The following is a 229,048-nucleotide window of genomic DNA, read 5'->3' as shown; positions in this document are numbered from 1 at the left end:
GGCGACCAACGCGATCCGCTCGTGGCCGAGATCCCGCAGGTGGTCGACGGCGACGAAGACGCCGTAGCCGTGGTCGCAGCTGACCTGGTCCATCGCGGCGAGCGGATGCTCGTGAGCCACTGCCCGTTCCACCAGAACCACCGGGCCGGAGGAGTCGAGCAGCTCGGACGACCTCGGAAGGGTCTCGTTCCAGCTCCAGTTCGGAGCGAGCAGGACGCCGACGCAGTCCGGGTCGTCCTGGAACCGGCTGATGACCTCGACCGCTTGATCGTCCGAGACGAGGTGGAGAACGAAGCGCAGACCGAGCTCGTAGGCACGGCGACGCGCCGCCTGCGCCACGGGACTGAGGTAGGGCGAGGGGGCGCCGACGGTCATGACGACGTACGGGGAGCTGTCATCGGGGCCCTGCTGCCGCGCGAGGTGCTCGGGCGAGGTGACGGTGCCGTGCTGCCGGACGAGGAGGCCGGCGCTGTTGAGATGCTCGGCATCGCGCCGGATCGTCACGAGTGAGACGGACAGCGCATCCGCGAGGTCACGCAAGGAGACCGTGCCGCGTTCGGTGACGATGGCCAGCAGGCGCTGGCGGCGGTCCTCCGGACTGCGCACGGGTTCTCCTTCCGTGTCGGCGGGGCCTGGGTGTCCGGAACTGGCGTGACCACGTCGATGCCATGGTGGTGCCCTCGCCGGCCCCGGCCGGACCGGACCTGCTTGACACCGACCTCGACCGCCGGGAACCTGAGCCCGCTGTCTTCGCGATCATAAACGATCAAAACGATCACTGGGCCCGTGTGGTCCGAGATGGGAGTGTCCCGTGCCGCAGGCCTTGCTCGTCATGACGGAGTCGACCTACCGGCTCCAGTTCGGCGACGAGCAACTGACACGGCTGAGGTCGCTCGTCACGCTCGGCGACCCGGTCGCGGTGACCGACCTCGACGCCCCGGAGGTCCGCCGACGACTGGCAGAGGTCGACGCCGTCATCACCTCGTGGGGCGCCCCCGCCCTGACCGCCGAGGTGCTCGACGCGGCCCCCAAGCTCGGACTGGTCGCGCACGCGGCGGGAAGTGTGCGGGGGATCGTGACCGACTCCGTGCACGCGCGGGGCGTCACCGTGACCACCGCGGCGGACGTCAATGCCGTGCCGGTGGCCGAGTTCGCCCTGGCCGCCGTCATCATGGCCGGGAAAAAGGCGCCCTTCCTCGCCCGCCGTGGCCCGGCGGCGCCGTGGCCGGACGCGGCGGCCCGCGCGAGGCTCGGCAACCGGGGGCGGCGGATCGGCGTCGTCGGATTCTCGCGGACGGGCCGCGCCCTGATGGAACGGCTCCGGATTCTCGAACCGGCCGAGATCCTCGTCGCCGATCCGTATGCCGATGAGACCCAGGTGGCTGCTCTCGGCGGCCAACTCGCCGGCCTGGACGAGACCCTCGCCGGGTCCGAGATCCTGAGCCTGCACGCCCCCGCGCTGCCGGCCACCCGCCGCATGATCGGCGCACGGGAGCTCGCGCTCATGCCCGACGGAGCCACTCTCATCAACACCGCGCGCGGCGCCCTCCTCGACCACGAGGCGCTCGCCGCCGAGGCCGTGACCGGCCGGATCGACGCCATCCTCGACGTCACCGATCCGGAGCCGCTCCCGGCGGACTCACCGCTGCACGCGTTGGAGAACGTGGTGATCACACCGCACATCGCCGGGTCGCTGGGGGAGGAGGCCCGCCGGATGAGCGATCACGCCATCGACGAACTCGGCCGGTGGCTGGCCGGTGAGCCCTTGGTCGGCCGGCTCGATCCCGACGTGGCGGCGCTGACGGCCTGACGGGCGGCGGGGCCGAACCCGGATGCCGAGATCGTCGTTCTGGACGTCCACCGCGACGAAAACGACGATCTCGGCGTCGGTGCACGCTTCCAGTCAGCGAAAACCCGCCTCTCCCGAGCCGGCCGCCGGTGCTTTCCTGAGCGCAGGACAACAGTTGGGAGGCGTGCCATGGCGGCACTGGAGACTCTGCTCGACCCGACCGGCACCGACGAACGGACTACCGACGCCACGCTCGCACCGCGGCCCGGGAGCCTGCGAGGCCTGCGCATCGGACTGCTGGACAACACCAAGGCGAACGGCACCGCGTTGCTGGCGAACATCGCCGAGCTGCTGCGGCAGACGCACGGCATCGGCGAGACGCGAACGTACACCAAGTCCTACTTCGGCACCCCGCTCGCCGACGAGCTGCGGGACCGGATCGCCGCCGAATGCGACGTCGTCGTCAGCGCGATCGGCGACTGCGGCTCGTGCAGTGCCGCCACGGTGGCCGACGGCGTCATCCTGGAACGCGCCGGCGTCCCCACGGTGAGCATCTGCTCGGACTCGTTCCTGATGTCCGGCGCCGCGATGGCCGAGGTCCAGGGATTTCCCGGGTTCGAGTTCATGACCGTGCGGCACCCGGTGGCCAGCTTGGACGCCGACGGGCTCCGCGAGCGCGCCCGGGAAGCGGTGCCCGAGGTGCTGCGGATCCTGGGGGTCGAGGCCTGAGATGACCGATCTGAGATCCGAGACGCAGGAGACGGCCGAGGCCGACCGGCCCACCGACCCGGCCGGGACCCCGCTGGTCGACATCGACGACCTCCGCGCGGTCATGGAGCACTACGCGGCGAAGTCGTGGACCGACGGCCTGCCCGTCATGCCGGTGACCGAGTCCTACCTGGGCGAGTTCCTCACCCACACCAGGCGCGACCCGGAGGAGGTCCTCTTCGCCATCCCGCACCTGAACCGGGAGCTGACGGTCCGGCTCGCGGCGATCAACGCCGGCCTCGCCGGCTGCCTGCCCGAGTACCTCCCGGTGGTCCTCGCCGCCTGGGACGCCATTGCCCAGGAGCCGCATCCGCGCCGCGGCATCTGGCAGTCGACCACCGGCACGGCACCGCTGACTGTGGTCAACGGCCCGGTGCGCGAGCAGCTCGGGATCAACAGCCGCGGCAACATCTTCGGCTCCGGCTTCCGGGCCAACGCCACGATCGGCCGGGCCGTGCGGCTCGCCCTGCTCAACGTGTTCGGGCTGCGGCCCCATGAGCTGGATCAGGCCACCCAGGGCACCCCGGCGAAGTACACCGCCTGCCTCGGGGAGAACGAGGAGCAGAGCCCGTGGCCGCCGTTGCACACCGAGTACGGCCTCGCGGCGCACGAGAGCGCGGTCACCGCGTTCGTCATCCGGTCTGTCATGCACATCGAGGCTCGGCACACCCAGGTGGCCGAGCAGCTTGCGGAGGACTTCGCCGACTCGATCCGCCGCACCGGCGCCCTCATCCACGAGCACTCCTGCGCCCTGCTCGTTCTGGTCCCCGAGCACGCCCAGGTCTTCGCCGACGCCGGCTGGAGCAAGGACGACGTGCGGCGCGCGGTCCACGCCCGCGCGGTCCGACGGCGCAGCGACCTGGCAGCCGCGGGCAAGGATGCCGTCTCGCACCACACCCGCTGGCGCCTGGCCGCCGACCATCCCGACGCCGAACCGGACCAGGCCAGCGCCAGTGAGAACCCGGACGTGGTGCCCGTCATGACCGGGCCCAGCTCGGTGCAGATCGTCGTCGCCGGCGCGAACAACGCCGGCGTGTCCGCCGTCGTCGAGATCTTCGGCCTCGCGCCGCGGGACCGGCCCTCCTCGTTCGCGCGCGTCGAGATGGTCTGAGAATCGGGCCGTGACCGGTCAGGCGGAGTGATCCGGCCCGTCCGCGCGCACGCCGTCCGCCGCAGGCGCGCACGGCCCCGGCCTGCCGGCCGATTACGCTCGGGCTATGGCCACCGTCATCCTCGCCCGGCACGGCCGCACCACCGCGAACGCCGAGGGCGTCCTGGCCGGCCGCACCGACGTCGGGCTGGACGAGACCGGCCGTGGCCAGGCCGAACGCCTGGCCGACAGGCTCCGGCCGGTGCCCCTGGTCGCCGTGGTCTCCAGTCCGTTGACGCGCTGCCGCCAGACCCAGGCGGCGGTCCTCGAGGCCCAGACCGGCGCGCCGGCGGACGTGGTCGAGGAAGCCATCACGGAGCAGGACTACGGGGACTGGCAGGGGCGTAAGCTCGCCGACCTCGCCAAGGACGAGCTCTGGCCGCGGGTGCAGCGCGAGCCGTCGCAGGTGACGTTCCCGGGCGGAGAGTCCTTCGCCGCCATGCAGTCCCGCGCCGTCGCCGCGATCCGGCGCCACGACGCCGCGGTCGAGACCGCGCACGGCGCGCGCGCCACGTGGGTCGCCGTCAGCCACGGGGACGTCATCAAGGCGATCCTGGCGGACGCGTTCGGCATGCCGCTGGACGCGTTCCAGCGCATCCACGTCGGCCCGGCGTCGTTGTCCATCGTGCGCTACACCGACGAGCGGCCCGAGGTCCTCGCCACGAACACCGAGGCCGGGGACCTGTCCTGGCTGCGTCCGGAGGAGAAGGAAGTCGAGGCGCAGGTCGGCGGGGGAGCGGGCCACGAACCGGCCGTGACCTCCGGCCCGTAGCCGGCTGCCCACCGGCCGGGACCAGACCCGCAGGTGTCGGCCGCCGCCCCGTCCCATGGCGCCCGTCGTCCTACGATGGAGACGTGCCACAGGTCCTCCATGCATTCGACTGGCCCGACCGCTTCGTCGTCGGCACGGTGGGTGAACCGGGCTCCCGCACCTTCTACCTCCAGGCGCGCACCAAGGACGAGATGGTCAGCGTCGCCCTCGAGAAGGAACAGTCCGCCGCCCTCGCCGCCGGTGTCGATCAGATCCTCGACGAACTCATGGCGCGTGACGACAACCGGTTCTCCGTGCCGCCGACGGCCCCGGACGAGCTCGTCGACAACGAGCCGCTCGACCAGCCGGTCGAGGAGCAGTTCCGCGCCGGCACCCTCACGCTCGGCTGGGACCCCTCGAGCTCGCAGGTGGTGGTCCAGGCCGGATCGATCATCGAGGATGAGGACGCCGACCCGGAGACGGCCGAGCCCGAGGAGGTCGTCGTCGTCCGCGTCCCCGTCGGTGCCGCCCGCGCCTTCGCCCGGCGCACCCATCAGGTGGTCGCGGCGGGCCGGCCGCTGTGCCCGCTGTGCGGCACCCCGATGGACCCCGGCAACCACGTCTGCCCCCGGCCTGAAGATCTGGCGTGACCGTCAACGGGGATCAGCTCCCGACCGGTGAGCTCACCCTCGACGGGCTGATCACCACGGCCTCGAACGCCACCTTCGCCGGTCACATCGGGTCGGTGAAGGTGGCCTACAAGCCGGTCGACGGCGAACGGCCGCTGTGGGATTTCCCGGACGGCACCCTCGCCCACCGGGAGGTCGCCGCCTACGCCGTCTCCGAGGCCTTCGGCTGGGACCTCGTGCCGCCGACCTGGCTGCGCGAGGGACCCTTCGGGTACGGGATGGTCCAGCTCTGGCGGGATCCGGACCCTGCCCGCCCGGCCGTCGACGTCGTGCCGCTCGAGGCGATCCCGGACGAAGGCTGGTGCCACGTCGTCGACGGCCTCGACGCCGACGAGAACATGGTCGCCGTCATCCACGAGGACTCACCCGTGCTGCGGCGGATGGCCGTGTTCGACGTCGTCACCAACAACGCGGACCGCAAGGGCGGGCACATCCTCGAGATGCCCGGCGGGCACCGGCACGGCATCGACCACGGCCTGACCTTCCACACCGAGCACAAGCTCCGCACCATCCTGTGGGGCTGGGTGGGTCAGGAGCTGTGTCCCGAGGAGGTGGCGGGCGTGGAGCGGGTGGTCGCGGCGCTGTCCGACGACCTCGGTCACCGACTGGCCGAGCTTCTCACCGACGAGGAGATCGCGGCCGTGGCCGCCCGGTGCGAACGGCTGCTGCGAGGAGGCCGCTTCCCCGAGCCCGAGGGCGACATGCCGGCCATCCCCTGGCCGCCTTTCTGATCCGCCGCCGGTCCGGTCAGCCCGCCCACCGGCCGGATTCGCCCCACCGACGGCTGTCACCCCACCGCTCGACGTCGCCGAACAGGTCACCGGCTCCCATGTCGTCGCCCCACCGGCCTGGCACCCGCGCACCGAGGTAGGAGTCGACGACGGCGGCCCCGAGCTCGTCCAGCTCCGGCGCGACGACGGTGCCGTCGACCCGCCGGGCCATCGAGGCGACGAACTGCGCCAGCGACGGGTCCTCGCCGAGCCGGAAGAACGTCGTCCGGGCCCCGAGCCGCATCGAGACGTCGAGCTCGCGGACCGTGCGGGCGATGGTGAGCGGGTCCGGCGGGTAGTCGAACCAGACCTCGCCGTCCGGTTCGAGGTGCGAGGTCGGTTCGCCGTCGGTGACCACCAGCAGCACCGGTTGCGCACGCGGATGACGGCGGAAGTGGCGGTTGGCCAGCAACAGGCCGTGGTGCAGGTTGGTGCCTTTGTCGTAGCCGACGTCCAGGCCGACGAGCTGCTCGATCTCCATCGCCTCGGCGTACCGGCCGAAGCCGATGAGCTGCAGATCGTCCCCGCGGAACCGGCTGGAGACCAAGGTGTGCAGCGCCAGGGCGGTGCGCTTCATCGGCAGCCACCGGCCCTCCAACGCCATCGAGAACGAGGTGTCCACCAGCAGCGCCACGCACGCCTGGGTGCGCGCCTCGGTCTCCTGGACCTCGACGTCCCCGATCTCGATGCGCACCCCGCCGGCCGTGGCCCTTCCTGCCGCGGCGGTGCGGGTGACGGCGTTCGTCACGGTCCGGGTGACGTCCCACGGTTCGGTGTCCCCGAAGCTCCACTCCCGGGTGGCGCCGGACAGGTCCCCAGCAGCGCCGGCGCGCCGCACGTCCCGGGCGCCGGTGCGGCCGGAGATCTGTCCGGCCACGTCCCGCAAGAGCGTCCGGCCGAGCCGGCGCATCGCCTTCGGCGTGAGCCTGAGCTGACCGTCCGGTGCCCGCCGCAGGGTCCCCGAGTCGCGCAGCGCCTGCTCGATATGCTGCAGCGCACGCACGTCGACGACGGCGTCCTGGCCGAGCTGGCGGGCCAGCGTCTCCAGGTCGATGTCCCCGAGCTGGGAGCCGCCGTAGGACTGGGCCAGCTGTTCGGTGAGCTGGTCAAGGTCGGCGATGTCCTGGAACACGCCGGTACCGTCACCCAGGCCGAGTCCCTGCTCGCCGTCCATCCGGCTGGACCCGGCCCAGTCCTCCCCGGGGCGCAGGGCACGCAACTCGCCGTCGAGGCGGCCGAGCGAGGCCATGAGATCCGGCGATCCGAAGGCCTGCTGGGCCAGCACGTCGAGCTCGTCGCGCTGCTCCTGGGTCATCGAGTTGCGCATCCGCTGCGCAGCCGCGGCCCGCTGGGCGAGGTTGTCGATGAGCTCCTCGACGCTGCCGGGGCTCTCCGGGAAGTACCGGCCGTGCTCGGCCATGAACTCGGCGAACCTCTCGGAGGTGTCCTCGCCGCGGCGATGGGCGGCGAGCAGCTCATTCAGATCGTCGAGCATGCGCTGCATCTCGGCCCGGTCGGCGTCCGTCGCGTTCTCCAACGCCTGCTTCATCCCGGCGAAGCGCTGGTCGAGCAACTCGCGACCGAGCAGGTCCTTGATCGCCTCGAAGTCCTCGCGTGCCTGCGCCGACTGCCATCGGTAGTCGCCCAGCTCGCTGACCGCGGCGCCGACGGAGGGTGGCAGGCTGTCGAGCTGCATCTCGGCGAGCGCGCGGTAGTCCTCGTCCAGGTCGACGTCGCGGGCCAGCTGCTTGCGTTCGGCCAGGACGGCTCGGTCCAGGAGTTCCTTGGCCTGCTGGAGCGTGCCGTCGAGGTTGTGCCGGCTGGTCAGCTCGCGACGCCGCTCGGCGACCCGCCGAGCCAGATCGTCCAGCCCGGAGCGCTCCGAGCTGCCCCGGCGCAGGAACTCACGCATCGCCCGCTCCGGCGAATAGCCGGCCATGACGTCTTCGCCGATGGCGTCCAGCGCCTCGGAGAGGTCCACCGGCGGCGCGAGCGGGTCCGGCCCACCGGTGTACCGGCGGTAGCGTGCGCCGCGGGTGAGGCGGCGGTTCGTGCGAGCCATACGTCTTCGCCTCGTTCGTCCTAGCCGTAGACCGTCTCGTCGCCGACCGACTCCTTGCCGACCCGCCGGGTGAGGTAGAGGCCCTCGAGCGCCAACTCGACCGCGCCGGCCCGGCGTCCGTCGTCCGTGGCGTCCAGCCGCTCCCAGATCTGCTCGTAGAGGTCGGACTCGCCGAGCACCGGCAGCGCGGCGAGGACGTCGCGTGCGCGGACCTGCTCGCCGGTGGTGACGACGGTTCCGCCCTCGAGTGCCTCCACGAGCAGGGAGAGGTCGACGCCTCGCAGGTGGGCCGCGACGGTCTCGGCGACGGCGGTGCGGAGCAGGTGGTCGAGGATCGCGTCCTCACGCCCCTCCTCACCGGACTCGAACTCGATCTTCCCGGCGAGCACGTCCACGGCCGCCTCGAGATCGACCGGCCGGGCCACCGCCTCCTCCTCGCCCTGGCGCGTCGCCCGGTGCAACGCGGCGGCGGCGACGGTCTCGGCGCCCGCAATCGCGAACCGCGCGCTGACCCCGCTGCGCTGGTCGACGGCGCTCGACTCGCGCAGGCCCCGGGTGAACCGGGCGAGGATCTCGACGAGGTGATCCGGGACGTCCGCGACCAGCTCGGCCTCCTGGCGCACGACGGCGACCTCGTCCGTCAGCTCGGTCGGGTAGTGGGTGCGGATCTCGGCGCCGAAACGGTCCTTGAGCGGGGTGATGATCCGGCCCCGGTTGGTGTAGTCCTCCGGGTTCGCGCTGGCCAGGACGAGCACGTCGAGCGGCAGGCGGAGCACATAACCGCGGATCTGGATGTCGCGTTCCTCCATGACGTTGAGCATCGCGACCTGGATGCGCTCGGCGAGGTCCGGCAGTTCGTTGACGGTCACGATCCCGCGGTGGCTGCGCGGGATGAGCCCGTAGTGGATCGTCTCGGGGTCGCCGAGGCTGCGGCCCTCGGCCACCTTCATCGGGTCGACGTCGCCGATGAGGTCGGCGACCGAGGTGTCCGGGGTGGCGAGCTTCTCGGCGTAACGCTCCTCCCGGTTGCGCCAGGCGACGGGCAGGTCCTCACCCAGCTCCGCGGCCCGGCGCCGACTGGCCGGGGTGATCGGGGCGTAGGGGTGCTCGCCGAGCTCGGAGCCGGCGATCACCGGGGACCATTCGTCGAGCAGCCCGGCGACGGTGCGCAGCAGCCGGGTCTTGCCCTGGCCGCGCTCGCCGAGCAGGACGACGTCGTGCCCGGCGATGAGCGCGCGTTCGAGCTGCGGGACGACGGTGCCGGCGAAACCGTGCAGGCCGGGCCACGGATCGCGGCCGCCGCGCAGCGCGGCCAACAGGTTGTCGCGGATCTCCTCGCGAACCGATCTCAGGACGTGCCCTGATCTCCTCAGTTCGCCGACGGTCGTGATCTCAGGAGCTGCAGCAGGAGCAGTCACCACACCGACTGTACGCCGCAGAAGTCGACTCGGGGAGGGCCCCGGACGGCGTCCATCGAGTGCCTGGCGGGGGCTGGTGATCCCGGTACTGCGAGGTCCCCTCTCCCTCCCGCGCGGGGCTCTCTCTTCCGCCGTCGGACACCGGCCGGCAAACCAGGCTTCCGGGGAGTGAAAGCCGCATCGGCGCGGCCCCGGAGGCCGTGGTTGCCTGGCAAGAGCACGAGCAGCACATCCGTCCGAGCACCTGGAGCCCTCATGTCCGACACGAGCGACGCCCCCGCCGTCGACAACGCCCTGCAGAAGTTCCGCGACATGCTCGCCAAGGACGGCTACGACCTCTCCTGGGCGCCGTCGTCGGTGGATGCCGGCAAGGTCGTCGTGCGCATCGAGGCCGGACCCGACGCGTGCGAGGACTGCCTCGTGCCGCAGCCGGTGATGGAGTCGATCATGTCCCAGGCCCTGGCCGAGACCTCCTACGGGCTCGAGCGCGTGGAGCTCCCGGCCGAGCACTGACGTTCCGCGTCACGGAAGCGACCGCGCAGCCCGCGGCGGCGGCCGACCATAGTGGAGCGCGAGACGTTCGAGGGAGACCACCATGGGTGTTGGCATCATCGACCCGACCCGCAGCGGCGCCACCCCGGCCGCGAGTCGCGCCTCCGACGCGCCGCGACCGGACAGCCTGCACGGGCTGCGCGTCGGCCTGCTGGAGAACGGCAAGCGCAACGCCGCCGCCGTCCTGGACGCCGTGGGCGCGGAGCTATCCGGGAGGCACGGCGCCGGACAGCTCGTCCCGCGCACCAAGCACCAGTTCGCCATGCCGTTGCCGGACGAGCTCGTCGAGGAGCTCACCGGAATCTGCGACGTCGTGGTCATCGGCGTCGGTGACTGCGGCTCGTGCAGCGCCTCGGCGGTCGCCGACGGGATCCGCCTGGAGAACATCGGCCTGCCCACGGCCGTCATCTGCACCGACGCGTTCGCCCAGACGTCGGCGGCGATGGCCGAGCTCCAGGGGGACCCCGAGCACCCGTACCTGCTCACCGAGCACCCGATCGCCAACTTAGGCGCCGGCGCGATCGCCGCACGCGCCGGCGACCTCGCCGACCGCGTCGCCCGCCGACTGACCACCGCCCGCGCGGCGGAGGTCGCGTGAGCGAGGGGGCGGCGCGCGCCACCACCGACCTCGACCCGGTCGCGGCCCGCGCCGTCACCGAGTACCTCTTCGAGCAGGGCTGGACCGACGGGCTACCCGCGGTGCCCGCCACCGACGACGCCGTCGCCGAGTTCCTCGCCCACACCTCCCGCGACGAGGACGAGATCATTGCCCGCCTGCCGCAGCTCGGGCGTGAGGCCACCGTGCGCGACGCCGCTACCGCCGCGGTCATGGCGGGCTGCCGGCCCGAGTACCTGCCCGTGGTGCTGGCAGTCTGGGATGCTCTCGCGCTCGAACGCTCCGCCCAGGGCGGCGGCTGGCAGTCCACCTCCGGGCCGGCCCCCTTCGTTATCGTCAACGGACCGATCCGCCACCGCCTAGGCATCAACTCCACCGGCGGCGTCCTCGGGCCGGGATTCCGGCCCAACGCCACCATCCCGCGCGCCGTCGGCCTGACCGTGCGCAACAGCTTCGGCGTCGTCCCGCACGCGCTCGAGCAGGCCACCCAGGGCATCCCGGGCCGCTGGACCATGCTCATCGGCGAGGACGAGGAGCACAGCCCCTGGGAGCCGCTCTCGGTCGACGGCGGACTCGCGCCCGGGCAGGACGGGGTCACCGCGATGCTGGTGCGCACCAGCGAGTTCGTCGACAACCGCCACTTCCACGCGCCGGAGGAGGTGCTACGGGACTTCGCCGACACCATCGCCCGGTCCGGCTCGTGGCTCTTCCGGCACTCCGCCGTCGCCCTCGTGATGAACCCGGACCACGCACGGATCTTCGCCGAGGCCGGGATGTCCAAGCAGGACGTCCGGGAGTGGCTCGTGGCCCACGCCGGGCGGACGGAGGAGCACCTGGCCGCCGTCGGCAAGTCGCTCGGGCACCTGCCCGAGGGCCCGTTCCCGCCGGACCACGTCCACCCCGTGTTCGCCGACGCCACACCCGCCAGCCTGCCCATCGTGGTGGCGGGTTCGCGCAACGCCGCCATGTCCATGGTGGTGCGGGTCTTCTCCACCTGGTCCGGCACAGCCGTGCCCGTGGAGACAGCGACGATGTGAGGTGGGGTGGGCACGCGCGCAGGAGGCGCGGGCCCACCGGCGAGGACGCAGTTGAAGCAGGCAACGACGCCGGAGGAGGCACGATGACAGACCAGGACTGGGCACCGCCCATCGACGACCCGCTCGCCACCGGCGGTCCGCCGTGGCTGGAGGGCAGGGTCGCCGTGGTCGCGGGCGGCGGGATGAGCGGGCCGCTCGCCAACGTGGGCTTCGCACTGTCCTGGCTGTACCACCGCAGCGGCGCCACCGTCGCCGTCCTGGACCGGGACGCCGAGGCCGGCCGGCGCACCGTCGAGGCGATCGAGAACGACGGTGGCCGGGCCGCGACCTTCGACGTCGACATCACCGACGACGCCTCCGTCGCCGCCGCCGTCGCCCAGGTCATGAAGCGGTTCGGGCGGATCGACGTCGCCGGCACCACCATCGGCGGCATGGGGGCCAAGCCCGTCTTCGACGTCACGGTCGAGGAATGGGACACCGTCCTCGACCTCAACACCAAGTCGGCCTGGCTGCTCATGAAGCACGTCCAGCAGCACCTGACCCGCGGCGCCGCCATGGTCACCGTCTCCTCCTCCGCCACCGAGGGCCGTGGGCCGGCCATGCCGTACACCATCGCCAAGACCGCCTTGGAGAAGCTGACCGTCGGCGCAGCGAGCAGCCTCGCGCCGCGGGGGATCCGGGTCAACGGCGTACGCGTCGGGATGATCTGGGGCGCGTTTGCCTCCCGCGGCATGGACGAGGAGATGCGTGAGCTGCGGCGGTCGAACGTCGCCCTGCAGACGGAGGGCAACCCGTGGGACATCGCGTCCGCGGCGTTCTTCCTCACCACCGAGCCGTCCCGCTGGGTCTCCGGCCAGATCCTCGCCGTCGACGGCGGCGGGTTCGCGTTCAAGGGCAACTCCGGCGCCGCAGGCTCGGCGCCGGCCAAGAAGTGAGCGGAAGGCAGACGAGAACGCCATGACCTCCACGGCCACGAACCCCACCCAGTCCGCCGACGGCACCCGGTCCTCCGGCGCCGCCCGTGTCACGGCCACCGCGGCCGACGACGGCGCGGCCGCCGCACCGACCGGTGCCGCGGGCCGCCCGGTCACCGACAAGGTCGTCGAATCCCCGGCCGCGGCGGTCGCCGACATCCCCGACGGCGCCTCGGTCGCCGTCGCCGGGTTCGGCCTCTCACACCGCTTCCCGTCCTCGCTGCTCGAGGCGCTCGCGGACCAGGGCGCTCGCGACCTGACCGTGTACTGCAACGGCCTCGGGTCGCAGGGGGCGCCCACCGCGCAGCTCCTGGCCGAGAACGAGCAGATCTCCCACCTGGTGGCCAGCTTCTCCTCCCGGCCCGGGCCGCCCACGCTCGCCGAGGAGCAGATCATCGCCGGCAAGCTCGACTTCGAGGTAGTGCCGCAGGGCATCCTCGTCGAGCGGATGCGCGCCGGTGGCGCCGGACTCGCGGCGTTCTACACCACCGTCGGGGTCGGAACCGCCGTCGCCGAGGGCAAGGAGGTCCGCGAGTTCGACGGCGTCGAGCACATCCTCGAGCGGGCCATCACCTGCGACTACGCGATCCTGCGCGGCTACCGGGCCGATCGGTTCGGCAACGTCCAGTTCCGCGGCGGCTCGCGCAACTTCAACGACGCCTTCGCCAAGGCCGCCCGGACCGCGATCATCGAGGTGGAGGAGATCGTCGAGGTCGGCGAGCTCGACCCTCAGGACGTCGACCTGCCCGGGGTGTTCATCTCCCGGGTGGTGCAGTCCACCACGAAGATCGACGTCTCCCAGCTGCCGCAGCGGGCCAACCGCTCGGCCGACTCCCGCCGGGAGTACGACGGCAAGCCAGCCCTGTCCCGGCAGGAGATCGGGCGACGCGCCGCCGCCCTCATGCCAGACGGCGCCGTCGTCAATCTCGGGGCCGGTCTGCCCAACCAGGCCGTGAACTACCTCGAGGGGCGGGCGGTGACGTTGCACGGGGAGAACGGGATCCTCGGCTACGGCCGGTTCGTCGGCATCGACGAGGCCGACCCCGATTTCCACGACGCCGGCGGCAACTTCATCGGCGTGCTGCCCGGGGCGAGTTTCTTCGACTCGGTGACCTCCTTCGAGATCGCGCGGGGCAAGCGGCTCGACGCCGTCGTCCTCGGTGCCTACCAGGTGGGTGCGAACGGCGACCTGGCCAACTGGGCCCATCCGGGCCGGCCCGGCGGTGGCATCGGCGGGGCGATGGACCTGGCGGTCGGCGCACGCTCGGTGATCGTGACGATGGAGCACGTGGACAGCAAGGGGCGGCCCAAGCTCGTCGAGACCTGCGACTACCCGATCACCGCCTCGGCCTGCACCGACGTCATCGTCACGGACCTGGCGTTGCTGCGGCGGGACACCGCCGCCGGCGGCTTCGTGCTCGAGGAGGTCGCCGCCGGGTTCACGGTCGAGGAGGTCCTGGAGCGCACCGGGATGAGCGTGCGGGTGGCTGACGACGTCACCGTGATGCAGGAGCAGTGGTGAGCCTCAACGACGACATCGTCGCGATCGACGTCCACACGCACGTGCTGGCCTCGGCCAGGGAGCGGGCCGCGGAGGAGACTGTCGAGTCGGCGGAGCACGCCAAGGCGATGGCCGAGTACTTCAAGCGCGACTTCACCCCGCCCACGGTGCACGACCTCGCGGCGACCTACCGCGAACTGGCCATGATGTGTGTGGCGTTCACCGTCGATTCCAGCTGGGCCACCGGCGAGGCACCCGAGGTCAGCAACGACGAGATCTGCGAGCTCGCCGCCGAGTACCCGGACACGATCATCCCGTTCGGCACCGTCGATCCGCACAGCGGCCGCCGGGGCGCCCGCGAGGTGCGCCGACTCACCGAGATGGGCGCGCAGGGATTCAAGTTCCATCCCTCCAGCCAGGCGTTCTACGCCAACGACCGGGACGTCTACCCGATCTACGAGGCGATCGAGGAGACCGGGACGGTCGCGCTGTTCCACAGCGGACACACCGGCGCCGGTGCGGGCCGGCCCGGCGGAGGCGGGATCCGGCTCAAGTACTCCAACCCGATGTACGCCGACGACGTCGCGGTGGACTTCCCCGAGCTGCGGATCATCCTCGCTCACCCGGCGTTCCCGTGGCAGGACGAGGCGCTGTCGGTCGCGCTGCACAAGCCGCACGTCTACATCGACCTGTCCGGCTGGTCGCCGAAGTACTTCCCGCCGACCCTCGTGCAGTACGCGCGCACGCTGCTCAAGCACAAGATGCTCTTCGGCACCGACTACCCGGTGCTGCCCCCTCAGCGGTGGATGCGGGACTTCGCCAGGCTCGAGTTCGACGAGGACGTCACCCGGATGATCATGCGAGACAACGCGGCGGCATTGCTGGGGTTGTGAGCGGGCCACGGCCCCGCGGACCGCCCGGGGAGACGACCGTTCGACAGACGGGACACAAGATTAGGACAAGGCCCGCTTCCGCCCGGTGAAAGCGCCGCTAATGACACCCGGTGCCATTGGGCTAACCTGGCACCAGGCTGCGACGGCGCACCAGGGCACCGTCGCGTGCACAGTTCGAGGGTGAACGGCGGGATGTCAACACAGACGAACGAACCGAACACGTCCGACCGGACCGAACTCGAGTCCGCACCCAAGCGCACCGCGGCCGCGCGCGTGCTCGCGCTCCTCGAGGCGTTCGCCTCCGGCGGGGGCTCGCTCACCTTGTCCGAGATCGCGCGCTACGCGGACCTGTCGCTGACGACGGCGCACCGGCTGGTCAAGGAGGTCATGGAATGGGGTGGCCTCGAGCTGGACGAGACCGGCCACTACCGGCTCAGCCAGAAGATCCTCGACCTCGCCTCCGCTTCCACGAAGGCGTTGCAGCTGCGGGAGACGGCGCTGCCGCACCTGGTGGACCTGCACCGCCGCACCGGGCTGACCGTCCATCTGTCCGTGCCGGACGGCCCGAATGTCATGTACCTCGAGGCCCTGCGCGCCCATCCGAACTACTCGGGGGAGAACCGGATCGGCGGGCGGTTGCGGATGCACGTGACGGCAACCGGCCTGGTGCTGCTCGCCTTCGCCGACGAGACGTACCTGCACTCGTACCTGCACGAGCCGCTGAAGCGCTACACCCCGCACACGATCACCCACCCGACGGAACTGCGCGAGCGGCTGCAGGCGGTCCGCAAGGACGGGTTCGCCATTGCGGCGCAGTCGGTCGCCCTCGAGGTCGGTTCGGTCGCCGCACCGGTCAAGGGGCAGGACGGCACGGTCGACACCGCCGTCGGGATGGTCTACCCGATGGACCGGTACGACCCGCGGCGGTTGGTGGACCAGGTCCGGCTGACCGCGAACCGCATCTCGCACAGCCTGTGCGAGCGACGCCGCCAACTCGATCCGCGGACCATCGACTTCAATCGGCGGCACGCCGGCATTATCTGACGCCGCCACCCGGAGGGTGACGCCTTGGCGTGCCGTCGTCCAGGCGTGTGCTGCGTGCCTGCCGGCCACGGCTGTGCGTGGCCGTGCTGGTCGTGCCGGGGAGCCTCTCGACGTCGGGATTCTCGATGACGAGACATGACGAGTCGGCACAGGGATGACGAGTCGGCACAGGAATGACGAGTCGGCGGGGGGAGGGGGATGAGCCCCGTCTTCCGTCCGACGGAAGGACACCGGCACCCGTACCGGGGAGCCGGGACACGATGAGTACGGCAACGGAGCTGCCCGACGAAGGGGAACACATGTCCGCGACTGCGAGCGCCACCGAACCCTCGGCCACCGGCGAGGCGCCCGGGCGCCTGACCACGCGCGCCGTGGTCTGCCGCGCACCGGGAACGCCGTGGGAGGTCACCGAGCTCGAGCTCGACCCGCCGAAGGCGAACGAGGTGCGCATCAAGTTCCACGCCGCGGGGATGTGTCACTCCGACGACCACATCCAGAAGGGCGACGCCCCGATGCGCATGCCGGTCGTCGGCGGACACGAGGGCGCCGGGGTCATCGACGCCGTCGGCGAGGGCGTCACCCGCGTCAAGGTCGGCGACCACGTGGTGTGCTCCTTCATCCCCGCCTGCGGCACGTGTCGCTACTGTTCCACTGGCCGGCAGAACCTCTGCGACGAGGGCAAGAACGCAGCCACCGGCGAGTTCCCCGACGGCACCTTCCGCTTCCACTCCGGCGGCGAGGACTTCGGTGGGCTGTGCGTGCTCGGCACCTTCTCGCAGTACTCCGTGGTCTCCGAGTACTCCGTGATCCCGATCGGCGAGGACATCCCCTTCGACGTCGCCGCCCTCGTCGGCTGCGGCGTCCCCACCGGCTGGGGGTCGGCGGTGCACGCCGCGGGCGTGCGCGCCGGACAGACCGCGGTGATCTTCGGCGCCGGCGGCGTCGGCTCCAACGCCGTCCAGGGCGCCGCGCTCGCCGGCGCGGAACGCGTCGTCGTCGTCGACCCGGTGGAATTCAAGCGTGAGATGGCCACCGTGTTCGGGGCCACCCACACGTTCGCGACCGCCGAGGAGGCCACCGAGTTCGTCCGCGCCGCCACCTGGGGCGAGCTCGCCGACCACGCGATCATCACCGTCGGCGTCCTGCACGACGAGGTCATCCACGACGCCCTCGGCATCGTCGGCAAGACGGGCCAGGTGACCATCACCGCGGTCGGCAACGGCTGGATCAACGAGAACCCCGGCATGCTCATCGGCTTCCAGCGCCGTATCCAGGGCAACGTCTTCGGTGCGTGCAACCCGCTGGTCGACGTCCCGCGACTGCTGAGCCTCTACAGGTCCGGGAAGCTCAAGCTCGACGAGCTCATCACCCGTCGCTACCGGCTCGACGAGGTCAACCAGGGTTACCAGGACATGTTGGACGGCAAGAACATCCGCGGCGTCATCGAGATCGAGCACTGAGAGGGCCTGAACCATGGCTGTGACCTCCGACACCACCGAGACCGCCACCGCTCCCGCCGAGTCGGACCTCCTGCTCGACGGCGTGCAGCTCATCGGCGGCGACTGGGTCGCCTCCGGCACCGGCCGCACGATCGACGTCATCAACCCCGCCAACCAGCAGGTCCTGGCGCGCATCCCACGCAGCGACGCCGACGACGTCGACCGCGCCGTCCGTGCCGCGGAGGAGGCGTTCCCCGCCTGGCGCGATCTCAACGCCACCGCACGCGGCGAGCTCCTCTTCGCCTGGGCCGATCTCGTCGAGGCCCGCTCCGCCGAGCTCGACTCCCTGGAGTCACAGGAGGTCGGACGTCCCAGCTGGGGGCCGCCGCCCATGCCCCGCCAGCTACGGTTCATCGCCGGCCAGGCGGACAAGGTCCAGGGCGTCTCGCTGCCCACCCACTCCCCGGACACCCTGGGCTTCACGCTGCGTGAGCCGTACGGGGTGGTGGGTGCGATCATCCCGTGGAACGCGCCCGGCCCGATGTTCGCCACCGAGGTCGGGGCGGCGATCGCCGCCGGGAACACCATCGTCATCAAACCGGCCGAGGACGCACCGCTGACCCCGCTCGCGTTGGCCAAGCTCGCCCTCGAGGCCGGCATCCCCCCGGGAGTCATCAACGTCGTCACCGGCTACGGTGCGGAGGCCGGCGCCGCCGTCCCCGCCCACCCGAAGGTCCGGCGCATGGGCTTCGTCGGCTCCCCGGAGACCGGTCGCTCCGTCATGGAGGCGTGCGCGCGCACCTTGACCCCGCTGCACCTCGAGCTCGGCGGCAAGTCGCCGCAGGTGGTCCTCGACGACGCCGACCTCGACGCCGCGATCCCCGCTATGGCCACCGCGATCACCCTGAACACCGGCCAGGTCTGCGCCGCGGGATCACGCGTGGTGGTCCAGCGCAGCATCCACGACGAGGTGGTCCGCCGGCTGGCCGAGCAGATGAGTCAGGTGACGGTCGGGCTGTGGCACGAACGCTGCGCGATGGGCCCCCTGGTCAACAAGAAGCAGCACGAGCGGGTCCTCGGCTACATCGACATCGGCAAACAGGCCGGCGCCGACCTCGTGCTCGGCGGCGGCGTCCCGGAGGGGGAGAAGTTCGCCGACGGGTTCTTCGTCGAACCCACGATCTTCGACAACGTCGACCCGGACATGCGCATCGCCCGCGAGGAGATCTTCGGACCCGTGCTCTCGGTCATCCCGGTCGAGGACGAGGCCGAGGCCATCGCGGTCGCCAACGACACCGACTACGGCCTCGTCTCCTCGGTCTGGACCCGAGACGTCGGCCGCGCCGTCCGCGTCAGCCGGGCGCTGCAGGCCGGGCAGGTCGGGGTCAACAGCCCGATCGGCGCCGCCGTCATCGGCGGGCCGTTCGGCGGCTACAAGAACTCCGGCTTCGGCCGCACCATGGGCGCCGACTCGGTGCTCGAGTGGACGCAGGTCAAGACCGTGTCCATGCGTGAGGCCGGATTCCCTGGCCGCTGAGACCACCGACGAGCGCACGAGAGATAGGGCCGAACATGACATCGACGACGACGTCGCCCACCACGACCCCCGGGACCGGCGAGCCGGCGCGGCTGACCACCCGCGCCGCCGTCGCCCGTGGGCCCCACATCGGATGGGAGCTCACCGAGCTCGAGCTCGACCCGCCCCAGGAGCACGAGGTCCGGATCAAGTTCGCAGCCTCCGGCCTGTGCCACTCCGACCACCACATCACCGCCGGCGACGCCCCCGTGCGCTTCCCGATGGTCGGCGGTCACGAAGGGGCGGGCGTGGTCGAATCCGTCGGACCGCACGTGCGCCGCGTCCGGCCCGGCGACCGGGTGGTGTGCTCCTACATCCCCGCCTGCGGCTCCTGCCGGCCCTGCTCGACCGGTCACCAGAACATGTGCGTCAAGGGCCTCAACGCCGGCAGCGGCATGTTCCTGGACGGCACGTTCCGGTTCCACCGCGACGGCGAGGACTACGGCGGCTTCTGCTCGCTCGGGACCTTCTCCGAGTACGCCGTCGTCTCCGAGTGGGCCGTGGTGCCGCTCCCGGGCCACATCCCGTTCGAGATCGCCTCCATCGTCGGCTGCGGTGTCCCGACCGGATGGGGCTCGGCCGTCAACGCCGCCGAGGTCCGCGCCGGCCAGTCGGTGGTGATCTTCGGCGCCGGCGGCGTTGGCTCCAACGCCGTCCAGGGCGCCCGGTACGCCGGCGCCCGGGACGTCATCGTCATCGACCCGGTCGAGTTCAAACGCGAGAACGCCCTCACCCTCGGCGCCACCCACGCCTTCGCCGACGCCGAGGAGGCGCGAGAGTTCGTCGTCGCCCACACCTGGGGGCAGCTCGCCGACCACGTGATCATGACCCCGGACGCCGTCACCGAGGAGATGGTCGGTGCCGCCGTCGCCATGACCGGCAAGGGCGGCAAGGTGACCATCACCGCCGTCGGGCACATCGACGAGAAGGCCGTGCACGTCCACGCCGGAATGCTCATCGGCTACCAGCGACAGATCCGCGGCGCCCTGTTCGGCGACTGCAATCCGCTGTACGACATCCCCCGGCTGTTGCGGCTGTACGACGAGGGCGACCTCAAGCTCGACGAGCTCATCACCCGGACCTACCGACTCGACCAGGTCAACGACGCCTACCAGGACCTCGTCGACGGCAAGAACATCCGCGGCGTCATCCTCCACGAGAACTGAACGCCGGACCCGATCCGTCCGGACCGACAACCGGTACCGAGCCGACGTAGTGCAAGGGAGCACCATCGTGCCGAACAGCATCCTCGACCCGACGGGCGCCGTCGCCGCGGGAAACGGCGCCCAGCCCGACGGCGCCCGGCCCGACGGCGCCCGGCCCGACGGCGCCCGGCCCGACGGCGCCCGGCCCGCGGCGACGCATGCGCCACGGGCCGGACGGCCGTCCGACCTGGCCGGGCTGCGCGTCGGCCTGCTGGACAACACCAAGCACAACGCGCGCGCGTTCCTGGAGGAGCTCGGCACCCTGCTGACCACCGAGCACGGGGCGCAGGTCTCGATCGCGGAGACCAAACAGAACTTCTCCGTCCCGGTCGACGCCGAACGCACCTCGCGCTACCTCGAGGCGTGCGACGTCGTCATCACCGGCGTCGGGGACTGCGGCTCGTGCAGCGCGGCCGCCGTCGCCGACGGCATCCGGTTCGAGCGTGCCGGACTGCCGGCCGCCGTCGTCCTGACCGACGCGTTCGACGCGACCGGCCGGACCATGGCCGAGCTGCAGGGCGACCCGGACTACACCTGGATCGTCACCGAACACCCGATGGCGGTGCTCGACCCCGAGCAGGTCCGTGAGCGGGCACGCCGCCTCCTGCCCCAGGTGGTCTCCAGCCTCACCGGGTCCGCGCCGTGACCGCCCGGGCGGAGACACCGGTGACGGCACTGGACCCCGACCTGGCCCAGGCCGCGATCGAGCACTGCTACGCCCAGGGCTGGTCCGACGGACTGCCGCTCGTCCCGGTCTCCCAGCCGCTGCTCGAGCGGTTCCTGGCGACGACGGACCGGCCACCCGGCGAGATCATCGGCCGGATGCCGCAGGTGGACCGCACCGTCACCCTGCAGACGGCCGCCATCAACGCCGCGATGGCCGGGTGCGAGCCGGAGTACTTCCCGGTCGTGCTCGCGGCCTGGGAGGCGCTGATGCGCGAACGCGCCACGGGTGGCGGAGGATGGCAGTCCACGTCCGGCCCGGCACCGCTCATCGTCGTCAACGGACCCATCCGCCACCGACTCGGGGTCAACTCCACCGGCGGAGTCTTCGGCCCGGGCTTCCGGCCCAACGCCACCGTCGCCCGCGCGATCGGACTGATCGTGCGCAACGCCTTCGGTGTCCGGCCGCACGAGCTCGAGCAGGCCACCCAGGGCATTCCCGGCCGCTGGTCGATCTGCGTGGGGGAGAACGAGGAGGAGAGTCCGTGGCCCCCGCTGGCGGAGGAGCTCGGCACACCCGGCAACGCCGTCTCGGCCACCCTGCTGCGCACCAGCGAGTACGTCGACAACCGGCACACCTCCAGCGCCGAGCAGCTGCTCGGCGACTTCGCCGACTCGATCGGCCGGTCCGGGGCATGGATCTTCACCCACGCCATGGCGGGGGTGGTGTTCTGCCCCGAGCACGCGCAGATGCTTGCCGCTGCCGGCTACTCCCGCGCCGACGTCGCCGCCTACCTGACCGAGCACTCCGGCCGCACCACCGCCCAGCTCGGCAGGGCCGGGAAGGACCGCGCCGACGGCCGTGGTGTCCGCGGACCGGGCGAACGGGACAACGGTGGTCCGGACCCCGAGCAGTTCCAGCAGACGCTGCCCGAGGGAGCCCCGATGCTCATCGCCGTCGCCGGCGCCCGCAACGCGGGCATCTCGATGGTGGTGCGCCTCTTCGCCGACTGGTCCGGCACCGCCGTTCCGATCGTCGCGCCCCCGGCAGGACACGACCGAGCCCCCGATGCAGGAGAGACGAGGTAGTCATGACGCAGATGGCCCGTGCCGCGGTCCAGACGGCACCACGCACGATCGAGATGCGCGAGTTCCCGGTACCCCAGATCGGCCCCGACGACGGCCTGCTCCGGGTGGAGGCGAACGGCATCTGCGGCAGCGACGTCGAGATCTACCGCGGTCACATGGGCGGATCGCGAGACCCGTTCATTCCCGGGCACGAGCCGATGGGCATCATCGAGCGGGTCGGCGAACGCGCCGCCGAGCGGTGGGGGGTCCAGGAAGGCGACCGGGTGGCGCTGGAGGTCATCGTGCCGTGCCGGGCCTGCGAGGACTGCCTGACCGGGCGATACCAGGCGTGCCGGCAGCGCAAGTACGGACACGGCGTGACCGGGGTGGACGTCGCGCCGAGCCTGTGGGGCGGTTTCGCCGAATACCTCTACCTCTCGCCGGGCGCGGTGATGCACAGGATCGACCGGTCGCTGCCGGTGGAGGTGGCCGCGATGTACAACCCCCTGGGGGCGGGGGTGCGCTGGGCCGTCGAGCTCGGTGAGGTCGGGCTCGGCAGCACATTGCTGGTCCTCGGCGCAGGGCAACGCGGACTGGCGGCGGTCATCGCCGCCAAGGCGGCCGGCGCCTCGACGGTCATCGTCACCGGTCTGCAGACCGATGCGCACAAGCTCCGCCTCGCCCGCGAGCTCGGCGCCGACCACACCCTCGTCGTCGACGGGGAGGATGCCCAGGACACGGTCGAGACCGTCATGGACCTCACCGCCGGGCGCGGGGTCGACGTCGCAGTCGAACTCACGCCCATGGCCGCCGCACCCGTGACCGACGCGTTGAAGTCGGTCCGGCACGGCGGGCGCGTCGTCCTGGCCGGGCTCAAGGGGCACCGGGAGATCCCGCTGGTGACCGACCTGCTCATCAACCGGGGCCTGACCGTCAAGGGCGCGTTCGGGGTGGACGCCGCGGCGAACAAGAAGGCGATCGAGCTGCTCGAGTCCGGGCGCTTCCCGCTCGAGAAGCTGCACACCCACACCTTCGGCCTGGACGAGGTCGGCCTCGCCATCGACACCCTCGCCGGCGACGCCGGCGAGGGCAACGCCATCCACGTCTCCGTCCACCCGAACTGAGAGGTCCGCCGTGATCATCGACGCCCACGCCCACCTGCTGCCCAAGGACTACCCCGGCGACGCCCCGGAGTGCTTCCCCCGGATGGAGCCCGTCGAGGGCAGCACGGACCGGCTGCTGGTCTTCGGGCAGACCCGTTTCCCCGCCAAGGAGGTCTTCTTCGAGGCCGAGCGGCGCGTCGAGGCCATGGACGCCTCCGGTGTGGACGCCGAGATCGTCAGCCCGATGCCCCCGCTGCTGCGCTACGACCTGCTCGCGGCGGACGGGTTGTCCCTGGCCCGGCACGTCAACGAGTTCGCCGCCGAGCTGAGCTCGCACGCACCGGAGCGGATCATGGCCCTCGGGCTGGTGCCCATGCAGGACCCGGACGCCGCGGCGGCCGAACTGTCCGCGGTCGTCGACGCGGGCCTGCCCGGTGTGGAGATCGCCTCGAACATCCTCGGTAGATCCATCGGCGACGAGTCCTTCCGGCCCTTCTTCGCCGAGGCCGAGCGGCTCGGCGTCGCGATCTTCGTGCACGCCATGCCGGCACCGATGGACCGGCTGCCGATGTCCGCCATGGGCACCCACGTCGTCGGCATCGAGGGCACCTTCGCGGCCGGCTCGATGATCCTCGGCGGGACCGCGGCCGCCTGCCCCGACCTGCGGATCTCGTTCAGCCACGCCGCGGGCGGGATCGCCATGACCCTGCCGCGGGCCAACTACTTCTGGGGCGGATCCTGGAACGAGGAGCCGGTCGAACTCGACCGCGCACTCATGCACGACGACGGCCCCTCCCCGCTGGAGTACGCGCGCCGGTTCTACTACGACTCGATGGTCTTCGACCGCCGCACCATCCGATACCTCATCGACCTGCTCGGCGCGGACCGGCTGCTCGTCGGCTCCGACTTCCCCGCCATGCCGCGGGAAGACCCGGCCGCCCGGACACTGCGTGCGATGGACCTGCCCGAAGAGGAGTGGCAGGACATCTCCTGGCGCAACGCACTGCGCTGGATCGGGCGCGAGCCGGTCGCCGCCGCACCCGGCGCGCCGTCCTTCCGTGGGACGGAAGGAGCCTGAGACGCGCTGCGTGACTCGGTGAGACTGCCAGGACAGCAGTTCCACCACTGCGGCCCACCGGCCGCGACGGCATCGTCGCCAGCGTTCAAAGGGGAACAGTGATGAGCAGAACCAGGAATGCCGGCCGCACCCGTCGGCTCGCGCGGTCCCTCGCCGTCGTCACGGGTCTGGCCCTCGCGGCCGCCGCGTGCAGCTCCGGAGCCGAGGAAAGCGGGGACGACGGCGGCACCGGCACCGGAGAGCCGCAGAGCGGTGGGGAGATCACCGTGCTGCTCGACGCCGGCTTCGCCGGCGGCTGGGCCACCGGGCTCGACCCCGCCACCTCCAACACCACCGGTGCGAACCTGCCGCAGAACTCGGCGATCTTCGGTGGCCTGTTCACCCTCGAGCCCACCGACGACGGCGGAGCCGAGATCGTCCCGAACCAGGCCGAGAGTTACGAATGGTCCGACGACGGCCTCACCCTGACGGTCACCATCCGGGAGGGCATCGAGTTCAGCGACGGCACCGAGATGGACGCCGAGGCCGTGGTGTGGAACTGGATCCGTGAGTTCAGCTCGGGCTCCAGCGGCGCACCGACGATTCAGCTCAACATGGACATGGAGCCGCCGGACCTGAGCGAGTCGTTCATGCAGAGCCTGTGGGACGCGTTGCCGGAGGACGTGGACCGGGAGATCGTCACCCAGCGGCTCGGCGCGATCCGCGCCGTCGACGACCGCACCGTCGAGATGCACCTCGGCGAGGTCAACGGCTCACTGGTCAACGGGTTCCCGGCGACCAACCTCAACCTCATCGCCTCGCCGAGCGCCTACGAGGAGATGGGGGCCGAGCAGTTCCGCAACGCCCCGGTCGGTGCCGGGCCGTTCGTCGTCGAGGGCAACCGGCAGAACGAGCGGCTCGAGCTCGCGCGGAACGAGAACTACTTCAAGGACGGCCTGCCCTACCTCGACGCGCTGAACTTCCAATCGGTCGGGGGCGACCAGGTCGCCTACCAGACTGTCATGGCCGGGCAGGGCGACGTCATCGAAGGACTCAGCAGCGTCAACCTCATCGAGGAGGCGCAGAACAACCCGGACCTCGAGGTCCATCTCGGCGCCCCCACCTCGCCGTACGTCGTCCAGCTCAACGCCCGCAAGCCACCGTTCGACGACAAGCGGGCCCGGGAGGCGATCTACTACGCCACCGACTTCGCGGCCATCAACGAGGGGTTGTTCAACGGGGAAGGCGAGATGAGCCAGTCGTTCACCGCCTCCGGCGGCCTGTTCCACATGCCCGAGGTCGAGGGGTATCGCGAGTACGACCTCGAGCAGGCGCAGCAGATCGTCGACGAGCTCGGCGGCCTCTCCGTCCAGCTCAACACCACGGACACCGGCGTGGCCCGGCAGGTGACCACCGCCCTGCAGACGCAGTGGCAGGAAGCCGGCATGGACGTCCAGATCGAGGCCCAGGCACTCAACGACGTCATCACCACCTTCACCGAGGGGGACTGGAAGTCGATCCTGCAGACCGCAGGAGCCTGGGACCCCTCGGTCGGCATCGGCGTCGGCATCCGGTTCGGTTCCACCTCGCCCTACAGCGGGACGCCGCTGCCGGAGGGCGCGGACAACGCCCAGCAGGCGCTGCAGGAGGGCCTGTCCACCGAACTGGACGACATCCTTGCCGACGCCGTCGCCACCACCGACGAGGAGGAACGGGCCGCGGCCTACCGCGAGGCGGCCGAGTACATCGCCGAGGAGGCCTACGGACCCTTCGGTCCGGCGTTCCAGCCGGCGCAGGTGATGCGGCCAGGCATCCACGGCCCGGGACTCGACGTGCCCATCCCGGCACTCGCCGTCAACCAGGGTGTCCTCTACGACCGGGTCTGGATGGAGCAGTGACGACCGCCGTCGCATCCCGACCCGAGACCGACCCGGGCGGGAGAAGCTCGTTCCTCGCCCGGGCGCGGACCTCGCCGCTCGCCCGGCTCGTGGTGCGGCGCGTGCTCATCGCCATCCCGTTGCTGGTGGCCGTGAGCATCCTGGTGTTCGCGCTGCTGGAGGCGATGCCGGGTGACCCGGCGCGCCAGCAGGCCGGGATGGACGCCTCGGAGGCCGAGGTCGAGGCCATCCGGCAGACCATGGGCCTGGACCGGCCGGCGCCGGAGCGCTACCTGAGCTGGCTCGGCGGCGCACTCACCGGCGACCTCGGGCGGTCCTCGGTCAGCAACCGCGCCGTCGTCGACCTCCTCGGTGAACGGCTGCCCGTCACGCTCGAGATCGTCGGACTGGCGTTCGTCCTGTCCATCGCGGTGGCACTGCCGGTCGCACTTCTGGCGGCGCGCCGGCCGGGCGGCTTCTTCGACCGGCTCATCATGGTCATGGCGATGACGCTGCTGGCGATCCCGAACTACGTGCTGGCCATCCTCCTAGTGCTGGTCTTCGCGGTGCTATTGCGTCAGCTTCCCGCGATCGGCTTCGTCCCGCTCGCCGAAGACCTGGCCGGGAACCTGCGTTCGGTGATCCTGCCGACGCTCGCGCTCGCGGTGCCGCTCATGTGCTTCTACGCCCGTTTCTTGCGCGGCGACCTCGTCGAGCAGATCAACTCGGCCGACTACGTGGACACCGCCCGCGCCAAGGGCGCCGGACCGTGGCGCGTGCTGTGGCAGCACGCCTTCCGCAACTCCTCCTTCGGACTGCTGACCATCGTCGGCCTCAACATCGGCACGCTGGTCGGCGGCACCGTCATCATCGAGCAGATCTTCGCCATGCCGGGCATGGGACAACTCATGCTGGAGGGCGCGCTGTCCCGCGACGTCGCGGTGGTCCAGGCGTGCGTGTTCATCTTCGCCGCCGTCGCGATCTTCGCGAACCTCATCGTCGACGTCATGTACGCCGTGCTCGACCCGAGGATCCGTTATGGCAGTCACTGACGCATCCGCGGCCACCGCGCTGGCCGCGACCGAGACCGAACCGGCCGAGACCGAGCGCGGGATCCGGTGGGCGCGCATCCGCCGTCGTCTGCTGCTGTGGGTTCCCGGCGGTTTCGTGCTGCTGCTGTTCGCCACCTGCTTCCTCGGCCCCGTCGTGCTGCCGCTGCCGAGCCCGGTCGGCGGTGACGTCCTGAGCAGCGCGCTGCCCCCAGGGAGCCCGGGGCATCCGCTGGGCACCGACATCAACGGCAACGACGTGCTCTCCCGGCTGCTGCACGGCGGGCGCGCCTCGTTGATCGTCGGGGTGAGCGTCAACCTCATCGGCCTGCTCGTCGGCGGGTCGATCGGGGCGATCTCCGCCTACCTCGGCGGCCGCCCGGACACCCTCATCATGCGGATCCTCGACGTGTTCATCGCCTTCCCGTCGCTGGTCCTGACCATCGCCATCGCGCAGGTCCTCGGGCCCAGCCTGCCGAACACGATCCTCGCGCTGACCGCGTTCAGCATCCCGGCCGTGGCCCGGGTGTCCCGGTCGGCCACGTTCCGCGTGGTGAACATGCCGTTCGTCCAGGCGGCGGAGCTGAGCGGGAGCCCGACCTGGCGGATCCTGCTGCGGCACATCGCGCCGAACATCGTGCCCCAGATGATGAACTTCGCGATGCTCGGCATGGGCATGATCATCGTGACGGAGGGGGCGCTGAGCTTCCTCGGCCTCGGGATCCCGCCGCCGGCGCCCAGCTGGGGCAACATGATCTTCGACGGGCAGCAGTCCCTGTCCGCGGCCCCGCTGATGGTGCTGTGGCCGTCGTTGGCGCTGCTGGTGACGGTGCTGTCCTTCAACCTCCTCGGCGAGAACGCCCGCGACGAAATGAGCGGCCGATGACCACGCAGGACCGGATGATCGACCTGGCATCCGCCGACGACGCCACCGCACACGACGGCGGCGACGAGCCGGCGCCGGTGCTGACCGTGCAGGACCTGCGGGTGACGTTCTCCCGCGGCGGGCGCACGATCCGTGCCGTCAACGGACTGAACTACCAGCTGCGGGCCGGGCGCACGCTGGCCATCATCGGCGAGTCCGGATCGGGCAAGTCGGTGAGCGTGCGAGCGCTCATGGGCCTGCTGCCGCCGAGCGCGTTCGTCAGCGGATCCGCACGGCTCGGGCAGACCGAACTCGTGGGGCTGAACGAGAAGGCCATGCGGGCCATCCGTGGTGATGAGATCGCCATGGTCTTCCAGGACCCGGCGCGCTCGCTGAACCCGACGATGAACGTCGGGCAGCAGATCACCGAGGCGATCGGAATGCACCAGCGACTGGACAAGAAGGCCGCGGCCGACCGGGCGGTCGAACTCATGAAGCTGGTGCGGCTGCCGGCCGCCGAGCGACGCTTCGAGGAGTACCCGCACCAGCTCTCCGGCGGGATGCGCCAGCGAGTGATGATCGCGATCGCGCTGGCCTCCGACCCCAAGGTGCTCATCGCGGACGAGGCGACGACGGCGCTGGACGTGACCACGCAGGCGCAGATCATGGAGCTCCTCGCCGACCTTCAGGACCGGCTCGGCACCTCGGTGATCATGATCAGCCACGACCTGGGCCTGGCCGCCTGCTACGCCGACGAGGTCCTCGTGATGTACGGGGGTAAGGCGGTCGAGCAGGCGCCGGCGGCCACACTGTTCAGTCACGTGCGGATGCCGTACACCAAGGCGCTGCTCGGCTCGATCCCGCAACTGACGACGCCCTCGCACGGCCTGCTGTCCGTGATCGGCGGCCAGCCGCCGGACCTGGCCTCGCTGCCCCAGGGGTGCGCGTTCCGGCCGCGTTGTCCGAACGCCAGCGACCAGTGTCTGACCGAACCCGCACTGACCGAGCACGAACCCGGCCACCGCTATGCGTGCTGGCACCCGGTCGGCGCAGCGGGGGCGGGTGGCTCCGCGGACGGAGACCGGGCGCGAGTGGAGGAGGTCTCGTGACCGTCATCGACGAGGCGGCTCGGACCGCACGCGAGGAACCGTCGTCGACGGAGCCGTTGCTGTCCGTGCGCAACCTGGTGCAGGAGTACGTCACGCGAGGGCCGGGTGGAGTCAAGGCCGGTGTGGTGCACGCCGTCACCGACGTCTCCTTCGACCTCATGCCCGGGGAGACGCTCGGCGTCGTCGGCGAGACCGGCTCCGGGAAATCGACGCTGGCTCGGGCGATCATCCAGGTGGAGCGGCCGGTCTCCGGCGAGGTCGTCTTCCAGGGGCAGGACCTCGTGACGCTGGACCGGCGGAGGCTGAAGGCGACCCGAGCCCGGATGCAGATGGTCTACCAGGATCCGTTCGGCTCGCTGAACCCGCGGTGGCGGATCGAGGACGTCGTGGCCGAACCGCTCGTCGGGCACACCGACCTCACCAAGGAGGAGCGCGGTGCGCGCGTCGACGAGCTGCTCGACCTGGTGGGGCTCGATCCTCGGCAGTACCGACGCCGTCGTCCGATGGAGCTCTCCGGCGGGCAGGCGCAGCGGGTGGCGATCGCCCGGGCCATTGCTCCGGAGCCTGCGTTGATCATCTGTGACGAGGCGGTCTCCTCACTCGACGTGCTCATCCAGGCCCAGGTGCTCAACCTCTTCGAGAAACTCCGCGCCGATCTCGGGCTGAGCTATGTCTTCATCGCGCACGATCTCGCCACGGTGAAGCAGGTCAGTGACCGGGTCGCGGTGATGCATCTGGGACAGCTCGCGGAGGTCGGTCCGGCCGCCGAGATCTACCAGGCACCGAAGCACCCGTACACCCGAGCCCTGCTCGGCTCGGTGCCGGTGCTCGACCCGGCCACCGGCGCGGCGCGGCGGCCGGTACCGCTGACCGGCGAGCCGCCGTCACCGCTGAACCCGCCGAGCGGGTGCCGCTTCCGGACGCGATGCCCCATCGCGCAGGACGTGTGCGCCGAGGTCGAACCGCGGCCGACCCCGATCGGCGACGGCGGGCGACGGGTCGCGTGTCACTTCCCGCTGGGGGAGTAGGCCCGCGACCGGCCCGACCAGGCCGCGACGACGGCGGCCAGTCCCGGAAGGACGGGCAGCACCAGTGAGGTGAGCCCGAGCCAGAGCGGGACGATCTGGTCGTAGGCGCCGCCGCCCATGCCGGCGACGGTCAGTAACGTGAGCGTGCCGAGGATGAAGAGCGTCGTCATCGTGGCGCGCACGCCACGGCCGCGGCGAGCCACCCACATCGAGACGAGCCAGCAGGCCAGTCCCAGCACACTGACGGCCACCAGTGCGACGACGATCGCGGTGCGGTCGGCGGAGACGTTGTCCGGACCCCACTGCGGATAGGCGGCCTGCACGTGACGTTCCACCGTGCCGAGGACCCACAGGTCGAGCAACGGCAGCAGGAGGCACACCACCTGCAAACTCGCGCCGATCTGGGTCGCCTGGACCACCTGCCTCGTCTCACGGGTCCCGGCGGTGCCGGTGGGGTTCTGCACGACCATCTCGAGCCTTTCCTCTGCCGGGCGTGGTGGGCCTACTGGAGACGCGCCACCCTCTCTTACGCCGTATATCGCACGATGACCGTAGTCGTACGGCGTAAGTCGTGTCAACGTGTGGCGCGGGCAGATGCCGCCCGATCCCTGCCTGGACCCCAGATGCCGGCGAATCCACAGGCGGAATACGCGGATGCCGGTGGTGGCGGCCGTGCGCGCTATCGTCCCGGCGCATGAACGACGCGAGCACGGTGACACCGCAGCATCTCGGTTCCGTGCGCGCCGGACTCACCGGTGCCGGGCTCCCCGAGGACTCAGCGATCCTCGTCGAGCTGCTCCGCGAGGCAGAGTCCTTGAAGAGCGCCATTGCGTCCGTCCAGGCACGTGCGGCAGTCGCCCTGGACAGGGTTCGCCGCGCCGAGGAGGAGCAGGCCGGCGTGCCGGCCGCGCACCGGGGCCGAGGTGTCGCCGGCGAGGTCGCGCTGGCCAGGCGTGAATCTGCGCATCGCGGAAGACGCCTCCTCAGCCTCGCGAAGTCGCTGGACGAGGAGTTGCCCCACACCTTCGACCGGCTCGCGGACGGAACGCTCTCGGAGTACCGCGCGAGCCTCGTCGTCAAAGAGGCCGAGTGTCTCGAGTCGGCGGACCGGGCACGGCTCGATGAGGACCTGTGCCAGGATCCGTACGCCCTTGACGGCGTCGGCACCCGAACGCTGGTCGGCCTGGCCAAACAGACGGCGGCGAAGCACGACGCCGACGCGGTCGGCGGCCGGGTGAGGATCGCTGAGTCGGAGCGCCGGGTGAGCCTGCGACCGGCGCCGGACTCGATGTGCTACGTGACGGCGCTGCTCCCGGTGGCGCAGGCCGTCGCCGTATACGCAACGCTGGCCAAGGAGGCCGACGGTCTACGGCAGGGCCACGGCGGCGATGTGCGCGGCCGCGGCCAACTGATGGCCGACCTCCTGGTCGCCCGGGTCACCGGCGCGAACCTGCCTCGTGCCGAGGCGCGCGAGGCGGAGGGGGCCGGGGCGAGCGACGACGACGGTATCGCGCTCTCGCCCCCGGCCGTCCCGGTGGCGGTCAACGTGACGATCTCCGACGCCGCGCTTCTCGGTGGCGGCAGCGAGCCGGCCGTCGTCACGGCCGGCGGGGTCCCCGCTCATGCGATGCCGGCCGAGGTGGCGCGGCGCCTCGTGGCAGAGACGCTCACGGCCGAGGTCGAGGTGTGGATCCGCCGGTTGTATGTCGATCCTGGCGGGAACTTGGTGGGGATGTCCTCGAAGAGCCGACACTTTCCGTCCGGCCTGGCGCAGTTCCTCACGCTCCGTGACCAGGGCACCTGCCGGACGCCGTACTGCGACGCCCCCATCCGGCACATCGACCACGTCACGCCCGTCAAGGACGGCGGGGTGACCGAGGCCGACGACGGCCAGGGCTACTGCGAGGCCTGCAACTACGCCAAACAGGCGCCCGGGTGGGACCAGCGCACCGGCCGAGATCCCGTCGGCGACGAGGGACCAGACCGCGAGACCCGGCACACCGTCACCACGACCACTCCCAGCGGGCACACGTACGTCTCGACGGCACCGCGCCCACCGAACAGCGGCGGCACTGAGGAGCGTGAGTCACCGGCGAACGAGCCGTGACCGGTTAGTCCTGCTGCTCCACCACCATCTCGGAGCTCGCCAGGGTCTGAAGCGCGCCCACGTACCGGTCCGCGTCGGCGGTGCCGACCCCGGCGGCGGCGATGGCGTCACGGGCGGTCGGCTGCTCGTCCAGGGAGCGCACGATCTCCAGCAGTGTGCGGTCCTTGAGGAACGAGAGCTTCCTCGTGCCGAAGTGGTACAGCAGGGCTCCGAACGGCTCGGGCCGCACGGCGACCTGGTGGTGCAGTGACCAGGCCCGATTCGGGTCGAACGTGGTCACGGCGCTCAGTACACGCCGCACATGCCGTCGATGGAGACCTCCTCGACGAGGGTCTCCGCCTCGACCGCCGACTCGCTCTCGGAGCTGTTCACGCGCGTGCTGTCGGTGCTCATAGGCTCTCTCCTGTGACGTCTGCGGCACGGACACCCGTCGACCGGGTGTGGTGCATGCCATAGTAATGGCACTCGGTGCCGATGAGAAGGCCCGAGGACGGATGCCGTGACGATCCCCGGGGTCGGCGGCGGAGGTGACGGGATGAGGTCGCAACCGATATCGACTAAGCGGGACGCGAGTGGCACGCCCCGCGTGGGGCGCGCCCGCTCCACCACGGCAGACGAACTGGGCCGGATCGGCCTCGCGCTGTTCATCGAGCGCGGCTTCGACAACGTCACGGTCGACGACATCGCCGATGCCGCCGGTATCGGCCGGCGCACCTTCTTCCGCTACTTCCCGTCGAAGAACGACCTGCCGTGGGGTGACTTCGACACCCTGCTCGCCCGGATGCGTGACCACCTCGACGCCGTCCCGGACGACGTGCCCCTCTTCGACGCGCTCCGGACGGCCGTCGTCGACTTCAACCGCTTCCCGGAGGACCAGGTCGACGCGCACCGCCGCCGGATGGCTGTGCTGCTGCGGACGCCGACACTGGTCGCCCACTCCGCCCTGCGCTACGAATCGTGGCGACGGGTCCTGGCCGAGTTCGTCGCCCGGCGCGAGGCGACCTCGCCCGATGACCTGCGACCGAGCGCGGTCGCGTGGGCATGTCTCGGGATCTCTCTCGCCGCCTACGACCGGTGGCTCGCGTGTGACGACGCCGTCCTCACCGATCTGATCGACACCGGCTTCGTGGAGATGCAGGCTGTCTTCTCCCGGGCGGTGACGGGTGCCGTATGACGTCGTGGTCGTGGGCGCCGGGTCGGCCGGCGCCACGCTCGCGGCCCGACTCAGCGAAGCCCCCGGCACCCGAGTCCTCCTCCTCGAGGCCGGCCCGGTGCAGGAGCACGAGATCCCTCCCGAGGTTCACGACGGCACGGTCCTGAGGGCCGCGGCGCCGGGACATCCGGCCACCTGGTCCTACCCTGTCCGTCTGTCGCCCGAACGCGACCATGTCATCGCACGCGGCCGGGTGCTCGGTGGCTCGAGTGCGATCAACGGTGGTGTGTTCGTCCGGGCGCGCCCGGAGGACCACGACGGGTGGGCGGCGCTCGGCAACGAGGAGTGGGCCTACGATCGCGTGCTACCGGTCATGCGGGCCCTCGAGGCGGACCTCGATCTCGGACCCGGTCCGGTGCACGGCGGCGACGGTCCGGTGCCGGTCCGCCGTGACGGATCGGCCGACGTGGCGACAGCCGCGTTCCGGGAGGCGGCCCTCGGGCTCGGCTACCCCGATGAGCCCGACAAGAACGCCCCTGGGCCGCCGGGCGTCGGTCCGCTCCCGCTCAACGTCGTCGGCGGGGTGCGGTACAGCAGTGCCCGGTGCTACCTGCAGCCCGCACGCGATCGGAGCAATCTCGAGATCCGCGGTGGCACCGTGGTTCGCCGAGTCCTGATCGAGCGTGGCCGTGCCGTCGGCGTCGAGGTCTCCACCGCAGGGGAGTACCGCAGGATCGAGGCAGGAGAGGTCGTCCTCGCCGCGGGCGCCGTCGCCAGCCCACAGCTCCTGATGCTCTCCGGCCTCGGGCCGCCCGAGAAGCTTGCCGCCCACGACATTCCGGTAATCACCCCACTGCCCGGTGTCGGGCGGGAATTCACCGACCACCCGCAACTCACCCTGCCGTGGCGCAGACGATCTGACGATCGGACCGCTCCACGGCTGGCGCCGTTCCTCGGTGCCCTGCACCTGGCTTCCCCTGGCGGCCCGGACCGCGGAGATCTGGAGATCATGCTCGGCCTGCGTCCGATCGGTCGCGACCTCACGGGGGAGCTGCCCCTCCTTGTGGGGCTCAACAGCCCCGATTCACGTGGCCGTCTCTCGCTCCGTGGCGCCGACCCGGCCACGTCTCCGCTCATCGACTACCGCTACCTCGAGACCGCAAAGGACCGGGCAGCGATGCGCGCCGGCCTGCGCGTCGCGGCCACGCTGTTGCGCACTCGTCCCTTCGCCGAGGTCGCCGAGTCACCCGCCGACACGTGGGACCTCAGCGACGACGGTGTCCTGGACCGATGGATCACCACGCACCTCGGGACAGCCATTCACCTCTCGGGCACCGCACGCATGGGACCCGAGGACGACCACGGTGCCGTCACCGACCAGTACGGCAGAGTGCGTGGCACCGACGGGCTGCGCCTCGCGGACACCTCCATCCTGCCGACGGCACCGAGCCGCGGAACGGCCGCCACGGCCGTGCTCATCGGCGAGATGGTCGCGCGCTTCATGCGGCGCGGGAGATGACCGTTCGCCAAAGTTTCCGGCGGACGGAAGGGCCGGCGCCGCCCACGCACGCACGCGCGTAACGTGCCCAGACACCATTGCGGCGCCGCATCAAGGCGACGTTGCCCCGACGCTCAAGGGTGACTAGCGGGATGGCCGAACACACCGATCACGGACACGACGGCCCGGACGGGCCGCCCAAACGGACCGCGGCGGCGCGAGTGCTCTCGCTCCTGGGCGCGTTCTCGCGCGGCGGCGGGGCGCTGACGCTCTCGGAGATCAGCCGCTACGCCGATCTGTCGCTGACCACGACCCACCGGCTTGCCAAAGAGGTTCTCGAATGGGGCGGCCTCGAACTCGACGAGAAGGGTCGTTACCGACTGAGCCGTAAGATCCTTGATCTCGCGTCGGCCTCCACCGAAGCCCTACGTATGCGCGAGACGGCGCTGCCCCATCTGATTGACCTGCATCACCGCACGGGACTGACCGTGATTCTCTCGGTGCGGGACGGCATGGAAGTCGTCTACCTGGATGCCCTGCGGTCGCACCCGAACTACACGGGGGCGAACCGCATCGGCGGACGGTTGCCGCTGCACATCACCGCTACCGGCTTGGTGCTGCTCGCCTACGCCGAGCAGGTCGTCATCGAGGACTACCTCGGCACGCCGCTGAAGCCGTACACCCCGCACACCATCACCGAGCCCGGCGACCTCCTTGCGCGGTTGCGATCGGTCCGCAAAGACGGGTACGCGCTTGCGGTGAAGACCATGACGATGCGGGCTGGATCGGTCGCCGCGCCCGTGATCGGCGCCGACGGGACGGCGGAGACCGCCGTCGGGATGGTCTATCGCGTCGATCAGCAGCATCCGGACCGGCTCATCGACCATGTCCGCCTGACCGCGAGCCGGATCTCGCGAAGCCTGCGCGAGAAGGATCCGGTCCCGGACCCGAGGACTATCGACTTCAACCGGCGGCAGGCGGGTCTCGCGTAGCACACAGAATCGTCGACGAAAATTTTCCGTGCCATGGAATGACCCGTTGAAGCGCCGGCACTTTCCGCTGAGTATCACACCGGAGGGTTGCCGACGAGGGCGGAAGTGCAGTGCGTGAAGGGCGTGCTGTTCTTTGAGGTTTCGACGAGGAGATCTCCGAGGAGGGTGCGCTGACGTGAAGGCGATATCCGCGCATTACGCGAAACTTCTGGCGTCTTCGCTGATGCTCCTGCTCGTCGTCGTCACCATTTTGTTCCTTCTCCTCGAGATGGCACCGGGCAGCCCGTTGGACGCCCTCATCGGCGACGCGCCGGTCTCGCCCGAGTTCGAGGCCCAGATGGTGGCGAGGTTCGGCCTCGACCAGCCGCTGTGGCAGCGCTACCTCAGCTACCTGGCACGGGTGGCCACCGGCGACCTCGGCATGTCGGCGATCAGCGGACGTCCGGTGACCGAACTCATCGCCAGCCGTGCCCCCTACAGCCTCGTGCTCACCGCATGGGCGCTGGCGATCTCCACCGCGATCTGCATCGTCCTCGGTGCCGTCGCGGCCCGGACGCGTCGTCGCTGGCTGGACGGGTCGATCTCCGGCGGGTCCCTCGTCTTCTTCTCGGTGCCGAACTTCTGGCTCGGCCTCATGCTCGTGTGGTTGTTCGCGGTCATCCTCGACTGGCTCCCGGGCTCGGGGTCCAGTCCGCACGGAGAGTTCGGCGTTCGCCCCGAGTACATGATCCTGCCGGTCATTACGACCGCCATGAGCGCACTGGCCTTCCAGACCCGCATCATGCGCTCATCCGCCATCGAGGCGCTCGGCCAGGACTACATCGACACGGCCCGGTCCAAGGGGCTCGGTGCGAACCGCGTGCTCTACCTCCACGCTTTGCCGAACGCGATGCTTCCGATGATCACGATCATCGGACTGAACATCGGAAATCTGCTGGCCGGATCTGTGGTGATCGAGCGTGTCTTCGGCTGGCCCGGAATGGGATTGCTCATGGTCGACGCCATCAATCAACGCGACAACATGGTCGTCCTGGGAGTCACCATCGTCATGACCGTCATGATTATTGTCGCGAACATTCTGACGGACATCGTCTACGGCATCGTCGATCCGCGACTGCGTGCCCGCTTCACCCGCTCGGCGAGGAGTCAGGCATGACCTTGAACCGCGACCGGACTATCGGTGGGTCGACGTCGTCGGTCGTCGGCGACCCGCCCTCGGAACCGGTCCTCGGCCGGGTCGGGACCCGCCGGCGCGAGAGCCCGACCGCCATCTTCTTCCGGAAGCCGACGGCGATCGTCTTCCTCGCACTACTGGCCGCCATGGTGCTCGTCGCCCTTCTCGGCCCTGTCTTCGGTGGCGATCCGGTGAGCACCGCGCACCCGGTGATGCAACCACCCTCCGCCGAGTACCCCCTGGGCACCGACCACCTCGGCCGGGACTTCCTCGCACGGGTCCTGCACGGCGGTCGCCTCTCACTCTTCGTCGGCTTCGCGGTCGCGCTGCTGTCCATGACGCTCGGCGTGGTGATCGGCAGTCTCGCCGGCTACTACGGCGGCGCGATCGACGTCGTCCTCGTCAAGATCGTCGAGTTCTTCATGGCCATCCCGGGCCTGGTGCTGGTGCTCGTCGCGGCCGCCATCCTCGGTGCGAACATCTTCGTCATCATCGCGATCCTCGGCCTGACCGGGTGGCCGGGTGTCGCCCGCATCATGCGCGCCGAGACCGCCCGGGTCGCTCAACTCGGATACGTCGAGTCCGCCAGGGCGGCCGGCTTCCGTGGCGTGCGGATCCTGTGGTCCGACATCCTCCCGAACGCCATCGCGCCGGTGATCGTCTCGACCACGATGTCGGTCGGTACCGCCATCCTCGCCGAGTCCGGGCTGGCGTTCCTGGGCATCGGCGACGCTAACCGCGCCACCTGGGGCTCCCTGCTCAACGACGCCCAGCCCTATCTCAGCACCGCCTGGTGGATGGCGCTCTTTCCCGGCCTGTGCATCTTCCTCGTGGTGCTGGCGGTGAACATGATCGGCGACGCCATCAACGACTCGCTCAATCCGAGCATCGGACGCGTGAAATGAGCACGACCGTCAAAGCCCGGACACCGGTGGGAGGCGGCGATGGGGGAGACAAGCCCACCCTGCTGCGCGTCACCGATCTCGGCGTCCACCTGCCCACCGGGGCGCGCAGCGAGGTCGAGGCCGTCACGTCGGTGTCCCTGCACGTCGGCCGCGGCGAACGCGTGGGCATCGTCGGCGAATCGGGGTCGGGTAAGACAGTCACCGGCAGAGCGATCGCCGGCCTGCTCCCGACCTCACCCCGGGTGCGGGTCCGAGGTTCGATCGCTGTCCTCGGACGCGAGATGGTCGGCGCCCCACCCGCCGCCTGGGACGAGGTCCGCGCCCACACCGTCGGCATGATCTTCCAGGATCCCCTGACGTACCTGAACCCGGTGATGAAGATCGGTCGCCAGGTCGCCGAATCGATCTCGCCCGGGCGGAAACGGGCGGGTGCCGACGACGCCGTGCTGCGCTTCCTCTCGCTCGCCGGGCTGGAGAACGTCGCCGAGGTCGCCCGGCGCTTCCCGCACGAACTCAGCGGCGGCATGCGCCAACGAGTCCTCATCGCGATCGCCATCGCCAAGGAGCCTGATCTCCTCGTCGCCGACGAACCGACGACGGCGCTGGACGCGACGGTCCAGCAACGCGTGCTCGCGACGCTGGACGAGACGGTCGCCGGCCTCGGGACCTCCCTCATCCTCATCTCCCACGACATCGCCGTCGTCGCGAGCATGACCGACCGCATCTACGTGATGTACGCCGGCCGGGTGGTCGAATCCGGGACCACGCGGGCCGTCCTCACCACGCCGAAACACGCGTACACCCAGGCACTGCTGCGCAGCGTGCGCAGCCTGACGGATGAGGACGTCGAGCTCTACTCCATCCCGGACTCGCTCCGGACCGAGTGGGCCAAGGAGGGGACGGACCATGCTTCTCGAGGCCTGTGACGCCTCCAAGACCTTCCGGGCCCGCCGCGGTGGCACGTCGGTCGACGCCGTCGTCAGCGCGAACCTCGCGATCAGGCCCGGGGACTTCGTCGCCATCGTCGGCGAGTCGGGCTCCGGCAAGTCCACGCTCGCCCGGATGCTGCTGGGTCTGATCCCGGTGACCTCCGGGACGATCCAGCTCGACGGCGTCGCGCTGCCGACGATGGACAGGCCGCAACGTCACCGGTTCCGCCGCACCGTGCAGGCGGTGCTGCAGGATCCGGCGGGCTCGCTCAACCCACGCAAGACCGTCGGCCGCGCCATCGGTGAGGTGGTGACGTTGCACCGCATCGCGCGGGGCAAGGATGCCGTCCGCGCCCGGGTGGTCGAGGCGCTCGACCTCGTCGGGCTGACGCCCGGGCAGTCCTTCGTCGACCGGTATCCGCACGAGCTCAGCGGCGGGCAACGACAGCGCGTCCTCATCGCCCGGGCGCTCGTGCTCGACCCCCGGATCATCGTGGCCGACGAGGCCGTTTCCGCACTCGACGCCTCGGTCAAGGCGGGCGTCCTGCGTCTGATGAACGAACTCCGCGAACGCCTCGGCGTCGGCTACGTCTTCATCACGCACGACCTTCCTGTGGTGAACAAGGTCTGTGACTACGTCTACGTCATGAAGTCGGGCGAGATCGTCGAGTCCGGCACCAAGGAGCAGATCTTCGCCGTACCCAGCCATCCCTACACCCGGACGCTGCTCGCGGCGGCACCGACCCTGGCGCCTGCCTGAAGGCGGCGTGACGCGGCCTGACGCCGGCTCCTGGTCGGTGTCGCGCCAGAGCTACAGAGAGCTACAGAGAGGTAGACACCATGCACACGACACGAGCGTTCCGCGCACTCACCGTGGCGGCCGGCGCCGCCGTGCTGGCGGCGTGCACACTCGGCGACCCCGACGGTGAGGGCGCCGCCCCGGCCGCCGGCGCCGCCGGAGGTGAGAGTGCCGAGCACACCTTCGTGGCAGGCACCGGCACCGTGCCGCACCTGAACCCGCAGATCATCGTCTCGCCGTCGATCGACATGGTCACCGGCGGTATGTACGAGGCGCTCGTCCGGTTGACCGACACCTACGAGGTCGTCCCGTGGCTCGCACGCGACTGGGAGATCGCCGACGGCGGTCGTCGCGTGACCCTCACCCTTGAGGAGGGCGTGACCTGGCACGACGGCGAGCCGTTCACCGCCGACGACGTCGTCTTCAACCTCGAGGAGCTGGTGCCCTACCAGGCCTACGGTGCCGGGCTCGTGGAGAGCATCGACACCGTCGAGGCCCCTGACGACCACACCGTCGTCATGACCTTCGCCGAGCCGTACGGCCCCGTCATGGAGGTGCTCTCCCTGCAGCGGATGCTGCCCAAGCATCTCTACGAAGGCACCGACTACCTCGACAACCCGGCCAACATGGCACCGGTGGGAACGGGGCCCTTCGAGTTCGAGAATTTCGCGGAGGGGCAGGAGATCTCCATGCGCGCCTACGAGGACTACTGGAAGGGCGAGGTGGAGGTCGACCGACTCATCTACGTCATCCAGAACGACACCAATGCCGGCGCGCTCTCCCTCATTGCGGGAGACACCATGGTCGGCGGAGTCGGTCAGGGGATGCTCGAACAGGTACGGGCCGCCGAGCACCTCGAGCTCACCCAGCGCGGCCAGCTGCCGCGCCAGTTCATCTTCACCATGAACGCCGACGTCCCCGAACTGCAGGATCCCGAGGTCCGCCGGCTCGTCTACCAGTCGGTCAACCGCAGCCAGGTCGCCGAGGTCGCACTCCCCGAGATCTCCTACGAGCCGACGTCGATGTACCCGGACGAACTGGGCTGGATCGACCCCGGCATTGACTACCGCGAGGAGTTCCCCTACGACCCGGACGCCATCAACGCGCGCCTGGACGAGCTCGGTTACGGACGGGACGAGAACGGCAACCGGTTCTCGCTCCGACTGCACCTGATGAGCATGACCGCCGAGGCCCGCGCCGTCGGGGCCGTGATCGAGTCGTCGATGGCGGAGGTCGGCATCGCGGTCGAGCTGGTCGGCGAGGAGACGAACGTCTTCATGGAGAACGTCTACCAGCGCCGTGACTTCGACACCGCCATCGTCGAGGCCACCCTCGGGGTGGACCCGTCACTCGGCATCACCCGCTGGTATCACTGCCTGTCGGAGCCGGTCGACGCCGAGAACCCCTCAGGCATCTGCGACGAGCAGCTGCAGGAGGCCGTCGACGCCGCTCTGCAGACCACCGATCAGGCCGAGCGTGCGGAGCACTTCCGCACCGTCCAGGAACGCGCCGCCGAGGTCATGATGGCCGGACCGCTGGTTTTCCACACGCCCTTCTCGGCCTACAACTCCGCGGAGTGGGAGGGCCTCGGCAGCCCGGACGGACTGACCGGTGGAGCCGACTGGACGGCTGTCTCGCCCCGCGAATGAGCGGGACTGGTTGGCCGGCCGTCCGACGGCGGTTCGTGCCGCCGCGCTCAGCCGGCCCGCCCCACCGACGACGGCGCCGTCGGGGGAGTGGGCCGGTTCTGCGGTGCGTAGACCGGCGAGGAGAGCAGGAACGGGATCGCGTCCCGCCGCTCGGTGTCGATCGGCTCGTCCGGGAAGGCCGCCTCGATGGTGGCGTGCCGCTCGGCCACGCCGTCGCGGAACTCCGGGTGGGTGAGGATGAACAGGTCACCCCGGCGGATGCCCTGGACCACCCGCGCACCGGCTTCCTCGTAGGACATGTACGGCTGCTGTTTCGCGAACTCCGCGAACGCCGGATCCGGCGGTGTGTAGCCGGAGTCGCCGTACCGATCCGGCCGGTTCGCGACGGCGGTGGCGATGTTGCTGTGCGTCGGTCCCGGACAGTACGCGGAAACTCCGATGCCCTCGCCGGCGAGCTCGATGTGCATGGCCTCGGACAGGGCGATGACCGCGGCCTTCGTCATCGAGTACAGCCCGGCCACCACCGGCAGCAGTCCGCCCATCGAGGAGGTGTTGACGATGTGACCGCCCTGCCCGTGCGCGCGGATTTTCGGCAGGAACGCGCGGATGCCGTTGCCGACGCCCCGGATGTTGACGTCGATCACCCAATCCCAGTCCGCCGCCGTCGCCTGGGCGACCGGGCCGGTCAGGCCGATCCCCGCGTTGTTGACCAGGACATCCACCCGGCCGTGCCGGTCCTCGATCGTCTCCGCCGCCGCAGCCATCGCCTGGGCGTCGGTGACGTCGACCCGCATCGGCTCCACCGTCACGCCATGCTCGGCGAGTTCGGTCACGGTCTCCTCGAGGTGCTGCTCGCTGCGGCCCGTCACCACCACGGCGGCGCCGGCCCGGCCCAGGGCCAGGGCGATCCCGCGGCCGATGCCGCTCGATCCTCCGGTGACGACGGCGACCTTGCCGTTGAGTGCATCCATGCCGGTGATCGCAGCAGCCGCTGTGCGACCGGCGCAGTCACCCTTCCGTGAGACAGAAAGATCGCCGCCCGTGTGCCGGTGCCCACGGCGCCGGCCTTCCATTCGGCACTGAGTGCCATTAATGTGGCGACCGTTGCCGTCAACGGAGGACGGCGGCGATCCGAGGGCACCGATGACGGTGCCGGGGGAGGAGCGAGATGAGTGCCATGCTCGACGCCACGGACGCGGCGGCCACCCGGCGTCCTGCCCGCCTCGTCGACCACTTCGAGTACGGGCTGGACGCGCCGATCTGCCTGACCTGGGAACTGACCTACGCCTGCAACCTCACCTGCACGCACTGCCTGTCCAGCTCCGGCCGGCGCGACCCGCGCGAGCTGAGCACCGCCGAGTGCCAGGCGATCATCGACGAGCTGCAGCGGATGCAGGTCTTCTACGTCAACATCGGCGGCGGAGAGCCCACCGTGCGCAGCGACTTCTGGGACCTCCTCGACTACGCGACCAGCCACGACGTCGGGGTGAAGTTCTCCACCAACGGCGTGAAGATCACGCCCGAGGTCGCCGAGAAGCTCGCCGCCAACGACTACGTCGACGTCCAGATCTCCCTCGACGGCGCCACCGCCGAGGTCAATGACTTCATCCGCAGCGCCGGCTCCTACGACATGGCGATCCGCGCCATGGAGAACATGCACGCGGCCGGCATGGAGAACTTCAAGCTCTCGGTCGTGTGTACCCGGCAGAACATCGGCCAGCTCGATGAGTTCAAGGCCATCGCCGACCGCTACGGCGCCCAGCTCCGGCTGACCCGGCTGCGCCCCTCCGGTCGGGCGGTCGACGTGTGGGACGAGCTGCACCCCACCCAGGAGCAGCAGCGCGAGCTCTACCGGTGGCTGCTCGCCCACGACGGCGAGGTCCTCACCGGGGACTCCTTCTTTCATCTCTCTGCCTACGGCGAGTCCCTCTCCGGGCTCAATCTGTGCGGCGCGGGGCGCGTGGTCTGCCTCATCGACCCCGTCGGCGACGTGTACGCCTGCCCCTTCGCCATCCACGACGAGTTCCTCGCCGGCAACGTCCGCGCCCCCGGCGGCTTCACCCGCGTCTGGCGCGAGTCCGAGCTGTTCGCCGAGCTCCGCAACCCGCAGTCCGGCGGCGCCTGCACCAGCTGCTCCTTCTTCGACAGCTGCAAGGGCGGCTGCATGGCCGCCAAGTTCTTCACCGGCCTGCCCCTGGACGGGCCGGACCCGGAGTGCGTTCGCGGCCTCGGCGAGGAAGCACTCCGCAGCCGTGACGGCTCCGCCGCCGTGCCCAAGCCGTCCGGGGACCACTCGCACCGCACCTCGCCGCCCCGACCGCGCACCTCGGGACCGGTCCCGGTGACCATCGGCCGTCGGCCCGACGCCGTCGCGGCCCCGTCGGTCTCAGCCTGCCAGGAGAGCCCGCTGGCCGGTTTCGTCCCCGCTTCCGACGACGTCACCCCGACCAATCACTGACGGCTCCAGGAGAAGGAGTACACCATGGCCAACGGCTGGTTCGAGACGGTCGCCGAGGCGCAGCGCCGCGCCAAGAAGCGCCTCCCGCGATCCGTCTACGGGGCGCTGGTCGCCGGCAGCGAGAAGGGCGTCACCATCCGGGAGAACATGCACGCCTTCTCCCGCATCGCCTTCGCCCCGCACGTCGTCGGCCACCAGCCGGAACGCGACCTGTCCACGACCGTCATGGGCATCCCGACCTCTCTTCCGGTGCTCATCTCGCCCACCGGCGTCCAGGCTGTCCATCCCGACGGCGAGGTCGCCGTCGCCAGGGCCGCCGCCAACCGGGACATCATCATGGGACTGAGCTCGTTCGCATCGAAACCGATCGAGGACGTCGCCGCCGCGAACCCCAAGACGCTGTTCCAGGTGTACTGGACCGGATCGCGCGAGGACATGGTCCAGCGGATGGAGCGGGCGAAGGCCGCGGGCGCCGTCGGACTCATCGCCACTCTCGACTGGTCCTTCTCCAACGGCCGCGACTGGGGCAGTCCGTGGATCCCCGAACGGATCGACCTCAGGACCGCCCTGAAACTCGCGCCACAGGTACTGCCCAAGCCGGCCTGGCTGGCCGACTACCTGCGTTCCGGCGCCATCCCCGACCTCACGACGCCGAACCTGGAGCCACCCGGCGGACAGGCCCCCACGTTCTTCGGGGCCTACGGCGAGTGGATGGGCACGCCGCCGCCCACCTGGGAGGACGTCGCCTGGCTCCGGGAACAGTGGGACGGGCCCTTCATGCTCAAGGGCGTCACCCGCGTCGACGACGCCAAACGGGCCGTCGACACAGGGGCGACCGCCATCTCGGTCTCCAACCACGGCGGCAACAACCTCGACTCGACGCCCGCGACGATCCGGGTCCTGCCCGGCATCGCCGAGGCCGTCGGTGACCAGATCGAGGTCCTCCTCGACGGCGGGGTCCGGCGCGGCAGTGACGTCGCCAAGGCCCTCGCGCTGGGGGCCCGCGCCGTCCTGATCGGCCGCGCTTACCTCTGGGGCCTGGCGGCGAACGGCCAGGCCGGGGTGGAGAACGTGCTGGACATTCTCCGCGGCGGCCTCGACTCGGCCGTCCTCGGGCTGGGGAGAGCCTCGGCCGTCGAGCTCAGCGCGGAGGATCTCTACGCACCCGAGGACTTCTTCCTCCGGCTCGGCGACCGTGAAGCCGCGACCGCCAGAGCCACCACGGCCGCCACCAGCGCCGTCGGCTCTGCTGGCTGAGCCCGCCGTCGTGAACGTCGAACCGACGCTGGCCGGCCGGCCCTGGCCGACGGTCGGCACGCCGACCCTGGTGCTCCCGCTCGGGTCGACCGAGCAGCACGGCCCGCATCTCCCGCTGGACACGGACACGGTCATCGCCGAGGCCGTCGCGCACGCGCTGGTGCGGCGGCTACGCGAGGCCGGGCGCGATGCGGTGCTCGCACCGGCGATCGGTTACGGCTCCAGCGGTGAGCACGAGGCCTTCGCCGGCACGATCTCGCTCGGCCGCACCGCCCTGGAGCACCTGCTGCTCGAGTTCGGTCGGTCCGCCTGCCGGTGGGCGGACCGGCTCGTGGTCGTCAACGGTCACGGCGGCAACGCGCCCGCGCTGGCCGCCGTCGTCCCACGGCTCGTCGACGAGGGGCGCGACGTCGCCTGGCTCGGGTGCGTCCCCGGCCGGCTCGACGACGGTCGCGGCCCCGACGCGCACGCCGGTCGCGCCGAGACCTCGCTCATGCTGCACCTCCAGCCGCAGCGGGTCTGTCCCGAGCCGGCTCCGGCCGGCAACCGGACACCGATCAGCGAGCTGCTGCCGCGGTTGCGGCGCGACGGTCTGGGCCCGGTCAGCCCGACCGGCGTCCTCGGGGACCCGTCCGGTGCCACCGCCGCCGAGGGCGAGCGGTTGCTGGCCGGCATGATCGAGGCCGCCTGGCACCGCCTGCACCGCTGGCGGACGGCGCCGTCCGGGCTGCTGCTCGGTGCCGGGAGCGCGGCGTGAGCCTTCCCGACGGCGCGGTCCTGCGTCTGAACCGCCACACCCACGTCGTCGACGACGGTGCCGTCCTGGTCGGTGGCGTCCCCTCAAGGATCGCTCGGCTGACCGTGGATGCGGCCGGATCGATGGGCGATGGCACCCTGACGGTCACCGACGGTGCCGCGCGGGCGCTCGCCGAGTACCTGCTGCGGACCGGCCTCGCCGACCCGGACCCCGGCAGTCTCCCGGCCGGTGACCTCGAGGACGTCACCGTGGTCGTGCCGGCCTACCGTCGCCACCGCCAGATGGACCGGTTGCTGACCTCGGTGCGGTCCACGCTCGGGCCGGTCCGGGTGATCGTCGTCGACGACGGTTCCGGCGACGGAACGGCTCGGGTTGCCCGGGCGGCCGCGGCCCACGGCGCCGAGCTCGTCGCGCTGCCGGAGAACCGCGGACCGGCCGACGCCCGCAACGCCGGCCTGGCCGCCGTCGCGACGCCGTACGTCCTCTTCGTCGACACCGACGTGGTGCTCCGGCCGGGCAGTGTGACGACGTTGCTGCGCCACCTCGCCGACCCCGGTCTGGCCGCCGTCGCGCCGCGGGTGGCCGGGATGGCCCTGCCGGGCGAGAACTGGGTGCTGCGGTACGAACGCGCGCGCTCCTCGCTGGACCACGGCTCGGACGCGAGCCTGGTGCGGCCGTTCTCGCCCATGGCGTGGGTCTCGACGACGTGCCTGCTCGCCCGGACCGCCGCGCTCGGCGACGGGTTCGGGGCCGGCATGCGGGTGGCCGAGGACGTCGACCTCGTCTGGCGTCTCGTCGACGAGGGCTGGCGGGTGCGGTACGAACCGCGCGCCGTCGTCGAGCACGAGCACCGGGACACCGTCCGCAGTTGGCTGGCCCGGAAGTTCACCTACGGCACCGGCGCCGCGACGCTGGCGGCGCGCCACCCCGGCCTGGTGGCGCCGGCGGTGCTGTCGCCCTGGGCGGCGGCCGTGCTCGTGTCGCTCGCGGCCCAGCGGCGCTGGTCGGTACCGGTCGCCGTCGTCATCACGGCCATGACGACGGCGCGGATCGCCCACCGCGTCCGCGGGGTACGCCGGCCTTCCCTGCTCGCCGCCCGGCTCACGGGCTACGGACTCGCCTCCGCCGTCGCCCAGGGCTTCGCCCTCGCCGTGCGGCACTGGTGGCCCGCCACGGTCGCCGCCGCGCTCGTCTCCCGCCGCGCCCGTCGCCTCCTGGCGGTCGCCGGGCTGGCCGACGCGGCATGGGAGTACCTCCGGTTGCGGCCTGACCTCGACCCGGCACGGTTCGCGCTCGCCCGCCGCCTGGACGACCTCGCCTACGGTGCCGGTGTCTGGTGGAGCGCCTGGCGGGCACGGTCCCCCAAGGCTCTGCTGCCCGCCGTCGTCCGCCGCCGCGATTAGTCAACGCTGTGCCGACTGGTCAATCTTGTGCCGACTGGTCACCTCTCGACGTCGTAGAGATCGACCTGCACAGAAATGACAAGTGGGCACAGGGATGACGACTCAGCACAGGGATGACGAGTCGCGCCCCCCCGGCGGCTCCCACCTATCGGAAGGCCGCCTTGTTGGGCCCACGGACTTCGGCGAGAGTCGAGTCTGCCCCGGCCGCAACGAAGCGGCGGCCGCCCGACACAGGAGTCACGATCATGCCCACGGCAGCGACGCGGCGCCCACCCAGGTGCCTCACCCTGATCGCAGGAGCCCTGGCCTCGGCGGTCGCGCTGGCACTGAGCGCCTGCTCGGACGCGGCGAGCGAGGGCGGCAACGGTGCGCCCCAGTCCGGCGGAGGCGAGGACGGCGAGCTGACCGAGATCACCGTCGTCTCGTTCCTGCCGCTCGAATCCTTCACCTTCACGCCCGAGATGATGGCCTACTCCGGTGGGTACTTCGAGGATCACGGTCTCGACGTCACCCTCGAGCCGGTCCAGGGCACCGCGGCCGCCATCCAGTCGGTCGTCGGGGGCGCGGGCTTCATCAGTCGCGCCAGCACCATCGACCTCATGCCCGCCATGGAGGACGGGCAGGACATCGTGGGGGTCGGCACGATGGCCCGCCGGACGAACCTGCGCGTCGCCTCCGTCGAGGACAACCCCATCGAGTCCACCGCCGACATGGCGGGGGAGACGATCGGCCTCGGCTCCATCGGTGGGACCAGCGAGCGCTCCCTCGACCTCGCGCTCGGTCACGACGGCGTGGACCTGGACTCGGTGGAGCGGCAGGCCGTCCCGGTGACCGCGGCGACGATGGAGCTCGTCCGTCGCGGCGAGTTGGCCGGCTACATCGTCAGCCTGGACACCGCCATCGGGATCGAGCTGCAGAACGACGACGCCGTCGTCGGACCGGCGGGTCTGGACGTCACCCCGGACATCCAGCTCTTCTTCACCACACCGGGGACCCTCGAGTCCGATCCGGAGACGGTGGAGGCCTTCCTCGCCGCGATCGCGGACGCCACCCAGTTCGTCGTCGACGACGCCGAGAACGACTTCGACGAGACGTTGCAGATCCTGCGGGACAGCGGCGACTGGGACTTCGCCGCGCTGCAGGACGACGAGGCGGCGCGACTGGCCCTCGAGGACTACGTCACCAACACGTGGATGGACGCGTCCGGGACCCCGCTGCTGCAGACCGACCCGACCGTCGTCGAATCGGCCTACGACGCCCTGACCGAGGGCGGGCTGGTCGACGGCGGCGCCGACCCGACCGAGTGGATCACCAACGACTACGTCCCGTGATCGGCGTGAGCGACCTTCCGCACCCGCGGCCCGCCCGATCGCATCCCGGTCCGCACCCGAGCCGAAGGAGAGTCGAGATGACCGAGACCCGCGGCGCGACCGTCGCCGAGCCGGCGGCCGGCGGCGCGGCCGAGATCCCCCGGCTCGGCATCAGCGGCGTCGGTCGGGACTTCCACACCAAGCACGGGGTCACCCACGCCGTCTCGGGCATCGACCTGACGATTCCGCGCGGCGAGTTCGTCGCTCTGATCGGCCGGTCCGGGTGCGGGAAGACCACTGTGCTGCGCATGCTCGGCGGGCTCCTGCCACCCACCGCCGGCACGATCGAGGTCGACGGGAAGTCCCTCTGGCGCGACGGACGCGTCGACTCCTCGGCGGTGACCAAGCTTGGGGTGGTCTTCCAGGAGGCGAACCTCTTTCCCTGGTTCTCGATCCTCGACAATATCGCCCTGCCGCTCAAGCTCCGCGGCGTCGGCAAGAAGCAGCGGCGCCGGCGGGCCACCGAGCTTGCCGAGCTCGTCGGTCTGACCGGCTTCGAACGCTCCTACCCACGCGAGCTCTCCGGCGGCATGCGACAGCGCGCCGCCATCGCCAGGGCGTTGAGCACTGAGCCGGACCTGCTGCTCATGGACGAGCCGTTCGGTGCTCTTGATGCCCTCACCCGCGAGCGGATGAACCTCGAACTCCAGCGGATCGTGCAGGAGACCACGTCGACGGTCGTCTTCGTCACGCACGACATTCCCGAGGCGGTGTTCCTGGCCGACCGGGTGGTGCAGATGACGCCGCGGCCGGGCCGGATCAACACGATCCTGCCCGTGGACTTCCCCAAGCCGCGCGATGTCGAGTTGGAGACCACGCCGAAGTTCAACGAGATCGTGCGGGCGCTGCGCCGCGAATTGGACGAGGAGGACTGACGTGCGCCGGGATCGGATGAAGCTGCTGCCGTGGATCGTCACGCCGCTGCTCGTCGTGACGATCGTGGCGGTCTGGCACGTCGTCGTCACGGCCGGTGAGGTGAACCCGCTCGTCTTCCCGCCTCCCGCGGAGGTCGGTGCGGCGCTCGTGGAGCTGCTCAGTGATCCCGGCATGTGGGCGGCCGCGCGGATCACCGTCACCGAGGTGGTCCTCGGTTTCCTCATCGCCGTGCTCACCGGGCTCGTGGTCGGCGTCGTCCTCGGCAAGCTGCCGTGGCTGGAGGTCTCGGTCCGGCCGCTGATCGTGATCTTCCAGGTCTCGCCGAAGGTCGCCTTCGTCCCGCTGTTCGTCATCTGGTTCGGCTTCGGGATCACCTCGAAGATCGTGCTCGCGACGATCCTCGCGTTCTTCCCGATCATGCTGAACGTGCTGCTGGGCGTGCGCTCGGTGGAGCAGGGGCAGCGTGAGGTGATGCGCAGCCTGAACGCGAACCGCGGCCAGACCTTCACCCAGCTCGAGCTGCGCAGCCTGCTGCCGTACCTGTTCGCCGGGATGGAGGTCGGGATCGTGCTGGCCACGATCGGCGCGATTGTCGCCGAGTACCTCGGCGGCAACGACGGGCTGGGCAACATGGTGGTCTCGGCGATGAACGCGCTCGACGCCGCGCAGACCTTCGCGCTCATCCTCGTGCTGTCCCTGATGGGGCTGGCGCTGTTCCTCATCGTCAACGAGCTCAAGCGCTTCGCCATCCCGTGGCACGAGTCGGTCTACGGCTTGCAGAACCGCGAGGTCTGAGGGGGCACACCCGGTCCCGGGAGGGAGTTGCATGGACTGGGTAGGCGCGTCAGCCGCGCCATTCCAGGACGCGGGCGTGGCGGTTCGCCATGGCCGGGGCGTCGTCGGGATCGACGTTGCCCAGGCTCAGCTCACCGTCGATCCGGCCGTCCGCCATGGCGATGACCCGGTCGGCGTGCGCCGCCACGTATGCGTCATGGGTGACCACGACGAGCGTGGTGCCGCTCGTGCGCAGACCGGCGAGGTGCCGCAGAACTGTCTCGGCGGCGGCCGAGTCCAGCGCACCGGTGGGCTCGTCGGCGAAGATGATGGCGGGGTCGTTGACCAGCGCGCGGCTGATCCCCACCCGTTGAAGCTGTCCGCCGGACGCCTCGGTGACCTCGCGGTCGGCGAGGTCACCCACCCCGGCACCGGCCATGAGCGCCCGCGCACGCCCGACGACCTCGGCACGTGGCCTGGCGCGCGCCAAGAACCCGGGGAGGACGACGTTGTCGAGCAGGGTGAGGTTCCGGAGCAGATGGACCTGCTGGAACACGAAACCCATGCGGTGCAGGCGCAGCTCACCGAGCTCGGCCTCGGACAGGCCGGTGAGTGCCCGGCCGTCGAAGACGACAGTCCCGGCGGACGGGCTGTCCATCCCGCTCATGGCGTACAACAGGGTCGACTTGCCCGAGCCGGACGGGCCCATGACGGCGAGGAACTCGCCGCGACCGACGTCGAGGTCGACGTCGCGCAGCACCTCCTGCCCGCCGTGGCTCTTGCGCATGCCCCGGGCCGTGAGGATCACGTCCCGCCCTGATTGTGTCGCTGTCGTCGTCGCGGTCATTCCGGCACCACCGTTCTGATTCCCATGGATCTGATGTCGTGGCAGGCGGCGGCGGTCGCACCCGCGACCACGACCGCGAGGGCGAGGGGGAGGACACCGAAGGTCAGCAACGGCGCGAAGACGAACTCGATCCGGCTGGTTCCCTGGCCGACCATCTCGAACCCGCCGTACAGCCCCTCGAAGAGCAGGTTGAACACGCTTTGCCCGAGCGTCGCGGCGCCGAACACCCCGAGCGGCAGACCGACCGCCAGTGCGGCCAGCACCTGCGTGCGGTATTGGCTGCGGACCGCGCCGTCGGACATCGAGACCGCTCGCTGGATCGCGATCTGACCGGCATCCGCGGCCAGTACCAGCCGCGTGGTCATGATCGTCATGAGGGCGGCGAGGACGAGCGCGACGGCGCCGCCGACGACGGCGGTGCGGGTGACCTGCTCGGCAACCGGGCCGAGCGTCTGGTCCCGGTACTCCTCGACGACGGCGACGCGGCCGTCGACGGTCTCGCGCAGCTGCTCGGCCGTCCCGCCCGGGGCCACTGCGTCGGCGAGGTCGACGACGACGGAGTACCCGGCGACGTCGGCGCCCGCGGTCGGCAGCATCCCGCGCCCCGTCCGTCCGCCGTTGGTCACGTCCTGGTAGGACCCGACGATCTCGACCTCGGTGTCGACGTCGCCGCTGCGCACCTCGATGCTCTCGCCCACGTGCGCGCCCGTCGCGGCGAGTGCGACGAGGGACAGGGCGAGCTCGTCCTCGGCCCGCGGGGCACGTCCGTCGGTGTAGGTGAGCGGCAGTGTCGTGTTGTCGCCGTTCTCGACGAAGACGCCGACGGGCAGTCCGTCCGCGTCGGTGATCTCCGCCCGGACCGAGGTGTGGGTGACGAACCGGTCGACGGCCGCGTGGTCCTGAAGCGCCTGGGTGACCTCGGCGAGCCGTCCGGCCGGTGCGCCCGGGCGGCCCTGCGCACCCGGCCCACCGGCCCGGTCCTGCCCATTCGTCCCGTCCTGCTCGCCGGCCTCGTCCGCGGTCAGTCCGATCAGCAGGTCGGCGCGCGGGATCCCCATGTAGGTGGTGAAGGACGGCGAGGCGATGGTCATCGCCGCGGCGATCGGGACGAGGACGAGGAACGTCGCGACGGCGAACACGGTGACGAGCAGGGCCGAGGTACGCCAGCGCCGCAGTGCCCCGATCAGCCCCAGCCGGACTCCCACCGGAGCCGCCGAGCGGTGCAGGGTGAGCCAGGACCGTCCGCGCCGGGCACTCGCGGCGGAGGCGTGCAACGCCTCGACGGCGCTGATCCGCCCGATCCGGCGCAGGACCAGGGTGACGAACGCCAGCACGAGCAGGAAGATGCCCGCGGCGGTGAGCACCGGTGCCAGCCAGGTCGCGAGGGCGCTGCTCGCTCCGAGGTACGCCGTCAGCGACCGGGACATGGTGGGCAGCAGCGCGAGTCCACCGGCAAGACCGAGAAGGCAGGCGGTCAGGCCGATCGCCCCGTACCGGGCGAGCTGCATCCGGCGCACGTCTCGTCGTGGGGCGCCGATGGCCTTGAGGACACCGATCTCCCGCAGGTCACGTTCGAGTGCGGTGAGGATCGACAGCCGCAGGCAGAGCAGCGCGACGACGAACAGGAGGGCGGCGGCGAGGATGGCGACTCCTGCGTTCAGCCCCTCGGACATGATGGAGAACAGCCGGAACGTCGAGCGGTCCGCGGTCGGGCCGTCGCTCGGCAACCCGGAGGCCAGGTAGGCGGCGGTGAACGCGCCGGCCTGCGCCGGGTCGTCGAGCCAGAACTCGATGAGGTACTCGGTCGCACCGGTGTGCCGGGCGACGTCGGCCAGGTCGGCCGCGTTGACGGCCAGCCGCTTGGAGCTGGCGATCGCGGTGTTCATGACCGGATCGCGGTGGAATCCGGCGACGACGAACTCGGCCCGGTACCCGTCGTTCGCGGTGATCACCACCTCGTCGCCGACGGAGATCTCCTCCTCGATCGCGTAGTAGACGGGTAGCCACACCTCGCCGGGCGCCACGGTGCCCAGCACCGCGCCGTCGAGTGTCAGGAGCTGATCGCGCTCGGGCGTAGGGACCATGAGCGAGTTCTGCTGGACGCTGCCGCTCTGTGCCGCGCCGTCGATCTTCAGGTCCCGGCCGTCCAGGGTGAGCAGCGGCATGACCTGGTGGGCGGCGACGTCCGTGCGCGCGCCGACCCACTCGTCGATTGCGCGCTCGTCGAGTTCGCCGGCATGCATCTGCGCGACGTGCGGGGAGTCGGCCCGCGCGAGTAGCCGGTCGGCCGCACCGCCCACGCTGGCGAGCAGGCCTGCGCTCGCGGTCGCCAGCAGCACGCTCAGCGCGACCAGCGCGATCAGCGCGGCCGTGTCCATCGGCCGCGAGCGCACATCGCGCCACGCCATGCGGGCGAGCAGCCCGCGCCGGGGACCGATGTCTGCACGCCGCCGCATGCGGCGAGCGTCCCGGCGACCTTCCCCCAGTGATGTCATGGCCTCAGCCTCGTCCCGGAACAGCGCGACCGGATCGGGGAAACCCCCTGAGCCGACCCCGGCAAACTGCGCGACGGCGCCAGGGTCGGCACGCCGCGTTCCGTCCCTGCGCCCCACGCGTGGCCGACACGAACCTGGCTCCGGAGCCGGACGGCTTCCATTGAGTGGAAGGCCGCGGCCGGCTGGACGCTGCGGGTGGGACGATGGCAGTGCCGCACGCAGCAAAGGGGCTTCGTCTTGGTACCGACACCGACCGCATCACCGGAGGCGGCGCCACGCCGGTCCTCGCTGGAGCGGGTCCACCGGCTCTTCTCCTCCTTCGACTACGAACACACCACGCTCAGCCTCTCCGAGCTGAGCCGGCGCGCCGGGCTCCCGCTCTCGACCACGCACCGCATGGTCCGCGAACTGCTGGACCTGGGCATGCTGGAGCGCACCGACAGCGACGACCTGTGCATCGGCGTGGACCTGTGGAAGTTCGGCCTGCTCACCCCGAAGACGTTCGGCATCCAACGGGTCGCCCTGCCGTTCATGCAGGACCTGTACGCCACCACCGGGATGCCGGTGCACCTCGGTATCCCGGAGAACGGCAAGGTCACCATCGTCGAGAGCCTGCGGCGGCGCGGCAGCGACGGGAACGGCACCCGTGGCAGCCGGCGGGAACGGCCGTACATCGGCCAGCGCGACACCATGCATTCTTCGGCCGTCGGCATGGCGCTGCTCGCGTTCGCCGAGTCCGACGAGCAGGAGCAGTACCTCGCCGACCTTGCCCGCCGTCCCGCCGACGACCCGCCCGAGGAGATCCGGCGCGAGATGGCGCAGGCCCGCGCGAGCGGCTACTCCGTGAGCTGTCGCCGCACCCGTCCGAGCATCGCCGTCGGGGCGCCCGTGCTGAACCGGCTCGGCCGGCCGGTCGGATCGCTGTCGCTGGTGCTGCCCGAGGGCACCGTCATCCACGGCTACGGCCATCTGGTGCGCAGCACCGCCCGGGCGGTCCAGCGCACCGCGTGGGAGCAGGGCATGGGCTGATCGGCTGTCCGGGCCGATCCCGCTGGGCGGAAAGGGTGCTTGCCGCAGGGCTGTGCCCGCTGCGACGGTCCGAGCGATCAAGGAGGATGAATGAGCCTGCGGAGCAACTTCCCGGCCGCCAGCGCACACGCCGTCACCCGCCGCGCACAGTGGGTCTCCCTCGGCATCGATCCCACCGAGCTGGACCGGCCCAAGGTGGCCATCATCAACACCTCGAACGATCTGGCCGCCTGCTTCGCCCACCTCGACGACATCGCCGACCTCCTCAAGGAGGAGCTGCGCTCGCTCGGCCTCCTCCCGTTCGAGCTGCGCACCGCGGCACCGTCGGACTTCATCACCAACGCCGGCCGCGGCGGCCGGTACGTGCTCTCCGCCCGGGACCTCATCACCAACGACGTCGAGGTCATGGTCGAGGGCGCCCAGCTGGACGCCATGATCTGTCTGAGCTCCTGCGACAAGACCACGCCCGGCCACCTCATGGCGGCAGGCCGGCTCAACATCCCCACGGTGATCGTCCCGTGCGGCTACCAGCGCAGCGGTCTGGCCGAGGGCGGCGAGGCCGACGTCGAGGAGATCTTCCTCCGCGCGGCGCAGCAGGGTCTGCGCGATCACTCCGGGCCGGACGGACCGCAGCGCGCCGCGGACGAGCTGGCGGCACTGCACGAGCTTGCCGATGGCGCCATCCGTGGTCCCGGGGTCTGCTCGGGACTGGCCACCGCGAACTCCATGCACATGGCCGCCGAGGCCCTCGGCATGGCGGTGACCGGCTCGGCACCCGTTCGGGCCCTCAGCGAGCGGATGTGGGACTCCGTCCGGCGCAGCGCCCACGCCCTGGCCGATCTCGTCGCACGCGACGTCCGGCCCCGCGAGGTCATCACCGCCGGATCGGTGACCAACGCCGTGCGGACCATGCTCGCCGTCGGCGGCTCGGTCAACACCATCAAGCACCTGCAGGCCGTCGCCACCGAGGCCGGTGTCGACCTCGATGTGTGGGAGACCTTCCGCACCCTCGGCCGCGAGACCCCCACGGTATGTTCCATCCGCCCCAACGGCCCCGACCTCATCGAGGACCTCGAGGACGCCGGCGGAGCGGCCACCGTGCTGCGCGAACTGCAGCCGCTGCTCGACGGGAACCAGCGCACCGTCGACGGCGGCCCCCTCGCCGACAACCTCGCCCGCGCGCGCCCGGGCGACGGCCGTGTCATCCGCAGCCTGGACGACCCCTGCTCCACGACTCCGGCCATCGTGGTGCTGCGCGGCACGCTCGCCACCGACGGCGCCGTCAGTAAACGCCCGATCCCCGACCCCGGCCCCCGCAGCTTCCGCGGCCCGGCGCGCGTCTTCCACTCCCGGGAGGAAGGCATCGAGGCCGTCGTCGAGAACCGGATCCAGGCCGGAGACGTCGCCATCATCCGCGGTATCGGCGTGACCGGCGGCCCGGCGATGGGCATGATCTCCGCGTTCGTGTTCGCCCTGGAGGGTCGCGGGCTCGCCTCCGAGGTCCCCGTGATCACCGACGGCCAGATGAGCGGCCTGGTCAACCACGGCATCGGCATCGGCGAGGTCTCCCCGGAGGCGGCGGCCGGTGGCGCGCTGGGCCTCGTCCGGGACGGTGACCTCGTCGAGATCGACCTCGCCGAGGGCCGCCTCGACCTGTTCGTCGACCCCGCCGAGCTTGCCACGCGCCCCGCCTTCACCCCACCGGCGCCCGCCGACACCTCCCGCTACCTCGACCAATACCGCGCCACCGTGCAGCCGCTGGCCTGCGGCGCGGTGCTCGGCGCGCGCAGCGCCACGGGGGGTGCCTGATGACCCACGACGGCGACGCCGCCACGCCGTCCGGCCAGGTCGCCCGGCCCGGCCAGGCCCGCGAGTCTGTCCGGGAGTCCGCCCGGGACGTCCCGGTCATCGGCGAGTACGAGGTCGTCGTGGTCGGCGGCGGGCCCGCCGGACTCATGGCCGCCACCGCCGCCGCCCGCGCCGGACGCTCCACCGTGTTGATCGAACGCTACGGCTTCCTCGGCGGCGCCGGCACCATGGGCGGGCTATCCACCTTCTGCGGACTGCACGCCCGGGTCGAGGGCGAGGACCGCCGCGTCATCCGCGGCTACGCCGACGAACTCCTCGACCGGCTCACCGCCCTCGACGGCCTGAACGACCCGCACCTGTCCGTGCAGGACCGCATCGCCGCTCAGGCGTACGACATCTCCGCGTACAAGATCGCCGCAGATGAGCTTGTGCTGGCCGGCGGGGGAGAGCTGCTGTTCCACGCGATGGCTGTCGGGCTGGTGCTCAGCGAGGACGGCGCCGCGGGCGGGGCTCGAATCGACGCCGTCATCGTCGAGTCCAAGTCCGGCCGTGGCGCCATCCGCGGCCAGATGTTCATCGACGGCTCCGGCGACGGCGACCTCGCCTCCTGGGCCGGCGCCCCGCTCGAGGTCGCCGAGACCCTGCTCTACCCGTCGCTGATGTTCCGGATCAACGGCGTCGACCCGGAGCGGGCCGGCGAGGCGTGGAAGACCGTCGCCCGGCTCATGGACGAGGCCGAGGCGGCCGGGACCCACCACTTCCCCCGCAAGAAGCCGATCGTGCGGCCCCAGCGCCACCCCACCGAGTGGCGCTCGAACCTGACCCAGCTGTCCAACGACGACGGCTCACCGGTGGACGGCACCGACGTCCGCCAGCTCACCCACGGTGAGATCCAGGGGCGGCGCCAGGTCCGGGAGACCTTCGACTTCATCAAGACCCGTACCCCCGGCTTCGAGGACTCCTACGTCGTCGACATCGCCCCGCAGATCGGCATCCGCGAGACACGGCGCATCGTCGGGCCCTACCAGCTCACCGAGGACGACATCCTCGGCTGCGCCGACTTCCCGGACACCATCGGCGTCAACGGCTGGCCGGTCGAGGCCCACGTCGCCGGCACCGTCGCGTTCCGGTTCCCCCCGGAGGAGTCCCGAGGCTTCAACCAGCTCCCGTTCCGGATGATCGTCCCCGACGGCGTCGCGAACCTCTACGCCGTCGGCCGGTGCGCCTCGATGACCCACCGCGGCCAGTCCTCGGCGCGGGTGAGTGGGCCCTGCTTCGCCATGGGGCAGGCGGCAGGCACCGCGGCCGACCTGGCCCTCGGCGCGGGCGTCGCGGTCGGCGACGTCGACGTCACGGCACTGCAGCGGCGCCTGCTCGACGACGGCGCCTACCTCGGCACCGACCGGCCGGCCACCCATCGGCCGGCCGGCGTCCGCTGAGGGCCGGACGGAGCAGACGTGCACCTCACCGACGAGCAACGCGCCATGGCCGACGGCGACCACGGCGAGACCGTCGCCGCCGCCATGCGGATCCTGCAGCAGTACGGCGACATCATGCAGGCCGAGAACCTCATCGAGATCGCCAGCGCCGCCGGCGCCAACATCTACGGTCCGCGGCACGCGCGCCCGCTCGGCTCGGAGGAGCCCGGCCGGCTGTTCAACCGGTTCTCCCTGGCCAGCGACGAGCCGCTGGCACCGGCGAGAACCCGGGTCCACGCCTGCCAGCTCATCGGCCCGATGGACCGGGAGAACCCCGACGTGCAGGGCCTCCCACGCGGCAGCGTCGACCGGGTCGAGGCCAGCCAGGCCTACCTCGAGGGGCTCGGTGTCAGCCTGCTCAACACGTGCACGCCCTACCAGGTGGGGTTCCTGCCGCAGCGCGGGGACCACTGTGCGTGGATGGAATCCTCCGCCGTCGCCTTCATCAACTCGGTGATCGGGGCACGAACCAACACCGAGGGGCGCGAATCGGCCGCGGCGTCGATGCTCACCGGCCTGACGCCGAACGCCGGCCTCCACCTGACGCAGAACCGCCGCGCGGACGTGCGGGTCGTGGTGCACGCGCCGGTGCGAACCACGGCCGATTGGAACGTCCTCGGCTACTGGCTCGGCGCCGCCGTCACGGACGACGCCGTCCCTCTCGTCGAGGGCCTCGAGTCCCGTCCCGACCTGGTCCAGCTCAAACAGCTCGGCGCGGCGGCCGCGAGCTCGGGCGATACGGAGCTGTTCCACATCCCCGGCGTGACCGCGGAGTGCGCCGAAGCCCAAGACGTCCTGCGCCCGGACGCCGCCGAGGTCAGCTACACCGCGGCCGACGCCGCCGCGACACTGGACCGTCTCAACGCCACCCGCACCGGCGACGACGTCGACTTCGTGATGATCGGGTGCCCGCACGCGTCCTACGGTCAGCTCGAGGAGGTCGCGGCAGCACTGGACGGACGGCAGGTCAGCGCCGACGTCACGCTCTGGGTCTTCACCCCCAGCGCCCTGCGCCGCCGCGCCCGCGAGGACGGTCTGGAAGCGGTCATCGAGCGCGCGGGTGCCCGGGTGATGTCCGACACCTGCCCCGCAATCGGACAGTTCCTGCCTCCCGGCACGCGACGCTTCGCCACCGACTCCGCCAAGCAGGTCCACTATCTGCCCGCGATCATGGGAGTCGAAGGCGCGTTCGCGTCCACCGCCGACTGCGTGCACGCCGCGGTCGAAGGGCGGCTGCCGTGAGCGCCGGCGGCGGTGCGTCGCCCGCAGCCGGTCCGGGTGCGGCGGTGGCGCTCCCGGACCGCACCCTCACCGGACACGTCCTCGTGGCCGGACGGGCGGCCGGGTCCGCGCTCGTGTGCACGGCCCCGATCTCCGGTTGGGGCGGCATCGATCCGGCCACGGGCACGATCACCGAGATCACCCACCCGCAGCGCGGCGCCTCGTTCACCGGTCGGATCCTGGTGATGCCCGGCGCGAAAGGGTCCTCGGGCTGGTCGGGCCAGTTCCACCTCGCGCGGGTGATGGGAACGGCACCCGTGGCCGTGGTGACCCGGTCGGTGAACTCGAAACTGGCGGTGGGGCTCGTGGCGCTGCAGGTCCCGGCTATCCAGCTCGACGACCTCGACGCGTTCGTCTCCGACGGCACGGTGCTGCCGGTCTCCGAGGTCACCGTGGCCGGCGGGCGTGTCCACGTCCGTTACTCCCCGTCGTCGGGGGGATGACCAGGCCGCCGGCCGGATCCCGGCGTACCGCCTGTCGGTGGCAACGTCCTGGTGCGCCGCGATGACGGCGGGTCTGGGGACCCGCCGACCCGCCACGCACAAGGCGACCCGGAGGCGGGTGGCGGCTGGGGGACGGCAGGGCCAGATCCCGACGAGCCGTGGCGGCCGCTGGCCTGCCCCGCCGCCCGCCTCCGGGCGGTGATACGACCGTACGGCGCGCAGCGTGCCGTCTGCCTGCATCCTGTGGACAGCGCTCGTGCGGTCTCGACTGTGGATAACGCGGCCGTTGCGGAGCGCGGCAGGGCCGCTCCTCGACCATGGGACGGGGCGCGTGATGTCCGACCGTATGACGAACATCCTGGCCTCCCACCTGGGCGGCCGGAGAGGATGAGGTGGCGCAAGCCACACCGCACCATCACGACGAGGAGACTCGATGAGGACGACCCCGCTGCACCGTGACTGGACCCTGCGCTCGACCGGCGGGGGTGTCCCGGCAGAGGTGGACGGCGCCCTCGTGCCCGCCACGGTGCCCGGTTCGGTGCACACCGACCTCCTCGACGCCGGCCTCATCCCGGACCCGTACCTCGGTGAGAACGAGAGTGCGCTGACCTGGATGCACCGCGCGGACTGGGTCTACGAGACAAGGTTCGAGGCAGTGCCGCTCGAGCCGGGGGAGCGGGCAGCGCTGTGCTTCGACGGCCTGGACACGGTCGCGACGGTGACGTTGAACGGTACGGAGCTCGGCAGCACCGAGAACATGCACCGCCGGTACCGGTTCGACGTGACGGAACTGCTCGCTGCCGAGAATGCGCTGGCGGTCTCGTTCCGCTCGGCGCTGACTCGTGCCGAGGAGCTCGAGGCCGAGCTCGGTCCGCGCCCGCACTCCTACCCCCATCCCTTCAACGCCATCCGGAAGATGGCGTGCTCCTTCGGCTGGGACTGGGGCCCCGACCTGCAGACCGCCGGCATCTGGCGCCCGGTCCGGCTGGAGCGCTGGAGCCTCGCACGGCTGGCCGAGGTCAGGCCGGTGGTCACCGTGGCAGCGGACGGCACCGGCCGGGTCGAGATCCTCGCGGACGTCGAGACGGACGGCGCCCCCGTGGAGGGCCTGCGTCTCGACGCCACCCTGACCGCGCCGGACGGGACGTCACCCGCCGCGCAGGGTGAGGTCGCCGTGAGCGGCGCCCGCGGCGTCGTCGCCCTCGAGGTGCCGCACGCCGAGCGATGGTGGCCGCACGGCTACGGCGACCAGCCGCTGTACGGGCTCCAGGTCGGCCTGCACCACGGGCAGCAGCATCTGGACACCTGGAAGCGCCGGATCGGCTTCCGCGACGTCGTCGTCCGCACCGAGCCGGACGAGGTCGGTACCGGCTTCACCATCGAGGTCAACGGCACCCCGATCTTCGCCAAAGGAGCCAACTGGATCCCGGACGATCACCTCCTCACCCGTGTCACGCCCGAGCGATACGCCCGCCGGATCGACCAGGCCGTCGGTGCGAACCTCAACCTGCTCCGCATCTGGGGCGGTGGCATCTACGAGGACGACGCGTTCTACGACTCCTGCGACGCCGCCGGGATCCTCGTCTGGCAGGACTTCCTCCTCGCCTGCGCGGCCTACGCCGAGGAGGAACCGCAACGCAGCGAGTTCGAGGCCGAGGCCCGCGACAACGTGGCCCGCCTCATGCCACACCCGTCATTGGTGCTGTGGAACGGGGGGAACGAGAACCTCTGGGGCTTCATGGACTGGGGCTGGCAGGAACCGCTCGGCGGCGCCACCTGGGGTTACGGGTACTACCACGACCTGTTCCCACGGATCGTGCGCGAGCTCGACCCCACCCGTCCTTACGTCGAGGGCAGTCCGACCTCGCCCGGCTTCGCCCCGTGGGAGAAGCACCCGAACGACGCCGACCACGGCCTCAAGCACGAGTGGCGCGTCTGGAACCAGATCGACTACCGGCACTACCGCGACGAGGCTCCCCGGTTCGTCTCCGAGTTCGGCTTCCAGGGCCCGCCCACCTGGGCCACCCTGACCCGTGCGCTGGACGAGGCCGACCTGCACAAGGAGTCCCGGGCGTTCCTCCTGCACCAGAAGGCCCCGGACGGCAACGGCAAGCTGGACCGCGGCCTCACCCCGCACCTGCCCGCTCCGGAGGGGTTCGGCGACTGGCACTGGGCCACCCAGCTCAACCAGGCCCACGCCGTGCGCTTCGCCCTGGAGCACTACCGCTCGCACTGGCCACGCACGGCCGGTGCCGTCGTCTGGCAGCTCAACGACTGCTGGCCGGTCACGTCCTGGGCCGCCGTCGACGGTGATGAGCGTCGCAAGCCGTTGTGGTTCGCCCTGCGGTCGGCCTACGCGCCCCGCCTGCTGACGGTCCAACCGCGAGGCGAGACGCTGGTGGTCGCGGTGGTCAATGACACCGACGAGGCATGGCGCGGCACGGTCGCGATCTCGCGGCAGGGGCTCGAGGGGCGCACGCTCGCCGAGACCTCGGAAGCCGTCGAGGTCGCGCCACGCACCGTCGGCCACGTCGAGGTCCCGGACGACGTCGCTGCGTCGGCCGACCCGGCACACGAGGTGCTCGTGGCCGCCCTGGGGGCCGAGCGCGCCGTCCACCTCTTCGCCGAGAACGCGGACGTCGCGCTCGATCCCGCGGCGGTCACCGCCACTGCGGAGCGCGTTCCGGAAGGCTACGACGTCACCGTCTCCGCGTCCTCGCTCGCCCTCGACGTCACCGTCCTGCCCGACCGCCTCGACCCGCGTTCGACCGCCGATCGCGCTCTGGACGTCCTGCTCGCCGGCGAGTCGGTGACCGTGCACGTGTCCACGGCCGCCGAACTCGATCCGGCGGCGCTCACGGCACCTCCGGTGCTGCGCAGCTCGAACGACCTGCACGCGGCGGCGATCGGCGCCGGGGGGCGCTAGTCCGGCGGATAGCGGATCTCGATGTGTGCCGGATCCAGGTCCATCGCCCGGGCCAGGTAACCGCACAGCGTCGCCTGCGGGATCAGGCAGTCGTCGCTGCGCTCGCGTATCACGGTGACGATCGCCCGGTCGCCGTCGGCCGCGACATCCATCCGGAATCCGTCGGCGGCGAACCCGTCCTGCAGACGGCGCACCTGTTCGTTCACCGGGGCGCCGCGGGCCCCGCTGCCGGCACCGGACGACATGCCGACCACCGTGCCACGGGTGCTCGGTTCACCGCACGGTGACCGAGAACGTCTCACCGGCAGCCAGCTCGATCTTCTCGGCGAGGGTGACCACCACGCGGTCGCCGTGCGTGGTCACCTCGTCCACCGCGAGCCGCCGCGGCGGGCCGCCGCTGTCGACCTCGGCCCGGACCGGCCGCGTCCCCGGGCGGCCCGGCACCCGGGTGGCGAACGACCGCAGGCGTAGGCGCCCGTAGCGCAGGTCGACCTCGCTGCGCTGCTGATGGCCTCGGCGGGACTGCCGGTACAGGCCCCACCCTTCGGCCACCGTGAAGGCGGCGGCCACGTCGGCGGGGTCGCCGAGCCGCGGCGCCATGCCGAGGTGACCGCGTGGGCCGTGGTACTCGTAGCCCGTCGCGGCGAGGTAGACGGCGTGCGCCATCATGGCGCGGGCGTAGTGGTCCGAGCACTCGATCTCGTTGTAGGGGTTGCGCTTCTCGGCCGAGTACCGCTCGTGCACGGCGCGGGTGACGGCCAGCGCCTCGTCGGTCATGTCCTCGGCGAAGAGGTGCGCGGCGAGCTGGTACTCCTGGCCGGTCCACACCTCGTTGAAGTACGCGACGAGGCCGGGGTCGCCGTCGCCCGGAGCGATGTCCGCGCCGCCGAAGGGCCAGGTGCACATCACGGTGCCCGGCTCGCCCTCGGTGCTGTAGACCCGGCCCCCGTCGATGTCCGAGTCCTCGAGGTAGGCGTGGGCGTCGGCGAGGTGGTTGTTCCGCACGATCGTCGCCAGCGCCGCCCGCGAGTGCCCGGGGGCGAAGACCCGCGGCAGGCCGAGCTGGTGCGCGTAGGTCTGGCCGAACATCTGGTCGATGTGGCAGCCCTTGTTCGAGCTCGTGGCCTCGGGATGAGCCGGGTCGACGAGGTGCTCGTAGTAGGAGAACCGGTCGTTCCACAGCACCGCGTCGAGCGTCTCGCTGCCGGTGTCGGCGAGATCGCGGCAGCGCGCGGCGAAGGCCCGGTCGTCCATGTCGTCGGCCATCTCCGCGGCGGCACGCAACGCCGCGACGTACAACCCGGTGATCCACGGGATCTCGCCGTACCACGTGGCGTCGAGCGTGTTGTACTGCGGGCCCTCGAGCACGCCGTCCGGCTCGCCGTCGTTGCCGATGAGGTACTGGGTCGCCTTCTTGACCTGGGGCCAGATCCGGCGCAGGAAGGCGTCGTCGGCGGACATCTGGTGCTCGCGGTAGGCCCGCAGGACGTTGCCGCACTGGCCGTCGTGCGCGACCCGGCGGTCGGCCTCGCCACGGTAGTCGACCGCTCCGGTGTCGGGGTGGAAGGAGGTGCCGAAGTCTGTGCGTTCGCGGGCGTCGCGTTCGAGCTCGGGGAACAGCCGCGCGATCGACTGCGCGTAGTTCCACACGTGGGTGCACGTCCCGTCGCAGCAGTAGATGCCTTCCCAGCCGTAGAACCGGCCGGTGTGGAAACGCAAGCAGGTTCCGGTGGCGACGGTCGAGGCGGGGATCAGCGTCCGCTCGAGGAACCACAGCGGCAGGGTCGACTCGTCGTACCACGTCGCGGCGAAGTCCCGGGTGGTGCTCGAGAGGTCGCCTGCCCGGGCCGCGAGGTCGGCGACGACGTCGGACGCGTCGTCGTAGACCTCGCCGTAGTGGCGACGCAGGCTCTCGGAGCCGGCGATGTACCCGAACCGGCCGCCGATCGTGGGGAAGTGCCACGCCAGGGCGAAGCGCACCGTGGTCTCCTCGCCCGGGGCGAGGTCGACGGGGACGGTCACGGTTCCGGCCAGCGAGGCGGACCCGGCGTCGACGTGGGCCGGACCGTCCGCGGCGTCGAACCAGTCGGACGCCGTCGCCCACGCCGCCACGGACGGTCGGGCACGGCCGCCGGGCGTGAGTGCGGCGAGCGCGAAGGTACCGCCGTCGGGCAGGTCCTCGACCGGTTTGGGGTCGAGGGGGACGTCGGTGAGCCAGATCCGGTCGCAGTTGACGTGCCCCCAGCCGCCGGTGGCCTCGTCGACGAGCTCGATGGTGGCCGTTCGGCCCTCCCAGGCACTGATGTCGATCGCCTTGGGGTGCATGATCTCGGAGTTGTTCCCCGCCAGCCGGGCTACGACCTCGCCGTCGACCACGACCCGCAGGCCGGCGTCGGGGGTGTTGCCGCCACCGATGCGGGCGGCCAGGTACCGGCGCTCGAGGGTGAGTGGCTCACCGACCAGGCGGCCGCGGTGGTCGTCGGCCTCGCCGCCGTCGCGCCAGTTATGGGAGGTGACGAACCGGGTGCCGTCGACGCCGAGGTCCCCTTCCCGGACGAAGTAGTCCGGCGCCTCGGACTCACGGACCGGACCGGCGCCAAATGCCGTCCCTGTCGCGGTCCAGGGTCCGAAGTCCTCGCGGTCCCACTCCTCGAGAAGGACGTCGGGTCGCGGGTTCTCCGGCGGGGGTGCCGCGACGGCGGTGTGCACCAGCCCGGCGACACCCGGGAGCTCCAGCGGTGACGAGTGCAGGTCGACGGGCTGGGTGTGCCGGCTGTCGAGGCAGACGGGATTCTCGGCCACGCCCGCGATCTGCGCGCTGATCGGCCGGTCGGTCGTGTTGCGCAGGGTGTACTCGAACATCGTGGCCGGGATCGAGGAGTCCGCGGCGTTCGTCGGCACGAACGGCGAGAAGGCCTCGAGTCTCACCTCGAACGGGCACCGCGGGTCACGGAGGAGGACCCGGCCCACCGGGTACCGTCCCTGGAACCTGACATCGGCGAAGTCTGCGGCGTCGAGCCGCATGGTGTGCCGGCCGCCCGCATCCTCCCAGCGCAGGGCGAAGCCCGTCGTGAACACCGGATCGAGCGGTACCGGCGTGGCGTAGTGCTGGCCCTGCCAGTCGTCCCCGCCGTAGCGGAAGCTGTCGGCGTTGAAGATGTCCCACAGCCAGGTACGGCCGTCGCCGGCGAGATAAACCTGTCCGGTGGTGGCGCCGGAGACGGGCATCCCGATGCGCTCCAGCGCGGCGCCGGAGTACTCCGTCGGTCCGCCGCGACGGCGGAGGCCGGCGAGCCAGTCCGGGTCGAAGTCGGTGCGGGGCAGGGACCGGACCGCGATCGCCTCGCCCTGTGGGACGGCCAGTCCGGCCGCCGTGCCGACGGCCGTGAGGGCGATGAACGTGCGGCGGCTCGGTCCGCCCGCCGGCTGGCCCGGACCGGGATCGGCTGCGGTCTGACCCGCGGCGGGCTGACCCGCTGTGGTCCGACCTGTGCCGGGCAGTGCCGGGTTCCGGTCGCCGTCGACCGGGCGTTGGCTGGTCATCGAGTCCCTCCGTCGCCATTGAACGAGAAAACGATTACCGAACGTAGAGGGGGCGGCGCGAGCTGTCAACGTCCGCGGCGGAGCGCCCGTAAGTCGATCGACGTGCGTATTCGTGCCGCACCGCGACGCGGTGTGCCCGATCCGCCGCGCGCACCCCCGACCTGCCGCTACGCTCCTGGTCGGGCGGGTTCGACCCGCCTGGGGGAATCCGATGTACGGGCCGAGGACCAAGGACGAAGGAGACCGCATGCGTCGCGCACTCGCCGGGCTGGCCGGGGCGGCCGCCCTGACCCTTGCCGTCATCCCGACCGCTCAGGCTGCCGGTCAGCAGATCGGCGTCAACGTCGTCCTCGACTCCAACCTCACCGCAGAGGCCAGGGCCGACCTCGCGGAGTTCGGCGCCATCCACGAGACGTACCCCGAGATCGACGCGCTGACCATGAAGGTGCCCGCCTCCGAGGTGGACGACATCCGGGCCCTGCCGTTCGTCCGCGCCGCGAACCCGGACCGGCGGGTCTCGACCGGGCCGGTCCAGGAGAGCCCGTTCACGGACACCACCGACGGGATGGCCACCTGGAACCTCGACCAGATCGACGTCTACGACCAAGGCGAGGAGACCGACCCGCGCGAGGTGCTCGAGACCGGCGACGGCGTCTACGTCGCGGTGCTCGACACCGGCCTGCACCGCACCTGGCCGCACTACTTCGCCGCCTCGCGCGTGGCGGACCAGTTCGGCGTCGCCTTCGGCGGAGGTGGCGGAGAACGCGGCAGCGTCTCCACCCAGCCGAACAAGTGGGCGCGCGACGTCAACGGTCACGGTACGCACGTGACCAGCACGGTCCTCGGCTACACCATCGACGGCTCCGCGGTGGCCGGAGTCGCTCCCGAAGCCACGATCATCCCGGTCAAGGTGCTGAACCAGAACGGGTCCGGGTGGTCCTCGGTCGTCGCGGCCGGCATCGACTACGTCACCGATCTCAAGGTCTCCGGCGCGCTCGGCGACGCCCCGGTGGTCATCAACATGTCCCTCGGTGGCCCCGAGCCGGACGCGCTGACGCAGGCCGCCGTCGAGCGTGCCGTCGCCCACGACGTCCTCATCGTCTCCTCCGCCGGAAACAGCGGTGAGGCCGGGATGGGGTACCCCGGCGCCTACCCCGAGGTGATCTCCGTCGCCGCCTCCGGCTGGACGGGGCAGTGGACCTCGGACAGCTGGTGGAACACCGGGGACGTCACCGACCCGACGACGGCGGACGAGGCCTACATCGCCGAGTTCTCCTCGCGCGCGCTCGCTGGGCAGGACCTCGACGTCGCGGCACCGGGCAGCTACGTCCTCGGTCCGTACCAGACGAACTCGGGGCAGACGAGCTACTACTACCTCTCGGGCACGTCGATGGCCTCCCCGCACGTCGCGGGTGCGGTCGCGCTCATGCTGCAGGCCAATGCCGAGCTCACCCAGGCCGCGGCCGAGGAAGCGCTGGTCTCGACCGCGGTGCCCCTCGGCGCGGGGCAGCGCGAGGTGCTCGAGCCGAGCGGACCGGCGACGGTCAGCTGGGGCGAGGACGCCACCGGAGCGGGCCTGATGAACGTGCCCGACGCGATCGACGCGGTCCGCTGACCCAGCTCGACCTCAGGCCTCGGTGACGAGCAGCTGGGTCAGCGGACCGAGCAGCGCCGCCGCACCCCCGTCGTCCGCCTCCTGGCCGCCCGCCAGGAATCCCTGCTGGACGCCGAAGACGTAGGTGCCGACGAGGATGTCGACAGCCTCCGGCTCGGGGATGACGAACCGGAGGCCCAGCCGGGCGAGGACCCGCCCCAGCGCGTCGAGCAGTTCCTGCCGGATCCGTTCCTGCTGCTCGTTGTACTGCGCGCCGATCTGCGGGTCCCGCAGGGCCATCAGCTCGAACTCGGTCTGGACCAGGTGCCAGCGGCGCTGATCGTCCCGGTCACCGAGGACGGCCGCCACCACGGTGCGCAGCGCATCCGGCCGGACCCCGTGGTCGTCGACGACGGAATCACCCAGCTCGTCGACGGTCGCCTCCAGGCTCGCCAGGTGGGCGCGCATGTGCCGGTCCACGAGCGCGAGAAGCAGTTCCTCCTTGCTCGCGAAGTTCGAGTAGAACGCCCCCCGAGTGAAGCCGGCCGCGTCGCAGATCGTCTCGATCGAGGCGGCGTGCACCCCCAGGCGCGAGAAGACGTCGAAGGCGGCGTCGAGCAGGCGCTCGCGGGTGCGTTCCCGGCGCGCCGAGAGCGGTGGTTCGTCCGGCGACGGTGCCGGTACGCCTGCGATGGCCATGTGGTGATCCTCCCAGGTGAGGACAGGGGGTTGTCGATGCGTCACTGTATCGGATACGTTCCTGTATCGGATACGTCCCTGTATCGGATACACCTCTGTATCTCACCGTCGCGTCGTCGCCAGGGAGCCTGCGTGTCGTCTGCCTTGTACTCGCTCGGCCGCTGGGCCGTGCGCGTCCGCACGTTCGTCCTGCTGGGCTGGGTCCTGGTCCTCGGCGCCGTCGGCGTTCTCGCCGCCACCGCCGGTGACGGACTCGACAACGAGGTCACCATCCCGGGCACCGAGTCCCAGGAGGCGCTGGACCACCTCGCCGGGACGTTCCCCCAGGTCAGCGGCGCCTCGGCGCAGCTCGTCGTGGTCGCGCCGGACGGAGCGACGGTCGAGGACGGCGGTATGCGCTCCGCGGTCGAGGACGCCGTCGAGGAGATCACCGACCTGGACCAGGTCGCCGCCGTCACCTCCCCGTACGACGACCTCATGCCCGCCTCGATCAGCGACGACGAGCAGGCCACCTTGCTGACGATCCAGCTCGACGGCGATCAGGCGGAGATCACCGACGCCACGAAGGACGCGCTGCGCGAGAGCGTCGACTCCCTCGCCGCCGACCTGCCGGGCGGTGCCGAGGCCTCCCTCGGCGGTCAGCTGTTCAGCACCGAGTTCCCGCAGATGAGCATCGCGGAGGCCGTCGGCGTCGTCGTCGCCCTCATCGTTCTGCTGGCCACCCTCGGCTCCTTCGTCGCCGCCGGGCTGCCGCTGATCAACGCGCTCATCGGCGTCGGCATCTCGGTGTGCCTCATCTTCGCGGCCACCGCGCTCGGGCCGGTCAACTCGACGACGCCGATGCTCGCCGTCATGCTTGGCCTCGCCGTCGGCATCGATTACGCCCTGTTCATCGTCTCCCGCCACCGGGACCAGCTGCGCGACGGCCTGGAGGTCACCGAGTCGATCGCCCGCTCCGTCGCGACCGCGGGTTCGGCGGTCATCTTCGCCGGCCTGACGGTGATGATCGCCCTCGTGGGTCTCGGCGTCGCCGGGATCCCGTTCCTGACCATCATGGGCGTCGCGGCCGCCGTCGCCGTCGGCATCGCCGTCCTCGTCTCCATCACCCTCATCCCGGCCATGCTGGCGCTGGCAGGTGAGCGACTGCGCCCCCGGGCGGCCCGCCGTGCCCGCGCCCTCGCCCGCGAACGCGCCGCCGACCACGCCGCCGCCGGCCGGGCCGAGGGGAACGGCCAGGCCGCCACGTCCCCCGCCGGCCGTGGGTTCGCGCACGCCGGGGACGCCGACGCCGGGGGCACCGGCGAGACGGGCACGCCCACCACGCCTGTCGTGCCCGTGCGGGAGAGCAGCTTCTTCACCCGTTGGGTCCGCGCCGTGACCCGTTTCCCCGCGCTGACCATCGCCCTGGTCGTGGTCGCGATCGCCGCACTCAGCCTGCCGGCCGCCAACCTGCGCCTGGCCCTGCCCGACGCCGGCGTGCTGGAGGAGGACCACGAGGCCCGAATCACCTACGACCTCGTCGCCGAGCACTTCGGCGAGGGCTTCAACGGCCCGCTCATCGTCACCGCCCCGATCATCACCTCGAACGATCCGCTCGGGCTCATGGAGGACCTCGCCGACGAGATCCGCGAGCTGCCCGGCGTCGCCGACGTCCCCCAGGCCACCCCCAACGAGTCTGCCGACACCGGGATCATCCAGGTCGTCCCCGAGGGCGCGCCCGACTCTGCGCAGACCGAGCAGCTCGTGCACGACATCCGCGAGCTGCGGCCGCAGCTGAGCGAGGAGTACGGCGTGGACATCGCCGTCACCGGCTTCACCGCCGTCGGCATCGACGTCTCCGAGAAGCTCGGGGACGCGCTGCTGCCGTTCGCCGTCGTCGTCGTCGGGCTCTCGCTGCTCCTGCTGACCATGGTGTTCCGCTCGATCGCCGTGCCGATCAAGGCGAGTATCGGCTACCTCTTCTCCGTCGGCGCGGCCTTCGGTGTGGTCGCGCTCGTCTTCCACGACGGCGTCTTCGCCGACCTGCTGCACGTCACCCGCACCGGTCCGGTCATCAGCTTCATGCCGATCGTGGTCATGGGCATCCTGTTCGGCCTCGCCATGGACTACGAGGTCTTCCTCGTCTCGCGTATCCGGGAGGAGTACGTCCACGGCAAGGACGCGCGCGCGGCGATCACCGCCGGCTTCCAGGGATCGGCGAAGGTGGTCACGGCCGCCGCCGTCATCATGTTCTCCGTCTTCGTGGCCTTCGTGCCCGAGGGCGACATGAACCTCAAGCCGATCGCGCTCGGACTCGCCGTCGGCGTCGCCGTCGACGCGTTCGTGGTCCGCATGGTGCTCGTCCCTGCCGTCCTCGCTCTTCTCGGGGACAAAGCCTGGTGGATGCCGCGGAAACTGGATCGCCTGCTGCCGTCATTCGACGTCGAGGGGGAGGGGCTGGCCCGCGAGCTCGCGCTGTCCGGGTGGCCCGCCCAGGACTCCCGGGATGCGTTGGTCGCACACCGGCTCGAGGTGCGCGACCCGAACGGTGCCCCGGTCGTCGGCCCGGTCTCCGTCCGGGTCGACGAGGGCGGAGCGCTCGTCGTGCGGTCCGGTTCCGCCCGCGAGCTGACCGCCTTCCTGCTCGCCGTCTCCGGGCGGCTCACGCCCGACGCCGGTGCCGTCAAGGTCGCCGGGCTCGTCCTGCCCGAACGAGCCGGTGCGGTCCGACGTCGCGTCGCCGTCGTGAGCGAACCGGCCGACCCCGTCGCCGCCGTGGAGGCGGCCCTGGCCGCACGGCCCCGGATGCTCGTCGTCGACCACGCCACGATCGAGCCGGAACTGAATGACCGGCTCGCGGAGACCTTCGCCCGCGCCCGCCGGGACGGGACGGCCGTCGTCGTCGGCGCCGCGGGGGAGGCGCCGCCGGCCCTGCTGACGGACGCGCCGGTGCTCGATCTCGACGGCAGCGACGAGGACGCGGCCGCCGCTTCACCGGACCACCAGCCCACGATCACCCAGGAGGCGCGAGCATGACCGTCACGTCTGCGTTCGCCCGCCGCCGCTCCGGCCGTCCCGGCCCCGGCACCATCATCGCCGTCACCCTGCTCCCGCTGGCGGTGCTCGGACTGCTGCTCGCCGCGCTGTGGCAGCCGCAGGAGCGGCTGGACATCGTCCGCGCCGCGATCGTCAACCACGACGAGCCGGTGGAGGTCGACGGGCAGGTCGTCCCGCTCGGCCGCCAGCTCGCCTCCGGCCTGGTCTCCGGCGGCCAGTCCGGCGACGGCACCGACGGTGCCGCGGGCGACGGGGACGAGGCACCGACCAACTACGACTGGGAGCTGACCGACGCCGACCGCGCCCGTGCCGGCCTCGCCGACGGTAGCTACTCCGCCGTCGTCACCATCCCAGAGGACTTCTCCGAGGCGGCCACGTCGTACAGCGGTGACGCAGCCGACGCGCACCAGGCCACGATCGACGTCGCCACCCCCGAGGGTGGCCGCGTGCTCGACGACGCGCTGGCCCAGATCGTCGCCGGCACCGCCACCGAGGTGCTGTCCGGGACGCTGACCGAGACGTACCTGGACAACCTCCTGGTCGGGTTCACGACGCTCAACGAGCAGCTCGGTGAGGCGGCGGGCGGCGCCACCCAGCTCGCCGACGGCGCACAGGAGGCCGCCGACGGCGCGGACGAGCTCGCGTCCGGCGCGAACGAGGTGGCCGACGGCGCCGACGGCTTGGCCTCCGGCGTCGGTGAGCTGAGCTCGGGCGCCAACGACCTTGCCACGGGCGCCGACGGACTGGCCGAGGGGGCCGGTCAGCTGTCCTCCGGTGCCGGCCAGGTGGCCGACGGCGTGGCCGGCAGCGCGCAGGGTGCGCACGAACTCGCCGGCAACCTGCACAGCTGGGCGGACGGGACGAACCAGCTCGCGGACGGGACCGGACAGCTCGCCGGCGGGCTCGGCCAGCTCGCCGGACAGATCGGCGGCGTGAACTCCCAGGTCGAGCAGGCCATCAGCCAGCATGAGGCCGAACTGGCGGCGCTCGCCACGGCGCTGGAGCAGGCGTCGGCCGCGTGCGACCCGGCGGCCACACCGGAGCTGTGCGACCAGCTCGAAACCGCTGTCGCGGCCGTGCCCCAGTCCCCGGACGACACGCCGATCAGCGCGTTCGCCCAGGGCTTGTCACAGATGGCTGCCTCCGCGGACGAGCTCGCCACCGGTATGGAGCAGTCCGCCGCCGGTGCCCAGCAGCTCGCCGGTGGAACCGAGGACCTCGCCGGTGGGCTCGACCAGCTCGCCGGCGGCGCGTCCGAGGTCGCCGGTGGGGCCGACGAGCTGGCCGGCGGCGCCGATCAGCTCGCGAGTGGCGCCCACGGTCTCGCCTCAGGGGTCGACGAACTGCACACCGGCGCCCTCCAGCTCGCCGACGGCACCGGCGAACTGGCCACCGGGACCGACGGGCTCGCGTCCGGGGTCCAGGAGCTGGCCGGCGGCACCGATGAGCTCGCCGACGGGATCGGGCAGGCCGCCGAGCAGGTCCCCAGCTACGGCGAGTCCGAGCGGCAGAACCTGGCCTCGGTCGCCTCCGATCCGGTCAGCGGTCCCGATACCGAGACGCTCGACACCGGCGCGGTGGGACCGTTGTTCACCGTGCTCGCGCTCTGGCTGGGGGCGCTGGTGCTCTACGTCGTCTTCCCGGCGATGCCCACCGGCGTCCTCGGCTCCACCCGCGGCCTGGTCCGCCTCGCCCTGTCGGCCCTGGCTCTGCCGGCCGCGATCGGCGCGGTCACCGGCGCGGCCGGGGGCATGATCCTGGCCGGTTTGGAGGGACTCGACGTCGGCGGCTGGGTCGGACTGGCGTTGGTCGGCGCCGCAGTTTCGGTGGTCTTCGTCGCCGTCAACCAGGCCCTGGTGGCCGTGCTCGGCCACATCGGCAGCGGACTGAGCATCCTCGTGGCCGTGCTTGTGCTCGCGACCGGGGTGGTCTCGACGGCGCCGCCGATCCTGCTGACCGCGCGGGACGTGCTCCCGGTCGGGCCCGGGATCGATGCGTTGGCCGCCCTGGTCTTCCCCGGCCTCGGTGGCCTCGGGGGCGCCGTGGCGATCCTGGCTGTCTGGGCCCTCGCGGGCGTGGCCGTGACCGTCCTGGCGGTGCGCCGCCGTCGCACCGTGCGGATCCAGCAGCTCCTCGCCGCCTGACGGGACCGACCCCCTCCCGCCGAGTCGTCATTGAGGTGCCGACTTGTCGTATCTGTGCCGAGTCGTCGATCGTGCGCGCCGCACAGAATCGACGACTCGGCATCACGTTGACGACTCGGCGCATGAGCGACGACTCGGCGGGCTTGGGGGTAGGTCAGCGGCGCTCGAGCGCCGTGGCCATCCGGTCCACCGCCTCCTCGAGCACCGGACGCGGCATGGCGAGATTGAACCGGGCCGTGCCCCTCGCGGCCTCGCCGCACAGGGAGCCGTCGGTCATCGCGACCTTCGCCTGCTCGAGGAAGAACCGCTGCGGGTGGTCGCCGAGCCCGAGCTCGCGGCAGTCCAGCAGCGTGAGGTAGGTGCCTTCCGGCGGCGTGTAGCCGATCTGTGGGATCCGCTCCGCGAGCAGGTCACCGAACCGGCGGCGGTTGCCGTCGAGGTAGGCGATGACGTCGTCGAGCCACTGGCCGCCCGCGGTGTAGGCCGCGGTGTTCGCGATCACCCCGAGTGTCGCGGCGCCGTGCTCGGCCTGGTGACCGTGCTTCGCCCAGGTCGCCGCGTCATCGTCGTTGGAGAGAATCAGCTGAGCGCACTTCATCCCCGGCAGGTTCCATGCCTTCGACGCCGAGGTCGCCGTGACCGTGTGGCCCGCGGTCGTCTCGGAGATCGACGCGTACGGCACATGCCGGTGTTCGGGAAACACCAGTGGTGCGTGGATCTCGTCCGAGAACACTCTGCCCCCGTGCCGGTCGACCACCTCGGCGATCGCAGCCATCTCGTCCCGCTCGAGCACGCGGCCGACGGGATTGTGCGGATTACACAGCACGAGGAGGTTCCCGCCGGCCGAGAACGCCGCGTCCAGGGCGTCGAGATCGTAGACGTACCGGCCGCCGTCCCGTGCCATCGGCACCTGGATGATCTCGCGCCCGAGCACCGTGGGCAGGGTCAGGAACGGCATGTATGCAGGGGTCGGGAGGATGATCGGTGCGCCGTCGGCGGAGAAGTGCTCGATCGCGGCCACGAGTCCTGCCAAGACGTCCGGGAGCGGGCGCACGCGTTCGGCGGGGACCTCCCAGCCGTACTTGGTCTGCTGCCAGGCCGCGCAGGCGAGCGACATGCGCTCCGAGACGGCTGCCGGCAGATAGCCGGTGAGTCCCTGGTCGACCGCTGTGTGCAGCGCCCGGCTCACGGCCGGTGCCGTCCCGAAGTCCATCTCGGCGACGAAGGCCCCGATGGTGTCCGGGAACGCGGTCCACTTCACGCCACCGACCTCACGGAGCTGATCGATCGTGATCGCGTCGAACTGGGCTGTGAGCTGCGAGGGAGGTGCCGTCGAGTTGGTCTGGGTCACTGCGTCGCCTTTCGTCGTGCCGGGCGCTGCTCGCCCGGCTCGTCACCGATCTCGTTCAGGTAGTTGTAGATCGTGAACCGGGTGACCTGAAGTGACCCGGCAATCATCTCGACGGCGTCACGGAGCATGAACAACCCCCGTGCCTTCAGGTCGCGGACCACCGCCAATTTGTGCTCCTTACGCATCAGGTCGACCGGCACGTCCTGGTCGCGGATCGCCTGGTGGATGAGATGGGCTGCCAACTCGTCGACGTCGTGTGCGAACAGTTCACCGGAGACCTCGGTGGTACTCCGGTCGTCCGCCGCAGATGCGGACGGCGCCGACCGCGCGTTCTCGTCCTCCGGCCCCCGTCCGATCATGGCGCGGGCGATCCGCTCCACCGATTGCCACGCGGTCGTGTCCGAGTTGAGGCACAACGCCGCCACGGGCACGCCGTCGGAGGTCCGCACGATCATCGTGGTCGACCGCAATGTCCGGCCGTCCATCAATTGCGTGCGGTACCCCACCATGTCCCGGAACTCCCCGGTGGAGGCCTGCTCCAGCAGGAGATCGGTGGCCGGGTCGCCCACACGCCTGCCGGTGACGTCGCCGTGCACGGCGACGATGGAGTTCGGCAACTGGTTGAGGTCGTGCAGGACCACCTCGGCGGACGGGGGCAGGGATTGGCCCAGCGGCTCGACGATGCCCGCGAACAACGCGATGAGATGAGACCGTTCGTCGGGTCCGCCGCCCTGCACGGCTGCGCCGTTACCGTCCCGGGCGCCGCGTACTTCGTCCGGAGTCATGGCGACGTCGTGCGTGATGTCGCTCATTCGCTCCCCCTCCTGGGACACGATGCCGTCCCCTATCTCACCCCGCGAGGCGCGGCATCGCTCTCACCTTCACGGCGCGCTGTTGCCACTGCGTTACAAGACCATCAAATGTCTGTTGCAGCTCTCAACAAGAGCTTGTAGCAGTCAACAGCCAGTGTACGTTCCTCGACAACGCCGGGTCACCGGCTTGATGCAGCGATCTCTCTCGGTGCTTCGCCGCCGACGACCTGCTGGAGGAATCATGCTCTCGACACGCCGTTCCCTCATCGGCATGCTTGCCGTCACGGTGCTCGCACTCACCGGATGTTCCGGTGCCGACGGCTCCGGCGCCGCCGACGCCGGTGCTGCCGCCGGCGAAGGCGGAGCGCCGGTCGAGGGCGGGTCGATGACGTTCGCCGTGGACTCGCCCTTTCTCGGGTTCGATCCCAACGTCACTCCCGCTGCGCAGGACGCCCGCGTCATCCGGCAGGTGTTCGACAACCTCCTTTACCTCGACGAGAACCGTGAACTCCAGCCGTGGTTGGCCACCGACTGGGCGGTGAGCGAGGACGGTCTGACGTACACGTTCACCGTCCGCGAGGACGTCACCTTCCACGACGGCACGGCGTTCGACGCCGATGCCGTCTGCTACAACCTCGACCGGATCAAAGACCCGGACACGGCGTCGATATACGCGATCGGGCTGATCGGTCCGTACGAGTCGTGCGAGGCGCCGGATGCGACGACGGCGGTCGTGACCATGTCGGCGCCGTACGCCCCGTTCCTCAACAACCTCACCTCGCCCTTCCTCGGGCTCAACTCGCCGGCAGCGGCCGAGTCGACAACCCCGGAGGACTACACCCTCGCCCCGGTCGGCTCCGGCCCGTTCCGGATCGAGTCCTACACGCCCAACGACCGCGTCGTCCTCAGCCGCTACGACGACTACGACTGGGCCCCCGGGAACGCCGAACACTCCGGACCGGCGCACCTCGAGGAGATGACCTTTCAGATCGTTGCCGACTCCACGGTGCGCATGGGATCGGTACGCGGCGGGGAGGTCAACGGCATCAGCGCCGTCCCCGAGGAAGAGGTCGCCGCGGTCGAGAACGACCCCAACCTCATGTATGTCGCCACGACCCAGTCGGGCGCGCCGTACCAGCTGCACTTCAACACCGCCGACGGCCCATTCGAGGACCAGGCAGTGCGGCAGGCGGCGCGAGCTGCCCTCGACATCGACTCCGCAGTCGAGGCGCTGTACATGGGCGCACGGGAACGCGCCTGGGGACCGCTCAGCCCACCCACGATCGACTACGACGAGAGCGTCGAGGGCTCCTTCGACTTCGATCCCGCCGCGGCCGCGCAGCTCCTCGAGGACGCCGGGTGGTCGGAAGGCGCCGACGGCGTACGCACCAAGGGCGGCGAGCGGTTGGAGATCGTCTACGCGGAAGGATCACCCAACCGCGAGAAGCGCCAGGACCTGGCGACCTTCTTCGAGGAGAACCTCGAAGCCGTCGGTTTCGACGTCGAGGTCCTGTTCGAGCAGACCGCACAGCTCCAGACCCGCCAGCAGGAGGGGGCGTACGACGTCCTGGGCCTGTCCTTGGTGGCCGTCGACCCGAACGTGCTGTTTCAGATGTATGACCCGGCGTTCCAGCCGCAGCCGGGACAGAGCGGCTTCAACTTCAGCCGCACCGACGTCCCGGAGATCACCGAGGCGCTCGCGACCGGCCAGGAGGCCACCGACGACGCGGCGCGGGCGGACGCCTACCAGCGGGTGCAGCAGCAGGTGATCGAGGAGGCGAGGTCGGTGGGCATCTACGTGCCGACCTACAGCGTCGCGTTGAACGGTCTGGAAGGGCTGCGGTTCGACGCGGAGGGCTACCCGATCTACTACGACGCCTACCTGTCGGAGTGATCCCATGACCGCCGTCATCGCGAAACGCTTGCTCGCGGGCATCCCGACCGCCCTGGGCGTCACGGTCATCCTGTTCGTGGCCCTACGGCTGCTCCCGGGGGATCCTCTCGCGGCCATCTTGGGTGGCGCGTCGGCAACTCCCGACGTCGTGGCGGACCTCCGGCGTCAGTTCGGGCTCGACGATCCGTTGCCCGTGCAGTACTGGACGTTCCTGACCTCAGCACTGGCACTGGACCTGGGCACGTCCTACGCGACGCGACAGCCGGTCACGTCGATGATCGCGGCCGAGATCGGGCCCACCATGCAACTCGCCCTCGCCGCGGCCGCGATCTCCGCCGTCGTCGGAATGGTGCTCGGATGTGTCGCCGCCATGCACCGCAATGGTGCGGTGGACAGCCTTGTCCGGGTGCTCAGCCTGGTCACCACGGCGATGCCCTCGTTCTGGGTGGGGCTGCTGTTGATCATGGTGTTCTCGTTCGGCCTCGGTCTCTTACCCGCCACCGGCAACGACGGACTGCGCGCCCTCGTCCTTCCCGCCGTCACCCTCGGCCTGTCGGCGGCCGGGACGGTCACGCGGCTGGTCCGCAACAGTGTGATCGAGGTGCTCGGCGACACGTTCGTCACCGCGTTGCACGCCAAGGGGCTGCGACCCCGCGTCGTCGTGATGAAGCACGTGCTGCGCAACGCCGTCATCCCCACCGTGACTATCGTCGGCCTACAGCTCGGGGCGCTCGTGGCCGGCGCCGTGATCGTCGAGGCCGTGTTCACCAGGCAGGGGCTCGGCCGGATGCTCGTGCAGGCCATCGGCAGCAACGACTATCCCGTCATCCAGGGTGTCGTCCTGGTCATCGCGGTCATCTACATCGTCATCAATGTCCTCGTCGACGTCTCGTACGCGGTCATCGACCCGCGCGTCCGTATGACGCCGGCCCGGTCGTGAGACGGCAAGGAAGGAGAGTGCCATGAAGGTTCTGTATGCCGATCGAGTGCTGGCCGGTGCCGACCTGACACCCATCGACCACGGCGCCGTCGTGGTGGACGGTACGACCATCCGGTGGATCGGCCCGCGGGCCGAACTTCCTTCGCCCGGTTCGGACCTGCTCGACCCCGAGGCCGAGATCGTCGACCTCGGCGACGCCACGATCCTTCCTGGACTGATCGACGCACACGTGCATCTCGGCTTTGACGGCAGTGCCGAGCCGGTCGCGCGCATGATGCGCGAGTCGGACGCGCAGCAGGTCGCCACAATGCTCGCCTCGGCGCGCCAACTCCTCTCGGTCGGCGTGACCACTGCGCGTGACCTCGGTGCCCGTGGGTACCTCGACGTCGTAGTGCGTGAGGCCATTCTCGACGGCACCGCCCGTGGCCCACGGATGGTGACTGCCGGGCCGGCGATCACTGTCACCGGGGGACATTGCTGGTTCATGGGAGCGGAGGTCGACAGCGTCGAGGACATGCGTCGTACCGTTCGGCGCCACCACAAGGCCGGCGTCGACGCCATCAAGCTGATGGCCACGGGCGGGAACATGACGCGCGGGTCGGCGCCGTGGCACGCTCAGTTCACGGTCGAGGAGATCCGTGCCGCCGTCGACGAGGCGCATCGCCTGGGTAAGAAGGTGGCCGCGCACGCTCACGGCGTCGAGGGCATCCGCCGCTCGCTGGCCGCCGGTGTCGACACCCTTGAACACTGCTCGTTCCAGGGGAAGGACGGCTGGGGGGACATCGATCCCGCCCTCGTCGATGCGATCGCCGCGGCCGACGTCCACGTCTCACCCACGTGCAACTTCCGGATGCCCCAACTGCGCGAACTGCTACCGGAACGGAGCTTCGCCGTCGGGCTGCTGTACGAGGCCGGCGCTTCGATCATCGCGAGCACGGACGCAGGCATCGACAACACCCCGCACCACGGGTTCGTCGGCGGACTCGAAGCACTCGCCGGTTTCGGCCTCTCGGCCCCAGACGTCCTAGCCGCGGCGACCACGCGCGCCGCGGAGGCGCTCGATGTCGCCGACGTGACCGGTCGACTCGCAGCCGGCTACGCCGCCGACCTCATCGCCGTCGGCGGCGACCCGCGGGCCGACGTCGGGGCGCTGCACGACCTGCGCTACGTCATGACCCGGGGGAGCAGGTTCGTCCCCGACGCGCTACCGCCGCTGCCCGAGGTCGACCTCAGCAGTTCGCCGATTCTTGCCGCGATGCGCGCCGCCATGCATTCCGAGGGTGCGGGATTGCGGGACTCCACGGACAGCGGCGCTGGACCGCAGGCAGACCGTGCGCCCGCCGACGGCGCCGGCGTGCCCGCCGGAAAGGGCACCTGATGGCCGCGTTGCCGACCTCACCGAGCACGGCCGATCACAGCGTGACACCAGCCGCCCGGTCCCGCCGACCCGTGCTGCCACGCCTGAATGTGAACCGCACCGTGATCGTCGCCGCCACTGTCTGGTTGGTTCTCGTCGGCGTCGCCGCTGCCGTCCCGCAGGTGCTCGTCGACACCGATCCGACGGCGCTGCAGCCGCAGCGGGCGCTCACCGCACCGAGCGGCGCCGTCATCTTGGGAGCCGATCACTACGGTCGGTCGGTCGCCGTACTGCTGGTCCACGGCGCCCGCACCGCGTTGGTGATCGGGGTGCTGGCCACGGTCGTCGGATTCGTCATCGGGGGCTTGATCGGCCTGCTGACCGGCTATCTCGGCGGCTGGGTCGACATGCTTGCGGGTCGCGTCATGGACATGTTCATGGCTTTTCCGGGAGTCCTGCTCGCGCTCGTCGTCACGGCGGCGCTCGGCGCGTCGACCACCAATCTCGTCATCGCCGTCGGCATCTCGGTCGTTCCCCAGTTCTACCGCGTGTTGCGCGGGCAGGCGATCGCGGTCCGCAGTCGCCTGTTCGTCGAGGCGGCGCGGTCCACCGGCTTCTCATCGGTCCGGATCCTGTTGCGGCACGTGCTCCCCAACGCCGTGGCGCCAGGGGTCGTGCTGGCCACCGTGACCGTCGGGACCTCGATCGTGCTCGGAGCCTCGCTCAGCTTCCTCGGTCTCGGTCCGCGCACCGACGTGCCCGACTGGGGACAGCTCCTCGCCATGGGGCAGCCGTATCTCGCGAACGCCTGGTGGATCTCCACCTTTCCCGGCCTCGCGCTGACCCTGACCGTGATCGCCGTCAGCATCCTCGGCGACTGGCTGCGCGACCGCCTCGACGCCGACTGACCGAAGGAGACGCCATGACGACCGACGAGAGCGCCCTGCTCGATCTCGACGGGCTGCGGGTCGAGCTCGACACCGGCCGCACCGTCGTCCCTCTCGTGCGGGACGCCACGCTGCGGGTTCGGGCCGGTGAGATCGTCTGCCTGGTGGGGGAGTCCGGGTCCGGCAAGTCCGTCACCGCGCGGACCGTCATGGGTCTGACCCAGCTGGACGAGCGCATGACGGTGACCGGCACCGCCTCGTTCGACGGCGTGGATCTGTTCTCGCTCTCCCGCGAGGAGAGGCGCGAGATGCGTGGACGTGACCTGTCGATGGTGTTCCAGGAGCCGTTGAGCTCCCTCGATCCGGTGTACCGCGTGCGGTCCCAGCTCCGAGAAGCGCTGCGGCGCCGCGAGCGGCTGTCGACCCGCGCCGAGTGGGACCGCATGCGGCAGGTGCTCCTCGAGGTCGGCATCCATGACACCGACCGTGTCCTCGGGTCCTACCCTCACCAGCTCTCCGGGGGCATGTGTCAGCGCGTCATGATCGCCATGGCGCTGCTGAGCCGACCTCGCCTGCTGCTGGCCGACGAACCGACGACGGCGCTCGATGTCACGGTGCAGGCCCAGATCCTCGAGCTGCTCGACCGCCTGCGCCGCGAGAACGACATGTCCGTGCTCCTCGTCACCCACGACATGGGCGTGGCCGCGGACCTCGCCGACCGGGTGGTCGTGATGTATGCCGGCCGCACGGTCGAGGATGCCGATCCGCTGAGCGTCTTCACCGCTGCCGAGCATCCGTACACCGCCGGTCTGCTGGCCTGCATCCCCCCGATGACCGGCGAGCGGCCTCCCGTGTTGCCCGCGGTGCCCGGGACCGTCGCCGACCCATCCGGGCTGCCGTCCGGGTGTGCCTTTCACCCCCGGTGTCCCCGTGCCACCGAGCAGTGCGCTTCGGCCGATCCACCGCTGGAGCACGTGGGAGCATCCCGCACCGCCTGTTGGTACCCGTTGTCCCGGGCGTCCGAGTTCGCGACGGAAGGAACGCGATGACCACCTCTGCGACCACGCCGGCCGGTGCCGCTCAGCACCTAAGTGTGCGTGATCCACTGGTGTCCCTGACGGACGTCTCCAAGCACTTCCGGGTCCGCACCTCCGGCAACCCGTTCCGGGCATCAGGGATCCTCCGGGCCGTCGACGGCGTGAGCCTGGACATCGCGCGTGGTGAGACGTTCGGGCTCGTCGGCGAGTCCGGGTCCGGCAAGTCGACGCTCGGCCGCCTCGCCGTACGGCTGTCCCGGCCGACGTCGGGCACCATCGACTTCGACGGCCGCGACATCACCGCCGTCGAGGGCAGTGCGCTCAGGCGTGCCCGTCGCCATATGCAGGTCGTGTTCCAGGATCCGATGGGGTCGCTCGACCCCAAGATGCGGGTCGGGGATATCGTCGGCGAGCCGCTGCGCGTGTTCGACGGGCTACGCGGTTCGGCGTTGGAGGACAGAGTCGCCGACCTGCTGCGGGCGGTCGGCCTCGACCCGGGCCGCGCACGAACCCGGCCACGAGCCTTGTCGGGCGGACAACGCCAGCGTGTGGGCATTGCGCGCGCCGTCGCGCTCAGCCCTCAGCTGATTCTCGCGGACGAGGCCGTGTCGGCCCTCGATGTGTCGGTCCAGGCACAGATCGTCAACCTGCTCACCGAACTGCGCGACCGGCTCGGCTTGACGTACCTGTTCATCGCCCACGGCTTGCCGGTGGTGCGGCAGATGGCGCACCGCGTCGGTGTCATGTACCTCGGACGGATCGTCGAGACGGCACCCGTGGACGCGCTGTTCGAACGGCCGTCACACCCGTACACCCGTGCGCTGCTCGGCGCGTCGCCGGTACCGGACCCACGGGCGCGCCGCGAGCGCATCGTTCTCGACGGTGACCCGCCGAGCCCGCTCGACATGCCCTCCGGCTGTCGGTTCCGTACCCGCTGTCCGCTGGCGCAGGCCGTCTGCGCCGAGAAGGCGCCGCCGCCGGTACTGATTGGGCCCGGGCACGTCGCGGAATGTCATTTCGCCGGTGCCGCCTGATGGCCGACGATATGCGGGTGAGTCAGCCTGCCGATCGCGTCGCCGCACCCCCGACCGACGACGACGCACCGGTCGCCCGGCGTCCGGTCGGTGCCCTCGTCCTGTCCAACCTGCTCGGCGGGATCGGTGTCGCCTCCTCGGTGGCCGTCGGGGCGCTGCTGGTGGAGGAGGTCGGCGGCACCGCGCTCGCGGGCCTCGGGCAGACCGCCAGCGTGCTCGGCGCCGCGCTCGCTGCGATTCCGCTCGCCCGGCTCGCGGCCCGTCGCGGCCGGCGCCTGGCCCTCGGAATCGGGTACGCCCTCGCCCTGCTCGGCGCCGCCACCGTCATCGTCGCCGCCGTCGTCTCCGATCTCCTGCTGCTGCTCGGCGGGCTGCTGCTGTTCGGCGTCGCACAGGCCACCAACCTGCAGTCCCGGTACGCCGCGACCGACGGCGTCGCACCGGGCAAGCGTGCACGGGTGATGTCGGTCGTCGTCTGGGCGACGACGGTCGGCACGGTGGCCGGTCCGAACCTCTCCGACCCGGGGGAGCGGCTCGGAGAGCAGTTCTCGCTGCCCGGGCTCGCGGGACCATACCTGTTCTCGCTGGCGGGCTTCCTGCTCGCCGGCCTCGCCGTACTCGTGCTGTATCCGAACCACCGCCCGGTCGCCACCGGACCGGCCGCACGCCCGGTCGGTGCCCTCGCGGCCCTGCGTTGGGCGGCGGGTGAACCGTCCGCCCGGGTGGGCGTCACGCTCGTCGCCGGCGGTCACGCCGTGATGGTCATGGTGATGGTGATGACTCCGTTGCACATGCAGCATCACGGGATGACGCTCCAGGTGGTCGGTCTGGTGATCTCGGGCCATACGCTCGGCATGTTCGCGTTCAGCCCGGTCTTCGGCTGGCTGACCGACCGTCTCGGTCCCGTCCGGACGTCCTGGCTCGGCGTCGCGGTGCTCGGCATCTCGGTGCTGCTCGGCTACGTCGCCGCTGGCATGACCGGGATGGGGATGACCGCCGTCGCGCTCTTCCTCCTCGGCCTCGGCTGGTCCGCCGTGACCATCGCCGGGTCGACGATGATCGCCCGGATCGACGACGTCGACATGCGGGTGTCGTTGCAGGGCGCGGCCGATGCCGGGATGAACTACGCCGGTGCGGCGGCGGCCGCGGTTGCCGGGCCGATCCTCACCGCCGGAGGCTTCTATGGGGTCAACGTCGCGGGCGCCGTCGTGCTCGCCGTCGTCGTGGTGGTGCTGGTGGCCTCGCGGCCGCGCCGTCCGCTGTCGACCGATCGGTAGCCGGTCCAGCCGCCTCATTAGTGCCGTGCCGGTACCACCGGCGTGTGCCCTGCCGGTATCACGGGCGCTCGAGAGGGAGGACGTGGTTGCTCCCGGCGACCACGCCCTCCCTCTCACCGAGGAGGGACTAGGTCAGGAGAGCGAGAGGCGGCGGGCGCGTGCCCTCCGCTGTCCGGGGCAGGATGGCCTCGGACCGGGCGACCGCCCGGCCGGACCGTCAGAGAGGACCCGGACAGGTGAGCGCAGACCAGGACCCGCAGCAGTACATCGACGAGATGGCCCGCAAGCGCGGCTACGTCCTCGACTACCACAAGGTCATGGCGAAGCACGATTTCGAAGTGCTGCAGGCGGCCAACGAGCTCGTCGACGCCGCCTACCTCAAGGAGCGCACGCTCGACCGCAAGACCAAGGAGCTCATCTTCATCGCCACTCAGACGGTGATCCGCGCACCCAAGGCGCAGATCCAGAGCCACATCCGGCTCGCGCTCGACCTCGGTGCCACCCCGCAGGAGATCCTCGAAGCGATCGAGACCACGCTGCCCGAGGCCGGCGTCATCGTCTTCTCCGCCGGCTTCGAGGCCTGGAAGGAGGTCGTCGGCGCCGACGGCCTCGAACCCACCGTCGAGGCCTACGAGGTCTGAGGCTGCCCGAGTACCGCGGCTTGGCAACGGTCAGCCGGCGGTGGCCAGGCGGGACATGAGCACCGCGTGCGCCGCCGCGACACCCGTCGTGACGGTCGGCTCGATCGAGGGCGCGAATTCGGGGCTGTGGTTGCTCGGCAGGGCCTCGGAGCTCTCGACGGCCTCCGCGTCGTGGCCACCGAAGAACCAGTAGACGCCGGGCACGCCGATCGCGTCAGGCAGATGGCCGAAGTCCTCGCTGCCCATCCGCGCCGGACACTCGCGCACGTTCTCCCCACCCAGTGCCTCGCGCAGCGCGGTGAGCACCGACGACGTCGCGTCCGGGTCGTTGACGAGCAGGGGAAACCGGTAGAGCTCGGTGATCTCCGGCTCCGGAGCACCGGAGGCCTGCGCCTCGGCGCGGATGATGCGTCGTACCGCCGCCAACACCCGTTCGCGGACCGCCTGGTCGAGTGACCGGACGTTGACGGTGAACTCCGCCGCGGACGGGATGACGTTCTCCTTCAGGCCCGCGTGGAAGCTCCCGACCGTCACCACGGCGGCCTGTTGCGGAGCGACCTCGCGGGCGACGACGGACTGCAGCCGGACCACCATGTGCGCGGCGAGGACGACCGGGTCGATGGTGTGCTGCGGGCTCGATCCGTGGCCGCCGCGCCCGCGGACCAGCACCGTCCACGCGTCCGCCATGGCCATCGCCGGCCCCGAGGTGACCTCGACGCTCCCGGCCCGTGCCGGCCACACGTGCTGGCCGTAGACGACCTCCGGTCTCGGTGCCACGTCCCACAGCCCGTCCGCGACCATCGCCGCCGCTCCCTCGGCGGTCTCCTCGCCCGGCTGGAAGAGGAAGATGACCGTGCCCGCCCAGGAGTCGCGATGCGCGGCCAGCACCGCTGCGGCGCCGACGGCGCAGGTCATGTGCATGTCGTGACCGCAGGCATGCATGACCGGGACCTCGCTGCCGTCGCGCAGCACCCCGCGCGCCGTCGAGGCGTAGTCCAGTCCGGTCGCCTCGGCGACCGGCAGGCCGTCGGTGTCCGCGCGGAAACCGACGACGGGTCCGGAACCGTTGCGTAGCACTGCGACCACACCGGTTCCGCCGCACAGGCGGGTCTCGAACCCGAGCTCGGCCATCCGCGCGCGCACGAGTGCGGCCGTACGGTGCTCCTGCATGGACAGTTCCGGTGCGGCGTGCAGCTGGCGGTAGAGGGCGTGCAGGTCCTCCCGCAGCCCGGGAACACTGTCGACGACGGAAGCGGTGGACGTCATGGTCCGATCCTGCCAGGGCGGCACTACTGTGCTGGGCGGACCGCGACGCGGCCGTCGCGGCGGCTGGAGCGAAGGAGACGTGGATGCCCCTGTTCGACCTGGCGCCCGAGGCGCTCGAGACGTACCTGCCGCAGATCGACGAACCGGACGACTTCGACGCGTTCTGGTCACAGACGCTCGGGGAGGCCAGGTCGGTCGACCTCGAGCTGCGGCTCGAGCAGGTCGAGACGGGGCTCGCGCTCGTGCACAGCTACGACGTCACCTTCGCGGGCTTCGGCGGTCACCCGATCAAGGCCTGGCTGACCCGGCCGGCCGACGTGACCGGCCCGCTGCCCGCCGTCGTGCAGTTCCTCGGGTACGGAGGGGGCCGCGGTCTGCCCGTGGAGCACCTCGCGTGGGCGAACGCCGGCTACGTCCACCTGCTCATGGACACCCGCGGGCAGGGCAGCCGGTGGGGCGCCGGTGGTCACACGGGGGACCCGGCCGGTTCCGGGCCCGCCGTTCCCGGGTACCTCACGCGCGGCATCGGTGACCCGGCCGAGCACTACTACCGCCGGGTGTTCACCGACGCCGTGCGCGCCGTCGACGCCGTCCGGTCTCTCGACGACGTCGACCCGACCGCCGTCGCGGTCGCCGGGACGAGCCAGGGCGGCGGCATCACGCTCGCCGTGTCCGGCCTCGTCCCGGGCCTGCGCGCGGTGATGCCGGACGTGCCGTTCCTGTGCCACTACCGCCGCGCGACCGAGATCACCGGCGCCATGCCCTACGGCGAGATCACCCAGTACCTGGCCGTCCACCGGGGCGAGGTGGAGCGGGTCTTCCGCACGTTGTCCTACCTGGACGGCGTGAGCTTCGCCCGCCGAGCGGATGCTCCGGCGCTGTTCTCCGTGGCGCTCATGGACACCACCTGCCCACCGTCGACCGTCTACGCCGCGTACAACAACTACGGCGCCCGGGCGAGCGACGTCGTCAAAGACATCGAGGTCTACCCCTTCAACCAGCACGAGGGCGGCCAGGCGCACCAGCTGACCCGGCAGATCGGCTGGCTCGCGACCCTCCCGTAAAGCCTGCAGTCCTTGGCACGAGGTGCTTGGCGCTCGCGCCGTGTGCCTCCGGGACTCGTCGTGCGCGAGTCCACCGCGCCGCCTGCGACGCACACGTGACCGGTCGGCACAGGAATGACGAGTCGGCACATGAATGACGAGTCGCGGGCGGGCGGCTCAGGCGAGGCGTTCGACGAGGTAATCCACGCACACGGTGAGCGCGCGCACGTCCTCCGGGTCGACGGCGGGGAACATGCCGACCCTGAGCTGGTTCCGGCCGAGCTTGCGGTACGGCTCGGTGTCGACGACGCCGTTGGCCCGCAGCTGTGCGGCCACTGCCGCCGCGTCCACCCGCTCGTCGAGATCCACGGTGCCGACCACCGGAGAGCGCCAGGCGGGTTCGCCGACGAACGGGGCCGCGACGTCGCTGGCCTCAGCCCAGGTGTAGAGGATCTTGGCCGACTCCCGGGACCGGGCGGCCGCCCAGCTCAAACCCCCGCGCTCGTTCAACCAGTCGAGCTGCTCGGCGAGCATGACCAACGTGGCCACCGCCGGGGTGTTCAGAGTCTGGTCCTTGCGCGAGTTCTCGACGGCGAGCTGGAGGTTGAGGACGTCGGGGACCCACCGGCTCGCGGTGAGCTCGGCAATGCGCTCGAGCGCGGTGGGGGAGCAGACCGCGACCCACAACCCGCCGTCGGCGGCGAAGACCTTCTGCGGGGCGAAGTAGTACACGTCGGTCTCCGCCAGGTCGATCGCGCACGCCCCGGCGATCGAGGTCGCGTCCACCACCGTCAACGCGTCCGTGCCGCCGATGCGTCGTACCGGTGAGACGACACCGGTCGAGGTCTCGTTGTGCGGGTGCGCGTACAGGTCGACGCCGTCTGCCTCCGTGCACACCGCCAGCCCACCCGGTTCGGCGCGCCGGATGTCCGACGGCGCCAGGAACGGCGCCCGGTCGGTCGCCGACGCGAACTTGCCGCCGAACTCGCCGAACGCCGCATGCTGGGCACGCTCACGCACCAGACAGAAGGCCGCGGCGTCCCACACGGCCGTCGATCCGCCGTTGCCGAGCACCACCTCGTACCCCTCGGGCAGGCCGAATAGCTCGGCAACGCCCTCCCGTACCCGGCCGACCAACGAGCGGACCGCCGGCTGGCGGTGCGAGGTCCCCAGCACCGTCCCGCCCAGCGCGGCGACCATGTCCGCCTGCGCCTGCCGGACCTTGGAGGGCCCGGAGCCGAACCGGCCGTCGGCGGGCAGCATGTGGGTCGGGATGGCGACAGTCTCCATGGAGGCCGATCCTGCCATCACCGGGCGTGGTCGCCGCGCCGTGTCCGTGACCCGCACGACGGAGGCGGGCCTGGTCGAAGGCACGTGTCAGGGGCCTCGACTGTCGAACCTGCCTCCAATGAGGAGCAACGGTCGTGGCAGGCTGCGCCCAGGAACGGTGAGCGGAAGGACTGTGTCGATGACCGAGCGCACCACCCAGGCGGACCCCGCACCGGACCCTGCGGCGAACTCGGGGGGCCCGGCGGACACTGCGGCCGCGGCCCGCGGCTCACGGCCACGGCGGCGCCGGTGGCGGCGCGGCCTGGTCGCCGGCGTCGTCGGGCTCGTCCTGGTGGGCGGTCTCGTCACCTACGACACCCGCGACACCTCACCACCCGAGCCGGAGCTCGCCGAGCCGGTCGATCCTGCCTCGGGCGACGTCAGCGCCTTCCCCAGCCCCGGAACCGTCACCGTCTCCGCGCGTACCGAGCTCAGCTTCCGCGGGCCCACCGACCTCGACGGCCTGACCGTCACCGGCACGCAGACCGGCGAGCACGACGGCACGTTCGTCGAGCACAGCGACGGCGACGGCGTGAGCTGGCGCCCTGACGAGCCCTTCGAACCCGGCGAGGAGATCACGGTGAGCACCGCGATGGCGGTGCGCGGCGCCGACGACGGCGAGTACGCGCTCACCGTCGCCCAGCCGGCCGAGCGGCCCGCGCTGGAGGAGCCGCCGGTCAGCCGGGCTGTCCTCAACGCCGAGACCAGCGAGGGCGAGGTCCCCGCCGAACATGTCCGGCACTACCGCTCCGAGCCGGACCTGCAACCCCCCGTGGTCGACGTCTCCGGCCCCGAGGCGGGCACCACGGACCCGTCGGCCGGCCCCGGGACGGGCCCGGACTCCTCGCCGGGCATGACCGCCATCGGTGTCAAGGGCGGGTACGGCCAGAAGGGGCCGATGCTCGTCGACGACGCCGGTGACCCCGTGTGGTTCCATCCGGTCACGGGCGCCGACGCCCGCGACGTGCAGGTCCAGGAGCTCGACGGCGAACCCGTCCTCACCTGGTGGGAGGGACGCCAGCCCGTGGGCTACGGCTACGGCCACGCCGTCATCGTCGACCAGACCTACAGCGAGATCGCCCGGGTCGACATGGCCGGCGGCTACGACGCGGACTCGCACGAGTTCCACCTCACCGACCGCGGGACCGCCCTCATGCTCAGCTACGAGCCGGTGCGGATGGACACCTCCCACATCGGTGGCTGGAGCCGCGGCGCCGTCGTCGACAACGTCATCCAGGAGATCGACCTCGCCACCGGCGCCATGCTCTTCGAATGGCACAGCGTCGGCCAGGTCGGCCTGGAGGAGTCCTACCTCGACGAGACCTATCTCGACGTCGGCGACGAGCCGTACGACTACTTCCATCTCAATTCGATCGACGTCGACGACGACGGGGACCTGCTCATCTCCGCCCGGCACGTGTGCGCCGCGTACAAGCTGGACCGCGAGACGGGGGCGGTGCGGTGGCGCCTCGGCGGGACGGACTCCGACTTCGAGATGGGCGACGGCGCCCGCTTCTACCGGCAGCACGACGTCCGCCGCATGCCGGACGGGACCATCACCCTCTTCGACAACGGCGGCGACTGTGCGGACACGCGGGAAGTCAGCCGGGGCCTCGCGCTGGACGTCGACGAGGAGGCGATGACCGCCGAGGTCGCCCGCGAGGTCGGCCACCCGGAGGAGCTGTGGGCGGAGAGCCAGGCCAACTACGGTGAGCTGCCGGACGGCACCGCCCAGCTCGGCTGGGGCAGCCTGCCGCGCTGGTCGCTCCTCGACAGCGACGGCGAGGTCCTCCTCGACGCCGCGATACCGGGGGACCTGCGGGTCACGTCCTACCGCGCCCAGCGCGTGGAGTGGACCGGCACGCCGGTGACGAGCCCGCGCGCCGTCGTGGCCGCCGGTGCGGTGCACGTGAGCTGGAACGGCGCCACCGAGGTGGCCGCCTGGCGGGTCACGGACGACGGCGAGGAGGTCGCCACCGCCGAGCGCACCGGCTTCGAGACCGCCGTCGACCTCGGCGACGACGTCGGTCGCGGCGGCCTGGAGGTCGAGGCCCTCGACGCCGACGGCGAGGTGCTCGCCACCGCCCCCGTGGGCGGCTGATCCGGCGGTGGCTCACCGGCGCCGGACGTCCGTAGCATGGCTGGCGACGCGCGCGGGCCGGGTCGGCCCAGCAGCCAGCTCCCCGGCTCACTTGTCGAAAGGTAGGCCAGCATGCCCTCGCAGGACCTCATGGATGCCGCAGCCCGTGCGCTCGCCGCGCCGGTCACCGCCCGGTCCGTGGCCGGGATCGTCGACCACACGCTGCTCAAGCCCGAGGCCACGCCGGACCAGGTGAGCGCGCTCGTGGCGGACGCGCGACGGCTCGGTGCCTACGCGGTCTGCCTGTCCCCGTCGCTGCTGCCGCTCGCCGAGGCGAACGGCATCGCCGTGGCCGCGGTCTGCGGCTTCCCCTCCGGCGCCCACCACGCCGAGGTCAAGGCCGCCGAGGCCGCCCGCTGCGTCGCCGACGGCGTCGACGAGATCGACATGGTCGTCAACCTCGCCTTTGCGACCACCGGACAGTACGGCGCGGTCCGCGCCGAGATCGCCGCCGTCCGAGAGGCCGCCACCCCGCCCGTGGTACTCAAGGTGATCATCGAGTCCGCAGTCCTGAGCGACGAGCAGATCGTCGAGGTCTGCCGGGCGGCCGAAGCCGCCGGCGCCGACTACGTCAAGACCTCCACCGGCTTCCACCCAGCCGGCGGCGCCACCACCCACGCCGTCGAGCTCATGGCCCGCACGGTCGGCGGACGGCTCGGCGTCAAGGCGTCGGGCGGCATCCGTACCGCCGACGCCGCCCTGGAGATGATCGCCGCGGGTGCCACCCGGTTGGGCCTGTCCGGCACCGACGCCGTCGTGGCGGAGCTGCCGGCTGACTGACAGCCCGGACCGGCTACCGGCCCGACCGCACCTCGAGGACGTGTGCCGACCATCCGGCGGTCCGGCCGCACACGTACACCGAGCACATCATCGGTGGCGGCACGCCCAGATGATCGAGCAGGATCGCCCCCCAGAACATCGTGTTCGGGGCTCGCTCGTGAGCCGGCACGCCCCGCTCGGCGAGGACCTCCTCGGCTGCGGTGGCCACGGCATCGGCCGCGTCCAGCCGGCGCGCACCCATCTCGACGCACGCCTCGCGCACCACCTGCGCCCGCAGATCCGCCGGCAACGCCTCACCGAAGCCCGGAACTGCGCCGTGCCGCTCGACGAGCGCACGGACCGCGGGCCGGGCGTCACCGCTCCGTTCGGCCTCCTCGACCACGTCGAGACCGCGGGCGACGGCCCCGCCGAGGAACGGACTTCCCGCCACCGCGACCGCTGCCGCCAGGCACCCGGCGACGTCGGCGCCGACCTCGGCGGCCAGCCGCACGGTCCGGGTCGAGGGAGAGAGACCGTTCTCCGCGACCGCCAACCAGAACGCGTCCAGCGCCCGCACCGCCGCCGGGTCCGCCTCACCGCGCCAGCGCACCAGGAAGCGTTCGGTGGCCGTCTCCATCAGATCGACCTCACGCTGCGGCACCGCCGGGACGTCGACGCCGCGGGCTGACTGCGCCACGAAGCTCAGCGTCATCGCCGACGCCCGCGCCAGGTTGTCCAGGGCCTGCTCCAGCGAGATCTCGCTGAGCGGCCGGTACGACCACACGGGGGCGAGCTGGGCCAACGCCGAGAGCACGTCCGCGCGCGTGTCGCCGGTCCGGACCGGCAGGTGGTACGGCTCGGCCGGGGGCAGGTCCCGCTCGGTACCCGCCAGCAGGCCCCACAACCGGCCGAACGGCATGGCCCGGACCTCGCGCAGACCGATCCCGCGGTACCGGGGCGCACCGTCGTCGTCGACGGAGAAGATCGGAGCGGGCGGCCCGGCTGTGGCGCTCATCACGCGCAGGATAGGCGGGCAGGACAGACCCGGCGAAATCCGGGCACCGGCCCCTTTGGTGTCCGGGGAGGTCAGCGGGCCCGGCGACTCCCTATCCTTGCCCTGGACGGTCCCGCCGGTCGGTACCGGATCCGGCGAGAAGAGGAGCGGGCGTGAGCGACCTGATCGACACCACCGAGATGTACCTGAAGACGGTGTACGAGCTCGAGGAAGAGGACGTCGTGCCGCTGCGCGCCCGGATCGCCGAGCGGCTGGGCCATTCGGGCCCCACCGTGTCGCAGACGGTGGCCCGGATGGAGCGCGACGGGCTGCTCGTCCTCACCGACAACCGGCAGCTGCAGCTGACCGACGCCGGGCGCGAGCGGGCGGTCCAGGTGATGCGTAAGCATCGCCTGGCCGAACGGCTGCTGGTCGACGTCGTGGGCCTGGACTGGCCACACGTCCACGAGGAGGCGTGCCGCTGGGAGCACGTGATGAGCGAGCAGGTCGAGCGCCGGCTCGTGGACCTCCTCGACCACCCGCACGTCGACCCGTACGGCAACCCGATCCCGGGCCTGGGGGAGCTGGCCGAGCCCCGCCGACCCGGCGAGCCGTTCGGCCGCGCCGAGTCCGGCCCGCTCGAGTCCGGCCCGGCGGGGAGCCGGTCCGTGGCGCAGGACGGCGTGACGCGTCCGGGCCGGCCGCTGACCGACGTCGCCGCTGCGCCCGCCGGTCAGGCCGCGAGCCGGGAGGTCGTGCTCGAGCGGATCGGTGAGCCGCTCCAGGTGGACGTCGAGCTCCTCGCCCGGATGGCCGACGCCGGGCTGCGGCCGGGAACCCGCGTGGAACTGCGGGTGCTTCCCGGTGCCGACGTCGTGGCGTTGCACGTCCCCGGCGCCGAGATGGAGCTCGAGGTTCCCGAGGAGATCGCCCGTCACCTCTTCGTCTCCGGGTGAGCTTCGACACGCGCCGTGATCGAAATGTGACAGAGCGGTGTCCGGCTGGGTATGGTTCCAGCGCTTCACGATCCCTCCTTCGTGAAGTCTCCGGAGCGGCCGCCGAGCCCTGCCGCCACTCCGGGGTCGGTGCGAACAGAGCGAACGGCAGGGACTCGGGGGAACCACGGTTCTCGGTTCAGCACGGCGCGTAGCGGCGGGCGGGACCTTGGGGTGAAGTACGGCCACGGCCGTACCGGGCTGCTCCGGCCCGAACCCGACAGCTCACCCCGTAGGCGGTCAGGAGAGGTATTCGTTGTCAGACGTCACCACCAGGGGCCGGCACCGCGCTGCGGTGCGTCCGCGGACCCCACTTGCCCAGTTGTCCTTCTCGCCGCGCCGTAGCGTGCTCACGCTCGCGTCCTCCGGCCTCGCGCTGACGATGGCGGCCTCCTCGGCCGCCGCGGCGCCGGAGAACACCACCACGCAGGCGCAGCCCCAGGCCGACATCGCAGCCATCACCGACGAGGCTCGTGCGTCCCTGGTCACCAACCCGGTCGTCGAGACCCCGAGCAACGTCTCGTGGGAGCTCGAGGAGGCGACCGTCGAGGCCACGCCCCCGCCGGAGCCCGAGCCGGAGCCCGAGCCGGTCGAGACCCTCGACCGTTCCACCGGCGTCTCGCGTGACACCGTCCGCGAGGACGTCTCCTCGCAGGAGGCCGCCGAGACGAGCGAGCCGGCTGAGCCGGCCGAGACGCAGTCCGTCCCGGCGTCGGGCATCGGTCAGCAGATCGTCAATATCGCCCGGCAGTACATCGGCACGCCGTACGTCTACGGTGGCTCGACCCCGGCCGGCTTCGACTGCTCGGGCTTCACCCAGTACGTCTTCGCCCAGGTCGGCATCTCGCTGCCGCGTTCCTCGAGCGCCCAGTACGGCGCCGGCACGGTCGTGTCCGCCTCCGAGGCGCAGCCGGGCGACCTCATCTGGGCTCCGGGGCACGTCGGTATCTACACCGGCAACGGCAACCACATCGCCGCCCGCAACCCAGGTACGCCGCTGACCGAGGGTCCGATCTACCTGTCGAACCCGGTCTTCATCCGCGTCGCCTGAGATTGCCCACGCCCGCCACGCGCCGGGCGAGCACGGCGGATCCCTCGCGCAGACCACGGGCCCATCCCTGACGGGGTGGGCCCGTGGCGTGTCGCCGCCCCGGTTGTGCTCACGTGCCCGCCCCCGGCCGTTAAGGTTTGTGCAGGGGCAAGACAGAGGTCAACGCCACGTCAACAAGGGAGGCCGCCGATGACCCGGGAGAAGGTTGTCGTGGTCGGCGTCGACGGATCCGAAGCCAGTCACGGCGCCGTCGACTGGGCAGTCGCCGAGGCGCAACGCAGCGGTTGGCGACTGCACATCGTGTGCGCCTACGCGCTGCCGTCCTTCACCGCCGCCTCGCTGGACGGCGGGTACGCGGCCATGGACGACACCGCCATCCACCAGGGTGCGCAGACCGTCGTCGACGAGGCTGTGGCGCGCACCGAGAACTCGGGCGTCGAGGTGACCTCCGCGCTGGAGACCGGCGATCCGGCCGGGGTGCTCGTCGACCTCTCCCGGGAGGCCTGCCTCGTCGTGGTGGGAACGCGCGGCGGCGGGGGGTTCACCGACCGGCTGCTGGGCACCGTCTCCTCCGCGCTGCCGGCGCACGCGCACTGCCCGACGGTCGTCGTCCCGCTCGGCTCCAACCGTCCGTTCAGTCCTGTCCGCCGTGTCGTGGTCGGCGTCGACGGGTCCGAGTCGGCACGGATCGCGCTGCGCCGCGCGGTCGACGAGGCGATCCTGTGGGACGCCGAGCTCAGCGCCGTCGCGGCCGTGCCGATCGCCACCGGCGCCGGCGCCATGGCGTGGCTGCCGGCCGCGGTCGACCGCGAGGACGTCCTGGCGGACGTGCGCGAAGGGCTGCGCGTCGCCGTCGAGACCGCGGTGGGTGATCGCGAGATCACGGTCCGTCAGCACGCGCTCGACGGCAACGCGGCCGCCCTCATGGCGGAGTTCTCCACCGCCGTCGAGCTCGTGGTCGTCGGCTCCCGCGGCCGTGGCGGTTTCGCCGGCCTGCTCCTCGGCTCCACGAGTCAGGCTGTGCTGCATCACGCCGTGTGCCCGGTCATGGTGGTGCCGGCCCGCTCGGCCGACGAGGGACTCAGCCCCACCGACGTCCCGTGGAACCGGTAATGCAGCCGCCGCTCAGGCTCTGTCGCGGGCGCTGAGGAGCACCTCGCGCAGCCGCGTCATCGCGAGATCGAGATCGTCCTCGTCGATGATCAGCGGCGGCGCGAGCCGGATCGTCCGGCCGTGGGTGTCCTTGGCGAGCACCCCGGCGTCGGCGAGCAGTTCGCAGGTCTGACGACCGGTCAGCCCGAGCGAGGACTCCACGTCGAGACCGGCCCACAGCCCGACGGTCCGCGCCCGGGCGAGCAGCCCGTCGGCGACCATCGCATCGGTGCGGTCCCGGAGCATGCGGCCGAGTTCGCGCGCCCGGGCCTGCAGGGTGCCCGGTCGTAGCAGGTCCACCACGGCCAGGCCGACGGCGCAGGCGAGTGGGTTGCCGCCGAAGGTCGAACCGTGGGTGCCCGGGGTGAGGACGTCGAGCACGTCGCCGCGGCCGACGACGGCCGAGACGGGGACGATCCCGCCACCCAGGGCCTTGCCGAGGGTCGTCAGGTCGGCGCGCACGCCCGTGAGGTCCTGCGCCAGCGTGCTGCCGGCGCGTCCGAGGCCGGACTGGATCTCGTCCAGCACCAGCAGACTGCCAGCGTCGTCGCACAACCGGCGCAACCGGGGTAGATAGGTGTCCGGCGGGACGATCACGCCCGACTCGCCCTGCACCGGCTCGACGATCACCGCAACTGTGGTCTCGTCGATCGCCCGGGCCGCGGCATCCGCGTCGCCGTACGGCACGATGCGGAAACCGGGCGTATACGGACCGAACCCGTCACGGGCCTGCGGGTCGTCGCTCATCGAGACGATCGTCGTCGTCCGCCCGTGGAAGGCGCCCGAGGCTACGACGATGCTCGCCCGTCCCGCAGGCACCCCCTTGACCTCGTAGCCCCACTTCCGGGCCGCCTTGATCGCCGTCTCCACCGCCTCGGCGCCCGTGTTCATCGGCAGCAGCATCTCGGTGCCGGTCAGGTCCGTCACGGCATGCGCGAACGGTTCCAGGAGGTCGTGGGTGAACGCCCGTGAGGTCAGCGTCAACCGCTCGAGCTGGCGCTGTGCCGCGGCCACGAGCGCCGGGTGCCGGTGGCCGAAGTTCAGGGCGGAGTACCCGGCGAGGCAGTCGAGGTAGTGCCGGCCGGCGGTGTCGCTCACCCAGGCGCCCTCCCCGGCGGTGAGGACGACGTCGAGCGGCTGGTAGTTCGGGGCGAGATGTCTCACAACGTGGACGATACGAGGATCGGTGCGACTCCGGGCGCCGATCGCGCCGCTACGATGAGCCGCGGCCCGCTCTCGCGGCCGTCGCCATCCATCCAGGAGAGACCGTGCGCAACACGTGGAACCTCACCGTGCGCCTTGCCATCGACCTGTGTCGTAAGGCGAGCATGGTGTGTCCGGCGCCGGTCACCTGTGCCTGAGCCGCTGGCCTAGCACCGCCGCAGGCGAGTAGAGCCTGCCCGCCGGGACCGATCGGTCCGTCCCGCCGCGACCGCCCCGACGTCGGTCGCACGCACCCACTCGCGCCGTCGGCCAGCCCGCCGGCGGCGACCGCTGACCCGTCGGCGCCGCCACGTGCCGACCGCACCGTTCACGAAAGGTCATCGTCGTGTCCTCTTCCACCACCGACTCCTCTGCCACCACCGACGCCGGGAGCAGGCGTCGTCTCCGCCTGCCCTCCTTCAGCGTCCAGATCCTCATCGGCCTGGCCCTCGGCGCGTTGCTCGGCTGGGCCGCGCTGGCTCTCGGCGAGGGCGCTGACGGGGAGCCGAACTGGCTCACCGTCACCCTCGAGACCATCGGGTCCTCGTTCGTCAGCCTGCTGCGTGCGGTCGTCCCGCCGCTCGTCTTCACCGCCATCGTCGCGTCCATCGCCAACCTTCGCGGGGTGACCAACGCGGCCCGACTCGCCGGACAGACCCTGCTGTGGTTCGCGATCACCGCGTTGATCGCCGTCTCCATCGGTATCGGGCTCGGACTCGTGCTGAACCCCGGCGCCAACGCGGCCGTCAGCGCCGACGACGCCGCCGCCCCGAGCAGCACCGGGTCCTGGCTCGACTTCCTCCAGGGCCTCATCCCCGTCAACGTGCTCGGACTGGAGGCCTCCAGCGCGCTGGAGACCGCCGACGACGGCGCGGTGCTCGGCGTCGACACCGGCGTGAGCTTCAACGTCCTGCAGATCATCGTGGTCGCCCTGGCCATCGGTATCGCCGCGCTCAAGGTGGGCCGGAAGGCCGAACCGTTCCTCGCCTTCAACGCCTCGCTGCTCTCGGTGATCCAGACTGTGCTGTGGTGGATCATCCGTCTCGCGCCGCTCGGCACGCTCGGCCTCATCGGCCGCGCGATCGCCACCTACGGGTGGGAGTCGCTGACCAACCTCGGCACCTTCGCCGTGGCCGTCTACCTCGGCCTCGCGCTCGTGCTCTTCGTCGTCTACCCGGTGCTGCTGCGGGTGCACGGTCTCAGCCCGCTCAGCTACTTCAAGGGCGCCTGGCCGGCGATCCAGCTCGGGTTCGTCTCCCGCTCGTCAGTGGGGACTCTGCCGGTGACCGAGCGGGTGACGTACCGCAACCTCGGCGTGCCGCGCGCCTACGCCTCCTTCGCCGTCCCGTTCGGTTCGACGACGAAGATGGACGGATGCGCGGCGATCTACCCCGCGCTGGCGGCGATCTTCGTGGCGCAGTTCTTCGGTGTCGACCTCGCGATCACCGACTACCTGCTCATCGTCGTCGTCTCCGTGGTCGGCTCGGCGGCCACTGCGGGGCTGACCGGAGCGACGGTCATGCTGACGCTGACCCTCTCGACGCTCGGCCTCCCCCTGGAGGGCGTCGGTCTGCTGCTGGCCATCGACCCGATCCTCGACATGGGCCGGACCGCAGTGAACGTCGCGGGACAGGCGCTCGTGCCCACGATCGTCTCCCGCCGTGAGCGCATCCTCGACACGGACCAGTACTCCTCGGCCAACGCGGAGGACCTCTTCGCCGAGGACGAGAACGATGACGAGGACGATGGCACCGAGCGGGCCGACGACACGTCGGAGGAGTTGGTCGCCGACCGGGCCTGACCGTCCGATCGGCCCGTGCGGCTTCCGGTCCGTCCGGTGGCGGAACGCGGCCCGGCGTCACTGGGCGCCGGGCCGCGCGTCACCGGACCGGGTAGTCCGGGGCGTCGTCGAGGATCTCGACGGTCGAGTCCAGCGCCGTCACGGACAGGACGAAGCGCATCGCGTCGGGCGGCTGAATCACTCGGACCGGCAAGGTACGGGCGAGCCGGGCCAGGTGCGCGGCACCCGAGGAGTCCAGGAACGTCACGGTACGGGCGTCCACGTCGACCGGAAGCGCGCTCGCCGTGCACTCGGCGACGGCGGACGTCATCTCCTCGCCCACGGTGGCGTCGATGGCGCCGGAGAGCACCAGGCGGGTGCGTCCGGCGGAGAACAGAATGGACACCGTGCCGAAGGTGGCCGGTGCCGGCCAGTCAGGTGAGTCGCCCGAGGACGGCCCCGATGGCGGGCCCTGCGTCGGCATGTCGGGCCTACCTCTCGTATATGGGGAATTCCCCCTGCCTGCCCACCGTCCCACAGATCGACGCAGCCGGGGAGCCTTCACGGCTCGGACGCCCGCGCCGGCAGGGCGGTGGCGTGCCTGAACGGAGCACGTGCCCGGATCGACGGGTGATGTGCGCGGACAGACGAAAGGGCGCCACGGCGGCCCCGTGGCGCCCTCCGGTCGAGTCGGGTCGGGTCTGCGGTCGGCAGGTCCGCTGTGTCAGCCGGCTGCCGGCGAGGCGGTCTGCCCGCTGTGCTCACCCTCGCCGATCTCCTCGACGAGCTTGTCGTTGAACGCCGGCAGGTCGTCGGGCACGCGGCTGGAGACCAACCCGGCGTCGACGACGACCTCCTCGTCGACCCAGGTGGCACCGGCGTTGCGCAGGTCGGTCTGCAGGCTCGGGTACGAGGTCAGCGTGCGGCCGCGCACCACGTCGGCGTCGGTGAGGATCCAGCCGCCGTGGCAGATGACGCCGACCGGCTTGTGCTGAGCGAAGATGTCGCGGACGAACGAGACCGCAGCCGAGTCCAGCCGCATGTGGTCGCCGTTCGCCACGCCGCCGGGCAGCACCATGGCGTCGAAGTCACCGGCGTCGGCCTGGGCGGTGCCGAGGTCGACGCTCGCCTCGTGACCGTTCTTGCCGGTGATCGTCCCCGATTCGGGGGAGATGAGGACGGCCTGCGCGCCGGCGTCGGTGACCGCCTCCCAGGGGCTGGTCAGCTCGCTGTCCTCGAAACCGTTCGTGGCGAGGAAGGCCACCTTCTTGCCGTTCAGGTCAGCCATGCCGAACTCCTTTCCGGTACGTGGGGTGGAACGTGTCCCACGCTAAGGACCTCGGCGGGGGAGGGCATCCGGAGGCGGCGCGTCGTGCACGGCCGCCGCCAGGTACCCTGGTCCCCGGTTGCCGGCCCTCGTAGCTCAGGGGATAGAGCACCGCTCTCCTAAAGCGGGTGTCGCAGGTTCGAATCCTGCCGGGGGCACCCTGACACCGTTCAGCTGCCGATGAGGGCGGGAGGGGTCCATGCCGCCAGGACCAGGACGAGACCGGATCCCGGTCACCGACACACACGTCCATGTGTGGGACCTCACCGGTGGCCCGTTCGGTGTGCATTACCCCTGGATCACCTCCGGGCCGCTGCACCGCACACACACGTTGACGGAGATCGCCCCGCACCTGCCCGACTTCGCCGTCGACCGTCTTATCCTCGTCCAGGCCTCCGACAGTCTCGCCGAGACTGACGAACTGCTGCGCGCGGCGGATGATGAGGCGCCCGTGCGAACCGATGTCGTCGGCTGGCTGCCCCTGGCCGACGCAGGGGCGTGCGAGGAGGCACTCACCAGGCGCGCCGACGCACGGCTCGTGGGCGTACGCCACCTCATCCACGACGAGCCGGACACCGAATGGATGCTCCGCCCGGACGTCGCGGACGGCATGCGCGTGCTCGAGCGGAGCGGACTGACCTTCGACGCCGTGGCCGAGCGCCCGGATCTCGTGGCTCAGATCCCCACCGTGGCCGAGCGTCACCCGGACCTGACGCTCGTGCTCGACCACCTCGGTAAACCTCCGATCGCCTCCGGGTGGCACAGCGAGCCCGCCCGAGAGTGGGCCGCACAGCTCCGCGAGGTCTCGCGCGCCGAGACCGTGCGCGCGAAGATCTCCGGGCTCGGCACCGTCTCGCCCTCCCCGTGGCGCCCGGCGCACTGGCAGCCCTTCGTCGACCACGCCCTCGAATGCTTCGGACCGAGCCGATTGATGATCGGCAGCGACTGGCCGGTCTCGACCCTCGCCGGGGACTACCCGACGGTCATGGCCGGCCTGCTCGACGTCGTCGCGATGCTCTCCGAGGACGAGCGCCGCGCGATCCTCGGCGCGACCGCAGCCCGGACGTATTCCTGATCGCCCCACCGCCCGTGCTATACCTCGAGGCCGGACCGCCCCGTCCGCGGGGTGGCTCGACCGCCACCGGAGACGAAGGACGGACTCGATGGAGCCAGCGACGACGCCGGTCACGCCGCGGTGCGTACTCGGCTGCGCCGCTCTTGCGGGCCTGTACCGGCCGGTCGCGGAGGAGGAGGCCCAGGCCGCTCTCGAGGCTGCGTGGGAGCTCGGGGTTCGTCGGTTCGACACCGCCCCCCATTACGGCGTGGGACTCTCCGAGGAACGGCTCGGCCGGTTCCTGCGGACCAAGCCCCGGGACAGCTTCACGATCTCGACCAAGGTCGGCCGGTTGCTCGTGGACGATCCGGCCGCCGTCGACGGCACCGACGAGTTCTACGGCACGCCCCGGCGCTCGCGGCGCCGGGACTACACCGCCGACGGCGTGCTCCGCTCGCTCGAGGAGTCTCTGGAACGCCTGGGCCTGGATCGCGTGGACCTCGCGCTCGTCCACGACCCCGAGGACTTTATGGACCAGGCGCTCGACGAGGCCGCACCGGCACTGTCGCGCCTACGGGCGGAGGGAGTCCTCAACGGGTACGGCGTCGGTACGAACGTCACCGGGACGGCCCGCCGGTTCGTCTCGGAGACCGACGTCGACACCGTGATGATCGCCGGCCGGTACTCGCTGCTGGACCGGCGCGCCGAGGAGGGGTTGCTCGACCTGTGCCACGACAGGGACATCCGCGTGCTGGCCGCCGCGGTGTTGAACTCGGGCATCCTCGTCGACCCTGCCCCCGGAGCCCGCTTCAACTACGCGCCCGCGCCCGACTGGCTGCTCGCGGCGGCCCGGCACATGGACGGGGCGTGCGCGGCACACGATCTCCCGCTACGCGCCGCGGCCCTGCAGTTCCCCGTTCGGCACCCTGCCGTGGACGCGGTGGTCCTCGGCGCCGGTTCCGAGGCCACGGTGCGCGACTCGGTCGCGTGGCTACGCGCCCCGGTGCCGGACGAGCTGTGGGCCGAGCTCGACGCGTTGCTGCCGGAGCAGGATCGGCTGCCCTGACGACCTGGATGCGCACAGCTGTTCGCCTGGCACACCGAATGGGCGTCAGGTACCCGTCCGGAGCGTGGCAGGAACCTGCCATGGCCGCTTCCGGCCACGCTCAACGGGCACTTTTGGGGGCATCCTGGACTCACAGGCGGATACCGTCCTGGTGTCCCGGGCTTCCGGAGGGACATCCCGCAAGGGGTGTGGGGGCCCGGGGCCGTAGTCTTCCTCCACCACGGAGGTTCACCCCGCCGGGGCGACGCCGCAAAGATGCGTTTGCGTCGGAACGGCGTCAGGGTCCATGCTGTGTGCCAGATGGAGCGCGACGCCTGCCCCCCTGCGCGTCGCGCTCCATCGTCCACGTCAGGCCGGTGCGCGCGAGAATCGGCCCGGCACGCCGGTGACCCACCCCGGAACGAGGCAGTTTTCGGCGAGTCTGCGGCGCGGCTCCACGCCTGAGAGGCTCCCGCTACCTACCGTGGAGGAATGACGCCTGCGTTCTTCCGCCGCAGTGGGACGGCCCGCCGCCACGCCGCCGCCCCGGTCAAGTCCGGCCGGCGCTCGCCCGAGACCGCGCCGGCGACCGACGGTGCCGCCTTCGGTGCGGTCACGCCGGCCCGTTCCGCCCCTCGTGCTGTCCCGCAGCAGCGCGCCGACGTCGTCCGTGCGGCGGCGGCCGGCTGGCGGGAGAAGCTCGTCGAGCTCGGCGGGGCCAGCACGTTGGCCGATCTCACGCTGCTCGGTGACGCCGTCATCGACCTCACTGCCGCCCACCCCTCGGGTCTTGCCCAGCTCTACGCCGGGCGGCCCACGAGGCTGAGCAACCTCGTCCGGGAGGGCGCCGCACAGCACGCCGCGCGCCGCAACGCCCGCACGGTGCGCGCCCGCGCCGACGAGCTCGCCCAGCGCTACGGCCTCGCGCCGACCTACCTGGCGATCGGCGTCGCCACCTGGACCGAACTCCCGGATCCTGCTGCTCCGGACACGAGCGACACCCGAGAGGTGGTCCTCGAGGTCTCCTCGGACCCGCGCCACGCCCACGCCGACCATGCCGCGTCCTCCGCCGGCCCGGTCGTGCCGGACCAGGGCGAGTCCGACGACGAAGACGAGGGCAGCACCGACGCCGGATCGGCCGCCGCTCCCACTGCTGACGCCCCCGATGACGGCTCCCAGCCGCTGCCGCCACCGGCGCCGTCGCCAGAGTCCGCGGCGTCGCCGGAGTCCGGCCCGCAGGCACCTCGGACCGCCGGGGACGCGCCGGAGGCATCCGACCGCGCAGAGCCCGGCGCGGAGCCGGAGGCCGCGCCCGAGGCCGCGCCGGACATCACCCCGGACACCGACCCGGTGGACGTCGCAACCGCTCCGGCGGACCAGTTGCGCGCCCCGGTCCGCACCGTCCACGCCCCGGTGCTGCTGCGACCGGTCCGGCTGACCGCGGGCGTCGGCGCGGACACCGACGAGTCGCTCCATCTCGAGTCCGCCATCGAGGTCAACCCGGTGCTGGTCCGCGCGCTGCGCGCCGCCGGGATCGAGCAGGACCTCGGGGCCGTCGCCCGCTCCGCCTATACCGAGCACGGATTTTCCCCACGCGCGGCGTTGCACGAGCTCGCCGCCCTCGGTGCGGCGCACCTGCCCGGGTTCGAACTCACCGAACGCCTGGTCGTCGGGCCCTTCGTCCACCCCGGGCAGGTCCTGGTCGACGACCTCGACGCGATGGCGGACCATCTCCCTGGCTCCGACGTGGTCGCGGCCCTGGCCGGGGACGAGGACGCGCGCGCGGCGCTCGACGTACCGCTGCCGCCGCACGTGCCGAGCGACCGCGCCCCGGAGGACGAACGCGGCGTCGGAGACCTCGACGTCGACCAGGCGCACGCCGTCGACGCCGTCGCCACCGGACGCCCCGTGTTCTTCGACGCCCCGCCCGGTGCCGACGTCGTCGGCACCCTGGCTGCCGTCGTCGCCGACGCCGCCGCCTCCGGCCGTACCACCGTCTACGTGCCCGGGTCGCGCCGCACCGGTAAGGCGCTGCTGACGCGGCTGCGCGACCTCGGTCTTGAGGAGCTGCTGCTCGACCTGGCGACCGACGACCGGTGGCGCGAGACCGCTCCGCAACGCCTGCGTGCGGGCCTGGACCCGGTCCGCGTCGAGGTCGACGACGAGGCGATCCGCCGGGTGCGTGAGGACCTGACGGCCACCCGCCGCGAGCTCGGCGACTACATCGACGGGCTGCACGCCGCTCACGAGCCCTGGGGCGTCTCCGCGTACGACGCGCTGCAGGAGCTCGCCCGTCTCACCGCGGAGCGCCCCGGGCCGCGTACCCGCGTCCGGCTCGGTGAGCAGGCTCTGCGCCGGCTCACCGGCGCCGAGCTCGAGGAGGCGCGGGACCTGCTCGTACGTGCCTCCGCCCTCGGTGCGTTCACCCTCCGTCCGCACGACACCCCGTGGTACGGGGCGCGCCTGACCGACGCGACGAGTGCGTCGGCCGCGCTCGAGCGCACCCAACGGCTCGGCGAGCTGACGCTGCCGGCCCTCATCGACCAGGTCGGCCGGGTGACCGCCCAGACCGGCCTGGAGCGGGCCACCACCCTTGAGGAGTGGTCCGAGCAGCTGCGGATGTTGGACGGCGTCGCCGAAGCACTGGACGTCTTCCAACCGCAGATCTTCGAGCGCTCCGCGGCCGACATGGCCGTCGCGACCGCCTCGCGCGCGTGGCGCCGGGAGAACGGCGTGGCCATGAAGGGCAGCGTCCGCCGCCGGCTGCGCAAGCAGGCCAAGGACATGCTTCGTCCCGGCCGGCCGGTCTCCGACCTGCACGCCGAGCTGGTGCGCGTCCAGGAGCAGCGGGAGATCTGGCGACGGCACAACCCCGCCGGCGGTTGGCCGCGGCTGCCCGACGGACTGGCCGAGATCAAGCAGACCGAGGCAGAGGTGCGCGCCGATGTCGAGGCGCTGCAGCCCGTCATCGGGACGGGCGCGGGGCTCGCCGACCTCACGACGATGCCCCTGGCCGAGCTGCGCGAGCGGATGAAGGAGCTCGGCCTCGACGCGCCGTCCCTGCGGTTGTTGCCCGAGCGGACCCAGGTGCTCGGCGAACTCCGCGACCGCGGGCTCGGTGAGCTCGTCGACGACCTCGCCGAGCGGCGCGTTCCCACCGCCCTCGTCGGTGCGGAGCTGGACCTGGCCTGGTGGTCCTCGGTACTCGAACGCATGCTGCGCACCGCACCGGCGCTCGCCGGCCACGACGGCCCCGCCCTGCAGGCGCTGGCGCAACGGTTCCGTGAACTGGACGCGGCGCAGGTCGATTCGCTCGCCGGACCGGTCCGCCGCGCCGTCGCCGAGGGAATCCGGACCTCGGTGCGCGCGCAACGGGAAGTCTCCGCCCGGCTCTACCACGCGCTGGGGGAGCCCCACGGCGTCGACCTTCGTGACCTCCTGCGCCGCTACCCGGGCCCGACGGCGGTGGCCCGCCCGGTCTGGCTGATCGCGCCGATGATGGTGCCGCAGATCGTGCCCGAGGGCAGCACGATCGATCTGCTGGTGCTCGACGGCGTTCAGCACCTGCCCGTCGAGCAGGCCGTCTCCTTGCTCGCCCGCGCCCGCCAGGTTGTCCTCGTCGGCGACTCCCGCCGGGGCGGCGACGGACTGGTCGGGGCGCTTGCCCCTGTGCTGCCGTCCGTGACGCTGCCGACGGAACGTGCCCAGCGCGACGAGGGCATTTCCGCCTTCCTCGCGCGCCACGGTTACGACGGCGTCATCCGGTCCGTGCCGGCACCGCCGTCCGCCTCCCGGATGCGGCTGGACGTCGTGGACGGGTTCGGCATGCCAGGCCCCGGACGCGAGGCGGTCGAGTCGGTCCAGCCCGAGGTGGACCACGTCGTCGATCTCGTCATCGAGCACGCCCTGACGACGCCCGAGGACTCGCTCGCGGTGGTCGCGCTCAACGACCGGCACGCCGAGCGGGTCCGCGACGCGGTCGGTGCCGCCGTCGCGAACAGCCCGGCCGTGGCCGAGTTCTTCCGGCCGGACCGGGAGGAGCCGTTCACGGTCCTCGAGGTTGACGCCGCCAGCGGGCTCCGGCGCGACGTCGTCATTCTCTCGGTCGGCTTCGGCAAGACCCCGCACGGGCGGGTCCTGCACCGGTTCGGCGTCATCTCCCAGCCCGACGGACTCGCGTGCCTGGTGGACACCCTCGACGCCGTGCGCCACCAACTCGTCCTCGTCAGCTGCATCGGGCCGGGTGACCTGGACCGGTCCCGCTTGAAGCAGCCGGGACCCCAGCTACTGGCCGACCTCATCGAACAGTCGGCCACCGGCGAACTGCCCGCCCAGCAGGCGGACTCGGGGGAGGTGGAGCGGCCGGACCAGCTCCTCGTCGACCTCGCCGAACGCCTCTGGCGGCTTGGCTTGACCGTCGTGCCGCGCTACGGAGTCGACGGCGGGGTGCGCATCCCGCTGGCGATCGGGCACCCGGACCTGCCGGGCGAGCTGGTCGTGGCCGTGCTGACCGACGACGACGAATATGTCGCGGAGGCCTCCCTGCGTCGACGCGACCGACACTGGGTCGAACGGCTCGCCGCTCGCGGCTGGCGTGTGCACATGGCCTTCTCGGCGGCGGTCTTCATGGACCCGCAGGCCGAGGCTCGGGCGATCTACGACGAGGTGCTCTCGATCGTGCAGGAGCGTCAGGCCGCGGCGGCAGCCGCGCGGCCGGCGGCCGAAGACATGACAGCCTTGCCCCACACCTACGACGACGCCCCCGCCGGGCAGGTCGACGGGGACCCGGACAGCAACGCGGCGCCCGGCACTGACGAGCCGCCGGCAGAGAACGCGCCGAAGCTGCGCCCACGCGGCCCCCGACCCCAGGTGGTGCCCGGGCTGCCGCTGGCGGCCTACAGTGACGACCAGCTCGACGAGCTCGTGGCCTGGATCGAGTCCGACGGTGCCGGCCGGGACGACGGTGAGCTCATCGAGGAACTGCGCGGCGAGCTCGCCCTCACCCGGCGTGGAGCGCAAATCGACGCGGTTCTCGGGCACGTCGTCCGACGGCGGGGCTGAGGCTGGCTCCGGCGATGGCTCACCGGCGTGTGGTGCGCCTCTCCGACGTCGACCGGCGCCGCCTCGAGGCCGGCGAGATCAGCGATCCGACACAGGCGTTGCACGAGCCGGAGAACTCCGGGCGGCACGACGCCGGTGCCGAGCCCGACCGGGGCGTGCCGCGCTCGGAGAACGACGAACGCCTCCGCCGGGACATCCCACCCCACTGGGGAAGCACTAGTCATTGACCGCTCGGGGGGATTACGGGGCGACACCCGGGACTGGCCTCGTTCCGAAGTGGTTTGATCCCAGCGTTCCCAGCGCGAGCCTCACCCGGTGGACCGCGGTCTTGACCGGTGACGGCGGACTGCCGCCCGGTTCGCGCACCGGACGGAACAGTACCGTCGGGTTCCGTTCCGCGTGATGTCGACGACGACGGCCGTGCATCCGTCGCTTGGCGTTTCCCCCGCCGCACATCGTCTGAGCCGGTGCATGCCCCGGGTGGTGAGGTGAAGGGCAGTACCGACGCTGATGACGGCGGCAAGTACCTTGGGCAGCGACATGTGATCGTCGCGGTAGTGCAGGTGCCAGCCCTCGCCGTCGTGGTCAGTCAGCCGAGGGTAGGCGGTAGCTGCGGCCATCTGTCGGTTGAGGAGGTCTGCGCGACGGTGCGGGTCGCGGGCGTCGACGACAGTCAACCACTCGTCGATGACCCGGCGGGTGTTCTCGTGGTCGTCCGGCGGCCCGGGAACGGGGAACTCCATCGTCATGCCGAAATCCCTTGTGCGACTCACGATCTCGTCCCGGCTGTCGGGCCAGCAATTCGCCAGGGAACCGGCGAGCAGCACGGCATACTCGCCGTAAGGGTTGAGATGCATAAGGGCATTACAGCACCGTGGCCGTCATGACGCGAATGCCGCAGGAGCCGGTCCCTGTCGCCAGAGTGACGCCGCCTCACGAACACGCCTGGCGGCCCGAGTCACGCCACCTCACATCGGAGGGTGTGATCGTGTACGTACGGTGCGTCGCTTGTGGAGCCAGGCGGGTGGATCTGCAGGTACACCCTCAGATCCCCCCGTTCGCCATCAGTAGGGCGTGGTAAGCACCTCCCGGCGTGCAGCGCTCGACTCCGTCGCCCGACGGCCAAGCGCCCCTCCTTGAGGGGACATGTCGGTCTCGGTGGCCGGGCGACGAAGCCGAGCCCTCCTGTGCTTGGTAGTCAGCTCTGCTGCCCGCGGCCGGACTGTGCGGCCAGCAGGTCGCGGATCTCCTGCAGGACCAGCACGTCCTCGGCCGGTGCCTCCGGAGCCTCCTCCTCGCCGGCCTTGCGCCGCTCGGCCAGCTTGTTCAGCGGCATCACCACGAGGAAGTAGATCGCCGCGGCGACCAGGAGGAACTGGATGATCGCCGTGAGGACGGCCCCCGGAAGCATCGTGGCTTCGCCGACCGTGACGTGCCAGATGTCGGTGAAGTCCGGCTGGCCGACCAGTCCGGCGATGAGCGGGTTGATGACATGGTCGACGAGGGCGGTGACGATCGCCGTGAAGGCGGTCCCCATGACCAGACCGACCGCGAGGTCGACGGCGTTGCCCCGGGCGATGAACTCCTTGAATCCAGCGAGCATGACGTGTCCTATCTGCGTGTGCGTACGCACCGGTCATTTCACTGACCCGGGAGAACGGCACGGAGGGGAGCCCACGCACCCGAGCCAACGAGAACGGTAGCGTCAGATTCGTCGGCAGCCACGTACAGGTAGTGCGCCATGTCGCGCGTGTCGCCCAGCAATCCGCCGCCGCCGGACCCGGCAGCTCTCGCCAGGACCACCACGTCGCGCGCGACGACGCGCGCAGCGTCGCCGCTCGGTTCGGCACCGGCGGGCGCGGGAGCTACCAGGTCGAGACGTTGACCGGGCCGGGCGAGCTGGGCGGTCGCGTCGTCGGCCACGGGGACCGGGACCACCACCGTGCCCGGCGGTGCCGAGGCCGAAAGCCCCGGTCCGGTGAGCATGGCGGGTTGCAACGCCGTCCCGGCGCCGAGGCCCACCGCCAGGGGCCGACCGACGGCGTCGTCGATCGCGGTCAGCACCCGGTCCGGAAGCGCCCGAGCGGGAACGTCACGCACGGCGAGGTCGGAGGACGTCAATCTGGTCCCGGCAGGGACGTCGCCGGTGACGACGACCGCAGGCTCGGTGGGCGGCGGAGCCGGCCGGACCGCCTCCAGGGTGATCGCGGCGGCGGCCGCGACGCACACGGCGGCGAGCAGGTGACGCCGGCGCCACAGGAATCGGCGCGCTCGCGCTCGGATCGAGGACGACGGCGGAGGTGCGGGACGGGCCAGCATGCCGCGACCGTAAGCCGGCGGAGGCTGTCATGACCGGGCGGTTCCGCCGACCTGGGGACGGGGCAGCCGCGGGCAGACCGGTTGTGGACAGCCCGTCACATCAGCCGATAGTCGGCACGTCGTCGATGTGAGCGTGACCAGTCAGGAGGAGGCTGCCTTCGCGGGGGCCGACGACGAGCTCGAGGAGGACGATGTACCCGACCCCGACGTACCCGACCCCGACGAGGACGAGTTCGACGAGCCGGGGGAGCCGGAGGACGACCCGGAGGAACTCGAGGAGTCCGAGGAACTCGACGAGTTCGACGAGCTCGAGGAGGAGCCGGTTCCGCTGCGGGCCTCGGCGCGCGAGTCCGTCCGGTAGAAGCCTGAGCCCTTGAACATCACGCCGACCGATCCGAAGAGCTTGCGCAGATTGCCGCCGCACTCCGGGCACTCGGTCAGGGAGGCGTCGCTGAAGGACTGCTTGACCTCCAGCTCGCGACTGCAGGACGTGCAGCGGTAGGCATAGGTGGGCACGGGGACCTCCGTCGAAACCTCGGGGAGTGTTGGCACTCCGCATCGTCGAGTGCCAATGGTACTCCCGCGGCGTGGTGGCGCGCAGTGACGCGGCACACCGCTGGTTACGCTCGGTGACGTGCATGAATCCTCGGCGCTGCGCAAAGCGCTCCTCGTCGTCCTCGCCGCCGCGGTGGCGATCGCCGCCGTCGGCGTCGCGGTGGGGACCGGCATCGTCCGCCGTCCGCTGCCCGACCACGGCGGGACGCACACGCTCGACGGGCTCGACCGCGAAGTCGAGGTCGTCCGCGACGAGCGAGGCGTCCCGCAGATCTACGCCGACACCGACGAGGACCTCATGCGCGCCCAGGGGTACGTGCACGCCCAGGACCGCTTCTTCGAGATGGACTACCGCCGGCACGTCACCTCCGGCCGCCTGTCCGAACTCGTGGGGGACAACGAGACCGCCCTGCAGGCGGACATGGTGGTACGCACCCTGGGATGGCGCCGCGTGGCCGAAGAGGAGTGGCAGCTGCTCTCCAACGAGGCGCGTTCCCTGTACGAGGCCTACGCCGAGGGTGTCAACGCCTACCTGAGCGATCACGAGGCCTCCGAGCTCGGGCTCGAGTACACCGTGCTGGGCACTACCACCGACCTGCGGCCGATCGAGCGGTGGGACCCGATCGACTCCCTCGCCTGGCTCAAGGCCATGGCCTGGGACCTGCGCGGCAATTACGCGGCCGAGCTGGGCCGGGCGGCCGCGCTGCGCACCCTCGGTGACGTCGGCCGGGCCGAGGAGCTCTATCCCGCCTACCCCTACGAGGACCACGCGCCGATCATCGCCCCCCAGGAGGAGCGAGCTGCGGCCGAGTCGCAGACGGTCGGGACCGGCGGTGCGGACGAGCCCGGCCGCGGCCTCGGCGACGAGGACGGCGTGGCCGAGGCGTTCGCGGACCCGGCCGTCGAGCGTGCGTTCGACGCCACGCGCCGCGCCCTCGACGCCGTGCCCACCACGCTCGGGCGTGGCGAGGCGGTGGGGTCCAACTCCTTCGTCGTCTCCGGCGAGCACACCGCGTCCGGCAGCCCGGTGCTCGCCAACGACCCGCATCTCGCCCTGGCGGCACCCAATCTCTGGTCTCAGGTGGGGCTGCACTGCACCGAACGCAGCCAGGACTGCACCTTCGACGTCGCCGGATTCTCCTTCGCCGGCATGCCGGGCATCATCATCGGCCACAACGACCAGCTCTCCTGGGGGCTGACGAACCTCGGCGCCGACGTCACCGACTTCGTCCTGGAACGCACCTACGACGACGGCACCTACCTGCGCGACGGCGCCCGCGTGCCGCTGCAGACCCGCCGCGAGACCATCGAGGTCAACGGCGGCGAGCCCGTCGTGCTGCGGGTCTCCACCACCGAGCACGGCCCGATCGTCTCCGACGTGCTCGCGGAGACGTCGGTGGCCGGATCGGTGCCCGTGCCGGACGGCTCACCGCCGGCCGGGTTCTCCAGCTACGCCGTCGCGCTGCAATGGACCGCGCTGACGCCCGGCCGCTCCGCCGAGGCGATCTTCACGCTCAACCGGGCCGAGGACGCCGACGGCGTCGCCGCAGCCGCGGCGCAGTTCGACGTCCCGTCCCAGAACATCGTCTTCGCCACGGCCGACGGCGACATCGGCTACCAGGCCCCCGGACGCATCCCGCTGCGCGGGGACGTCCCGGGCGCTCCGGTTCCGGCCGACGGCTCGTGGCCCCGTCCGGGCTGGGACTCACGCTACGACTGGCAGGGCTGGGTCCCGGCGGCCGAACTGCCGGCGACCCAGAATCCGGACGAAGGGTTCATCGTCGCCGCCAACCAGGCCGTCGCGCCCCGTGGCAGCGGACCGTTCCTCACCCGTGACTGGGACTCCGGACACCGCTCCCAACGCATCCGGGAGCTCATCGAGTACGACATCGCCCACGGCACCGACATCACCGTCGACCGGGCGAACGAGATCATGCTCGACGACGCCAACCCGTTCGGGCCGGCAATCGTCCCCGCGCTGGTCAGCGTGCCCGTCGAGGACGGCTTCGTCGAGGACGCCGTGGATCTGCTGCGGCAATGGTCCGCGGACGGATTCCCCACCGACACCAGCTCGGCCGGCGCCGTGTACTTCAACGCCGTGTGGACCAACATCCTCGAGCTCACCTTCGCCGATGACCTGCCCGCGGCGCAGGCACCCGACGGGGGATCCCGCTGGCTCCTCGTCGTCGAGCGGCTGCTCGAGGATCCGGAGAACGTCTGGTGGGACGACCGGACCACGGTCAACGTCGTCGAGGGGCGCGACGAGATCCTCCGCCAGGCTCTCGTCACCGCCCGTCATGAACTCACGAACACGATGGGCAAGGATCCGGCCGACTGGGAGTGGGGCAAGCTGCACCGTTTCGCGCCGCAGCACCCGGTCCTCGGTGGTGAGGATGTGCCCGCTCCGGTGCGATGGCTGTTCAACCCGTCGTCCATCGAGGTCGCCGGCGGCACGTCCATCGTCAACGCCACCTCGTTCTCCACCTCCGCCGTCGATGAGCTCGGCCGCCCGGACTTCACCGTCACCCGTGGCCCGGCGTTGCGCATGGCAGTGGACATGGCGGACCTCGACGCCTCCACCTGGGTGACCTCCGGCGGGACGTCCGGCCATCCGGCCTCGACCCACTACACCGACCAGATCGAGGCATGGGCCACCGGCGAGACCTATCCGTGGCCGTTCAGTCGCGAGGCCGTCGAGGAGGCCGAGGAGGTGCGCATGACGCTGGAGCCGCCCGGGTAAGCCACGGGGCGTCGGTGCGGCACATGCGGTCGGCTAGATCCGCAGCTCGAGATCCACCGCGCCCGGCTCCGCCAGCGTGAAGGCGGTGGTGGCACCGTCGACCGAGAGCTCGTAGTCGCCGAGGAAGCCGGAGAACGTGAGCCGGCCGGCCGCGTCGGTGCGCAGCGTCGTCGGCTCCAGCCACCACTCGCCCCGCACCAGGTTGCGCAGCCGGGTGTACGCCGGCTTCGGGGAGCCGTCGGCGCGCAGCAGCCCGCCCGGGGCACCCAGCCACATGCCGCGGTCGGACAGACCCCAGTAGGTCGCCGCCTCGACCGACGGATGGGACAACAGTGTCCGGTAGTGCCGCTCGATCTCCTCGGCCTGGCGCTCCTCACCCTCCGGCGAGCTCGGCCAGGTCTCGACCTGCCAGTCGTTGAGGTCGTCGATGTAGCCGGGCATGAGCTCGCCGCTGAGCAGCGTGGTCTCGGTGAAATGAATCGGGATGTTGTACCGGGAGAAGCGCTCCAACACCTCGAGCGTGCGCTCCTCACCCCAGTACCCCTGGTGCATGTGGGACTGCAGGCCGAGCCGGTCGATCCGGATGCCCGCTTCCAGGACCGCCTCGATGAGGCACTCGTACGCCGTCGACATGTCGAAGTCGTTGAGCAGCAGCGTGGCCGCGGGGTTCGCGGCCCGCGCCTCCTCGAACGCCATCCGCACCGTTTCCACCCGGCCCATCCGGCGCGCCAGCGGGGTGATGGCGTTCTCCTCGGCGGTGAAGACCGGCATGATGACGGCCTCGTTGATGGCGTCCCAGGTGTCGATGACGCCGGCGAAGTCGCTCACCTCCCGGCGGATCCGTTCGCGCTGCAGTCGTTCGACCTCGTGGCTGTCCCTGCCCAGCAGCCACCTCGCCGAGACGGTGTGCCACACGAGCGGGTGCCCCTTGAGCCGCACGCCGTGGTCGGCGAACCAGCGGGCCGCGGCCAGCAGGCGATCGGTGTCCGGCCTGGCGGGCTCGGGTTCGAACCGGCCCCAGTAGAACGGGAGGGTCGCCGTGTCGAACAGCCCGAGCCAGGCCTCGGCGAGGACGGCGTCGTAGTCAGGATCCTCGGACGCGCCGACGGCGTGGTCGAGGAGGTCGAACCCGATGCAGCCGAAGCCGAAGGCGTGCCGGGTCTGCCGGACGAGGACGTCCCGGCCGGCCAGCGGGTGCTCGTCCCGCCCCAGGACGGTCACCGTCACCTCGCCGCGACGGTGGGCGAGCGCCGGATCGGGGGAGCGGCCAGGTGCCGGCGGCGTGAAGAGGGAGTGCGAGGCCATCACGCGGTGGCCTGTCGCCGGGCCTCCCGCTGAAACGCGCTGCCCTCGAGCAGGAACCACCGATCGGGAGTGATCACCGCCGGGATCGGTACGTCGTGCTCGTCCGCGGGCAACAGCATGTCGGCGATGAGCTCCTCGTCGAAGACCATGGCGAAGATGGGCGTGCCCGGGGCGACGTGCGGCAGCACCCGGTCGTACCAGCCGCCCCCCTGCCCCAGCCGCGTGCCGGCGGCGTCGACGGCCAACGCCGGCGCCACGACGGCGTCGGCCTGACCTATCGCCTCGGTGGGCATCGTCGGACCCGAGGGCTCGGGAGGTCGGCCCGGGGCGCGTACCTCGAGATCCTCCGGCCCCCGGTAATCGGCCCACTCGCGGCACAGGCCGGGACCCAGGACGGGCAGCAGCACCCGCGTGCCGCGCTCGCGGAGCGCCTCCAGCAGCGCGTGCGTGCTCGGCTCCGTCTCACGGGAGACGTAGGCGGCGACACACTCGGCCGACCCGATCGCCTCCATCGCATGGGCGGCCAGCGCCTGCCCGGCACGCTCACGCTCTTTGCGCGACCGAGCCTGGCGCGCCGCCCGTACGACGGGTCTGAGCACCTGCTTGGCGTCCTCCGTCTCGAGGCCGTCCGTCTTTGGCAAGGCCACCTGCGTACGGTGCATGGCCCCCAGTCTCGCAGGCGGACTCGCGACTGGCCACCGGATCCGGGCCGATAACCTCGGGGGCATGTCTGCATTCACCCCGCGCCTGCGCAAGGCCGTCGTCCCGGCCACCGGACGCGGCCTCCGCTACGCGCCCGCCACCAAGGCCGTGCCCAAGGAGATGCTGCCGCTGGTGGACAAGCCGATCATCGAGTACCTCGTCGAGGAGCTGGCAGAGGCCGGAATCGAGGACGTGCTCATGGTGACCGGGCGCGGATCGGTGGCCATCGAGGACCACTTCGACGCGGCACCGGAACTCGAGGCCGCGCTCGAGAAGCAGGGCGACCCGTCACGGCTGGCGGCCGTGCGGCGCTCCTCGGCGCTCGCGCGGACTCACTTCGCGCGGGCCGACGCCGACGCCGGGACGGGCGAGGCCGTGCTCCGGGCGCGGGACCACGTCGACGGCGAACCCTTCGTGGTGGCCCTGGCCGACGACCTGATCGGTGAGGACGAGACGCTGCTCGTCGACCTCGTCGCGGCGCAGGAGGCACTCGGGGGATCGGTCCTCGCGCTTGCCGAGGTCGAACCGGACGAACTGGAGACCGTTGCCGCCACTGTCGAACCGACCGAGGTGACGGTCCGGGACGTGCCGATCGGCGACGTCGTCACCGTCCGGGAGCTCGTCACCGGCCCTCCCGCCGAACCCGGTGTGCGGCACCTCGTGCCGCTGGGACGGATGGTCCTGACCCCGGCGGTCTTCGCTGCGCTGGAACAGCAGGGGCCGGGCAACGGTGGCTCGGTCGACCTCACCGACGCCCTACGTGCCCTCACAGCCACCGACGCCGACGGCGGCGGACTGCACGGCGTCGTCTTCCGCGGTGTACGGCATCGCACCTCCGACAAGCTCGACTACCTCAAGGCCGTCGTCGCGCTCGCGGCCGACCGCGACGACCTCGGTGCCGACTTCTCCGCCTGGCTCAGCCGATGGGTGGAAGGTCGGCACGTCGAGCTCTCCTCCCGGCCCGACGGCGAGGCCCCGCGTCCCCCGGCGGCACCATGAGAAGCGTCCAGGAGCATCTCGCGGCCTGTCTCGCGGCGGTGGGCCCGCTGCCGCCGCTCGACGTCCTGCTGCCGGACACGGTCGGCTGCGTCCTGGCCGAGGACGTCGTCGCCGTCGCGGATCTCCCGGTCGCCGACCTCGCCGCCACCGATGGCTATGCCGTCAAGGCCGAGGAGGCCCGCACCGCCGCGCACAGGTCGCCGACCACGTTGCGGGTCCTCGACGAGGTCAAGGCGGGGGCCAGTGACCCGATCCGCCTGGTTCCCGGCACTGCCGTGCGCATCGCCTCCGGTGCGCCGGTGCCGACCGGAGCCGACGCCGTCGTCCCGATCGAGCAGACCGACTTCGGCCAGGCCGAGGTCGCGATCCGCGCGGCGGTGGAGCCGGGGGAGAACGTGCGCGCACGCGCCGAGGACCTCCAGGCCGGGGAGATCGTGCTGCCGGCGGGGGAGCGGGTCGGCGCCCGGCAGATCGCGCTGCTCGCGGCTGTCGGACGCGGCAGGGTCAGTGTCCATCCGCGGCCGCGCGTGGTGGTGCTGTCCATCGGTGACGAGTTGGTCGAACCGGGCCGGCCCGCCGCGCCCGGGCAGGTCTACGACGCCAACGGTCACGCCCTGGCGACAGCCGTGCAGGACGCCGGCGGTACCACCTTCCGGGTCGCGGCCGTGCCGGACGAGCCCCGGCAGCTGCGCGAGACCATCGAGGATCAGCTCGTCCGCGCCGACCTCATCCTCACCACGGGCGGCTTGAGCTACGGCGCCAACGACACCGTCAAGGAGGTGCTGGCGCCGCTCGGCACGGTCCGGTTCGACTCGGTGGCCATGTGGCCCGGGCGTCAGCTCGGCATCGGGCACGTCGGCGAAGCCACCCCGATCTTCGCCTTACCCGGGGACCCGGTGTCCGTGCAGATCGCCTACGAGGCGTTCGTCCGCCCCGCCTTGCTCTCGATGGCGGGATATCACGACGTGTACCGCGACTCGGTCCGGGCCGCCGTGACCACCCCGTGGGCGAGCCCGCCGGGACGCCGCGAGTTCGTGCGGGCCACCCTCAGCGGCAGCCCGCAGGAGGGCTACCGGGCCGAGCCGGTCGGCGCCCCCGGAAAGCCCCTGCTGTCGGCACTCGCACGCGCCGACGCCCTCGCCGTCGTGCCCGAGGACGTGACCTACGTCGGTCCCGGTACAACGCTGCACTGCCTGCTCCTGGACGAGTGATGCGCAGCGCCGGGCGGTGGCCGGTGACACTCACGGAGGAGGGCGTCACCCTCCGGCCGCTGCGCCGGCGAGACCGCGCGCAGTGGCAGCGGTTGCGCGCCGAGAACACGGGCTGGCTGCAGCGCTGGGAGGCGACGTCGCCCGGTGGTGAGCCGCCGGAGTCGTTCGCCGCGTACGTGCGAGACCTGCGGGTGCACGGCCGGGACGGGACCGGTCTGCCGTTCGTCGTCGACGTCGGTGACGAGCTGATCGGCCAGCTCTCGGTCTCGACCATCGTGCGCGGCTCGTTCTGGTCCGCGTCCGTGGGCTACTGGATCAGCCGTCACATGGCAGGCCGTGGCATCACGCCGATGGCCGTCGCCATGGCCTGCGACTACGCCTGGTTCGAGCTCGGGCTGCACCGCATCGAGATCAACATCCGCCCGGAGAACGCGCCCTCGTTGCGGGTGGTGGACAAGCTCGGGTTCCGCGACGAAGGGCTGCGACGGCGCTTCCTGCATATTGCCGGCGACTGGCGCGACCACCGCTCCTTCGCCCTGACGGCCGAGGAGGTGCCGGGCGGCCTGGTGCGCCGGTTGCGCGAGCGAGGGCACGCTGTCCGCCTCTGACCGCCAACCGGCGACTCGTCAAAGTTGTGCCGAGTCGTCAAAGGTCTGCCGAGTGGTCAATGTTGTGCCGAGTGGTCAAAGTCGTGCCGACCGGCCGGAACGCGCGAGTAAATCACATCTGTGTGAGACACACCGGCAGTGCTCGCCGGAACGCCGTCGTTCGGCGCCTAGCGTTGGAGCGTGGAGCTTCAGGGATACGTGGTCGCCGCGCTGACCTTGATCCTCCTCGGCTATCTGCTCCCGCACCTGGTGCGGTCCCGGCAGGTGCTGCTCGACTCGCGAGTCGACGACCGGTTCTCCGGTGATCTGAGGATCGTCGCCACCGGCGCCGCACCGCGGGACCGGAACTCCCGGGGGCACACCACCGGTGCCACACCGCATCTGCACACGTCCGCCGCCCGACGACCGGAGGGCACCATGACACCGCCCCGAGCCCGCAGCGAGCGCGTCATTGACGACGCACGCGCGCTGGCCGCCGCGCGCGCCGCCCGGGCCGCCCGAGTCTCCCGGCGTGCTGCTGCCGCGCGGCGCCGCCTCGTCCTGACCCTCGCGCTCCTGGTGCTGACCGGAGCCGCGTGGGCCGCTGCCGGCGCCGCGCTGCTGCCGTGGCCCGTCGCCCTCGCACCGTCACTGCTCCTGGCCACCGTCCTCGTGCTCGGCCGCCGGGCGGCCGTCAAGGCTCGTGCGAACGATCGGCGCGACCGCGCCGAGATGGCTCGGCTCGAGTCGCGGCTGAAGGCGGTGCGCGGAGGCGCGCCACGCGAGCGGAAGGATGCGCCCGCGCGTTCCGCGACGTCGGTGGCCGCCCCGTCGGCGGCACGTCCCCGGCCGACGGCGGCTCACCGGCCGACGGCGCGGCCTCGACCGGTCGCCCGGTCCGGGGCCGGCACCGTCTCGCGCGCCGATGCGCCGGTCCACCACGGCAAGCGCCCGACGGAATTGGTCGGTGTGGCCGACGAGGTGGCTGTCCCGGCGGGGACCTCCGAGTCGCGCCGGGCCAGCGCACCTGCCGAGGCCGGTACGCCCCTGGGCGCCGAGAGGCCAGTCGCGCAGGAGGCTTCGACGCCGGCGCCTCCCGCGGACACGACGCCCCTTGAGCCCGAGCCGCGGGCGCCCGGCCGTGCCCCCGCGGACGAGGGCCCGTTGGCCCAGGAAGAGCCGGCGCCAGCCCTGCAGCAGTGGACCCCGGTCCCGGTGCCCGCGCCGTCGTACACGCTCAAGCCGGTTGCGCCGCGTCGCGACGTCGAGCCGTACGTGCCTGAGGAGGAATCGCCCTCGGCCGCCGTCCCGCAGCGACCCTCGAGCCCCGGGTCGACGCCGGAGGCGACGCGAGCGGAGGAGGAGCCGGCGGCGCCGGCGCTGAATCTCGACGAGGTGCTTGCCCGCCGTCGGGCGGCCGGCGCCTGACCCTGTCGGGCGGTCGGCCTGACCCACTGGCCCGGCGGGCACCTCTGCCGAGAGACTGTGAGGGCCGTGGGCGTCGCGGACGGACCAGCGCGGACGTTCCGGGCGCGTCATCTGCCGGACACGTCAGGAGGGCACAGTGGACGATGTGACGGTCAGACCTACGACCGTGGTCCTGTTCGGAGCGACCGGTGACCTCTCGCGCCGCAAACTGATTCCCGGTCTGCTGCACCTCTTTCAGACGGGCCTGCTGCGGGACGTCCAGGTGGTGGGAACGTCGCTGGACGAGCACACGGACGAGTCGTTCATCGACTTCGCACGAGGAGCGGTCGAGGAGTTCGGCGGATCCGACGTCGAACGGGAGGCGTGGTCGGCGTTCTCGGAGCGGCTGCACTGGGCGCCAGGTGCCGAGGGCGCCTCCGGGCTGCGGGCTGCCGTCGAGAAGGCCGAGGCCGGACTCGACGGCAACGTCACGCGCATGCACTACCTCAGCGTTCCGCCGAAGGCCGCCATGGCCGTGGTGCGCACCCTGGAGGAGTCGGGCCTGGTCGACGGCAGCCGGATCGTCATGGAGAAGCCCTTCGGCACTGACCTGGAGAGCGCCAAGCAGCTCAATCAGCGGCTGCACGAGGTCTTCACCGAGGAGCAGATCTACCGGATCGACCATTTCCTCGGGAAGGAGGCCGCGCAGAACATCCTCGCGTTCCGCTTCGCCAACGGGCTGTTCGAGCCGATCTGGCACCGCAGCCACATCGACCACGTCCAGATCGACGTGCCTGAGGATCTCGGCCTAGCTCAGCGTGCCGAGTTCTACGAGGCCACGGGCGCGTACCGGGACATGGTGGTGACGCACCTGTTCCAGGTCCTCGCGATCACGGCGATGGAGCCTCCGACGTCGCTGACGCCGGAGGGCATCCAGGAGGAGAAGGGCAAGGTCTTCCGCTCGATCTCGCCGATCGACCCGGCGGACGTGGTTCGCGGCCAGTACGACGGGTACCGCGATCTCGAGGGCGTGGCTCCGGAGTCGGAGACCGAGACGTTCATCGCGCTGAAGTGCTACATCGACAACTGGCGCTGGGCCGGCGTGCCGTTCTACCTGCGCACCGGCAAACGGATGGCGGAGAGCGCGCGGATCATCTCCATCGCGTTCAAGGAGCCGCCGCGGTCGATGTTCCCGCGTCACTCCGGCGTCGGGGACCACGGGCCCGACCACCTGACGTTCGACCTGTCCGACCACCCGCGAATGTCGTTGTCGTTCTACGGCAAGCGCCCTGGGCCGGGGATGAAGCTCGACAAGCTGTCGATGCAGTTCACGATGACCGAGACCGGGTGGGCCGGCGCGGTGCTGGAGGCGTACGAGCGCCTCATCTACGACGCCGCGCGCGGGGACAAAACGCTGTTCACTTCGGCCCGCGGCATCGAGCGACTGTGGGAGATCTCCACTCCGCTGCTGGAGAACCCGCCCGTCGTCCGCCCGTACCGGCAAGGCTCGTGGGGGCCGAACCAGATCCACCAGCTCATCGCGCCCTTCACCTGGCGCCTGCCGTTCGAGCGCGGGTGGCGCGACCCGAGCTGACGTGACCGGTCGCGCCGGTGCGTCACCTGTGACCTGTGAGATGCGTCGCGTCGAGTGGCTCGGCGCCGTCCGGACTTCACGTTCGCCTCCGCCTCGGTGCTAGCCTGGTTCCTGCTCTTGGCGAGCACGCGGGGCTATGGCGCAGTTGGTAGCGCGTCTCGTTCGCAACGAGAAGGTCGCGGGTTCGAATCCCGCTAGCTCCACCGAAACTTCGGACATGGGATCCTGGGCGGATGGATGGCCCGATGCTCACCCGCCTGCTGGTGTCCGCGGGAACCTTCGTCATCGGTCTGGCCTTGATCGGCTACTCCGTCCGGGCGCGCCGGGGACGCTCGCCCGCCGCGCGGACGTGGATGGGCAACGAGTTCGGCAGCTTCAGGCGGGACGAGCGGATGACAGTCCTCGGTGCCCCCGTGATCGGCGGGATGTGCTGGTGCTTCACCATGACTGCTCTCCCGGTGGTCGGTACGTACCTGATGCTGGTGGCCCTTCCGATCGCAGCTCTGTTGTTCCTGGCCCTGGTGATCGTGCTCCTGCCGTTCGTCCCGTTGCCGGACGCGGTCTACCCGCGATGGGCGCGTCCGTTGCGCGAACGCAATCGCCGGACGGAAAAGGCCGTCAAGGCCTGGCTCCGCCGCCGCTGACGTGGCCGGCGCGGTGGTCGAGGCCGGAGAGCTCTTCGGCCAGTGCTGGCTGGGGGGCGGGCGGCCGGTCACGGACGATCCGGTGCTGCACGAGTGGCCGGGCACTCGGTCGACGGTTCGGCCGCCTCCCTTTCTCGGTCCCGTTCGGTCAGGAGTCGAGAAGCTCGGTGGCACCGCGCGTCTGTAGCGTGAATGTCCGAACAGCGCGGCCCGGGCCCATCGCACGGACCCGGGCCGAATGCCCGTCAGTTCCCCTGAGCGCGAGCGGCGAGTTCGTCCCACTCGCCCCACGTCTCGAGCCGGTCGGCGTAGGCCGATCGGACCAGCTCCGGTGCGATCGTTCCGAAGAACACGCGCAGCGGTGGATCGTCGGAGTTCGCGATTTCCAAGAGCGCCTGACCGGCGGCATCCGGGTTGCCCGGCGTCCAGCCGCTCCGCCTCGCCTCGAGCCGCTCGCGCAGCTCGTCGTAGACGCCGTTCGGTGCGGCTCGCACGGCCGAGGAGCCGGCCCAGTCCGTGCCGTACGGCCCCGGTTCGACCAGGGTGACCGTGATCCCGAAGCCGGCGACCTCCCGCGCCAGGGACTCGCTGAGACCTTCCAACGCCCACTTCGACGCGTGGTAGCCGCCCATGAGCGGCACGGCCATCACGCCACCCATCGTCGAGACTTGGATGATGTGACCCGACCCCTTCGTGCGTAGGTGGGGAAGGACGGCCTGGGTCACGAACAGCACCCCGAACAGGTTCGTCTCCAGCTGGTCCCGCAGCTGGTGTTCGGTGATCTCTTCGACGGCACCGAAGAGGCCGTAGCCAGCGTTGTTGACGACGACGTCTAGGGGCCCGACGTGGTCGATCGCCCGCTCGACCGCTTTCTCGACGGCGGCCTTGTCGGTGACGTCGAGCTCGAGTGGCAGGACCGCGTCACCGTAGTTGTCGACCAGACCCTGCAGGCCGTCGACGTGGCGCGCGGTCGCCACCACCCGGTCGCCCTGCCCGAGCGCGGCTTCGGCGAACGAGCGACCCAAACCGCGCGAGGCGCCGGTGATGAACCAGATCTTGCTCATCCGAACGGCCTCCCTCCTCCTCCCGTACGGCTCAGGCCATACCGCCGTTGGTGAAGATCGTCTGACCGTTGACCCAGCGCGCCGGACCGGCGAGGAAGGCCACGGTCTCCGCGATGTCCTCCGGTTCGCCGAGCCGGTTCATCGGGTTCATCCCCGCGAGCTGCTCGATCAGCTCCTCACTCTTACCCTCGAGGAACAACGCGGTGGCGGTCGGCCCGGGGGCGACCGTGTTGACGGTGATGTCCCTGCCCCGCAGCTCGCGGGCGAGGATCAGTCCGAGCCCCTCCACGGCCGCCTTCGAGGCCACGTAGCCGCCGTAGGAGGGCAGTTGCGTGCGTGTGACCGACGTGGAGACGTTGACGATCGCGCCGCCCGCACGCACGCGGTTGGCGGCGAGCTGAGAGACCACGAAGGTCCCGCGGATGTTCGTGCGGTGCATCCGGTCCAGGTCGTCGAGATCCAACGAGGCGATCGGAGAGAGGATCATGATCCCGGCCGCGTTCACCACGACGTCGACGCCACCGAAGGCGGACTCGGCCGCGTCGAACGCGGCGGCCATGGCGGTCTCGTCGGCGACGTCACCGCCGACGGCGATGGCACGCCCACCGGCGGCCGTGATCGCTGCGGCGAGTGTCTCGGCCTTCTGCTGGTTCCCGGCGTAGTGGACCGCGACCGCGTAGCCCTCGGCCGCGAGCCGCTCGGCGACGGCCTTGCCGATCCCGCCGGACGCGCCCGTGATCAGGGCGACGCGTGAGTCGCTCGGGGCGGTGTCAGTACTGGTCATGGGGTTGCTTCCTTCGCGAGTGGAGTGGGGTGCCGGTCTGGAAGGGGCCGGCAAGGGGTGCAGTCGCCGGGCGGACACCGACGACGTGTTAGCGATGGAATCACATTCGCACTACCAATGGTAGCGCGAACTGCTAGCGATGCAACCCCCGGAGCGTTAACACTGGTACTAGTCTCCCGGACAACCTGGTCACCCGTGCTCTGGACTCTCGCGCAAGAATCAGCGATGAACAAGCATTCACAGTCTCACAGGGTGCGACCAGGCTGGATCGTGCCGCGACGGCGGTCGTCGCGGCGACGACTCGAGAAGGGCACGACCATGGCACCTCAAGCCGCGAGCGGGGCTCGTACCACCATCCTCACCGGCGGCACCAGCGGCATCGGTCTGGCTGCGGCGACCGCCGTCGTCCACGGCGCCGCCGAGGTAACCGGCAACGTCCTCGCGAACTGTTGCAAGCGGTGTGCTGTTACCATCGATAACATGGCCACGGACGACCCACGAGAGCGCATCATCCAGGCGGGCATGAAGCTCCTGGCGGACGGCGGGCCGGCCGCGATGACCACCCGCGCCGTGAGTGCGGCTGCCGGGGTCCACGCGCCGACGATCTACCGGTTGTTCGGCGACAAGGATCAGCTGCTCGATGCCGTCGTCGGCCACGGCATGGCCGCCTATCTCGACAGCAAGGTAGCTCAGGCCCCCAGCGAGGACCCGGTGGAGGATCTGCGCCGTGGCTGGGACCTGCACATCGAGTTCGGCCTGGAGAACCCGGCCATCTACGCCGCGATCTACGGCTCGCCCCGTCCTGACGCGAGGAGGTCGTCCGCGGAACGGCGCGCGGACGAGATTCTGGCGGGCATCGTCCACCGGGTGGCCGAAGCCGGACGGCTCGCTGTGCCCGAGGCGCGGGCGGCGCAGCTCGTCCACGCGGCGGGGCGCGGCGCGGTGTTCTCCCTCATCGGTCTGCCGGAGGCCGAGCGCGACGCCGGCCTGTCCACCTTGGCCCGGGAGGCCGTGATCGAGGCCATCACCACCGACGGCGACCGCGCCGATGACGCAGGTCACGGAGCGCCTGTCGCGGCGGCCGTTACGTTGCGGGCCGGCCTGGACGGTCTTGCCGAACTCACCGACGCCGAGCGCAGGCTGATGGGTGAGTGGCTGGACAGGATCGCGCACGCGCGCAGCTGAACCAGGGTGTCACCCGAGCTCGTCGGGGTGGGGGAGCGGCGCCCCGGGAGCCGGCCACCCGGGTGGCGGCTCCGGTGGCTCACCGCCCCTGTCGATTGCGGTGTAGGCGGCGATCTTCCAGTCCACGACTGCCAGGTCCGCCTGCAGTTGAGAGATGGTCGCGGCCACCCGTTCGCGGTGCGCGGTCAGCAGGGCGATGCGATCGGGGATGCCCCGGTCGTCGCGCACGAGGTCGACGAAACCACGCACGTCGTCGACCGGCATGCCGGTACGTCGCAACCGCACGACGACGTCCAGCAGCCCCATCGCACGTTCGTCGAAGATCCGGTGCCCCGCCGAGTTCCTGGACAGATCGCCGAGCAGACCACTGCGGTCGTAGAAGCGCAGAGTCTCGATGGGGATACCCGTGCGGTGTGCCACCTCGCCGATGGACAAGCCCGGTGCGGGCGTCGACGCCGTGCTGGTCATTCCGTCATCCTCCGCCCTGGAGCGCACTCCAGGTCAAGGTCGCCGGTCGCCGGAGATGCGGCCGGCGCTCGATCAGACCGGCGCCACGATGACCTCGACGCCCGCATCACGGACGGGCGCGAGCTGTTCGGGATCGGCCTGGTCGTCGACCACGACGTGCGTGAAGTCGGAGACTGGCCCCACGCGATGCAGCGCGCCACGGCCGAGCTTGGTGTGGTCGAGCAGGAGTACCCGGGTCCGGGAGGATCGAATCATTGCCTGCTTGACCTTCACGATGGGCTCGAACTGGTGATAGACGTCCGAGCCGAGCAGGGCGGACGAGGATGCGAAGAGCACGTCCGCGTACAACGTCGACAGCGCCTGCTCGCACAGCAGGCCGACGAACGCCCGGTGCTCGGGGTTGAACTGGCCGCCGAGGGATATCAGCTCCAACCTCGCCTCGCGCGCGACCGACTCCATCACGGGCAAGAAGTTCGTGACCACGGTGACGTTGGTCAGCGCGGCCAGGTCGGGTACGACGTGACTCGTGGTCGAGGAGTCGCCGATGACGACGACGTCGCCGTCGCTGGCGAGGGCTGCGGCGGCGTGCGCGACGGCCTTCTTCTCCCGTAGCGCTGCGTTGGCGCGGTACTGGAAGTCACTCTCGAACGTCGTCGAGCGCTCGGCGGACGCGCCACCGCGGACCTTGCGCAGCACCCGCGCCTTCTCCAACTCGTCGAGATCCCGGTGGACGGTCATTCGACTGACCCCGAGGTCCTGCGAAAGCGTATCGACCGAGATGAAGCCCTCGAGCCGTACGGCGTCGGCGATGCGCTTGAGCCGGGTGGCCTTGGCTCGAGCGAAACGCGCACGCGTCACCTCGCCGTCGGGACTCTCCAGCGTCACATCTGTCATGGCCCGCCCCTCTTCGTCGATGCGGCAATATCACGGTTGCATAACAGCTTGTCACAGTATGTCCCGGCCAGTTACCTCCGGGGCGTAAGCCGACGTGCGGGCGCTTCTCCAGGTCATGGCGTGATACGGGAGTGTTCGGTTGGAATGGCGTCTTGAGTATTCGTAACAGTGACGCGTGATAGCTCGTGACGTTGACGACTGCATGGTGTTACATTGCCGCGGACAGCAACAGCATGGCTGTGACGACAACGTACGTGTCACAGTCCGACGTTCGAGGGAGAACAGCGATGCGTGCAAGGAGAAGGGCTCCGCTGGCTGCTGCTGCCGCCGTCACCAGCGCGATGATGCTCGCCGCGTGTGGCTCGGTCGGTGAGAGTGGTGGCGGCGCCGCTGGCTCAGACGGGAACGGCGGCGGCGACGGCGGACAGATCGAGATCGGTCTCGTCCCCAAGGTCGAAGGCATCAGCTGGTTCCAGCGGATGGAAGAGGGCGTCACCAGCTTCGACGAGGATCACGAGGACGTCAGCGCGTTCCAGACCGGGCCCGACAGTGAGGACGCGGCGAAGCAGGTCGCGGTGATCGAAGATCTCATCGCCCAGAACGTCGACGCCATCGTCGTCGTGCCGAATGACCCGCAAGCAGTCGCACCGGTGCTCGAGCGTGCCCGGAACAACGGGATCGTCGTGGTGACGCACGAGGCTCCGGCGCTCGCCGGCACCGAGAGCATCGACCTCGACGTCGAGGCGTTCAGCAATCAGGAGTTCGGCGAGCAGATGTTCGCTCCGCTGGCCGAGGCCATGGGCGGCGAGGGCCAGCTCGTCGGCGAGGTCGGTTCGCTGACCTCCGAGACTCACATGGCCTGGTACAACGCGGGCTTGGACTACATCGAGGAGAACTACCCCGATATCGAAGTCGTCTCCGACCAGCCGTACGAGGACAACAACAGCGACTCGACCGCTCGCAGCAACGCCCAGGAGATCTTGCGCGCGTACCCGGACCTGGCCGGCTTCGTAGGGACGTCGGTCTCCGCACTGGCGAACTTCGCCGCCATCCTCGAGGAGCAGGGGAACACCGACGTGGCCACGTCCGGGCTGAGCCTGCCCTCCATCGCCGGCCCGTATCTCGACGACGGCTGGATCACCCACGCCCAGACCTGGGACCCGGCCGGCGCCGGCTACGTGAGCTGCTACGTCGCGATGCAGCTCGTCAACGGTGAGGACGTCGCCACCGGCGACGACCTCGGATACGAGGGATACGACGACGTCACGGTCGAGGACGGCATCGTCAGCGGCAACGCGACGATGCTCCTTGAGTCCGGTCAGTTCTCCGACGGCGAATACCCCTTCTGACACGGGGACTTCCCCTTCTGACACAGCCCGGTGATGGTGCGGGAGGAACACGGTGCAGGACGACGAAGCCGAACCGACAACGGGTGAGGCAATAGCGCTGGATGCGGCCGACCTGGAGAAGACTTTTGGCGGGGTGCGCGCTCTCCGCGGGGTGAGTGTGCAGGTCAGAGCGGGTGAGGTGGCTTGCCTCATCGGTGAGAACGGCTCCGGGAAATCGACGTTCGTCAAGATCGTCTCGGGGGTGCACCGACCGGACTCGGGCACCGTGTCCGTTCACGGGCAGCCTCTCGCCGGAGGCGACCCGCGGGAGGCCATCGCCGCCGGCGTGCAGGTGATCTATCAGGACCTCGCGCTCTTCGACGACCTGTCGGTCGCGGAGAACATCGCCATGAACCGGCTGATCCATGACGGCACGCGGGTGGTGCGCAGGAGCCGGATGCGTGAGATTGCGAGGGAGACACTCGCGCGCGTGGGGGTCGAGCTCGACCTGGACGTACCGATCTCCTCTGTCTCGTTCGCCAACCGGCAGATCGTCGCCATCTGCCGAGCGCTCAGCATGAACGCCCGTGTGCTGTTCATGGACGAGCCGACGACCGCACTGACCACCAAGGAGGTGCGGCGCCTCCTGCGGATCGTGGCCGAACTCAAGGAACTCGGGCTGGCGATCGTGTTCATCAGCCACAAGCTCGACGAGGTCATGGAGGTGGCCGACTCCGTCACCGTCTTCCGGGACGGCAGTAAGGTCGGCGACTTCGCGGCCGACCAGATGGACACGGGCCAGCTCACGTACCACATGACCGGCCACGAGGTCGTGCACGAGCCGTACGTCCGCAGCCAGGACGACGACACTCCGATCCTCGAGCTCGACGAACTCACCCGGGCTGGCCACTACGAGAACATCTCGCTCTCCGTCCGACCGGGCGACATCGTCGGTGTCACCGGTCTGCTCGGGTCGGGACGCACGGAGGTCGCGCTGTCGCTCTTCGGCCTCAACCCCGCCGACTCGGGCACGGTCCGCATCGATGGAAAACAGGTGGAGATCACCAGCCCCATCATGGCCATGAAGCTCGGGATCGCGTTGCTCCCCGAATCCCGGCAGGAGCAGGGACTGTTCATGGGGTACTCCGCCGAGCGCAACATCTCGGCGGCCCAGCTCGACCGAGTCACCACCGCCCCGGGCATCCTGTCCACCCGGCGTGAACGGGAACTCGCGCGCGAGGTGATCTCCTTCATGGGGGTGAACAACCGCGAACCGCGGACCGTCGTCGGCAATCTGTCCGGCGGCAACCAGCAGAAGATCGTTATCGGCCGCGGCGTGTCGATGTCACCGAAGATCTACATCCTCGACAGCCCGACCGTCGGTGTCGACATCGGCGCAAAGGCCGAGATCTATGCCCGGATCCAAGCCATGGCGCGAGACGGGATGGGCGTGATCCTGATCTCCGACGAGCCGGAGGAGATCGCCGCCAACTGCAACCGCGTCGTCGTCATGCACGACGGCCGCATCGTCGAGCGGCTCGACAGCGACGACGTCGCAGCGGAGGACTTCGCGGATCGGCTCGGCTCTCTGATCACCGACCCGGGCCAGACGTCCGAGGGCCACACGGAGGCGCGACTGTGAGTACCGCGACTGTGAGTACAACGAGAGGCTGGATCCGGCGGCTGCGGGGCGTCGAGCTCTACCTCGCTGTGGTCATCGTGGTGTACATCGCCGTCGTCGGCATCGTGAACCCGCTGTTCCTGGACATCGGCACGCTGTTCGACATGCTGCGTTCCGGCGCGGGAGTTGCCTTGCTCGCCCTGGGCGTGCTGACGGTGCTGGTCTCCGGCGGGATCGACGTCTCCTTCACGGCGATCGCGATCGTCTCGGCATACGTGGGCGTGCGGACCGCACTTGCCACCGGCATCGACAACCTGTGGCTCATCCTGTTCGTCGCGGTCACGGTCGGGACGCTGCTCGGCGCGCTCAACGCCGTGATCATCTACGCCTTCCGGCTCCCCACCTTGATCGTCACCCTGGGCACCGCAAGCGCATACCACGGCGCGATGGCCGTCCTGCTCGGGACGACGAGCTACTCGCGGGTGCAGATGCCGCAGTCGCTCGTGGAGTTCGGTGTGGTGGACATCCTGCGTATCCCCGGGCACGGCGGCTTGTCCGTATACGTCGCCATCGTGGCCTTCTTCGCCGTACTGACCTGGTTCATCCTGCAGCGCACGATGCTCGGCCGGTCGATCTACGCCGTCGGGTCCAACGAGGAGTCTGCGTCCCGGCTCGGGATCAACATATTCGCGACGAAGTTGTTCGTGTACTCCTACACCGGCTTCCTCGGCGCTCTCATGGGCGTGATGTACGTGAGCCAACTGAAGTACGTCAATCCGGTGTCCCTCATCGGGACGGAGTTGTTGGTGCTGGCGGCGGTGCTCGTCGGGGGTGTGCGGCTAACCGGGGGAGTCGGCACGGTCCTCGGTGCCCTGCTCGGTGTCGTCCTCCTCCGCCTGTTCGTCTCGACGCTGGTCTTCCTCGGGCTCGACTCGAACTGGAACGACCTGTTCTTCGGCAGCGTCCTGCTGGCCAGCCTGATCGTCATGTACTACCGGCAGCGAGCGCGCAACCGCCGGGCGCTCGTCTTCGCCACCACGTAGGAACGGAGCCGGACATGGTGGAGAAACTGCGGACCATCCTGCGCTACGAGAGCGAGCTGATCGTGCTCGTCGTGGCGGCTGTAATCACCGTCGTGCTGTTCGCCGCCTTCCTCAGCGTCGAGTTCTTCGCACCGGCGAACCTGCAGTCGATGGCCATCCAGATGAGTGGCTTCGGCTTCCTCGCACTGGCCATGGGGATCGCGATGCTCAGCGGCGGCATCGACCTGTCCGTCGTGAGCGCGTCCGTGCTCGCCGGCATCGCAGGAGCGAGTGTCGTCTCCGGGCGCTTCATCCCCGTCACCGAGGGCAACGGCGTCCAGCTCGCCCTGCTCGGGGCGCTCACCTGCGTGGTCGTCGGCATGTTGTGCGGCCTGCTGAACGGGTTCCTCATCGCCAAGATCTCGATCCCGCCCATCCTCGCCACGCTGAGCACGATGATCCTGTACTCAGGGATTGGGATGGCCGCCACCTCCGGACAGAGCGTTCCCGTCGTCGTCCCGGTCGTGGGGGACTTCGTCAACGCCACGTTCGCCGGCGTCCCGGCGGTGTTTCTGCTGCTGGTCCTCGCGCTCGCCATCGCCGGATTCGTGCTCAACCGGACTCGGTTCGGGCGCCGCCTGTACCTCTTCGGCGAGAATCAGGTCGCTCTTCGGTTCGCGGGAGGACGCACCGAACGCACGATCCTGCTGAGCTACGTGATGATCGGGGTCCTGGTCGGTGTTGCCGGGATCATCATGGTGGCCCGGGTCAACTCGGCCCGCACCGGGTTCGGTGAGTCCTATCTCCTGCAGGCAATCCTCGTCGTCGTGCTGGCGGGTTTCAATCCCTACGGCGGGCGAGGCCGGGTGGGCATGCTGGTGATCGCGCTTCTCCTGCTTCAGGGCATCTCCAGCGCGTTCAACGCCATGCAGCTGTCGCCGTACTTCACCAATCTCGTGTGGGGCGCGCTCCTCCTGGCGGTGATGGTCGGCAACTACGTCGCCCGCCAGCATCGGCCACGACTGGCCCCGAAGCCCGGTCCGGAGCCGGCACAGAGCGAGGAGGTGGGGACCCGATGAGCCTGGCCGCCAATGCCCGTCGAGTCCTGGACGAGCTCACCGCCACGGTCGACCGCGTCGACACGGCGGAGGCCGAGTCGCTGGTGTCTGCCTTGTCTGCCGCCCGCAGCGTGCACGTCATCGGCGTGGGGCGCGAGGGACTGAGCGCGCGCGCGTTCACCATGCGGCTCATGCACGCCGGGTTGGACGCGCACTGGGTGTGGGACGACACCACTCCCGCGATCGGTCCGGGCGATCTGTTGCTGGCAGTCAGCGGATCCGGAGCGATCGGGCACATCGACTACGTCGCTCGCCGAGCCCAGGAGCAGGGGGCGCGGCTGGCGGTGGTGACGGCCAGCGCGAACGGTCCCACCGTCGAGGCCGCAGACCTGGTCCTGCGCGTCCCCGGGTCCGCCTACCGGGCGGGGGACGACGTCGTCGCCTCCATCCAGCCCATGGGCAGCCTGTTCGAACAGGCCTTGCTGGTCGTGTTCGACCTGCTGCTGCTCGACCTCGTCGCCTTGAGGGGCCTGGGGTTGGATGAGCTGTCCCCACGTCATCGCAACGTCGAGTAGCGGGAGCGCCTGATGACGCACATCTTCAACGATCCGGCCGCCTTCGCCGAGGAGTCGCTCGAAGGCTTCGTGCAGCTGCACGCCGACCTGGTTCGGCAGGTGCCCGGAGGTGTCGTGCGCCGCGGACGCCAGCGCGATGGCAAGGTGGCGATCGTCCTCGGGGGCGGCAGCGGCCACTACCCCATGTTCGCCGGCTTCGTCGGGCCCGGTCTGGCCGACGGCGCAGTAGTCGGGAACATCTTCACCTCACCGTCCGCGCAGTGGGCGTACACGGTCGCACGGCACGCCGACCGCGGCGGCGGTGTCGTCTTCTGCTACGGCAACTACGCCGGAGACGTCCTGAACTTCGGCAGCGCGACCGAGCGGCTTCAGGGCGAGGGCATCGCGGCCGCCAATCTCATCGTCCACGACGACGTGCTCAGCGCGCCGCCCACCGAACGCGAGCGACGTCGCGGGCTCGCAGGGGACTTCGTCGTCGCGCGTGTGTTGGCCGGCGCCGCCGATGCCGGGAGATCGCTGGAAGAGGTGGTATCTGTCGGCGGGCGCGCGAATGACCGCACCAGGACGGTCGGCGTGGCATTCGGCGGATGCACCTTCCCCGGAGCGCATGAGCCGCTGTTCGAGGTGCCCGCCGGGCAGATGGCCATCGGCATGGGCGCGCACGGCGAGCCCGGGCTGGAGAACGTGCCGGCGCTGTCCTCGGATGAGCTGGCCCGCACGCTTCTCGACCACATCGCCGCAGATGTGCCCGAGGACGCCGGGGAGCGGGTCGCCGTTGTGGTCAACGGCATGGGTGCCACCAAGCAGGAAGAGCTCTTCCTGTTCTGGCGGGACCTGGCGCCGCTGATCGCCGACCGCGGCTGGACCCCGGTGGAGCCGGAGGTCGGGGAGATCATCACGTCCCTGAACATGGAGGGACTCTCGTTGACCCTGACGTGGCTGGACGACGAGCTGGAGCAGTACTGGACCGCTCCCGCCTATGGGCCCGGGTACCGCAAAGGCAGCGTCGCCGGCCTGCGCGCATCGGCCGACGACATGGCGGACACGGACCTGGCTATCGAAGCAGTCATCCCGGACGCGAGCGCGGCCTCGCGGGAGGCCGCCGAGACGGCCACCCAGCTGCTGGCCGCCGCACTCGAGGCGGTGCGGGACGCTGAAACAGACCTGGGTGATGCCGATGCCGTCGCGGGTGATGGCGACCACGGACGTGGCATGGTCCGGGGGCTCGGCGCCGCTCTTGAGGCCATGTCCGCCGCGGTCTCCCGCGGTGCCGGCCTCAAAGCTGCGCTCGGACTGGCCGGCGACGCGTGGGCCGAGCGTGCCGGTGGGACCTCCGGCGCCCTGTGGGGCGCCGCGACTCGCGCTTTCGGTACCCAGTTCGACGAGACCGGAACGCCGACGGCGGAGCAGGTGGTTGCGGGGGCCGAGGCCTTCCGGGACTGCATCGCACGCCTCGGCCGCGTGTCGGTGGGCGACAAGTCGATGCTCGACGCCATCGCCCCGGCCACCGAGACCTTCGTAGAGGCGGTCGGGCGCGGGGTCCCCCTCGGGGCGGCCGTACAGTCGGCGGCCACCGCGGCCGACGACGCCGCCCGTGCCACGGCGGATCTGAGCCCACGCGTGGGTCGGGCCCGCCCCCTCGCAGAGCGGTCCGTCGGTCACCCCGACCCCGGCGCCCTGTCCTACGCCCTTGTCGTCGGCAGCCTCGCTCGCGCCCTCGAGGCGGGCGATGACTGACCCCCAACCGCCACGCCCGGTGGTGTGCGTCGGGCTGAAGGCCTACTTCGGCCACGCCGAGACGCTCGCATGGTTCGACCGCGCGGCCGACCAGATCGACGCCGGCCGCGCCGCAGGGATCAGCGTCGGAGTAATGCCGGTCGCGACCAGCCTCGCGTCGCTTGCCCCACGCGCGGCGGACTGCGGCATTGCGCTCGGCGCGCAGGACTGCTCGGCCGAATCGCGTGGTCCGTTCACCGGTGAGCTGCCGGCCGAGCTGTTGGCCGAGGTCGGTGCGTCGTTCGTCGAGGTCGGCCACGCGGAGCGGCGCCGCCTCGGTGACACCGACGCGATCGTGACCGCGAAAACCGCGGCCGCCGTAGCCGCCGGGCTCACCCCGTTCATCTGCGCCGGCGAACAGCGCCCCACCGACCCCGAGAGCGCCGCGAACGAGGTCATCGGCCAAGTGCGCCGAGTGCTCGGCGCCGTAGAGAGGGGCTGCCGGGCGATCCTCGCCTACGAACCCCACTGGGCGATCGGCGCTGACCGGCCCGCTCCGACAGACCACATCGCTGCGGTGCTTAATCTGGTCCGCGAGGCTGCCACCGGAATCGGTGAGCTCACCTTGCTCTACGGCGGCACCGCTGGTCCAGGCATGTACCGCGACCTCGCCGACGTCGCCGATGGGCTCGCGCTCGGCCGACGCGCACATGACGTGGAGGTCTTCGGCGCCGTGCTGGACGAGATGCGCCCCGAGGGAGTGCCCACAGATGGTGCATAGCGTTGAGCACGGCGTCCAGCTACGTGCGGCTCGCGATCCCGGGAAGGTGCGTGGCATCCAGCGCACCCTCTCGGCCGAGGGCTACTTCCACGTGCTGGCGATCGACCACCTCGCTGACTTCGTCGACCTCCTCGGGCCACGCGATCAGGTGAGCTTCGCCGACGTCGTCCGGGCGAAGGAGCGCATCGTCCGCACTGCCGCTCCTGCCGTCTCCGCCCTGCTCGTGGACGCGATGTACGGCGTAGGCCACCTCGGTCTTGCCGGGGCTCTGCCGCCAGAGGTCGGCGCCATGGCGGCGCTGGAGGAGGAGAACTACACCGGCCGGCCGGCGGTGCGGCACACCCGCCTGCGCGCAGGGTGGAGCCTGGACAAGATCAAGGCGGCCGGCTCCGACGTGGCCAAGCTGCTGTGGTTCTACCGCCCCGAAGTGCCTTCGGCCCTCCAGCAACGCGAGTTGCTCGATGCGCTCGTCGCTGACGCGGCCCGCCTCTCGTTGCCGCTGCTTGTCGAGCCCATCTGGTACCCCCTCCCGGGTGAGGACACCACCACGCGCAGCTGGGCGGAGCGCCGGGCGGCCGGAGTAGTCCAGTCGGCGATCACTGCCGACCGCGCGGGCGCGGACATTCTCAAGCTCGAGTTCCCCGGAGATGTATCTCGGCTCGGCCGGGACGCGGCCATGGAGGCCGCTGCTCAGATCACCGCGGAGACCTCGGCGCCATGGGTGTTGCTCTCCGCCGGGGTCGGACACGACGACTTCCTCGACCAGGTCGACCTGGTCTGCACCGCCGGTGCCTCCGGGTACGTCGCGGGTCGATCGATCTGGCGCGACGTTCTCGATGCCGGGGAGCGGGCCGGACGCACGGTGGCCCGGCGCCTGCGCGAACTCAACGACGCCACCCGGTCGGGTCGTCCCGTCGTTACCGACTGTGAGCTGGACCACCTTCTCGTCGAGCTCCCCGAGCGGTGGTACGAGCGCTGGCACGAGGACTCATAGTTCGCACTCGCCTCGATGCGGAGCTTTTGATGAGTTATACGCCGTAAGAATAGCCTGGCCGTATGACCTCCTCCCCGGCCGTGGATCAGCGTGACGAACCGAGCAGGCTGGGGCGTCTGGTCGTCGGAGCCTGCGCCACCGTGGTGGCGTTGCTGGCGGCGTGCGCCGCATCGGGTGCGGTCGATCCCGTCGCGATGCCGACGGCGCCGCGTTGGCTGACCGCCGCGGCAGCCGTCGGTGCGGCGGCGGTGGTGCTGTCCAACTCGCGAGCGGACTCGCCGCCGGGCCACGCCCGCCTGGCGCTCGCCGGGGTGGCCGGTACGCTCCTGCTCGCCGGCAGCCTGCTTGCGATCCCGCACACCGTGCTCATGGCGTTCGTCTGGGTCGCGGCGCGGGTAACCGGCGGGTCGGGCTCGTTCGACGTCGAACCGGTGTGGCTCGTCTCCCTCACCCATCTGACCGTCGTGGCTGCGGCGTCGCTCGTCGCCGCCTGGCTGGTGGCGGGCCGGCGACGGGGGCGAGGCCGCTGTGTCCGGTGCGGACGCACCGATCCGCACGCGCCGGCTGTGGGGGAGCGATGGCGGCGGGCCGTGCCGTGGCTGGCGGCAGTGTCGATCGTGGCTGCCGTGCCGTACACCGTTCTCAAGATCGCGTGGAGCCTGGGCTCCCGTGTCGGCCTGGTCGGCCACGCCTTCGACGACGTCACCCTGGCCTCGCCCGGGTTCGGTGACACCGTCGTGCTCACCGGGATCTCGGTGGTCGTCTCGATCGTCCTCGGCCTCAGGGTTCGGACCGCGGCGGTGCGCCTACCCGCTCTCGCCGTCGGCGCGCTCGGTTCCGTGATGCTGCTGCCGGCCGGTCTGGCCGGGGCGGCCATGCTGATTCCGCTCGCGCTCGGCGTCACCGAGGTGGACGACTCCGAGATCGCCCCGTGGGCGTTCGCCACGGTCTACGTCAGTTTCCTGATCTGGGGACTGGCGTTGGCAGCCCTGACGATCTACTCGTGGCGGGTCACCCGGCAGCGCTGCCGGAGACACGTCCCGGCGCCCGCGCCGGCGCCCATCTCTTGACGGGTGTACGACGTACACTCTAACCTCGACGCAGTTGGTGTACGCCGTACACCGCCGAGGGAGAGGTCAAGGCCGTGCGCGTGACGTCAACCAGTCTGTTTCGCCTCGCGGCTCTCGCCGCGGTCGTCGCCGGCGCGCTGTTCGCCGGCATCCAGTTCATCCATCCGGATGACGACGTCGCTACGGTGACCACCGGGGCCTGGGCCCTCGTCGCTGCGCTGACGTTCGTCATGGCGCTCGCCGGCCTCGTCGGCGTCACCGGTCTGTATCTGCGCCAGGTTGAGCGGTCCGGTCTCCTCGGGCTCATCGGCTACGCCCTCCTGGCCTTGTTTTTCCTCCTCACCTGCGCGTTCACGTTCGTCGAGACGCTGATCCTGCCCGTGCTGGCGGACGAGGCGCCCGAATTCGTCGGGAACGTCCTCGGGCTCTTCAACGGTGACGGAACGGACGGCTCGCTCGGTGCGCTGGAACTCCTCGGGCCCACCTCGGGTGTGCTCTACCTGGCCGGAGGGGTGCTGTTCGGCGTCGCCGCCTTCCGGGCCGGGGTGACGGCCCGCTGGGCGGGTCTGCTGCTCGCCGTCGGCGCCGTCCTCCCTGTGCTCACCGGGTTCCTGCCGCACGCCGTCGCCCGATTCGCCGCACTGCCCGTGGGTATGGCTCTGGTCGGCCTCGGACTCTCGCTGTGGACCGCCGCGAGTACTCGCCAGTCCCGGACGCCACCGGTCGCGGCCACCTCGTGACGCTCCGGTCGTAGGCTGACCGCTCGGACGGTCGGGTCGAGACCGCGACTCGAGGACGGGAACTGGAGGAACCACGTGCCGACGCGCCGGCGCACGCCGCTGACCCGGGACCGGGCGCTGCGCTGCGCGGTCGAACTCGCGGACGCCGAGGGGCTCGACGCCGTGACGATGCGCAATCTCGCGGGTCGGCTCGGTGTCGTCCCGATGGCCCTGTACAAACATGTCGCCAACAAGGAGGACCTCCTCGACGGGATGGTCGACGTCCTCGTCGCCGCCATCGTCCCGCCGGACCCGCACCAGCCGTGGAAGGACGCCGTCCGCGGCACCGTGCTCGACGCGCGCCGGATGATCGAGCGGCACCCGTGGGCGCGGTCGGCGATCGAGACGCGGACGCGCCGGACACCCACGGTTCTGCGTTACATGGACGCGCTCGCGGGGACGTTCCTCGCCGCTGGCTTCTCGGCGGACCTGACGCACCACGTCATGCACGCCCTCGGGCATCGCATCTGGGGGTTCAGCCCCGAGGCGTTCGACGCCCCTGACGAGCCCGACGCCGCCACACCACCCGCCGATCCGGCGCAGGCCGAGGACATGGTGGCGCAGATGTCCCGGAGCTACCCGAGCATCACGGCGATCACGCTGGCCACGATCGACGGCGATCTCACGCGCCTCGGTGAGGGGTGCGACGAGGATTTCGAGTTCACCTTCGCCCTCGACCTGCTGCTCGACGCGGTCGAACGCCTGCGCGATGCCCGGTGGAGCTCCCAGCCACGGTGAGCCCGTCGCGGCGAGCGCCCGCCGGGCGGCGAGGTGACGGGCCGCGAGGTGACGGGCGGGTCACCCACGAAGCAGGTGCTCGCTCAGCAGCCACAGCCTCCGTGCGGAGTCGGGATCGATCGCGTGCGGCGCGACGTCGGTGGGCGGTGGACCGTCGAACTCGGTGCTCGCGGGGGTGTCGTCCACCGGCGAGATGTCGTTGTCCTTGAGATAGACACCCCCGATGTCGGCGAACAGCGGGCTGGTGGCCGCCAGGACCGCGGTGCTGGCGCCCTGCGCCGCGGTCTTGAGGCCGACGTCCGGGGCGATGACCGGGTTCCCGGTCTCGTCGAACAGGCCCTGCGACTGCAGCATCGCCATCCAGTCCTCCGGCTGCACCGGCGCCTCGCCAGCACCGCGCGCGGGCCCGAGACCGGTGCTGGCGATGATCCCGGGATGGACGACGTAGCCGCGGATCCCGTCACCGGACCACCGTCGATCCAGCTCGACGGTGAAGAGCACGTTGGCGGTCTTGGACTGGCCGTAGGCGATATGCCCGTCGTACTCGGTGCGGGTGAAGTTCGGGTCGTCCCAGCGGATGTCGGAGATGCGGTGGGCGCCCGAGGTCATCGTCACGACCCGTGCTCCGCCTGCCGCGCGCAGAGCCGGCAGCAGACCGGTCGTGAGCTGGAAGTGACCGAGGTGGTTGGCCGCGAAGTGGTACTCGTATCCGCGCGCATCCCGCGTCAACGGGCCTCCCATGACGCCGGCGTTGTTGATGAGGATGTGCAGGCCCCGGCCAGTTTCGAGGTAGTGGGCCACGAAGGCGTCGATCGAGGCGGGATCGACGAGGTCCAGCCGGTCCGTCCGGACGCGCTCGAGGTCCTCGACGGCGCGCGCCGCTCTGCCGGGATCGCGGGCGGCGATGGTGATCGAGGCGCCGGCCTGGCTGAGGCCGCGGGTCATCTCCCAACCGAGTCCGGTGTGTCCACCGGTGATAACCACATCCGTGCCCGTCAGGTCGATCCCGGCAAGGACGTCGTCGACGGTGGAGGCGGCGGTGAAGCCGGTGCCGATGGGGTGCTGCCGAGTTCTCGTGTCTGTCATGGCCACCAGCCTGCTGCGGGCCGGCCAGACGGTGAATAGTTGAGAGTCCGGATGAGTTGAGCGAGAGTACAGGCATGGCGGACGATCAGCTGTCCGAGGTGTTCTCCCTCGTCGAGGTGAGAGGTGTGCTCACCGGCGTCGTCGCTGCGCGCGGTGCCTGGGTTTCGCAGGCGCCGATCACGCATCCGCTGAAGTTCTTCACGCTGCTGACCGGCCGAGCCCGCCTGTCGACCGAGGGACTCGACGGCCCCCTCGAGCTCGAGGCCGGTGACGTGGGAATCCTCAACAATCGTGGATGGGTCGAGCTCCGTGGCGGACCGGAGGAGCTGGACCCGCGCGCGGTCGCCGTCGAGCCAGACACGCCACCTGCCTGGCCGTTGCGGTCCGAGCAGGACGTCGACGACGTCTTCGTCGGAGCCCGGATCGACCTCAATCCCGCCGGGGAGGCGCTCCTGCTGCAGGCCCTGCCTCCCGTCGCGCACGTCCGTGCGTCCCACCCCGGAGCCTCAGGCCTGCGTGCCACGGTGGGGCACCTGTTCGACGAGCTGACCGGCGCCCGGCTCGGCTCGGCGTTCGCAATCCAGCAGCACGCCCAGCTCCTGCTGTTGGAGGTGCTCCGGGCATATCTCGAGCAGTCCGACGCACCCGCCGGCTGGTTGCGCCTACTGGCCGACGAACGGCTGCGTCCTGCGGTCGCGCTCATGCACGCAGATCCGGGGCGGTCATGGGGGCTGGAGGAGCTCGCCCGTGCGGCGGCGATGTCCCGTGCCTCGTTCGCGGACCGCTTCCGGAAGGTCGCCGGCATGCCGCCCCTGACGTATCTGAGCCGGTGGCGCATGATGCTGGCGCAACGAGCGCTCAGCGACGGTGACGTACGGCTCGGACCACTCGCCGTCACGTTGGGATACGGATCCGAGAGCGCGTTCAGCAACGCGTTCAAGCGAGAGCTGGGCATGGCACCGTCGCACTACCGCCGTCAGGCCCGCCGATCGCAACGCCATGAAGACTCGACACCTACCCAGACGCTCGCGGTCTGAGACCTCACACCTGTCCCCGCCCGGCTCGACCTCGGAGGAACATGCGCATCGCGTCCCGGACCTGGCCGGCCGCTGTGGCCGGACTGGCCATGACTCTCGCCGGCTGCTCGGCAGCGGAGGAGACATCCCAGCCGGAGCCGACCGCCTCCGAGACACCGCCTCCTCCGACGAGCGAGCCCACCAGCGAGCAGCCGACCACCGAGGACCCCACCGGCGACGAGCCGTCCGCAGCTGAGCCGGCGCTCGACCAGCACGGCGTCAGTGCGGCACACCCGCTCGCCGTCGATGCGGGCATGGACATCCTCGACCGCGGCGGTACCGCCGTCGACGCGGCGATCGCGACGGCGTTCGCGGTCACCGTGGTCGAGCCGTTCGCCTCGGGCATCGGCGGTGGTGGATCCGCCATCGTCGCCCCGACCGGCGCGGCGCCCGAGGCTTACGACTACCGCGAGGAGGTCGCCCAGAACGGTCGGATCCCCGCGAGCGGCACGGGAACCCCGGGCTTCGTCGCCGGCATGGCCGCGCTGCACGAGGACCACGGCGAGCTGGCGTGGGCAGACCTTCTCTCGCCGGCGATCCGGCTCGCCGCCGACGGCTTCCCCGTCTCCGACTTCCTCGCACTGCGCATGCGCAGCGACTACGGGCCCGGGGCCGTGAACTCGTTGCCGCACTACGCGCCCGGTGGGTCGCCGCTGGCCGCCGGTGACCGGTTGGTCCAGGAGGACCTGGCCGCCACGCTCGAGCAGATCGCCGACGGCGGTGCCGCGGCGTTCTATGCCGGCGACCTCGCCGACCAGCTCGCCCGAGGCGTCGACGGCATCGGCCACGCCTCGTTGCGCTCCTACGAGGTGGTCCGTTCCGATCCCGTCTCCGGCCCGGTCGGCGACCACGAGGTGGTCTCAGCCGCCCCCGCCCTGCCGGGCGCCGCCCTGGTCCAGATGCTGCAGGTCGCCGAGGCCGGCGGTGCGGGACGGGCCGCACCGGGCTCGGCGGACTACATCGAGACCGTCTCCCGCGCCTGGCAGGTCGCCGACGAGACGGCGCACACCGTGCTCGGTGACCCGGCCTTCGTCGACGTCCCGGTCGCCGACCTCACCGATCCGCAGGCGAACTCGCGCATCGCCACGCGCAACGTCACGGACCGGGGGAGTGCCGCACCGGAGATCGTCACCGGGCAGGCCGACACCCGCGACGACGCCCACGAACTCGTCCCCGGGAACACGACGCACCTGACCGTCGTCGACACCGACGGGCTCATGGTCTCGATGACCAACACGCTGACCAATTTCTGGGGCTCGGGTCAGATGGTCGCCGGGTTCTTCCTCAACAATCAGCTCAGTCGGTTCGACGCGATCGCCGGTCCGGCCAACCGGCCGGAGGCCGGGCGGCGGTCGGTGAGCTGGTCGCTGCCGACGGTGGTGCTCGACGGTGAGGGGCGGCCGGTTCTCGGCATCGGCTCGCCCGGTGGCCACCAGATCCCGAATATCCTCGCCAATGTGATCCTCCGGTGGGGGCTGCACGGCCAGTCCCTGGCCGACGCCGTCGCCGCACCGCGCTTCATGCTCGACGGCGGAGTCCTGACCACCGAACAGCAGCCGTCGGGTGATGTCGCCTCGGCCCTGTCCGCACTGGGGTGGACGATCGACGTCGTGCCGGTCGAGGACGCCGTGTTCGGCTCCGTCCAGGCTCTGGAGATCGACTACAACAGCGGCGAGCTCGCCGGCGTCCCGGACTCGCGGCGCGAGGCGGACGTCGCCGTCGAGCGGCCCTGACCGGCCGCGCCTCCTCACCCCTCCATGGCATGAACCTCCGCCACGGAGCGCAGCACACAGAACTCGTTGCCCTCCGGGTCGGCGAAGACCACCCAGCCGCTTCCGGGACCGTGGTGGCCGCGGAAGTCGCCCACCTCGACGGCGCCGAGCGTGCGGACCCGGTCGATCTCCGTATCGCGCGTGCCGGAGCGGGGCCGGAGGTCGAAGTGCAGGCGGTTCTTGCCCGTCTTGCCCTCGGGGACCTCGATGAAGAGGATCCGGTGGTCGGTCTCCGGGTCGCGGATCATGCACATGTCGTCGCCCGGCTCGTTCGGGTCGTCGGCGATGTCGGTGTAGCCGAGCAGTCGCTTCCACCACTCGGACAGCTCGTAGGCGTTGCGGCAGTCCACGGACGTGTGCGAGACGAACGATGTCATGGCGAGAGCCTGCCAGAGTAGGGCGATGAGCTTCTTCGCCGACGATGCCGAGATCGAGCGTGTCTTCTCCGGGGCCGAGTGGACCGAGGGGCCGGTATGGCTGCCGCAGACCGGCCGGGTCCGCTTCAGCGACATCCCGAACGACCGTGTGCTGGAGTACGAACCCGCGACCGGACACACCCGGGTCCAGGCCCAGCCCGCCGGCTACCAGAACGGACGGACCCTGGACGGCGCGGGACGAATCGTGCAGTGCTCCCACGGACATCGCCGAGTCGAGCGGTCCCATCCGGGCGCCGCACCAGGGGAGGTCGAGGTGCTCGCCGGGCACTGGCAGGGGCACCGGCTGAACTCACCCAACGACGTCGTCGTCGCCTCCGACGGGACGGTCTGGTTCACCGACCCGCCCTACGGGATCCAGCCCGACGGGCGCGAGGGCTACCCGGGCGAGATGGAGTACGGCGCCTGCTACGTCTTCCGCCACGACGAGATCACCGGCCGGCTCGACGCCGTCATCACCGACATGGACCGCCCCAACGGCCTGGCGTTCTCCCCGGACGAGTCCGTGCTCTACGTCGCCGACACCGGGGCACGGCCGAACCTGCGTGCCTACGACGTCGTCGGCGGGGCGTGCACGAACGGCCGGGACGTACCGACCGTGCCGGTCGGCGCCGTGGACGGGTTGCGCGTCGACCGGGTGGGGCGGCTGTGGTGCTCGGCCGGCGACGGCGTCTACGTCCTCAGCCCCGACGGCGACGTGCTCGAGCATCTCGCCGTGCCCGAGGTCGTCTCGAACCTGTGCTTCGGCGGCGAGCGCGGCGAGTGGCTCTACATCACCGCGACGCGGAGCCTGTACCGCGTGCCCCTCACCGCCTCGGCTACCCTCGGAAAACGTTGACGAACGCGGGCGGGGCGAGCAGGTGACGGCGAACATCCATGACGTGGCGGCCGCCGCCGGCGTGTCCATCGCCACCGTCTCGCGGGTCTACAACGGCCAACGCGTCTCGCCCGACCGCGCCGCGCGGGTGCGCGAGGCCGCGAAGCAGCTGGACTTCTCGCCGAACCGCGCCGCCCGCAGCCTGCGCCGCAAGCACTCCGAGGTCATCGCCCTCATCGTCCCCGACATCGAGAACCCGTACTTCACCGCCATGGCCCGCGGTGTGGAGGACAGTGCGCAACGTGCCGGCTACTCCGTCGTCCTCGGCAACACCGACGACGAGGAGGCCAAGGAGAGTCAGTACCTGCGCATCGCCGTCAGCGAGAACATGGCCGGTGTCATCGTGGTGCCCAACCGCGCGACGGACGACCTGCTCTCCTACGTGGCCAGCGGACGGCCCGCCGTCGCGATCGACCGGCAGCTCGACCTCGGGGTCGACGAGGTCCTCGTGGACAACGTCGCCGCCGGCCGGCTGGCCACCGGCGCCCTGCTCGACGCCGGCTTCGAACGCGTCGGCCTCGTCACCGGGCCACCGGGACTCAGCTCCGCGAACGATCGCGTCATCGGCTGGCGCGCCGCGCACGGGGAACGGGGCCTGGAGGTCGACGAGACACTCGTCGAGCACGGCGACTTCCGGGTCGCCGGTGCCCGTGAGGCCATGCGCGCACTGCTCGGGACGGGCGCGGCGATCGACGCCGTGGTCGCCGGCAACAACCTCACCGGGATCGGCGCCTTCCAGGTCCTCGCACGAGCCGGCACGGTACCGCCGGACTTCGGCTTCGCCATCATCGGCGACCTGCCGTTCACCACGATGGTCTCCGCCGACATCGTCCGTATCGACCTGCCCGCTCGCCAGGTCGGTATCCGCGCGGCCGACATGCTCATCGACCGCATCACGGGCCACGACGGCGGACCGCGCTCGCTGACCCTGCCGCCCGAGGTCCTCGCAGCGGACCACGACTGGACCGTCTGAGCGCCCCGACCCGCCGCCCGGCGTTGACACCTCCCGGCCGCGAAGCTAGCGTGAAAACGATTACGAAATGTAAACCTTTTCAGGCGTGAGGAGCGACGATGCCCACCTCCCTCAGCCGCCGCGGCGCTCTCCGGCTCGGCGCCGCCGCGGCCGGTCTGGGTACCGCGTGGGCGGCCAGCGGCTGCAGCCCGGGCAGCGACCGCGGCGCCATGCAGTTCTGGCAGTTCTACGCACCGATCTCACAGAATGACCCCGTCCTCGTGGCCCAGAGCGACTGGTTCCTCACCCTGGCCAGGCGCTGGGAACGGGCCGGCGAGCGACCGATCAGGATGGTCTACATCCCCGGCTACACCGACCCGACGAACACCAGGCTGACCACGGCATTCGCCGCCGGCGACGGTCCGGACATCTTCCTCATCTCGCCCGGCGACTTCCTGCGCTACTACAACGGGGGCGTCCTCACCGACCTCACGCCGTACCTGAGTCAGGAGGTCGTCGACGACTTCTACCCGGAGGCGCTCGCCACCCGCACGGTCGACGGCCGGATCTACGGGCTGCCGATGGAACAAGGCCCGATGGCCGTGTACTACAACATCCCCGCCTTCGAGGATGCCGGGCTGGCCGAAGGTGACCTGCCCCGGACCTGGGAGGACATGCTCGAACTGGGCCGTCGCCTGACCGGAGGCCAGCAGGCCGGCCTGGTGCTCGACACCACCGCGAGCTACTACCAGAACTTCACGTTCTACCCGTGGGTCTGGCAGGGCGGCGGCGATGTCATCGACCGACGAACCGGTCAAGCGGTCTTCGACTCGCCGGCCGCGGTCCAGGCCCTGCGGCTCTTCCACGACGCCGTCCGGACCGGCGCCTCGCCACGCACACTGCCGGCCGGCGGCGACATGGTCGGCGCCTTCACCAACGGCTACGCAGCCATGTGGCACAACGTCATCGGGCAGGTCGAGGCCATGCGCCGCAACGCCCCCGACCACCCGTACGGCATCTTCCCGCTGCCGCTCCCGCCCGGCGGGCACGAGCGCACGATCCTCGGCGGCTGGGCCTGGGTGGTCAACCGTCACGGTCGCGATCCCGAGGCCGCCGCCCGCTTCACCGTGGAGGTCATGGGCTCGATGAGCCGGGAGTCGGTGCAGGCGGCCGCCGAGTGGGACGGCGTCGCCAAGGGGATCATGCCCGCCCGCCGGTCGGTGACCGAGGCGATCGGCAACACCGGCGCCTTCGCGAACCCCATCCTCCAGCAGTTCCGCGACGAGCTCCTGCCGACCGGGCGGGCCGAGCCTCGCTACCCGCCCGTCGTGTACAAGGCCGTCTCCAACGCCATCCAGAAGACCATGCTCGCCGGCGCCGATCCGCAGCAGCAGGCCGAGATCGCGCAGGAGACGATCGTGAGCTACCTGCAGACCTACGACGGCGGATCGCTCGTCTGATCCGACCGTGCGCCGCGACCGCCACGATCCAGACCCGCCCCGTCCCGTGCCCCCTCACCCCGGAAGGTGCCTCATGACCTCCAGTCCGCGCCCGAACATCGTCCTGATCTTCATGGACGACATGGGCTACGGAGATCTCGGCTGCACCGGATCGCCGCTGATCTCCACACCGCACATCGACCGGCTCGCCGCCGAAGGCCTGCAGCTGACGCAGATGTACTCGACATCGCCCACCTGCACGCCCTCGCGCGCGAGCCTGCTCACCGGGCGGTACGCCCAGCGCGTCGGTCTGCCGCGGGTCATCTTCCCCGAGGACCGTGAAGGCCTGTCCACGTGGGAGCGCACCATCGCCGACGTCCTCGGCGAGGTCGGCTACCGGTGCGGCATCTACGGCAAGTGGCACCTCGGCGCCCGGCCGGAACACAACCCCACCCGGCACGGATTCGACGAGTACTACGGGCTGCCGTACAGCAACGACATGGACCCGCTCCACCTGCACGTCGGGGCGGATCGGATCGAGGGGCCGGTGGACCAGTCCAGCCTGACCCGGCGCTACACCGACGAGGCCATGGACTTCATCTCCCGCCACGCCGACGAACCGTTCTTCGTCTATCTCCCACACACGATGCCGCACATCCCGCTCCACGTGGAGGAGTCCTTCCGTGGGACCTCGCGGGCGGGGACCTACGGCGACACCATCGAGTGCCTCGACCACCACGTCGGCCGGCTCGTGCGGCACGTCGAGGAGCTCGGTCTGTCCGAGAACACCCTGTTCCTGCTCACCAGCGACAACGGCCCGTGGTTCGAGGGCCGTACCGGCGGGCGACGCGGTCGCAAGATCGACACCTACGAGGGCGGCATCCGCATGCCCTTCATCGCCCGCTGGACCGGACGGATCGCCCCGGGCACCGTCTCCGAGAGCGTCCAGTCCTTCCTGGACATCTTCCCGACCCTCGCCTCCCTCGCCGGCGCCCCCGTCCCCCAGGACCGGCCGATCGACGGCGCGGACATGACCGAGCTGCTCCTCGGCGGCACGCCGACCGAGCGCGGGCCGCTCTACTTCTTCTCGCACTGGCACCTCAACGCCGTGCGGGACGGGCGGTGGAAGCTGCACGTCGACCGGTTCCCGACCAAGGACCTACGCGAACTGCCGCAGCTCTTCGACGTCGAGACGGATGTGGAGGAGAGCTACAACCTGGCCGACCTGTACCCCGACGTGCTCGAGCACATGCTCGGCCTGGTCGAGACGTTCGGGGGTGAGATCGAGGCCGGACGCGCCGAGGCGGAGGCGCGCGCCCTGGCCTGAGCGGCGGGGGATGCCATGCTTCCGTTGTCCGCACACCGCGAACCGACGGAGATCGCATGCTGCCCCTCGTCCCGGCCCCCGCCCACCTCGAGCACGGCGACGGGCCCGGCTTCCCACTGACCGGGCCCGTCCGGATCCTGCCGCCCGAGGCCGCCGTCGCCGACGGCGACCCGGTGGCCGCCGCGCTCGCCGAGCTGACCGACGCGCTCGCGGCCGCCGGTGCGAGCCCCAGCACCGCCGCCGACGCCCCCGAGATCGTCGTCGAGGTCGACCCCGAGGATCCGCTGCAGCTGCTCACCCGCGACGTCCCGCCGGTCGCGCTGACCAGTGACGCCGCGGCGCTGGAGCACTACCGGCTCACCGTCGAGGCGCAGCGCATCCACCTCCTCGCCCCGGCGCCGGTGGGCCTCGCGCGCGGCCTGACCACCCTCCTGCAGCTGGTCCGCGGGGCCACCGAGTCCCTGCCGCCCCTGCGGATCGATGATCGCCCCCGCTATGCGTGGCGCGGGCTCAGCGTCGACATCGCCCGGCACTTCTTCCCGCTGCCGGTCCTCAAAGAGATCGTCGACCTCTGCGCGTTGTACAAGCTCAACGCGCTGCATCTGCACCTCACCGACGACCAGGGCTGGCGTCTCGAGCTGACCTCCCGCCCGCTGCTCACCGAGCGGTCCGGTCTCACCGAGGTCGGTGGCGGCGAGAGCGGTTACCTCACCCAGGCCGACTGGACCGACCTGCTCGCCCACGCCACCGCCCGCGCCGTCACCGTGGTCCCCGAGGTGGACGTGCCCGGGCACACCCACGCTGCCCTGCACGCGTACGGCGAACTCACCCCCACCGGGCAGGCCCCCGAGCCATACACCGGCACCGACGTCGGCTTCAGCCAGATCACCGTGCACGAGCCGGCCACCAGGCCCTTCCTCAGCGATGTCTTCGGCGAAGTGGCCCGCCTCACGCCGGGTCCGTACCTGCACGGCGGCGGCGACGAGGCGCACGTGATGACCCGTGAGGACTACCTCGACGTCGTCGCCGAGCTCGGGCGCGTCGTCGAACGGACCGGCAAGATGCTCGTGGTGTGGCAGGAGGCCGGCGTGGCCGACCTGCCCGCCGGGGCGCTGGTCCAGCTCTGGGCCTCCGGGCACGACATGTCCCCGGTCCTGGACGCGGCACGCCGCGGTCACGACGTCATCCTCTCCCCGGGTGACCGCATCTACCTCGACATGAAGTACACCCCGGAGTTCCCGCTCGGCCTGGACTGGGCGGGCCACGTGGATCTCGAACAGTCGTGGGCCTGGGACCCCGACCACTACAGCGACGACCTCGACCCGGCCCGTATCCGTGGCGTGGAGGCCGCGCTGTGGACGGAGACGCTGACCACGCGCGAGGAACTGTTCACCATGCTGCTCCCGCGTCTGGGAGCCGTCGCGGACGTGGCGTGGTCGCCGCAGTCCGTGCGGTCCGACGGCGGCTACGCCGGTTTCACCGGCCGGATGGCGGCACAGGCACCGCTGTGGCGGTCGCGCGAGTGGGCCTTCCATCCCTCCGACGGCGTGGCGTGGCTATGATGAACCGGTGAATTTCGGTGCGGCGAAGAATTCGGCCACGGTGGCCCGACGGAATGCTTTCGGGTTGGCCGTCGTCCTGCTCGGCGCCGCGCTCGCCGGTTGCACGCTCGGCGCCGGCCCGCAGCCCTCCGCGGGTACCGGCAACGCCGAACCCGACGTCCGGCACGACGACGGCCGTCCTCTCGTCCTGACCACGTTCACAGTCCTCGCGGACATGGCCCGCACGGTTGGCGGCGGCCATGTGCGCGTCGAGTCGATCACCGCCCCCGGCGCCGAGATCCACGGTTACGAGCCGACGCCGGACGACCTGCGCCGCGGGCAGGGCGCCGACCTGGTGCTCGAGAACGGGCTGGGCCTCGAGGCCTGGTTCGCGCAGTTCCTCACCGACGTCGACGCCGATCACGTGGTCCTCAGTGACGGGATCGACCCGCTGCCGATCGAGGGGGCCCGGGGCGGCCACGCGGACAACCCGCACGCCTGGATGTCCCCGCGGGCCGGACAGGTCTACGTCAGCACCATCGCGGACGCGCTCGCCGAGCTCGATCCTCGGCACGCTCAGGAGTACGCCGCCAACGCCCGCGCCTACCGTGAGGAGCTGGAGGAGATCCACCACGACCTCGTCGCGGCCCTCGCCACCGTGCCCGAACACCGGCGGGTCCTGGTCACCTGCGAGGGCGCCTTCTCCTACCTCGCCCGTGACGCGGGACTGGAGGAGGCCTACCTCTGGCCGGTCAACGCGGAGCGTCAGTCCACACCCCGTCAGGTCACGGCGGTCATCGACCGGGTCCGGTCCGACGACGTGCCCGCCGTGTTCTGCGAGTCCACCGTGGACGAGGCGGGTCAGCGTCAGGTCGCCGCGGAGACCGGTGCGCGGTTCGCCGGCACCCTCTATGTCGACTCCCTCTCCCGGGCCGACGGTCCGGTCCCGACCTACCTCGCCCTGCTCCGCCACGACGTCGAGACGATCGTCGCCGGCCTCACGGGCTCGGGTGATGCGTGATGGCTGTGCTCGAGGTCGCCGGGCTCACCGTCCGCTACGGCGCGGTCACCGCTCTGGAGGAGGTCACCTTCGGCCTCGAGCGCGGCACGGTGACCGGGCTGGTCGGGATGAACGGCTCCGGCAAGTCCACGTTGTTCAAGGCGGTCATGGGCCTGGCGCGAACCGAGAGCGGGACGGTCCGGCTGCTCGGCGGGCCGCCCGAGCGCGCCCGCCGCCAAGGCGCCGTCGCCTACTCGCCCCAGTCCGAGGACGTCGACTGGACCTTCCCGGTGTGCGTGCGCGACGTCGTGCGCATGGGCCGCTACGGCCGCCTCGGCCCGACGCGCCGGCTGCGCGACGAGGACGAGGAGCGTGTCGACACCGCCTTGGCCACCACCGGGCTGACCGATCTCGCCGACCGCCAGATCGGCGCCCTGTCCGGCGGCCAGCGCAAGCGCGTCTTCGTCGCCCGCGGGCTCGCCCAGGAGGCCGATCTGCTGCTGCTCGACGAACCCTTCGCCGGCGTCGACCGCCACACCCAGCACACCCTGACCGCCTTGCTGCGCGACCTCGCCGCAACCGGCCGCACCGTCCTGGTTTCCACCCACGACCTGGACAACCTCGCCGCCTTGTGCGACGAGGCGATCCTGCTGCACCGCCGAGTGATCCTGCAGGCATCCCCGCACGAGGTGCTGCGCCCCGAGAACCTCGCCCGCGCGTTCGGCGCAGCCGCGAGCCCGGAGTCCGCGGCATGATCGAGTCTCTCCTCGAGCTCGCCACGTCTCCCTGGGCGTACGGCTTCATGCAACGCGCCTTCGTCGTCGCGGTCGTCGCCGCCGTGGTGTGCGGCCTGCTGAGCTGCTGGCTCGTCCTCATCGGCTGGTCGCTCATGGGCGACGCCGTCTCGCATGCGGTGCTGCCCGGCGTCGTGCTCGCCTATCTGCTCGCCGCGCCGTTCGCCGCCGGTGCCTTGGTGTTCGGGCTGCTCGCCGTCGCCCTGATCGGGGCGGTCCGGGAACGGTCCGTGCTGAAGGAGGACGCGGTGATCGGCGTCGTCTTCACGGTGCTGTTCGCGCTCGGGCTGCTGCTCGTCTCGGTGGTGCCGAGCCAGACCGATCTCGGGCACATCCTCTTCGGCAACCTGCTCGGCGTGGGTCCGGCCGACCTGGTGCAGGTGCTGGTGCTGGCCGCCGGCACCTTGGCCGTGCTCGTGGCCAAGCGGCGCGACCTCACGCTCTACGCGTTCGACCCCACCCACGCCCGGGCCATCGGGCTCAGCCCGCGCCGCCTCTCCGCGCTGCTGCTGTTCCTGCTCGCGTTGACGGTCGTGGTCGCGTTGCAGGCCGTAGGGGTCGTGCTCGTCGTCGCCATGCTCATCATCCCGGGTGCGACCGCACGGCTGCTCACCGACCGGATCTCCCGGATGCTGGTCATCGCGCCGGTGCTCGCCGCCACCTGCGCCGTCGTCGGGATCTACGCCAGCTACGCGGCCGACACCGCCTCCGGTCCGATGGTGGTCCTCGCCCAGGGCGCCGCGTTCGCCGCCGTCCATCTGTTTGCGCCGCGGCGCGGAGTGGTGTGGCAGGCACGGCACCGGCGGAACGGACGGCGGCGCACCGCCGTCGCGTAGCGTGGTCGCCGTGATCGGGGAGCTCACCGCCGCCAACCAGGACTACCTCAAGGTGATCTGGTCGGCGCAGGAGTGGTCGGCCGAGCCGGTGACGACGACGCTGCTCGCCCGCCGGCTGGGCAACTCAGCCTCCACCGTCTCCGAGGCGGTCAAGAAGCTCACCGCACAAGGGCTGCTCACCCACGCCCGCTACGGCGCCATCGAGCTCACCGACGCCGGACGCGGCGCGGCGCTGGCCATGGTGCGCCGGCACCGCATCATCGAGACGTTCCTCGTGGCCGACCTCGGGTACGGCTGGGACGAGGTCCACGACGAGGCCGAGATCCTCGAGCACGCCGTCTCCGACCGACTCGTCGACGCGCTCGAGGCCCGGCTGGGGCATCCCGAGCGGGACCCGCACGGCGACCCGATCCCACGGCGGGACGGCAGCGTCGCGGCACCGCCGGCGCGTCAGCTCCATCTCGCCGAGCCGGGCGAACGGGTCCGGGTTGCCCGGATCTCCGACGTCGACCCACAGGTGCTGCGCTACTTCGACGGCCTCGGGATCGCGCTGGACACCGAGCTCGAGGTCGTCGACCGCCGCGACTTCGCCGGCACGGTTTCGCTCCGACTCGCCGGTGCGCAGGATCCGGTCGAGGTCGGTTTGGCGGCGGCGGAGGCCGTTTGGGTCATCGCCCCGTGAAGGCCTCCAGCGAATCGTGCACGCCCATGGACCGGGCGAGCGCGTCCGACGCCGCGGTCGGCAGGACCGCTCGAGCCATCCGCGCCAGGTGCACGCTGGCCGGCGCGACCGCCACCGGCCGCCCGTCCAGCATCGCCCGCCAGCCGATGTCCGCCGCACGTTCGGGTGTGAGCATCGGCGTGAACAACGGTGCGCGCGCGCCCGCAAACATCCCGGTGTCGACGAAGGACGGGTTGTACGTGGTCAGCCGGACGTGGTCGTGGCCGGCCGCGGCCAGTTCCAGGCGTACGGACTCCGACCAGTGCGCGATACCGGCCTTGGAGCCGGCGTAGGCGGCCATCCGGGGGATCGGCAGCAGGGCGGAGGCGGACGCCAGGGTGAGGATCCGTTTCGGGCGCGGGACGTCGTCGATCATCGCCGGGAGCAGCCGGGTGGTCAGCCGGATCGGCGCCAGGGTGTTGACCGCGACGGTGCGGTCGGCGGCGTCCGGGTCCTGCTCCCAGGCGTAGGCGTTCGAGGCGACCGTGCCGGCGTTGTTGACGAGCACATCGGGCGCGGTCCCCTCCTCGAGCAGCGCGGCGGCCGCGTCGTCGATCCGCCCGGGATCGGTGAGGTCGACGACGGCGCTGCGCACCTCGCGGCCCGGTCCGGCGACCTCGGCGGTCACCTCGTCCAGCGCATCGGCGTCGCGCCCCCACAGGACGATCGTCGTTGCGCCCTCGTCGGCTGCCCGGTGGGCGAACAACCGGCCCATGCCGCGCGTCGCACCGGTGATGAGAACACGCGCGCCGCGCACGCTCATGGCTCGCTCCTTTCGTGGCGCCGGTCGAACGCCGCGACGATCTCATGCGGCAGGCGGCCGCGGTCGGCGATCTCGTACCCCTGCTCGCGTGCCCAGGCTCGCACGTCCGCGGCCGGGGCCGCGGAACCGGTGGGCAGGCCCGCGACCCGGTCGGCGCCGGTGGTGGTGTCGGCGAACTCCCGCAGCGATGCGGCGAGGAAGCGGTAGGTCCACTCCTGGGCGAGCTGCCGGGTCTCGCAGAACATCACCGGCACCGCGGGGAATCGGGCCTGGCACTCGGCGAGCGCGTCGGCGACGACGGCGGGCCGGACGTGGTCGAGCTGGAAGATCCGGGAGTAGCGGTCCTCGACCACGACGGCGGCCGCCGGCAGTTCGGCCAGCTCGGCGAGCAGGTACCGCATCTTTCCGCCGGTGAGGGTGGCGGCCAGGTCCGCCAGGCTCTTGCGCTCGACGGCGGCTACCACCTCGCCGCCGTCGGCCCGGACCGCGTAGTCGCCGGCCGGTAGTGCGTGGACGGTCGTGGTGGCCTGCTGCCGGCTGAACTTCCAGGCGTAGCGCTCGCGGGAGTCGACGAGGATCTCCAGCTCGCTGAGTCCGCTCGCCCGGGCGGTCGGCAGTGACCCGCGCGGCCGGGCCTGCTTGGCGGTGCGGGCGGTCTGCCAGAAGATCGCCTCGCGTCCGCCGCGGATCCGGGTGAGCACGAACTGCGAGCGGTTCTCCCGGGCACGGTCCAGCACCAGATCGATCGCCGCGCCGCGCCGCACGCACGAGCGGACCGGCACCTGCTGCAGGATCTCCGGTTGCCGCGGCCACCCGGCGGCCCGGTGGCAGTACACCTTCGCCGTCCGCGGCCAGATCTCCCGCGCCTTGAGCACGATGCCTTCCGAGCCGAGCGGGATGCGCAGCAGGTAGGGCAGACGGCTGCCGTCCTCCGGGTTCCGCGCGATGAGGAAGTCCTCCGGCACGTGCGTCACGCTACCGGGCCCTCGGACCCAACTCTCGGATCCAATCCTCAGATCCACCCCTCAGATCCAGCTCGGCAGCCACATGTGCCCGCGCCAGAAGTCGTAGGAGACCGGCTGGCCGGTCCACAGCGGCCACCAGAACACGGCCGCCGCCACGGCGAGGCCGGTGACAGTCAGGAGGATCGCCCATCCGGCGCGGGTGGGGCGGGCGGCTTCACCCGCGGACAGGAGCCCTTCCCTGCGGCGGCCCGGCGGGCCGAGCATGCCGGTGGCCCAGCCGAGGCCGAAGGTCAGGCATAGCACGACGTAGGGCACGAAGGCGACGGAGTAGAAGGTGAAGATCGTCCGGTGCGCGTAGGCGAACCACGGCACGTACATGGCGCCGTAACCGGCGAGGATCGCCCATGCGCGCCAGTCCCGGCCGGCGATCGCCGCGTGGAGCAGCACGCCGAGCGCCACCGCGGCGAGCCACCAGATCAGCGGGTTGCCCAGGTTGGTGATCTGCTCGACGCACCGGTCGGCGCCGCAGGCCTCGGGCGGTGGCGCCTCCTCGTCTGCGGGCCAGAAGAACGAGGTCGGGCGCAGCTGCAACAGCCAGGTGGCCGGATGTGCGGCGTAGGTGTGCTCCGACTCGAGGGAGTTGTGGAAGTCCCACATCACCAGGTGGTACTCCCACCAGGAGTTCAGCGCGTCGGGCAGCCAGCCCCGCGGCACGGACTCGCCGGCGGCAGGCAGGTCGGCCGCCCACTGCCGGCGGTAGGAGTCCGGGTTTGCGAACCACGACGCCCACGTGAGTACGTAGGTCACGGCGGCGGTCGGCACGAGCGCGAGGAAGGCCGGGACGCCGCCGCGCAGCACGGAGCCGGTGAGCCAACGGCGCTCGCCGACCGTCCGTCGCGCTGCGAGCTCCCACGCGAACGCCACCACACCGAAGACGGCGACGGCGTAGATACCCGACCACTTCACCCCGCAGGCCATCCCGAGAGCGACGCCGGCCGCGACGAGCCACCACCGGATGCCGACGGGCGGGACGGTGGCGAGGGACCGCGGCGCCCGGCCGGCCTCGAACGCGCGGGCCTCCTCGGCGGCGATCAGTGGCGTGGCCCGGCGGGCGAGTGCGGCCCGGGTGCTCTCCCGGTCCCGGAGCAGGCACCAGAAGCTCACGAGGACCCAGAAGGCCAGGAATCCGTCGAGCAGCGACGTGCGCGAGATGGTCAGGTGGATCCCGTCGATCGCCAGCAGGAGGCCGGCGGTGGTGGCGAGGGCCACCGAGCCGAAGAGCCGGAGAGCGATCCGGGCGAGGATGAGCACGGACAGCGCCCCGACGAGCGCGGCCGAGAACCGCCAGCCGGCGCCGTTGTCGGCACCGAAGAGACGCAGCCCGACGGCGATCATCCACTTGCCGAGCTGCGGATGGACCACGTAGTCCGCCTCGGTGGAGAGGTCGGAGTAGTCCCCGGCGGCGAACCGGGCGTTGATGGCGTCCTTCTCGTCGTCGTCCTCGGCGGGCCAGTCGCCCTCGTATCCGAGGGTCATGAGCGAGAACGCCTGCTTGACGTAGTACGTCTCGTCGAAGATCAACCGGCCCGGGTGGTTGAGGTTCACCAGGCGCATGACAGCGGCGAGCACCGTGACGGCGAGCGGTCCGAGCCAGCCCCACAGGCGGGTGGCCGGGTCGAGGCGTTGGCCGCGGCGCCGGAGGCCGAGGCGGCCGCGGAGATCCTCGTCGATGTCCCGTTCGGAGCGGGGTGGCCGGCGCACCGTGGTTCCGGGGCGCCATACCGGCTCGGTGTCGGTGCGGTGCCATCGCACCTCGGCCGGTCCGCCGTCCGGGTCCCGCGCTGCGCCGTGCGCCGGCGCGGGATCGGGCGTGCTCACCCGGCGAGTGTAGGTCGGTGGCGCACGCCGGGCGCACGGCGGTCGTGACAGGCTGAGGGTCATGTCATCTGCGTCGCCGGGCGTCATCCTGCTCGCTGCCACCCCCATCGGTGACGTCGACGACGCGCCGCCACGGCTGCGCCGTGCGCTCGCCGAGGCGGACGTGGTCGCCGCGGAGGACACCCGGCGCCTTCGCGCGCTCGCCGGCCGCCTCGGGGTCGAGGTCGCGGGCCGTGTGGTGAGCTATCAGGAGCACAACGAGGCCCGCCGGGCGCCCGAGCTGGTGGCCGCCGCCCAGGAGGGCTCGCAGGTGCTCGTGGTCTCCGACGCGGGGATGCCATCCGTCTCTGACCCCGGATACCGCCTCGTCCTCGCGGCAGCCGAGGCAGGCGTCCAGGTCCGTGTCCTGCCCGGTCCGTCCGCCGTGCTCACCGCGCTGGCGCTCTCCGGGCTCGCGACGGACCGGTTCTGCTTCGAGGGCTTCCCGTCCCGCAGACCGGGGGAGCGGACGCGGACCCTGCAGGCGCTCGCCGACGAGCGGCGCACGATGGTCTTCTTCGAGGCGCCGCACCGCCTGCCGCAGACGCTGGAGGCCATGGCCGAGGCGTTCGGGCCGGACCGGCGGGCCGCGGTCTGCCGCGAACTCACCAAGACCTACGAAGAAGTCCGCCGTGGCCCGCTGTCCGAGCTCGCGACATGGGCCGCAGAGGGCGTCCGTGGCGAGATCACGGTGGTGGTCGCCGGAGCAGAGCCTCCCGCGGTCTCCGTGGCCGACCACGTCGGTGACGTGCTGGCGCTGGCCGAGAACGGTGTGCGGCTCAAGGACGCGGCGGCTACGGTCGCCGAGCAGTCCGGGTTGCGCAAGCGGGAGCTGTACGAGGCGGCGCTGGCCGCGCGCGCGACCATCGGCGACTCGGCGCAGTGAGAGGCCTGGGCCCGTGTCAGCGGGTCGCTCTACGGTTCCGCCATGGGGCACGAGCCGAGACCGGTCCGCTCACCGTCGACGTCCGTTCCGCCGTCGGACGCTATGACGGGTTCTACGAGGTCGTCGGAGTCAAGAAGCCCGGCGGCAAGGGCTGCTGGTGCATGTCGTACCGGGACTCCCGGGTGCCCGCCGAGGAGCGCGGTGCGTTCATGCGTTCCCTGTGCGAGGACGAGCCCGGCCCGGGCGTGCTGGCCTACGTCGACGGTGTCCCCGCCGGCTGGTGCTCGATCGCGCCTCGGAGCACCTACCGGCGCCTGATGAACTCCCGCACCATCCCGTTCGTGGACGAGCGCGACGCGTGGGTGGCCGTGTGCTTCGTGGTCCGCAGCGGCTATCGACGACGGGGCTTGATGCACGCGCTGCTGGAGGGCGCCGTCGACCACGCGCGGGCGCACGGCGGCGAGGTGGTCGAGGGCTATCCGGTGGAGGTCGGGGACGGCGAGCGTGTCGACGTCATCAGTGGCTATGTGGGCACCACGCGGCTGTTTGAGGCGCACGGGTTTACGCGGGCGGCGCCGACCACAGGGCGGAGCGGGCACCGCCGGAGGTGGGTGATGCGGCGCGACCTGACGCACAGCTAGATGAGAACTATTGTCGGTCCGTGTCTCGTTCCGACGTCCGCGCCCCGGCCGCCCCCGCCCGCGCCGGCACGGTGCCCGTCATCGGGCTGACCGGGTACCTCGGCGCCGGGAAGACGAGCCTGCTCAACCACCTGCTGCGCCGCCCCGGCGCACGAATCGGCGTGGTGGTCAACGATTTCGGCGAGCTGAACGTCGACGCCGGCCTGGTCACCGGGCAGGTCGACGAGCCGGCGTCCATCTCAGGTGGTTGCCTGTGCTGCGTCAGTGACACCGACGAGCTCGACTTCGCGCTCGCCCGCCTGACGGATCCGCGCCTGGCGCTCGACGCGATTGTCATCGAGGCCAGCGGCCTTGCCGACCCGATGGCGCTGGCCCGGCTCATCCGGTTCAGCGGCATCGACCGGGTCCGGCCGGGCGGGATCGTCGACGTCGTCGACGCCACCCACCACGAGGAGACGGTCGACGTCGACGACGAGCCGCCGCTTCGGTACGCCGCGACCTCGCTGGTCGTGGTCAACAAGCTGGACGGGGTGCCGGCGGGGGAGCGGGACGTCGTCGTCGAGCGGGTCGGCGCCCGAGTGCGTCGGCGCAACCCGCACGCCCACGTGGTCGGTGCCGTCGGCGGTCGCGTCGCGCCGGAGCTGCTCTATGACGTCGCGTCCACGCAGGACGAGCCGGACCAGCTCCCGATCCGCCAGCTGATGCTCGACGCCCATGCCGACGGCCATCCGCACGAACACGTCCACGCCGAGTCCGTGACGGTCCGTGCGGACGGGCCGGTCGCGCCCGGGCCGTTGGCCGACCTCCTCGAGGACCCGCCACGGGAGGCCTACCGGCTCAAGGGCCTGGTAGCCGTGCCCGCCCGGTCGGCCGTTCGGACATACGCGGTCAACGTCGTCGGAACGTCGGTCCACGTGGCGACGGAGCGCACGGCGCGGCCGGCGGACGGCGGCGGACTCGTGGCCATCGGCACTCATCTGGAGTCCGCCGCCGTCCGCGAGCGGTTGCGTGCCGCGCTGCGGCCGGCGCCCGGGACGTCCGACGCCGCCGGTTTCCGGCGTCTTCAGCGGCTACGGCGCCTGAGTCTGTGACGGCGTCCGGGCGTTGTGACGCCGCCGGCCCGACCCGTCAGCCGGACAGCGTGGTGACGAGGTAGTCGACCGGAACCCGATGACCGTCCGGGCCGGCGTCGCCGGCCACCTCCTCGACCACCCGGACGAGGTCGCGTCGGGCGCTGGGCCAGGCGTCACCGAGGCTCGCCGCCCCGTTGACGATCGGGGCGCTGAACCGTTCCAGCAGCGAGACGAACTGCTCCGGTGACTCGATGGTCATCGTGAAGCTCGAGACCTCGACCGTGGCGTCGGCTCCGGCCAGCGACCGGATGGCGTCGCGCTCCTCGTGCCACGGCTCGGGCGCGCCGGGGAAGTACGGCGCCAGGGCCTGTCGGATCCGGCCGAAGAGTCCCTCCGCCGCCCAACTGGTGAAGACCACCCGGCCGCCGGGGCGGACCAGGCGGCGCGCCTCGGCCAAGGCGGGGCCCGGTTCGGCGAACACGAGCCCGAACGTCGAGGTCACCAGGTCGGCGCAGTCCGTGGGTAGGGGGACGTCGGTCAGGTCCGCCTCGATCCAGGTGACGTCCACCCCGGCCGCGCGCGAGCGGCGCACGGCCTCGCGCAGCAGGTCGGGTGTGACATCGACACCGGTCACCGAGCGGGCCCCGTGCCGGGCCGCGGCGATCGCGGTCACGCCGGTCCCGGTCGCGAGGTCGACGACGTCCCGATCACGGACCGCCAGTGTCGCCGCGAGATCGCGGCCGGGTTGTGCCCACAGGTCCCCGACGACGGCGTAGTCGCCCGTGGTCCAGAATTCGGCCGCCGTCGTCATGCCGCTTCCTCCTGCTGCGCGCCGAGCCACGGGTCGAGCCCGTCCGCGCGGGCGGACCACGCGCCGAGACCGCGCGAGAGCTCGGCGTCGGTGAGGAGCGTCTCCTCAAAGGCTTGCCGCAGTTCGGCCGGGCGTCCGCCGAGACCGGTGATGACCAGGTGGGTCTCCGGACGCCGCTCCCAGGTGCCGAGACGGCCGACGCTGAGCTGGCCGCCGGCTCCGTCCCACGCGCAGGCCAGAGTCGGGCGACTCGGAACCCAGAAGTGTCCCTTGCCCCGGATCATCCCGGCGCCGAGCGTCTCGGCGTTGTCCAGGAGACGGTGCGGGTGCAGAGGCCGCCACGAACGGAGGTCGAGCGTCCAGACCCCGGCGTCGGACTCGACGTCGGGGGTGCCGAGCCGCATGAGGTCACCGCGACGTGGCGTCGGCCGTGCGGCGAGCAGACGGTCTACCGGGGCGCGGTCCCACGGGACGGACGAACCGGGTCCGGCGAGGTGGGCGATGATGGCTTGCGACACCGGCCCGGGCGCGTCCGCAGCGGTGAGAATCATGTCGGCGAACTCGAGCTGATGGACGACGACCTCGCCCACCGACCGGTCGTCCTGCTCGCCGACCGCGAGGCCGCGGTCGGCGAGCATGTCCTGCCCCATGAGATCCGTGACAAGCGTGTCCGTGTCCACGACGGTCGCGACGCCGGCGACCGTCACCTGCTCCGCACCGCCGAGTGCCGTGACCACCGGGAGAGGCTCGATCGCCGTCGGCAGCGCGACGACGACCGCCTGCGGATCGCCGGCAGCGAGGGCGAGGACCGTCGGCACGATGTCCTCGCGCAGCGCACACGAGGCGCACGCATGGTCGAGCACGTGCGTCACGTCCTCGCCGACGCCGGAGCGGTCGTAGACCACCCGCCGCAGGCTGCCGCTCTCGGCGTCGAGATCGTGCTGGACGACGACGGCACCGGGCAGGTCGCACAGCAGGGCGCTCGCGGCGGCGCTGCGCATGACCGGGTCGATGCTCGCCAAGGTCAGGACGGGGGTGGCCATCAGTCACCTCCTCGCCGGGCTCGCCCGTAGCGCCGACGGAAACGCTCGACGCGGCCCTCGCTGTCCAGCACCCGCGACCTGCCCGTCCAGTACGGATGGCTCGCCGAGGAGATGTCGACGTCGACCACGGGATAGGTGCGTCCGTCCTCCCACTCGACCGTCTGCTCCGGACGGAGCGTGGAGCGGGTGAGGAACGCGAAGCCGGCGGCGGCGTCGCGGAAGACGACCGGACCGTACTCGGGATGGATCCCGGATTTCACAACTGGCCTCCAGATGACGTATAACGAGAACCGTTCTCACTACGCTACAGGACTGATGGAAGGCCTCACACCATGTCTGCCCGCTGCCAGGTGACCGGCGCCGAACCCCGGTTCGGCCGTCGCGTCTCGCACTCCCACCGGCGCACGTCTCGCCGCTTCGACCCGAACATCCAGACCAAGCGCTACTGGGTGCCCTCGCTGGGCCGCTCGGTGAAGCTGCGGGTGAGCACGAAAGGCATCAAGACGATCGACGCGCGCGGGATCGACGCGGTGGTGGCACAGATGCTGGCGCGAGGGGAGAAGATCTGATGGCCTCCAGGACTGATCTGCGTCCCATCATCAAGCTGCGTTCGACGGCGGGGACCGGGTACACCTACGTGACCCGCAAGAACCGCCGGAACGACCCGGACCGGATGGTCATCCGCAAGTACGACCCGGTGGTGCGCCGGCACGTCGAGTTTCGCGAGGAGCGCTGATGGCCAAGCGGTCGAAGATCGTCCGGGACGAGCAGCGCCGGAAGGTCGTGGCCCGGTATGCCGAGGAGCGCCGCAGGCTGAAGCGGGCTTCGGTCAACCCCCATTTGAGCCAGGAGGAACGGGACGAGGCGATGGCGGCGTTGCACCGCCTCCCGCGGGACGCGAGCCCGACCCGGCTGCGCAACCGTGATGTGGCCGACGGTCGTCCGCGAGGTCATCTGCGGACGTTCGGCGTCTCGCGCATCCGGTTCCGGCAGATGGCTCTGCGAGGTGAGCTGCCCGGCGTGCGCAAGTCGAGCTGGTGAGGCCGCTCAGCCCAGGTCGGACTCGGCCAGCTCCACACCTGCCTCGGTCATCCGTTCGCGGGCCAGCGCGCCGAGCTCCGGGCTGACCGGGACCGTGAGGTCGGTGAGGACGCGCGTGGCGAACCCGAGCTCGTGCGCATCCAGTGCGGTCTCCTTGACGCAGTGCGACTCCACCAGGCCTACCACGTCGACCGCCGTGACGGCGAAGTCGCGAAGGACCTTCTCCAGGGTCCGGCCGCCGTCGTCCGTGCCTTCGAAGCCGGAGTAGGCGGCCGCGTACTGTCCCTTCTTCACGGAGGCGTCGAACCGCAGCCCCTCGAGCGCCGGATGCAACTCCGCCTCCGGGGTACCCGCGATGCCGTGCGGCGGCCACGTGTCGACGAAGTCGGGGTCGTCGGAGAAGTGGTCGCCGGGATCGATGTGCCAGTCCTGGGTGGTGACCACGGCTGCGTACCGTGCCCCCCGCTCCCGGACGTATCGTGCGACCCGCTCGGACACGGCGTTCGCGCCGGGCGAGGGCAGGGCACCGCCTTCACAGAACGTGGGTTGGACGTCCACCAGGATCAGGCCGCGACGCTCCTCGCCGGGAACGCCGGAGGTCGCGGTGGTGCTCATGTCATCCCTCCGATCGAGGTCGCCTCCTGGTCGGCTGGTGCCCTTCCATTGTCCGCCTCGGCGCCACGATGTGGGGCCGAAGGGTTCAGGACATCTGCTCCCGCAGCCACGCGATGTCCGCGCCCTGCCCCTCGGCGCCGCCGGGCGTCTCGACGATCACGGGAGCGTTCGCGCTTCGCACGAGTTCGGCCAGCTCGTCCTGCGGCAGGCTGCCCTGGCCGATGTTCGTGTGCCGGTCGGCCCCGGAGTTGAACGCGTCGCGGCTGTCGTTTGCGTGCACGAGGTCGATCCGGCCGGTGACGGCGCGTACGCGGTCCGCCAGTCCGGCCAGCTCCTCACCCCCGGCGTACGCGTGGCACGTGTCGAGGCAGAAGCCGACCGGCTGATCGCCCTCGGCCTGCTGTACCGACTCCCAGAGGCGCTCGATCCGCTCCAGTCCCCGGGCCATCGCGTTGGTTCCCCCGGCCGTGTTCTCGATCAGCACCGGGATCGGCATCTCGGTGCGTTCGACGCACTTGCGCCAGTTGTCGAATCCGACTTCCGGGTCGTCACCGGCGAGGACGTGCCCGCCGTGCACGATGATCCCGGCCGCTCCGACCTCAGCCGCCGCGGCGATCTGCTGCTGGAGCAGTTTGCGGCTCGGAATGCGGATCCGGTTGTTCGTCGTCGCCACGTTGAGGACGTACGGCGCGTGGACATACAGGGTGATACCCGCCGCCTCGGCGGCCGCCTTCAGCCCTTCGGCGCCGCCCGGGTAGTCGACGACGGGCTTCTTCCACCCCTGAGGGTCGCCGATGAAGATCTGGGCCGCCTCCGCGCCGCGCGCCGTGGCCTCGGCGATCGGGTCGCCGCCGTGAATGTGTGCACCGATCAGTGGCCGCGTCGTCATGGCCTCGAGCTTAGATGTACGCACAGACACAGTCCGACGACGACCGACGTCGCCCCGGCGGGCGCCAGGTGGCGCGGACGAACCGGTACCGCGCCACTAATAGGCTTGGCCACCATGACCCGCATCCTCTCCGCTCTGGCCTGGCCGTATGCCAACGGGCCGCGCCACATCGGGCATGTCGCCGGATTCGGTGTGCCGGCCGACGTCTTCTCCCGCTATATGCGCATGGCTGGTCACGACGTCCTCATGGTCTCCGGAACCGACGAGCACGGCACCCCGATCCTGGTCGCCGCCGACGCCGCCGGGGTGAGCGCGAAGGAGCTCGCGGACACGAACAACCGGCTCATCGTCGAGGACCTGGCCGCCCTCGGCCTGAGCTACGACCTGTTCACCCGCACCACGACCGGCAATCACTACGCCGTCGTGCAGCAGATGTTCCGCACCGTGCGGGACAACGGATACATGGTCGAGCAGGTCACCAAGGGCGCGGTCAGCCCGTCCACCGGACGCACGCTGCCGGACAGGTACATCGAGGGGACCTGCCCGATCTGTGGCGCCCCGGACGCTCGCGGCGACCAGTGCGACACCTGCGGCAACCAGCTGGACCCGACCGACCTCATCAATCCGCGGAGCCGCATCAACGGTGAGATCCCGGAGTTCGTCGAGACCTCGCACTACTTCCTCGACCTGCCCGCGCTCGCCGAGGCGCTCGGTGCCTGGCTGGACGAGCGGGAGGCCTCCGGCTCGTGGCGTCCCAACGTCATCCGCTTCTCCAAGCACATCCTGGAGGAGATCCGACCGCGCGCGATGACTCGTGACATCGATTGGGGCATCCCCGTGCCCGGGTGGGAGGACCAGCCCACCAAGCGCCTCTACGTCTGGTTCGACGCCGTCATCGGCTATCTGTCCGCCTCGATCGAGTGGGCCCGCCGCAGCGGCGACCCGGACGCCTGGCGGCACTGGTGGAACGACCCGGACGCCCTGTCCTACTACTTCATGGGCAAGGACAACATCGTCTTCCACTCCCAGATCTGGCCGGCCGAACTGCTCGCTCAGAACGGGGAGGGGGCCAAGGGCGGCGAGCCCGGCACCTACGGGCGCCTCAACCTGCCCACCGAGGTCGTCTCCAGCGAGTTCCTCACGATGGAGGGAAAGAAGTTCTCCTCCTCACGCGGCGTTGTCATCTATGTCCGTGACGTGCTCTCCCGGTACCAGACGGACGCGCTGCGCTACTTCATCTCGGCGGCCGGCCCGGAGACCCAGGACGCCGACTTCACCTGGGCCGAGTTCGTCCGCCGAACCAACGGCGAGCTCGTCGCCGGGTGGGGCAATCTCGTCAACCGCACGGCCTCGATGATCGCCAAGAGCTTCGGCGAGATCCCCGAGCCCGGTGAGCTCCAGGAGATCGACACCGCGCTGCTCGAGCAGATCCGGAGCGGGTTCGGTCACGTCGGTGATCTCATCGCCCGGCACCGTCAGCGTGCGGCTCTCGCCGAGGCCATGCGGCTGGTCGGCGAGGCCAACACGTACGTGACGCGCACGGAGCCGTTCCGGCTCAAGGCGCCCGAGGAGCGGGAGCGCCTCGCCACCGTGCTGCACACGCTCGCGCAGGTCGCGACCGACCTCAACACCATCCTCAGCCCGTTCCTGCCGCACTCCGCCAACGACGTCGACCGGGTCCTGGGCGGCAACGGCGACGTCTCGCCGCTGCCGCGGGTCGAGGAGGTCACCGACCTCGACGACCCCGACCGGGGTAGCTACGCCGTCATCACCGGTGATTACCGCCACGGCGACGGCGGATACCCCATGTGGCGGTCGCGGCCGGTCACGCCCGGCACTCCGGTGGCCAAGCCGAAGCCGGTGTTCACCAAGCTGGATGAGGCGATCGTGGACGAGGAACTCGCTCGCCTCACCTCCGCGGGCGAGTAACCACATGAGCACAAAGAAGCACCGCGGCTGGCCTGCGGACCCCGAACCCCTGCCCGCACCGGTTGTCGACAACCACACGCATCTACCGGTGCTGGACGACGACGGCCGGCCCGTGGACGAGTTCGACGTCGCCCTCCCGCCGGGCGAAGCACCCATGACGACGGCGCAGCAGGTCGCCCGCGCGGCCCGCGCCGGCGTCACCCGTCTGCTCACCGTCGGGTGCGACGTGCCGTCTCTCGAGGGCACCGTGGCCCTCGCCCGCGCGCACGATGCCGTCGCGGCCGCCGTGGCCATCCACCCGAACGAGGCGCCCCTGCACGCCGGAGTCCGCGAGGTCGCGCCCGACGGCCTGGACCCTGCCGTCCGCGAGCACCACGCTCTTCCCCTCGAGGATGCCGTCGCCCGGGTTGCCGACCTCGCCACGGATCCGCGCGTCGTCGCGGTGGGGGAGAGCGGCCTCGACTTCTTCCGCACCGGCGAGCAAGGCAGGCCGCATCAGGTGCGCGCATTCCGCGATCACATCGCGCTGGCGAAGGAGCTCGGCAAGCCCCTGCAGATCCACGACCGCGAAGCCCACGAGGCGGTCGTGGAGATCCTGCTCGCCGACGGCGCCCCCGAGCGCACCGTCTTCCACTGCTTCTCCGGCGACGTCGAGCTCGCCCGCACGTGCGCCGCCCAGGGCTGGTACGTCTCGGTGGCTGGGCCGGTCACGTTCAAAAGCAACGACGCCGGACGTGCCGCCCTGCGCGAGGTTCCGGCGGAGCTCGTCCTCGTCGAGACCGATGCGCCGTACCTCACCCCGGCCCCGTTCCGCGGGCACCCGAACGCCTCCTACGTCATGCCGCTGACCGTCCGTGCGATCGCCGAGCAGTGGGCCGACCTGGGCTACGACCTCACTGCCACGTGCGAGCGTCTCGCGGCCACGACCGACGCCGTCTACGGGCGTTGGTAGGCGTCACAACTGTCACATCAGTCCCACAGATCACACCTGTCACTGCAGGTCAGCGATGTGCGCCATCGCACGCCTTCCTGAAGGGGCCTGCGCTTCCCCTGAGATAACGGATCGGTTACGGTCGGCGGGATCCGTCTTCCCTCCGGACAGGACCAGAACGCCGTGGCACCATCCCACTCCGAGCGCGACGACCTCGCGCCGACCGAGAACCTGACTGTGACCAAGACTCCTCAGCCCGAGACCCGCCGCGCTCGCCGACTCGCCGAGAAGCGCCGGCGCGCCGTCGGCGCCTTCGGAATGCCGGGGCCCGCCGTCAAGACGCTGCGCCTCGGCGTCCTCGGCGCGGTCGTCGTCGGCACGGGTGCCTTCACGGTCAGCCAGGTCTCCGCCTCCCCGCGCGTGACCGACCCGCACGACCTCGCCGCCGTCGAGGCCGGAACCCTCAGCCTGCGCGACGGCGGTTCCGTCGCGTCCCGCTCGCAGATGGCCGGCCGGACTGCCCTCGAGGCTGACGGCGCCCACACCTTCAGCGTCGTCGTCGACGGTCAGACCCGTGAGATCACCTCGACGGCCGACTCCCTGGGCGAAGCACTCGCCGAGGCCGGCATTGTCATCGGTGCGGACGACGTCGTCAGCGCCCCGCTGGCCGACGCCGTCCCTGCCGGTGAACAGATCACGGTCCAGCGGGCGACGACCGACCACGTCACCGAGCGCGAGGTCGACGAGTTCGAGGTCGTCGAGGAGGAGGACCCCTCATTGCCCGAGGGGGAGCGTGAGGTCGAGGTCGAGGGCCGCGACGGCGTGACGACCTCCACCTACCGCGTGGTCACGGCCGGAGGTGAGGAGATCTCCCGGCAGCTCGTCGCCACCGTCGAGACCAGCGAGCGGCGCGACAAGGTCGTGCGCATCGGCACCGGCGAAGAAGAGTCGGTGCTCGCCGAGGAGGCCGAGGACTCGGTCGGTGCGAGCGGCGGCTCCTACTCCGGTGACCCGCGCTCCATCGCCCAGCAGATGCTGCCCGACTTCGGTTGGGGCGCGGACCAGTTCTCCTGCCTGGACAGCCTCTGGCAGCGCGAGTCGAACTGGAACCCCTCGGCGCAGAATCCGTCCTCGGGCGCTTACGGCATCCCGCAGGCACTGCCCGGCAGCAAGATGGCCAGCGCGGGCTCCGACTGGGCGACCAACCCGGCCACCCAGATCGAATGGGGCCTGGGCTACATCCAGGGCCGGTACGGTTCGCCCTGCGGCGCCTGGGGCCACAGCCAGAGCAACGGCTGGTACTGACCTGGCGCCGGTCCGGCAGCGCCCGCTTACCGCACCTACCACCTGCTGTGGCGAACCACACCTGGACCCGCGGTAACGGTTCGGTTACAGTCGTCCCCGGTTCGCCCTTCCCGTCTTGCGAACTCCCGACCAGGACAACCGGATCGGACCGGTCGTCGGGCCGTGCTCCGCACGCGCGAGGATCCCTCCTCTTCGCCCGCCGTCACTCCGTGCCGGGACAGCACGATCACGAAGGACACTCGTGAGCCAGAACACCACCCCCGAGCCCACAGACGCAGCGCCCCCGCAGCACGCGCAGCCACGCCGGCGTCGCCGCAGCCTCTGGCTCGCGCTGGCACTGGTCCCCGTGCTCGTCGGCGGCGGCGCCGTGGCTGCTCAGGCCCACAAGACCGTCGAACTCGAGGTCGACGGTGAGTCCCGGACCGTGACCACATGGGCCGGCTCCGTCGACGGGCTGCTCCGCGATCAGGGCATCGACGTCGGCGAGCACGACCTGCTCGCACCGGGCGCGGACGCCGCCCTCGACGAGGGGGCCGAGATCGTGGTCCGCTCCGCCCAGCAGGTCTCCGTCCAGGTCGATGGCGAGCAGCGCCAGGTGTGGACCACCGCGATGAGCCAGGCCGACCTCGTCTCCAGTCTTCACGAGTCCGGTCGCGAGGTGACGTTGAGCGCCTCACGGTCGCTGGACCGGTCAGCCCTGGAGCTCCCGCTCGTCGTCGACGGCGAGGCCCTCGTACGTGCCGACGGCGAGGAGACCCGCGTCGAGCTCGAGGGCGAGGCCACCGTCCGCGACGCACTCGAGCAGGCCGAGGTCGAGGTGGACCGCAGCGACCATGTGCGCGTCAGCTCGGCCGCCGACGGCACCCCGGTCGTGTCCGTGACCCGGGTGGAGCGGGACCGCCGCACGGAGACCGAGCGGATCGACTTCGACACCGTCCGCCAGGCCGACGACTCGATGTACGAGGGCGAGACCCGCGTCGTCCAGGAAGGACGGCCCGGCGAGCGCACCCGGACCTTCGGCGTCATCGAGGTCGGCGGCGAGCAGCGCACCAACGTGCTGCTGAGCAACGAGGTCACCCGCGAGCCGGTCGACCGCATCATCGCCTACGGCACGGCCGAGCGGCCCGCGCCGGAGCCAGAGCCGGAGCCCGAGCCGGCACCGTCCTCGGGCGGCGGATCCTCGAGCTCCGGTGGCTCCTCCGGCTCCTCGTCTGGCGGTTCGAGCGATTCCAGCGACTCGGCCGAGGCGGGCGGCAGCTCGGTGCCGAGCGACGTGTGGAGTCAGCTCGCCCAGTGCGAGTCGGGCGGCGACCCGACGACGAACACCGGCAACGGCTACTACGGCATGTACCAGTTCACCCTCTCCACCTGGCAGTCGGTGGGCGGCAGCGGGCTGCCGAGCGAAGCCTCAGCCGCCGAGCAGACCATGCGCGCACAGATCCTTCAGCAGCGCGCCGGTTGGGGGCAGTGGCCGCACTGCGCCGCACAGCTCGGCCTGCTGTGACCCGGGCGGGCCGCCGACCGGCGGCCCGCCTCGTCCCGCCCGGAGGTCTCACCGCGATCTCACGGATGCGTGGGTCGCTCGTGCGAGGCGTGGGTGACCGGCTCGATCTGGAACGTCGAGTGCTCGACGGCCACAGCGAAGTGCGTGGCGACGCACTCCTGGAGCTGGTCGAGGATGCGCGCCGCGTGCCCGTCGGTGAAGCACTCCTCGTCGACCACCACGTGGGCGCTGAGCACCGGCAGGCCGGTGGCGATGAGCGAAGCGTGCACGTCGTGGACGTCGCGCACGTGCTCGACCTCGAGCAGGTGAACACGGACACGGTCGAGATCCAGGCGGGGCGGCACCGACTCGAGCAGGACCGAGGTCGTCTCGCGGAGCAGCCGGGCGGCGCGGGGCAGGATGAGCGCACCGATGGCCAGCGCGGCGACTGCGTCCGCGCGTAACCATCCGGTGGTGACGATGACGAGCGCGGCGATGACGACGCCGGCCGAGCCGAGGGCGTCGTTGAGCACCTCGAGGAAGGCCGCCCGGAGGTTGAAGCTGCCGCGGCGCTGGGGGGCCAGGACGGCGATCGCCGCAACGTTCCCCGCAAGAGAGATCGCGCCGAAGACCACGAGATCGCCGGCCGGCAGGTCCGGGGGATCGATGAGGCGGCCCACAGCCTCGATGAGGACGTAGACCCCGACGCCGAACAGCACCGCAGCCTGGGCGAAGGCGGCCAGGACCTCGGCTCGGCGATAGCCCCACGTCCGCCGGGACGTCGCCGGACGCATCGAGAGCCTGGCGGCGAACAAGGCCAGCGCCAGCGAGGCGGTGTCGGTCAGCCCGTGGGCGGTGTCGACGAGCAGCGCCAGGCTTCCGGTCAGCAGCGCACCCGCGGCCTGCACGACCAGCACCGTCGCGCTGATGCCGAAGGCGATCGTCAGCCGCCCCGAACCACTGCCCGCCACGTCAGCTCCCGGCGGGTCGCGCGTGACCGTGCCGATGGTCGCGCCCCTCGCCCAGGACGTGCTGCGCCTGGAGGACGGCCTCGGTGACGAGGTGGCCGGCGTGCTCGTCCACCAGCGAGTAGAAGGCCCGGTTGCCGGCGTGCCGCGCGCGCACGATCCGCCCCCACCGCAGCTTGGCCAGGTGCTGGGAGACCGCGGTCGGGGACTTGCCGACGGCGCCGGCGAGGTCGTTGACCGACATCTCGCCCGGGCGCAACGCCAGGATGATCCGGATCCGCGTGACGTCGGAGAGCAACGAGAAGACCTCGGCGGCGACGTCGGCGTACTCGCTGTCCACCGCGATCGGCTCGTCAGACCACGCCGCGTCACGTGGCGAAGTCGCAGCAAGCTTCGTATCTTCGTGCATGCGCAGATACTAGACCGGACAGGTCGGCACCGTCACGACCTCGTACCCTCACCGGGTGACCTCACCTCAGCCCGGGCTGCTCGGCATCGCCGACATCCGCCGCCTCGCCGACGCGCTCGGTGTGCGGCCCACCAAGACGCTGGGGCAGAACTTCGTTCACGACGCCGGGACCGTGCGGCGGATCGTCACGGCCGCAGACGTGGGGCCGGGCGACGTCGTCCTCGAGATCGGCCCCGGGCTCGGATCGCTCACCCTCGCCCTGGTGGAGGCGGGGGCCGAGGTGGTCGCCGTCGAGATCGACCCCGCCCTCGCCGCCGCGCTGCCCGGCACCGTCGCCGAGCGGATGCCCGAGGCCGCCGGCCGGCTGCACGTGCTCCACGCCGACGCGTTGAGCCTGACCGGACCGGACATGCTGCCCGGTGGAGCCCCGCCACCGGACAAGCTCGTCGCCAACCTGCCCTATAACGTGGCGGTGCCCGTGCTCCTCACCGCGCTGGAGCACCTGCCGAGCGTGCGCGAGGCCCTCGTCATGGTGCAGGCCGAGGTGGCCGACCGCATCGCGGCCCCGCCCGGCACGCGCACCTACGGCGTCCCGTCGGCCAAGACGGCCTGGTACGCGGAGGCGGCACGGGCCGGCACGATCGGGCGCAGTGTCTTCTGGCCCGTGCCCAACGTCGACTCCGCGCTCGTGCGTCTGACCCGGCGCGGCCCACCGGACACGGCCGCACCACGCGAGGCCGTCTTCGCCGTCGTCGACGCCGCATTCGCCCAGCGGCGGAAGACGCTGCGCGCGGCGCTCGCCGGTTGGGCAGGCTCGGCCGCCAGAGCCGAGGAGACGATCCGCGCCGCCGGCCTCGACCCGACCCTGCGTGGGGAACGGCTTGCCATCACCGAGTTCGCGGCGATCGCCGAACAAGGCCGGCACAGCGCGGGCACCGGCGAGACATCCCGTGGCAGTCTGTCCCCGTGACCGGACTCCGTGCGGTGCACGTCAGGGCACCGGGCAAGATCAACCTGACGCTGCGCGCCGGGCTGCCTCGGGAGGACGGTTACCACCCGCTGGAGACCGTGTTCCAGGCCGTCTCGCTGTACGAGGACGTCATCGCCCGCCCCGCCGAGGACATCAGCGCCGAACTGCACGGACGCGGCGCGGACCTGGCCACCGGCCGCGAGAACCTCGCGGTGCGGGCGGCCGAGCTGCTGCGGGAGACCGCCGGCGAGGACAGCGGCGTGCACCTGAGCATCACCAAGCAGGTCCCGGTGGCCGGGGGCATGGCGGGCGGCTCCGCGGACGCTGCGGCCACGCTCATCGCGTGCGACCAGCTCTGGGGTACCGGGCTGGGCCGCGAGGAGCTGGCCGAACTCGCCGCCGAGCTCGGCGCCGACGTCCCGTTCGCCCTGACCGGGATGTCCGCCATGGGAACCGGGCGCGGTGATCTCATCAGCCCCGTGATGAGCCGAGGCCAGTACCACTGGGTCCTCGCCATCCAGGACGAGGGCCTGTCCACCCCGGAGGTCTTCGCCGAGTTCGACGCGCTCACCGGCGACGGTCCGGGGGCCGACGACGAGGACGACGCGCGCCACGGGGGGGAGGTCGTCTCCGCGCTGCTCAGCGCCGACCCTCTCGTCCTGGCCCGGACGTTGCACAACGACCTCGAGCAGGCGGCGGTCTCGCTCCGGCCGGGCCTGGCCGACGTCCTGGCCGCCGCCGACCGTGCCGGCGCGCTGGCCGCCGTCGTCTCCGGCTCCGGGCCGACGGTCGCGGCACTGGCCCTGGACGCTCCGCACGCCTCCAGCGTCGCGGACGTGCTGCGCGGCGCCGAGGTCGCGGACGAGATCCAGGTGGCCACCGGTCCGGTTCCGGGGGCGCGGGTCATCGAGCACGTCGGACGCGGCTGACGAGACGCTCCGGCTGTCGCGTATCCCACCTGCGGAAACATCTCGACCGCCGGCCGGGAATGGCCGAAGATGGTTGCTGGTTCCTTTGACGGTCGTGCGCAGCGTCGCGGCGGCTCCACCCTGCCGACCGAGGAGTTCGATGGATACGACAACGCGTGACGACCCGCCCGCGGGCCAGGCGGATGCGGAGAAGCTTCCCCGCCAACACGTGATCGTCATCGGTCTGCTGCTCGCCTCGGCGTTCGTCGTCATCCTCAACGAGACCACGATGGCCGTGGCGCTGCGGCCGATCATGGACGATCTGGACATCACGGCGAGCACCGGTCAGTGGCTGACGACCGCGTTCATGCTCACCATGGCCGTGGTCATCCCCGCCTCGGGGTTCGTCCTGCAGCGGCTCGGTACCCGGATCACCTTCATCATCGCGATGGGGCTGTTCTCCGTGGGCACGCTCCTGGCGGCGCTCGCGCCCAGCTTCTCGGCCCTGCTCGCCGGCCGTGTGGTCCAGGCGAGCGGCACTGCCGTGATGATGCCGCTGCTGATGACGACGATCATGACCATCGTGCCGGTCGGACGGCGGGGCCAGATCATGGGCAACGTCGGTCTGGTCATCTCGGCCGCCCCGGCACTCGGCCCGACCTTCTCCGGCGGGCTGGTCGGGCTGTTCGGGTGGCGCGGCGTCTTCGCGACCGTGCTTCCCATCGCGCTGATCGCGCTGGTCGTCGGCACCATCATGGTCCGGGATGTGACCGTGCGTGAGGACGTCCACCTCGACCCGATCTCGCCGGTGCTGGCGGCGTTCGGCTTCGGTGGCCTCGTCTACGGACTGTCCAGCCTGGGCGAGTCCGTCGACCACGAGCCCGTGCTCCCGCCGTTGCCGATCCTGGCGGTCGGCGTCGTCTTCCTCGCCCTGTTCGTGCTGCGCCAGCGGCGTCTCCAGGGCGGGGACCGCGTGCTGATGGACATGCGCGTGTTCACCTCGGGTCAGTTCAGCACCACGCTGACTGCCATGGTGGTGTGCATGATCTCGCTGTTCGGCGTGATCATCCTGCTGCCGCTGCTGCTCCAGGACTCGCTCGGCATGACGCCGCTGGCGTCCGGCCTCGTCGTGCTCCCCGGCGGCCTGGTCATGGGCCTCCTCGGCCCGGTGGTCGGCCGCTGGTACGACCGCGTCGGGCCCCGGCCACTGGTGCTGCCCGGGATCGCCATCGCCGTGACCGCGTTCGTGGTGCTTTCCTTCGTGCGTCCGGGGGTGCCGTGGACACTCGCGCTCGCCGGTCACGTCGTCCTCAGCGTGGGACTGGCGATGATGTTCACGCCGCTGTTCACCACGGCGCTGAGTTCTCTCGAACCGCACCTGTACTCGCACGGATCCGCGGCCGTGAACACCGTCCAGCAGCTCGCTGCGGCGGCCGGCACCGCGAGCGCCGTCGCCATCATGACGGTGCGTTCGGCGGCGTTGAAGGAGGCGGGCGCGAACCACGCCGACGCACTCGCCGGTGGCACCCGACTGTCGTTCCTCGTCGGTGCCGGGCTGCTCGTGCTGTGCGCCCTGCTGGCCGTCCGGTTCCGCAAGCCGGACACGGCGCCCGTCCCCGTCGCCGAGGCACACTGAGGAGGATGGCTCACCTCCTCGGACTGGAATCGGTCGGCGTCGTCCGCGGGGCACGCCCCGTCCTCGCCGGCGTCTCCCTGGGGCTGGACGACGGCGCCCGGGTGGGCGTCCTGGGCCGCAACGGCGCCGGTAAGTCGACGCTGCTGGCTCTGCTCGACGGCACGCTGGCACCGGACGAGGGGCGCGTCACCCGGGCGGGCGGCACCCGGGTGGTCACCGTCGGCCAATCCGATACCCTGCCGGGCGGCACCGTCCGCGAGGTCGTGCACCCCGCGGCGGCCGATCACGAATGGGCCTCGCAGGCCCACGTGCGAGAGATACACGCCGGTCTCCTCGCCGACGTCGGCCTCGACGCCGAGGTCTCCGCGCTCTCCGGCGGTCAACGACGGCGGGTGGCGCTGGCGCGGGCGTTGACCCAGGACGCCGAGGTGCTCGTCCTCGACGAGCCGACGAACCATCTCGACGTCGAAGGCGTCGACTGGCTCGCACGTCACCTGCAGGGCCGGTTCGGCCGCGGACGTGGTGCACTCGTCGTCGTCACCCACGACCGGTGGTTCCTCGACGCGGTCTGCACCCGCATCTGGGACGTCGTCGCCGGGCACGACGGCCCCGGCGGGCGGGCGCCCGTTCCGGGACGGGTGGAAGCCTACGACGGCGGCTATGCGGCCTACGTCCTCGCACGCGCCGAGCGTGAGCGTCGTGCCGCGGCGGCTGCCGACAAGCGCGCGAACCTGCTGCGCAAGGAGCTCGCGTGGCTACGGCGGGGCGCTCCGGCGCGGACCTCGAAACCGAAGTTCCGGCTGGATGCCGCGGCCGAGCTCATCGCCGACGAACCGCCGCCGCGGGACCGGCTCGAGCTCACCCGGATGGCCACCACCCGTCTCGGCAAGGACGTCCTCGACCTCGAGGACGCCAGCCTCACCTACCCCACCGACGACGGCGAGCACACGGTGCTCGACCACGTCACCTGGCGTCTCGCACCGGGAGAGCGGGTCGGTCTGATCGGCGTCAACGGCGCGGGCAAGACCACCCTGCTCCGGTTGCTGGCGGGGAGCCTGGAGCCCACCGGCGGGCGGGTCCGGCGAGGCAAGACGGTCCGGGTGCGCACACTCTCGCAGGAGGCGAAGGAACTCGACGCCGTCGCCCACCGGCGGGTGGTCGAGGCCGTCGAGGAGGTCCGGGCACGGGTCGAGGTGGGCGGCAAGGAGCTCACGGCCGCCCAGCTCACCGAGCGGCTGGGGTTCACGCGCGAACGGGCGTGGACGCCCGTGCGCGACCTGTCCGGTGGCGAGCGGCGCCGCCTCCAGCTACTGCGGCTGCTCGTCGACGAACCCAACGTGCTGCTGCTGGACGAGCCGACGAACGATCTGGACACCGACACCCTCGCCGCCGTCGAGGACCTGCTGGACTCTTGGCCGGGGACGCTCGTCGTCGTCTCGCACGACCGGTACCTGCTCGAGCGCGTCACCGACCACCAGCTCGCCCTGCTCGGCGACGGCAAGCTGCGCGACCTGCCGGGCGGCGTCGAGGAGTACCTCCGGTTGCGGCGGGAGGACGAGGCCTCGGCAGCGCCGGGCGGATCCGGAGCACAGGCCCCTGGACCGGAGGACGGCGGGGCCGTGTCCGGCGACGTGACAGCGTCCGGCCCCAGCCCCGCCGAGCGGCGCGCCGCGAAGAAGGAGATGGCGCGGGTCGAGCGGCAGCTCGAGAAGGCGGCGGCCCGGGTGGCGCAGCTGCACGAGCAGCTCGCCGACGCGTCCGCCGCGGGTGACGTCGACGCCCTGGCGCGCCTGACCCGCGAGACGCGCGAGGCGGAGGATGTCCACGCCGAGCTCGAGGAACAGTGGCTGTACGCCGCCGAGGCGGCGGGATGATCGGTGTGGCGCGGTCTCGATCCACGAGCTCGACTGGCTCCGGGTCGCGGCGTCCCTGAGGAATCTCGCCTTTCACCTGCTCGACAAGCCGCACCTGCGCGGGACCGACTCGATCGGTGAAGGCTGGGTCGCGCGTGAGCTGGAGACGCTGCGTGACCTGGCAGCGACGCTCGAGACGTAGGACGTCGCGATCACCTGGTCGGGTCCTGGCAACGCCGCCGAGGCGGGCAGAGTAGAGCCGTGAGCACGAGCGAGAAGGCACGGGGGAGGCCGACTGCTGACGGTGTGCGCGCGGCACTGGAGGCGGCGTCCTGCGAGACCGAGCGCGCGAAGATCCGCAAACGGGTGACCGACCCGCACACCGAGGTCATCGGTGTCCGCATGAAGACCGTGTTCGACATCGCCAAGGACCGCACCCCGATGCCGCTGGACGAGGTCGATCGTCTGCTCGGGTCGGACGCCTACGAGATGCGGATGGTCGCGGTGAGCATCCTGGACTTCATGGCGCGCTCGCGACGTTGCACCGAGGCGGACCGTGCCGCGATGTACGGACTGTGGATGCGCAGACTCGACCGGATCAACACCTGGGACTACATCGACCGCGCCGCGCCGCGGGTCATCGGCGGCTACCTCCTCGACAAGCCACGGGACGTGCTCGTGGACCTGGCTCGCTCCGATGACCTCTGGCATCGGCGGACCGCGATCACCGCCGCGTTCTCGATCATCCGGGCGGGAGATCTCGACGATCCGCTGGCGCTGTGCGAGATCCTTGCCGCGGACCCCGAGCACTTCGTGCAGACGAACGTCGGCGTCGCACTGCGGGAGATCGGTCGGGTCGACCGGTCACGCCTCGAGGAGTTCTTGGGGCGGCGTGGGGAGGACCTCAGGGCGCACGCGCGGCGGGTGGCGCGTACCGCGCTCACCTGAAGCGCTGCGCCGTCGTCAGCCCTGGGGTGGGTTTGTCGGGCTTCCTCGGCTCCGCTGCAGGCGGGTGCTCGTTCCTCGCCCCCACCTTCCGCTGCGCCGTCGTCAGCCCTCGAACTGGAGTAGCAGGGCGCGCAGCGCCGCGATCACCTGGTCGGTGGTCTCCTCCGGCAACGCCGCCAGCAGTTCGTGCTCCGAGGCCAGGAGCTGGGACATGGTGGCGTCCACCCGGGCTCGCCCCTCCTCGGTGAGGCGGACCTTCACCACCCGGCGGTCGGCGGCGTCGGTGGACCGGACCACCAGGCCGTGGGCCACCATCCGGTCGATGCGGTTCGTCATCGTGCCCGAGGACACCAGCGTCTCCGCGATGAGCCGCCCCGGCGTCAGTTCGTACGGTTCTCCCGAGCGACGCAGTGCGGAGAGGACATCGAACTCCCAGGCTTCGACGCCGTTGTCCGCGAACGCCTGACGGCGCGTCAGGTCCAACTGCCGCGCGAGCCGGCTCACGCGCGAGAAGACGTGCAGGGGGAGCGGGTGCAGATCGGGTCGTTCGCGCTGCCACGCCTCGACGATCCGGTCGACTTCGTCCCGTGGCGCGCTGACCGTCCCGTCACGGGTCGGCTGCAGAGCGTCCATCCCCCGAGATTACTCGACGTCGAGATAAGTGGGCGGTGCCCGCCGCGGACGTCACCGCGGTCGTTGCGGTCCGGGCCCCCGGTCGTCGACGGGATCACCACGTCGCTGTGCAGTCGAGGACTGCGCCCCGCGGGAGAGACGTGGCACCTTTTCCAGCCCGGCCAACCCGTTCCAGGTCAGGTTCACGATGTGCGCCGCGACCTCGGCCTTCTCCGGCTGACGCGCCTCCAGCCACCACTGGCCGGTCAGCGCGATGAGCCCCACGAGCATCTGCGCGTACATCGGCGCAGCGGCCGGGTCGAGGCGCCGGAGCCGGAACTGCTCCGCGAGCAGGTGCTCGACCTGGCTGGCCACGTCACCGATGAGCGAGGAGAAGGTTCCGGTCGCCTGCGCGACGGGGGAGTCACGCACGAGGATCCGGAAGCCGTCGGTGTTGTCCTCGATGTAGTCCAGCAGGGCCAGGGCCGCCCGCTCGACGATGAGCTTGGGATGGCCGCCGGAGCTGAGCTGCTCCGTGAGCATGCCGAGCAGGGTCTGCACCTCGCGGTCGACGACGACGGCGTAGATGCCCTCCTTCCCCCCGAAGTGTTCGTAGACCACCGGTTTGGACACCTTGGCCCGCGCGGCGATCTCTTCCACGGACGTCCCCTCGAAACCCTTGGACGCGAAGAGTTCGCGCGAGATGCGCACGAGCTGCTCGCGGCGCTGGCTTCCGGTCATCCGCACGCGGGACGAGGACTTCTCCCTGGGGGTCATCCCGTCCATCATGCCCTGTCGCTTCCGGCGACCGTTCGCCCGGGCCACGGGCAGACGGCCCTACGCGGACCGGTTCCGACTTTGGGTGGAGGCGAGGCCGAGCCGTTCGGCGGAGCCCGCCGCCGGGCCCGGTCCGTAGCCTGGGGCAGCGTGGGAGCTTCCGTCACGTCCGCCCGTCTCGCCGCGTCGCGACGACAGCGTGAGGTTCCGGTCGAGGTGGCCACCGGGGCACGGTTGCGGCTCTGGTCCCGCGTGTGGCGCTACCTCCTCGTCCTCGTCATCGCGATCGGCGGCTTCAGCGCCACGCTCGTCGCCGCCTTCGAGGCCGGTGACGCCGTGGTCCGCGGCTCCCTCGCCGCGCGGCTCGGCGGCCCGGAGCCGCTCGTGGTGCTCGACGCGGCCGTCGGTCTGGCGGTGATGGCCCTGCTGCCCTGGCGCCGGCGGGCTCCGGTGCTCGTCGGTGTGGTCACCGGTCTCGCCACGGGCGTGTCCGTCACCGCCGCCGGCCCTGCGACGCTCGCCGCCGTCTCGATGGCGACGGCGCGCGATCCCGTGCGGTTGGCCGTGGTCGGTGCGTCGTGGCTGACGGGTGGTCTGCTCTACGAGTACCTCGTCGTTCCGTCCGGAACGCCGTTGTGGGTCACGGTGCTCGCCGCCGTGGCCGGCTACGCGATCTGCGCCGCGATCGGCATGTACGTCGGCGCACGTCGCGAGCTCATCGCGACCCTGTACGACCGGGCGCTGACCGCCGAACGCGAACGTTCCCTGCACGTGGCGGCGGCACAGGCCGCCGAGCGCACCCGGATCGCCCGAGAGATGCACGACGTGCTCGCCCACCGGATCTCCCTCGTCGCCATGCACGCCGGTGGTCTCGCGTACCGCGCGGACCTCGGCCGTGACGAGACCCGGCAGGCCGCGACGGTCATCCAGGACACCGCCCGCCAGGCGTTGACCGAGCTGCGTCAGGTCCTCGGCGTGCTGCGCGACGACGACACCGCGGCGGTCGAGCCGCCACAGCCCACGCTCGCTCTGCTCGAGAACCTGGTCGAGGAGGTCCGGGCCGCCGGGGTCGAGGTCGAGGTGGCTTCCCTGCCGGAGAGCGGCCTCGCATCGCTGCCGCCGGTCGTCTCCCGCACCGCGTACCGCATCGTCCAGGAGGCGCTCACCAACGCGCGCAAGCACGCCCCCGGTGCGCCGGTGCGCGTGGCTGTCTCCGGCCGGCCGGGCGGTCTGCTCACGCTGGAGGTGCGCAACCGGCTCACCGACGCCGCGGGCGGCGCACCGACACCGGGGTCCGGGACCGGACTGACCGGGTTGGCCGAACGCGCAGGCCTGGCCGGTGGCACGCTTGAGCACGGCACCGAACCTGCGGCGGACGCCGGCCACGAGTTCGTCCTGCGGGCCTGGTTGCCCTGGGAAGGGGAGGAGAGATGACGGATGACGACGTCGTACGCGTCGTGGTCGTCGACGACGATCCGTTGGTGCGTGCCGGGCTGCGCCTCGTCCTCGGTGGTGACCAGCGGCTCGTCGTGGCCGGTGAGGCCGGGGACGGGCGCGAGGCCGTCACCGTCATCGAGCGCGAACGGCCCGACGTGGCGCTCATGGACATCCGGATGCCGGTCCTGGACGGACTCGCGGCCGCACGACGACTGCGCGAGCGCGGCAGCCGGGCGCGCGTCGTGGTGCTGACGACGTTCGACACCGACGAACTGGTCCTCACCGCGCTGCGCGAGGGCGCCGCGGGCTTCCTGCTCAAGGACACCCCGCCGGACGAGCTCGTCCGGGCGGTGCACCGCGTCGCCCACGGGGAGCCCATGCTCTCGCCCAGTGTCACCACCCAGCTCATCAGCGCCGTCACCGAACGCGGCGTCGGTCGGGCGCCGGCACGGGCCAAGCTCGAACGGCTCACCGAACGGGAGCGCGAGGTCGCCGTGGCGGTCGCCACCGGGCTCTCGAACGCGGAGATCGCCGCCGACCTCTACATGGGACTCGCCACAGTCAAGACGCACGTCGGCAACCTGTTCACCAAGCTGGAAGTCACCAACCGGGTGCAGATCGCCCGCCTCGTGCACGAGGCCGGCCTGTCCTGACAGGTTTCGATCCTGCCGCGGGATCCTGGCAGACTGGACGGGCGCCGCGGCCGGGTGGGCCGGCGGCGCGGTCCGCCCTGGTGTAATGGCAGCACGCAGGCCTTTGGTGCCTTGCGGTCCGGGTTCGAATCCTGGGGGCGGAGCACGACCGGTCACCGACGTTCTACAGTTGCGATGCACGATGCCCGGCCCAGGTCCCGGGCCACTTCCACCGAGGGAGCCGGCGTGAGCCACACCCGACCCGCCGCCGTCGTCGTCCTCGCGGCCGGCGAGGGCACTCGGATGAAGTCATCCGTCCCCAAGGTGCTCCATCGCATCGGCGGGCGCAGTCTGCTGCAGCACGCGCTGTCCGCGGCCCGCGGCCTCGACCCCGAACGGCTCGTCGTCGTGGTGCGGCACGAGCGCGACGCCGTCGCCGCGCACGCCCGCGCGATCGACCCGGACGTGACCATCGCGGACCAGGACGAGATCCCCGGCACCGGCCGTGCCGTCCAGTGCGCCCTCGGTGCGCTCGACGGCGCCGCGCAGGCGGCCGCCGCTGTCGAGGGCTCGGCGGCAGGCGCCGGCGGCGTCAGCGGCGCCGTCGTCGTCATGGCGGCGGACACACCGTTGTTGGACACCGCCACCCTGGGCGAACTCCTGGCGGCCCACCAGGACGACGGCAACGCCGTGACCGTCCTGAGCGCGACCGTGCCGGACCCGTACGGCTACGGACGGATCCTGCGCGAGGACGGCGCCGTCGTCGGCGTCGTCGAGGAGCGGGACGCGACCGAGGAACAGCGCGAGATCCGCGAGATCAACACCTCCACCTACGCATTCGACGCCGAGATGCTGCGCGACGCTCTCGGCTCCGTCGGCCAGGACAACGCCCAGGATGAGGTGTACCTCACCGACGTCGTCGCCCTGGCCGCACGGTCCGGCCAGGGCGTGCGGGCCATCTCCGTCGAGGACCCCTGGCTCGTCGAGGGCGTCAACGACCGCGTCCAGCTCGCTGCCCTCGGGGCCGAGCTCAACCGCCGCATCCTCGAGGGTTGGATGCGCGCCGGTGTGACCGTCGTCGACCCGGCCACGACCTGGATCGACCTGGACGTCGAACTGGGCCGCGACGTCACCGTCCTGCCCGGCACCCAGCTGTACGGCGCCACGAGCGTCGGCGACGGCTCCGCCATCGGCCCGGACACGACATTGACCGACGTGCGCGTCGGTGCGGGGGTGACGGTCTCGCGCACCCACGGCTCCGAGTCCGTCCTCGACGACGGCGCCACGGTCGGTCCGTTCGCCTACCTGCGGCCCGGCACCCGCCTCGGGTCCGACGGCAAGATCGGCACCTTCGTCGAGACGAAGAAGGCCGACATCGGCCCGGGCGCCAAGGTGCCGCACCTGACCTACGTCGGCGATGCCGAGATCGGCGAGGGCAGCAACATCGGCGCCTCATCGGTGTTCGTCAACTACGACGGCGTGCGCAAGCACCGCACCACCATCGGCCGGCACGCCCGCACTGGCTCGGACAACATGTTCGTCGCGCCGGTCACGGTCGGTGACGGCGCGTACACCGGCGCCGGCACCACGGTGCGCGAGGACGTCCCGCCCGGGGCGCTGGCGGTCTCGGGCGCCGGCCAGCGCACCATCCGCGACTGGGTCCTGCGGCGCCGGCCGGGGACCGCTTCGGCCGAGGCTGCCGAGGCCGCGCTCGCGCAGGGCGAGATGAGCCTGTCCGACCAGGCCCGCGCCGAACGGGCCGCCCAGTCCCGCGCCGGTGGCGGAGCCGGCGGGCCGGGACCCGAGCACCAGCGAGACGAGAGAACCGGGACCACCGACGAAGGGGACACCGACCGATGACGGGGATCATCGCCCACGGGGAGAAGCGACTGGTGCTGGTCAGCGGGCGGGCACACCCGCAGCTGGCCACCGACGTCGCTCGAGAGCTCGACATCGAGCTGCTGCCCACCACGGCCTACGACTTCGCCAACGGTGAGATCTACGTCCGGTTCGCCGAGTCGGTGCGCGGCACCGACGTCTTCGTGCTGCAGTCCCACACCACGCCGATCAACGAGTGGCTCATGGAGCAGCTGCTCATGATCGACGCGCTCAAGCGAGGCTCCGCCAAGCGGATCACCGTCGTCGCGCCGTTCTTCCCGTACGCGCGCCAGGACAAGAAGCACAAGGGCCGCGAGCCGATCTCCGCGCGCCTGGTGGCGGACATGTTCAAGACCGCCGGCGCGGACCGGCTGCTCAGCGTCGACATGCACGCCGCGCAGACCATGGGCTTCTTCGACGGGCCCGTCGACCATCTGTGGGCGATGCCGATCCTCACCGACTACGTCCGCACCCGGATCGACCCGTCCCAGGCCGCCGTCGTCTCCCCGGACGCCGGGCGCATCCGGGTGGCCGAGCAGTGGGCGGCCAAGCTCGGCGGCGTCCCGCTCGCGTTCGTACACAAGACCCGGGACATCTCCCGCCCGAACCAGGCCGTCGCGAACCGCGTGGTCGGCGACGTCGAGGGCCGCACCGCCATCCTCGTGGACGACCTCATCGACACCGGCGGCACCATCGCGGAGGCGGTCAAGGTGGTGCTCGCGGCCGGTGCGTCCGACGTCATGGTCGCCGCCACCCACGGCGTGCTCTCGGACCCGGCGGCCAAGCGTCTCACCGAGTCGGGCGCCCGCGAGGTCGTGGTCACCGACACCCTGCCGATCGCACCGGAGAAGCGGTTCCCGCAGCTGACCGTGCTGCCGAGCGCACCGTTGCTCGCCCGTGCCATCCGGGAGATCTTCGACGACGGATCCGTCACCTCGCTCTTCGACGGCGTCGCCTAGGCGCCGCCCGAGCGCGGCAGTTGCTGCCGAGCGCGGGCGTTCCTCGTGGCGCGCAGCGTAGGAACTGCAGCGTTCGATAAGCGCTGGCGGGTCCACAGGCACCCGGTGTCGCGACGGCATCCACATGCCCGTCGAGGTGCTCGCCGAGTCGCTGTCAGCCTGCGGCGCATGTCCTCAGTTCCCCCCTCACATATCGCGTCCCAGATCGTCACAACGCGTGGCCTCGAGCGCCTCGGTGGCGACGTCGGGGCACGGCAGGCCCGCGCTCTCGGACTGCGGACACTCCGTCGTGGAGCGTTTGTCGGGCGCGAGGTTTGGGACGCCGCGACCCGCGACGAGCGCTACCTCATGACCGTCCTCGCGACCACGCGGGCCATGCGCGAGGAACCACTTCTCTCGCACGAATCCGCGGCCGTCCTGCACGGGTTGCCGGTCGTTGGTCCCTGGCCGGGCAAGACCCACGTGCTCGTCGACTCGCCGCGCGGTGGCCGCAGCAGCGGTGCGGTCGTCCGCCACGGGGTGTCGTCGCTGCCCGACGGCGTCGAGATCGGCGGACACATCGTCACCAGTGTCGTCCGCACGGTCGTCGATCTTGCCCGCACTCGACCGTTCGTCTCGTCCCTGGCGACGGCGGATCACGCGCTCCGGACCGGCATGTGCACTCGTGACGAGCTCATGGCCGAGCTCGACGGCGTCCGTGGCCGCCGTGGTTGCCGGCGAGCAAGAGCAGTGGTGGAGCGTGCGGACCCGCGCGCCGAGTCTGTCGGCGAGTCGCTCACCCGCGCGCAGATGTACCTCCTCGGCGTGCCAGTTCCCGAGCTCCAGGTCGAGTTCCGCGACGAGGAGGGCCGGATTGGACGGGTGGACTTCTGGTGGGCGGACCGGCGCCTGGTGGGGGAGTTCGACGGCCGCGCCAAGTACGGAGCGGACGGGGGCGACCCGGGCGAGACCGTGTGGCGGGAGAAGCGCCGCGAGGACCGCCTCCGCCAGCACCCGGAGGTCAACGACGTCCTGCGTTGGATCTGGGCGGAAGCCCACGACCAGGCCCGGTTCTCGCGCGTCCTCGGTCGGGCCGGTCTGCTTCCGCCTTAGTCGACGAGCGCGGCAATTCCAGCTGCGCGCGGGCGTTCCTCCTGGCGCAGCGGCGCAGGAACTGCAGCGGTCGGTATGTCGTGGCGCCTGCACCGACCCCGCGCGCCGGAGCTGGGGACCGGGCAGACTGGTCAGGAACGAGAGGAGCGCGATGTCCGCGGTGATCGAGATACCGACCCCCGACGGCGCGATGCCGGCCCACCTGTGGCTGCCCCAGTCCGGCAGCGGACCCGGCATCTTGCTGCTGCAGGAGATCTTCGGGGTCTCTCACTACATTCGCTCCCGTGCGGCCGACCTCGCCGATCTCGGGTACGTCGTCCTCGCCCCCGAGCTGTACTGGCGACTGGAGGACGCCGAGATCGACGAGTCTCGCGAGGACTTCCTCGAGCAGGCACTGCAGACCGCGGGACGGCTCGACTGGGAGGAAACGGTGGCCGACGCCGTCGCCGCCCTCGGTGCGCTCGAGGAGCGCGCGGAGGCCACGGGTCCCACGGCCGTGATGGGCTTCTGCTTCGGCGGTGGCCTCGCCTTCAACGTCGCCGCGGTCACCGACGTTCCGGTCCTCGTCTCCTACTACGGCTCCGCGCTGCCGAACCTCCTGCACCTCGCGGACCAGGTCGACGCCGCGAGCCTGCACATCTTCGGAACCGCAGACAGCTACCTCACCATGGACACGGTCGAGACTGTCCGCGCCGCCGTCGCCGGGCCGGACGTCGAGGTTCACCTGCACGACGGCGCCGGCCACGCCTTCGACAACCCGCACCCGGCGTTCCATCACGCCGAGGCGTCCGCCGCCGCCTGGCGGCAGACGGCCGACTTCCTCCGGCGCCATCTGCCCGTGTGAGACTCCCGACGCCGGCGCGGCTTTCCCGGCAGAACCTGGGGCGGCTAACATATCCAGGTTGCCTCGGCGAGGGACGCCGGACGGGCGGACGTCAGACCTGCACGGTCGGGCCGCGCGCCCCGGTTCCGTGATCGACGCGGTGGTGCCGACATGTGCACGTCCGTACGACGCCCCGCGCTGAGGCCCACCGCCTGTCGTACGTACCGAGGAGACCCAAGTGGCTGACCAGATCACGCTGACCGCGACCGTGCGGACCGAGTTCGGCAAGGGCGCGGCGCGCCGCACCCGTCGCGCCGGCCTCATCCCCGCCGTGCTGTACGGGCACGGCGCCGAGCCGCAGCACCTCTCACTTCCTGGCCACGAGACGTTCCTCGTCGTCAAGGACCACGCGAACGCCGTCGTGACCCTTGACGTCGACGGCAAGAAGCAGACCGCCCTTGTCAAGGACGTCCAGCGCGACCCGGTCAAGCGAAACATCGAGCACATCGACCTGCTCATCATCCGCCGTGGCGAGAAGGTCACCGTCGACGTCCCCGTGCACGTCGAGGGCGAGTCGGCGCCGGGCACCATCTACCAGCTCGACTACCAGTCCCTGACGGTCACGGCCCCGGCCACCGACATCCCCGAGACCATCGTCGTGAGCATCGACGAGCTCGAGGAGGGCGCCGTCGTCCGCGTCTCCGACATCACCCCGCCGGCGGGCACCGAGATCGACACCGACCCGGAGACCGCCGTCGTCATCATCTCCGTGCCGCGTGCCAGCGCCGAGGACCTCGAGGCCGACGAGGCCGAGGCCGCGGAGGCCGCCGAGGGCGAGGAGGCCGCTGCCGCTCCCGAGGGCGGCGAGGAGTCCGGCGACGAGTCCTGACGCCGGCTCCGGTCCGCCGGGCCGGTGACGCAGAGGAGACATCATGGGTCCGTGGCTGGTTGTCGGCCTGGGCAACCCCGGTCCGCGATACGCCGGGAACCGGCACAACGTGGGCCAGATGGTGCTCGACGTGCTGGCCCGGCGCGTCGGCGGCACTTTCACCCAGCACAAGGCCCGGGCGCGGGTACTCGATACCCGGCTCGGCTTCCTGCCGGGCGGGGTGCCGGGCCCGCGCGTGGTCCTCGCCAAGCCGGACACGTACATGAACGTCTCCGGCGGACCGGTGTTCGCCCTCGCCGCGTTCTTCGACGTGCCCACCGAACGGCTCCTCGTGGTCCACGACGAGCTCGACCTGCCACCGGACACGCTCCGGCTCAAGCGCGGTGGCGGCGAGGGCGGACACAACGGCCTGAAGTCCGTCAGCCAGGCGTTCGGCGCCAAGGACTATCTCCGGCTGCGCATCGGGATCGGACGGCCGCCGGGCCGGCAGGACCCGGCCGACTATGTGCTGCGCGACTTCCCCATTTCCGAGCGTCCCGACCTCGCGGTCACCCTGGAGGAGGCCGCGGACGCGGTCGAGGACGTCGTCACCCTCGGAATCGAGAAGGCTCAGCTGCGGTTGCACACAGCGACCGAATGAGGCGATCGCGATGACCATGGGCCCGCCGATGGGTGGCGGGGGAGGGCGCCTGGTGCGCTCGATCCACCAGGACGACTCCGTCAAGGACCACCGGCTCACCCCCGGCACCACCGGGAGGGTTCTCGGCTACGCCCGGCCCTACCGTGCCCAGATCCTGTGGTTCCTCTCGCTGCTCGTGGTCGGCGCGTTGCTCACCGTCGCCACCCCCCTGCTGCTCCAGCGCATCATCGACGACGGCGTCGCGGCCGGGGATCGGGGCCTGGTCATCGGTCTGGCCGGCCTCGTCGCGGCGGTGGCGATCGCCGAGGCCGGGCTGACCCTGCTGGAACGCTGGTTCTCGGCGCGGATCGGCGAAGGTCTCATCTACGACCTGCGCACCGACGTCTTCGCCCACGTCCAGCGCCAGTCCATCGCATTCTTCACCCGCAGTCAGACGGGGTCGTTGGTGACCCGGCTGAACTCCGATGTCATCGGCGCCCAGCGGGCGTTCACGTCCACGTTGTCCGGCGTGGTCTCCAACCTCATCAGCGTGGTGGTCGTCGTGGTGACGATGCTCGCGCTGTCCTGGCAGATCACCGTGCTGGCGTTGGCGATCGTGCCGCTTCTGCTGTTGCCCGGGCGTCGGGTCGGGCGGCGACTGGCGGCGTTGAACCGCCGCGGCATGGAGCTCAACGCCGACCTCGGCACCCGGATGACCGAGCGGTTCAACGTCGGCGGGGCGTTGCTCGTCAAGCTCTTCGGCACGCCCGCGCGGGAGGAACGGGAGTTCGCGGACCGGGCGGCGGCGGTACGGGACATCGGAGTGCGCACGGCGATGAGCAGCCGTGTCTTCTTCGCCGCGCTCGGGGCCATGGTCTCGCTCGCGACGGCTCTGGTGTACGGCGTCGGTGGCGTGCTCGCGATCGACGAGGTGGTCACGGTCGGCACCCTCGTCGCCTTCGCCGGCCTGCTCGGGCGGCTGTACGGGCCGGTCACGGCGCTGACCAACGTCCAGGTCGACGTGATGAGCGCCCTGGTGAGCTTCGAGCGGGTCTTCGAGGTCCTCGACCTCGAGCCGCTGCTGACCGACGCCGACGGCGCGGTCGACCTGCCGGACGGTCCGTTGTCCGTGGAGCTGGATGTGCACTTCAGCTATCCGGACCCCGATCGTGTCTCCCTCGCGTCCCTGGACGGGACGGACACCGGTGCCGCGGTCGAGCCCGACGCGCCCGAGGACGGTACGTCCTCCGACCACGGTGCGTCCGCCACGGACGCCGTGGCCGAGGACGGTGAGACCGGTGCGGTCCGGTTGCGCCGTCCGGACGAGGAGGTCCTCCACGGGATCTCCCTGCAGGTCGAGCCCGGGCGGATGCTCGCTCTCGTCGGCCCGTCCGGCGCCGGCAAGACGACCCTGTCCACCCTCGTGGCACGCCTGTACGACCCGACGTCGGGAACCGTGCGCGTCGGTGGTGTCGATCTGCGGCGAGCCCGCCAGGAGAGCGTCCACGCCGCAGTCGGCGTCGTCACCCAGGATGCCCACCTCTTCCACGACACGCTCCGGGCCAACCTGCTCTACGCCCGTCCCGAGGCGGGCGAGGAGGATCTGCTCGCGGCGTTGCGCGCCGCGCACGTCGCCCCACTTCTGGGCCGGCTCCCGGACGGGCTGGACACCGTCGTCGGTGACCGCGGCCACCGGCTCTCGGGCGGGGAGAAGCAACGGGTGGCCATCGCGCGGTTGTTGCTGCGCTCCCCACGCGTGGTGGTCCTGGACGAGGCGACAGCGCACCTGGATTCAGAGTCCGAGGCCGCCGTCCAGCGCGCACTGGACTCGGCGATGGCCGGCCGGACCTCGATCGTCATCGCGCACCGGCTCTCGACGGTGCGCCGCGCGGACGAGATCGTCGTCCTCGATGCCGGCCGTATCCGCGAGCGCGGAACGCACGCCGACCTGCTGGCGGCGGGCGGCCTGTACGCCGAGCTGTACGAACGCCAGTTCGCGACGCAGGACGCCTGACCCGGCCACGAGCGCCCGAGACGCCGCGGCCGGGTCAGGACGGTGCGTCAGCGGTGGTCGATGGTGCGGTTGCGTCGCATCGCGAGGCCTGGGCGGGCTACGGACGTCAGGGGCGGACCACGGACGGCGACCACGCCTGAGGGAGGAACAGTTCCGGTGACGCGTTCTCGTCGATGTCGAGTGACCAGACGTCGCTGACCCCCGGATCGGCCTCGCGCGTCATGCCGTACAGGACGGTGTCGTCGTCGAGCCACTCGACCTGGTCGTCGACGGACCGGGTCTCGCCGAGGACGAGTTCGTCACCGCTGGCGAGATCCAGGACCGCGAGATCCCACTCGCGATCGCCGCGGTCCTTCTTGTAGGCGAGGCGGGTGCCGTCCGGCGAGATCGAGGGGCACTCCACGTTCTCCCGTATCGCGGTGAGTGTCCGGGCCGCCAGATCGCCGCGGACGAGCCAGGTGGTGCCGGCGGACGCGGACGCCGCCGTGGCGTAGAAGATCTCGTCGTCGACGAAGGTGACGCCCCACATGTTCCGGTCTGCGGCGGTGTACTCGGCGCCATCCACGAGCAACGCGAAGTCCTCGATGTTGCCGTAGTCAGCGCCCACGGCGGAATGGATCTCCGTCTGGGTCGAGAACCCGGTGCTCGCGTAGGAGTGGCCGGTGACGAATGCGGTGGTGGCGATCAGTGCCCCGTCCTCGGACAGCCGCGTGCGGTTGGGGATGCCGGCCAGCGGCCACGAATCGATCTCGTTCCATGCCTCGTCGTAGAGCTCGGCCTCGAAGGTCGTGACGACGCCGCGTTCCGTGCGCAGGCAGGAGACGGACGAGCCGCCGACGTCGACCCGGTCGCACGTGATGTCGGTGACGGCACGGGGACCGTCCGGTGCGGAGAGCGGGACCATGGCGACCTTGCCGTAGTCCGCGCCGGGCGCCGTGCTCCGGAAGACGACCCGTGGTCCGGCCTCGACCGTTGCCAGGTCCGTCCGCGCCACGGCGGGCGCGTTCTCGCGCGCCGCGACATGATCGGCGTAGGCGTTGAGACCGAAGGCCACGACGCCCGCCGTGACGACCACGACGACGGCGATGACGATGTAGCCGCGGAGCCGGTCGGTCACAACTCGCCCTCGGCGTGGTCGGCCGCGACCGCCGTTCGGTCCGCCCGCGAACTCGCCCGCGAGAGCGCGGCGAGGCAGAACGGCAGGCTCAGCGCGAGCAACACCGTGACCACGAGCAGCGACTCGGTGCGTCCCAGGGTGTACCAGAGAGCGCCGAAGGCCGCCGAGGCGATCATCCGGCAGACGGCGACGACGGCCTGGGCCGCGCCAATCGCGCTGGCACGCACCGACGGGTCGACGAGCGAGCCGGCAACCGCGGCGAGTACGCCGTCGGTCGCGGCGTAGAACGCCCCCAACAGCGCGAGGCACCCGAGCGTCAACCAGACGCCGTCCGCCGGAATCAGTGCGAAGACGTAGGCGCCGAGTAGTCCGACGTAACCGAGGACGAGGATCCGTGAGCGTCCGAACCGGTCGGCGAGTCGACCCAACGGTACGGCGAGCGCGATGTACACGACGTTCGTCCCCACGAAGAGCAGCGGGAACCAGTGCGCCGCGAAGGCGCCCCGGTCCTGGAGGGTCAGGTAGAGGAACCCGTCACCGATCGTCAGGACGCTGAGGACGGCCATGACGAGGAGTAGCACCTGCAGCCGTGGCTCGGTGAGGTGTCGCCAGCGCAGCGGTTCGGGGCGTGCGCCGGCTGCCGCGCGCTCCTGCCGCGGGCGGCGGTCGGGAACGAGGAGGCCGAGGATCGTGACGCCGATGACGGCGAAGCCCAGCGACATGACGAACACGGACGTGTAGCCGTTCGGGATGACGGCGAGGATCACGAAGGCGAGCAGCGGGCCGAGGGCGGCCCCCACCGTGTCCAGCGTGCGGTGCACACCGAAGGACCGCCCGAGGCTGTCCGGGTGGGAGCTGGCGGCGATGAGTGCGTCGCGCGGGGCCGTCCGGATTCCTTTCCCGATCCGGTCGAGCGTGACCAGGGCCGTGACGGCGGCGAACCCGTGCGCAGCGATCAGCCACCCGCGGGTGAACGCCGAGAGGAAGTACCCGCAGAACGCGATCCACTTCGGACGGTCGGTGTGGTCGGACGCCCACCCACCGGCGATCCGCACCAGTGCGCTCGCCCCCTGGAAGATCCCGTCCACGAACCCGTAGGCCACCAGGGACAGTCCCATGGCGCTCGTGAGGTACAGCGGGAGGACCGCTGCGACCGACTCCGAGGAGATATCGGTGAGCATCGAGACGATGCCGAGGGTGACGACCGTGGAGGAGACCCGGCCGCGACGTCTCGTGCCGCCGGACGTGGGACGGTCCCGAACGCTGAGGTACATGCCTGTCAACTCGTTTCGTCGAAGCTGCCGACGACGGTGAACCGGGTGCCGCCCGTCTGGGGGCGGGCGCTGACCACCACGCTGTGGCCGTCCCGGGAGTACGAGGTCGCGGTGCTGCCGGCGGTTGCGTTCGCCGGGGTCGCGGTGAATCCGAGCTCGCGCAGCGCGCTGGTGTAGCGCTCCATCACCTCCGCGACCGAGCGGGTGTCGGTCGCCTCGACGGACACGTGCAGACGGTGTCCGTCGCTGGAGACCGAGGAGGACAGCACGGTGGAGCTGGCCGCGACGTCGATGAGCTGGGTCGGGAAGTTGTCCACGAGCGCGTCCACGGCGGACTCTGGTGCGTCCGGACCCTCGGGTACGTCAAGGGCCGGCGTGCGGGGTAGCGGTCCGACGGCGCCCGGTGGGCGTTCCGACCGGTCGGCGTCCGGGGCCATCTCGATGCCGGGGCTGTTGGCCCCGGCGCCATCGCCGTCCTCGGCGTCGCCGCTTCCGCGGGCCTCACTTTGTCCGCCGGTGTCACCACGTCCACCGATACCGCCGTCGCCGCCGGCGCCGCCGGTTTCGTCGTCGGCAGTGCTTCCCGTGCCGCCCGGAGTTGAGCCGGATACCGGGTCGTCCGGCGCCTCGGCCGGTGTCTCGACGGATGCGGTGGCGGTGTCCCCGACCGCTCCGTCGGCGTCCGCGGCGCGGAACCACAGGAACAGGGCGAGCCCTGCGGCGGCGCCCACAAGCACCGCCAGCATCACCCGACCCCGCACGACGCGCGGCATCTCGATCCCTCCTCGTGACAGTCGTGAGCGCGACAGAGCCACTGCCCGGCTCGCTCGTGTATCAGGAGCCCGCGCCGGTGTTCCTGATACACGAGCGGGTCACGTGGATGCGGAGGGTTCATGACCAGAGGGAAGCCGGCACGCCGGCTCATGATTGCGCTGGCGATCGCCTTGTTCCTCGGGCCCACGGTGGTCCTGATCTCGTCGCCGGCGTCGGCGGCCGCCGACCCGTGCGGCCCCGCCGGCAACGAGATCTCGTGTGAGAACTCCAAGCCCGGTACGGACCCCGAGGTGTGGGACATCTGGGAAGCTGGGTCGGACGACATCCAGGGGTTCGCCACCGACATCAGCGTCGACGTGGGCGGGACCATCGACTTCAAGATCGACACCGACGCCGCCGACTACACGATCACGATCTACCGGACCGGGTGGTACCAGGGCAAAGGTGCCCGCCAGATCGCCACGGTGGAGCCGTCCGCCGAGCTCCCGCAGGTCCAGCCCGAATGCCTGCGGGACCTGACCACCGACCTGTACGACTGCGGCAACTGGGAAGTCTCCGCGACGTGGGAGGTCCCCTCGACCGCTGTCTCCGGCGTCTACGTGGCCAAGCTGACTCGTCCGGACACCGGCGGCGAGAGCCACATCACGTTCGTCGTGCGGGACGACACCAGCGACTCGGACATCCTCTTCCAGACCTCCGACACCACCTGGCACGCCTACAACACCTACGGCGGCGCCAGCTTCTACCAGGGGTCCATCCACGGACGCGCGTACCAGCTCAGCTACAACCGGCCGTTCACGACCCGCGGCCAGTTCGCCGGCCGCGACTTCTACTTCTCCTCCGAGTACGCGATGGTGCGGTTCCTCGAACGCAACGGGTATGACGTCAGCTACACCACCGACGTCGACTCGGACCGGCGCGGAGAGCTCATCCAGAACCATCGCGTGTTCACCTCGACCGGGCACGACGAGTACTGGTCCGGGCAACAGCGCGCCAACATCGAGGCGGCACGTGACGCGGGCGTCCACCTCGCCTTCTTCACCGGCAACGAGGCGTACTGGCGCATCCGCTGGGAAAATGCCGCGGCTGGGGACCCCACCCCGTACCGCACCATGACCTCGTACAAGGAGACGTGGGACGACGCCAAGATCGACCCCTCGCCGCAGTGGACGGGAACCTGGCGCGATCCGCGGTTCGCGTCGCCGGAGAACGGCGGCGGTCGTCCGGAGAATGCCCTGACGGGCACCGCCTACATGGTGAACTACTCCGACCTGCCGGTGACCGTCTCGGACGAGGAAGGCAAGCTCCGGCTCTGGCGCCACACCGACCTCGCGTCCCTGGCGCCCGGCACCAGCGAGGAGTTGGCCCCGCACACCATCGGGTATGAGTCGAACGAGGACCTCGACAATGGGTTCCGGCCCGAAGGGCTCATCCGTCTGTCCACGACCGTCGGCGAGGTGCCGGAGTACCTCCAGGACTTTGGCACCAGGGTCGAGCCCGGGACGACCACACATCACACGACCCTCTACCGGGCGGACTCTGGGGCTCTGGTGTTCTCCTCCGCGAGCGTGCAGTGGGCGTGGGGCCTGGACGAGGAGCACGACGGTGACGGCGCACCCGCCGACCCTCGGATGCAGCAGGCGACCGTGAACCTCCTCGCCGACATGGACACGCAGCCCACGACGCTGCAGGGTGACCTGGAGCGGGCGACCACGTCGACCGACACCCTGGGACCGAGCGTCACGATCACCGGCCCGGCATCCGGCCAGGAGGTCGAGAACGGGGCGACCGTCACCGTCAGCGGAACCGCCGCCGATGCCGGCGGCGGGCGTGTCGCCGGCGTGGAGGTCTCCACCGACGACGGCGAGACATGGCACCCCGCCGAGGGCACCACCGAATGGTCCTACGCGTACGTCCAGCGCGGTGTCGGCAGCGTGCCCGTGCTGGTCCGTGCCATCGATGACAGCGCCAACATCGGCTCGCCCGCCCGCGTGCAGAGCGAGGTCAGCTGCCCGTGCAGCGTCTTCGGCGACGAGGCGCCGGAGAATCCCGCACTCGACGACGACACGGCCGTCGAGTTGGGGCTGCGCTTCACCGCCGAGATCGACGGCTTCGCGTCCGGGGTGCGGTTCTACCAGGGTCCGGGCAACGCCGGCCCGCACGTCGGCTCGCTCTGGTCCGCCGAGGGCGAGCAGCTCGCGACGGTCACCTTCGACGAGGAGACCGGAGCCGGCTGGCGGACGGCGCGATTCAGCTCACCGGTGCCGCTCACGGCAGGGACGACGTACGTCGTTTCCTACACCGCTCCCGCGGGGCGCTACGCGTCCGCGGCGGACGCGTTCTGGTACCGCGGCGTCGAGGCGGGGCCGGTGAGCGTCGCCGGCGGCTACGGCGCCGACCCAGCCGGTGTCTATGCCGCTCCCGGGGCGTTCCCGGCGGCCAGCTACGGGTCGAGCAACTACTTCGTTGACGTCCTGTTCCACACGGTCGACGACTCGCCCCTGACGATCGGGGCGCACTCGCCGCGCGCGGACTCCACCAGCGTCGCACCGACCGCGGCGATCGCCACGACCGTGTCGAAGCCGGTCGATCCGGCGAGCGTGCAGGTCACCCTCACCGACGACGACGGCACCACCGTGCCCGGGACGGTCGACTACGACGAGTCGACACGGCGGGTGACCTTCACGCCCGACCAGCCGCTCGATCCGGCCAGCCGGTACACCGCGACCGTCGAGGCACGCGATCCCGAGGGCGAGGGCATCTCCGGCGATGCTCACTGGTCGTTCACCACCGCGGCGGCGGACCGACCCGAGGGCGAGTGCCCCTGCTCGCTGTTCAACGAGTCCGAAGAGCCCGAGGTGCTCGAGGTCCCGGAGGCGCAGGCCGTCACGCTCGGCGTGCGCTTGACCAGCGACGAACCGGGAACGATCACCGCGATCCGCTTCTACAAGGGCGGCGGTAACGTCGGCACCCACACCGGCGCGCTCTGGACGGCGGACGGCACAAAGCTGGCCGAGGCCACTTTCACCGACGAAAGCAGCCAGGGTTGGCAGACCGTCACGCTCGACCAACCGGTCGCCGTCGAGGACGGTGTCGAGTACATCGCGTCCTACCGCACCTCGGTCGGGCACTACTCGTACACCGCCGGCTCCTTCACCTCCGCGTTCGAACGCGGGCCGCTGCACGTCCCGGCCGACGGTGGCGCGTACTCCTACGCCGACGACTTCCCCAGCGGCCGGACCGCGGGGAACTACCTCGTCGACGTCGTCTTCGAACCTGACGAGCAGCTGCCGTCACTGGTGGGGTCGTCGCCTGGTGATGGTGTGTTGGGCGTGGGCGTGGATGTGGATGTGACGGCGGAGTTCGATGTGCCGGTGGGGGAGGGTGTTGAGGTGGTGGTCTCCTCCGCGGAGGGGGATGTCGAGGGAGTGACGACGGTCTCGGCGGACGGTCGGGTGGTCACGTTCGATCCGGTGGAGTCGTTGGCGGAGCGGACGCGGTACACGGTCGAGGTGAGTGGGACCGGTGGAGCGTCGGTGAGTTGGGACTTCGAGACGGCGGGGGCGCACGGCTGCCCGTGTACGGTCTTCTCCGACGAGGTGCCGGCGACGGCTTCGACCAGTGACGGCTCGCGTGTGGAGCTGGGGATGGAGTTCACCCCGGCCGAGCCCGGGGTGGTGACCGGGGTGCGGTTCTATCAGGGGCCGGCGAACACGGGAAGCCATACCGGGACGCTGTGGAGCGGTGATGGTCAGGTGCTGGCCACGGTGGCGTTCGCCGATGAGCAGGGCACCGGGTGGCGGACGGCCTACTTCGACGAGCCGGTGGAAGTCGCGGCGGGGACGTCGTACGTGGTCTCGTACCTGGCGCCCGCGGGTGGGTACTCGGTCACGTCCGACTACTTCGCCGCTGGCCCGGTCACTGCGGGGCCGTTGACCGCGGGCGCGCAGAACGGGCGGTATGCCTACGGCGGCGGGTTCCCCCAGGACTCCTACCGGGACAGCAACTACTTCGTCGACCCCATCTTCGAACCCCGTGAGCCCGCACCGCCGCCCGCCGCACTGGTGGGGTCGTCGCCTGGTGATGGTGTGTTGGGCGTGGGCGTGGATGTGGATGTGACGGCGGAGTTCGATGTGCCGGTGGGGGAGGGTGTTGAGGTGGTGGTCTCCTCCGCGGAGGGGGATGTCGAGGGAGTGACGACGGTCTCGGCGGACGGTCGGGTGGTCACGTTCGATCCGGTGGAGTCGTTGGCGGAGCGGACGCGGTACACGGTCGAGGTGAGTGGGACCGGTGGAGCGTCGGTGAGTTGGGACTTCGAGACGGCGGGGGCGCACGGCTGCCCGTGTACGGTCTTCTCCGACGAGGTGCCGGCGACGGCTTCGACCAGTGACGGCTCGCGTGTGGAGCTGGGGATGGAGTTCACCCCGGCCGAGCCCGGGGTGGTGACCGGGGTGCGGTTCTATCAGGGGCCGGCGAACACGGGAAGCCATACCGGGACGCTGTGGAGCGGTGATGGTCAGGTGCTGGCCACGGTGGCGTTCGCCGATGAGCAGGGCACCGGGTGGCGGACGGCCTACTTCGACGAGCCGGTGGAAGTCGCGGCGGGGACGTCGTACGTGGTCTCGTACCTGGCGCCCGCGGGTGGGTACTCGGTCACGTCCGACTACTTCGCCGCTGGCCCGGTCACTGCGGGGCCGTTGACCGCGGGCGCGCAGAACGGGCGGTATGCCTACGGCGGCGGGTTCCCCCAGGACTCCTACCGGGACAGCAACTACTTCGTCGACCCCATCTTCGAACCCCGGTGACGTCGTTCCGACCCACGGCCGGGACTACGGCCGCGGCATCGCCTCGGCGTCGGCGTGGTCGACCAGGTCGGCCCGCTCGCGGCGGATCCGCTCGCGGCCCCAGTCCCCGAGCGGGGCGAGAGCCTCATTCAGTGAGCGGCCGTGCTCGGTGAGGGAGTACTCGACCCGCGGCGGGACCTCCGCGTAGACCTCGCGGTGGACGAGCCCGTCCTGCTCCATCTCGCGCAGGTGCTGGGTGAGCATCTTCTCGCTCACCCCGGGAAGGCCCCGTCGGAGCTCCGCGAAACGCCGCACCTCGTGCTCGGCGAGCTCCCAGAGGATCAGACCCTTCCACTTACCGCTCACCACATCCATCGCGGCGTCGATCCCGCAGATGTACGGGCCGCAGCGCGGCGTCGTCGTCATGCTCGCCCTCCCACTTACTCACGGGTAAGTACCAGAGAAAATGGTACGTACTTCCGCGCCGGACGGTAGCGACTCACCATGGTCATGGCCACCACCGAGTACCTCAGGAGCACCCGTGCCGACTGCACTCGAACCGGTCACCGTCATCGGCCTCGGCCCCATGGGCCAGGCCATGGCCCGTACGCTGCTGGCCGCGGGCCACCGCGTGACCGTCTGGAACCGCACACCGAGCCGCACCGACGGCGTTGTCGCCGACGGCGCCCTCCGCGCCGCCACGCCGGCCGACGCCCTGCGCGCGAGCGAACTCGTGATCCTCAGCCTCACCGACTACCGCGCGATGGAGGAGATCCTGGCCGGGGTCGAGGGCGAACTTGCCGGACGAACCCTCGTCAACCTCAGTTCCGACACCCCGGATCGCACGCGTGAGGCCGCCGACCGGGCCGCCGGCCACGGCGCGAGGTTCCTCACGGGCGGGATCATGGTTCCCGCGCCGATGGTCGGCACCGACCCGTCCCTCGTCTACTACAGCGGCCCGAGCGAGGGGTTCGAGAGGCACCGCGGCACGCTCGGCCGCCTCGGCGTGCCGCGGTACCTGGGAGAGGACCCTGGCCTCGCCCAGCTCATGTACCAGGCCCACCTCGACGTCTTCCTCACCACCCTGTCCGCGCTCATGCACGCCACGGCGCTGGTCGGCTCCGCCGGCATCCCGGCCCGCGACTTCCTCCCCGAGGTCATGCCGACGATCACCGGGGTGCCCGGCATGCTGGCCGCCGGAGAGGACGACCTCGGTGCACTCATCGACGCCGGCGAGCATCCCGGGGATCTGAGCACGGCACGCATGATGGGCGCCACCGCCGATCACATCGTCGCGGCGAGCGAGGCCGCGGGCATCGATCTCACCCTGCCCCGGGCCGTCCAGGGCCACTACCACCGGGTCCTCGATGACGGTCGGGGAGGAGACAACTTCACCCGGATCATCGACGGCATCCGGGCGCCACGATGAGCGAGATCAGCATGCTCGGCCTGGGTGCCATGGGCGGCGCCCTCACGTCCGCCCTGATCGCCGACGGGCGGTAGGGAGGACTTCGCCCGCATCATCGAGAGCCTGCGGCAGACCCGGACGGAATGAGGCAGACCGGCCCGCGCGTTGCCACCATCGGGCCGTAAGCTGGTCCACCGGACCCCGTATCCATCCGGATGCGGGGCTGACGTGCTGCCCAGCCCGGGCTGGTACGCGCCCGACTCGCCCATCCCGCGAAGGACTCATGAAGCTCTCCGGACTCCTCCCGCTGCTGCGCCGCGATCCGGCGGTCGCCGACGCCGTCCGGCACTCCCGCGAGACCGTGCCCACTCCGCTGCTGCACGTCAGTGCCGCCGTCGGGGTGCGCGCCCCGCTGGCCGCCGCCGTCGCCGACCATCGTCCCGTCGTCGTCGTCACCGCGACGGGGCGCGAGGCCGACGAGGCCGCAGCGGCGCTGAGCAATGTCCTGCCCACCCACGACATCGCGGTCTTCCCGGCCTGGGAGACCCTTCCGCACGAGCGGCTCTCACCCCGCAGCGACACCGTCGCCAAGCGGTTGGCGGTGCTGCGGCGGTTGCGCCATCCCGGCGCGGAGGGCACCCGTACCGGACCGATTCGCGTCCTGGTCATGCCGGTACGGGCCCTCCTGCAGCCTGTGGTCACCGGCCTCGGTGATCTCGAGCCTGTCTCGGCGCGCGTTGGTGAGGAGCGGGACCTCGAGCAGCTCACCGCCGACCTCGCTGCCGCCGCCTACACGCGCGTGGACATGGTCGAGCGGCGCGGCGAGTTCGCCGTCCGCGGCGGTATCCTCGACGTCTTCCCGCCCACCGAGGACCACCCACTGCGCCTGGAGTTCTTCGGTGACGAGATCGACGAGATCCGCGCCTTCTCGGTCGCCGACCAACGTTCGCTCGAGACCGTCGAGGATCTGTGGGCACCGCCGTGCCGCGAGCTCCTCCTGGACTCCGGTGTCCGCGCCCGGGCGCGCTCGCTGGCGGACGAGCTCCCCGGCGCGCGCGACATGCTCGAGAAGCTCGCCGAGGGCATCGCGGTGGAGGGCATGGAGTCTCTCGCGCCGGTCCTGGCGGATGGGATGCAGCCGGTGCTCGATCTGGTCCCGGACGGCAGCCTCGTCGTCCTGTCGGACCCGGAACGCATTCGCCGGCGGGCCCACGACCTCGTTGCCACGACCGAGGAGTTCCTCGCCGCCGCCTGGGCCTCCGCCTCGCAGGGCGGCGAGACACCCCTGGACCTGCGCGCCGCATCCTTCGCCGACCTCGCCGAGGCCCGCGCCCTCGCCCTGAGCCGCAACCTCGGGTGGTGGTCGTTCTCCGCGCTGCCTGCTGACGCCGAGCTCGCCGACGAGAGCGGGACTGGCGCCCTCACGGTCGGTGCCCGGGATGTGGAGCGATACGCCGGAGACGTCGAGAAGGCGCTGCGTGACCTCGCCGATCTCGTCCGGCAGGGCTGGCGTCTGGTGCTCACCACCGAGGGGCCCGGGCCGGCCCGGCGGATGACCGAGCAGCTCGCTGCCGCGGACGTGCCCGCCCGCCTCGTGGACGAGGTCGACGAGGAACCACCGGCATCGGTCGTGCTGGTGACGACGGCGGCCACCGGTCGCAGCTTCGTCGCGCCGGACCTGCAGCTGGCCCTGATCACCGAGTCGGACATCACCGGACGGGCGGGCACCTCCACCCGCGACATGCGGAAGATGCCCTCCCGGCGTCGCAACGTCGTCGACCCGCTCGCGCTGCGGGCGGGCGACTACGTGGTGCACGAGCAGCACGGCGTCGGCCGGTTCGTCGAGCTGGTCAAACGGACCGTCGGCACCGGGGCCGACGCGACCAGCCGCGAATACCTCGTCATCGAGTACGCCGCCTCCAAGCGGGGCCAACCCGGCGACCGTCTCTTCGTCCCCACCGACTCCCTCGACCAGGTCACCAAGTACACCGGCGGCGAGGCGCCGACCCTGTCCAAGATGGGCGGTGCGGACTGGGCGAAGACCAAGGCGTCGGCGAAGAAGGCCGTCAAGAAGATCGCGGCGGAGCTCATCCGGCTGTACGCGGCGCGCATGTCCACCGAGGGGCACGCCTTCTCGCCGGACACCCCGTGGCAGCGCGAACTCGAGGACGCCTTCCCGTACATGGAGACCCCCGACCAGGTGGTCACCATCGACGAGGTCAAGGCGGACATGGAGAAGTCGCACCCGATGGACCGGCTGCTCAGCGGTGACGTCGGGTACGGCAAGACCGAGATCGCTATCCGGGCCGCGTTCAAGGCCGTCCAGGACGGCAAGCAGGTGGCCGTCCTGGTGCCCACCACCTTGCTGGTCCAGCAGCACTTCGACACCTTCTCCGAGCGGTACGCCGGCTTCCCGGTCACCGTGAAGTCGCTGTCCCGCTTCCAGACCGACGCCGAGGCTCAGCGGGTGCGCGAAGGCGTGCGGAAGGGCGAGGTCGACGTCGTCATCGGTACCCACCGGCTGCTCACCGGCGAGGTGCGTTTCAAGGACCTGGGGCTGGTGATCATCGACGAGGAGCAGCGCTTCGGCGTCGAGCACAAGGAGACGCTCAAGCAGCTGCGGACCAACGTGGACGTCCTGGCCATGTCCGCCACGCCGATCCCACGGACCCTGGAGATGGCAATCACCGGCATCCGCGAGATGTCCACCCTCGCCACCCCGCCCGAGGAACGCCACCCGGTGCTGACCTACGTGGGCGCGTACGAGGAGAAGCAGGTTGCGGCGGCCATCCGCCGGGAGCTGCTGCGCGACGGCCAGGTCTTCTACGTGCACAACCGGGTCTCTTCCATCTCCAAGGCCGCTGCCCGGCTGGCCGAGCTGGTGCCCGAGGCGCGCGTGGCCGTGGCGCACGGGAAGATGAACGAGCACCAGCTCGAGAAGGTGATCCAGGACTTCTGGAACAAGGAGTTCGACGTGCTGGTCTGCACCACCATCGTCGAGACCGGACTGGACATCTCCAACGCCAACACCCTCATCGTCGAGCGGGCGGACCAGCTCGGCCTGTCCCAGGCACACCAGCTGCGCGGCCGCGTGGGCCGGGGCCGGGAGCGGGCGTACGCGTACTTCCTCTACCCGCCCGAGCGGCCGCTGACCGAGACCGCACACGACCGGCTCGCGACCATCGCCTCGCACACCGAGCTCGGTGCCGGCACCCAGGTAGCCATGAAAGATCTGGAGATCCGCGGTGCGGGCAACCTGCTCGGGGGTGAGCAGTCCGGGCACATCGCCGGCGTCGGGTTCGACCTGTACGTGCGGATGGTCTCCGACGCCGTGGCCGAGTTCCGCGGCGAGAAGGAACAGGAGAAGGCCGACGTCAAGGTCGAGCTCCCGGTCGACGCGCACGTCCCGCACGACTACATCTCCCACGAGCGCCTCCGCCTCGAGGCGTACGCGAAGATCTCGGCCGCGAACAGTGACGAGGATCGCGACAAGCTCCGTGACGAGCTCGCCGACCGGTACGGGCCTGTGCCGGAGTCGGTGGAACGGCTGTTCACTGTCTCCGCGCTGCGGGAGAAGGCCCGCGAGGTCGGTCTGGCGGAGATCACCGGGCAGGGGCGGTACGTCCGTTTCGCGCCGGTGGAGCTGCCGGAGTCGGCCCAGCTGCGGCTCAAGCGCCTGTACCCGCAGACAGTGCTCAAGCCCGCGGTGCGAGCCGCGCTGGTGCCGTTCCCGACGACGGCGCGCATCGGAGGCAAACCGCTCAAGGACGCGGCGTTGCTGGACTGGGTCGGTGAGCTCATCGACGCCGTCTTCGGTGCGTCGGTGGCGGCGGCGGCCGCCGCCGGTGAGAAGGCCGCCGCCGGGACGAGTTGACCGTGCACGCGCCGCTCGGCGGCGGCGGGTAGCGTGGGCTGTTTCGTCGACAAGGAGCCTCACATGCGCAGGACCCTCGTGAGCGCCGCGGCTGCCGCCGTCGTGGTGTTCGGTATCGCCGGATGCGGTGACAGCGACGACGCCGGAGCCCCGCCCGACCAGCAACAGGGGCAGCAGGGCCAGCAGGGCCAGGGTGACGGCGGCCAGGGTGGTCAGCCTGAGATGCCCGAGCCGAACCTCGACGGCATCCCCCAGGTCGTCGCCGTGGTCAACGGCGAGGAGATCGCCCGCGAGGACTTCGTCGAGACCTACACCGCGCAGTTCCAGCAGGCGCAGATGCAGGCCCAGATGTCCGGGCAGCCCGTGGACGAGGAGCAGCTACGGCAGCAGACCGCGGAGAGCATGGTCGGTACCGAGCTGCTCGTCCAGGAGGCCGACAGCCGCGACTACGACGTGAGCCAGGACGAGATCGACAGCACCCTCGACGAGATCATCGCCTCAAGTGGTACGGGCTCGCGGCAGGAGTTCCTGGACCGGTTGCAGCAGGAGCAGGACATGAGCGAGGACGAGGTCATGTCCGAGGTTGAGACTCAGGTCGAGATCGAGCGCCTCGTCGCTGAGGAGGGCGGCGACACCGAGCCCACCGAGCAGGAGCTGCGTCAGCTCTACGACCAGATGTCCGCCCAGCAGCAACAGCAGGGCGGCCAGGGCGGTCAGGGACAGGGCGGTCAGGGACAGGAGCCGCCGAGCTTCGAGGAGGCGCGCCCGCAGCTCGAGGAGCAGCTCCGGTCCCAGAAGGAGGGCCAGGCGGCCCAGCAGCTGGTGGACCAGCTACGCCAGGACGGTGAGGTAGAGGTCAACCTCTGACCGGCCCTCCGGTGCGCACGGCGCATTGGACACCCGGGCGTGCCCGGCGGGACACTGTGGCGCACGTCCGGACGGCGGCGGTGGTGCCGGCGTCCCCTCGCCACAAGGAGCACGCATGAGTTTCGGAGCCTCGATCAAGCGGGACTTCACCCTCATGGCGATTCTCCTCATCCCGGTCGCCATCGCGATCAACTTCGCCGGGGGCAGTCTCGCGAAGACCCTGCAGCTGTGGGTGTTCCTCGACTCGATCGGCACCTACCTTGTCGCGATGCTCGCCGGGCCGTGGATCGGTCTGGTTACCGGCGTGCTCAGCGTGATGCTGCTCTCGGTCGGGGATCCGACGATGTTGCCGTGGGCCGGACTCGCCGGGTTGATGGGACTCGTCGTCGGTGTGCTCGCTCGCCGCGGGTGGTTCACCGGCTGGGGTGGGACCGTCGGCGGATTCCTCGTCGTCGCCGCGGCGTCGGTCCTCGTCAGTGCCGCGATCACCACGTGGCTCTTCGGCGGGTTCACCACGTCCGGTGTCTCAGTCCTCACCGGACTGATCCACGAGAACACCGGGCTCTCCCTCTTCCAGTCGGTTCTCGCGTCCCACGTGGTCGGGGAGATGCTCGACAAGGCCGCCTCCGTGCTGATCGCGGTGCTCGTGGTGCGCGCCGTCTCCGACCGCGCGCTGCTGCGGTTCCCGCACGGTGAGGTCTTCGTCTCGGCGCGGAGGAAGGCCCGCGGCGGCAGCACCGTCGGTTCGTGACCGCGGCCGCAACACCCCCGGGTGTCGAACTCGTCCGCGAGGACAACCGTGTCCGGAGCCTCAATCCGATGACGATCGCGGTCGGCACGGTCGTGCTCGCGGTCGTCTCCCAGATGTTCGGCACCGCGTCCGTGCTCGGCGTCGTCCTCGTGTGCTTCGTGCTCGCGGTGGCAGGGCGTCGGCTGCGCGGCTTCACCGTCGCCTGGGCCTCGACAGCCCTGCTTGTCAGCGTCGTCATCGTGCTGATGCAGACGATCTTCATCGCGGGGGAACGCGTGCTGGTCGAGGTCTGGATCTTCGATGCCACCGTCGAGGGCATGCAACGCGGATGGCTGTTCGCCCAGCGCATCCTCGGCGTCGCCACGCCCATCGTGCTGGCGGTCCAACTCATCTCCCGGCGCCGCCTCATGCTCGAACTCGAACGCCGGCGGGTCTCGCCCAAGGTGACCTACGTCGTCGTGGCAGCCCTCAACCTCATCCCCCAGATGCGCGAACAGATGACCACCATCCTCGACGCCCAGCGCGCCCGCGGTGTCGAGACAGATGCGAACTGGTTCGTGCGCGTGCGGGCGTTCCTGCCCACGTTGGTGCCACTCATCCTGGCCTCCGTGCTGTCTGTGGAGGAGAAGGCGCTCGCGCTGCAGGCGCGAGGGTTCACGTTGTCCGGTCCACGCACCTCGCTGTACGCCGTTCTCGACACCGCGGCGGACCGGGCGATCCGCCGCGTGTTGCTGGCGCTCCTCCTGGCGGCCGTGGCGGGGCGGGTGGTGCTGTGGGTGCTGTGACCGCCGGCATCGAGGTCGTCGATCTCACCTACACCTATCCGGCCGCCGACACCCCTGCCCTGCGCGGGGTGACCCTTCGGGTCGAGCCCGGCACCCTGTGCGGCGTCGTCGGCCCCAACGGCGGCGGCAAGACCACGTTGTGCCACGCCGTGCGCGGCTTCGTGCCGCACTTCTTCGGGGGTGAGCTGACCGGGACGGTCCGGGTCGGCGGCCTGGACGTCTCCAGCGCCGGGGAGGACACGCTCGCCCGGAACGTCGGGTACCTCTTCCAGAACCCGTTCACCCAGATGAGCGGCATCACCGACACCGTCTTCGACGAGATCGCCTTCGGCCTGGGCAACCTCGGCGTGCCGGCGCCGGAGATCCGTGACCGTGTGGACCAGGCCCTGACCGACGCTCGCCTGACCGACCTCGCCGGCCGTCATCCCTACGAACTCTCCGGCGGCCAGCAGCAGCGTGTCGCGCTCGCCTCGGTGCTCGTCATGGACCAGCCGGTCCTCGTGGTCGACGAGCCCACCAGTCAGCTCGACCCCCGTACGAGACAGGACGTGTTCGAGCTCCTCCTTCGGGCACGGTCGTCCGGACGGACGATCCTGCTCGTCGAGCACACGACGGGACTGCTGGCCCGGCACGCCGACCGGATGGTGGTGCTCGACGGCGGCGAGGTCGCCGTCGCCGGGACGCCGGAGGACGTCGTGGCCGACGTACGCACCACGGCTCACGGAGTCGACCTGCCGCCAGTGGTGCGCCTGGCGGACGGGCTGCGCGAGCGGGGGATCGACGTCGGGACGCACCTGAGCGTCGAATCGCTCGCCGAAGCCCTGGCGCCCCGGGTCTCGGCGGTTTCCGTGGGCGCCGGCCGACCCGGGCGCGAGGACCGCGACCTGGCCGCGCGGCAGCCTGATCCGGCCGGTCGCTCACCCGAGCCGATTCTCCGGATCGACGACGTCAGCTACAGCTATCCCGGCGGCACCCGCGCCGTCGACCGTGTCTCGCTGACGGTGACGGCCGGAGAGTCCGTCGCCGTCGTCGGCCAGAACGGCGCGGGCAAGACCACCACAGTGAAGATGATGAACGGCCTCGTCCGGCCCGCCTCCGGGACGGTGACGGTCGCCGGTGAGGACACCGCCCGCCGCACCACGGCCCAGGTCTCGCGCCGGGTCGGCTACGTCTTCCAGAACCCGGACGACCAGATCTTCCACCAGACCGTCCGCGCTGAGCTCAGGTACGGGCTCAAACGGACGAAGCTGCCCGAGGCCGAGCGCGACCGTCGGGTGCACGAAGCTGCTGAGCTCACCGGGCTGACCGCGGTGCTCGAGGAGAACCCGCACGACCTGCCGCTCTCGGTGCGCACGTTTGTCACCATCGCCTCGGTGCTCGCGGCCGACCCGGACGTCGTCGTGCTCGACGAGCCCACGGCCGGTCAGGACCGCGCTGGCCTCGACCGGCTCGCCCGGATCCTCGACCATCTCACCGGCCGAGGCCGAGCGGTCGTCACCATCACGCACGACATGGAGTTCCTGGCAGGTCGGATCGGCCGAGTGGTCGTCATGGCGCGTGGCCGCGTCGTGGCGGACGGCAGCCCGGACGAGATCTTCACCGACGCCGACGCGCTCGCCGCGGCATGGCTCGCGCCGCCGGCCGCCGTCGATCTCGCGGCGCGACTGGGGTTGGCGACCTCGGGGCTCGACCTCGACGCCGTCGCCGCTGCGTTGCACAAGGATGACGAGTCGGCGAACGAATGACGAGTCGGCACGCCAAGACGAGTCGGCACATGAATGACGAGTCGGCGGGTGGCGGGGCGCGGGGGCTGGTGGAGGCCGTACCATGGTCGCCGGCCCGCCATCTGCAAGGAAGCCCGGCACCACCCGGGAGAACCGGAGGTACACGGTGGCCCTGTCCCGCCGAGGTGTCCGCACCGTCGTCGCACTCGCCGCCTGCGGAGCCGTCGTGGCCGGCTGCTCCGCGCAGCCCGGCACCGCGGCCGTCGTCAACGGCACCCGGATCACCGAGAGCCAGGTCGATGCCGCGACCCGTGACTGGAACACCATCAGCGCGCAGCCCGTCAGCCTCTCCCAGGTCGCTCATACGCTCGTGCAGGCCGAGCTGTTCGAGCCGATCGCGACCGACGCGGGGTACGGCTATTCGGACCAGCAGGTCGAGCAGGCACTGAGCCAGGCGGCCACCTCGCAGCAGATGCAGCCGCCCGAGGAGTACTCCGAGGCGGCGATCGACCTGGGCCGGTTCATCCTGCAGCAGGGCGACATCTCACAGTCGCAGGACGCCCAGGACCTGCTCACCCGGCTCCAGCAGGCGACGGACCAGGCTGCGCTGGAGATGAACCCGCGGTACGGGACCCCCGACTCCGCCGGGCAGATCGTGCCGACCAGCTACCCCTGGCTGCACCAGGAGGACCAGGGCGAGCAGACCGGCCAGTCGGGGCAGTCCGAGCAGCAGCCGGGCGGCTGAGTTCACACCGCGGGGTACTACGGTGGGAGGCGTCTGTCGTACCTGACACTTTCCAGACGTAAGGAGTCCCCTGTGGCCAGTATCGAGGCCGTCGGCGCCCGCGAGATCCTCGACTCGCGCGGCAACCCCACCGTCGAGGTCGAGGTCGCGCTCGAGGACGGCACCGTCGCGCGGGCGGCCGTACCCTCCGGCGCCTCCACCGGTGCGTTCGAGGCGGTCGAGCGCCGTGACGGCGACAAGGACCGCTACCTCGGCAAGGGTGTCCAGGACGCCGTGGACGCGGTCATCGACACCATCGCGCCCGAGGTCCTCGGGATCGACGCCACCGAACAGCGCATCATCGACCAGACCCTCATCGACCTGGACGGGTCCTCGAACAAGACCAAGCTCGGGGCCAACGCGATCCTCGGTGTCTCGCTCGCCGTGGCGAAGGGCGCGGCCGAGTCCGCCGGCCTGCCGTTGTTCCGCTACGTCGGCGGCCCGAACGCGTACCTGCTGCCCGTGCCGATGATGAACATCCTCAACGGCGGCTCGCACGCGGACTCCAACGTCGACATTCAGGAGTTCATGATCGCGCCGGTCGGGGCGCCGACCGTCAAGGAAGCGATCCGCTGGGGCGCGGAGACCTACCACGCCCTCAAGTCCGTGCTCAAGAGCCGCGGACTGGCCACCGGTCTCGGTGACGAGGGCGGCTTCGCCCCGAACCTCGGCTCCAACCGCGAGGCCCTGGACCTCATCCTCGAGGCCATCGACAAGGCCGGGTACCGCGCCGGCGAGGACATCGCCCTGGCGCTCGACGTCGCGGCCACGGAGTTCTTCTCGGACGGTGCTTATCAGTTCGAGGGGGCGGCGAAGAGCTCCTCCGAGATGGTCGGCTACTACGACCAGCTCGTTGCCGACTACCCGCTCGTCTCGATCGAGGACCCCCTCAGCGAGGACGAGTGGGACGCGTGGGCCGAACTCGCCGGGAATATCGGCAGCCGGGTCCAGCTCGTCGGCGACGACCTGTTCGTCACCAACCCCGAGCGCCTGACCAGGGGAATCGAGATGCGCGCAGCGAACTCCCTCCTGGTCAAGCTCAACCAGATCGGCACGCTGACCGAGACCCTCGACGCCGTCTCTCTCGCCCAGCGCAACGGCTTCACCGCGATGGTCTCGCACCGCTCCGGCGAGACCGAGGACACCACCATCGCGGACCTGTCCGTGGCGGTCAACGCCGGCCAGATCAAGACCGGCGCCCCGGCCCGCGGCGAGCGGATCAACAAGTACAACCAGCTGCTGCGCATCGAGGAGGAGCTGGACGACGCGGCGATCTACGCCGGTCGCAGCGCGTTCCCGCGCGCGGGCGCCTGACGTCCACGCCCGCACCGGTCAGGCCCGCTCCGCACCGGAGCGGGCCTGACGTGTCTCCGGGCCGGTCCGGGATGTACCGGCTCGCGACCCGCGCGGGCGGGCTACCGCGGATCGGCGACGGCGTGGGGGACGATGACATCATGACCTCTCGCCGTCCGTCCGCGCCCCGGGGCGGCGCGCGTCAGACGGCGCCCCGACCGGCGCGAGGGTCGGCACATTCGAGGCCAGGTGGGACCGCCACGCGGACAGGTCGCACCGGGCGATCCCGCGGCCGGGCCACCACGGCACGCGGCACCACGCGTACGCCCCGGGGCGGCGCGGCACGCAGCGGCTCCGATCGGCGTGTGCGCCGCGCCCTCGCCTTCGGCGACGGCCAGTCACGGCCGGCGATCAGCTTGCGGGCGCTCGCGCTGTTCGTCGTCATCCTTGTCGCGTTCGTCATCGTCGCGCCGACGCTGCGTTACGCCGTCGCCCAGCAGGAAGAGCTGCGCAGCCTCAACGCCGACGTCGCCGAGGCGCGCGAGCGGAACGCGGAGCTGCGGCGGCAGATCGAGCTGTGGCAGAACCCGGAGTACGTCGAGGCACAGGCGCGTGACCGCCTGGGATATGTGATGCCGGGGGAGACGCCGTACGTCGTGGTCGATCCGGAGACGGTCACCGGCGGCGAGTCGCCCGCGGAGGAGCAGGCCGCCGAGCGGCAGGCCGAACGGGCGGCTGCGACGCCGTGGTACCTGCGCACCTGGGAATCCGTCCAGGTGGCGGGGGAGTCGGCGGTGGGCGACGAGGACCCGTCCGGTCTGACCGTGCCCACCGACGAGCCGACGCCGTAGCACAATGACCCGGTGAGCGAGCCCGCCCCGACCGACCGCACGGCCGAGCCGGACCGTACCCGCCCGCAGGTCAGCGACGAGGACGTAGCCGTGCTGACCGAGCAGCTGGGACGCGTCCCCCGTGGGCTGGTGGCTGTCGCCGCGCGCTGTACCTGCGGGCGCCCGCTCGTCGTGCGTACCGCCCCGCGCCTCGACGACGGCACACCGTTCCCCACCAGCTTCTACCTCACGTGTCCGCCGGCGGTGAAGGCGGTGAGCACACTCGAGGCCACGCACGTGATGGAGACCATGAACGCCCGCCTGGCCGACGAGCCGGACCTCGCCGCCCGGTACCGCGGCGCCCACGAGGACTACCTCAGACGCCGGGACGCGCTCGGGGAGGTCCCGGAGATCGCCGGCACCTCGGCCGGTGGCATGCCGACCCGGGTAAAGTGTCTGCACGCGCTGCTCGCGCACACCCTCGCCGTCGGCCCCGGGGTGAACCCGTTCGGCGACGAGACTCTCACGCTGCTCGGGGACACCTGGAGTCCCGCGCAGTGTTCGTGCTGAGCGCGGGCCCGCACTTCTCACGTAGGGTGGCTGCCGGTGTGCCGGGAAGTCTGGTCGGCAACGTCACTTCGCCGACCACACGCGAAAGGGTCTGCCTATGCCGCATCGCGAGCCGTCCCAACACCACCACATCCCCACAAAGGACGACTCGGGTAACCGCCGGATGCAGGTGAGCATCCGGGACGAGACCTTCGCCGGCCTCGTCCTGCTGGGTGCCGCCGTCCTGGCGTTGCTGTGGGCCAACAGCCCGTGGCGGGACGCCTATCACCATCTCGCGGAGTTCGAGTTCGGTCCGGCCGCCCTGCATCTCGATCTCAGCCTGCACACGTGGGCGGCGGACGGGCTGCTGGCGATCTTCTTCTTCGTCGTCGGGCTCGAACTGAAGACCGAGTTCGTCACCGGATCCTTGCGCCGTATCGACGAGGCGCTGCTACCCATGCTCGCCGCGGTCCTCGGCATGGTCGTGCCGGCGGTGTTCTACGCCGTGATCCAGGCGGCCACGGACTCCGGCGCGATGCACGGCTGGGCGATCCCGACCGCGACCGATATCGCCTTCGCCGTCGCGCTGCTCGGGATCTTCGGCAAGGGCCTGCCTCCCGCGTTGCGGGTGTTCCTGCTCACCCTCGCCGTTGTCGACGACCTGCTCGCGATCACCGTCATCGCTGTCTTCTACACCGACGAGATCCACTTCCTGCCGCTCATCGGCGCGCTCGCCGTCATCGCCGTCTTCGGGCTGCTCGTCCAGCGCCGCATCACCCGCTGGTGGCTGCTCGTCCCCCTGGCCGTTCTCGCCTGGGCGCTCATGCACGAGGCCGGCGTGCACGCGACCGTGGCGGGCGTGCTGCTCGGCATGACGGTCCCGGCCAAGACCCGCCGTAGCGAGCACCACCAGATGACCCACGCGTTCGTCGAGCGGATCCAGCCGATCTCGGCCGGATTCGCGCTGCCGGTCTTCGCCTTCTTCGCGGCCGGTGTCACCGTGATCGGCACCGAGATCGGTGAGTTGGCCACCGACCCGGTGGTTCTCGGTGTCGTGGCCGGCCTGGTGCTCGGCAAGGTCGTCGGCATCTGGGGCGGTGTCGCGGTGCTGACCCGGGTGACTCGGTTGCGCCTGGGCCACGGCGTCGATCTGCCCGATCTGCTCGGTGTCGCCATGCTCGCCGGTATCGGCTTCACGGTCTCGCTCCTCATTGCCGAGCTGTCCTTCGCCGGCACGCCTGAGTCCGACCCCGCGCGGTTCTCGGTTCTCGTCGCCTCGTTCATCTCGGCCCTGCTCGCCGCGCTCACCCTTCGCGCCCGCGCCAAGGTCCGGATCCGCGGCCGAGGGGCGCGCACGGCGTGGCGCCGTCCGGAGAAGCACCCGGACCGGCGTGGCACGGTGCGCGGCGTGGTGCGCAAGCGTCAGTCGAGTTCGCAGGACCCCGGCGGTCGGTCCTGACGCCCGGACCGTGAGCGTGGGTAGGAGCGGCCGGATGCGATCTCCGGGAGCGACCCGACGCGGTCAGGAGAGCTCCGTGACATCGGCCACCTGGGCGCTCAGGACGTCGATCAGCGCGGCTGCCTCCACGACGGCTGCCGTTCCCGGGGCCCCGGCGCCGATGGTGACGGTCCCGGCGATGGAGGCGTCGGCGATCACCGGCCACGCGGTCGTCGCGCCGAACGGTGTGATCGTGCCGCGCTCGTAGCCCGTCACGTCCTTGGCCGTGGCGGCGTCGGGCATCGAGAGGCGGTTGACGCCCAGCACGGCGCGCAGTTTCGGCCAGGAGATCGCCCGGCCGCCCGGGACCAGGACGAACAGGTAGTCCTCGGCGCCGCGCCGGACTACCAGGGTCTTGAGCACGGCCGACGGCGGGACGCCTCGGGCGGCCGCCGCCTCCTCCAACCCGGACACCGGGCCGTGCCGGGTGAGGGTGTAGGCCAGTCCGGAGGCGTCCAGCGCCGCTGTGGCACGGGTCTCGCTCATGGCGCGAGCCTACGGCGGGAACCGCACGGCGGGGGCGGCCACTCGTGGCAGGGTTGGTCCGTGACTCGTGTAGCGGCCATCGACTGCGGGACCAACTCCATCCGCCTCCTCGTCGCGGATCTCGACTCGGGCACATCCCTGACGGACGTCGAACGCCGCATGGAGGTCGTCCGGCTCGGCCAAGGGGTCGACCGCACAGGACGGATCGACCCGGTGGCGCTGGACCGCACCGTCGCCGCCGCCCGCGACTACGCCGAGACATGCACCCGGCACGGGGTCGAGCGGATCCGGTTCGTCGCCACCTCCGCCAGCCGCGACGCCGAGAACCGGCAGGACTTCGTCGACGGCATCCACGACGCCCTCGGTGTCCTGCCGGAAGTCATCACCGGCGACGAGGAGGCCGAGCTCAGCTTCCGCGGCGCCGTGTCCTCACTGGCCGGTGGCGACCACCCCGGTCCCTGTCTCGTGGTGGACATCGGCGGCGGCTCGACCGAGTTCGTGCTCGGGCAGGACACCGTTCGCGCCGCCCGCTCGGTCGACGTCGGCTGTGTGCGGCTGACCGAGCGCCATCTGCCGACCGACCCGCCGACCGAGGAGGAGATCGCCGCAGCCCGTCGCGAGGCCAGTGCCCGGATCGACGAGGCGGCCGCCGTCGTCCCCTTCGGTGCGGCCCGCACGCTGGTGGGCGTGGCGGGCACCGTCACGACCGTGACCGCGCACGCGCTCGACCTGCCCGGTTACGACGCGGCGGCGATCGACGGCGCCGCCCTCACCCCGGACCGGGTCCGCGCCTCGTGCGCCGACCTGCTGGCCGCTCCGCGCAGCGCCCGGGCCGCCATGCCGTTCATGCATCCCGGCCGGGTCGACGTCATCGGTGCCGGCGCCCTGCTCTGGTCCGACGTCGTCACCCGCGTCGAGCAGGACGTCGCCGCCGATGGTGGCCGGCTGGCCCGGGTGATCACGAGCGAGCACGACATCCTCGACGGCATCGCGCTCTCGCTGGCCTGAGGTTCGCCCCCGGCCGGGCGAGCCGGCACGGCGCCACGCCGCCCGCCGTCCGGCGCGTGGGCGTGCGCGACCTACCGGTGGTGCGCGGCCCGTCCCCGGATGCGCACGCGCACCCGCAGTCGCAGCAGCAACGCTCCGCCGACGGCGGCCAGCAGGGAACCGACGAGCACCGCGACCCGCGCATGCGCCGAGCGGGGATCTTCCGCGCCGAAGGACAGGCTCGCGATGAGCAGCGAGACGGTGAAGCCGATGCCGGCGACCAGAGAGACGGGGAAGATGTCCGCGAGGTCGATGCCGTGCCCGAGGCGGAGCCGGGTCAGTTTCGTCAGCAGTGTCACGCCGCCCCAGATGCCGAGCAGCTTGCCCAGGGGCAGGGCCAGATAGATCCCGAGGGCGACCGGGTCGGTCAGTGCCGCACCCAGGCCGCCCGAGTCAGCGACGCGCACGCCCGCGGCGAAGAACGCGAAGACCGGCAGGACGAGTCCGGCCGACCAGGGTTGGACGATGTCGTTGATGCGCTCGGTCAGCGGCTCGTCCTCGTGGTGCAGGGTGGTCGCCGGCGCGGTCAGGCCCAGCAGGACCCCGGCGATGGTGGCGTGCACGCCCGAGGCGTGCATGAGGTACCAGGCGAGCACGGCCAGCGGGACGAGCACCCACCACCGGGTGATGCGACGCCGGACCAGCAAGCCGAAGACGGCGATGACGGCGAGGGCGCCCCCGAGGGCGAGGAAGTTCAGCTCGGCGGTGTAGAAGACGGCGATGACCACGATGCCCAGGAGGTCATCGACCACGGCCAGGGTCAGTAGGAATGTGCGGACGCCCGGGGGAAGGCCGTGGCCGAAGATGCCGAGGACCGCGACGGCGAAGGCGATGTCGGTCGCGACCGGCACGGCCCAACCGTGGTAGGCGTCCGAGCCGGTCGACGCCTGGATCGTCAGGTAGACCAACGCGGGGCCGACCATGCCGAACACAGCGGCGAGGATCGGTACGAACGCCTGGCGCAGGTCCCGCAGCGAGCCGGAGACGAACTCCGTCTTCAGCTCCAGGCCCACGACGAAGAAGAACACGGCGAGCAGGCCGTCGGCGGCCCAGTCACCGAGCGGGAGGTCCAGGTGCCAGGACGCCGGCCCGACGACGAACTCGGTGAGGCCGACGTACGTCTCACCCCACGGCGAGTTCGCCCACACCAGCGCCACGAGCGCGCCCAGGAGCAGGACCGCCCCGGCGAACGGTTCGTGCTGCAGCTTCGCGCGATACCGGCGAAGAGCCCGCCCGGCGTGGCCTGTCCTGCTCATCCTGCCCCGATCGTCCCTCGTCCCGGCTGGCTGGCCGGCGCGGGATTCCACGTCCGGTCGAGCCCGGCCAGAATAGGACCGAGGCGAACGTCGTCTCCAATCCGCCTTCACGTCTGCCGGCGCCGGCCGGTGCGGCAGGATGGTCCGGCGGCCCCCATAGCCCAACTGGCAGAGGCAGCCGGCTTAAACCCGGCCCAGTACGGGTTCGAATCCCGTTGGGGGCACCGAGCGGTCACCTGCGGTTGCGCTGCCGTCGGGTAAGCGCCCGGCATCGTGGCGGTTGTCACGGCACCAAAGGCCGGTTCCTGACGTTCGTCCCGGGGCAAAGGCTCCTACGATGGGCGCCATGGCTTCCACAGCGCGTGCCCTTGCCCTATCGGCCGCTCTCGCTGGAGCGGGTGCTCTGACCGCGAAGGCCGTGCAGGCCGGCCGCGAGGAGAGCGTCCGCCCGGTTCTGTCCGTCGAGGGGCGCACGCCGCGCATCCTCGTCGCCGGCGCCGGCTACATCGGGCTCTACACCGCCCTGACCCTGCGCAAGCACGTCGGACGGCAGGACGTCGAGATCGCCGTCGTCGATCCGCACCCCTACATGACGTACCAGCCGTTCCTGCCCGAGGCGGCGGCCGGCTCCATCGAGCCCCGCCACGTGGTGACGTCCCTGCGCCGCGAGCTGACCGGAACCACGGTGCTGACCGGTTCGATCACCGGGGTGCGGCACGCCGAGCGCAAGGCGGTCATCGACCCCGGCAACGGCGATGACCCGTACGAAGTCACCTACGACCACCTCGTCGTCGGACTCGGATCGGTCGCCCGCACCTTGCCCATCCCGGGCCTGGCGGAGAACGCCATCGGCTTCAAGCACATCGAAGAGGCCACGGCGCTGCGTAACCAGGTGCTCGGCAAGCTCGCCGAGGCCGCCTCCACGTGGGACCCGGAGAAGCGGCGCCGGATGCTGACCTTCGTCTTCGTCGGTGGCGGGTTCGCCGGCATCGAGGCGCTCGGCGAGGTCGAGGACATGGCCCGCGCCGCCACCGAGCAGTACGACTCGATCGACCGGGAGGACCTGCGGTTCGTCGTCGTCGAAGGTGCCGGGCGGATCCTGCCCGAACTCGGCGAGGAGCTGGGCGGCTACGCGCTCGAGCAGCTGCGCGACCGTGGCGTCGAGATCAACCTCAACACCTTCCTCAACTCCTGCGTGGACGGGCACATCGAGCTGTCGTCCGGCGAGACCTTCGAGGCGGACACGGTGGTGTGGACCGCGGGCGTGAAGGCCAACCCCGTCCTCGGCAACACCGATCTGCCCCTCGAGGAGCGCGGCCGGGTCCGCACCAACGCCAAGCTCCAGGTGGTGGACGAGGACGGGAACGTCGTCGAGAACGCGTGGGCCGCCGGCGACTGCGCGGCGGTGCCCGACCTCTCGACCGGGCCCAAGACGCCGGACGGCACCTGCGCCCCGACCGCGCAGCACGCTGTGCGCCAGGGCAAGCACCTGGGGGAGAACCTCGTCAAGGTCCTCACCGGCGAGCAGCCCACCGACTACGTGCACGAGAACATCGGCACGGTCGCCTCGCTCGGCCTGTACAAGGGCGTCGCGCAGATCATGGGGCGCAAGTTCCGCGGTCCGCTCGCCTGGTTCATGCACCGCACGTATCACGTGATGGCGATGCCCTCGCTGGAACGCCGGGTCCGGATCCTCGCCGACTGGACGGCCGCGCTGTTCTTCCGTCGTGAGCTCGTCCCCCTCGGCGCCCTGCACGAGCCGCGTGCGGCGTGGGAGCAGGCCACCGGCCAGCGCAAGGGCGAGAACAAGCCCACCGAGCGGTCCGACGCCGCGGCGGCGACCCGCTCCTCCGGCGCCAAGAAGTAGCGCCCGCCCCGGGCGACGACGAATCGTCCGCCTCCTGCCGGAACGGCCGGGAGGCGGACGATTCGTCGTTGTGGGGTTCTTGAACCCGGATGGGGACGCCTGAGCCGGAGGCCCGGTCGACCGGACTCAGGCGTCGCGGCGCCGGAGCACGATCGACCCGAGAATCAGCGACAGGACGGTCCACGCCCCGACGACGCCCACTCCCTCCCAGGCGGTGAGGTCGATCCCGGCGTCCATGGCCGCCGTGCCGGCGTCCGCGGCGCCGGAGGGGGAGAGGAAGGCGCCCGCGGCGTTGAGCGGCAGGAAGGCGGCGATGTCCTGGACCCAGTCCTGATTGAAGAAGCTGAGAACCATCGGTAGCAGGATCATGATGCCGAGCACAGCGGTGATGGCGCCGGCGGTGCTGCGCAGCAGGGCGCCCAGGCCGAGCGCGAACAGGGCCACGGCGACGAAGAAGAACGCCGTTCCGCCGTAGATCTGCCAGGTGGTCTCGTCGTCCAGCGCCGGTACGAGGTCGTACTCGTTGAGCATCGGGATGGTCGCCACGTGCGCCCCGGCGATGCCGACAGCGCTGGTGAGGACCGAGACGACGACGATCGCGATGGCCTTCGCGGCCATCACCGGGAGCCGGGTGGGAACGGCGGCCAACGTGGAGCGGATCATGCCCGTCGAGTACTCACCGGTGAACATCAGCGCACCGAGCACCGCGACGGTGACGACGGCGAAGAAGTACCCGGAGGTGGCGACCTCGGCGCCATGCATGTTCGAGGCAATGGCGGCGAGCTGCTCGTCCTCCATCATGAATTGGATCGAGGACGCCTGGAGCAGGCCGAACAGGACCATCACGACGACGGTGATGGCCAACGTCCACCAGGTCGATCGCAGCGAGAGCAGCTTGATCCACTCCGCCTTGAGCACGCCGAAGAAACTCAGCCGTGCGTGCACGGCCGGGGCGTGACGCCCGCTCGGGGCGTCGGTGGCGGTAGCCGCGGTCATGAGTGAGCCTCCTGGAGAGTCGTCTCGGACCGGTACTCGACCTCGTCCTGAGTCAGCGTCATGTAGGCCTCCTCCAGGCTGGCGCGCTGGGAGGAGAGTTCGTGCAGCACGAGCCCGTGAGCCGCGGCGGTCTCGCCGACCTGCTCAGGTGGCATGCCCGCCACGAGGGCCGAGCCGTCCTCGGCGAGCGTGACGGAGGCGCCGCCGTGCTCGAGCTGCGCCGTCAACTCGGTCAGCTGCGGGGACCGGACGCGCACGGTGGCCTGGGAGACGGACTCGATGACCTCCTGAACCGGCCCGGCGGTGATGATGCGCCCGCGCCCGATGACCAGGAGCCTGTCCGCGGTGAGCGACATCTCGCTCATCAGGTGGGAGGAGAGGAAGACGGTCCGGCCCTCGCTCGCCAGGTACTTCACGAGCTGGCGGACCCACTGCACGCCCTCGGGATCGAGGCCGTTGACCGGCTCGTCGAGGATGAGTGTCTTGGGGTCGCCGAGCATGGCGGAGGCGATGCCGAGCCGCTGGCCCATCCCGAGGGAGAAGCCGCCGACCCGCTTCTTGGCCACATCCTTCAGGCCGGTCATCTCGATGACCTCATCCACCCGCTTCGTCGGGATGCCGTGGGTGGCGGCGAGGGAGCGCAGGTGCGAGCGGGCGGTGCGGCCCTTGTGCGCGGCCTTGGCCTCGAGCAGCGCGCCGACCTCGCCGAGCGGCGAGTGGTGCTGCGCGTAGGGCTTGCCGTTGACGGTGACGGTGCCGGACGTCGGCCGGTCGAGGCCGACGATCATGCGCATGGTCGTCGACTTGCCGGCGCCGTTCGGCCCCAGGAAGCCGGTGACCGTGCCGGGTTCGACCGTGAAGCTGATGCTGTCGACGGCCGTCTTGGGGCCGTAGCGCTTGGTGAGGTCGTGCGCCTCGATCATTGGCGGACTCCGTGTTCGGGGTGCGGGGTTCAGGCGGAACCTGCAGCACTACCGTAGGCCCGGCAGGGCCGGCGCGGATCGTCCGTCGGGATGATCTGTGGCCCGTTCCTCCGCCGAAAGGAGGAGGCCGGTCCCGACCGGACGGTGGGGTGGGAACACCGGACGATCGTGCGGCGTTGAGCGGGGTAGCAGCAACCACCGGCGCCGGTGGGTGCGGACCCGTACCATGGAGGGACAGGCCAGCGACTTCCCCGGGTCCGCAGGATCCGGTCGCCGCGACCAGGAGGCACAGTGAGCAACCCCGTGTTCGAGAGAAGTCCGATCTTCGGCGAGAAGGCCGGTCGGACGCCCAACGGCTACCCCGCCTACCCGGGTTACACGCCCGGACAGGGCACACAGACCGCGTCGCCGCAGCAGCCCTACGGCGGCCAGTACGCCACACAGCAGCCGTACGCCCAGCCCCAGCAGGGCTACGGCCAGGGCGCCTCGGTCGAGGACCTCGAGCGCGCGTACCAGGCGCCGCCGGCCGCCCCCGCCGATACCGGCCGCATGACCTACGACGACGTCATCATGAAGACCGGCATGGTCCTCGGCGTCATCGTCCTCGCCGCCGCCGCGAACTGGTTCCTCTTCGGTGCCAACATGGTGCTGACCTTCGGCGGACTGATCGTCGGCCTCGTGCTTGGTCTGGTCAACGCCTTCAAGCGTGAGCCGTCCCCGGCACTGATCATGGGCTACGCGGCGGCCGAGGGCCTGTTCCTCGGCGGCATCTCTGCCGTGTTCAACACGGCGTACGAGGGCATCGTGCTGCAGGCCGTGATCGGCACCATGTCGGTCTTCGCCGTCTCGTTGTTCCTCTTCAAGTCCGGGGCCGTGCGCGTCACCCCGAAGTTCACTCGCTGGGTGCTCATCGCCGTCGTCGGCTACGCGTTGTTCTCGCTGGTCAACCTCGTGCTGATGATTACCGGTGTCTCGACCGACCCGTGGGGCCTGCGCACCGGGGTAGAGATCATGGGCATCCCACTCGGCGTGCTCCTCGGTGTCTTCGCCGTCGGCCTCGCCGCGCTCATGCTGATCATGGACTTCGACTCGATCAAGCGCGGTGTCGAGGGCGGGGCACCCGCCCGCTACGCCTGGTCGGCGGCGTTCGGGCTCGCCGTCACCCTGGTGTGGCTGTACATCGAGTTCCTGCGCCTGCTCGCCATCCTGCGTGGCAGCGACTGACAGGATCCGACCACGACCTGACGACGGCGGCCACCTCGGTGGCCGCCGTCGTCATGTTGTCCTCCGGTGAGCAACGCTCTACTCGGGGTGCGCCGTCACTGCACCCCGACGATGTCGACAACGAAGACGAGGGTGTCGGTGCCGGAGATCCCGGCCTGCGGCACGCCACGCGGGCCGTAGCCGTGCTCGGGCGGGACGGACAGCAGGATCCGTGAACCGATCTGCTGGCCGGTAAGGCCGTCGTCGAAGCCGCCGATGACGGCGCCCATCCCGACCGGGAAGTTCAGGGTGTCCCCGCGGTCGTAGGAGTTGTCGAACACTCGCCCGCCCCAGGTCTGCCCGAGGTAGTTCACGACGACGGTGTCACCGGGGTTGACGGTCTCGCCCGAGCCCTGCTCGAGCACCTGGACCTGCAGGCCCTCGGGCGCGTCGGCGTCGGGGAAGGTCAGCTCCGGCTTCTCACCGAAGCTACCGGTCGCGGTCGGAAGCTTGGGGATCATGGGGTCCTCTCGATCGTGCCCGGCCGGCGCCGGGCGCCGCCCCACCCTACGTCGGTCGTCCGGTTGCGACGCGAGCGGGGCTTTCGCGACGGGCGCTGATCCGTAGGGTGTGCGGTATGAAGATCGTGGCGGTGTACTCCACCAAGGGCGGGGCCGGGAAGACCTCAGCAGCGGTCAACCTGGCGTGGGAAGCGGCCAGATCCGGCGACGTTCTCCTCTGGGACCTCGACGCGCAGGGCGCCGCCACGTACCTGACCGGCGTCAAGCCCAAGTTGAAGGGCGGCGTCGCCAAGCTCGTCCGCGGCCGGACGACCATCTCCGACGTGGTCCGCCGTGCCTCGTTCGGCAACGGTGCCGTGGCGGCGCACCGGTTCGACGTGCTCCCTGCGGACGATTCCTACCGCGAGCTCGAACTCAGCCTCGACGCCGCCAAAGGCTCGCGGCGCCGGGTGGAGAAGGTCCTCAAGGACGCCGCCGGCACGTACGACACCGTCATTCTGGACTGCCCGCCCGGGGCCTCACTCGTCGCCGAGAACGCCGTCCGGGCCGCCGACGTCGTCGTCACCCCGCTGCCACCGGCGGCGTTGTCCCTGCGCTCCCTGGACCAGGTCCGCGAACTCGTCGCGGACTCGGCCAAACCGGCGCCGGTGTTCGCGTTCCTGTCGATGGTCGACCGCCGCAAGGCCACCCACCGCCGGGCGGTGGAGGAGCTGCCGGCCCAGGAGGCGGAGATCGTCGAGGTCATCGTCCCGGCGACCGTGGTGGTCGAACGAATGGGCGACGAGCGCGCACCGGTGGCCACGTTCGCCCCGCGGCACGAGGCGGCGCAGGTCTACACCCACCTGTGGCAGCTGGCCAGCCGCCGAACCTGACTCCGCGCGCAGCGGCCGGCTCAGTTCTCGCGGCCGGCCGGTGCCTCCACCGACGTCTGCGCGGGCACCTGGTCCTGACGCAGCAGCCCCACAGGGCAGGTCATGCCGTTGGGTCCGTGGTTGCAGTAGCCGCCAGGGTTCTTGTGCAGGTACTGCTGGTGGTAGTCCTCGGCGTAGTAGAACTCGCCCGGGAACGGGAGCAGCTCGGTCGAGATCGTGCCGTGCCCGTGCTCGGTGAGGACCTCCTGGAAGGCGTCCCGGGTGGCGCTTGCGGCCTCCTCCTGTTCCGCGGTCGTCCAGTAGACGCCGGAGCGGTACTGCGTGCCGATGTCGTTGCCCTGCCGGTTCGGCGTCGTCGGGTCGTGGTTCTCCCAGAACGCCTTCAGCAGCAGCTCCGGTGAGGTCACCGCGGGGTCGTAGACCACCTGCACGCCTTCCGTGTGGCCCGTGAGGCCGGTGCAGACCTCCTCGTAGGTGGGGAACGGGGTGTACCCGCCGAGGTAGCCGGCCGCCGTCGAGATGACACCCTCCTGCCGCCAGAAGATGCGCTCGGCACCCCAGAAGCAGCCCATGGCCACGTACAGGACCTGCGATCCCTCCGGCCAGGGGCCTTGCAGCGGCGTGCCGAGGACCTCGTGCGTCCGTGGCACCGGGAAGGCGCTGGTCTCCCGTCCCGGCAGTGCGTCCTCGCGCGTGACCATCGTCGTCTTCGGTCCCAGTCCGAACATCGGTCCCTCCTTCGCGCGGCACGTGAGCCGCGATGCCGCGCCTCGTCTCTCCCGGGTGCAACGCTGTGGCCGGAGCAGCTGTTCCGGCTCGGCGCTCGCGCGGCCCGTCGCCTGGCAATCATCGCAGGTAGCCGTACCCTGGGCGGGTGGCGCCGGTCCGCCACGGTGGATTTCGTTGAGGATCGCCAAAGGTTGCGGGGGAGATGTCCGAGACAAGCAGGAAGCGTCGCGGTCGCCGTGACCGCAATCGCCCACCCGCCGAGCCTCGAACCGAGATCGAGCGCCCGATTCCCGGGACGACGACGGACCGGAACCTCATCAACGGTGTGCCGCGGACGTTGATCGTCGCCGCCGGATGGTCCTGGCGCATGCTCGTCGTCGCGGCGGCCCTAGCCCTCGTGGTGTACCTGGTCATCACCTTCCAGACCATCGTCTCCGCGGTGCTCATCGCCCTGCTCGTCGCCGTGCTGCTCGAACCGGTCGCCGGATGGATGCGGCGCGTGCTGCGATTCCCCCGCGCGCTGGCGGCTGCGATCTCGATCGTCCTGCTCGCCGGACTGGTCTCGACGCTGCTGGTGCTCGCCGGACGCTCGATCATCGAAGGCTTCGGGGCCCTGGCCGATCGCGTGCGCGAAGCCGTCGACAGCGTGCTCGACTGGCTCGCCACCGGCCCGTACGGAGTCGACCAGCAACAGATCCAGGACTGGATCTCTCAGGCGAATCAGCAGATCAGCGCGAACTCGGACGCGCTCGTCAGTGGCGTCCTCGGGGCGACCAGCTCGGCGGCGTCCGTGGCCACCGGTGCCATCCTCATGGTCTTCTGCCTGTTCTTCTTCCTCAAGGACGGCCGGAAGATCTGGCACTGGTTCGTCCGCCTGGCGCCGGAACCCGCCCGGGACCGGATCAACGAGGCCGGCATCCGTGGCTGGACGACCCTGGGCGGCTACACGCGCACCCAGATCCTCGTCGCCTTCGTCGACGCCGTCGGCATCGGCGTGGGTGCGGCCATCCTGGGTGTGCCGTTGGTTCTGCCGATCGCGATCCTCGTCTTCCTGTTCTCGTTCATCCCCATCATCGGTGCGGTCGTCTCCGGCATCGTCGCCGTCGCGGTGGCGGTGGTGGACCAAGGCCTGGTCACCGGTCTGATCATGCTCGGCATCGTGATCCTCGTGCAGCAGCTCGAGGGCAACGTGCTCCAGCCCTGGCTGCAGGGCAACGCGCTGGCACTGCACCCGCTGGCGATCGTCCTCGCCGTGACGGCGGGAACGGGCATCGCCGGCCTGCTCGGCGCGCTGTTCGCGGTCCCCGTCGTCGCGACGGTCAACACCGTGATGCTCTACCTCTACGGACGGGACAAGTACCCGCACCTGGCCGACCGACCCGGGCGGTCCGGCGGGCCACCACAGGCCTACGCCCGCGAGGACGTCGTCGCGGTGGAGACCCAGGCCCCCGCCGTCGACGGCGCGGACACCTCGGAGCAGCCAGCGGACTCCGGTGGGAAGCGCCCCGGACGCGGCAAGGCATGACCGACACGTTCGACCACGGGACGTTCGCCGAGGCGGCGCAGACCCTCACCGGCGTCGCGGCCCGGACGCCGATGGTGCGCTCGGCCGCGCTCAGCGACCGGCTGCACACCTCGGTCCACCTCAAGGCCGAGAACCTCCAGGACACCGGATCGTTCAAGCTACGCGGCGCCTACCTGCGACTGAGTCGCCTGAGCGAGGAGGAGAAGGCCCGCGGCGTCGTCGCCGCCTCGGCCGGCAACCATGCCCAGGGCGTCGCCCTCGCGGCGCGGCGGCTCGGCATCTCCGCGCGGATCTTCATGCCGGCGGACGCGGCGCTGCCGAAGGTCGAGGCCACGCAGCGCTACGGCGCCGAGGTGGTTCTCACCGGCACCAGCGTCGACGAGGCGCTCGCGACGGCGACGGCGGACGCCACCTCGAGCGGCCGCGTGTTCATCCACCCCTTCGACCACCCCGACATCGTCGCCGGTCAGGGCACCATCGGCCTCGAGATCCTCGAGCAGGTACCCGACGTGCGCACCATCCTCGTGCCCACGGGCGGAGGCGGCCTGCTCGCCGGTGTCGCGGCCGCTGTGCACAGCCTCGCCCCGCACGTCGAGGTGGTCGGCGTCCAGGCGGCCGCTGCCGCGTCCTTCCCGGCGTCGCTGGCGCAGGGGCAGCCGGTGCCGCTCGACGACATGCGCACGATGGCGGACGGCATCGCCGTGGGGCGGCCCGGTGACGTGCCGTTCCGGCTCATCCAGGAGCATGTCACCGAGGTCCGGACCGTGACGGAGAACCTCATCTCGCGGGCGGTGCTGCATCTGGCGGAGCGTTCGAAGCTGGTCGTCGAGCCGTCCGGCGCCGCCGGCGTCGCCGCGGTGCTGGCCGATCCGGGGGCGTTCAGCGGGCCCATCGTGGTGCTGCTGACCGGCGGGAACGTCGATCCGCTCGTGCTGCTGCAGATCATCCGGCACGGCATGACCGCCGTCGGGCGCTATCTGCAGGCACGGGTAATGATCAAGGACACTCCGGGCAGCCTCGTCGGTCTGCTGGCCGAACTCGCCGACGCCGGTGCGAACGTCGTCGACATCACCCACCAGCGCATCTCGAGCGGTCTTGCCGTCGACGAGGTCGACGTCACCGTCGCACTCGAGACCCGCGGACCAGAGCACTGTGAGGCCGTGATGACCCGTCTGCGGGACAACGGCTACCGGATTCTCGCGTACTGACGCCTCCCGTGACGGTGCCCGAGTGCGCGCGTGCCCCGGATACACGAAGGCCGCCGCGACATCGCGCGGCGGCCTTCGTGCGTGGGGGAGAAGACCGGGAGTCAGCCCTGATAGGGCTTGACGTCCTTGATCTTCACCTTGATCTCCTGGCCGTTCGGCGTCTCGTAGCTGGCCGTCTCACCGGCCTTCTTGCCCACCAGGGCCGAGCCCAGCGGCGACGACTCCGAATAGACATCGAGGTCGACGTCGGCAGCGGCCTCGCGCGAACCCAGCAGGAAGGTGCGCTCCTTGCCGGCGATCTCGGCGGTCACGACCATGCCGGACTCGACAACCCCGTCGTCCGGCGGTGCCTCGCCGACGTGCGCGTTACGCAGCAGCTCGGTGAGCTGAAGGATGCGAGCCTCCTGCTTGGCCTGCTCCTCGCGGGCCGCGTGGTAACCGCCGTTCTCCTTCAGATCGCCCTCCTGGCGGGCGGCGTCGATCCGCGCGGCGATCTCCTGACGGCCCTCGGTCGTCAAATGGTCGAGTTCGCCCTTGAGTCGGTCGTAAGACTCCTGCGTCAGCCAGGTGGTGCTGGTCTGGGTCACGGCTTCCCTCCACATACGTTCGATGCCCCGGCCCACAGGTGTGCGACCGAGGCATGAGACCTGCTGGAACCCCGCCATTCTGCGGCTCGTGCGCCGCCCGGGGTGTCCTGCGAAGCATCCAGTGTATCAGCGGGGCCGTCAGCCTGCCCGCAGAATGCGGCACTCGTCGACCGAACCGCTCGTGGCGAGCTCGGTGGTCGTCACGTCCATCTCGTAGGCGGTGGTCTGCTTCGGAACCGGGCCGAGCTCGACCTCCCGGTAACCCACCTGGGCGTAGGTGGTGTTGACCGCCACCAGAGAGCAACTGACGGTGCTCCCGGGCTCGGTGCGCACCGAGAACCGCACGGTGGTGGTCGTCTCGTCCTGCACGGTGAAGCCCAGGTCGTCCCACATCACCGCCGGTCGCCACAGGTTCGCGGCCTGGACGGCGATGCCGGCCGCCAGCAGCACGCCGGCCGCGAGCGCGGCGAGCACGATCGTGCGGCGGCTCGTGGCCGTGCCCGCGTAGCGCGCGGCCATGATCGCGGGATCGACGGTGGACCTCACCCGGTCGCGGGGCTGCTGCTCGCCGGCCGGCACGGTCACGGTAGGGCTCCTGGTCGTGGTTCCGATGTGGTGTGTCGGGCCGTGGGCGGACGTGGCAGCCCGTGGCCCGGATGCGAGATCATTGTCCCTGAGGACGAACGGTGGCGCTGGCGCGAGCGCCGATCTGGAGGACAAACGTGACCGACGAGACGCCCAGGCTCATGGCCGTCCACGCACACCCCGACGACGAGTCGAGCAAGGGCGCCGCCACCATGGCGCGCTACGCCGCCGAGGGACACCGCGTCCAGGTGGTCACCTGTACCGGTGGCGAACGGGGTGACATCCTCAACCCCAAGCTCGCCGACGACCCGGAGATCCTGCGCGACATGCCGGGCTACCGCCGTCGGGAGATGGCGGCCGCCGCGTCGGCGCTCGGCATCGAGCAGGTCTGGCTCGGGTTCGTCGACTCCGGGCTGCCTGAGGGCGATCCCCTGCCGCCGCTGCCGGAGGGGTGCTTCGCGCTGCAGCCCGAGGAGGTCACGGTCGGTGCGTTGGTACGCCAGATCCGTGACTTCCGTCCGCACGTGATGACCTGCTACGACGAGACCGGCGGCTACCCCCACCCGGACCACATCATGTCCCACAAGATCGCCGTCGCGGCGTACGAGGCGGCTGCGGATCCGGAGGCGGGGGAGCCCTGGACGGTGCAGAAGCTCTACTACGACGTCTCGTTCTCGGTGGAGCGCATCACCACCATTCACGAGGCGATGACCGACCGCGGACTGGTCTCGCCGTTCGCCGAGTGGCTGGAGCGGCGCGGTGACCGTCCGCCCCGGCGCCCCACCGCGCGGGTCACCGTCTCCGACTACTTCCCGCAGCGGGACGACGCACTGCGCGCCCACGCCACCCAGATCGATCCCGACGGATTCTTCTTCATGGTGCCGCGGGACATCGAGGCCGAGGTCTGGCCGTGGGAGGAATTCGAGCTGGCACGGTCGCGGGTGCCTGTCTCGGACGAGATCGAGGACGATCTCTTCGCCGGCGTCGTGCCGGCCGGCCTGGACGGTGCCCACCGATGAGGGCCGCCGTCCTCCTGGCCGAGAGTCCCTCACCGGGCTCGGAGGTCGGTGACATCCAGCCGTGGGAGGTCACCCCGGGGATCATGGGGTTCATCTTCGGCTTCTTCCTGCTCGCCGTCGCCCTGATCCCGTTGTTCCGCTCGCTGGTCAAGCACATGCGGCGGGTCGAGCACAATGCCGAGCTGCGCCGGCGCGAGGACGAGGCGCGTGCCGGGCAGGCCGGCTCGGGTGGGCCGGTGCGGTCCGGCGAGGCTGCTCCGGCCGAGGACCTGATGGAAGGCGACGGCGGCACGGGCCGCGGGTCGGCGGTGGACCAGGCCGACGACGGCGCGCGCGAGGGCTCCGGCCCGCGGTCGGGCAGTGCCGCCACGCCCTGACGGCGCGCGCGTGAGGTGACCCCGAGGAGAGGGCGTCGTCGACCTACTTCTTGGCAGCCTTCTTCTTGCCCACGTTCTTCTTCTTGGCGACGTTGTTCTTGCCGGCGTTCTTCTTGCCGGCCTTCTTGGTGCTGTCCCTCGTGGTCCGGGCACCCTTCTTGTCGGACTTGCGGCTCTGGCCGTTCGTGGGCTCGGCCGGACGTGCGGCCATGCCTTTGCCGCTGGCCCCCTCCGCACGTGCGGTCAGGGACGGGCTCGGGACGCCGTCGTCGATGCGGGTGACCGCGGCCTCGTAGGCCTGCTCGTTCGCCCGGTGCCGGTCCGCCTTCTCCCGTGCCACCTGCTCGGCTTCAGCCAATGAGGCTTCGCTCATCGTGGCCGCCAGTCGCCGCTTCTGGGTCTCCACCCGCCAGCGCGGCCGTGGCCAGGACAGGTCGAGGTCGACCAACGCCTGGGTGAGGAGTTCAGTCACGGCCAGTCGTGCGTACCACTTGCGGTCCGCCGGCACCACGTGCCACGGAGCGGCGTCGGTGTGCGTGTGCGTGAGCAGGTCGGCGTACGCCTCCTGGTAGGCGTCCCACTTGCGGCGCGTGTCGACGTCGCCCGGATTCCACTTCCACCACTTGTCCGGCCGGTCGAGTCGCTCCATGAGCCGCAGGCCCTGCTCCTCGTAGGACGGCATGAGCGCCACCTTGACGATGGTGGTCCCGCCGAGGGCCACCTGCCGCTCGAAGCGGTTGATCTCGTCGTACCGCCGCTGCACGTCGATGTCCTCGCCGGTCTCGACGCGTGGCACGAGCACGTCCTCGTAGTGCGAGCGGTCGAAGACGCCGATCATTCCCGCCGTGGGCAACGAGCGGCGCACCCGCCATAGATAGTGATGACGGCGTTCCTCCTCCGTGGGCACCCCGAACGCCCGCAGCGCGACGCCCTGCGGGTCGACCATGCCGATGACGTGCCGGACGATGCCGCCCTTGCCGGCGGTGTCGAGCCCCTGGACCACGAGCAGCACCGCCCGGCTGCCACCGGTGCGGCCGTGGGCGAAGAGGCGCTCCTGCAGCTCCGAGAGGAGCTCGCCGCGCTCCTCGAGGAACGCCTTGGCCGCCTTCTTACCGCCGTCCCACCCCGGGGTGGCCGCCCGGTCCATCGTCGCGAGGTCGAAGTCGTCCCCGGGTCGGAGGAGCTCCGCCGGAGGCGCGGTCCACCGCTTGGCCTGCTTCTTCGCCATCGTCACCCTTCCGTCTCGTTCGTCCGGCGAGCCTAGCGGGCCGTCAGCGGCTAGCTGGCCGGACCGCGCGGCACCATGGCGCGCGCCAGCATCGGATGCGGCAGCAGCGGGTGCGATCGGCGTTCTGCTTGCCGTGGCCGCCCGGGTGACGGCGCCAGCTGCCCGGCAGGAAGGGGCCGGCAGCTCCCCGTCAGGCGGTAGCGCCGTCAGGCGGTATAAGCGGCGACGGACACCGCGGCGTAGTGGCAACTCCAGCCGACGACGGTTCCGACGTGGAAGATCTCGTGGAAACCGAACCACCGGGGGCTGGGGTTGGGCCACTTGGTGCCGTAGGCGATCGCTCCCAGCGTGTAGGCGAGGCCGCCGAGCATCACGAGTGCCACGATCAGCCCGCCGCCGGACCGGCCGAACGCGGGAAGGAACCACACCGCCACCCAGCCGAGCGCCACGTAGATCGGGACGTAGACCCACCGTGGGGCGCTGAGCCAGACGAGGCGGCTGACGATGCCGAGCGCCGCCCCGGACCACACGATGACCAGCAACCAGGTGGCCGTCGAGCGGTCCAGCAGCAGCACGGACAGCGGTGTGTAGGTTCCGGCGATGAGCAGGAAGATGTTGGAGTGGTCCGCCCGGCGCAGGACGCCCGCCCAGCGCGGCGACCAGCTCCCGCGGTGGTAGACGGCCGAGGTGCCGAAGAGCACGACGGCAGCCAGGGCGAACACGGCCGCGGACAGCCGGCCGGCCAGCGTGGGCGAGGCTGCGACGAGGACGAGCCCGGCGACGAGGGCGAGCGGCGTGGTCGCCAGGTGGATCCAGCCGCGCATGAGCGGCTTGACGAGTGCGGCCGTCAGGCCGGTCGCTGCCGGCGGGGCCTCACGGTCCGGGTCGTTCGTGGTCATCGTGGCTCTCGGGGAGGAGTGCATGGTGCCTTCCGGGTCGTCGGACGCCGCTGCGGCTCTGCGGACAGGCACCGGTACGGGCAGACTACCTACGGTAGCGTAGGTAGTCGTTCGTCGCTGGGTTCACCCGCCGTGACGTCTGTCGCTGTAGCCTCGCGTCCATGCGCGAGCCGGACCTGCTGTATCAGCTCTACGAGCGGCGCCTGCTCGCCGGTCTCGACACCTCGCGCATGCCACGCCACGTGGGCGTCATCCTCGACGGGAACCGTCGCTGGGCCCGGGCCGTGGGGATGCCGCCGGCCCACGGGCACCGCCGTGGCGCCGACAAGATCACCGATCTGCTCGAGTGGTCCGAGGAGGTCGGCGTCGAGGTCGTCACCATGTGGATGCTGTCCACGGACAACCTCCACCGGGCCCCCGAGGAGGTCAACGATCTCCTCGACATCATCGCCGCGGCCGTCGAGACCCTCGCCGAGACGGGTCGCTGGCGCTTGACCTTCGTCGGATCATCGGATCTGTTGCCCCAGGCCGTGGCCGAGCGGCTGCGGACCGCCGTCGCTCGTACCGACGGTGTCCGCGGTATGCAGGTCAACGTGGCGATCGGCTACGGCGGACGGGACGAGATCGCCGATGCCGTGCGCTCGCTGCTGCGTGAGCGTGCCGCGGCCGGGGAGTCCCTGGAGTCGGTCGCCGAGACCCTCAGTGTTGGTGACATCGCCGATCACCTCTACACCAAGGGCCAGCCGGACCCAGATCTCGTCATCCGTGCCTCCGGGGAGCAGCGGATCGGCGGGTTCCTGCTCTGGCAGTCCGTGCACTCGGAGTACTACTTCTGCGAGGCGTTCTGGCCGGACTTCCGCAAGGTCGACTTCCTTCGCGCGCTGCGCAGCTACGCGCAGCGCGAGCGCCGCCTAGGCCGGTAGTGCTGCGCGGCTCGTGGGCGCTCGCGGGCGCCGCGGCCGGTGGCGCCGTCCGGCGGTCGTGGTGGCGGCCGGCCGTAGTGGTATTCGGGCGAGCGTTCGGGCGCACGGTTGGGCGCCACATGCTCGTTCGGGCACCACCCGGGCGTCCACCGCGGAGCCCTGCGTGGCACGCACGCTGCTGGTGTTCCACGCGTGATCCGCGGGGCCGATGTGAACAGCGTGTTGCGGTGACTTGAGCGGTCGGTGTCATTCCACCCGGCGTCGGGCGTGTCGTACTCGGACGGTGCCTCCACAGTCGTAGCGTCAGCTGTGACGGGCGGCACACCCGCCGCCCTCCGGGAGGTTCAGCCCATGCAGCAGTTCGCTGCCCACGGGAGGGGCCGCCGGTCTCTCCAGGGCCGGCCGACCGCCCCCACCACCCCGCCCGGGCAGTCGCGCGCTTGGCGCGTGGCCAGCAGGCCGAGCTGAGACGGCGCCCCGTGCGCCGGAGGGAGCCCTCGTGAGCACCGAACCCACCATCAGCGCCCCGCAGACCGCCACCGTTGCGGCCGCCGCCGGCACCGGCGACGTCGACTTCGCCGCCCAGTTCGGCGTCGCGGAACCGACGGGGACCGCGCTGCGGACCTACGTCCTGGACACCTCCGTGCTCCTCTCGGATCCGAAAGCGATGCTCCGGTTCGCCGAGCACGACGTGGTCATCCCGGTCGTCGTCATCACCGAGCTCGAGGCCAAGCGCCACCACAGCGAGCTCGGGTACTTCGCCCGCAGCGCACTACGGCTCCTCGACGACCTGCGCGTGAAGAACGGCAAGCTCGACGAACCCGTCGCGGTCGGCGACGACGGCGGCACCGTCCGTGTCGAGCTCAACCACTCCAACGACCAGGTGCTGCCCTCCGGACTGCGCCTCGGCGACAACGACACGCGCATCCTCGCCGTGGCCGCGAACCTCGCCGCCGAAGGCAACGACGTCACCGTCGTCTCCAAGGACCTGCCGATGCGGGTCAAGGCCTCGGCAGTCGGCCTGCACGCCGAGGAGTACCGGGCCCAGCAGATCGTCGACTCCGGCTACACCGGCATGACGACGGCGGAGGTCACCGACTCGGAGATGAGCGCGCTGTGGGACGCCGGCTCGCTGACCGTCGCAGACATGACCACCCCAGGCGAACTCGCGACGACGGCGGTCAACACCGGCGTCGTCATCCACTCACCCGGCGGCTCGGCACTCGGCCGCGTCGCCGCGGACGGCACTGTCCGTCTCATCCGCGGGGACCGCGAGGTCTTCGGTGTGCGCGGCCGCAGCGCCGAGCAGCGCATCGCCATCGACCACCTGATGAACCCCGACATCGGCATCGTCTCCCTCGGCGGGCGCGCAGGCACCGGAAAGTCGGCACTGGCGCTGTGCGCCGGCCTCGAGGCGGTCCTGGAACGGCGAGAGCACCGGAAGGTCATCGTCTTCCGGCCGCTGTACGCCGTCGGCGGCCAGGAGCTCGGCTACCTGCCCGGCGACCAGAACGAGAAGATGAACCCCTGGTCCGAGGCCGTCTACGACACGCTCGGCGCCCTGGTCGCCCCCGAGGTGCTGGACGAGGTCCTCGGCCGCGGCATGCTCGAGGTGCTCCCGCTGACCCACATCCGCGGCCGTTCGCTGCACGACGCGTGGGTGATCGTCGACGAGGGGCAGTCGCTCGAGCGGAACGTCCTGCTGACGGTGCTGTCCCGGATCGGGCAGAACTCCAAGGTCGTGCTCACCCACGACATCGCCCAGCGGGACAACCTCCGCGTCGGCCGGCACGACGGCGTCGCGGCCGTGGTCGAGGCGCTGAAGGGCAAGGACCTGTTCGCACACGTCACCCTCACCAGGTCCGAG

Annotated in this window: 202 protein-coding genes, 4 tRNA genes, 2 pseudogenes and 1 riboswitch (2 of these 209 cut by a window edge); of the genes and pseudogenes, 150 read left to right on the top strand and 58 right to left on the bottom strand. The window is 71.1% G+C overall.

From position 1 onward, the window contains the following. Positions 1-606, bottom strand: partial view of a substrate-binding domain-containing protein gene (locus tag ACFSE6_RS05770; RefSeq protein ID WP_388003352.1) — the 5' portion only. The gene continues 456 nt to the left of window position 1, outside the view; 606 of the gene's 1,062 nt are visible here — the first part of the coding sequence; its start codon is at positions 604-606; its stop codon lies beyond the left edge, outside the window. A gap of 205 nt (positions 607-811) precedes the next feature. On the opposite strand from ACFSE6_RS05770, the gene ACFSE6_RS05765 reads away from it, so the two are divergent. The 6 genes from ACFSE6_RS05765 (at position 812) to ACFSE6_RS05740 (ending at position 5,878) form a co-directional block, all read left to right on the top strand. Further along, positions 812-1,810: a hydroxyacid dehydrogenase gene (locus ACFSE6_RS05765; protein WP_388003349.1), complete on the top strand. Its 999-nt coding sequence runs from the start codon at positions 812-814 to the stop codon at positions 1,808-1,810. Positions 1,811-1,978: 168 nt separating this feature from the next. After that, entirely contained in the window at positions 1,979-2,518 is a 540-nt protein-coding gene (locus tag ACFSE6_RS05760) for a UGSC family (seleno)protein (RefSeq protein WP_388003346.1), read from the top strand. 1 nt (position 2,519) lies between these two features. Beyond that, positions 2,520-3,668 carry a hypothetical protein gene (locus ACFSE6_RS05755; RefSeq protein WP_388003343.1) on the top strand — a complete coding sequence of 383 codons (1,149 nt, stop codon included), beginning with the start codon at positions 2,520-2,522 and terminating at the stop codon, positions 3,666-3,668. A gap of 106 nt (positions 3,669-3,774) precedes the next feature. After that, positions 3,775-4,479: an MSMEG_4193 family putative phosphomutase gene (locus tag ACFSE6_RS05750; protein ID WP_388003340.1), complete on the top strand. Its 705-nt coding sequence runs from the start codon at positions 3,775-3,777 to the stop codon at positions 4,477-4,479. Between the two features lie 83 nt (positions 4,480-4,562). Next, on the top strand, positions 4,563-5,108 hold the full coding sequence (locus tag ACFSE6_RS05745; protein WP_388003337.1) for a DUF3090 domain-containing protein: 546 nt from the start codon (positions 4,563-4,565) through the stop codon (positions 5,106-5,108). Then, positions 5,105-5,878, top strand: coding sequence for an SCO1664 family protein (locus tag ACFSE6_RS05740; protein WP_388003334.1), 774 nt, complete (start codon positions 5,105-5,107; stop codon positions 5,876-5,878). The genes ACFSE6_RS05745 and ACFSE6_RS05740 overlap by 4 nt, the downstream gene beginning before the upstream one ends. A gap of 16 nt (positions 5,879-5,894) precedes the next feature. Here ACFSE6_RS05740 and ACFSE6_RS05735 read toward each other — a convergent pair whose 3' ends face one another. Together ACFSE6_RS05735 and ACFSE6_RS05730 are read right to left on the bottom strand one after the other, a co-directional pair. Further along, positions 5,895-7,979, bottom strand: coding sequence for a vWA domain-containing protein (locus tag ACFSE6_RS05735; RefSeq protein WP_388003331.1), 2,085 nt, complete (start codon positions 7,977-7,979; stop codon positions 5,895-5,897). Between the two features lie 20 nt (positions 7,980-7,999). After that, positions 8,000-9,400 (bottom strand): magnesium chelatase, encoded by a 1,401-nt coding sequence (locus ACFSE6_RS05730; protein ID WP_465254120.1) that lies wholly within the window; start codon positions 9,398-9,400, stop codon positions 8,000-8,002. 252 nt (positions 9,401-9,652) lie between these two features. Here ACFSE6_RS05730 and ACFSE6_RS05725 point away from each other — a divergent pair, with 252 nt between their 5' ends. The 19 genes from ACFSE6_RS05725 (at position 9,653) to ACFSE6_RS05635 (ending at position 30,053) form a co-directional block, all read left to right on the top strand. Next, entirely contained in the window at positions 9,653-9,910 is a 258-nt protein-coding gene (locus ACFSE6_RS05725) for a hypothetical protein (RefSeq protein WP_388003325.1), read from the top strand. An 82-nt stretch (positions 9,911-9,992) separates the two neighbouring features. Further along, complete coding sequence (locus tag ACFSE6_RS05720; protein ID WP_388003322.1) at positions 9,993-10,547, top strand: UGSC family (seleno)protein; 555 nt, start codon at positions 9,993-9,995, stop codon at positions 10,545-10,547. Beyond that, positions 10,544-11,602, top strand: a complete 1,059-nt coding sequence (locus tag ACFSE6_RS05715) for a hypothetical protein (protein WP_388003319.1) — start codon at positions 10,544-10,546, stop codon at positions 11,600-11,602. The genes ACFSE6_RS05720 and ACFSE6_RS05715 overlap by 4 nt, the downstream gene beginning before the upstream one ends. 83 nt (positions 11,603-11,685) lie before the next feature. Further along, positions 11,686-12,537 (top strand): SDR family NAD(P)-dependent oxidoreductase, encoded by an 852-nt coding sequence (locus ACFSE6_RS05710; protein WP_388003316.1) that lies wholly within the window; start codon positions 11,686-11,688, stop codon positions 12,535-12,537. Between the two features lie 22 nt (positions 12,538-12,559). Then, positions 12,560-14,098, top strand: coding sequence for a 3-oxoacid CoA-transferase (locus ACFSE6_RS05705; protein ID WP_388003313.1), 1,539 nt, complete (start codon positions 12,560-12,562; stop codon positions 14,096-14,098). Next, the gene (locus ACFSE6_RS05700; RefSeq protein ID WP_388003310.1) at positions 14,095-14,970 is read left to right on the top strand and encodes an amidohydrolase family protein; all 876 of its coding nucleotides are present in this window, start codon (positions 14,095-14,097) and stop codon (positions 14,968-14,970) included. The genes ACFSE6_RS05705 and ACFSE6_RS05700 overlap by 4 nt, the downstream gene beginning before the upstream one ends. Before the next feature lie 192 nt (positions 14,971-15,162). Beyond that, entirely contained in the window at positions 15,163-16,014 is an 852-nt protein-coding gene (locus ACFSE6_RS05695) for an IclR family transcriptional regulator (RefSeq protein ID WP_388003307.1), read from the top strand. 299 nt (positions 16,015-16,313) lie between these two features. After that, a complete protein-coding gene (locus ACFSE6_RS05690) occupies positions 16,314-17,474 on the top strand; it encodes an NDMA-dependent alcohol dehydrogenase (RefSeq protein ID WP_388003304.1) in 1,161 nt (386 codons plus the stop codon). A 13-nt stretch (positions 17,475-17,487) separates the two neighbouring features. Further along, on the top strand, positions 17,488-18,990 hold the full coding sequence (locus ACFSE6_RS05685; RefSeq protein ID WP_388003301.1) for an aldehyde dehydrogenase family protein: 1,503 nt from the start codon (positions 17,488-17,490) through the stop codon (positions 18,988-18,990). A gap of 35 nt (positions 18,991-19,025) precedes the next feature. Beyond that, positions 19,026-20,195: an NDMA-dependent alcohol dehydrogenase gene (locus ACFSE6_RS05680; protein WP_388003298.1), complete on the top strand. Its 1,170-nt coding sequence runs from the start codon at positions 19,026-19,028 to the stop codon at positions 20,193-20,195. Between the two features lie 67 nt (positions 20,196-20,262). Beyond that, the gene (locus ACFSE6_RS05675) at positions 20,263-20,880 is read left to right on the top strand and encodes a UGSC family (seleno)protein (protein WP_388003295.1); all 618 of its coding nucleotides are present in this window, start codon (positions 20,263-20,265) and stop codon (positions 20,878-20,880) included. Positions 20,881-20,900: 20 nt separating this feature from the next. Then, on the top strand, positions 20,901-21,986 hold the full coding sequence (locus ACFSE6_RS05670; protein WP_388003292.1) for a hypothetical protein: 1,086 nt from the start codon (positions 20,901-20,903) through the stop codon (positions 21,984-21,986). 2 nt (positions 21,987-21,988) lie between these two features. Next, positions 21,989-23,089 (top strand): zinc-dependent alcohol dehydrogenase, encoded by a 1,101-nt coding sequence (locus ACFSE6_RS05665; RefSeq protein ID WP_388003289.1) that lies wholly within the window; start codon positions 21,989-21,991, stop codon positions 23,087-23,089. A gap of 10 nt (positions 23,090-23,099) precedes the next feature. Beyond that, on the top strand, positions 23,100-24,146 hold the full coding sequence (locus ACFSE6_RS05660; protein ID WP_388003286.1) for an amidohydrolase family protein: 1,047 nt from the start codon (positions 23,100-23,102) through the stop codon (positions 24,144-24,146). Between the two features lie 101 nt (positions 24,147-24,247). Continuing rightward, positions 24,248-26,023 (top strand): ABC transporter substrate-binding protein, encoded by a 1,776-nt coding sequence (locus ACFSE6_RS05655; protein ID WP_388003283.1) that lies wholly within the window; start codon positions 24,248-24,250, stop codon positions 26,021-26,023. Beyond that, positions 26,020-27,054, top strand: a complete 1,035-nt coding sequence (locus ACFSE6_RS05650; protein ID WP_388003280.1) for an ABC transporter permease — start codon at positions 26,020-26,022, stop codon at positions 27,052-27,054. The genes ACFSE6_RS05655 and ACFSE6_RS05650 overlap by 4 nt, the downstream gene beginning before the upstream one ends. Further along, positions 27,041-27,937 (top strand): ABC transporter permease, encoded by an 897-nt coding sequence (locus tag ACFSE6_RS05645; RefSeq protein ID WP_388003277.1) that lies wholly within the window; start codon positions 27,041-27,043, stop codon positions 27,935-27,937. The genes ACFSE6_RS05650 and ACFSE6_RS05645 overlap by 14 nt, the downstream gene beginning before the upstream one ends. Continuing rightward, positions 27,934-29,025 carry an ABC transporter ATP-binding protein gene (locus ACFSE6_RS05640; protein ID WP_388003274.1) on the top strand — a complete coding sequence of 364 codons (1,092 nt, stop codon included), beginning with the start codon at positions 27,934-27,936 and terminating at the stop codon, positions 29,023-29,025. The genes ACFSE6_RS05645 and ACFSE6_RS05640 overlap by 4 nt, the downstream gene beginning before the upstream one ends. Then, on the top strand, positions 29,022-30,053 hold the full coding sequence (locus ACFSE6_RS05635; protein WP_388003271.1) for an ABC transporter ATP-binding protein: 1,032 nt from the start codon (positions 29,022-29,024) through the stop codon (positions 30,051-30,053). The genes ACFSE6_RS05640 and ACFSE6_RS05635 overlap by 4 nt, the downstream gene beginning before the upstream one ends. Here ACFSE6_RS05635 and ACFSE6_RS05630 read toward each other — a convergent pair. Then, the gene (locus tag ACFSE6_RS05630; RefSeq protein ID WP_388003268.1) at positions 30,032-30,523 is read right to left on the bottom strand and encodes a hypothetical protein; all 492 of its coding nucleotides are present in this window, start codon (positions 30,521-30,523) and stop codon (positions 30,032-30,034) included. The two genes, ACFSE6_RS05635 and ACFSE6_RS05630, sit on opposite strands and share 22 nt — an antisense overlap. A gap of 224 nt (positions 30,524-30,747) precedes the next feature. Between ACFSE6_RS05630 and ACFSE6_RS05625 the strand changes: the two genes are divergently transcribed. Continuing rightward, positions 30,748-32,160, top strand: coding sequence for an HNH endonuclease signature motif containing protein (locus tag ACFSE6_RS05625; protein WP_388003265.1), 1,413 nt, complete (start codon positions 30,748-30,750; stop codon positions 32,158-32,160). Between the two features lie 4 nt (positions 32,161-32,164). On the opposite strand, the gene mftB is transcribed toward ACFSE6_RS05625, so the two are convergent. Together mftB and mftA are read right to left on the bottom strand one after the other, a co-directional pair. Then, positions 32,165-32,440 carry a mycofactocin biosynthesis chaperone MftB gene (gene mftB, locus ACFSE6_RS05620; RefSeq protein ID WP_388003262.1) on the bottom strand — a complete coding sequence of 92 codons (276 nt, stop codon included), beginning with the start codon at positions 32,438-32,440 and terminating at the stop codon, positions 32,165-32,167. Positions 32,441-32,445: 5 nt separating this feature from the next. Further along, positions 32,446-32,553, bottom strand: coding sequence for a mycofactocin precursor MftA (mftA, locus tag ACFSE6_RS05615; RefSeq protein ID WP_388003259.1), 108 nt, complete (start codon positions 32,551-32,553; stop codon positions 32,446-32,448). Between the two features lie 142 nt (positions 32,554-32,695). On the opposite strand from mftA, the gene mftR reads away from it, so the two are divergent. From mftR to ACFSE6_RS05575, 8 genes are all read left to right on the top strand, one after another. Beyond that, positions 32,696-33,334, top strand: a complete 639-nt coding sequence (gene mftR / locus ACFSE6_RS05610) for a mycofactocin system transcriptional regulator (protein ID WP_388003256.1) — start codon at positions 32,696-32,698, stop codon at positions 33,332-33,334. Next, complete coding sequence (gene mftG / locus ACFSE6_RS05605; protein ID WP_388003253.1) at positions 33,324-34,832, top strand: mycofactocin dehydrogenase MftG; 1,509 nt, start codon at positions 33,324-33,326, stop codon at positions 34,830-34,832. Before mftR ends, mftG begins: the two co-directional genes overlap by 11 nt. Before the next feature lie 131 nt (positions 34,833-34,963). Then, complete coding sequence (locus ACFSE6_RS05600) at positions 34,964-35,803, top strand: IclR family transcriptional regulator (protein WP_388003250.1); 840 nt, start codon at positions 34,964-34,966, stop codon at positions 35,801-35,803. 175 nt (positions 35,804-35,978) lie between these two features. Further along, positions 35,979-36,959, top strand: coding sequence for an ABC transporter permease (locus ACFSE6_RS05595; RefSeq protein ID WP_388003247.1), 981 nt, complete (start codon positions 35,979-35,981; stop codon positions 36,957-36,959). Continuing rightward, on the top strand, positions 36,956-37,882 hold the full coding sequence (locus ACFSE6_RS05590; RefSeq protein WP_388003244.1) for an ABC transporter permease: 927 nt from the start codon (positions 36,956-36,958) through the stop codon (positions 37,880-37,882). Before ACFSE6_RS05595 ends, ACFSE6_RS05590 begins: the two co-directional genes overlap by 4 nt. Beyond that, positions 37,879-38,808 (top strand): ABC transporter ATP-binding protein, encoded by a 930-nt coding sequence (locus tag ACFSE6_RS05585; protein ID WP_388003241.1) that lies wholly within the window; start codon positions 37,879-37,881, stop codon positions 38,806-38,808. The genes ACFSE6_RS05590 and ACFSE6_RS05585 overlap by 4 nt, the downstream gene beginning before the upstream one ends. Then, positions 38,789-39,571, top strand: coding sequence for an ABC transporter ATP-binding protein (locus ACFSE6_RS05580; protein WP_388003238.1), 783 nt, complete (start codon positions 38,789-38,791; stop codon positions 39,569-39,571). Before ACFSE6_RS05585 ends, ACFSE6_RS05580 begins: the two co-directional genes overlap by 20 nt. An 80-nt stretch (positions 39,572-39,651) precedes the next feature. Beyond that, positions 39,652-41,259 (top strand): ABC transporter substrate-binding protein, encoded by a 1,608-nt coding sequence (locus tag ACFSE6_RS05575; RefSeq protein WP_388003235.1) that lies wholly within the window; start codon positions 39,652-39,654, stop codon positions 41,257-41,259. Positions 41,260-41,306: 47 nt separating this feature from the next. On the opposite strand, the gene ACFSE6_RS05570 is transcribed toward ACFSE6_RS05575, so the two are convergent. Beyond that, positions 41,307-42,230 carry an SDR family NAD(P)-dependent oxidoreductase gene (locus tag ACFSE6_RS05570; protein WP_388003232.1) on the bottom strand — a complete coding sequence of 308 codons (924 nt, stop codon included), beginning with the start codon at positions 42,228-42,230 and terminating at the stop codon, positions 41,307-41,309. A 197-nt stretch (positions 42,231-42,427) separates the two neighbouring features. On the opposite strand from ACFSE6_RS05570, the gene mftC reads away from it, so the two are divergent. The 7 genes from mftC to ACFSE6_RS05535 all read left to right on the top strand — a co-directional run bounded on the left by mftC (position 42,428) and on the right by ACFSE6_RS05535 (position 50,175). Further along, positions 42,428-43,717, top strand: a complete 1,290-nt coding sequence (gene mftC / locus ACFSE6_RS05565; protein ID WP_388003229.1) for a mycofactocin radical SAM maturase — start codon at positions 42,428-42,430, stop codon at positions 43,715-43,717. Positions 43,718-43,741: 24 nt separating this feature from the next. Then, complete coding sequence (gene mftD / locus ACFSE6_RS05560) at positions 43,742-44,974, top strand: pre-mycofactocin synthase MftD (RefSeq protein WP_388003225.1); 1,233 nt, start codon at positions 43,742-43,744, stop codon at positions 44,972-44,974. Positions 44,975-44,984: 10 nt separating this feature from the next. Further along, positions 44,985-45,731 (top strand): mycofactocin biosynthesis peptidyl-dipeptidase MftE, encoded by a 747-nt coding sequence (gene mftE / locus ACFSE6_RS05555; RefSeq protein ID WP_388003222.1) that lies wholly within the window; start codon positions 44,985-44,987, stop codon positions 45,729-45,731. Further along, a complete protein-coding gene (gene mftF / locus ACFSE6_RS05550; protein ID WP_388003219.1) occupies positions 45,728-47,134 on the top strand; it encodes a mycofactocin biosynthesis glycosyltransferase MftF in 1,407 nt (468 codons plus the stop codon). The genes mftE and mftF overlap by 4 nt, the downstream gene beginning before the upstream one ends. Before the next feature lie 245 nt (positions 47,135-47,379). Further along, a complete protein-coding gene (locus ACFSE6_RS05545) occupies positions 47,380-48,465 on the top strand; it encodes an ABC transporter substrate-binding protein (protein WP_388003216.1) in 1,086 nt (361 codons plus the stop codon). A gap of 77 nt (positions 48,466-48,542) precedes the next feature. Continuing rightward, the gene (locus ACFSE6_RS05540; protein WP_388003213.1) at positions 48,543-49,379 is read left to right on the top strand and encodes an ABC transporter ATP-binding protein; all 837 of its coding nucleotides are present in this window, start codon (positions 48,543-48,545) and stop codon (positions 49,377-49,379) included. A gap of 1 nt (position 49,380) precedes the next feature. Next, positions 49,381-50,175, top strand: a complete 795-nt coding sequence (locus ACFSE6_RS05535; protein ID WP_388003210.1) for an ABC transporter permease — start codon at positions 49,381-49,383, stop codon at positions 50,173-50,175. A 49-nt stretch (positions 50,176-50,224) separates the two neighbouring features. On the opposite strand, the gene ACFSE6_RS05530 is transcribed toward ACFSE6_RS05535, so the two are convergent. Both ACFSE6_RS05530 and ACFSE6_RS05525 read right to left on the bottom strand, forming a co-directional pair. Further along, complete coding sequence (locus tag ACFSE6_RS05530; RefSeq protein WP_388003207.1) at positions 50,225-50,962, bottom strand: ABC transporter ATP-binding protein; 738 nt, start codon at positions 50,960-50,962, stop codon at positions 50,225-50,227. Between the two features lie 35 nt (positions 50,963-50,997). Next, the gene (locus ACFSE6_RS05525; RefSeq protein WP_388003204.1) at positions 50,998-53,457 is read right to left on the bottom strand and encodes an FtsX-like permease family protein; all 2,460 of its coding nucleotides are present in this window, start codon (positions 53,455-53,457) and stop codon (positions 50,998-51,000) included. Positions 53,458-53,733: 276 nt separating this feature from the next. Here ACFSE6_RS05525 and ACFSE6_RS05520 point away from each other — a divergent pair, with 276 nt between their 5' ends. The 6 genes from ACFSE6_RS05520 (at position 53,734) to ACFSE6_RS05495 (ending at position 62,462) form a co-directional block, all read left to right on the top strand. Then, positions 53,734-54,525, top strand: a complete 792-nt coding sequence (locus ACFSE6_RS05520) for an IclR family transcriptional regulator (protein ID WP_388003201.1) — start codon at positions 53,734-53,736, stop codon at positions 54,523-54,525. Positions 54,526-54,615: 90 nt separating this feature from the next. Then, the gene (locus ACFSE6_RS05515) at positions 54,616-56,334 is read left to right on the top strand and encodes a dihydroxy-acid dehydratase domain-containing protein (protein WP_388003198.1); all 1,719 of its coding nucleotides are present in this window, start codon (positions 54,616-54,618) and stop codon (positions 56,332-56,334) included. After that, positions 56,334-57,773, top strand: a complete 1,440-nt coding sequence (locus ACFSE6_RS05510) for an FAD-dependent oxidoreductase (protein ID WP_388003195.1) — start codon at positions 56,334-56,336, stop codon at positions 57,771-57,773. The genes ACFSE6_RS05515 and ACFSE6_RS05510 overlap by 1 nt, the downstream gene beginning before the upstream one ends. Positions 57,774-57,791: 18 nt before the next feature. Then, on the top strand, positions 57,792-59,054 hold the full coding sequence (locus ACFSE6_RS05505) for an aconitase X (protein WP_388003192.1): 1,263 nt from the start codon (positions 57,792-57,794) through the stop codon (positions 59,052-59,054). A gap of 44 nt (positions 59,055-59,098) precedes the next feature. Continuing rightward, the gene (locus ACFSE6_RS05500; RefSeq protein ID WP_388003189.1) at positions 59,099-59,536 is read left to right on the top strand and encodes an aconitase X swivel domain-containing protein; all 438 of its coding nucleotides are present in this window, start codon (positions 59,099-59,101) and stop codon (positions 59,534-59,536) included. A 433-nt stretch (positions 59,537-59,969) separates the two neighbouring features. After that, positions 59,970-62,462: a glycoside hydrolase family 2 protein gene (locus tag ACFSE6_RS05495; RefSeq protein ID WP_388003186.1), complete on the top strand. Its 2,493-nt coding sequence runs from the start codon at positions 59,970-59,972 to the stop codon at positions 62,460-62,462. On the opposite strand, the gene ACFSE6_RS05490 is transcribed toward ACFSE6_RS05495, so the two are convergent. Further along, positions 62,459-62,707, bottom strand: a complete 249-nt coding sequence (locus ACFSE6_RS05490; RefSeq protein WP_388003183.1) for a hypothetical protein — start codon at positions 62,705-62,707, stop codon at positions 62,459-62,461. The two genes, ACFSE6_RS05495 and ACFSE6_RS05490, sit on opposite strands and share 4 nt — an antisense overlap. A gap of 28 nt (positions 62,708-62,735) precedes the next feature. After that, positions 62,736-66,005, bottom strand: a complete 3,270-nt coding sequence (locus ACFSE6_RS05485; RefSeq protein WP_388003180.1) for a GH116 family glycosyl hydrolase — start codon at positions 66,003-66,005, stop codon at positions 62,736-62,738. Between the two features lie 247 nt (positions 66,006-66,252). Between ACFSE6_RS05485 and ACFSE6_RS05480 the strand changes: the two genes are divergently transcribed. Beyond that, a complete protein-coding gene (locus tag ACFSE6_RS05480) occupies positions 66,253-67,620 on the top strand; it encodes a S8 family peptidase (protein ID WP_388003177.1) in 1,368 nt (455 codons plus the stop codon). A 12-nt stretch (positions 67,621-67,632) separates the two neighbouring features. On the opposite strand, the gene ACFSE6_RS05475 is transcribed toward ACFSE6_RS05480, so the two are convergent. After that, the gene (locus ACFSE6_RS05475; protein ID WP_388003174.1) at positions 67,633-68,298 is read right to left on the bottom strand and encodes a TetR/AcrR family transcriptional regulator; all 666 of its coding nucleotides are present in this window, start codon (positions 68,296-68,298) and stop codon (positions 67,633-67,635) included. Positions 68,299-68,430: 132 nt separating this feature from the next. Here ACFSE6_RS05475 and ACFSE6_RS05470 point away from each other — a divergent pair, with 132 nt between their 5' ends. Together ACFSE6_RS05470 and ACFSE6_RS05465 are read left to right on the top strand one after the other, a co-directional pair. Then, complete coding sequence (locus tag ACFSE6_RS05470) at positions 68,431-71,313, top strand: MMPL family transporter (RefSeq protein ID WP_388003171.1); 2,883 nt, start codon at positions 68,431-68,433, stop codon at positions 71,311-71,313. Continuing rightward, positions 71,310-73,478: a hypothetical protein gene (locus tag ACFSE6_RS05465; protein WP_388003168.1), complete on the top strand. Its 2,169-nt coding sequence runs from the start codon at positions 71,310-71,312 to the stop codon at positions 73,476-73,478. The genes ACFSE6_RS05470 and ACFSE6_RS05465 overlap by 4 nt, the downstream gene beginning before the upstream one ends. Positions 73,479-73,632: 154 nt before the next feature. Here ACFSE6_RS05465 and ACFSE6_RS05460 read toward each other — a convergent pair whose 3' ends face one another. Together ACFSE6_RS05460 and ACFSE6_RS05455 are read right to left on the bottom strand one after the other, a co-directional pair. Beyond that, entirely contained in the window at positions 73,633-74,829 is a 1,197-nt protein-coding gene (locus tag ACFSE6_RS05460; protein WP_388003165.1) for a MalY/PatB family protein, read from the bottom strand. Next, on the bottom strand, positions 74,826-75,641 hold the full coding sequence (locus ACFSE6_RS05455) for a helix-turn-helix transcriptional regulator (protein WP_388003162.1): 816 nt from the start codon (positions 75,639-75,641) through the stop codon (positions 74,826-74,828). The genes ACFSE6_RS05460 and ACFSE6_RS05455 overlap by 4 nt, the downstream gene beginning before the upstream one ends. 241 nt (positions 75,642-75,882) lie before the next feature. On the opposite strand from ACFSE6_RS05455, the gene ACFSE6_RS05450 reads away from it, so the two are divergent. From ACFSE6_RS05450 to ACFSE6_RS05415, 8 genes are all read left to right on the top strand, one after another. After that, positions 75,883-77,535, top strand: coding sequence for an ABC transporter substrate-binding protein (locus ACFSE6_RS05450; RefSeq protein WP_388003159.1), 1,653 nt, complete (start codon positions 75,883-75,885; stop codon positions 77,533-77,535). A 4-nt stretch (positions 77,536-77,539) separates the two neighbouring features. Continuing rightward, entirely contained in the window at positions 77,540-78,475 is a 936-nt protein-coding gene (locus tag ACFSE6_RS05445; RefSeq protein ID WP_388003156.1) for an ABC transporter permease, read from the top strand. A 22-nt stretch (positions 78,476-78,497) separates the two neighbouring features. Beyond that, complete coding sequence (locus ACFSE6_RS05440; RefSeq protein WP_388003153.1) at positions 78,498-79,853, top strand: metal-dependent hydrolase family protein; 1,356 nt, start codon at positions 78,498-78,500, stop codon at positions 79,851-79,853. Between the two features lie 101 nt (positions 79,854-79,954). Continuing rightward, a complete protein-coding gene (locus ACFSE6_RS05435) occupies positions 79,955-80,740 on the top strand; it encodes an ABC transporter permease (protein WP_388003150.1) in 786 nt (261 codons plus the stop codon). 14 nt (positions 80,741-80,754) lie between these two features. Further along, a complete protein-coding gene (locus ACFSE6_RS05430; RefSeq protein WP_388003147.1) occupies positions 80,755-81,768 on the top strand; it encodes an ABC transporter ATP-binding protein in 1,014 nt (337 codons plus the stop codon). Then, on the top strand, positions 81,765-82,790 hold the full coding sequence (locus ACFSE6_RS05425; RefSeq protein WP_388003144.1) for an ABC transporter ATP-binding protein: 1,026 nt from the start codon (positions 81,765-81,767) through the stop codon (positions 82,788-82,790). The genes ACFSE6_RS05430 and ACFSE6_RS05425 overlap by 4 nt, the downstream gene beginning before the upstream one ends. A gap of 17 nt (positions 82,791-82,807) precedes the next feature. Continuing rightward, positions 82,808-84,067, top strand: coding sequence for an MFS transporter (locus ACFSE6_RS05420; protein ID WP_388003141.1), 1,260 nt, complete (start codon positions 82,808-82,810; stop codon positions 84,065-84,067). A 275-nt stretch (positions 84,068-84,342) separates the two neighbouring features. Further along, positions 84,343-84,708 carry a carboxymuconolactone decarboxylase family protein gene (locus tag ACFSE6_RS05415; protein ID WP_465254124.1) on the top strand — a complete coding sequence of 122 codons (366 nt, stop codon included), beginning with the start codon at positions 84,343-84,345 and terminating at the stop codon, positions 84,706-84,708. Between the two features lie 30 nt (positions 84,709-84,738). On the opposite strand, the gene ACFSE6_RS05410 is transcribed toward ACFSE6_RS05415, so the two are convergent. After that, on the bottom strand, positions 84,739-85,974 hold the full coding sequence (locus ACFSE6_RS05410; RefSeq protein WP_388003135.1) for an amidohydrolase: 1,236 nt from the start codon (positions 85,972-85,974) through the stop codon (positions 84,739-84,741). 83 nt (positions 85,975-86,057) lie between these two features. Between ACFSE6_RS05410 and ACFSE6_RS05405 the strand changes: the two genes are divergently transcribed. After that, entirely contained in the window at positions 86,058-87,038 is a 981-nt protein-coding gene (locus tag ACFSE6_RS05405; RefSeq protein ID WP_388003132.1) for an acetylxylan esterase, read from the top strand. Between the two features lie 156 nt (positions 87,039-87,194). On the opposite strand, the gene serC is transcribed toward ACFSE6_RS05405, so the two are convergent. Then, positions 87,195-88,307 carry a phosphoserine transaminase gene (gene serC / locus ACFSE6_RS05400; RefSeq protein ID WP_388003129.1) on the bottom strand — a complete coding sequence of 371 codons (1,113 nt, stop codon included), beginning with the start codon at positions 88,305-88,307 and terminating at the stop codon, positions 87,195-87,197. A gap of 178 nt (positions 88,308-88,485) precedes the next feature. On the opposite strand from serC, the gene ACFSE6_RS05395 reads away from it, so the two are divergent. Both ACFSE6_RS05395 and deoC read left to right on the top strand, forming a co-directional pair. Then, the gene (locus tag ACFSE6_RS05395) at positions 88,486-90,447 is read left to right on the top strand and encodes an arylsulfotransferase family protein (protein WP_388003126.1); all 1,962 of its coding nucleotides are present in this window, start codon (positions 88,486-88,488) and stop codon (positions 90,445-90,447) included. 111 nt (positions 90,448-90,558) lie between these two features. Further along, positions 90,559-91,266 carry a deoxyribose-phosphate aldolase gene (gene deoC, locus ACFSE6_RS05390; RefSeq protein ID WP_388003123.1) on the top strand — a complete coding sequence of 236 codons (708 nt, stop codon included), beginning with the start codon at positions 90,559-90,561 and terminating at the stop codon, positions 91,264-91,266. Positions 91,267-91,279: 13 nt separating this feature from the next. Here deoC and ACFSE6_RS05385 read toward each other — a convergent pair whose 3' ends face one another. Continuing rightward, positions 91,280-92,260 (bottom strand): citrate/2-methylcitrate synthase, encoded by a 981-nt coding sequence (locus tag ACFSE6_RS05385; RefSeq protein WP_388003120.1) that lies wholly within the window; start codon positions 92,258-92,260, stop codon positions 91,280-91,282. Between the two features lie 152 nt (positions 92,261-92,412). Between ACFSE6_RS05385 and ACFSE6_RS05380 the strand changes: the two genes are divergently transcribed. The 3 genes from ACFSE6_RS05380 (at position 92,413) to ACFSE6_RS05370 (ending at position 95,398) form a co-directional block, all read left to right on the top strand. Then, positions 92,413-93,195: a metal-dependent transcriptional regulator gene (locus ACFSE6_RS05380; protein WP_388003117.1), complete on the top strand. Its 783-nt coding sequence runs from the start codon at positions 92,413-92,415 to the stop codon at positions 93,193-93,195. A gap of 129 nt (positions 93,196-93,324) precedes the next feature. After that, a riboswitch (cyclic di-AMP (ydaO/yuaA leader) is annotated at positions 93,325-93,488 on the top strand. Positions 93,489-93,490: 2 nt separating this feature from the next. Continuing rightward, entirely contained in the window at positions 93,491-94,285 is a 795-nt protein-coding gene (locus ACFSE6_RS05375) for a C40 family peptidase (protein WP_388003114.1), read from the top strand. A gap of 189 nt (positions 94,286-94,474) precedes the next feature. Then, positions 94,475-95,398 carry a universal stress protein gene (locus tag ACFSE6_RS05370; protein WP_388003111.1) on the top strand — a complete coding sequence of 308 codons (924 nt, stop codon included), beginning with the start codon at positions 94,475-94,477 and terminating at the stop codon, positions 95,396-95,398. A 12-nt stretch (positions 95,399-95,410) separates the two neighbouring features. Here the strand turns inward: ACFSE6_RS05370 and rocD are convergent, their stop codons facing one another. Continuing rightward, the gene (rocD, locus tag ACFSE6_RS05365) at positions 95,411-96,601 is read right to left on the bottom strand and encodes an ornithine--oxo-acid transaminase (RefSeq protein WP_388003108.1); all 1,191 of its coding nucleotides are present in this window, start codon (positions 96,599-96,601) and stop codon (positions 95,411-95,413) included. A 385-nt stretch (positions 96,602-96,986) separates the two neighbouring features. On the opposite strand from rocD, the gene ACFSE6_RS05360 reads away from it, so the two are divergent. Further along, positions 96,987-98,441, top strand: a complete 1,455-nt coding sequence (locus ACFSE6_RS05360; RefSeq protein WP_388003105.1) for a dicarboxylate/amino acid:cation symporter — start codon at positions 96,987-96,989, stop codon at positions 98,439-98,441. A 79-nt stretch (positions 98,442-98,520) separates the two neighbouring features. On the opposite strand, the gene ACFSE6_RS05355 is transcribed toward ACFSE6_RS05360, so the two are convergent. Both ACFSE6_RS05355 and ACFSE6_RS05350 read right to left on the bottom strand, forming a co-directional pair. Continuing rightward, complete coding sequence (locus ACFSE6_RS05355; RefSeq protein WP_388003102.1) at positions 98,521-98,826, bottom strand: STAS domain-containing protein; 306 nt, start codon at positions 98,824-98,826, stop codon at positions 98,521-98,523. A 318-nt stretch (positions 98,827-99,144) separates the two neighbouring features. Next, positions 99,145-99,708 (bottom strand): type 1 glutamine amidotransferase domain-containing protein, encoded by a 564-nt coding sequence (locus ACFSE6_RS05350; protein ID WP_388003099.1) that lies wholly within the window; start codon positions 99,706-99,708, stop codon positions 99,145-99,147. 124 nt (positions 99,709-99,832) lie between these two features. On the opposite strand from ACFSE6_RS05350, the gene ACFSE6_RS05345 reads away from it, so the two are divergent. The 5 genes from ACFSE6_RS05345 (at position 99,833) to ACFSE6_RS05325 (ending at position 107,134) form a co-directional block, all read left to right on the top strand. Beyond that, a tRNA-Arg gene (locus ACFSE6_RS05345) sits at positions 99,833-99,905 on the top strand. A gap of 41 nt (positions 99,906-99,946) precedes the next feature. Continuing rightward, the gene (locus tag ACFSE6_RS05340) at positions 99,947-100,822 is read left to right on the top strand and encodes an amidohydrolase family protein (protein WP_388003096.1); all 876 of its coding nucleotides are present in this window, start codon (positions 99,947-99,949) and stop codon (positions 100,820-100,822) included. Between the two features lie 88 nt (positions 100,823-100,910). Beyond that, positions 100,911-101,867 (top strand): aldo/keto reductase, encoded by a 957-nt coding sequence (locus tag ACFSE6_RS05335; protein WP_388003093.1) that lies wholly within the window; start codon positions 100,911-100,913, stop codon positions 101,865-101,867. A 471-nt stretch (positions 101,868-102,338) separates the two neighbouring features. After that, the gene (locus ACFSE6_RS05330; RefSeq protein WP_388003090.1) at positions 102,339-106,907 is read left to right on the top strand and encodes a hypothetical protein; all 4,569 of its coding nucleotides are present in this window, start codon (positions 102,339-102,341) and stop codon (positions 106,905-106,907) included. A 14-nt stretch (positions 106,908-106,921) separates the two neighbouring features. Continuing rightward, complete coding sequence (locus tag ACFSE6_RS05325) at positions 106,922-107,134, top strand: hypothetical protein (RefSeq protein WP_388003087.1); 213 nt, start codon at positions 106,922-106,924, stop codon at positions 107,132-107,134. 81 nt (positions 107,135-107,215) lie between these two features. Here the strand turns inward: ACFSE6_RS05325 and ACFSE6_RS18965 are convergent, their stop codons facing one another. From ACFSE6_RS18965 to ACFSE6_RS05305, 3 genes are all read right to left on the bottom strand, one after another. Next, positions 107,216-107,764: a CGNR zinc finger domain-containing protein gene (locus tag ACFSE6_RS18965; RefSeq protein WP_465254119.1), complete on the bottom strand. Its 549-nt coding sequence runs from the start codon at positions 107,762-107,764 to the stop codon at positions 107,216-107,218. A gap of 341 nt (positions 107,765-108,105) precedes the next feature. Next, on the bottom strand, positions 108,106-108,510 hold the full coding sequence (gene mscL / locus ACFSE6_RS05310; RefSeq protein WP_388003084.1) for a large conductance mechanosensitive channel protein MscL: 405 nt from the start codon (positions 108,508-108,510) through the stop codon (positions 108,106-108,108). Positions 108,511-108,548: 38 nt separating this feature from the next. Next, positions 108,549-109,226 (bottom strand): SAF domain-containing protein, encoded by a 678-nt coding sequence (locus ACFSE6_RS05305; RefSeq protein ID WP_388003081.1) that lies wholly within the window; start codon positions 109,224-109,226, stop codon positions 108,549-108,551. Between the two features lie 133 nt (positions 109,227-109,359). On the opposite strand from ACFSE6_RS05305, the gene ACFSE6_RS05300 reads away from it, so the two are divergent. Then, positions 109,360-109,587, top strand: coding sequence for a hypothetical protein (locus ACFSE6_RS05300; protein ID WP_388004048.1), 228 nt, complete (start codon positions 109,360-109,362; stop codon positions 109,585-109,587). A 14-nt stretch (positions 109,588-109,601) separates the two neighbouring features. On the opposite strand, the pseudogene ACFSE6_RS05295 reads toward ACFSE6_RS05300, so the two are convergent. Continuing rightward, a pseudogene (locus ACFSE6_RS05295) lies at positions 109,602-109,955 on the bottom strand (FmdB family zinc ribbon protein); the annotation flags it as partial. Between ACFSE6_RS05295 and ACFSE6_RS05290 the strand changes: the two are divergent. Further along, positions 109,861-112,521, top strand: coding sequence for a penicillin acylase family protein (locus ACFSE6_RS05290; RefSeq protein WP_388003078.1), 2,661 nt, complete (start codon positions 109,861-109,863; stop codon positions 112,519-112,521). The pseudogene ACFSE6_RS05295 and the gene ACFSE6_RS05290 overlap by 95 nt on opposite strands. Positions 112,522-112,554: 33 nt before the next feature. Here the strand turns inward: ACFSE6_RS05290 and ACFSE6_RS05285 are convergent, their stop codons facing one another. Both ACFSE6_RS05285 and ACFSE6_RS05280 read right to left on the bottom strand, forming a co-directional pair. After that, positions 112,555-113,826, bottom strand: coding sequence for an endo-1,4-beta-xylanase (locus tag ACFSE6_RS05285; protein WP_388003075.1), 1,272 nt, complete (start codon positions 113,824-113,826; stop codon positions 112,555-112,557). Then, positions 113,826-114,488, bottom strand: coding sequence for a 5-formyltetrahydrofolate cyclo-ligase (locus tag ACFSE6_RS05280; protein WP_388003072.1), 663 nt, complete (start codon positions 114,486-114,488; stop codon positions 113,826-113,828). The genes ACFSE6_RS05285 and ACFSE6_RS05280 overlap by 1 nt, the downstream gene beginning before the upstream one ends. A 64-nt stretch (positions 114,489-114,552) precedes the next feature. Here ACFSE6_RS05280 and ACFSE6_RS05275 point away from each other — a divergent pair, with 64 nt between their 5' ends. The 7 genes from ACFSE6_RS05275 to ACFSE6_RS05245 all read left to right on the top strand — a co-directional run bounded on the left by ACFSE6_RS05275 (position 114,553) and on the right by ACFSE6_RS05245 (position 120,970). Then, the gene (locus ACFSE6_RS05275) at positions 114,553-115,527 is read left to right on the top strand and encodes a UTP--glucose-1-phosphate uridylyltransferase (RefSeq protein WP_388003069.1); all 975 of its coding nucleotides are present in this window, start codon (positions 114,553-114,555) and stop codon (positions 115,525-115,527) included. After that, positions 115,524-116,738 carry a molybdotransferase-like divisome protein Glp gene (glp, locus tag ACFSE6_RS05270; protein ID WP_388003066.1) on the top strand — a complete coding sequence of 405 codons (1,215 nt, stop codon included), beginning with the start codon at positions 115,524-115,526 and terminating at the stop codon, positions 116,736-116,738. The genes ACFSE6_RS05275 and glp overlap by 4 nt, the downstream gene beginning before the upstream one ends. Continuing rightward, positions 116,738-117,346, top strand: coding sequence for a GNAT family N-acetyltransferase (locus tag ACFSE6_RS05265; RefSeq protein ID WP_388003063.1), 609 nt, complete (start codon positions 116,738-116,740; stop codon positions 117,344-117,346). The genes glp and ACFSE6_RS05265 overlap by 1 nt, the downstream gene beginning before the upstream one ends. Positions 117,347-117,526: 180 nt before the next feature. After that, on the top strand, positions 117,527-118,753 hold the full coding sequence (locus ACFSE6_RS05260) for a hypothetical protein (RefSeq protein ID WP_388003060.1): 1,227 nt from the start codon (positions 117,527-117,529) through the stop codon (positions 118,751-118,753). A gap of 136 nt (positions 118,754-118,889) precedes the next feature. Continuing rightward, positions 118,890-120,326, top strand: a complete 1,437-nt coding sequence (gene zwf, locus ACFSE6_RS05255; protein ID WP_388003057.1) for a glucose-6-phosphate dehydrogenase — start codon at positions 118,890-118,892, stop codon at positions 120,324-120,326. Between the two features lie 130 nt (positions 120,327-120,456). Next, positions 120,457-120,529, top strand: a tRNA-Ala gene (locus ACFSE6_RS05250). 42 nt (positions 120,530-120,571) lie between these two features. Next, on the top strand, positions 120,572-120,970 hold the full coding sequence (locus tag ACFSE6_RS05245; RefSeq protein WP_388003054.1) for a hypothetical protein: 399 nt from the start codon (positions 120,572-120,574) through the stop codon (positions 120,968-120,970). Positions 120,971-121,215: 245 nt separating this feature from the next. Here the strand turns inward: ACFSE6_RS05245 and ACFSE6_RS05240 are convergent, their stop codons facing one another. Next, a complete protein-coding gene (locus tag ACFSE6_RS05240) occupies positions 121,216-122,034 on the bottom strand; it encodes an SDR family NAD(P)-dependent oxidoreductase (RefSeq protein ID WP_388003051.1) in 819 nt (272 codons plus the stop codon). Between the two features lie 31 nt (positions 122,035-122,065). After that, positions 122,066-122,818 (bottom strand): SDR family oxidoreductase, encoded by a 753-nt coding sequence (locus tag ACFSE6_RS05235; RefSeq protein WP_388003048.1) that lies wholly within the window; start codon positions 122,816-122,818, stop codon positions 122,066-122,068. A 480-nt stretch (positions 122,819-123,298) separates the two neighbouring features. Between ACFSE6_RS05235 and ACFSE6_RS05230 the strand changes: the two genes are divergently transcribed. Continuing rightward, a complete protein-coding gene (locus ACFSE6_RS05230) occupies positions 123,299-124,003 on the top strand; it encodes a TetR/AcrR family transcriptional regulator (RefSeq protein WP_388003045.1) in 705 nt (234 codons plus the stop codon). Between the two features lie 9 nt (positions 124,004-124,012). Here ACFSE6_RS05230 and ACFSE6_RS05225 read toward each other — a convergent pair whose 3' ends face one another. Then, positions 124,013-124,471, bottom strand: coding sequence for a MerR family transcriptional regulator (locus tag ACFSE6_RS05225; RefSeq protein WP_388003042.1), 459 nt, complete (start codon positions 124,469-124,471; stop codon positions 124,013-124,015). A gap of 72 nt (positions 124,472-124,543) precedes the next feature. Next, entirely contained in the window at positions 124,544-125,365 is an 822-nt protein-coding gene (locus ACFSE6_RS05220; RefSeq protein ID WP_388003039.1) for a DeoR/GlpR family DNA-binding transcription regulator, read from the bottom strand. A 287-nt stretch (positions 125,366-125,652) separates the two neighbouring features. On the opposite strand from ACFSE6_RS05220, the gene ACFSE6_RS05215 reads away from it, so the two are divergent. The 11 genes from ACFSE6_RS05215 to ACFSE6_RS05165 all read left to right on the top strand — a co-directional run bounded on the left by ACFSE6_RS05215 (position 125,653) and on the right by ACFSE6_RS05165 (position 137,047). Beyond that, the gene (locus ACFSE6_RS05215; protein ID WP_388003036.1) at positions 125,653-126,714 is read left to right on the top strand and encodes a substrate-binding domain-containing protein; all 1,062 of its coding nucleotides are present in this window, start codon (positions 125,653-125,655) and stop codon (positions 126,712-126,714) included. A gap of 52 nt (positions 126,715-126,766) precedes the next feature. Continuing rightward, on the top strand, positions 126,767-128,335 hold the full coding sequence (locus tag ACFSE6_RS05210; RefSeq protein WP_388003033.1) for a sugar ABC transporter ATP-binding protein: 1,569 nt from the start codon (positions 126,767-126,769) through the stop codon (positions 128,333-128,335). Continuing rightward, positions 128,332-129,357, top strand: coding sequence for an ABC transporter permease (locus ACFSE6_RS05205; RefSeq protein ID WP_388003030.1), 1,026 nt, complete (start codon positions 128,332-128,334; stop codon positions 129,355-129,357). Before ACFSE6_RS05210 ends, ACFSE6_RS05205 begins: the two co-directional genes overlap by 4 nt. 14 nt (positions 129,358-129,371) lie before the next feature. Further along, positions 129,372-130,415, top strand: a complete 1,044-nt coding sequence (locus tag ACFSE6_RS05200; RefSeq protein ID WP_388003027.1) for an ABC transporter permease — start codon at positions 129,372-129,374, stop codon at positions 130,413-130,415. Then, positions 130,412-130,969: a 6-phospho-3-hexuloisomerase gene (gene hxlB / locus ACFSE6_RS05195; RefSeq protein WP_388003024.1), complete on the top strand. Its 558-nt coding sequence runs from the start codon at positions 130,412-130,414 to the stop codon at positions 130,967-130,969. The genes ACFSE6_RS05200 and hxlB overlap by 4 nt, the downstream gene beginning before the upstream one ends. Positions 130,970-130,981: 12 nt before the next feature. Then, the gene (locus ACFSE6_RS05190; RefSeq protein ID WP_388003021.1) at positions 130,982-132,706 is read left to right on the top strand and encodes a dihydroxyacetone kinase family protein; all 1,725 of its coding nucleotides are present in this window, start codon (positions 130,982-130,984) and stop codon (positions 132,704-132,706) included. Continuing rightward, positions 132,699-133,466 (top strand): triose-phosphate isomerase, encoded by a 768-nt coding sequence (locus ACFSE6_RS05185; protein ID WP_388003018.1) that lies wholly within the window; start codon positions 132,699-132,701, stop codon positions 133,464-133,466. Before ACFSE6_RS05190 ends, ACFSE6_RS05185 begins: the two co-directional genes overlap by 8 nt. Next, complete coding sequence (locus ACFSE6_RS05180; RefSeq protein ID WP_388003015.1) at positions 133,456-134,460, top strand: hypothetical protein; 1,005 nt, start codon at positions 133,456-133,458, stop codon at positions 134,458-134,460. The genes ACFSE6_RS05185 and ACFSE6_RS05180 overlap by 11 nt, the downstream gene beginning before the upstream one ends. A gap of 62 nt (positions 134,461-134,522) precedes the next feature. Beyond that, a complete protein-coding gene (locus ACFSE6_RS05175; protein ID WP_388003012.1) occupies positions 134,523-135,530 on the top strand; it encodes a hypothetical protein in 1,008 nt (335 codons plus the stop codon). Between the two features lie 80 nt (positions 135,531-135,610). Beyond that, positions 135,611-136,270: a hypothetical protein gene (locus ACFSE6_RS05170; RefSeq protein ID WP_388003009.1), complete on the top strand. Its 660-nt coding sequence runs from the start codon at positions 135,611-135,613 to the stop codon at positions 136,268-136,270. Positions 136,271-136,345: 75 nt separating this feature from the next. Next, the gene (locus ACFSE6_RS05165) at positions 136,346-137,047 is read left to right on the top strand and encodes a TetR/AcrR family transcriptional regulator (protein WP_388003006.1); all 702 of its coding nucleotides are present in this window, start codon (positions 136,346-136,348) and stop codon (positions 137,045-137,047) included. A 60-nt stretch (positions 137,048-137,107) separates the two neighbouring features. Here the strand turns inward: ACFSE6_RS05165 and ACFSE6_RS05160 are convergent, their stop codons facing one another. After that, entirely contained in the window at positions 137,108-138,133 is a 1,026-nt protein-coding gene (locus ACFSE6_RS05160) for an SDR family NAD(P)-dependent oxidoreductase (RefSeq protein ID WP_388003003.1), read from the bottom strand. Between the two features lie 74 nt (positions 138,134-138,207). On the opposite strand from ACFSE6_RS05160, the gene ACFSE6_RS05155 reads away from it, so the two are divergent. Together ACFSE6_RS05155 and ACFSE6_RS05150 are read left to right on the top strand one after the other, a co-directional pair. Continuing rightward, positions 138,208-139,170, top strand: a complete 963-nt coding sequence (locus ACFSE6_RS05155) for an AraC family transcriptional regulator (RefSeq protein ID WP_388003000.1) — start codon at positions 138,208-138,210, stop codon at positions 139,168-139,170. A gap of 41 nt (positions 139,171-139,211) precedes the next feature. Next, the gene (locus ACFSE6_RS05150; RefSeq protein WP_388002997.1) at positions 139,212-140,942 is read left to right on the top strand and encodes a gamma-glutamyltransferase family protein; all 1,731 of its coding nucleotides are present in this window, start codon (positions 139,212-139,214) and stop codon (positions 140,940-140,942) included. Between the two features lie 14 nt (positions 140,943-140,956). Here ACFSE6_RS05150 and ACFSE6_RS05145 read toward each other — a convergent pair whose 3' ends face one another. After that, positions 140,957-141,358 carry a VOC family protein gene (locus ACFSE6_RS05145; protein WP_388002994.1) on the bottom strand — a complete coding sequence of 134 codons (402 nt, stop codon included), beginning with the start codon at positions 141,356-141,358 and terminating at the stop codon, positions 140,957-140,959. 25 nt (positions 141,359-141,383) lie between these two features. Here ACFSE6_RS05145 and ACFSE6_RS05140 point away from each other — a divergent pair, with 25 nt between their 5' ends. The 9 genes from ACFSE6_RS05140 to ACFSE6_RS05100 all read left to right on the top strand — a co-directional run bounded on the left by ACFSE6_RS05140 (position 141,384) and on the right by ACFSE6_RS05100 (position 150,863). Beyond that, positions 141,384-142,253, top strand: coding sequence for an SMP-30/gluconolactonase/LRE family protein (locus ACFSE6_RS05140; protein ID WP_388002991.1), 870 nt, complete (start codon positions 141,384-141,386; stop codon positions 142,251-142,253). Positions 142,254-142,275: 22 nt separating this feature from the next. After that, complete coding sequence (locus ACFSE6_RS05135) at positions 142,276-143,265, top strand: LacI family DNA-binding transcriptional regulator (protein WP_388002988.1); 990 nt, start codon at positions 142,276-142,278, stop codon at positions 143,263-143,265. 98 nt (positions 143,266-143,363) lie between these two features. Continuing rightward, a complete protein-coding gene (locus ACFSE6_RS05130) occupies positions 143,364-144,704 on the top strand; it encodes an ABC transporter substrate-binding protein (RefSeq protein ID WP_388002984.1) in 1,341 nt (446 codons plus the stop codon). A 73-nt stretch (positions 144,705-144,777) separates the two neighbouring features. Then, complete coding sequence (locus ACFSE6_RS05125; protein WP_388002981.1) at positions 144,778-146,010, top strand: sulfatase family protein; 1,233 nt, start codon at positions 144,778-144,780, stop codon at positions 146,008-146,010. Between the two features lie 56 nt (positions 146,011-146,066). Further along, entirely contained in the window at positions 146,067-147,572 is a 1,506-nt protein-coding gene (locus ACFSE6_RS05120; protein WP_388002978.1) for a family 20 glycosylhydrolase, read from the top strand. Positions 147,573-147,579: 7 nt separating this feature from the next. Then, positions 147,580-148,572 (top strand): metal ABC transporter substrate-binding protein, encoded by a 993-nt coding sequence (locus tag ACFSE6_RS05115; RefSeq protein WP_388002975.1) that lies wholly within the window; start codon positions 147,580-147,582, stop codon positions 148,570-148,572. Beyond that, positions 148,572-149,306 carry a metal ABC transporter ATP-binding protein gene (locus ACFSE6_RS05110; protein WP_388002972.1) on the top strand — a complete coding sequence of 245 codons (735 nt, stop codon included), beginning with the start codon at positions 148,572-148,574 and terminating at the stop codon, positions 149,304-149,306. The genes ACFSE6_RS05115 and ACFSE6_RS05110 overlap by 1 nt, the downstream gene beginning before the upstream one ends. Continuing rightward, entirely contained in the window at positions 149,303-150,181 is an 879-nt protein-coding gene (locus ACFSE6_RS05105) for a metal ABC transporter permease (RefSeq protein WP_388002969.1), read from the top strand. The genes ACFSE6_RS05110 and ACFSE6_RS05105 overlap by 4 nt, the downstream gene beginning before the upstream one ends. A gap of 10 nt (positions 150,182-150,191) precedes the next feature. Continuing rightward, positions 150,192-150,863, top strand: a complete 672-nt coding sequence (locus tag ACFSE6_RS05100) for a metal-dependent transcriptional regulator (RefSeq protein WP_388002966.1) — start codon at positions 150,192-150,194, stop codon at positions 150,861-150,863. Here ACFSE6_RS05100 and ACFSE6_RS05095 read toward each other — a convergent pair. Genes ACFSE6_RS05095 through ACFSE6_RS05085 form a run of 3 tightly spaced genes read right to left on the bottom strand, consistent with a single transcriptional unit; the run spans position 150,850 to position 154,508 of the window. Continuing rightward, positions 150,850-151,665, bottom strand: coding sequence for an SDR family NAD(P)-dependent oxidoreductase (locus tag ACFSE6_RS05095; protein WP_388002963.1), 816 nt, complete (start codon positions 151,663-151,665; stop codon positions 150,850-150,852). The genes ACFSE6_RS05100 and ACFSE6_RS05095 overlap by 14 nt on opposite strands. Next, complete coding sequence (locus tag ACFSE6_RS05090; protein ID WP_388002960.1) at positions 151,662-152,630, bottom strand: ERCC4 domain-containing protein; 969 nt, start codon at positions 152,628-152,630, stop codon at positions 151,662-151,664. Before ACFSE6_RS05090 ends, ACFSE6_RS05095 begins: the two co-directional genes overlap by 4 nt. A 60-nt stretch (positions 152,631-152,690) precedes the next feature. After that, complete coding sequence (locus tag ACFSE6_RS05085) at positions 152,691-154,508, bottom strand: dolichyl-phosphate-mannose--protein mannosyltransferase (RefSeq protein ID WP_388002957.1); 1,818 nt, start codon at positions 154,506-154,508, stop codon at positions 152,691-152,693. 61 nt (positions 154,509-154,569) lie between these two features. Between ACFSE6_RS05085 and rsmI the strand changes: the two genes are divergently transcribed. The 3 genes from rsmI (at position 154,570) to ACFSE6_RS05070 (ending at position 157,165) form a co-directional block, all read left to right on the top strand. Further along, positions 154,570-155,433, top strand: a complete 864-nt coding sequence (gene rsmI / locus ACFSE6_RS05080) for a 16S rRNA (cytidine(1402)-2'-O)-methyltransferase (RefSeq protein WP_388002955.1) — start codon at positions 154,570-154,572, stop codon at positions 155,431-155,433. Between the two features lie 161 nt (positions 155,434-155,594). Beyond that, positions 155,595-156,074 (top strand): GNAT family N-acetyltransferase, encoded by a 480-nt coding sequence (locus tag ACFSE6_RS05075; RefSeq protein ID WP_388002953.1) that lies wholly within the window; start codon positions 155,595-155,597, stop codon positions 156,072-156,074. Between the two features lie 20 nt (positions 156,075-156,094). Further along, positions 156,095-157,165 (top strand): CobW family GTP-binding protein, encoded by a 1,071-nt coding sequence (locus tag ACFSE6_RS05070; protein ID WP_388002950.1) that lies wholly within the window; start codon positions 156,095-156,097, stop codon positions 157,163-157,165. A gap of 37 nt (positions 157,166-157,202) precedes the next feature. Here the strand turns inward: ACFSE6_RS05070 and ACFSE6_RS05065 are convergent, their stop codons facing one another. The 3 genes from ACFSE6_RS05065 to ACFSE6_RS05055 are packed head-to-tail and all read right to left on the bottom strand — an operon-like array spanning position 157,203 to position 159,261. After that, positions 157,203-157,958: a class I SAM-dependent methyltransferase gene (locus tag ACFSE6_RS05065; protein WP_388002947.1), complete on the bottom strand. Its 756-nt coding sequence runs from the start codon at positions 157,956-157,958 to the stop codon at positions 157,203-157,205. Further along, positions 157,955-159,001, bottom strand: coding sequence for a GTP-binding protein (locus ACFSE6_RS05060; protein ID WP_388002944.1), 1,047 nt, complete (start codon positions 158,999-159,001; stop codon positions 157,955-157,957). The genes ACFSE6_RS05065 and ACFSE6_RS05060 overlap by 4 nt, the downstream gene beginning before the upstream one ends. Beyond that, positions 159,001-159,261 carry a type B 50S ribosomal protein L31 gene (locus tag ACFSE6_RS05055; RefSeq protein WP_388002941.1) on the bottom strand — a complete coding sequence of 87 codons (261 nt, stop codon included), beginning with the start codon at positions 159,259-159,261 and terminating at the stop codon, positions 159,001-159,003. The genes ACFSE6_RS05060 and ACFSE6_RS05055 overlap by 1 nt, the downstream gene beginning before the upstream one ends. A 72-nt stretch (positions 159,262-159,333) precedes the next feature. On the opposite strand from ACFSE6_RS05055, the gene rpmB reads away from it, so the two are divergent. From rpmB to rpsN, 3 genes are read left to right on the top strand one after another with little or no spacing between them, the layout of a single operon-like run. Continuing rightward, positions 159,334-159,570: a 50S ribosomal protein L28 gene (rpmB, locus tag ACFSE6_RS05050; protein WP_388002938.1), complete on the top strand. Its 237-nt coding sequence runs from the start codon at positions 159,334-159,336 to the stop codon at positions 159,568-159,570. After that, on the top strand, positions 159,570-159,737 hold the full coding sequence (rpmG, locus tag ACFSE6_RS05045) for a 50S ribosomal protein L33 (protein ID WP_388002935.1): 168 nt from the start codon (positions 159,570-159,572) through the stop codon (positions 159,735-159,737). The genes rpmB and rpmG overlap by 1 nt, the downstream gene beginning before the upstream one ends. Then, positions 159,737-160,042, top strand: a complete 306-nt coding sequence (gene rpsN, locus ACFSE6_RS05040; RefSeq protein ID WP_388002932.1) for a 30S ribosomal protein S14 — start codon at positions 159,737-159,739, stop codon at positions 160,040-160,042. Before rpmG ends, rpsN begins: the two co-directional genes overlap by 1 nt. Before the next feature lie 6 nt (positions 160,043-160,048). Here rpsN and ACFSE6_RS05035 read toward each other — a convergent pair whose 3' ends face one another. Together ACFSE6_RS05035 and ACFSE6_RS05030 are read right to left on the bottom strand one after the other, a co-directional pair. Further along, a complete protein-coding gene (locus ACFSE6_RS05035; RefSeq protein ID WP_388002929.1) occupies positions 160,049-160,657 on the bottom strand; it encodes an isochorismatase family protein in 609 nt (202 codons plus the stop codon). A gap of 85 nt (positions 160,658-160,742) precedes the next feature. Beyond that, entirely contained in the window at positions 160,743-161,546 is an 804-nt protein-coding gene (locus ACFSE6_RS05030) for a deoxyribonuclease IV (protein ID WP_388002926.1), read from the bottom strand. 114 nt (positions 161,547-161,660) lie between these two features. Here ACFSE6_RS05030 and metG point away from each other — a divergent pair, with 114 nt between their 5' ends. The 4 genes from metG (at position 161,661) to ACFSE6_RS05010 (ending at position 167,215) form a co-directional block, all read left to right on the top strand. After that, positions 161,661-163,475, top strand: a complete 1,815-nt coding sequence (metG, locus tag ACFSE6_RS05025) for a methionine--tRNA ligase (protein WP_388002923.1) — start codon at positions 161,661-161,663, stop codon at positions 163,473-163,475. A 4-nt stretch (positions 163,476-163,479) separates the two neighbouring features. Continuing rightward, on the top strand, positions 163,480-164,427 hold the full coding sequence (locus ACFSE6_RS05020; protein ID WP_388002920.1) for a TatD family hydrolase: 948 nt from the start codon (positions 163,480-163,482) through the stop codon (positions 164,425-164,427). Positions 164,428-164,589: 162 nt separating this feature from the next. Beyond that, positions 164,590-165,711, top strand: coding sequence for an aggregation-promoting factor C-terminal-like domain-containing protein (locus ACFSE6_RS05015; protein WP_388002917.1), 1,122 nt, complete (start codon positions 164,590-164,592; stop codon positions 165,709-165,711). A gap of 241 nt (positions 165,712-165,952) precedes the next feature. Then, positions 165,953-167,215, top strand: coding sequence for a transglycosylase family protein (locus ACFSE6_RS05010; RefSeq protein ID WP_388002914.1), 1,263 nt, complete (start codon positions 165,953-165,955; stop codon positions 167,213-167,215). 59 nt (positions 167,216-167,274) lie between these two features. Here the strand turns inward: ACFSE6_RS05010 and ACFSE6_RS05005 are convergent, their stop codons facing one another. Both ACFSE6_RS05005 and ACFSE6_RS05000 read right to left on the bottom strand, forming a co-directional pair. Then, positions 167,275-168,165 (bottom strand): cation diffusion facilitator family transporter, encoded by an 891-nt coding sequence (locus tag ACFSE6_RS05005; RefSeq protein WP_388002911.1) that lies wholly within the window; start codon positions 168,163-168,165, stop codon positions 167,275-167,277. 1 nt (position 168,166) lies between these two features. Further along, positions 168,167-168,571 carry an ArsR/SmtB family transcription factor gene (locus ACFSE6_RS05000; protein ID WP_388002908.1) on the bottom strand — a complete coding sequence of 135 codons (405 nt, stop codon included), beginning with the start codon at positions 168,569-168,571 and terminating at the stop codon, positions 168,167-168,169. Positions 168,572-168,626: 55 nt separating this feature from the next. Between ACFSE6_RS05000 and rsmA the strand changes: the two genes are divergently transcribed. The 5 genes from rsmA (at position 168,627) to ACFSE6_RS04975 (ending at position 174,886) form a co-directional block, all read left to right on the top strand. After that, positions 168,627-169,541: a 16S rRNA (adenine(1518)-N(6)/adenine(1519)-N(6))-dimethyltransferase RsmA gene (gene rsmA, locus ACFSE6_RS04995; protein WP_388002905.1), complete on the top strand. Its 915-nt coding sequence runs from the start codon at positions 168,627-168,629 to the stop codon at positions 169,539-169,541. Continuing rightward, the gene (locus tag ACFSE6_RS04990; RefSeq protein ID WP_388002902.1) at positions 169,538-170,470 is read left to right on the top strand and encodes a 4-(cytidine 5'-diphospho)-2-C-methyl-D-erythritol kinase; all 933 of its coding nucleotides are present in this window, start codon (positions 169,538-169,540) and stop codon (positions 170,468-170,470) included. Before rsmA ends, ACFSE6_RS04990 begins: the two co-directional genes overlap by 4 nt. A 139-nt stretch (positions 170,471-170,609) precedes the next feature. After that, the gene (locus ACFSE6_RS04985; RefSeq protein ID WP_388002899.1) at positions 170,610-172,085 is read left to right on the top strand and encodes a DHA2 family efflux MFS transporter permease subunit; all 1,476 of its coding nucleotides are present in this window, start codon (positions 170,610-170,612) and stop codon (positions 172,083-172,085) included. A gap of 5 nt (positions 172,086-172,090) precedes the next feature. Continuing rightward, positions 172,091-173,959 carry an ABC-F family ATP-binding cassette domain-containing protein gene (locus ACFSE6_RS04980; RefSeq protein ID WP_388002896.1) on the top strand — a complete coding sequence of 623 codons (1,869 nt, stop codon included), beginning with the start codon at positions 172,091-172,093 and terminating at the stop codon, positions 173,957-173,959. Between the two features lie 240 nt (positions 173,960-174,199). Continuing rightward, positions 174,200-174,886, top strand: a complete 687-nt coding sequence (locus tag ACFSE6_RS04975) for a DNA alkylation repair protein (protein WP_388002893.1) — start codon at positions 174,200-174,202, stop codon at positions 174,884-174,886. A 102-nt stretch (positions 174,887-174,988) separates the two neighbouring features. Here the strand turns inward: ACFSE6_RS04975 and ACFSE6_RS04970 are convergent, their stop codons facing one another. Both ACFSE6_RS04970 and ACFSE6_RS04965 read right to left on the bottom strand, forming a co-directional pair. Then, positions 174,989-175,519, bottom strand: a complete 531-nt coding sequence (locus ACFSE6_RS04970) for a MarR family winged helix-turn-helix transcriptional regulator (protein WP_388002890.1) — start codon at positions 175,517-175,519, stop codon at positions 174,989-174,991. A gap of 51 nt (positions 175,520-175,570) precedes the next feature. Further along, positions 175,571-176,239: a TetR/AcrR family transcriptional regulator gene (locus ACFSE6_RS04965; RefSeq protein WP_388004030.1), complete on the bottom strand. Its 669-nt coding sequence runs from the start codon at positions 176,237-176,239 to the stop codon at positions 175,571-175,573. Positions 176,240-176,425: 186 nt separating this feature from the next. On the opposite strand from ACFSE6_RS04965, the gene ACFSE6_RS04960 reads away from it, so the two are divergent. From ACFSE6_RS04960 to ACFSE6_RS04915, 10 genes are all read left to right on the top strand, one after another. Then, on the top strand, positions 176,426-177,709 hold the full coding sequence (locus ACFSE6_RS04960; protein WP_388002886.1) for a sensor histidine kinase: 1,284 nt from the start codon (positions 176,426-176,428) through the stop codon (positions 177,707-177,709). Beyond that, positions 177,706-178,365, top strand: coding sequence for a response regulator (locus ACFSE6_RS04955; protein ID WP_388002883.1), 660 nt, complete (start codon positions 177,706-177,708; stop codon positions 178,363-178,365). The genes ACFSE6_RS04960 and ACFSE6_RS04955 overlap by 4 nt, the downstream gene beginning before the upstream one ends. Positions 178,366-178,436: 71 nt before the next feature. Then, positions 178,437-178,508 (top strand) — tRNA-Gln (locus ACFSE6_RS04950). 82 nt (positions 178,509-178,590) lie between these two features. After that, positions 178,591-180,204, top strand: coding sequence for a bifunctional UDP-N-acetylglucosamine diphosphorylase/glucosamine-1-phosphate N-acetyltransferase GlmU (gene glmU, locus ACFSE6_RS04945; protein WP_388002880.1), 1,614 nt, complete (start codon positions 178,591-178,593; stop codon positions 180,202-180,204). Further along, positions 180,201-181,181, top strand: a complete 981-nt coding sequence (locus ACFSE6_RS04940) for a ribose-phosphate diphosphokinase (RefSeq protein ID WP_388002877.1) — start codon at positions 180,201-180,203, stop codon at positions 181,179-181,181. The genes glmU and ACFSE6_RS04940 overlap by 4 nt, the downstream gene beginning before the upstream one ends. A 168-nt stretch (positions 181,182-181,349) precedes the next feature. Then, complete coding sequence (locus ACFSE6_RS04935) at positions 181,350-182,273, top strand: hypothetical protein (RefSeq protein WP_388002874.1); 924 nt, start codon at positions 181,350-181,352, stop codon at positions 182,271-182,273. Between the two features lie 151 nt (positions 182,274-182,424). Then, positions 182,425-183,117 carry a dienelactone hydrolase family protein gene (locus ACFSE6_RS04930; protein WP_388002871.1) on the top strand — a complete coding sequence of 231 codons (693 nt, stop codon included), beginning with the start codon at positions 182,425-182,427 and terminating at the stop codon, positions 183,115-183,117. A gap of 217 nt (positions 183,118-183,334) precedes the next feature. Continuing rightward, positions 183,335-183,985: a 50S ribosomal protein L25/general stress protein Ctc gene (locus tag ACFSE6_RS04925; protein ID WP_388002868.1), complete on the top strand. Its 651-nt coding sequence runs from the start codon at positions 183,335-183,337 to the stop codon at positions 183,983-183,985. Between the two features lie 43 nt (positions 183,986-184,028). Further along, the gene (gene pth / locus ACFSE6_RS04920) at positions 184,029-184,625 is read left to right on the top strand and encodes an aminoacyl-tRNA hydrolase (RefSeq protein WP_388002865.1); all 597 of its coding nucleotides are present in this window, start codon (positions 184,029-184,031) and stop codon (positions 184,623-184,625) included. Between the two features lie 16 nt (positions 184,626-184,641). After that, positions 184,642-186,618 carry an ABC transporter ATP-binding protein gene (locus ACFSE6_RS04915; RefSeq protein WP_388004027.1) on the top strand — a complete coding sequence of 659 codons (1,977 nt, stop codon included), beginning with the start codon at positions 184,642-184,644 and terminating at the stop codon, positions 186,616-186,618. Between the two features lie 106 nt (positions 186,619-186,724). Here ACFSE6_RS04915 and ACFSE6_RS04910 read toward each other — a convergent pair whose 3' ends face one another. Genes ACFSE6_RS04910 through ACFSE6_RS04900 form a run of 3 tightly spaced genes read right to left on the bottom strand, consistent with a single transcriptional unit; the run spans position 186,725 to position 189,782 of the window. After that, a complete protein-coding gene (locus ACFSE6_RS04910; RefSeq protein ID WP_388002862.1) occupies positions 186,725-187,735 on the bottom strand; it encodes a TolB family protein in 1,011 nt (336 codons plus the stop codon). Further along, entirely contained in the window at positions 187,732-189,009 is a 1,278-nt protein-coding gene (locus tag ACFSE6_RS04905; RefSeq protein WP_388002859.1) for an MFS transporter, read from the bottom strand. The genes ACFSE6_RS04910 and ACFSE6_RS04905 overlap by 4 nt, the downstream gene beginning before the upstream one ends. A 5-nt stretch (positions 189,010-189,014) precedes the next feature. Then, positions 189,015-189,782 (bottom strand): hypothetical protein, encoded by a 768-nt coding sequence (locus ACFSE6_RS04900; RefSeq protein ID WP_388002856.1) that lies wholly within the window; start codon positions 189,780-189,782, stop codon positions 189,015-189,017. A gap of 120 nt (positions 189,783-189,902) precedes the next feature. On the opposite strand from ACFSE6_RS04900, the gene ACFSE6_RS04895 reads away from it, so the two are divergent. Beyond that, positions 189,903-194,588, top strand: coding sequence for a DUF4082 domain-containing protein (locus ACFSE6_RS04895; RefSeq protein ID WP_388002853.1), 4,686 nt, complete (start codon positions 189,903-189,905; stop codon positions 194,586-194,588). Between the two features lie 24 nt (positions 194,589-194,612). On the opposite strand, the gene ACFSE6_RS04890 is transcribed toward ACFSE6_RS04895, so the two are convergent. Further along, positions 194,613-194,993 (bottom strand): winged helix-turn-helix transcriptional regulator, encoded by a 381-nt coding sequence (locus tag ACFSE6_RS04890; RefSeq protein ID WP_388002850.1) that lies wholly within the window; start codon positions 194,991-194,993, stop codon positions 194,613-194,615. A 115-nt stretch (positions 194,994-195,108) separates the two neighbouring features. Between ACFSE6_RS04890 and ACFSE6_RS04885 the strand changes: the two genes are divergently transcribed. From ACFSE6_RS04885 to nhaA (ACFSE6_RS04835), 11 genes are all read left to right on the top strand, one after another. Next, positions 195,109-195,996 carry an NAD(P)-dependent oxidoreductase gene (locus ACFSE6_RS04885; protein WP_388002847.1) on the top strand — a complete coding sequence of 296 codons (888 nt, stop codon included), beginning with the start codon at positions 195,109-195,111 and terminating at the stop codon, positions 195,994-195,996. A 262-nt stretch (positions 195,997-196,258) separates the two neighbouring features. Further along, positions 196,259-199,849: a transcription-repair coupling factor gene (gene mfd, locus ACFSE6_RS04880; RefSeq protein WP_388002839.1), complete on the top strand. Its 3,591-nt coding sequence runs from the start codon at positions 196,259-196,261 to the stop codon at positions 199,847-199,849. Positions 199,850-199,912: 63 nt separating this feature from the next. Beyond that, complete coding sequence (locus ACFSE6_RS04875; RefSeq protein ID WP_388002836.1) at positions 199,913-200,716, top strand: SurA N-terminal domain-containing protein; 804 nt, start codon at positions 199,913-199,915, stop codon at positions 200,714-200,716. Positions 200,717-200,831: 115 nt separating this feature from the next. Further along, positions 200,832-201,467 carry a hypothetical protein gene (locus tag ACFSE6_RS04870; RefSeq protein ID WP_388002833.1) on the top strand — a complete coding sequence of 212 codons (636 nt, stop codon included), beginning with the start codon at positions 200,832-200,834 and terminating at the stop codon, positions 201,465-201,467. After that, positions 201,464-202,252, top strand: a complete 789-nt coding sequence (locus ACFSE6_RS04865) for an energy-coupling factor transporter transmembrane component T (protein WP_388002830.1) — start codon at positions 201,464-201,466, stop codon at positions 202,250-202,252. The genes ACFSE6_RS04870 and ACFSE6_RS04865 overlap by 4 nt, the downstream gene beginning before the upstream one ends. Continuing rightward, positions 202,240-203,997 carry an ABC transporter ATP-binding protein gene (locus ACFSE6_RS04860; protein ID WP_388002827.1) on the top strand — a complete coding sequence of 586 codons (1,758 nt, stop codon included), beginning with the start codon at positions 202,240-202,242 and terminating at the stop codon, positions 203,995-203,997. Before ACFSE6_RS04865 ends, ACFSE6_RS04860 begins: the two co-directional genes overlap by 13 nt. Positions 203,998-204,142: 145 nt before the next feature. Next, a complete protein-coding gene (locus ACFSE6_RS04855; RefSeq protein ID WP_388002824.1) occupies positions 204,143-204,721 on the top strand; it encodes a hypothetical protein in 579 nt (192 codons plus the stop codon). Positions 204,722-204,793: 72 nt separating this feature from the next. Continuing rightward, positions 204,794-206,074, top strand: coding sequence for a phosphopyruvate hydratase (eno, locus tag ACFSE6_RS04850; protein ID WP_388002821.1), 1,281 nt, complete (start codon positions 204,794-204,796; stop codon positions 206,072-206,074). Between the two features lie 344 nt (positions 206,075-206,418). Further along, positions 206,419-206,904, top strand: a complete 486-nt coding sequence (locus ACFSE6_RS04845) for an FtsB family cell division protein (protein WP_388002818.1) — start codon at positions 206,419-206,421, stop codon at positions 206,902-206,904. A 12-nt stretch (positions 206,905-206,916) separates the two neighbouring features. Then, positions 206,917-207,453, top strand: coding sequence for a DUF501 domain-containing protein (locus tag ACFSE6_RS04840; protein ID WP_388002815.1), 537 nt, complete (start codon positions 206,917-206,919; stop codon positions 207,451-207,453). A gap of 163 nt (positions 207,454-207,616) precedes the next feature. Next, a complete protein-coding gene (gene nhaA, locus ACFSE6_RS04835) occupies positions 207,617-208,891 on the top strand; it encodes a Na+/H+ antiporter NhaA (RefSeq protein WP_465254123.1) in 1,275 nt (424 codons plus the stop codon). A 63-nt stretch (positions 208,892-208,954) separates the two neighbouring features. Here the strand turns inward: nhaA (ACFSE6_RS04835) and ACFSE6_RS04830 are convergent, their stop codons facing one another. Continuing rightward, positions 208,955-209,416 carry an aminoacyl-tRNA deacylase gene (locus ACFSE6_RS04830; protein WP_388002809.1) on the bottom strand — a complete coding sequence of 154 codons (462 nt, stop codon included), beginning with the start codon at positions 209,414-209,416 and terminating at the stop codon, positions 208,955-208,957. Between the two features lie 60 nt (positions 209,417-209,476). Between ACFSE6_RS04830 and ACFSE6_RS04825 the strand changes: the two genes are divergently transcribed. Further along, positions 209,477-210,424, top strand: coding sequence for a Ppx/GppA phosphatase family protein (locus ACFSE6_RS04825; protein ID WP_388002806.1), 948 nt, complete (start codon positions 209,477-209,479; stop codon positions 210,422-210,424). A 71-nt stretch (positions 210,425-210,495) separates the two neighbouring features. Here ACFSE6_RS04825 and nhaA (ACFSE6_RS04820) read toward each other — a convergent pair whose 3' ends face one another. After that, on the bottom strand, positions 210,496-211,719 hold the full coding sequence (nhaA, locus tag ACFSE6_RS04820; protein WP_388002803.1) for a Na+/H+ antiporter NhaA: 1,224 nt from the start codon (positions 211,717-211,719) through the stop codon (positions 210,496-210,498). Between the two features lie 150 nt (positions 211,720-211,869). On the opposite strand from nhaA (ACFSE6_RS04820), the gene ACFSE6_RS04815 reads away from it, so the two are divergent. Further along, a tRNA-Leu gene (locus tag ACFSE6_RS04815) sits at positions 211,870-211,943 on the top strand. A gap of 113 nt (positions 211,944-212,056) precedes the next feature. Then, complete coding sequence (locus tag ACFSE6_RS04810) at positions 212,057-213,586, top strand: NAD(P)/FAD-dependent oxidoreductase (protein WP_465254118.1); 1,530 nt, start codon at positions 212,057-212,059, stop codon at positions 213,584-213,586. 126 nt (positions 213,587-213,712) lie between these two features. Here the strand turns inward: ACFSE6_RS04810 and ACFSE6_RS04805 are convergent, their stop codons facing one another. Then, the gene (locus tag ACFSE6_RS04805; RefSeq protein ID WP_388002797.1) at positions 213,713-214,582 is read right to left on the bottom strand and encodes an ABC transporter permease subunit; all 870 of its coding nucleotides are present in this window, start codon (positions 214,580-214,582) and stop codon (positions 213,713-213,715) included. Beyond that, entirely contained in the window at positions 214,579-215,505 is a 927-nt protein-coding gene (locus tag ACFSE6_RS04800; protein WP_388002794.1) for an ABC transporter ATP-binding protein, read from the bottom strand. The genes ACFSE6_RS04805 and ACFSE6_RS04800 overlap by 4 nt, the downstream gene beginning before the upstream one ends. Positions 215,506-215,796: 291 nt before the next feature. Here ACFSE6_RS04800 and ACFSE6_RS04795 point away from each other — a divergent pair, with 291 nt between their 5' ends. Further along, a complete protein-coding gene (locus ACFSE6_RS04795) occupies positions 215,797-216,729 on the top strand; it encodes a Bax inhibitor-1/YccA family protein (protein WP_388002791.1) in 933 nt (310 codons plus the stop codon). A 95-nt stretch (positions 216,730-216,824) separates the two neighbouring features. Here the strand turns inward: ACFSE6_RS04795 and ACFSE6_RS04790 are convergent, their stop codons facing one another. Then, positions 216,825-217,229: an FKBP-type peptidyl-prolyl cis-trans isomerase gene (locus ACFSE6_RS04790; protein ID WP_388002788.1), complete on the bottom strand. Its 405-nt coding sequence runs from the start codon at positions 217,227-217,229 to the stop codon at positions 216,825-216,827. A gap of 116 nt (positions 217,230-217,345) precedes the next feature. Here ACFSE6_RS04790 and ACFSE6_RS04785 point away from each other — a divergent pair, with 116 nt between their 5' ends. Next, the gene (locus ACFSE6_RS04785; protein WP_388002785.1) at positions 217,346-218,101 is read left to right on the top strand and encodes a ParA family protein; all 756 of its coding nucleotides are present in this window, start codon (positions 217,346-217,348) and stop codon (positions 218,099-218,101) included. A gap of 20 nt (positions 218,102-218,121) precedes the next feature. Here the strand turns inward: ACFSE6_RS04785 and msrA are convergent, their stop codons facing one another. After that, the gene (msrA, locus tag ACFSE6_RS04780; RefSeq protein ID WP_388002782.1) at positions 218,122-218,829 is read right to left on the bottom strand and encodes a peptide-methionine (S)-S-oxide reductase MsrA; all 708 of its coding nucleotides are present in this window, start codon (positions 218,827-218,829) and stop codon (positions 218,122-218,124) included. Positions 218,830-219,032: 203 nt separating this feature from the next. On the opposite strand from msrA, the gene ACFSE6_RS04775 reads away from it, so the two are divergent. Together ACFSE6_RS04775 and ilvA are read left to right on the top strand one after the other, a co-directional pair. Beyond that, a complete protein-coding gene (locus tag ACFSE6_RS04775; RefSeq protein ID WP_388002779.1) occupies positions 219,033-220,355 on the top strand; it encodes an AI-2E family transporter in 1,323 nt (440 codons plus the stop codon). Continuing rightward, positions 220,352-221,563 carry a threonine ammonia-lyase gene (gene ilvA, locus ACFSE6_RS04770; RefSeq protein WP_388002776.1) on the top strand — a complete coding sequence of 404 codons (1,212 nt, stop codon included), beginning with the start codon at positions 220,352-220,354 and terminating at the stop codon, positions 221,561-221,563. Before ACFSE6_RS04775 ends, ilvA begins: the two co-directional genes overlap by 4 nt. Positions 221,564-221,664: 101 nt before the next feature. On the opposite strand, the gene greA is transcribed toward ilvA, so the two are convergent. Both greA and ACFSE6_RS04760 read right to left on the bottom strand, forming a co-directional pair. Then, positions 221,665-222,150 (bottom strand): transcription elongation factor GreA, encoded by a 486-nt coding sequence (gene greA / locus ACFSE6_RS04765; RefSeq protein ID WP_388002773.1) that lies wholly within the window; start codon positions 222,148-222,150, stop codon positions 221,665-221,667. Positions 222,151-222,288: 138 nt separating this feature from the next. After that, positions 222,289-222,735: a DUF4307 domain-containing protein gene (locus ACFSE6_RS04760; protein WP_388002770.1), complete on the bottom strand. Its 447-nt coding sequence runs from the start codon at positions 222,733-222,735 to the stop codon at positions 222,289-222,291. Positions 222,736-222,896: 161 nt separating this feature from the next. Here ACFSE6_RS04760 and mca point away from each other — a divergent pair, with 161 nt between their 5' ends. Together mca and ACFSE6_RS04750 are read left to right on the top strand one after the other, a co-directional pair. Continuing rightward, positions 222,897-223,754 (top strand): mycothiol conjugate amidase Mca, encoded by an 858-nt coding sequence (mca, locus tag ACFSE6_RS04755; RefSeq protein ID WP_388004024.1) that lies wholly within the window; start codon positions 222,897-222,899, stop codon positions 223,752-223,754. Next, positions 223,751-224,131 carry a hypothetical protein gene (locus ACFSE6_RS04750; RefSeq protein ID WP_388002767.1) on the top strand — a complete coding sequence of 127 codons (381 nt, stop codon included), beginning with the start codon at positions 223,751-223,753 and terminating at the stop codon, positions 224,129-224,131. The genes mca and ACFSE6_RS04750 overlap by 4 nt, the downstream gene beginning before the upstream one ends. Positions 224,132-224,510: 379 nt before the next feature. On the opposite strand, the pseudogene ACFSE6_RS04745 reads toward ACFSE6_RS04750, so the two are convergent. Both ACFSE6_RS04745 and trhA read right to left on the bottom strand, forming a co-directional pair. Next, positions 224,511-225,359, bottom strand: a pseudogene (locus ACFSE6_RS04745) (PPK2 family polyphosphate kinase); the annotation flags it as partial. Between the two features lie 206 nt (positions 225,360-225,565). Next, complete coding sequence (trhA, locus tag ACFSE6_RS04740) at positions 225,566-226,258, bottom strand: PAQR family membrane homeostasis protein TrhA (protein ID WP_388002761.1); 693 nt, start codon at positions 226,256-226,258, stop codon at positions 225,566-225,568. Positions 226,259-226,419: 161 nt separating this feature from the next. On the opposite strand from trhA, the gene ACFSE6_RS04735 reads away from it, so the two are divergent. Both ACFSE6_RS04735 and ACFSE6_RS04730 read left to right on the top strand, forming a co-directional pair. Continuing rightward, positions 226,420-227,181: an isoprenyl transferase gene (locus ACFSE6_RS04735; RefSeq protein WP_388002758.1), complete on the top strand. Its 762-nt coding sequence runs from the start codon at positions 226,420-226,422 to the stop codon at positions 227,179-227,181. A gap of 667 nt (positions 227,182-227,848) precedes the next feature. After that, positions 227,849-229,048, top strand: the 5' portion of a protein-coding gene (locus ACFSE6_RS04730; RefSeq protein ID WP_388004021.1) for a PhoH family protein. It continues 54 nt past the right edge of the window; only the first 1,200 of its 1,254 coding nucleotides appear in the window; the start codon lies at positions 227,849-227,851; the stop codon falls past the right edge of the window.

This window comes from Georgenia deserti, from assembly GCF_042680605.1.
In the GTDB taxonomy this organism is placed as follows: Bacteria; Actinomycetota; Actinomycetes; order Actinomycetales; family Actinomycetaceae; genus Allobogoriella; species Allobogoriella deserti.
The sequence above is the reverse complement of the archived record's forward strand: the minus strand, read 5'-3'. Positions and strand labels throughout refer to the sequence as shown.

Excerpts from the sequence above, each read along its gene's own strand:
- ACFSE6_RS05760 (WP_388003346.1), top strand. The coding sequence starts at position 1,979 with ATGGCGGCACTGGAGACTCTGCTCGACCCGACCGGCACCGACGAACGG.
- ACFSE6_RS05755 (WP_388003343.1), top strand. The coding sequence starts at position 2,520 with ATGACCGATCTGAGATCCGAGACGCAGGAGACGGCCGAGGCCGACCGG.
- ACFSE6_RS05750 (WP_388003340.1), top strand. The coding sequence starts at position 3,775 with ATGGCCACCGTCATCCTCGCCCGGCACGGCCGCACCACCGCGAACGCC.
- ACFSE6_RS05735 (WP_388003331.1), bottom strand. The coding sequence starts at position 7,979 with ATGGCTCGCACGAACCGCCGCCTCACCCGCGGCGCACGCTACCGCCGG.
- ACFSE6_RS05725 (WP_388003325.1), top strand. The coding sequence starts at position 9,653 with ATGTCCGACACGAGCGACGCCCCCGCCGTCGACAACGCCCTGCAGAAG.
- ACFSE6_RS05720 (WP_388003322.1), top strand. The coding sequence starts at position 9,993 with ATGGGTGTTGGCATCATCGACCCGACCCGCAGCGGCGCCACCCCGGCC.
- ACFSE6_RS05710 (WP_388003316.1), top strand. The coding sequence starts at position 11,686 with ATGACAGACCAGGACTGGGCACCGCCCATCGACGACCCGCTCGCCACC.
- ACFSE6_RS05705 (WP_388003313.1), top strand. The coding sequence starts at position 12,560 with ATGACCTCCACGGCCACGAACCCCACCCAGTCCGCCGACGGCACCCGG.
- ACFSE6_RS05695 (WP_388003307.1), top strand. The coding sequence starts at position 15,163 with ATGTCAACACAGACGAACGAACCGAACACGTCCGACCGGACCGAACTC.
- ACFSE6_RS05690 (WP_388003304.1), top strand. The coding sequence starts at position 16,314 with ATGTCCGCGACTGCGAGCGCCACCGAACCCTCGGCCACCGGCGAGGCG.
- ACFSE6_RS05685 (WP_388003301.1), top strand. The coding sequence starts at position 17,488 with ATGGCTGTGACCTCCGACACCACCGAGACCGCCACCGCTCCCGCCGAG.
- ACFSE6_RS05680 (WP_388003298.1), top strand. The coding sequence starts at position 19,026 with ATGACATCGACGACGACGTCGCCCACCACGACCCCCGGGACCGGCGAG.
- ACFSE6_RS05665 (WP_388003289.1), top strand. The coding sequence starts at position 21,989 with ATGACGCAGATGGCCCGTGCCGCGGTCCAGACGGCACCACGCACGATC.
- ACFSE6_RS05655 (WP_388003283.1), top strand. The coding sequence starts at position 24,248 with ATGAGCAGAACCAGGAATGCCGGCCGCACCCGTCGGCTCGCGCGGTCC.
- ACFSE6_RS05645 (WP_388003277.1), top strand. The coding sequence starts at position 27,041 with ATGGCAGTCACTGACGCATCCGCGGCCACCGCGCTGGCCGCGACCGAG.
- ACFSE6_RS05640 (WP_388003274.1), top strand. The coding sequence starts at position 27,934 with ATGACCACGCAGGACCGGATGATCGACCTGGCATCCGCCGACGACGCC.
- ACFSE6_RS05630 (WP_388003268.1), bottom strand. The coding sequence starts at position 30,523 with ATGGTCGTGCAGAACCCCACCGGCACCGCCGGGACCCGTGAGACGAGG.
- ACFSE6_RS05625 (WP_388003265.1), top strand. The coding sequence starts at position 30,748 with ATGAACGACGCGAGCACGGTGACACCGCAGCATCTCGGTTCCGTGCGC.
- mftA (WP_388003259.1), bottom strand. The coding sequence starts at position 32,553 with ATGAGCACCGACAGCACGCGCGTGAACAGCTCCGAGAGCGAGTCGGCG.
- mftR (WP_388003256.1), top strand. The coding sequence starts at position 32,696 with ATGAGGTCGCAACCGATATCGACTAAGCGGGACGCGAGTGGCACGCCC.
- ACFSE6_RS05600 (WP_388003250.1), top strand. The coding sequence starts at position 34,964 with ATGGCCGAACACACCGATCACGGACACGACGGCCCGGACGGGCCGCCC.
- ACFSE6_RS05590 (WP_388003244.1), top strand. The coding sequence starts at position 36,956 with ATGACCTTGAACCGCGACCGGACTATCGGTGGGTCGACGTCGTCGGTC.
- ACFSE6_RS05585 (WP_388003241.1), top strand. The coding sequence starts at position 37,879 with ATGAGCACGACCGTCAAAGCCCGGACACCGGTGGGAGGCGGCGATGGG.
- ACFSE6_RS05580 (WP_388003238.1), top strand. The coding sequence starts at position 38,789 with ATGCTTCTCGAGGCCTGTGACGCCTCCAAGACCTTCCGGGCCCGCCGC.
- ACFSE6_RS05575 (WP_388003235.1), top strand. The coding sequence starts at position 39,652 with ATGCACACGACACGAGCGTTCCGCGCACTCACCGTGGCGGCCGGCGCC.
- ACFSE6_RS05570 (WP_388003232.1), bottom strand. The coding sequence starts at position 42,230 with ATGGATGCACTCAACGGCAAGGTCGCCGTCGTCACCGGAGGATCGAGC.
- mftC (WP_388003229.1), top strand. The coding sequence starts at position 42,428 with ATGAGTGCCATGCTCGACGCCACGGACGCGGCGGCCACCCGGCGTCCT.
- mftD (WP_388003225.1), top strand. The coding sequence starts at position 43,742 with ATGGCCAACGGCTGGTTCGAGACGGTCGCCGAGGCGCAGCGCCGCGCC.
- ACFSE6_RS05545 (WP_388003216.1), top strand. The coding sequence starts at position 47,380 with ATGCCCACGGCAGCGACGCGGCGCCCACCCAGGTGCCTCACCCTGATC.
- ACFSE6_RS05540 (WP_388003213.1), top strand. The coding sequence starts at position 48,543 with ATGACCGAGACCCGCGGCGCGACCGTCGCCGAGCCGGCGGCCGGCGGC.
- ACFSE6_RS05525 (WP_388003204.1), bottom strand. The coding sequence starts at position 53,457 with ATGCGGCGGCGTGCAGACATCGGTCCCCGGCGCGGGCTGCTCGCCCGC.
- ACFSE6_RS05515 (WP_388003198.1), top strand. The coding sequence starts at position 54,616 with ATGAGCCTGCGGAGCAACTTCCCGGCCGCCAGCGCACACGCCGTCACC.
- ACFSE6_RS05510 (WP_388003195.1), top strand. The coding sequence starts at position 56,334 with ATGACCCACGACGGCGACGCCGCCACGCCGTCCGGCCAGGTCGCCCGG.
- ACFSE6_RS05495 (WP_388003186.1), top strand. The coding sequence starts at position 59,970 with ATGAGGACGACCCCGCTGCACCGTGACTGGACCCTGCGCTCGACCGGC.
- ACFSE6_RS05490 (WP_388003183.1), bottom strand. The coding sequence starts at position 62,707 with ATGTCGTCCGGTGCCGGCAGCGGGGCCCGCGGCGCCCCGGTGAACGAA.
- ACFSE6_RS05485 (WP_388003180.1), bottom strand. The coding sequence starts at position 66,005 with ATGACCAGCCAACGCCCGGTCGACGGCGACCGGAACCCGGCACTGCCC.
- ACFSE6_RS05480 (WP_388003177.1), top strand. The coding sequence starts at position 66,253 with ATGCGTCGCGCACTCGCCGGGCTGGCCGGGGCGGCCGCCCTGACCCTT.
- ACFSE6_RS05475 (WP_388003174.1), bottom strand. The coding sequence starts at position 68,298 with ATGGCCATCGCAGGCGTACCGGCACCGTCGCCGGACGAACCACCGCTC.
- ACFSE6_RS05465 (WP_388003168.1), top strand. The coding sequence starts at position 71,310 with ATGACCGTCACGTCTGCGTTCGCCCGCCGCCGCTCCGGCCGTCCCGGC.
- ACFSE6_RS05455 (WP_388003162.1), bottom strand. The coding sequence starts at position 75,641 with ATGAGCGACATCACGCACGACGTCGCCATGACTCCGGACGAAGTACGC.
- ACFSE6_RS05450 (WP_388003159.1), top strand. The coding sequence starts at position 75,883 with ATGCTCTCGACACGCCGTTCCCTCATCGGCATGCTTGCCGTCACGGTG.
- ACFSE6_RS05445 (WP_388003156.1), top strand. The coding sequence starts at position 77,540 with ATGACCGCCGTCATCGCGAAACGCTTGCTCGCGGGCATCCCGACCGCC.
- ACFSE6_RS05440 (WP_388003153.1), top strand. The coding sequence starts at position 78,498 with ATGAAGGTTCTGTATGCCGATCGAGTGCTGGCCGGTGCCGACCTGACA.
- ACFSE6_RS05430 (WP_388003147.1), top strand. The coding sequence starts at position 80,755 with ATGACGACCGACGAGAGCGCCCTGCTCGATCTCGACGGGCTGCGGGTC.
- ACFSE6_RS05425 (WP_388003144.1), top strand. The coding sequence starts at position 81,765 with ATGACCACCTCTGCGACCACGCCGGCCGGTGCCGCTCAGCACCTAAGT.
- ACFSE6_RS05415 (WP_465254124.1), top strand. The coding sequence starts at position 84,343 with ATGGCCCGCAAGCGCGGCTACGTCCTCGACTACCACAAGGTCATGGCG.
- ACFSE6_RS05410 (WP_388003135.1), bottom strand. The coding sequence starts at position 85,974 with ATGACGTCCACCGCTTCCGTCGTCGACAGTGTTCCCGGGCTGCGGGAG.
- ACFSE6_RS05405 (WP_388003132.1), top strand. The coding sequence starts at position 86,058 with ATGCCCCTGTTCGACCTGGCGCCCGAGGCGCTCGAGACGTACCTGCCG.
- serC (WP_388003129.1), bottom strand. The coding sequence starts at position 88,307 with ATGGAGACTGTCGCCATCCCGACCCACATGCTGCCCGCCGACGGCCGG.
- ACFSE6_RS05395 (WP_388003126.1), top strand. The coding sequence starts at position 88,486 with ATGACCGAGCGCACCACCCAGGCGGACCCCGCACCGGACCCTGCGGCG.
- deoC (WP_388003123.1), top strand. The coding sequence starts at position 90,559 with ATGCCCTCGCAGGACCTCATGGATGCCGCAGCCCGTGCGCTCGCCGCG.
- ACFSE6_RS05385 (WP_388003120.1), bottom strand. The coding sequence starts at position 92,260 with ATGAGCGCCACAGCCGGGCCGCCCGCTCCGATCTTCTCCGTCGACGAC.
- ACFSE6_RS05370 (WP_388003111.1), top strand. The coding sequence starts at position 94,475 with ATGACCCGGGAGAAGGTTGTCGTGGTCGGCGTCGACGGATCCGAAGCC.
- ACFSE6_RS05350 (WP_388003099.1), bottom strand. The coding sequence starts at position 99,708 with ATGGCTGACCTGAACGGCAAGAAGGTGGCCTTCCTCGCCACGAACGGT.
- ACFSE6_RS05340 (WP_388003096.1), top strand. The coding sequence starts at position 99,947 with ATGCCGCCAGGACCAGGACGAGACCGGATCCCGGTCACCGACACACAC.
- ACFSE6_RS05335 (WP_388003093.1), top strand. The coding sequence starts at position 100,911 with ATGGAGCCAGCGACGACGCCGGTCACGCCGCGGTGCGTACTCGGCTGC.
- ACFSE6_RS05330 (WP_388003090.1), top strand. The coding sequence starts at position 102,339 with ATGACGCCTGCGTTCTTCCGCCGCAGTGGGACGGCCCGCCGCCACGCC.
- ACFSE6_RS05325 (WP_388003087.1), top strand. The coding sequence starts at position 106,922 with ATGGCTCACCGGCGTGTGGTGCGCCTCTCCGACGTCGACCGGCGCCGC.
- ACFSE6_RS18965 (WP_465254119.1), bottom strand. The coding sequence starts at position 107,764 with ATGCATCTCAACCCTTACGGCGAGTATGCCGTGCTGCTCGCCGGTTCC.
- mscL (WP_388003084.1), bottom strand. The coding sequence starts at position 108,510 with ATGCTCGCTGGATTCAAGGAGTTCATCGCCCGGGGCAACGCCGTCGAC.
- ACFSE6_RS05305 (WP_388003081.1), bottom strand. The coding sequence starts at position 109,226 with ATGCTGGCCCGTCCCGCACCTCCGCCGTCGTCCTCGATCCGAGCGCGA.
- ACFSE6_RS05285 (WP_388003075.1), bottom strand. The coding sequence starts at position 113,826 with ATGGCCTCGCACTCCCTCTTCACGCCGCCGGCACCTGGCCGCTCCCCC.
- ACFSE6_RS05280 (WP_388003072.1), bottom strand. The coding sequence starts at position 114,488 with ATGCACCGTACGCAGGTGGCCTTGCCAAAGACGGACGGCCTCGAGACG.
- ACFSE6_RS05275 (WP_388003069.1), top strand. The coding sequence starts at position 114,553 with ATGTCTGCATTCACCCCGCGCCTGCGCAAGGCCGTCGTCCCGGCCACC.
- glp (WP_388003066.1), top strand. The coding sequence starts at position 115,524 with ATGAGAAGCGTCCAGGAGCATCTCGCGGCCTGTCTCGCGGCGGTGGGC.
- ACFSE6_RS05265 (WP_388003063.1), top strand. The coding sequence starts at position 116,738 with ATGCGCAGCGCCGGGCGGTGGCCGGTGACACTCACGGAGGAGGGCGTC.
- ACFSE6_RS05245 (WP_388003054.1), top strand. The coding sequence starts at position 120,572 with ATGCTCACCCGCCTGCTGGTGTCCGCGGGAACCTTCGTCATCGGTCTG.
- ACFSE6_RS05240 (WP_388003051.1), bottom strand. The coding sequence starts at position 122,034 with ATGAGCAAGATCTGGTTCATCACCGGCGCCTCGCGCGGTTTGGGTCGC.
- ACFSE6_RS05235 (WP_388003048.1), bottom strand. The coding sequence starts at position 122,818 with ATGACCAGTACTGACACCGCCCCGAGCGACTCACGCGTCGCCCTGATC.
- ACFSE6_RS05230 (WP_388003045.1), top strand. The coding sequence starts at position 123,299 with ATGGCCACGGACGACCCACGAGAGCGCATCATCCAGGCGGGCATGAAG.
- ACFSE6_RS05225 (WP_388003042.1), bottom strand. The coding sequence starts at position 124,471 with ATGACCAGCACGGCGTCGACGCCCGCACCGGGCTTGTCCATCGGCGAG.
- ACFSE6_RS05220 (WP_388003039.1), bottom strand. The coding sequence starts at position 125,365 with ATGACAGATGTGACGCTGGAGAGTCCCGACGGCGAGGTGACGCGTGCG.
- ACFSE6_RS05215 (WP_388003036.1), top strand. The coding sequence starts at position 125,653 with ATGCGTGCAAGGAGAAGGGCTCCGCTGGCTGCTGCTGCCGCCGTCACC.
- ACFSE6_RS05200 (WP_388003027.1), top strand. The coding sequence starts at position 129,372 with ATGGTGGAGAAACTGCGGACCATCCTGCGCTACGAGAGCGAGCTGATC.
- hxlB (WP_388003024.1), top strand. The coding sequence starts at position 130,412 with ATGAGCCTGGCCGCCAATGCCCGTCGAGTCCTGGACGAGCTCACCGCC.
- ACFSE6_RS05190 (WP_388003021.1), top strand. The coding sequence starts at position 130,982 with ATGACGCACATCTTCAACGATCCGGCCGCCTTCGCCGAGGAGTCGCTC.
- ACFSE6_RS05185 (WP_388003018.1), top strand. The coding sequence starts at position 132,699 with ATGACTGACCCCCAACCGCCACGCCCGGTGGTGTGCGTCGGGCTGAAG.
- ACFSE6_RS05180 (WP_388003015.1), top strand. The coding sequence starts at position 133,456 with ATGGTGCATAGCGTTGAGCACGGCGTCCAGCTACGTGCGGCTCGCGAT.
- ACFSE6_RS05175 (WP_388003012.1), top strand. The coding sequence starts at position 134,523 with ATGACCTCCTCCCCGGCCGTGGATCAGCGTGACGAACCGAGCAGGCTG.
- ACFSE6_RS05160 (WP_388003003.1), bottom strand. The coding sequence starts at position 138,133 with ATGACAGACACGAGAACTCGGCAGCACCCCATCGGCACCGGCTTCACC.
- ACFSE6_RS05155 (WP_388003000.1), top strand. The coding sequence starts at position 138,208 with ATGGCGGACGATCAGCTGTCCGAGGTGTTCTCCCTCGTCGAGGTGAGA.
- ACFSE6_RS05150 (WP_388002997.1), top strand. The coding sequence starts at position 139,212 with ATGCGCATCGCGTCCCGGACCTGGCCGGCCGCTGTGGCCGGACTGGCC.
- ACFSE6_RS05145 (WP_388002994.1), bottom strand. The coding sequence starts at position 141,358 with ATGACATCGTTCGTCTCGCACACGTCCGTGGACTGCCGCAACGCCTAC.
- ACFSE6_RS05140 (WP_388002991.1), top strand. The coding sequence starts at position 141,384 with ATGAGCTTCTTCGCCGACGATGCCGAGATCGAGCGTGTCTTCTCCGGG.
- ACFSE6_RS05130 (WP_388002984.1), top strand. The coding sequence starts at position 143,364 with ATGCCCACCTCCCTCAGCCGCCGCGGCGCTCTCCGGCTCGGCGCCGCC.
- ACFSE6_RS05125 (WP_388002981.1), top strand. The coding sequence starts at position 144,778 with ATGACCTCCAGTCCGCGCCCGAACATCGTCCTGATCTTCATGGACGAC.
- ACFSE6_RS05120 (WP_388002978.1), top strand. The coding sequence starts at position 146,067 with ATGCTGCCCCTCGTCCCGGCCCCCGCCCACCTCGAGCACGGCGACGGG.
- ACFSE6_RS05110 (WP_388002972.1), top strand. The coding sequence starts at position 148,572 with ATGGCTGTGCTCGAGGTCGCCGGGCTCACCGTCCGCTACGGCGCGGTC.
- ACFSE6_RS05105 (WP_388002969.1), top strand. The coding sequence starts at position 149,303 with ATGATCGAGTCTCTCCTCGAGCTCGCCACGTCTCCCTGGGCGTACGGC.
- ACFSE6_RS05095 (WP_388002963.1), bottom strand. The coding sequence starts at position 151,665 with ATGAGCGTGCGCGGCGCGCGTGTTCTCATCACCGGTGCGACGCGCGGC.
- rsmI (WP_388002955.1), top strand. The coding sequence starts at position 154,570 with ATGTCATCTGCGTCGCCGGGCGTCATCCTGCTCGCTGCCACCCCCATC.
- ACFSE6_RS05075 (WP_388002953.1), top strand. The coding sequence starts at position 155,595 with ATGTCGTACCGGGACTCCCGGGTGCCCGCCGAGGAGCGCGGTGCGTTC.
- ACFSE6_RS05065 (WP_388002947.1), bottom strand. The coding sequence starts at position 157,958 with ATGACGACGGCGGCCGAATTCTGGACCACGGGCGACTACGCCGTCGTC.
- ACFSE6_RS05060 (WP_388002944.1), bottom strand. The coding sequence starts at position 159,001 with ATGGCCACCCCCGTCCTGACCTTGGCGAGCATCGACCCGGTCATGCGC.
- rpmB (WP_388002938.1), top strand. The coding sequence starts at position 159,334 with ATGTCTGCCCGCTGCCAGGTGACCGGCGCCGAACCCCGGTTCGGCCGT.
- rpmG (WP_388002935.1), top strand. The coding sequence starts at position 159,570 with ATGGCCTCCAGGACTGATCTGCGTCCCATCATCAAGCTGCGTTCGACG.
- rpsN (WP_388002932.1), top strand. The coding sequence starts at position 159,737 with ATGGCCAAGCGGTCGAAGATCGTCCGGGACGAGCAGCGCCGGAAGGTC.
- ACFSE6_RS05035 (WP_388002929.1), bottom strand. The coding sequence starts at position 160,657 with ATGAGCACCACCGCGACCTCCGGCGTTCCCGGCGAGGAGCGTCGCGGC.
- ACFSE6_RS05030 (WP_388002926.1), bottom strand. The coding sequence starts at position 161,546 with ATGACGACGCGGCCACTGATCGGTGCACACATTCACGGCGGCGACCCG.
- metG (WP_388002923.1), top strand. The coding sequence starts at position 161,661 with ATGACCCGCATCCTCTCCGCTCTGGCCTGGCCGTATGCCAACGGGCCG.
- ACFSE6_RS05020 (WP_388002920.1), top strand. The coding sequence starts at position 163,480 with ATGAGCACAAAGAAGCACCGCGGCTGGCCTGCGGACCCCGAACCCCTG.
- ACFSE6_RS05000 (WP_388002908.1), bottom strand. The coding sequence starts at position 168,571 with ATGCACGAAGATACGAAGCTTGCTGCGACTTCGCCACGTGACGCGGCG.
- ACFSE6_RS04985 (WP_388002899.1), top strand. The coding sequence starts at position 170,610 with ATGGATACGACAACGCGTGACGACCCGCCCGCGGGCCAGGCGGATGCG.
- ACFSE6_RS04980 (WP_388002896.1), top strand. The coding sequence starts at position 172,091 with ATGGCTCACCTCCTCGGACTGGAATCGGTCGGCGTCGTCCGCGGGGCA.
- ACFSE6_RS04970 (WP_388002890.1), bottom strand. The coding sequence starts at position 175,519 with ATGGACGCTCTGCAGCCGACCCGTGACGGGACGGTCAGCGCGCCACGG.
- ACFSE6_RS04965 (WP_388004030.1), bottom strand. The coding sequence starts at position 176,239 with ATGACCGGAAGCCAGCGCCGCGAGCAGCTCGTGCGCATCTCGCGCGAA.
- ACFSE6_RS04955 (WP_388002883.1), top strand. The coding sequence starts at position 177,706 with ATGACGGATGACGACGTCGTACGCGTCGTGGTCGTCGACGACGATCCG.
- ACFSE6_RS04940 (WP_388002877.1), top strand. The coding sequence starts at position 180,201 with ATGACGGGGATCATCGCCCACGGGGAGAAGCGACTGGTGCTGGTCAGC.
- ACFSE6_RS04935 (WP_388002874.1), top strand. The coding sequence starts at position 181,350 with ATGTCCTCAGTTCCCCCCTCACATATCGCGTCCCAGATCGTCACAACG.
- ACFSE6_RS04930 (WP_388002871.1), top strand. The coding sequence starts at position 182,425 with ATGTCCGCGGTGATCGAGATACCGACCCCCGACGGCGCGATGCCGGCC.
- pth (WP_388002865.1), top strand. The coding sequence starts at position 184,029 with ATGGGTCCGTGGCTGGTTGTCGGCCTGGGCAACCCCGGTCCGCGATAC.
- ACFSE6_RS04915 (WP_388004027.1), top strand. The coding sequence starts at position 184,642 with ATGGGCCCGCCGATGGGTGGCGGGGGAGGGCGCCTGGTGCGCTCGATC.
- ACFSE6_RS04905 (WP_388002859.1), bottom strand. The coding sequence starts at position 189,009 with ATGTACCTCAGCGTTCGGGACCGTCCCACGTCCGGCGGCACGAGACGT.
- ACFSE6_RS04900 (WP_388002856.1), bottom strand. The coding sequence starts at position 189,782 with ATGCCGCGCGTCGTGCGGGGTCGGGTGATGCTGGCGGTGCTTGTGGGC.
- ACFSE6_RS04895 (WP_388002853.1), top strand. The coding sequence starts at position 189,903 with ATGACCAGAGGGAAGCCGGCACGCCGGCTCATGATTGCGCTGGCGATC.
- ACFSE6_RS04890 (WP_388002850.1), bottom strand. The coding sequence starts at position 194,993 with ATGACGACGACGCCGCGCTGCGGCCCGTACATCTGCGGGATCGACGCC.
- mfd (WP_388002839.1), top strand. The coding sequence starts at position 196,259 with ATGAAGCTCTCCGGACTCCTCCCGCTGCTGCGCCGCGATCCGGCGGTC.
- ACFSE6_RS04875 (WP_388002836.1), top strand. The coding sequence starts at position 199,913 with ATGCGCAGGACCCTCGTGAGCGCCGCGGCTGCCGCCGTCGTGGTGTTC.
- ACFSE6_RS04870 (WP_388002833.1), top strand. The coding sequence starts at position 200,832 with ATGAGTTTCGGAGCCTCGATCAAGCGGGACTTCACCCTCATGGCGATT.
- nhaA (WP_465254123.1), top strand. The coding sequence starts at position 207,617 with ATGCAGGTGAGCATCCGGGACGAGACCTTCGCCGGCCTCGTCCTGCTG.
- ACFSE6_RS04830 (WP_388002809.1), bottom strand. The coding sequence starts at position 209,416 with ATGAGCGAGACCCGTGCCACAGCGGCGCTGGACGCCTCCGGACTGGCC.
- nhaA (WP_388002803.1), bottom strand. The coding sequence starts at position 211,719 with ATGAGCAGGACAGGCCACGCCGGGCGGGCTCTTCGCCGGTATCGCGCG.
- ACFSE6_RS04810 (WP_465254118.1), top strand. The coding sequence starts at position 212,057 with ATGGGCGCCATGGCTTCCACAGCGCGTGCCCTTGCCCTATCGGCCGCT.
- ACFSE6_RS04805 (WP_388002797.1), bottom strand. The coding sequence starts at position 214,582 with ATGACCGCGGCTACCGCCACCGACGCCCCGAGCGGGCGTCACGCCCCG.
- ACFSE6_RS04800 (WP_388002794.1), bottom strand. The coding sequence starts at position 215,505 with ATGATCGAGGCGCACGACCTCACCAAGCGCTACGGCCCCAAGACGGCC.
- ACFSE6_RS04790 (WP_388002788.1), bottom strand. The coding sequence starts at position 217,229 with ATGATCCCCAAGCTTCCGACCGCGACCGGTAGCTTCGGTGAGAAGCCG.
- ACFSE6_RS04785 (WP_388002785.1), top strand. The coding sequence starts at position 217,346 with ATGAAGATCGTGGCGGTGTACTCCACCAAGGGCGGGGCCGGGAAGACC.
- msrA (WP_388002782.1), bottom strand. The coding sequence starts at position 218,829 with ATGTTCGGACTGGGACCGAAGACGACGATGGTCACGCGCGAGGACGCA.
- ACFSE6_RS04775 (WP_388002779.1), top strand. The coding sequence starts at position 219,033 with ATGTCCGAGACAAGCAGGAAGCGTCGCGGTCGCCGTGACCGCAATCGC.
- ilvA (WP_388002776.1), top strand. The coding sequence starts at position 220,352 with ATGACCGACACGTTCGACCACGGGACGTTCGCCGAGGCGGCGCAGACC.
- mca (WP_388004024.1), top strand. The coding sequence starts at position 222,897 with ATGGCCGTCCACGCACACCCCGACGACGAGTCGAGCAAGGGCGCCGCC.
- ACFSE6_RS04750 (WP_388002767.1), top strand. The coding sequence starts at position 223,751 with ATGAGGGCCGCCGTCCTCCTGGCCGAGAGTCCCTCACCGGGCTCGGAG.
- trhA (WP_388002761.1), bottom strand. The coding sequence starts at position 226,258 with ATGACCACGAACGACCCGGACCGTGAGGCCCCGCCGGCAGCGACCGGC.
- ACFSE6_RS04735 (WP_388002758.1), top strand. The coding sequence starts at position 226,420 with ATGCGCGAGCCGGACCTGCTGTATCAGCTCTACGAGCGGCGCCTGCTC.